201 protein-coding genes, 1 tRNA gene and 1 pseudogene (1 of these 203 cut by a window edge) are annotated in these 230,686 nt (G+C 64.0%); 118 read left to right on the top strand and 85 right to left on the bottom strand.

All coding sequences use genetic code 11. The features are described 5' to 3' along the window. Both F3J17_RS06075 and F3J17_RS36175 read right to left on the bottom strand, forming a co-directional pair. On the bottom strand, positions 1–216 hold the start of the coding sequence (locus tag F3J17_RS06075) for a PhzF family phenazine biosynthesis protein (RefSeq protein ID WP_167054896.1). Its footprint begins 576 nt before the window's first position; the window shows 216 of its 792 coding nt (coding positions 1–216); it begins with the start codon at positions 214–216; the stop codon falls past the left edge of the window. A gap of 81 nt (positions 217–297) precedes the next feature. Beyond that, the gene (locus tag F3J17_RS36175; protein ID WP_240160824.1) at positions 298–438 is read right to left on the bottom strand and encodes a DUF3563 family protein; all 141 of its coding nucleotides are present in this window, start codon (positions 436–438) and stop codon (positions 298–300) included. Positions 439–572: 134 nt separating this feature from the next. Here F3J17_RS36175 and F3J17_RS06070 point away from each other — a divergent pair, with 134 nt between their 5' ends. After that, complete coding sequence (locus F3J17_RS06070; protein ID WP_167054894.1) at positions 573–1,475, top strand: LysR family transcriptional regulator; 903 nt, start codon at positions 573–575, stop codon at positions 1,473–1,475. A 70-nt stretch (positions 1,476–1,545) separates the two neighbouring features. Here the strand turns inward: F3J17_RS06070 and F3J17_RS06065 are convergent, their stop codons facing one another. The 6 genes from F3J17_RS06065 to F3J17_RS06040 all read right to left on the bottom strand — a co-directional run bounded on the left by F3J17_RS06065 (position 1,546) and on the right by F3J17_RS06040 (position 7,832). Then, positions 1,546–1,848, bottom strand: coding sequence for a hypothetical protein (locus F3J17_RS06065; RefSeq protein WP_345891143.1), 303 nt, complete (start codon positions 1,846–1,848; stop codon positions 1,546–1,548). Between the two features lie 184 nt (positions 1,849–2,032). Beyond that, the gene (locus F3J17_RS06060; RefSeq protein WP_240160823.1) at positions 2,033–2,998 is read right to left on the bottom strand and encodes a spore coat U domain-containing protein; all 966 of its coding nucleotides are present in this window, start codon (positions 2,996–2,998) and stop codon (positions 2,033–2,035) included. Beyond that, the gene (locus F3J17_RS06055) at positions 2,995–5,340 is read right to left on the bottom strand and encodes a fimbria/pilus outer membrane usher protein (protein ID WP_240160822.1); all 2,346 of its coding nucleotides are present in this window, start codon (positions 5,338–5,340) and stop codon (positions 2,995–2,997) included. The genes F3J17_RS06060 and F3J17_RS06055 overlap by 4 nt, the downstream gene beginning before the upstream one ends. 158 nt (positions 5,341–5,498) lie before the next feature. Then, the gene (locus F3J17_RS06050) at positions 5,499–6,290 is read right to left on the bottom strand and encodes a fimbria/pilus periplasmic chaperone (protein ID WP_345891142.1); all 792 of its coding nucleotides are present in this window, start codon (positions 6,288–6,290) and stop codon (positions 5,499–5,501) included. A gap of 11 nt (positions 6,291–6,301) precedes the next feature. Further along, positions 6,302–6,787: a spore coat U domain-containing protein gene (locus F3J17_RS06045; protein ID WP_240160849.1), complete on the bottom strand. Its 486-nt coding sequence runs from the start codon at positions 6,785–6,787 to the stop codon at positions 6,302–6,304. A 493-nt stretch (positions 6,788–7,280) separates the two neighbouring features. Next, a complete protein-coding gene (locus F3J17_RS06040; RefSeq protein WP_167054887.1) occupies positions 7,281–7,832 on the bottom strand; it encodes an ester cyclase in 552 nt (183 codons plus the stop codon). 407 nt (positions 7,833–8,239) lie between these two features. Between F3J17_RS06040 and F3J17_RS06035 the strand changes: the two genes are divergently transcribed. The 4 genes from F3J17_RS06035 to F3J17_RS06020 all read left to right on the top strand — a co-directional run bounded on the left by F3J17_RS06035 (position 8,240) and on the right by F3J17_RS06020 (position 13,745). After that, on the top strand, positions 8,240–9,775 hold the full coding sequence (locus F3J17_RS06035) for a methyl-accepting chemotaxis protein (RefSeq protein WP_167054885.1): 1,536 nt from the start codon (positions 8,240–8,242) through the stop codon (positions 9,773–9,775). A gap of 124 nt (positions 9,776–9,899) precedes the next feature. Then, on the top strand, positions 9,900–10,631 hold the full coding sequence (locus tag F3J17_RS06030; protein ID WP_167054883.1) for a gluconate 2-dehydrogenase subunit 3 family protein: 732 nt from the start codon (positions 9,900–9,902) through the stop codon (positions 10,629–10,631). Between the two features lie 5 nt (positions 10,632–10,636). After that, complete coding sequence (locus F3J17_RS06025) at positions 10,637–12,415, top strand: GMC family oxidoreductase (protein ID WP_167054881.1); 1,779 nt, start codon at positions 10,637–10,639, stop codon at positions 12,413–12,415. A 13-nt stretch (positions 12,416–12,428) separates the two neighbouring features. After that, complete coding sequence (locus tag F3J17_RS06020) at positions 12,429–13,745, top strand: cytochrome c (protein WP_167054879.1); 1,317 nt, start codon at positions 12,429–12,431, stop codon at positions 13,743–13,745. A gap of 486 nt (positions 13,746–14,231) precedes the next feature. Here F3J17_RS06020 and F3J17_RS06015 read toward each other — a convergent pair whose 3' ends face one another. The 3 genes from F3J17_RS06015 to gcvA form a co-directional block, all read right to left on the bottom strand. Beyond that, the gene (locus F3J17_RS06015; RefSeq protein ID WP_167054877.1) at positions 14,232–14,546 is read right to left on the bottom strand and encodes a hypothetical protein; all 315 of its coding nucleotides are present in this window, start codon (positions 14,544–14,546) and stop codon (positions 14,232–14,234) included. Between the two features lie 56 nt (positions 14,547–14,602). Continuing rightward, positions 14,603–15,625, bottom strand: a complete 1,023-nt coding sequence (locus F3J17_RS06010; RefSeq protein WP_167054876.1) for a DUF6402 family protein — start codon at positions 15,623–15,625, stop codon at positions 14,603–14,605. A 156-nt stretch (positions 15,626–15,781) separates the two neighbouring features. Continuing rightward, the gene (gcvA, locus tag F3J17_RS06005) at positions 15,782–16,690 is read right to left on the bottom strand and encodes a transcriptional regulator GcvA (protein ID WP_167054874.1); all 909 of its coding nucleotides are present in this window, start codon (positions 16,688–16,690) and stop codon (positions 15,782–15,784) included. A gap of 114 nt (positions 16,691–16,804) precedes the next feature. Here gcvA and F3J17_RS06000 point away from each other — a divergent pair, with 114 nt between their 5' ends. The 6 genes from F3J17_RS06000 to F3J17_RS05975 all read left to right on the top strand — a co-directional run bounded on the left by F3J17_RS06000 (position 16,805) and on the right by F3J17_RS05975 (position 25,199). Further along, a complete protein-coding gene (locus tag F3J17_RS06000) occupies positions 16,805–17,581 on the top strand; it encodes a hypothetical protein (RefSeq protein ID WP_167054872.1) in 777 nt (258 codons plus the stop codon). Positions 17,582–17,644: 63 nt separating this feature from the next. Then, positions 17,645–17,965 carry an antibiotic biosynthesis monooxygenase gene (locus F3J17_RS05995; RefSeq protein WP_167054870.1) on the top strand — a complete coding sequence of 107 codons (321 nt, stop codon included), beginning with the start codon at positions 17,645–17,647 and terminating at the stop codon, positions 17,963–17,965. Positions 17,966–18,329: 364 nt separating this feature from the next. Then, the gene (gene glgA, locus F3J17_RS05990) at positions 18,330–19,904 is read left to right on the top strand and encodes a glycogen synthase GlgA (RefSeq protein ID WP_167055539.1); all 1,575 of its coding nucleotides are present in this window, start codon (positions 18,330–18,332) and stop codon (positions 19,902–19,904) included. 66 nt (positions 19,905–19,970) lie between these two features. After that, positions 19,971–22,151 carry a glycogen debranching protein GlgX gene (gene glgX / locus F3J17_RS05985; protein ID WP_167054869.1) on the top strand — a complete coding sequence of 727 codons (2,181 nt, stop codon included), beginning with the start codon at positions 19,971–19,973 and terminating at the stop codon, positions 22,149–22,151. Between the two features lie 134 nt (positions 22,152–22,285). Beyond that, a complete protein-coding gene (locus tag F3J17_RS05980) occupies positions 22,286–24,706 on the top strand; it encodes an ATP-binding protein (RefSeq protein WP_167054867.1) in 2,421 nt (806 codons plus the stop codon). A gap of 55 nt (positions 24,707–24,761) precedes the next feature. Further along, positions 24,762–25,199 (top strand): response regulator, encoded by a 438-nt coding sequence (locus F3J17_RS05975; RefSeq protein ID WP_167054865.1) that lies wholly within the window; start codon positions 24,762–24,764, stop codon positions 25,197–25,199. 53 nt (positions 25,200–25,252) lie between these two features. On the opposite strand, the gene F3J17_RS05970 is transcribed toward F3J17_RS05975, so the two are convergent. The 4 genes from F3J17_RS05970 to F3J17_RS05955 all read right to left on the bottom strand — a co-directional run bounded on the left by F3J17_RS05970 (position 25,253) and on the right by F3J17_RS05955 (position 30,305). Further along, complete coding sequence (locus F3J17_RS05970; RefSeq protein WP_167054863.1) at positions 25,253–25,624, bottom strand: nucleotide pyrophosphohydrolase; 372 nt, start codon at positions 25,622–25,624, stop codon at positions 25,253–25,255. 73 nt (positions 25,625–25,697) lie between these two features. Then, a complete protein-coding gene (locus tag F3J17_RS05965) occupies positions 25,698–27,380 on the bottom strand; it encodes an ATP-binding protein (protein WP_167054861.1) in 1,683 nt (560 codons plus the stop codon). Between the two features lie 32 nt (positions 27,381–27,412). Further along, positions 27,413–28,069, bottom strand: coding sequence for a biliverdin-producing heme oxygenase (locus F3J17_RS05960; RefSeq protein WP_345891141.1), 657 nt, complete (start codon positions 28,067–28,069; stop codon positions 27,413–27,415). A 328-nt stretch (positions 28,070–28,397) separates the two neighbouring features. Further along, entirely contained in the window at positions 28,398–30,305 is a 1,908-nt protein-coding gene (locus F3J17_RS05955; RefSeq protein WP_167054857.1) for a diguanylate cyclase, read from the bottom strand. A 21-nt stretch (positions 30,306–30,326) separates the two neighbouring features. Here F3J17_RS05955 and F3J17_RS36450 point away from each other — a divergent pair, with 21 nt between their 5' ends. The 7 genes from F3J17_RS36450 (at position 30,327) to F3J17_RS05925 (ending at position 35,304) form a co-directional block, all read left to right on the top strand. Beyond that, positions 30,327–30,458, top strand: coding sequence for a hypothetical protein (locus F3J17_RS36450; protein ID WP_275692892.1), 132 nt, complete (start codon positions 30,327–30,329; stop codon positions 30,456–30,458). A gap of 268 nt (positions 30,459–30,726) precedes the next feature. Next, entirely contained in the window at positions 30,727–30,930 is a 204-nt protein-coding gene (locus tag F3J17_RS05950; protein ID WP_167054846.1) for a hypothetical protein, read from the top strand. Positions 30,931–30,976: 46 nt separating this feature from the next. Next, positions 30,977–31,846: a flagellar motor stator protein MotA gene (gene motA / locus F3J17_RS05945; protein ID WP_167054844.1), complete on the top strand. Its 870-nt coding sequence runs from the start codon at positions 30,977–30,979 to the stop codon at positions 31,844–31,846. A gap of 60 nt (positions 31,847–31,906) precedes the next feature. Next, positions 31,907–32,935, top strand: coding sequence for a flagellar motor protein MotB (gene motB, locus F3J17_RS05940; RefSeq protein ID WP_167054842.1), 1,029 nt, complete (start codon positions 31,907–31,909; stop codon positions 32,933–32,935). 81 nt (positions 32,936–33,016) lie between these two features. Next, entirely contained in the window at positions 33,017–33,250 is a 234-nt protein-coding gene (locus F3J17_RS05935; protein ID WP_167054548.1) for a hypothetical protein, read from the top strand. 124 nt (positions 33,251–33,374) lie between these two features. Then, positions 33,375–33,851 carry a PRC-barrel domain-containing protein gene (locus F3J17_RS05930; protein WP_240160820.1) on the top strand — a complete coding sequence of 159 codons (477 nt, stop codon included), beginning with the start codon at positions 33,375–33,377 and terminating at the stop codon, positions 33,849–33,851. Positions 33,852–34,098: 247 nt separating this feature from the next. Continuing rightward, a complete protein-coding gene (locus tag F3J17_RS05925) occupies positions 34,099–35,304 on the top strand; it encodes a hybrid sensor histidine kinase/response regulator (RefSeq protein WP_167054840.1) in 1,206 nt (401 codons plus the stop codon). Here F3J17_RS05925 and F3J17_RS05920 read toward each other — a convergent pair. The 7 genes and pseudogenes from F3J17_RS05920 to F3J17_RS05890 all read right to left on the bottom strand — a co-directional run bounded on the left by F3J17_RS05920 (position 35,247) and on the right by F3J17_RS05890 (position 45,642). After that, on the bottom strand, positions 35,247–37,859 hold the full coding sequence (locus F3J17_RS05920) for a hybrid sensor histidine kinase/response regulator (protein WP_167054838.1): 2,613 nt from the start codon (positions 37,857–37,859) through the stop codon (positions 35,247–35,249). The genes F3J17_RS05925 and F3J17_RS05920 overlap by 58 nt on opposite strands. Before the next feature lie 25 nt (positions 37,860–37,884). After that, a complete protein-coding gene (locus F3J17_RS05915) occupies positions 37,885–39,105 on the bottom strand; it encodes a 3-oxoacyl-[acyl-carrier-protein] synthase III C-terminal domain-containing protein (protein ID WP_240160819.1) in 1,221 nt (406 codons plus the stop codon). Further along, positions 39,095–40,177 (bottom strand): aromatic ring-hydroxylating dioxygenase subunit alpha, encoded by a 1,083-nt coding sequence (locus tag F3J17_RS05910; protein WP_167054836.1) that lies wholly within the window; start codon positions 40,175–40,177, stop codon positions 39,095–39,097. The genes F3J17_RS05915 and F3J17_RS05910 overlap by 11 nt, the downstream gene beginning before the upstream one ends. Positions 40,178–41,308: 1,131 nt before the next feature. Continuing rightward, entirely contained in the window at positions 41,309–42,628 is a 1,320-nt protein-coding gene (locus tag F3J17_RS05905) for a dicarboxylate/amino acid:cation symporter (protein ID WP_167054834.1), read from the bottom strand. 234 nt (positions 42,629–42,862) lie between these two features. After that, a pseudogene (locus tag F3J17_RS05900) lies at positions 42,863–43,848 on the bottom strand (NAD(P)H-quinone oxidoreductase). Between the two features lie 14 nt (positions 43,849–43,862). Further along, a complete protein-coding gene (locus F3J17_RS05895; RefSeq protein ID WP_167054832.1) occupies positions 43,863–44,192 on the bottom strand; it encodes a carboxymuconolactone decarboxylase family protein in 330 nt (109 codons plus the stop codon). Between the two features lie 13 nt (positions 44,193–44,205). Then, complete coding sequence (locus tag F3J17_RS05890; protein WP_167054830.1) at positions 44,206–45,642, bottom strand: NAD-dependent succinate-semialdehyde dehydrogenase; 1,437 nt, start codon at positions 45,640–45,642, stop codon at positions 44,206–44,208. A gap of 371 nt (positions 45,643–46,013) precedes the next feature. Here F3J17_RS05890 and F3J17_RS05885 point away from each other — a divergent pair, with 371 nt between their 5' ends. The 5 genes from F3J17_RS05885 to F3J17_RS05865 all read left to right on the top strand — a co-directional run bounded on the left by F3J17_RS05885 (position 46,014) and on the right by F3J17_RS05865 (position 51,211). Beyond that, positions 46,014–46,970, top strand: a complete 957-nt coding sequence (locus F3J17_RS05885; protein WP_167054828.1) for a LysR family transcriptional regulator — start codon at positions 46,014–46,016, stop codon at positions 46,968–46,970. A 327-nt stretch (positions 46,971–47,297) separates the two neighbouring features. After that, a complete protein-coding gene (locus F3J17_RS05880; RefSeq protein WP_167054826.1) occupies positions 47,298–48,137 on the top strand; it encodes an ABC transporter permease subunit in 840 nt (279 codons plus the stop codon). Continuing rightward, complete coding sequence (locus F3J17_RS05875; protein WP_167054825.1) at positions 48,134–48,877, top strand: ABC transporter ATP-binding protein; 744 nt, start codon at positions 48,134–48,136, stop codon at positions 48,875–48,877. The genes F3J17_RS05880 and F3J17_RS05875 overlap by 4 nt, the downstream gene beginning before the upstream one ends. Positions 48,878–48,926: 49 nt before the next feature. Continuing rightward, positions 48,927–49,940 (top strand): NrtA/SsuA/CpmA family ABC transporter substrate-binding protein, encoded by a 1,014-nt coding sequence (locus tag F3J17_RS05870; protein ID WP_167054823.1) that lies wholly within the window; start codon positions 48,927–48,929, stop codon positions 49,938–49,940. A gap of 29 nt (positions 49,941–49,969) precedes the next feature. Continuing rightward, on the top strand, positions 49,970–51,211 hold the full coding sequence (locus F3J17_RS05865) for an acyl-CoA dehydrogenase family protein (RefSeq protein WP_167054821.1): 1,242 nt from the start codon (positions 49,970–49,972) through the stop codon (positions 51,209–51,211). Positions 51,212–51,249: 38 nt separating this feature from the next. Here F3J17_RS05865 and F3J17_RS05860 read toward each other — a convergent pair whose 3' ends face one another. Continuing rightward, positions 51,250–52,323 carry an LLM class flavin-dependent oxidoreductase gene (locus tag F3J17_RS05860; RefSeq protein ID WP_167054819.1) on the bottom strand — a complete coding sequence of 358 codons (1,074 nt, stop codon included), beginning with the start codon at positions 52,321–52,323 and terminating at the stop codon, positions 51,250–51,252. Positions 52,324–52,552: 229 nt separating this feature from the next. On the opposite strand from F3J17_RS05860, the gene F3J17_RS05855 reads away from it, so the two are divergent. Genes F3J17_RS05855 through F3J17_RS05840 form a run of 4 tightly spaced genes read left to right on the top strand, consistent with a single transcriptional unit; the run spans position 52,553 to position 56,713 of the window. After that, positions 52,553–53,629, top strand: coding sequence for an LLM class flavin-dependent oxidoreductase (locus F3J17_RS05855; RefSeq protein ID WP_167054818.1), 1,077 nt, complete (start codon positions 52,553–52,555; stop codon positions 53,627–53,629). Between the two features lie 47 nt (positions 53,630–53,676). Further along, on the top strand, positions 53,677–54,501 hold the full coding sequence (locus F3J17_RS05850) for a class II aldolase/adducin family protein (protein ID WP_167054816.1): 825 nt from the start codon (positions 53,677–53,679) through the stop codon (positions 54,499–54,501). After that, positions 54,501–55,109, top strand: coding sequence for a cysteine dioxygenase (locus F3J17_RS05845; protein ID WP_167054814.1), 609 nt, complete (start codon positions 54,501–54,503; stop codon positions 55,107–55,109). Before F3J17_RS05850 ends, F3J17_RS05845 begins: the two co-directional genes overlap by 1 nt. Beyond that, positions 55,106–56,713: a rhodanese-related sulfurtransferase gene (locus tag F3J17_RS05840; protein WP_167054811.1), complete on the top strand. Its 1,608-nt coding sequence runs from the start codon at positions 55,106–55,108 to the stop codon at positions 56,711–56,713. The genes F3J17_RS05845 and F3J17_RS05840 overlap by 4 nt, the downstream gene beginning before the upstream one ends. 76 nt (positions 56,714–56,789) lie before the next feature. Here F3J17_RS05840 and F3J17_RS05835 read toward each other — a convergent pair whose 3' ends face one another. Further along, the gene (locus F3J17_RS05835; RefSeq protein WP_167054809.1) at positions 56,790–57,701 is read right to left on the bottom strand and encodes a LysR family transcriptional regulator; all 912 of its coding nucleotides are present in this window, start codon (positions 57,699–57,701) and stop codon (positions 56,790–56,792) included. A 219-nt stretch (positions 57,702–57,920) separates the two neighbouring features. On the opposite strand from F3J17_RS05835, the gene F3J17_RS05830 reads away from it, so the two are divergent. From F3J17_RS05830 to F3J17_RS05820, 3 genes are read left to right on the top strand one after another with little or no spacing between them, the layout of a single operon-like run. Further along, the gene (locus F3J17_RS05830; RefSeq protein ID WP_167054807.1) at positions 57,921–58,889 is read left to right on the top strand and encodes an ABC transporter substrate-binding protein; all 969 of its coding nucleotides are present in this window, start codon (positions 57,921–57,923) and stop codon (positions 58,887–58,889) included. After that, on the top strand, positions 58,886–60,139 hold the full coding sequence (locus F3J17_RS05825; RefSeq protein ID WP_167054805.1) for an acyl-CoA dehydrogenase family protein: 1,254 nt from the start codon (positions 58,886–58,888) through the stop codon (positions 60,137–60,139). The genes F3J17_RS05830 and F3J17_RS05825 overlap by 4 nt, the downstream gene beginning before the upstream one ends. A gap of 12 nt (positions 60,140–60,151) precedes the next feature. Next, positions 60,152–61,249, top strand: a complete 1,098-nt coding sequence (locus tag F3J17_RS05820) for an LLM class flavin-dependent oxidoreductase (protein WP_167054803.1) — start codon at positions 60,152–60,154, stop codon at positions 61,247–61,249. Positions 61,250–61,309: 60 nt separating this feature from the next. Here F3J17_RS05820 and F3J17_RS05815 read toward each other — a convergent pair whose 3' ends face one another. The 6 genes from F3J17_RS05815 to F3J17_RS05785 all read right to left on the bottom strand — a co-directional run bounded on the left by F3J17_RS05815 (position 61,310) and on the right by F3J17_RS05785 (position 68,190). Continuing rightward, entirely contained in the window at positions 61,310–62,344 is a 1,035-nt protein-coding gene (locus F3J17_RS05815) for an ABC transporter substrate-binding protein (RefSeq protein ID WP_167054800.1), read from the bottom strand. Between the two features lie 39 nt (positions 62,345–62,383). Then, the gene (locus F3J17_RS05810) at positions 62,384–63,199 is read right to left on the bottom strand and encodes an ABC transporter ATP-binding protein (RefSeq protein WP_167054798.1); all 816 of its coding nucleotides are present in this window, start codon (positions 63,197–63,199) and stop codon (positions 62,384–62,386) included. Then, positions 63,193–64,239, bottom strand: a complete 1,047-nt coding sequence (locus F3J17_RS05805) for an ABC transporter permease subunit (protein WP_167054796.1) — start codon at positions 64,237–64,239, stop codon at positions 63,193–63,195. Before F3J17_RS05805 ends, F3J17_RS05810 begins: the two co-directional genes overlap by 7 nt. Positions 64,240–64,262: 23 nt before the next feature. Next, on the bottom strand, positions 64,263–65,258 hold the full coding sequence (locus F3J17_RS05800) for an ABC transporter substrate-binding protein (RefSeq protein WP_167054794.1): 996 nt from the start codon (positions 65,256–65,258) through the stop codon (positions 64,263–64,265). Between the two features lie 315 nt (positions 65,259–65,573). After that, complete coding sequence (locus F3J17_RS05790) at positions 65,574–66,926, bottom strand: LLM class flavin-dependent oxidoreductase (protein WP_167054792.1); 1,353 nt, start codon at positions 66,924–66,926, stop codon at positions 65,574–65,576. A gap of 28 nt (positions 66,927–66,954) precedes the next feature. Beyond that, a complete protein-coding gene (locus tag F3J17_RS05785) occupies positions 66,955–68,190 on the bottom strand; it encodes an acyl-CoA dehydrogenase family protein (RefSeq protein ID WP_167054790.1) in 1,236 nt (411 codons plus the stop codon). Between the two features lie 166 nt (positions 68,191–68,356). Here F3J17_RS05785 and F3J17_RS05780 point away from each other — a divergent pair, with 166 nt between their 5' ends. The 3 genes from F3J17_RS05780 (at position 68,357) to F3J17_RS05770 (ending at position 70,675) form a co-directional block, all read left to right on the top strand. Then, complete coding sequence (locus tag F3J17_RS05780; protein WP_167054788.1) at positions 68,357–68,584, top strand: MetQ/NlpA family ABC transporter substrate-binding protein; 228 nt, start codon at positions 68,357–68,359, stop codon at positions 68,582–68,584. Between the two features lie 197 nt (positions 68,585–68,781). After that, positions 68,782–69,345: an alkyl hydroperoxide reductase subunit C gene (gene ahpC, locus F3J17_RS05775; protein ID WP_167054786.1), complete on the top strand. Its 564-nt coding sequence runs from the start codon at positions 68,782–68,784 to the stop codon at positions 69,343–69,345. A gap of 331 nt (positions 69,346–69,676) precedes the next feature. Next, positions 69,677–70,675, top strand: a complete 999-nt coding sequence (locus F3J17_RS05770) for an aliphatic sulfonate ABC transporter substrate-binding protein (protein WP_167054780.1) — start codon at positions 69,677–69,679, stop codon at positions 70,673–70,675. A 170-nt stretch (positions 70,676–70,845) separates the two neighbouring features. Here the strand turns inward: F3J17_RS05770 and F3J17_RS05765 are convergent, their stop codons facing one another. The 3 genes from F3J17_RS05765 to F3J17_RS05755 form a co-directional block, all read right to left on the bottom strand. After that, positions 70,846–73,140 (bottom strand): TonB-dependent receptor, encoded by a 2,295-nt coding sequence (locus F3J17_RS05765; RefSeq protein ID WP_167054778.1) that lies wholly within the window; start codon positions 73,138–73,140, stop codon positions 70,846–70,848. Positions 73,141–73,394: 254 nt separating this feature from the next. Next, on the bottom strand, positions 73,395–74,489 hold the full coding sequence (locus F3J17_RS05760) for an ABC transporter substrate-binding protein (RefSeq protein WP_167054776.1): 1,095 nt from the start codon (positions 74,487–74,489) through the stop codon (positions 73,395–73,397). A gap of 28 nt (positions 74,490–74,517) precedes the next feature. After that, a complete protein-coding gene (locus F3J17_RS05755) occupies positions 74,518–75,690 on the bottom strand; it encodes an LLM class flavin-dependent oxidoreductase (RefSeq protein ID WP_167054774.1) in 1,173 nt (390 codons plus the stop codon). A gap of 446 nt (positions 75,691–76,136) precedes the next feature. On the opposite strand from F3J17_RS05755, the gene F3J17_RS05750 reads away from it, so the two are divergent. The 4 genes from F3J17_RS05750 to F3J17_RS05735 are packed head-to-tail and all read left to right on the top strand — an operon-like array spanning position 76,137 to position 80,034. Beyond that, positions 76,137–77,213, top strand: a complete 1,077-nt coding sequence (locus F3J17_RS05750) for an ABC transporter substrate-binding protein (RefSeq protein WP_167054772.1) — start codon at positions 76,137–76,139, stop codon at positions 77,211–77,213. A 40-nt stretch (positions 77,214–77,253) separates the two neighbouring features. Further along, complete coding sequence (locus F3J17_RS05745) at positions 77,254–78,369, top strand: PhnD/SsuA/transferrin family substrate-binding protein (RefSeq protein ID WP_167054770.1); 1,116 nt, start codon at positions 77,254–77,256, stop codon at positions 78,367–78,369. A 13-nt stretch (positions 78,370–78,382) separates the two neighbouring features. Next, positions 78,383–79,204: an ABC transporter permease gene (locus tag F3J17_RS05740; RefSeq protein ID WP_240160818.1), complete on the top strand. Its 822-nt coding sequence runs from the start codon at positions 78,383–78,385 to the stop codon at positions 79,202–79,204. A gap of 47 nt (positions 79,205–79,251) precedes the next feature. Beyond that, positions 79,252–80,034 (top strand): ABC transporter permease, encoded by a 783-nt coding sequence (locus tag F3J17_RS05735; RefSeq protein WP_167054768.1) that lies wholly within the window; start codon positions 79,252–79,254, stop codon positions 80,032–80,034. Here the strand turns inward: F3J17_RS05735 and F3J17_RS05730 are convergent. Together F3J17_RS05730 and F3J17_RS05725 are read right to left on the bottom strand one after the other, a co-directional pair. Continuing rightward, positions 80,025–81,191 (bottom strand): sigma 54-interacting transcriptional regulator, encoded by a 1,167-nt coding sequence (locus F3J17_RS05730; protein WP_167054766.1) that lies wholly within the window; start codon positions 81,189–81,191, stop codon positions 80,025–80,027. The two genes, F3J17_RS05735 and F3J17_RS05730, sit on opposite strands and share 10 nt — an antisense overlap. Before the next feature lie 108 nt (positions 81,192–81,299). Next, complete coding sequence (locus F3J17_RS05725; protein ID WP_167054764.1) at positions 81,300–81,980, bottom strand: class II aldolase/adducin family protein; 681 nt, start codon at positions 81,978–81,980, stop codon at positions 81,300–81,302. Positions 81,981–82,450: 470 nt separating this feature from the next. On the opposite strand from F3J17_RS05725, the gene F3J17_RS05720 reads away from it, so the two are divergent. The 5 genes from F3J17_RS05720 to F3J17_RS05700 all read left to right on the top strand — a co-directional run bounded on the left by F3J17_RS05720 (position 82,451) and on the right by F3J17_RS05700 (position 88,517). Next, entirely contained in the window at positions 82,451–83,725 is a 1,275-nt protein-coding gene (locus F3J17_RS05720; protein WP_167054762.1) for an alpha/beta fold hydrolase, read from the top strand. Positions 83,726–83,896: 171 nt separating this feature from the next. Beyond that, entirely contained in the window at positions 83,897–84,940 is a 1,044-nt protein-coding gene (locus F3J17_RS05715; RefSeq protein ID WP_167054760.1) for a sugar ABC transporter substrate-binding protein, read from the top strand. A gap of 10 nt (positions 84,941–84,950) precedes the next feature. Next, positions 84,951–86,516 (top strand): sugar ABC transporter ATP-binding protein, encoded by a 1,566-nt coding sequence (locus F3J17_RS05710; RefSeq protein WP_167054758.1) that lies wholly within the window; start codon positions 84,951–84,953, stop codon positions 86,514–86,516. Beyond that, complete coding sequence (locus tag F3J17_RS05705) at positions 86,513–87,565, top strand: ABC transporter permease (protein ID WP_167054756.1); 1,053 nt, start codon at positions 86,513–86,515, stop codon at positions 87,563–87,565. The genes F3J17_RS05710 and F3J17_RS05705 overlap by 4 nt, the downstream gene beginning before the upstream one ends. After that, positions 87,558–88,517: an ABC transporter permease gene (locus tag F3J17_RS05700; RefSeq protein WP_167054754.1), complete on the top strand. Its 960-nt coding sequence runs from the start codon at positions 87,558–87,560 to the stop codon at positions 88,515–88,517. The genes F3J17_RS05705 and F3J17_RS05700 overlap by 8 nt, the downstream gene beginning before the upstream one ends. A gap of 128 nt (positions 88,518–88,645) precedes the next feature. Here F3J17_RS05700 and F3J17_RS05695 read toward each other — a convergent pair whose 3' ends face one another. Together F3J17_RS05695 and F3J17_RS05690 are read right to left on the bottom strand one after the other, a co-directional pair. Beyond that, positions 88,646–89,938 carry a cation:dicarboxylase symporter family transporter gene (locus tag F3J17_RS05695; RefSeq protein ID WP_240160847.1) on the bottom strand — a complete coding sequence of 431 codons (1,293 nt, stop codon included), beginning with the start codon at positions 89,936–89,938 and terminating at the stop codon, positions 88,646–88,648. Between the two features lie 125 nt (positions 89,939–90,063). Then, positions 90,064–91,434 (bottom strand): adenylosuccinate lyase family protein, encoded by a 1,371-nt coding sequence (locus F3J17_RS05690; protein WP_167054750.1) that lies wholly within the window; start codon positions 91,432–91,434, stop codon positions 90,064–90,066. 146 nt (positions 91,435–91,580) lie between these two features. Here F3J17_RS05690 and F3J17_RS05685 point away from each other — a divergent pair, with 146 nt between their 5' ends. The 13 genes from F3J17_RS05685 to F3J17_RS05625 all read left to right on the top strand — a co-directional run bounded on the left by F3J17_RS05685 (position 91,581) and on the right by F3J17_RS05625 (position 104,543). Next, positions 91,581–92,342, top strand: coding sequence for a GntR family transcriptional regulator (locus F3J17_RS05685; protein ID WP_167054748.1), 762 nt, complete (start codon positions 91,581–91,583; stop codon positions 92,340–92,342). 184 nt (positions 92,343–92,526) lie between these two features. Next, on the top strand, positions 92,527–93,510 hold the full coding sequence (locus F3J17_RS05680; RefSeq protein WP_167054746.1) for a LysR family transcriptional regulator: 984 nt from the start codon (positions 92,527–92,529) through the stop codon (positions 93,508–93,510). A 243-nt stretch (positions 93,511–93,753) separates the two neighbouring features. Then, a complete protein-coding gene (locus F3J17_RS05675; RefSeq protein WP_167054744.1) occupies positions 93,754–94,143 on the top strand; it encodes a Rid family hydrolase in 390 nt (129 codons plus the stop codon). Between the two features lie 228 nt (positions 94,144–94,371). Next, positions 94,372–95,490, top strand: a complete 1,119-nt coding sequence (locus F3J17_RS05670; protein WP_167055526.1) for a porin — start codon at positions 94,372–94,374, stop codon at positions 95,488–95,490. Positions 95,491–95,551: 61 nt separating this feature from the next. Beyond that, positions 95,552–96,391 (top strand): transporter substrate-binding domain-containing protein, encoded by an 840-nt coding sequence (locus F3J17_RS05665; RefSeq protein WP_167054743.1) that lies wholly within the window; start codon positions 95,552–95,554, stop codon positions 96,389–96,391. Between the two features lie 129 nt (positions 96,392–96,520). Beyond that, positions 96,521–97,360, top strand: a complete 840-nt coding sequence (locus tag F3J17_RS05660; protein WP_167054742.1) for an amino acid ABC transporter ATP-binding protein — start codon at positions 96,521–96,523, stop codon at positions 97,358–97,360. A 10-nt stretch (positions 97,361–97,370) separates the two neighbouring features. Continuing rightward, entirely contained in the window at positions 97,371–98,042 is a 672-nt protein-coding gene (locus F3J17_RS05655; protein WP_167054741.1) for an amino acid ABC transporter permease, read from the top strand. A gap of 10 nt (positions 98,043–98,052) precedes the next feature. Then, a complete protein-coding gene (locus tag F3J17_RS05650; RefSeq protein WP_167054740.1) occupies positions 98,053–98,718 on the top strand; it encodes an amino acid ABC transporter permease in 666 nt (221 codons plus the stop codon). 354 nt (positions 98,719–99,072) lie between these two features. Then, positions 99,073–100,377: an NAD(P)/FAD-dependent oxidoreductase gene (locus F3J17_RS05645; RefSeq protein WP_167054739.1), complete on the top strand. Its 1,305-nt coding sequence runs from the start codon at positions 99,073–99,075 to the stop codon at positions 100,375–100,377. Positions 100,378–100,404: 27 nt separating this feature from the next. Then, positions 100,405–101,130 (top strand): SDR family oxidoreductase, encoded by a 726-nt coding sequence (locus F3J17_RS05640; RefSeq protein ID WP_167054738.1) that lies wholly within the window; start codon positions 100,405–100,407, stop codon positions 101,128–101,130. Positions 101,131–101,214: 84 nt separating this feature from the next. Beyond that, complete coding sequence (locus tag F3J17_RS05635; RefSeq protein WP_205194652.1) at positions 101,215–102,567, top strand: MFS transporter; 1,353 nt, start codon at positions 101,215–101,217, stop codon at positions 102,565–102,567. A gap of 35 nt (positions 102,568–102,602) precedes the next feature. Beyond that, a complete protein-coding gene (locus F3J17_RS05630; RefSeq protein ID WP_167054737.1) occupies positions 102,603–103,415 on the top strand; it encodes an aspartate/glutamate racemase family protein in 813 nt (270 codons plus the stop codon). A gap of 216 nt (positions 103,416–103,631) precedes the next feature. Next, entirely contained in the window at positions 103,632–104,543 is a 912-nt protein-coding gene (locus tag F3J17_RS05625; protein WP_167054736.1) for an alpha/beta fold hydrolase, read from the top strand. Positions 104,544–104,626: 83 nt separating this feature from the next. Here F3J17_RS05625 and F3J17_RS05620 read toward each other — a convergent pair whose 3' ends face one another. Continuing rightward, positions 104,627–105,532 (bottom strand): LysR substrate-binding domain-containing protein, encoded by a 906-nt coding sequence (locus F3J17_RS05620; protein WP_167054735.1) that lies wholly within the window; start codon positions 105,530–105,532, stop codon positions 104,627–104,629. Between the two features lie 242 nt (positions 105,533–105,774). Between F3J17_RS05620 and F3J17_RS05615 the strand changes: the two genes are divergently transcribed. The 3 genes from F3J17_RS05615 to F3J17_RS05605 all read left to right on the top strand — a co-directional run bounded on the left by F3J17_RS05615 (position 105,775) and on the right by F3J17_RS05605 (position 110,327). After that, entirely contained in the window at positions 105,775–107,472 is a 1,698-nt protein-coding gene (locus F3J17_RS05615; RefSeq protein WP_167054734.1) for a thiamine pyrophosphate-binding protein, read from the top strand. A gap of 422 nt (positions 107,473–107,894) precedes the next feature. Then, on the top strand, positions 107,895–109,241 hold the full coding sequence (locus F3J17_RS05610) for an epoxide hydrolase family protein (protein ID WP_167055520.1): 1,347 nt from the start codon (positions 107,895–107,897) through the stop codon (positions 109,239–109,241). 30 nt (positions 109,242–109,271) lie between these two features. Then, the gene (locus tag F3J17_RS05605) at positions 109,272–110,327 is read left to right on the top strand and encodes an alpha/beta hydrolase (RefSeq protein ID WP_167054732.1); all 1,056 of its coding nucleotides are present in this window, start codon (positions 109,272–109,274) and stop codon (positions 110,325–110,327) included. A gap of 19 nt (positions 110,328–110,346) precedes the next feature. Here F3J17_RS05605 and F3J17_RS05600 read toward each other — a convergent pair whose 3' ends face one another. From F3J17_RS05600 to F3J17_RS05585, 4 genes are all read right to left on the bottom strand, one after another. Continuing rightward, positions 110,347–111,045 carry a YoaK family protein gene (locus F3J17_RS05600; protein WP_167054730.1) on the bottom strand — a complete coding sequence of 233 codons (699 nt, stop codon included), beginning with the start codon at positions 111,043–111,045 and terminating at the stop codon, positions 110,347–110,349. A gap of 179 nt (positions 111,046–111,224) precedes the next feature. After that, on the bottom strand, positions 111,225–111,944 hold the full coding sequence (locus F3J17_RS05595) for a PIG-L family deacetylase (RefSeq protein WP_167054728.1): 720 nt from the start codon (positions 111,942–111,944) through the stop codon (positions 111,225–111,227). 3 nt (positions 111,945–111,947) lie between these two features. Then, on the bottom strand, positions 111,948–112,604 hold the full coding sequence (locus F3J17_RS05590) for a glycosyltransferase (protein ID WP_167054726.1): 657 nt from the start codon (positions 112,602–112,604) through the stop codon (positions 111,948–111,950). 67 nt (positions 112,605–112,671) lie between these two features. Continuing rightward, on the bottom strand, positions 112,672–112,929 hold the full coding sequence (locus F3J17_RS05585) for a CsbD family protein (protein ID WP_167054724.1): 258 nt from the start codon (positions 112,927–112,929) through the stop codon (positions 112,672–112,674). A 226-nt stretch (positions 112,930–113,155) separates the two neighbouring features. On the opposite strand from F3J17_RS05585, the gene F3J17_RS05580 reads away from it, so the two are divergent. From F3J17_RS05580 to F3J17_RS05570, 3 genes are all read left to right on the top strand, one after another. After that, a complete protein-coding gene (locus F3J17_RS05580; protein WP_167055517.1) occupies positions 113,156–113,341 on the top strand; it encodes a CsbD family protein in 186 nt (61 codons plus the stop codon). 100 nt (positions 113,342–113,441) lie between these two features. Then, positions 113,442–114,536, top strand: a complete 1,095-nt coding sequence (locus tag F3J17_RS05575; protein WP_205194651.1) for an acyl-CoA dehydrogenase — start codon at positions 113,442–113,444, stop codon at positions 114,534–114,536. Then, positions 114,524–115,180 (top strand): SAM-dependent methyltransferase, encoded by a 657-nt coding sequence (locus F3J17_RS05570; RefSeq protein WP_167055511.1) that lies wholly within the window; start codon positions 114,524–114,526, stop codon positions 115,178–115,180. Before F3J17_RS05575 ends, F3J17_RS05570 begins: the two co-directional genes overlap by 13 nt. Before the next feature lie 21 nt (positions 115,181–115,201). Here the strand turns inward: F3J17_RS05570 and F3J17_RS05565 are convergent, their stop codons facing one another. Continuing rightward, entirely contained in the window at positions 115,202–115,957 is a 756-nt protein-coding gene (locus tag F3J17_RS05565; protein WP_167054722.1) for a DeoR/GlpR family DNA-binding transcription regulator, read from the bottom strand. 213 nt (positions 115,958–116,170) lie between these two features. Between F3J17_RS05565 and F3J17_RS05560 the strand changes: the two genes are divergently transcribed. The 4 genes from F3J17_RS05560 to F3J17_RS05545 all read left to right on the top strand — a co-directional run bounded on the left by F3J17_RS05560 (position 116,171) and on the right by F3J17_RS05545 (position 118,169). After that, entirely contained in the window at positions 116,171–116,767 is a 597-nt protein-coding gene (locus tag F3J17_RS05560; RefSeq protein ID WP_167054720.1) for an NUDIX domain-containing protein, read from the top strand. 163 nt (positions 116,768–116,930) lie between these two features. Continuing rightward, positions 116,931–117,008: transfer RNA gene (locus tag F3J17_RS05555), tRNA-Gln, on the top strand. A 150-nt stretch (positions 117,009–117,158) separates the two neighbouring features. After that, entirely contained in the window at positions 117,159–117,587 is a 429-nt protein-coding gene (locus F3J17_RS05550) for a hypothetical protein (protein WP_167054718.1), read from the top strand. Positions 117,588–117,734: 147 nt separating this feature from the next. Continuing rightward, on the top strand, positions 117,735–118,169 hold the full coding sequence (locus F3J17_RS05545; RefSeq protein WP_167055509.1) for a MarR family winged helix-turn-helix transcriptional regulator: 435 nt from the start codon (positions 117,735–117,737) through the stop codon (positions 118,167–118,169). A gap of 26 nt (positions 118,170–118,195) precedes the next feature. Here the strand turns inward: F3J17_RS05545 and F3J17_RS05540 are convergent, their stop codons facing one another. Then, positions 118,196–118,972, bottom strand: a complete 777-nt coding sequence (locus tag F3J17_RS05540) for an enoyl-CoA hydratase (RefSeq protein ID WP_167054716.1) — start codon at positions 118,970–118,972, stop codon at positions 118,196–118,198. Between the two features lie 226 nt (positions 118,973–119,198). On the opposite strand from F3J17_RS05540, the gene F3J17_RS05535 reads away from it, so the two are divergent. The 7 genes from F3J17_RS05535 to F3J17_RS05505 all read left to right on the top strand — a co-directional run bounded on the left by F3J17_RS05535 (position 119,199) and on the right by F3J17_RS05505 (position 126,999). Next, entirely contained in the window at positions 119,199–120,116 is a 918-nt protein-coding gene (locus F3J17_RS05535; protein WP_167054714.1) for a LysR family transcriptional regulator, read from the top strand. Positions 120,117–120,278: 162 nt separating this feature from the next. Next, entirely contained in the window at positions 120,279–121,418 is a 1,140-nt protein-coding gene (locus F3J17_RS05530) for a porin (protein WP_167054712.1), read from the top strand. Between the two features lie 38 nt (positions 121,419–121,456). After that, entirely contained in the window at positions 121,457–122,815 is a 1,359-nt protein-coding gene (locus F3J17_RS05525) for an MFS transporter (protein WP_345891140.1), read from the top strand. A 39-nt stretch (positions 122,816–122,854) separates the two neighbouring features. After that, positions 122,855–123,574 (top strand): DUF4286 family protein, encoded by a 720-nt coding sequence (locus tag F3J17_RS05520; RefSeq protein WP_167054710.1) that lies wholly within the window; start codon positions 122,855–122,857, stop codon positions 123,572–123,574. Beyond that, positions 123,574–124,605: an alcohol dehydrogenase catalytic domain-containing protein gene (locus F3J17_RS05515; protein WP_167054708.1), complete on the top strand. Its 1,032-nt coding sequence runs from the start codon at positions 123,574–123,576 to the stop codon at positions 124,603–124,605. The genes F3J17_RS05520 and F3J17_RS05515 overlap by 1 nt, the downstream gene beginning before the upstream one ends. A gap of 95 nt (positions 124,606–124,700) precedes the next feature. Beyond that, the gene (locus F3J17_RS05510; protein ID WP_167054706.1) at positions 124,701–124,997 is read left to right on the top strand and encodes a YciI family protein; all 297 of its coding nucleotides are present in this window, start codon (positions 124,701–124,703) and stop codon (positions 124,995–124,997) included. 256 nt (positions 124,998–125,253) lie between these two features. Continuing rightward, positions 125,254–126,999, top strand: coding sequence for a GGDEF domain-containing phosphodiesterase (locus F3J17_RS05505; RefSeq protein WP_240160817.1), 1,746 nt, complete (start codon positions 125,254–125,256; stop codon positions 126,997–126,999). A 34-nt stretch (positions 127,000–127,033) separates the two neighbouring features. Here the strand turns inward: F3J17_RS05505 and F3J17_RS05500 are convergent, their stop codons facing one another. The 6 genes from F3J17_RS05500 to F3J17_RS05475 all read right to left on the bottom strand — a co-directional run bounded on the left by F3J17_RS05500 (position 127,034) and on the right by F3J17_RS05475 (position 134,440). Then, entirely contained in the window at positions 127,034–127,801 is a 768-nt protein-coding gene (locus F3J17_RS05500) for a hypothetical protein (RefSeq protein ID WP_167054702.1), read from the bottom strand. 40 nt (positions 127,802–127,841) lie between these two features. Then, positions 127,842–129,026, bottom strand: coding sequence for a glutathionylspermidine synthase family protein (locus tag F3J17_RS05495; RefSeq protein WP_167054700.1), 1,185 nt, complete (start codon positions 129,024–129,026; stop codon positions 127,842–127,844). Positions 129,027–129,044: 18 nt separating this feature from the next. Beyond that, positions 129,045–130,457 carry a saccharopine dehydrogenase NADP-binding domain-containing protein gene (locus tag F3J17_RS05490; protein ID WP_167054698.1) on the bottom strand — a complete coding sequence of 471 codons (1,413 nt, stop codon included), beginning with the start codon at positions 130,455–130,457 and terminating at the stop codon, positions 129,045–129,047. A gap of 258 nt (positions 130,458–130,715) precedes the next feature. Next, the gene (locus F3J17_RS05485) at positions 130,716–131,504 is read right to left on the bottom strand and encodes an FRG domain-containing protein (RefSeq protein ID WP_167054696.1); all 789 of its coding nucleotides are present in this window, start codon (positions 131,502–131,504) and stop codon (positions 130,716–130,718) included. A gap of 127 nt (positions 131,505–131,631) precedes the next feature. Continuing rightward, a complete protein-coding gene (locus F3J17_RS05480) occupies positions 131,632–132,945 on the bottom strand; it encodes an MFS transporter (protein ID WP_167054695.1) in 1,314 nt (437 codons plus the stop codon). Between the two features lie 40 nt (positions 132,946–132,985). Beyond that, the gene (locus F3J17_RS05475; protein WP_167054693.1) at positions 132,986–134,440 is read right to left on the bottom strand and encodes a M20 family metallopeptidase; all 1,455 of its coding nucleotides are present in this window, start codon (positions 134,438–134,440) and stop codon (positions 132,986–132,988) included. 147 nt (positions 134,441–134,587) lie between these two features. On the opposite strand from F3J17_RS05475, the gene F3J17_RS05470 reads away from it, so the two are divergent. The 3 genes from F3J17_RS05470 (at position 134,588) to F3J17_RS05460 (ending at position 138,240) form a co-directional block, all read left to right on the top strand. After that, positions 134,588–135,514: a LysR family transcriptional regulator gene (locus F3J17_RS05470; RefSeq protein WP_167055504.1), complete on the top strand. Its 927-nt coding sequence runs from the start codon at positions 134,588–134,590 to the stop codon at positions 135,512–135,514. Between the two features lie 122 nt (positions 135,515–135,636). Continuing rightward, positions 135,637–136,227 (top strand): AAA family ATPase, encoded by a 591-nt coding sequence (locus F3J17_RS05465; RefSeq protein ID WP_167054691.1) that lies wholly within the window; start codon positions 135,637–135,639, stop codon positions 136,225–136,227. 231 nt (positions 136,228–136,458) lie between these two features. Then, positions 136,459–138,240 (top strand): methyl-accepting chemotaxis protein, encoded by a 1,782-nt coding sequence (locus tag F3J17_RS05460; protein ID WP_167054689.1) that lies wholly within the window; start codon positions 136,459–136,461, stop codon positions 138,238–138,240. Between the two features lie 80 nt (positions 138,241–138,320). Here F3J17_RS05460 and F3J17_RS05455 read toward each other — a convergent pair whose 3' ends face one another. Continuing rightward, positions 138,321–139,283, bottom strand: coding sequence for a response regulator (locus F3J17_RS05455; RefSeq protein ID WP_167054687.1), 963 nt, complete (start codon positions 139,281–139,283; stop codon positions 138,321–138,323). A gap of 423 nt (positions 139,284–139,706) precedes the next feature. Between F3J17_RS05455 and F3J17_RS05450 the strand changes: the two genes are divergently transcribed. After that, on the top strand, positions 139,707–140,204 hold the full coding sequence (locus tag F3J17_RS05450) for a thioesterase family protein (protein ID WP_167055502.1): 498 nt from the start codon (positions 139,707–139,709) through the stop codon (positions 140,202–140,204). Between the two features lie 66 nt (positions 140,205–140,270). On the opposite strand, the gene F3J17_RS05445 is transcribed toward F3J17_RS05450, so the two are convergent. Beyond that, complete coding sequence (locus F3J17_RS05445; protein WP_167054685.1) at positions 140,271–141,728, bottom strand: sensor histidine kinase; 1,458 nt, start codon at positions 141,726–141,728, stop codon at positions 140,271–140,273. Between the two features lie 437 nt (positions 141,729–142,165). Then, a complete protein-coding gene (locus F3J17_RS05440) occupies positions 142,166–143,155 on the bottom strand; it encodes a GlxA family transcriptional regulator (RefSeq protein ID WP_167054683.1) in 990 nt (329 codons plus the stop codon). A gap of 174 nt (positions 143,156–143,329) precedes the next feature. Here F3J17_RS05440 and F3J17_RS05435 point away from each other — a divergent pair, with 174 nt between their 5' ends. Beyond that, on the top strand, positions 143,330–143,977 hold the full coding sequence (locus F3J17_RS05435) for an HD domain-containing protein (RefSeq protein ID WP_167054682.1): 648 nt from the start codon (positions 143,330–143,332) through the stop codon (positions 143,975–143,977). Positions 143,978–144,060: 83 nt separating this feature from the next. Here F3J17_RS05435 and F3J17_RS05430 read toward each other — a convergent pair whose 3' ends face one another. After that, positions 144,061–145,296 (bottom strand): MFS transporter, encoded by a 1,236-nt coding sequence (locus F3J17_RS05430; protein WP_167054680.1) that lies wholly within the window; start codon positions 145,294–145,296, stop codon positions 144,061–144,063. Positions 145,297–145,404: 108 nt separating this feature from the next. On the opposite strand from F3J17_RS05430, the gene F3J17_RS05425 reads away from it, so the two are divergent. From F3J17_RS05425 to F3J17_RS05415, 3 genes are all read left to right on the top strand, one after another. Continuing rightward, positions 145,405–146,286 (top strand): LysR family transcriptional regulator, encoded by an 882-nt coding sequence (locus F3J17_RS05425; RefSeq protein WP_167054678.1) that lies wholly within the window; start codon positions 145,405–145,407, stop codon positions 146,284–146,286. An 85-nt stretch (positions 146,287–146,371) separates the two neighbouring features. Then, the gene (locus tag F3J17_RS05420; protein WP_167054676.1) at positions 146,372–148,162 is read left to right on the top strand and encodes a diguanylate cyclase; all 1,791 of its coding nucleotides are present in this window, start codon (positions 146,372–146,374) and stop codon (positions 148,160–148,162) included. Positions 148,163–148,288: 126 nt separating this feature from the next. Next, positions 148,289–149,857, top strand: coding sequence for an EAL domain-containing protein (locus F3J17_RS05415; RefSeq protein ID WP_167054674.1), 1,569 nt, complete (start codon positions 148,289–148,291; stop codon positions 149,855–149,857). A gap of 3 nt (positions 149,858–149,860) precedes the next feature. Here the strand turns inward: F3J17_RS05415 and F3J17_RS05410 are convergent, their stop codons facing one another. Next, positions 149,861–150,502 carry a GNAT family N-acetyltransferase gene (locus tag F3J17_RS05410; RefSeq protein WP_167054672.1) on the bottom strand — a complete coding sequence of 214 codons (642 nt, stop codon included), beginning with the start codon at positions 150,500–150,502 and terminating at the stop codon, positions 149,861–149,863. Between the two features lie 189 nt (positions 150,503–150,691). Between F3J17_RS05410 and F3J17_RS05405 the strand changes: the two genes are divergently transcribed. After that, complete coding sequence (locus tag F3J17_RS05405; protein ID WP_167054670.1) at positions 150,692–151,192, top strand: OsmC family protein; 501 nt, start codon at positions 150,692–150,694, stop codon at positions 151,190–151,192. 3 nt (positions 151,193–151,195) lie between these two features. Here the strand turns inward: F3J17_RS05405 and F3J17_RS05400 are convergent, their stop codons facing one another. Further along, entirely contained in the window at positions 151,196–152,095 is a 900-nt protein-coding gene (locus tag F3J17_RS05400) for a LysR family transcriptional regulator (protein WP_167054668.1), read from the bottom strand. A gap of 99 nt (positions 152,096–152,194) precedes the next feature. On the opposite strand from F3J17_RS05400, the gene F3J17_RS05395 reads away from it, so the two are divergent. Then, a complete protein-coding gene (locus F3J17_RS05395; protein ID WP_167054666.1) occupies positions 152,195–153,202 on the top strand; it encodes an NAD-dependent epimerase/dehydratase family protein in 1,008 nt (335 codons plus the stop codon). A 165-nt stretch (positions 153,203–153,367) separates the two neighbouring features. Further along, positions 153,368–154,567, top strand: coding sequence for an enoyl-ACP reductase FabV (gene fabV / locus F3J17_RS05390; protein WP_167054664.1), 1,200 nt, complete (start codon positions 153,368–153,370; stop codon positions 154,565–154,567). Between the two features lie 63 nt (positions 154,568–154,630). On the opposite strand, the gene F3J17_RS05385 is transcribed toward fabV, so the two are convergent. Together F3J17_RS05385 and F3J17_RS05380 are read right to left on the bottom strand one after the other, a co-directional pair. Beyond that, positions 154,631–155,359 (bottom strand): class I SAM-dependent methyltransferase, encoded by a 729-nt coding sequence (locus tag F3J17_RS05385; protein ID WP_167054662.1) that lies wholly within the window; start codon positions 155,357–155,359, stop codon positions 154,631–154,633. Between the two features lie 48 nt (positions 155,360–155,407). Then, complete coding sequence (locus tag F3J17_RS05380; protein WP_167054660.1) at positions 155,408–157,150, bottom strand: IlvD/Edd family dehydratase; 1,743 nt, start codon at positions 157,148–157,150, stop codon at positions 155,408–155,410. A 267-nt stretch (positions 157,151–157,417) separates the two neighbouring features. On the opposite strand from F3J17_RS05380, the gene F3J17_RS05375 reads away from it, so the two are divergent. From F3J17_RS05375 to F3J17_RS05340, 8 genes are all read left to right on the top strand, one after another. Next, a complete protein-coding gene (locus F3J17_RS05375) occupies positions 157,418–158,368 on the top strand; it encodes an ABC transporter substrate-binding protein (RefSeq protein ID WP_240160844.1) in 951 nt (316 codons plus the stop codon). A 130-nt stretch (positions 158,369–158,498) separates the two neighbouring features. Further along, positions 158,499–160,019, top strand: a complete 1,521-nt coding sequence (locus tag F3J17_RS05370) for a sugar ABC transporter ATP-binding protein (RefSeq protein WP_167054656.1) — start codon at positions 158,499–158,501, stop codon at positions 160,017–160,019. Continuing rightward, on the top strand, positions 160,016–161,062 hold the full coding sequence (locus tag F3J17_RS05365; RefSeq protein ID WP_167054654.1) for an ABC transporter permease: 1,047 nt from the start codon (positions 160,016–160,018) through the stop codon (positions 161,060–161,062). The genes F3J17_RS05370 and F3J17_RS05365 overlap by 4 nt, the downstream gene beginning before the upstream one ends. A 55-nt stretch (positions 161,063–161,117) precedes the next feature. Then, positions 161,118–162,221, top strand: a complete 1,104-nt coding sequence (yjfF, locus tag F3J17_RS05360) for a galactofuranose ABC transporter, permease protein YjfF (RefSeq protein WP_167054652.1) — start codon at positions 161,118–161,120, stop codon at positions 162,219–162,221. A gap of 262 nt (positions 162,222–162,483) precedes the next feature. Further along, entirely contained in the window at positions 162,484–163,638 is a 1,155-nt protein-coding gene (locus tag F3J17_RS05355) for a sugar ABC transporter substrate-binding protein (protein ID WP_167054650.1), read from the top strand. Continuing rightward, complete coding sequence (locus tag F3J17_RS05350; RefSeq protein ID WP_167054648.1) at positions 163,638–164,645, top strand: ABC transporter permease; 1,008 nt, start codon at positions 163,638–163,640, stop codon at positions 164,643–164,645. The genes F3J17_RS05355 and F3J17_RS05350 overlap by 1 nt, the downstream gene beginning before the upstream one ends. After that, positions 164,645–165,454, top strand: coding sequence for an ATP-binding cassette domain-containing protein (locus F3J17_RS05345; protein ID WP_167054646.1), 810 nt, complete (start codon positions 164,645–164,647; stop codon positions 165,452–165,454). The genes F3J17_RS05350 and F3J17_RS05345 overlap by 1 nt, the downstream gene beginning before the upstream one ends. 50 nt (positions 165,455–165,504) lie before the next feature. After that, complete coding sequence (locus tag F3J17_RS05340; RefSeq protein WP_167054644.1) at positions 165,505–166,230, top strand: FadR/GntR family transcriptional regulator; 726 nt, start codon at positions 165,505–165,507, stop codon at positions 166,228–166,230. Positions 166,231–166,286: 56 nt separating this feature from the next. Here F3J17_RS05340 and araH read toward each other — a convergent pair whose 3' ends face one another. The 8 genes from araH to F3J17_RS05300 form a co-directional block, all read right to left on the bottom strand. After that, complete coding sequence (araH, locus tag F3J17_RS05335) at positions 166,287–167,297, bottom strand: L-arabinose ABC transporter permease AraH (protein ID WP_167054643.1); 1,011 nt, start codon at positions 167,295–167,297, stop codon at positions 166,287–166,289. Positions 167,298–167,343: 46 nt separating this feature from the next. Further along, entirely contained in the window at positions 167,344–168,900 is a 1,557-nt protein-coding gene (gene araG, locus F3J17_RS05330; RefSeq protein ID WP_167054641.1) for an L-arabinose ABC transporter ATP-binding protein AraG, read from the bottom strand. Positions 168,901–168,935: 35 nt separating this feature from the next. Continuing rightward, positions 168,936–169,940, bottom strand: coding sequence for an arabinose ABC transporter substrate-binding protein (locus F3J17_RS05325; RefSeq protein WP_167054639.1), 1,005 nt, complete (start codon positions 169,938–169,940; stop codon positions 168,936–168,938). Between the two features lie 54 nt (positions 169,941–169,994). Next, entirely contained in the window at positions 169,995–170,924 is a 930-nt protein-coding gene (locus F3J17_RS05320) for a Gfo/Idh/MocA family oxidoreductase (RefSeq protein WP_167055500.1), read from the bottom strand. 76 nt (positions 170,925–171,000) lie between these two features. Continuing rightward, on the bottom strand, positions 171,001–171,930 hold the full coding sequence (locus F3J17_RS05315) for a dihydrodipicolinate synthase family protein (protein WP_167054637.1): 930 nt from the start codon (positions 171,928–171,930) through the stop codon (positions 171,001–171,003). A gap of 31 nt (positions 171,931–171,961) precedes the next feature. After that, positions 171,962–173,314, bottom strand: a complete 1,353-nt coding sequence (locus tag F3J17_RS05310; RefSeq protein ID WP_167054635.1) for an MFS transporter — start codon at positions 173,312–173,314, stop codon at positions 171,962–171,964. An 84-nt stretch (positions 173,315–173,398) separates the two neighbouring features. Next, entirely contained in the window at positions 173,399–174,976 is a 1,578-nt protein-coding gene (locus tag F3J17_RS05305) for an aldehyde dehydrogenase (NADP(+)) (protein ID WP_345891147.1), read from the bottom strand. Between the two features lie 25 nt (positions 174,977–175,001). Next, positions 175,002–176,753, bottom strand: coding sequence for an IlvD/Edd family dehydratase (locus F3J17_RS05300; RefSeq protein ID WP_167054631.1), 1,752 nt, complete (start codon positions 176,751–176,753; stop codon positions 175,002–175,004). 151 nt (positions 176,754–176,904) lie between these two features. On the opposite strand from F3J17_RS05300, the gene F3J17_RS05295 reads away from it, so the two are divergent. From F3J17_RS05295 to F3J17_RS05275, 5 genes are all read left to right on the top strand, one after another. Beyond that, positions 176,905–177,909, top strand: a complete 1,005-nt coding sequence (locus tag F3J17_RS05295) for a LysR family transcriptional regulator (RefSeq protein WP_167054629.1) — start codon at positions 176,905–176,907, stop codon at positions 177,907–177,909. 21 nt (positions 177,910–177,930) lie between these two features. Continuing rightward, positions 177,931–178,779, top strand: coding sequence for a class I SAM-dependent methyltransferase (locus tag F3J17_RS05290; protein WP_167054627.1), 849 nt, complete (start codon positions 177,931–177,933; stop codon positions 178,777–178,779). Between the two features lie 198 nt (positions 178,780–178,977). Beyond that, entirely contained in the window at positions 178,978–179,649 is a 672-nt protein-coding gene (locus F3J17_RS05285) for a YqiJ family protein (RefSeq protein ID WP_167054625.1), read from the top strand. Positions 179,650–179,792: 143 nt separating this feature from the next. Beyond that, positions 179,793–181,529: a flotillin family protein gene (locus F3J17_RS05280; RefSeq protein WP_167054623.1), complete on the top strand. Its 1,737-nt coding sequence runs from the start codon at positions 179,793–179,795 to the stop codon at positions 181,527–181,529. A gap of 123 nt (positions 181,530–181,652) precedes the next feature. Then, on the top strand, positions 181,653–182,843 hold the full coding sequence (locus F3J17_RS05275; RefSeq protein WP_167054621.1) for a tyrosine-type recombinase/integrase: 1,191 nt from the start codon (positions 181,653–181,655) through the stop codon (positions 182,841–182,843). An 18-nt stretch (positions 182,844–182,861) separates the two neighbouring features. On the opposite strand, the gene F3J17_RS05270 is transcribed toward F3J17_RS05275, so the two are convergent. Next, positions 182,862–183,734, bottom strand: a complete 873-nt coding sequence (locus tag F3J17_RS05270) for a LysR family transcriptional regulator (RefSeq protein ID WP_167054619.1) — start codon at positions 183,732–183,734, stop codon at positions 182,862–182,864. Positions 183,735–183,900: 166 nt separating this feature from the next. Between F3J17_RS05270 and F3J17_RS05265 the strand changes: the two genes are divergently transcribed. Next, entirely contained in the window at positions 183,901–185,367 is a 1,467-nt protein-coding gene (locus F3J17_RS05265; protein ID WP_167054617.1) for an MFS transporter, read from the top strand. A 210-nt stretch (positions 185,368–185,577) separates the two neighbouring features. Here F3J17_RS05265 and F3J17_RS05260 read toward each other — a convergent pair whose 3' ends face one another. Continuing rightward, a complete protein-coding gene (locus F3J17_RS05260; protein WP_167054614.1) occupies positions 185,578–186,477 on the bottom strand; it encodes a LysR family transcriptional regulator in 900 nt (299 codons plus the stop codon). Between the two features lie 109 nt (positions 186,478–186,586). Here F3J17_RS05260 and F3J17_RS05255 point away from each other — a divergent pair, with 109 nt between their 5' ends. Further along, positions 186,587–187,987 carry an NAD-dependent succinate-semialdehyde dehydrogenase gene (locus F3J17_RS05255; RefSeq protein ID WP_167054612.1) on the top strand — a complete coding sequence of 467 codons (1,401 nt, stop codon included), beginning with the start codon at positions 186,587–186,589 and terminating at the stop codon, positions 187,985–187,987. Positions 187,988–188,320: 333 nt separating this feature from the next. Here F3J17_RS05255 and F3J17_RS05250 read toward each other — a convergent pair whose 3' ends face one another. The 5 genes from F3J17_RS05250 to F3J17_RS05230 all read right to left on the bottom strand — a co-directional run bounded on the left by F3J17_RS05250 (position 188,321) and on the right by F3J17_RS05230 (position 192,625). Beyond that, on the bottom strand, positions 188,321–188,734 hold the full coding sequence (locus F3J17_RS05250; protein WP_167054610.1) for a hypothetical protein: 414 nt from the start codon (positions 188,732–188,734) through the stop codon (positions 188,321–188,323). Positions 188,735–188,845: 111 nt separating this feature from the next. Continuing rightward, entirely contained in the window at positions 188,846–189,085 is a 240-nt protein-coding gene (locus F3J17_RS05245) for a hypothetical protein (protein ID WP_167054608.1), read from the bottom strand. 114 nt (positions 189,086–189,199) lie between these two features. Beyond that, a complete protein-coding gene (locus tag F3J17_RS05240; RefSeq protein WP_167054606.1) occupies positions 189,200–191,131 on the bottom strand; it encodes an AI-2E family transporter in 1,932 nt (643 codons plus the stop codon). Positions 191,132–191,421: 290 nt separating this feature from the next. Then, entirely contained in the window at positions 191,422–192,069 is a 648-nt protein-coding gene (locus F3J17_RS05235) for an ABC transporter substrate-binding protein (RefSeq protein ID WP_167054604.1), read from the bottom strand. A gap of 307 nt (positions 192,070–192,376) precedes the next feature. Next, positions 192,377–192,625: a hypothetical protein gene (locus tag F3J17_RS05230; protein ID WP_167054602.1), complete on the bottom strand. Its 249-nt coding sequence runs from the start codon at positions 192,623–192,625 to the stop codon at positions 192,377–192,379. A 401-nt stretch (positions 192,626–193,026) separates the two neighbouring features. Between F3J17_RS05230 and F3J17_RS05225 the strand changes: the two genes are divergently transcribed. The 13 genes from F3J17_RS05225 to F3J17_RS05165 all read left to right on the top strand — a co-directional run bounded on the left by F3J17_RS05225 (position 193,027) and on the right by F3J17_RS05165 (position 205,791). Next, a complete protein-coding gene (locus tag F3J17_RS05225) occupies positions 193,027–193,890 on the top strand; it encodes an STAS domain-containing protein (RefSeq protein WP_167054600.1) in 864 nt (287 codons plus the stop codon). A 14-nt stretch (positions 193,891–193,904) separates the two neighbouring features. Next, on the top strand, positions 193,905–194,261 hold the full coding sequence (locus F3J17_RS05220) for an STAS domain-containing protein (RefSeq protein WP_167054598.1): 357 nt from the start codon (positions 193,905–193,907) through the stop codon (positions 194,259–194,261). A 15-nt stretch (positions 194,262–194,276) separates the two neighbouring features. Further along, the gene (locus tag F3J17_RS05215; RefSeq protein ID WP_167054596.1) at positions 194,277–194,702 is read left to right on the top strand and encodes an anti-sigma regulatory factor; all 426 of its coding nucleotides are present in this window, start codon (positions 194,277–194,279) and stop codon (positions 194,700–194,702) included. Next, positions 194,687–195,841, top strand: coding sequence for an ATP-binding protein (locus F3J17_RS05210; RefSeq protein WP_167054594.1), 1,155 nt, complete (start codon positions 194,687–194,689; stop codon positions 195,839–195,841). Before F3J17_RS05215 ends, F3J17_RS05210 begins: the two co-directional genes overlap by 16 nt. Beyond that, the gene (locus F3J17_RS05205; RefSeq protein WP_167054592.1) at positions 195,810–197,240 is read left to right on the top strand and encodes an ATP-binding protein; all 1,431 of its coding nucleotides are present in this window, start codon (positions 195,810–195,812) and stop codon (positions 197,238–197,240) included. The genes F3J17_RS05210 and F3J17_RS05205 overlap by 32 nt, the downstream gene beginning before the upstream one ends. Next, positions 197,237–198,757, top strand: a complete 1,521-nt coding sequence (locus tag F3J17_RS05200) for a response regulator (protein WP_205194650.1) — start codon at positions 197,237–197,239, stop codon at positions 198,755–198,757. Before F3J17_RS05205 ends, F3J17_RS05200 begins: the two co-directional genes overlap by 4 nt. A gap of 23 nt (positions 198,758–198,780) precedes the next feature. Next, a complete protein-coding gene (locus tag F3J17_RS05195; protein ID WP_167055496.1) occupies positions 198,781–199,242 on the top strand; it encodes a GNAT family N-acetyltransferase in 462 nt (153 codons plus the stop codon). 80 nt (positions 199,243–199,322) lie between these two features. Then, complete coding sequence (locus tag F3J17_RS05190; protein ID WP_167054590.1) at positions 199,323–199,988, top strand: hypothetical protein; 666 nt, start codon at positions 199,323–199,325, stop codon at positions 199,986–199,988. Between the two features lie 226 nt (positions 199,989–200,214). Further along, positions 200,215–201,318: an HPP family protein gene (locus F3J17_RS05185; RefSeq protein ID WP_167054588.1), complete on the top strand. Its 1,104-nt coding sequence runs from the start codon at positions 200,215–200,217 to the stop codon at positions 201,316–201,318. A gap of 93 nt (positions 201,319–201,411) precedes the next feature. Then, positions 201,412–201,825 carry a helix-turn-helix domain-containing protein gene (locus tag F3J17_RS05180; RefSeq protein ID WP_167054586.1) on the top strand — a complete coding sequence of 138 codons (414 nt, stop codon included), beginning with the start codon at positions 201,412–201,414 and terminating at the stop codon, positions 201,823–201,825. A gap of 5 nt (positions 201,826–201,830) precedes the next feature. Beyond that, positions 201,831–203,624 carry a chloride channel protein gene (locus F3J17_RS05175; RefSeq protein WP_167054584.1) on the top strand — a complete coding sequence of 598 codons (1,794 nt, stop codon included), beginning with the start codon at positions 201,831–201,833 and terminating at the stop codon, positions 203,622–203,624. A gap of 430 nt (positions 203,625–204,054) precedes the next feature. Next, positions 204,055–204,630, top strand: coding sequence for an ANTAR domain-containing protein (locus F3J17_RS05170; protein WP_167054582.1), 576 nt, complete (start codon positions 204,055–204,057; stop codon positions 204,628–204,630). A gap of 33 nt (positions 204,631–204,663) precedes the next feature. Beyond that, complete coding sequence (locus F3J17_RS05165) at positions 204,664–205,791, top strand: CmpA/NrtA family ABC transporter substrate-binding protein (RefSeq protein ID WP_167054580.1); 1,128 nt, start codon at positions 204,664–204,666, stop codon at positions 205,789–205,791. On the opposite strand, the gene F3J17_RS05160 is transcribed toward F3J17_RS05165, so the two are convergent. The 8 genes from F3J17_RS05160 to F3J17_RS05125 form a co-directional block, all read right to left on the bottom strand. Continuing rightward, a complete protein-coding gene (locus F3J17_RS05160; protein ID WP_167054578.1) occupies positions 205,788–206,189 on the bottom strand; it encodes a type II toxin-antitoxin system VapC family toxin in 402 nt (133 codons plus the stop codon). The two genes, F3J17_RS05165 and F3J17_RS05160, sit on opposite strands and share 4 nt — an antisense overlap. Continuing rightward, complete coding sequence (gene vapB / locus F3J17_RS05155; protein ID WP_167055491.1) at positions 206,189–206,425, bottom strand: type II toxin-antitoxin system VapB family antitoxin; 237 nt, start codon at positions 206,423–206,425, stop codon at positions 206,189–206,191. The genes F3J17_RS05160 and vapB overlap by 1 nt, the downstream gene beginning before the upstream one ends. Positions 206,426–206,766: 341 nt before the next feature. Beyond that, positions 206,767–207,060 carry an antibiotic biosynthesis monooxygenase gene (locus F3J17_RS05150; protein WP_345891139.1) on the bottom strand — a complete coding sequence of 98 codons (294 nt, stop codon included), beginning with the start codon at positions 207,058–207,060 and terminating at the stop codon, positions 206,767–206,769. Positions 207,061–207,183: 123 nt separating this feature from the next. Then, positions 207,184–208,020 (bottom strand): multidrug ABC transporter ATPase, encoded by an 837-nt coding sequence (locus F3J17_RS05145; protein WP_240160815.1) that lies wholly within the window; start codon positions 208,018–208,020, stop codon positions 207,184–207,186. A gap of 105 nt (positions 208,021–208,125) precedes the next feature. Next, entirely contained in the window at positions 208,126–209,229 is a 1,104-nt protein-coding gene (locus tag F3J17_RS05140) for a porin (RefSeq protein WP_167054576.1), read from the bottom strand. A gap of 93 nt (positions 209,230–209,322) precedes the next feature. Further along, positions 209,323–210,666: an MFS transporter gene (locus tag F3J17_RS05135; protein WP_167054574.1), complete on the bottom strand. Its 1,344-nt coding sequence runs from the start codon at positions 210,664–210,666 to the stop codon at positions 209,323–209,325. A gap of 155 nt (positions 210,667–210,821) precedes the next feature. Next, positions 210,822–211,181, bottom strand: coding sequence for a protocatechuate 3,4-dioxygenase (locus F3J17_RS05130; RefSeq protein ID WP_167054572.1), 360 nt, complete (start codon positions 211,179–211,181; stop codon positions 210,822–210,824). Next, a complete protein-coding gene (locus F3J17_RS05125) occupies positions 211,181–212,038 on the bottom strand; it encodes a gallate dioxygenase (protein ID WP_167054570.1) in 858 nt (285 codons plus the stop codon). The genes F3J17_RS05130 and F3J17_RS05125 overlap by 1 nt, the downstream gene beginning before the upstream one ends. Before the next feature lie 329 nt (positions 212,039–212,367). On the opposite strand from F3J17_RS05125, the gene F3J17_RS05120 reads away from it, so the two are divergent. After that, a complete protein-coding gene (locus F3J17_RS05120; protein WP_167054568.1) occupies positions 212,368–213,075 on the top strand; it encodes a GntR family transcriptional regulator in 708 nt (235 codons plus the stop codon). Then, positions 213,072–214,361 carry a LysR family transcriptional regulator gene (locus F3J17_RS05115; protein WP_167054567.1) on the top strand — a complete coding sequence of 430 codons (1,290 nt, stop codon included), beginning with the start codon at positions 213,072–213,074 and terminating at the stop codon, positions 214,359–214,361. Before F3J17_RS05120 ends, F3J17_RS05115 begins: the two co-directional genes overlap by 4 nt. A gap of 20 nt (positions 214,362–214,381) precedes the next feature. Here F3J17_RS05115 and F3J17_RS05110 read toward each other — a convergent pair whose 3' ends face one another. From F3J17_RS05110 to F3J17_RS05100, 3 genes are read right to left on the bottom strand one after another with little or no spacing between them, the layout of a single operon-like run. Continuing rightward, entirely contained in the window at positions 214,382–215,518 is a 1,137-nt protein-coding gene (locus F3J17_RS05110; protein WP_345891138.1) for a 4-oxalomesaconate tautomerase, read from the bottom strand. Positions 215,519–215,532: 14 nt separating this feature from the next. Then, entirely contained in the window at positions 215,533–216,228 is a 696-nt protein-coding gene (locus tag F3J17_RS05105; protein WP_167054565.1) for a 4-carboxy-4-hydroxy-2-oxoadipate aldolase/oxaloacetate decarboxylase, read from the bottom strand. Continuing rightward, on the bottom strand, positions 216,225–216,980 hold the full coding sequence (locus tag F3J17_RS05100; RefSeq protein WP_167054563.1) for a PIG-L deacetylase family protein: 756 nt from the start codon (positions 216,978–216,980) through the stop codon (positions 216,225–216,227). The genes F3J17_RS05105 and F3J17_RS05100 overlap by 4 nt, the downstream gene beginning before the upstream one ends. Before the next feature lie 551 nt (positions 216,981–217,531). Between F3J17_RS05100 and F3J17_RS05095 the strand changes: the two genes are divergently transcribed. Further along, positions 217,532–219,661: a TonB-dependent siderophore receptor gene (locus F3J17_RS05095; protein WP_167054561.1), complete on the top strand. Its 2,130-nt coding sequence runs from the start codon at positions 217,532–217,534 to the stop codon at positions 219,659–219,661. Between the two features lie 82 nt (positions 219,662–219,743). Here the strand turns inward: F3J17_RS05095 and F3J17_RS05090 are convergent, their stop codons facing one another. Next, on the bottom strand, positions 219,744–220,412 hold the full coding sequence (locus tag F3J17_RS05090; protein WP_167054559.1) for an O-methyltransferase: 669 nt from the start codon (positions 220,410–220,412) through the stop codon (positions 219,744–219,746). Positions 220,413–220,978: 566 nt separating this feature from the next. Between F3J17_RS05090 and bcsB the strand changes: the two genes are divergently transcribed. The 4 genes from bcsB to bcsE form a co-directional block, all read left to right on the top strand. After that, complete coding sequence (gene bcsB, locus F3J17_RS05085) at positions 220,979–223,447, top strand: cellulose biosynthesis cyclic di-GMP-binding regulatory protein BcsB (RefSeq protein WP_167054557.1); 2,469 nt, start codon at positions 220,979–220,981, stop codon at positions 223,445–223,447. Between the two features lie 2 nt (positions 223,448–223,449). Further along, positions 223,450–224,760, top strand: a complete 1,311-nt coding sequence (bcsZ, locus tag F3J17_RS05080; protein ID WP_167054555.1) for a cellulose synthase complex periplasmic endoglucanase BcsZ — start codon at positions 223,450–223,452, stop codon at positions 224,758–224,760. Further along, positions 224,730–228,812, top strand: coding sequence for a cellulose synthase subunit BcsC-related outer membrane protein (locus F3J17_RS05075; protein ID WP_240160814.1), 4,083 nt, complete (start codon positions 224,730–224,732; stop codon positions 228,810–228,812). The genes bcsZ and F3J17_RS05075 overlap by 31 nt, the downstream gene beginning before the upstream one ends. A 100-nt stretch (positions 228,813–228,912) precedes the next feature. Further along, positions 228,913–230,686 (top strand): cellulose biosynthesis protein BcsE (gene bcsE / locus F3J17_RS05070; RefSeq protein ID WP_167054552.1); only part of this gene is annotated, 1,774 nt, incomplete at its 3' end.

The following is a 230,686-nucleotide window of genomic DNA, read 5'->3' as shown; positions in this document are numbered from 1 at the left end:
CGCATGCAGACAAAGCGGGCTGCGCGTATGCGGATAGTAGTAATCGAGCACCCTGCCACCCGCCGCGTCCTCCTCGACGAACACCGTCGCATTGGCGCCCTGCTTCTGGGCAAACGCCAGACGTTGCACTTCGTCCAGTTGCGCCTGTTCGACGACCAGTGCGGCGTTGCCGCTCTCGTCGTTGCGTCCGAAACAAAGTATGCGATGGATGTTCATGGGGATTTTCTTGTCTGACGAGCCGTAACCGTGGATGAGGAATCGAACCGCAGACAATGTAAAGCAGACCTTGCTGATCCGCTAGCCGTGTCTTTCAAGCGCGCGCATCCTGCGCTCCAGTTCGGCGAGATCGCCAGCGCCCGCAAGATACCCCACGCTCTGGCGTTGTTCGAGGCGCGCAAACCAGCGGCAAATACGTGTGAACAAGGGAAAGCCAGGCATAACGACCTCCGTGAAGTGGCTAACGAACGTTGGGGTTAGCTCGCACTCTAGGCGTCGAATTCGTACACGTATACTTATCGTTTTTTTAGCAATACATTAGCGAATGTGAACAATTAAAATCGGGGATGAAGGCAATGGATCTCGGACGATTGCGGGCGCTGCTGGAACTGGCGAGGTGCGGCACCATGGCGGCGGCGGCTGAGGCGCTATTCCTGACGCCGTCGGCGGTATCGCAGCAGATCGGACAACTTGAGCAGGAAACCGGCGCGCAACTCACCGAACGCGTGGGTCGTGGCGTCAGACTCACGCCCTCCGGTCAGGCGTTGGCGGCGTATGCCGAACGCGTGATGGGCGTGCTCGATGAAGCCCGTTCGGTGCTGGCGGAACTGAAACAGGACATTGCAGGCGAGCTGCGTGTCGCCGCTTTTCCGTCGATCGCTTCGATGGTGCTTCCGGACACGGTCAAGGAGCTCCGGCATGCTTATGCGCGCCTGGAAATTGCCATCGAGGAAATGGAACCTATCGACGCGATCGCGGCGCTGCGCTCCTGGCGCACGGACATCGCCTTGATCGACGACATTTCGATCGCGATGGGCGATAACCGCGAAAGCATCGAGGTCGTGCCCCTAACGGAGGACTCGCTCTACGTGGCGCTGGCGACAGGCCACCCGTTGAGCAGGAAATCTTCGCTGAGTCTGGCCGATCTCCGCAATGAATCGTGGGCAATCGAATCGACGTGGAGCACGATCGGCGCCTTCGTCATCGACCTGTGCCGTCGCGCCGGCTTCGAGCCGCGCATCAACGCGCGATGCCGTGGGTCGGAGATGGTGGAAGCCATGGTGGCTTCGGGATGTTCGGTGTCGGTTGCACCGGGCCTTCGGGTGCTGCGCGCCCCACCCGGTGTGTCATGGGTCAAACTGAAGCCCGAGGTTCGCCGCAAAATCTACGTTGCCTGGCGACGCGGCGAGCGCAAGCATCCCATGATTCAGGTGTTCGTCGACGAAATCGTGCGAACGACATCGAAGCTGATTGATTAGCCATACGAACTATAAGGCCAATGAAAAAACCGCCGTTCTGGAGAACAGCGGTCTTCCCTGGCGAAAGCGCTTACTGTCCGACCGGCGACTTGACCGACGGTCTGGCCAACGTGTTGTTCGCGCCATATGCGCCCGTGTCTGCCGCTGCGGCCGCATTTGCGCCATTCGGCATGCTTGAATTCATTGCGCCGGCGCTCATGCCGCTTTCCGAATTCGCGGCGGCAGGCGTGCCATATCCACTATTTTCGCTTGCGGGCGCAACCGGCGACTTGACCGACGGCGTGGCCAGCGTGTTGTTCTGTGCGTAAGCAACGCCCGACGTCGTGACGACAATAGCGGCTGCAATGAGTGTGCGGGTTGCCTTCTTCATCATGTGCTCCTCCTTGGTTCGAATGTGCTCGAATGGAATCTGGACCTGAACAGTCCTTTCATATTTCTCGATGACGATTGAATCCACGCCATTTCATACCAAGTTTAGAAAGACAGCCGCGAATAATTAAGCGCATTCTCCGCAATGATAAGTTTCGATTTTTGGCGCTAACACGTTAGCACCCCATTCAAAAATAAATGGTCGCGGTAATGGTGTCGCTGTAATTGCCGGGTGCGGGCGTGCTTTGCGCGGGCACCTGTCCATAGACCGTGAAAACCTGTTGCGTGCCCGAACCCGTGCCAGCCTGCGTGGCCGTGCTGCCCGTGCCGTCGCCCCACGCGCTGCTGTGGCCAGAATCCAGATAGAGCTGGTAATTGACGGTGCCACCGCCGCCCGAGCGCTGCATGGCGCGCGCGCCCACATTGCCGCTTGCGCCGCCGTTCAGCGCGATCTTGAAGGCATCGCCATTGGTGCAAACCGTCGTAATTGCGCCCGTCGCGGTAAGCGCAGAACTGAGCACGCCCGCCGATCCAAAAGCCACGTTGGTCGCAGTGATATTGCAGTTATTGATAACGGTGGCGGTCACCGTGAAAGGAAATGTGCCGCCCGTGCCCAGCGACGCGCAGGTCGGCGCGATCAGCAGATAAAAGCCGTAATTGATCGACGTGGTATTGCCGCCGAAAGTCTGCGTATACGTCGTGCTCGCGTTATTGACGGTGGGCACCGTGGGCTGCGACGCGCTTATCTGCCCGTAGACCGTCACGGTCGTGGTGAGCGTCGTGCCGCTCGGTTTGCTCATCGTGAGCGAAATGGGCGTGGTGCCCGAATATGTCGATCCCCAGGCCTGAGCGTGTCCATTGTCGCGATAGAGATCGTAGCTCAGCGTATTCGAGCCGTTGACGAGCGAGCGCGGGCTCGTGCCGCCCAGATTCAGGCACACGAGTACATCGGGCGTCAGGGTCACCGCCGGCCACGTGCAGGTCACGCTGATGGTCGAGGTGGTCGTATAAGGCACGTTCGCTATCGGGCTGACCGAACCGAAGCTCACCGGGTTCGCCACAGCCTGGCAACTCTGCGCGTGAGCGCCGCTCGCGGCAAATAGCAGCGTGAGGCTTACGCCAAGCATCCATAACACGCGCCTGATCGCTCTCAAGGCTGCGCTCCTGTTGCTGGCGAAGTTGACGTTGCTGGCCTGGTCTGCTGCCCCTGCAAGCGGCACACGAGCGGCCCGATGGTCTGCAGCGTATTGTCCTGGTCTTCTTTCCACGCAAAAACCAGTTCGCAATGCTTGTCATCGGATTCGATTTCCAGATGATTCTCCGGCGCCAGCCCATCGACAAACGTGAGTCCGTCATAGCCGACGATCGTATCGTGCCCACTCTCCACGTGATGGACGCGTGCGCCCGCGGGCAACGGTTTTCCATCGGCGTCGTGCACGATGATCGAAGCCGCGTGATAGCGCGTCACGCCAAAATGCGCGAGCACGCCCGATTCCGCTTGCGGCACGATATCCATCGAGGCATCGGTGATACGCGCATCGGCAGGCAGATGCATCGCGTCGATCGCCACCTGGTTGTGCTGGTACGCGTTGAGGTCCGGAATCAGCAGGTGACCGCTGCCATCGGTCACGCCGATCACGCGGTTTTCGTGCAGCACGGGGATGCCCTTGACGCCATCGGTGGACACCAGCGCAAAGCCGTCGTCGATACGCCGCGCGGGCTGCACGGTGCCGTCCATCAGCACGACCGCGCCCGTCAGGTCGAGCGCGCCGATGGTCTGCCCCGCGACCTGTTGCACCGACGCCGTCGCCTCGCCATAGCGGCCCAGGAACTGCAGCTGTCCCTGGCGGAAAGGCGTCGCGCCCGTACCGCCCGCCTGCACGCCCCAACCCCAGCCGCCGGAATAATCGGGCGGACGCAAGGCGTTGACGTTCCATGTCGACGCGCCGTCCTGGCGGCCCACCGTCGCGTTGATCGACGCATTGCCGCCCAGGCCGATACTTGCGGAAAGCAGTACGCCGCGCGAATTGTGCTGCCGAAAGTCCTGGTAAGCGCTCAGATTCAAGGACACCAGATTGCCAAAATTGAACGTCCACGCCACGGAACCGATCTGCGAAACCGGCGCGGAAGGAATCTTGTAGCCGATATAACTGAGCGAAAACGTCTGGTTGCGCAGGAACGGCACCGCCAGCGTCACGCGGTCGGTGATATCCGGCACCGGCGAACCATCGCGCGCCGCGAGGTCGCCGTAATTGCCATACGCGCGGATCGCCTGCGCATCGACTGAAAACCGTTGCGACACGTATTGATAACCGATGCTCAACTGCGCGCCGTTGAGTTTGCCGCCGCTCCCCGACACAGACCCGTTGACCACCCCCGCCGAGCCCAACCCAAACAGCACGCCGCCGCCCGCGTTGACGAGGCCACCGGTCGCTTCGCCGTGCGCTTCGAGCGTGAAATGATCGTTGACGCCATGCCGCCACGAGGCACTCGCGGCAGGACGCGAGTCGTAATCGAACGAATCGAGCCCATAATTGCGGCGCAAAAAGCCCGCTTCGAACGAATAGCTCGACAAGCCCGCCGCCATCAACCGCGTGTCCACATAGAGCGGCACCGAGGTGGAAATCGTGCGGCCCAGCGCATCGTGCGTGATGACGGTAGCCTGTCCCGCGCCAGTGATGCCGGGCACATCGTTGATGATGAACGGGCCGCTGGGCACGTTGCCCGAATACTGGCGGATGCTGTTGATGTAGAGATCGACGGAAGTCGGCACCACCGCGCTGCCCGGCAACGCGGGCACGGGGAAGGTGATGAGATCGGGACGCAGCGCGAAATTGCTGCGATATTGCAGACCGCCCATGCGGATCGAACGCGTCCACGCCAGCGACGACGAGATCGTATCGCCAATCTGCGTGGTGCTCAGATTCGCGGGATTCGACATGCTCCACGAACTGTCGTAGCGCACGTATTCATTACGGTCGTGGTACAGATAGGCCACACCCGTATTGCTTAGCACTCCCTTGGGATCGAAATAGCGCTCCTCGCTCCACAAGGCGAATTCGGAAGCCGATCCGCCCTGCGCGAAGGCATCATAATTGAACACCAGGCCGCGCGCCGAAGTCGCCGGCGGCACAGTCGAAACCGAACGCGTATCGAACGCAAACGGCTTGCGGATCGCATCCGGAATCTGCAGTTCCAGCGTCTGATGCTGCGCATCGTAACGGTAATGAAGACCCGGCAGCGAATCGAGATCAACGCTCGCGCTATCTGCGATGCCGAGTTGCGCCGTCGCCACCCCCACTTGCGAGAGATCTTCGCCGGTCGCGAAGAGATGGCCGCCCAACTGGCGGAAGTGCACGATCTGGGCGGTACGCTGTCCGTTCACATCGACTTCGAGATACAGATCACGCGCGTCCATCGCACCCGCGTTGATCAACTGCCCTTGCGCATGAGCCCCGGCGCTGATAAACGCCAGCAACGCCGCCACCGATACCATGCGCCTCGCCCGGCCACGTCTCACAGCGCTCCGAGTTCGTTTCATTCGTCGTCGTTCGTTTCATGCTGTCCTCCGGCGCGCGCCGTGTTCATGACATTTGCGCCGACGAGCCACCGCGCTTCAGCCTTGCTTTTCCGCTTCACGTTCAGCCGTGCGATTCAACCTCCCTGCTCGATCGATACCGTGTCCTCCAGCGGCAGCGTGTTGACGGTCGCCCGAACCTTGAGCTGGCCGCCGAACTTCGCGTCGGCGGGCACCGGCACACTCCACTGGCGGCTTTGCCGCGCAAGCGCATAGCCAAGCAGCCCATGCGTCACGTCCCAGTGATGGCCCGCATCGTCGAACAGCGAGACCGCGGCGATCTGCGCCCGCTTGGTGCCGGAGTTGTCCGCCCGCAGCGCATAACCCTGTGGCCCATGTACCAGACGCCACGCGAGCAACGGGCGCGCCATGCCTGCCCCCGAAGCGTCGACGAAAACCGGCACCGAATAGCGCAACCGGATCGTCACGCCTTCGGCACCCGGCGTGCCCGGCGCGGGCAACTCGTCGATCAGGATTCGGTAGCTCTGCTCAAGCGCGGCAGCGCCACCACTGCCAGCGCTACCACTCGCGCCCTGAGGCGACGCACCCGATGCGTTCGCACGCACCAGCCGCACGAGTTGATCGCTATGCGGCGCGATCTCGATCAGCGGCGGACTGGCGATCACATCGCCGGTGGGCGTGAGTACGTCCTCGCCATGCGCTTCGCTCCACTGAAATACGCGGACCTGGCCATAGAGCGGCGCATCGCCGGGATTGCGCAGCGTGAGGCCGGTGGCAACCTCGGCGGCGGAAAACTCGATCGTGACCGGCGAGATCTGTAGCGTCGCGGCGACGGCGTCACCGTTGGCGAGCGTCCACAGCAACGCTGTCGCAACGGCCCATGCAGCCGCCGGCGCGACACGAACCACGTGTCCCCGCTTCAAAAGTAGACCGTCGCGGTAACCGTTGTCTGATAGGTATCCGGCTTGGGCGTGGTCTGCACCGGCACCTGGCCGTAGACCGTGAGCGTCTGCGCGGCACCGGAGCCCGTACCGGCCACCGTATTGGTGCCCTGCGTATTGCCCCAGATCGTCGTGCGGCCCGCATCCTGATAGAGCTGGAAGCCCACCGTCGTGGTGGTGTTGCCGGTCGCTGTGCCCGCCATCAGGCGGCTCGTGACGGAAGAACCCGTCACGTTGCCGCCATCCAGCCCGACGTTATAGGGCGTGGTGTTCGTACAGGTCACGCTGAGCGTGGTCTGCTGGTTGATCGCCGTGCCCAGCACGCCATTGGTCCCGAAGGACAGCGGATTGGCGGAGATCGCGCAATTCGCCTGAAGCGTGAGCGTGACATTGAACGTCGCGGTAGCCGTTCCGTTCGAGTAGACCGCCGCTTCGGCCAGCGGTACGAGCGGCGCAACCGGCATCAACGCGATCTGCACGGCTACAGCGGCGGCTATGAGGTGTGTTCGTTTCATCGACCTTGCTCCTGCATACGGATTCACTCTCGCGAACGGCTGCAAAAAACGGGAAGAGAACGCAAGCATCGAATCACAAGGCATTACTTCCGGTATTACATCGGGCATTACCTTGTGAATCGACACTTTATTTATACGAACAATGTCACATTACGTTGAGGGCAATTACATCTTGTTACAGATACATAATTCAAGCTGAATATCTTCAGCAATCTATTCCTGACCAAATGCAGAATCGATTTTTAAAGGCATTTTTTACTCACTACAGAGGCGTGCGCTTTCACGCCTTGCTGGAAGGCACATTTTGCTGATCTGGCGCCCAGCGTGTCGCCCATTTCAGGCAACTCATACCTTTAAATGCGATTTGAATAAATATAAAATCGCATTTGAACGACCCGCACAGCAGTATAGAAAGCGATCGCGAAATATCCGGCTGATCTGCTTACTTCGCGACCACGCCCAATTGCTGCAAAAAAGTCAGGTTATCTTCCAGATGCCAGTTATCGGTGATACGGCCGTCCTGAATACGATAGATATCCGTGGCGATGAAATCCACCGTCTGGCCTTTGCCTTGCACGCCGTTGAAGGTACCCGTGAAATGCCCGGTGAAATGCAGATGCGTCACCACGCGATCGCCCGCCACGATCATCTGCTCGACATCGGCGTGAACATCGGGCACGGCGGCGTGAAAGACCTTCGACGCGGCGAGGGGTCCCGCAACGCCCTGCGGTCTGCCAGCGGGCAGCGTGCGATCCGTGAAGTCTGGCGCGAGCGCGGCACGCGCCTGGGATGCGTCGCCGGTGCTCCAGAACGTGTCATAGAGGCGGGCGGCATGAATCTGCTGCTGAACCTGTTGCGCGGGCAAGCTTTTATCGACGATCAATTCACGAGGCTGAACGAGACTGGCGTCGACTTCGACGGCAACCGCAGGGACTGCGGCCGCTCCCAGAGCAAGCGCGAGGGCGGCGGCGGAAAGGACGGTTTGCGTATTCATGGCGGCTCCTTGAGGGGTGGATCGTTCAGTTCGGCGCGTAGTGCAGTGCGTGTGAGTGGATTCTGCGACCCGCTGCCCCAATTGATAATCAGCCTCAAGATTGAATGATCTTCAAACACGACAAAAAGATCATCCTCTGCAGCAGCAAACGTTTTCTTACTTCAACTTCCCCGCCAGCAAGCCTCCCCGCGCCCGAGACGGTACGAGCCGCCCCGGTTCGAAAAAATTTCTGCGCCCTTACAGTCTGATTTCAAAGCACATTTTCAGTAGTTTCTTAAAAATTTTGATATGCACCCTAAATATAGTCAGACGAATGACGATATGAAGGAGGAACGCCCGCAGCCATCTACTGCCTCAAGAAGCCGTTACCTGCGCTGCGTCACCCCTGGTCAAATCGGTACAGACGCATGACACTCACTATTCGAGCGCGTATCGCACTCACCTTCGCTCTTCTCGCCGCCCTGCTCACCGTCTCCGGCGTGCTCGGCTTCATCAGCACGGAAAAGGCCAACAGCGCCAACCGCGACACCTATCGCAACAAGCTCGCCGAATCCACGGCGATCGACAACGCCGAGATCTACATTGCCCGCACGCGCCTCGTGCTCGACCGCGTGGCGCTGCATCCGGAAGCGTCCACCGTGCCGGATCAACTCGATCGCGCCTCCGGCTTCTTCAAGAATTCGGACGAGTGGTGGACCAAGTTCCAGCAGATGCCGCACGAGCCGGACGAACTGCCGCTGATCGCGAAGACCACCGAACGCCGCACGGCCATGCGCGACGCGGTATCCGCCTTCACCAAGGCGCTGCAGGCCGGCGACAAGGACACCGCCGACAACATCGCCATGACGCAGCTCTCCGACCTCTACAGCAAGATGAGCGCGGCGAACAACGAGGTCAAAAAGCACCTCTACGAGAATGCGAAAACGCGCTACGAAGAAGCCGAATCGAACTTCTATCTGTTCTCGACGGTCAGCGCCGTGATGGTTGTGCTCGGTCTTGTCGCCGCCGGTCTTGGCTGGGTCATGCTGCGCCGCGCGATCATGAATCCGCTCAATTACGCGCTGGAAAGCCTGCAGGACATCTCTTCGGGCAACCTGAGCAAGCCGGTGCGCGCGCAACGAAATGACGAAATGGGTCTGCTGCTGGAAAGTATCGAGAAGACCCGCAAGGAACTCGGCAATGTGACGGGTTCGGTGCGCTCGGGCAGCGAATCCGTCTCGGTTGCTACGCGTGAAATCGCGGCGGGCATGATCGATCTTTCGGCGCGCACGGAAGAGCAAGCCGCTTCGTTGCAGGAAACGGCCGCCAGCATGAACGAGCTAACGTCGGCGGTGAAACAGAATACGGACAACGCCCGCACCGGCAGCGATCTGGCGCACACCGCAGCAAACGTTGCCACGCGCGGCAGCGAGATGGTCCAACGCGTGGTGGACACCATGAGCGAGATCGAAGGCAGCTCGCGCAAGATCTCCGATATCACCGCGCTGATCGAAGGCATCGCCTTCCAGACCAATATCCTCGCACTCAACGCCGCCGTGGAAGCAGCACGCGCGGGCGAACAGGGTCGCGGCTTTGCCGTGGTCGCCAGCGAAGTGCGCTCGCTTGCACAGCGCTCTGCCGCTGCGGCCAAGGAAATCAAGGATCTGATCGCGAATTCGGTGGAGACGGTTTCGCATGGCACGGAACTGGTTTCCTCGGCGGGCGCGACGATGTCTGAATTGCACACCGCCGTGGAGCGGGTCACGGCGATCATGAACGAAATCGCTTCGGCATCCGAACAACAGCAAAGCGGCATCGAACAGGTCGACACCGCCGTCACGCAGATGGACGAGGTTACGCAGCAAAACGCCGCGCTCGTCGAACAGGTAACGGCCGCCGCGCAGGCGCTCGATACGCAGTCGAGCAAACTCAGCAGCACCGTGCAGGTTTTCCGGGTGGCCTGACGCCTCTCAGGCGTTTCAGCGTCCCCGCTCTCCGGGCGCGCGCTCCCTCGCTTTGTCGCGAAGGCTGGCGCGCGTCCTACGTATCACAAGCGCATCAGCGCCACTCGCTGGAGTCCCCTTCCTCATGACATCGCCAGACAAGGCGGGCCGTCGCTCGTTCCTCAAGGGATCGATTGCGATCGTGCCCGTTGCCGCCGTTGGCACGGCCTCCGCCGTGCTACGTCCCACTGCAGACGAGATCAAACGCTCCGCGCCGCCGCCCGACACGCCCGCTCAGGAACACTATCAACCGGACTATTTCACGCCCGATGAATGGGCTTTCGTGAACGCGGCTTGCGACTGCCTGATCCCGAAAGATCAGGTCGGTCCCGGCGCCGTTGAACTGGGCGTGCCGCAATACATCGACCGCCAGTTGCAGACCGGCTACGGCGACGCCTCGCGCTGGTATATGCATGGCCCATTCCAGAAGGGCGCGCCGGAATTCGGCTATCAGTCGAAACTCACGCCGAAGGAACAATACCGCCTGGGCATTCGCGCTATCGACGCGTACTGCAAGGCGCATTTCAGCGGCAAGACTTTCGCACAACTGGAGAAGGCGCAACAGATCGCCTTCCTCAAGGATGTCGAAGGCGGGAAGATCCAGGACGACTTCAACATGAAGTCGTTCTTCAGCGGCTTCCTGCTCAAGAACACCATGGAAGGCTATTTCGGCGATCCGATGTACGGCGGCAACAAGGACATGGGCTCGTGGAAGATGATCGGCTATCCGGGCGCGCGCGCGGATTACGTCGAGTGGGTCAGCGAATCGAAGCCGTATCCGTACGGTCCAGTCAGCCAGTACGGCAAGCGGGGTTAAGCAGCATGGCAACAATCAAGAAAAAGCCGGTGGATGCGGTGATCGTCGGGTTCGGCTGGACCGGCTCGATCATGGCGATGGAACTATGCAGCGCGGGCCTGGAAGTGGTCGCGCTCGAACGCGGCGATGGCCGCGACACGATTCCCAATTTCGCGTATCCGCAGATCGTCGACGAGATCAAATATTCGGCGCGTAACGCGCTGCTGCAAAACCTCGCGAAAACCACCGTCACCACGCGTCATACCAAGGACGATACGGCCCTGCCCTATCGCCAGATCGGCTCGTTCAAGCCGGGCGAAGGCGTGGGCGGCGCAGGTACGCACTGGTCGGGCGTGCAATCGCGCGTGATGCCCGACGAACTGCGTCTTCATAGCCGCGTGAAAGAGCGCTACGGCGAAAAGTTCATCCCTGAAGGCATGCAACTGCAAGACTGGGGCGTAACCTACGACGAACTCGAACCGCATTTCGACCGCTGGGAATACGTGTGTGGCACCTCCGGCCGCGCGGGGAACATCAAGGGCAAGCCACAGGAAGGCGGCAATCCGTACGAAGCCTATCGCTCGCGCGAATTCCCGCTGCCGCCGCTGCCCGATCATCCGACCGGACGCCTCTTCGCCAAGGCTGCGCGCGAACTCGGCTACAAGCCGTTTGCGCTGCCTGCTGGCAACGCCTCGGGCGCATACATGAACGAATACGGCTGCCAGCTTGGGCCGTGCAATTTCTGCGGCTTCTGCAGCGACTATGGGTGCCTGAACTACTCGAAGGCCTCACCGCAAACGGCCATCATTCCCGCCCTGCTGCGCAAGCGCAATTTCGAACTGCGCGTGAATTCGCACGTGCTGCGCGTCGAACTCGACAAGGACGGCAAGCAGGCCACCGGCGTCACTTATATCGATGCTCAGGGTAACGAAGTATTCCAGCCCGCGAATATGGTCGTGCTCGGCGCATTCCAGTTGCACAACATCCGCCTGATGCTGTCGTCGAAGATCGGCAAGCCGTACGACGTCAATACCGGCGAAGGCACCGTGGGCCGCAACTTCTGCTACCAGGTGCTCAACAGCGTCAACATGTTCTGGGACAAGGACGTCTACATCAACCAGTTCATGGGCGCGGGCGGCGGCGGTCAGGCGATCGAAGAATTCAACGCGGATAACTTCGATCACGGCCCGCTGGGCTTTATCGGTGGCGGCATCATCTGGGGGCGCCAGACCGGCAACGGGCCGGTGCGCGGCATTCCGCTGCCCAAGGGCACGCCCAAGTGGGGCAGCGAATGGAAGCAGGCCGTGGCCGACAACTTCCTGCACACGGGACGCATCGAATCGCAGATCAGCAATATGGCGTATCGCGGCTGCTTCGCCGATCTCGATCCGACTTATAAGGACGCTTACGGTGAACCGCTCTTGCGCATCACGCTCGACTGGCAGGACAACGACCTGCGCGCCTCGGAATACGTGGCCGGCAAGATGATGGAGATCGGCAAGCAGATGAACCCGAAGAGCATTTCGGGCCGCATTCTCAAGCCCGGCGCACATTGGGACACGCGCGCGTATCAGAGCACGCACGTGAACGGCGGCACGTCGATGGGCGCCGATCCGAAGACCTCCGTGGTCAACAAGTACCTGCAAAGCTGGGATGTATCGAACGTATTCGTGCTGGGCGCGAGCGTGTTCGCGCATGGCATCGGCTATAACCCGACCGGCCTCGTTGGCGGTCTCGCTTACTGGGCCGCCGCGAATATTCGCGAGCACTACTTGAAGAACCCCGGCCCGATGGTCCAGGTTTGAGGAGCCACACGACATGCGCAAACTTTACGTAGCAATCGGCGCGGCCGTGGTGGTCGTCGGCGGCCTGTGGGCCGGCAGCCTCACGAAGCCGTCGCTGAGCATCGACGCCCAGGCGATGACCGCGCCGGGCAACGCCTCACACGGCGAATATCTGGCGCGCGCGGGCGACTGCATGGCCTGCCACACGTCGAAGGGCGGCGCGCCGTTCGCGGGCGGCGTGCCACTGGCCACGCCGCTCGGCGCGGTCTATTCGACCAATATCACGCCGGATAAAACGCACGGTATCGGCAACTGGAGCTTCGAGGACTTCGCGCTGGCCATGCGCGAAGGCGTGACGCCCGACGGTCGCCATCTGTATCCGGCGATGCCCTACACGGCCTATACCAAGGTCAGCGACAGCGATCTGCGCGACCTCTACGCGTACTTCACCACGCGCGTGAGCGCTTCGACGCAGCCGAACGAAGCTGCGGATATTCCGTGGCCGCTCAATGCGCGCTGGCCGCTCGCGTACTGGAATCGCCTGTTCCATCAGGACACGCGCTTCAAGACCGACGACGCGCACAGTGTCGAATGGAATCGCGGCGCGTATCTGGTGCAGGGCCTCGCGCACTGCGGCACCTGCCATACGCCGCGCGGTGTGGGCTTCCAGGAAGTCGATCTGGACGGCAACAGTGCGCGCTTTTTGTCGGGCGCACGCATCGACGGCAGTTCGCCTGTCAATCTGCGCGGCGACAAGGGCACGGGTCTCGGCGAATGGAACGAAGCCGATATCGCCGAGCTGCTGAAGACGGGCCGCACGGCGCGTTCGGCAGTCACGGGCCCGATGGGCGAAGTGGTCGAGCACAGCACGCAGTATCTGAGCGATGCTGACTTGCATGCGATCGCGGTGTATCTGAAGAGCCTCACGCCGCTTTCGAACGACGCCGCTGCGCCCGCCTACAAGGCCGACGACGCCACGCTTACGACCATCATGACGGGTCACGCCAACGACGTCGGCGCGCGCATCTATATCGATAGCTGCGCGGCCTGCCATCGTCAGAACGGCGAGGGCGCGGCGCGCGTGTTTCCGTCGCTGGCGAATAATCCGTCCGTGCTCGCGGAGCATCCGGATTCGTTGATTGCGGTGATTCTGGCGGGTTCGCGTCTGCCGTCGACGGCTTCGGCGCCCGCGCCGCTGGCGATGCCGCCGTTCGCGTGGCGCTATGACGATGACGAAATCGCGCAACTGGCGACGTTTGTACGTTCGGCGTGGGGCAATGATGCAGCCGCAGTGTCCGCCACCGATGTGAAGCGCGTGCGCGCTCAGATGGGGATTGAGGCGAAGCGGTAATCCGCTGAGGGAGGGAATGGCTAAATGGTTTCGGCTGTTCCCTCCTCGATGTGCGTTTGAGTTATGGGATTTTTGCTTTCAGACGTTCTAGCCAGTTTGGTGGGATGTTGATATAGCCAGTGCCTGAGCCATCGCCCTCCCCTCTTCTGAAGATGACTGAACGCTCGTCTGGCGAGAACTCCGGCAATCGGCTGTCCACGGAATCAAAGTCCGTTCGCGCGAGGAGCACGCCGCGGCGAGCATCGTAAAGTCGCCCCACGTAGAAGACGACGTTACCGTCAACGCCTGTCGCGCACGACTGTGCTCGATATAGGCCACTCGGCGAGGTCACCTCATAACATTCGTGTGCGTTTGCACGTGATCGCGCCTCGCGAATGTATTGAACTATGCTAAATGCGGCGATCACGAAAACAAGTATGATCAAGAGCCGCTGACGGCCGCTAATCGCCATTTCTTCACCCTCATATTTGCATCCGCATAGCCTGTTCAGGGAATTCGAGCTCGCAGACGCTCCTGCCAATCAGGCGGAATGTGAATCTCCCCGGAATCGCCTGAACCGCGAAACACGATCGCACTTTCATCCGGCATAAATTCGGGGTCGCCGCCGTCCATCGAATCGAAGTCCGTTCGCGCGAGGAGTTTGCCGCTGTGTGCGTCGTAGAGCTTTCCCACGTAGAAGAAGACGTTGCCGTCAACCCTTGTCACGCACGACCGTGCTCGATATAGCCCGCTCGGCGATGCTACGTCAATACATTCATGCGCAAAGACCCGCGCACGTGCATCGAGAATGTAATCGATCATGTTGAATCCAGTGACCGCGACAGCAAATGCGATCAAAAGATTTCGACCGCTACCCCTCACTTCCCCACCCGGAAGCTGATCGGATTTATATTGATGATCCGATAGTCGGAGAACAAAATCATATCTCCGCCCGCATTGTGGGCGTCCTGCCAACTACGAAAATCTCTATTATGAACCGGCCAGAAGGTGCGCCCATATGGCCCTTCCGGCTTGATAGCGTACTGACTCCAACCGCCCCAGTTTTCCTGTTGTGCAATATACCCCTCCGGAACCAGACAAATACCGTCTTTATTCCAGTGTCCTAGATATTGCGATCCGCCCTCCTTCGGGTTATCAAAATAAGAGTAAGGATTTTTTACGTAAATCGCTACCTTTGTAATTTCTGCGTCGACACCTCGTAGCAACCTTTGTTTGAACCGCACTTCCGCTACGGCTGCATACAGCGCAAATCCACCCAGCGCTCCTGCGAGATCATCAGGTTTTCCATGATGAAGGGCCGCCCCAAAGAATTGGGCGGCTTTTTGCATTGCGGATGTATCGATCCTTGCAAGCTGGAATTGAAATTTATTGTGCAGTTCCTGAATGTTCCCATTCGTCAGATCCAGAGTATCAATGACCTGGCGTCCACGGTATGGAGAGATGGCGCTGTATATACTCGCCAGATTGCCTGAATATAGATATTTAGTGTCCTGCAATTTTTGTAGCCCCGCATGTGAACGAGGAAACGAAAGAACCCAATCGAGCTTGATTGTGTGTGTATCGAAGCGATCATCTGGATACTTACCTGTCCGCCCATCAGAACTAATCCCAAACGACTTCTGATGGTCATCCAAAGCCTGATTCTTCGGCGCGTACGCAAACCACTTCTTGAGCAACGCCGCCGACACATGCCAGCCCATTTTCGACATTGCAGCGGGAATGTCGGTGATTTCGAACTGATCTGGGGTAACGAGATATCGCGCGTCCCTCGCGACACCCGGATTGTGTCCAACCTCATCACTGACGGCGACGACATTCCCCGACTGCTTTCGCCACTCCTCGTCGCGCGGCGTGTAGACAAATAACTCTTGCGCGCTCATACCCCTAGCCCCGTGATAGAAAATTCCATCTTTACTATCACGGAGACCGCAATCGGTTTTGAAAAGAACCATCAACCCTGATCCAGACACGCACCTGAATTTAAATTACTGAATCAGCCAGGTGCGCAACGAATCGTATTATTTCCCCGCAATAAATCAATCAAGCCCACTCATAAACACCTTGATCTCATCAAGCAACCACTCCCGCAGCGCGCCCACCTTGTAATCATCGCGACTCCCAATGCGATAAACGAGATCATGCCCGCGCTCCGACTTCAGCCGAATCTGCGGAAATGGCGCCACCAACCTCCCCGCCGCAATATCATCGGCAACAATCACGCTACGCCCGAGCGCCACACCCTCACCCCGAATCGCCGCTTCAATCGCAAGACTCCCGTGACTATAAGTAGGCCCGCGATCGCTACGCACGCGCTCCACGCCCGCCAGCGCGAACCACTGCTCCCAGTTCGCCAGCATCCCGCCTTCATGCAGCAACGTGCAGCCCGCGAGATTCGTCGCCGACTTCAAGCCGCGCATTTTCTCGCGATAAGCAGGACTGCAAACCGGCGTCACCGTTTCTTCCAGAATGCGTTCCGCCAGCAGGCGCGGATAACGCCCGCTGCCATAGCGAATCGCAACATCCGCTTCGCCTTCGTTCAAATCGATGAATTTATCGGTGACGTCGAGATGAACGTCGAGATCTGGAAAGCGCGTCTTGAAGCGATGCAAGCGCGGTGCGAGCCATTTATTGGCGAATGACACGCTCGCGTTGATCTTGAAGCGCTCGACGCCATCGTGACCGCGCACGCGGTCGGCCTCTTTCGTGAGTTCGCCCAGCATGCGCGTGACGGCCAGCAGAAACTCCGCGCCCGCTTCGGTCAACACAATGCGGCGCGTCAGACGCTGGAACAGTGGTACACCCAGATCTTCTTCGAGTGTCTTGATATGCCGACTGACCGCGCCGTGCGTGACATGCAATTCCTGCGCGGCCAGCGTCATGCTCAGATGCCGCCCAGTGGCCTCGAAGGCGCGCAGCGTTTGGAGTGGAGGAAGCCGGTCGAACACTGTCGGATCACGTGTGAGTTTAACTCACACATTATATGACGATAAATGGTTTGTCAGCCTTGAGCCCGATGCCCAATATGAACGCACAGCCTCACTCTTTGCCGTTCGACCATCATGGATCTCCTGCTTTTCAAGCTTTTCGTCACGCCTTTGTTGCTGTTGCTTGCTTCGCTCGCGGTTCGCCGTTGGGGCGAAGCGGTCGGTGGTTTGCTGGTCGGCATGCCACTGACTTCAGGGCCGGTTTCGGTCTTTCTCGCGCTGGAACATGGTCCGGCGTTCGCCACCCAGGCCACGGCGGGCTCGCTCGTCGCGACCATCGCGCAAGTGGCCTTCTGCGTGATCTATTGCCGCCTGGCCGCTTCCGGATGGCGGCTCGCCTTGACCGGTGCGGCGGCTGCGTTCGTAGTCGTGGCAGCGCTGTTGCAATGGAGCGGGCTGCCGGAAATGTTGCTGTTCCTGGTCGCGCTGATCGCCATTACGTTCGCACTGAACGTCATGCCCAATCCCGCAGCGACAAGCACGAAGATCGACGCGCCCTGGTGGGACCTGCCTTTGCGCATGGTGCTGATTGCCGGTCTCATCGTGAGCGTGACGCTGATCGCGCCGTACGTGGGCGCACGTGCGGCTGGCGTGATCGCATCGTTTCCGTTCATGGCCATCATCCTCGCAGTATTTGCCCATCGTTCGAGCGGCGCGGCAGCCGCCCAGCAGGTGATGCGCGGCATGGCGACGGGTCTGCTCGGTTTCGCGGCGTTCTTCTTCGTGCTCAGTCTGCTGCTCACGCGTACGCATCTGGTGGTTGCCTACAGCAGCGCGATTTTCTGCACGCTCGCGATCCAGGCGCTGTCGTTCTATCGCATGCGCATGCCGGACGCGCTGCCGGTGGAGTGAGCGCGGCGCTTCTATAATCGGAAGCCCAGCCTCCATCCCACCCGCACCCAACAGGATCGCCGCATGTATATCGCCATGAATCGCTTCAAGGTTGCCCTCGGTTCGGAAGCCGCGTTCGAGGAAGTCTGGACGAGCCGCGACACGCATCTCAAGGAAGTGCCCGGCTTCGTCGAGTTTCATCTGCTCAAAGGTCCGCAACGCGAGGATCACGTGCTCTACGCCAGCCACACGATCTGGGCGAACCACGCCGCCTTCGAGGCCTGGACGCGCTCCGACGCCTTCCGCGCCGCGCACCGTAACGCCGGCAACGCCGGGCAAAGCCGTCCGCTTTATCTGAGCCATCCTGAATTCGAGGGCTTCGAGGTCGTCCAGACCGTCAGTTGATCGTCGACTGACTCTTCGCCGTAGCGAAAACTGCACGCGCGCCACGCCAAACCTACACGGCGCGCGGCGCGCGACTCCATCCCGTCACTACGCGCGGCGCTTGCGCCGCTTCGTCATAATCCGCGAACGCCTTGCGCCACAGGCGTCTCGCCGCGCTGCAACATCGCACCTCTCGCATCGCCTCTTGCGTCGCGCTCTCTGGCCCGGACCTTGCTAACCATCATGGGAGGCTAAGCCGGGCCGCTGCCGCGCCACCCGCTTCGCCTCCCACGCGTTGTCCCGCATCCGCATCGTCTGCATCAAGCGTTCTTCACCTGCACTCACCGGGGGAGTCACCTTGTCGCCCAACGTTCTCAACGTTTTGATGGTCGCCGCCGAAGCCGCACCGCTCGCCAAGAGCGGCGGTCTCGGCGATATGGTCAGTTCGCAGTCGATGGCGCTACGCCGCCGCGGCGTCGATGTGTCGATTCTGTTGCCGGGCTACGAGTGTGCGTTCGAGCGCGTGATCGCGCCCACGCCGCTCGGCTATATCCGCGATCTGCCGGGCGGCGATGCCCGGCTGTGGCGCGCCGCCATGCCGGATTCCGACGTACCGGTCCTGCTGCTGCAGATGGACCATCTGTTCGCCGGGCGCGGCAGCGGGCTCTATCAGGACGAAGGCGGGCGCGACTATATCGACAACTTCGCACGCTTCGCCTCGCTCTCGGCGGCGGCGGCGCGCATCGCCATTGGCGTGCGCGGCGTGAAGCGCCCGCGCATCGTGCATGCGCACGACTGGCATGCGGGCCTCACGCCGCTCCTGATGAAGCTCGCAGGCGCTTCGGCGCGCAGCGTGTTCACGATCCACAACCTCGCGTTCCAGGGCAACTATCCGCTTGGGCTCGCGCCTTATGCGGGCATCCCGTCCGAACTGCTGGCGCCCGCGCCGCGCGAGCCGCGCAGCATCGAGTTCTACGACACGCTCAGTTTCATGAAAGCGGCCATCGTCCATGCCGACGGACTGAACGCGGTGAGCGAGCGCTATGCGCGAGAGATCCTCACGCCGCATTTCGGCAACCGCATGGAAGGCGTGCTGGCCGAGCATGCGCACAAGCTCACGGGCATCGTGAACGGCATCGACGATGCGCTCTGGAATCCCCAGAATGACGCCCTGATCGCCCAGCCCTACGGCCCCGACGATCTCGCCGGTAAGCATGCCTGCAAGAAGGCGCTGCAGCAAAGCTATGGACTGCAAATCGATCCGTTTGCGCCGCTGGTGGCCATCGGCAGCCGCCTGAGCACACAAAAGCTCGCCGATGTGGTCTGCGAGGCGCTACCCGCCGCGCTCGCGCGCTGGCCGCGCGTGCAGTTCGCGGTGCTTGGCCAGGGCGACGCCGGCATCGAAGAGGCCCTGCGCAAGCTCGCCGCCGCGTGGCCGGGACGGCTGGGCGTGCATATCGGCTATGACGAAACGCGCGCGCATCGCCTGCATGCGGGCGCGGACATTCTGCTGCACGCCAGCCGCTTCGAGCCGTGCGGCCTCACGCAACTCTATGCGATGCGTTACGGCACGATTCCGGTCGCATCGCGCGTGGGCGGCCTTGCGGACACCATCGCCGATTGCACGCCATCCACTCACGCCCACACGGTTGGGCACGCCACCGGCTTTCTCTTCGACGGCGAACGCGCGAGCGACATCTTCCACGCCCTCGGCCGCGCCTTCGATGCCTTCGCGCATCCTCAAGCGTGGCGCGTGCTCCAGCGCAACGCGATGCAGCGCGATTCGAGCTGGGACGCGCCCGCCGCGCGCTATCACGATCTGTATCGCGCGCTAGCCGGCGTTCAAAACGCGCCGCCCGTACGCGCACCCCGACACGCGAATGCGGCTCCGCAGGCGCGCCGCACGAGCACGGCGCAACGCCACCGCCGCGCACTCGCCGATCTACGGCGCAGCGCCTGAACCACACTGCATCCACGCCGATCGAGACTGTCACAACACGCCCCGATCCAGCCACTGCGAGAAACCATGAGCAAAAAGACCGCTACCCGCATCGCCGAAGGCCAGCCGTTTCCGCATGGCGCAACCTGGACCGGGCGTGGTGTGAATTTCGCGCTGTTCTCAGCGAACGCGACCAAAGTCGAGCTCTGTCTGTTCGACAAGACCGGCCTTCGCGAGCTCGAACGCATCGAGTTGCCCGAATACACCGACGAGATTTTCCACGTCTTCCTGCCCGATCTCGAACCGGGCGCGATCTATGGCTACCGCGTGCACGGCCCTTACGAACCCGACGCCGGCCATCGCTTCAACCCCAACAAACTGCTGCTCGACCCGTACGCCAAAGCGCACGTCGGTGCGCTCAAGTGGCACCCTGCCGTGTTCGGCTACACACTCGACAGCCCCGACGCCGATCTCTCCTTCGACACGCGTGACAGCGCGCGCTACGTGCCGCGCTGCCGCGTAGTCGACCAGACCTTCAGCTGGCACCATCCCTTGCGCGAGCGCGTGTCGCGCGAACGCGCGATCGTCTACGAAACGCACGTTCGCGGCTACACGATCCGCCATCCCGATGTGCCCGAAGAAGAGCGCGGCACCTTCGCGGGCATGGCCAATTCGAAGGTGCTCGACTACATACGCGGGCTGGGCGTAACTTCGGTCGAATTGATGCCCGTGCATACCTTCGTGAACGATTCGTATCTGCTGGAGCGCGGCCTCACCAACTACTGGGGCTACAACACCATCGGCTTCTTCGCGCCCGATCCGCGCTATTCGGTGGGCGAACATGGTTCGATCGACGAATTCAAGAACATGGTGGACCGCCTGCATCAGGCAGGGCTCGAAGTGATCCTCGACGTGGTCTACAACCACACCGCCGAGGGCAGCGAACTGGGGCCGACGCTTTCGTTTCGCGGCATCGACAACGCCTCGTATTACCGCCTCGTCGCCGATAACCCGCGCTATCACATCAACGACACCGGCACCGGCAACACGCTCAACCTTTCGCATCCGCGCGTGCTGCAGATGGTGACGGACAGCCTGCGTTACTGGGTGATCGAAATGGGCGTCGACGGCTTCCGTTTCGATCTGGCCACCATTCTGGGCCGCGAGCCTTACGGCTTCGACGAAGGCGGCGGTTTTCTCGACAGTTGCCGCCAGGACCCGATTCTCGCCAGCGTGAAGCTGATCGCCGAGCCATGGGACTGCGGCCCCGGTGGCTACCAGGTAGGCGGCTTCCCGCCGGGATGGGCCGAATGGAACGACCGCTTCCGCGACACCGTGCGCGGCTGGTGGAAAGGCGACGAAGGCCAGGCCGCCGATCTCGCGACGCGGCTTGCCGGTTCAGGCGACAAATTCAACCGGCGCGGACGCAGGCCGTGGTCGAGCGTGAACTTCGTCACCGCGCACGATGGCTTCACGCTGCACGATCTGGTCTCGTACAACGAGCGCCATAACGAAGCCAATGGCGAAGAAAACCGCGACGGCCATTCGGACAATCTCTCGTGGAATTGCGGCGCGGAAGGCCCGACCGACAACGCCGACATCCGCGCCTTGCGCGAGCGGCAGAAGCGCAACTTCCTGGCCACGCTGCTACTCTCTCAAGGCACGCCGATGCTGCTTGCGGGCGACGAGTTTGGCCGCACGCAGCGCGGCAATAACAACGCCTATTGCCAGGACAACGAGATCAGCTGGTTCGACTGGGACGGCATCGACGAAGACGGCCACGCGCTTGCCGATTTCGTGCGCAAGCTCACGACGTTGCGCCATGCGCTGCCGGTGCTGCGCCGCAATCGCTTCCTCACCGGCGAGCATAACGCCACGCTCGACGTCACCGACGTCGAATGGCTCTCGCCCGCTGGCGTGCCGCTCACCGGCGACCAATGGGGCGATGCGCAGATGCGATGCTTCGGCATGCTGATCGATGGGCGATCACAGACGAGTGGCATCATGCGCCTCGCCTCGGATGCGACCATGCTGATCGTGCTCAACGCCTATCACGACGTGGTGGAATTCACGCTGCCGTCGGTGCCCGGCAACGATCAATGGAGTTGCCTGATCGACACCAATATGCCGGTGCGCGACGAGCTGCCGGAATTCGAAGCCGGCGATATCTATCAGGTGACGGGCCGCTCGCTGCTGCTGTTCGCGCTGCATGCACGCGGCGCGACGCAACGGGTGTTCGAGCGGCTGGAGGAGAATCTGACGGGTTGAGGTACGGCATTCACCTGCGCTCCGAAATCGCGGCACGTAAATTGCTGCTCGCCTCCAGACGCGCGCGCCGCCACGGTGCGCAACCCCACCAGCATTGCGGGACGCGCCCTCGCAACGTCCCCCACGGAGCCTTCATGACCCAACCGGCGCCGCCCAGCGCGCAGGCCTCACACATGGACTGTGCCAGCGAGCCGATCCACATCCCCGGCAGCATCCAGCCGCACGGGTATCTGATCAGCCTCGACGAAAACGGCCGCATCGTGCAGTTGAGCGCGAATGCCGGCGCACTCGCGGGCACTCGCGCCAACGCCCTGCTCGGCGAGCCGCTTGCGCGCCTGATCGGTGAATACGCAGCGCAGGCCACGCTCGCCGCGCTCGCTGAGCCAGGTTCGGACGGCACGCCGCGTCTGGTCGGCACCATCGCCGATCCACGCGACAAGCGCGGCACAGAGAGCATCGCGAACGAAACTGGCGCCGCCGCCACTCACCCGCCGCTCGCCATCGTCGTGCATCGCTACAACGGCGTCTCCATTGTCGAGCTCGAACCCGCGCTGGGGACCGCCGACGTGTTCTCGTCGCTCTATCCGCTCGTGCGCACGTTCTTGCGCGGCCTGCAGGAAAGCGCGAGCGTCGACGACCTCGCACAGCTGGCCGCCACCGAGGTCAAGCGCATCACCGGCTTCGGCCGCACGCTGGTCTATAGCTTCGACGACGACGGCAACGGTCACGTGATCGCCGAGGCCATCGACCCGGATTACGCCTCCTATCTCGACCAGCATTTTCCGGCTGCGGATATCCCGGCCCAGGCGCGCGCGCTTTATGTGCACAACCGCATCCGCCTGATCGCCGACGCCGATTACGCGAGCGTGCCGCTGGTTCCCCCGCTGCATCCGGCCACGGGCCGCCCGACCGATCTCACGTGGGCGTCGCTGCGCAGCGTTTCGCCGGTGCATGTGCAGTACATGAAGAACATGGGCACGTGGTCGTCCATGTCGATGTCGATCGTGGTGCGCGGGCGGCTCTGGGGCCTGATTTCCTGCCATCACGCCAGCGCGCGCCTGCCCGCCTTCGAGGTACGCGCCGCCTGCGAGCACATTGCGCAGATGCTGTCGCTGCAGATCGAAGCGCGCGAGGACCGCACCCAGGCCGAATACCGGCTCGAACTGCGACGTCGTCTCTCGCGCCTGCTCGCGGCCATGGCCAACAGCGAGCATTTCGTGAGCGCGCTCTGCGACGAACCGCTCGATCTATTGGGCCTCGCCAACGCGGCGGGCGCGGCCATCGTATTCGACGGGCGCATCGTCACGGTCGGCACGACGCCCGACACCGCGCAGATCGAGCAGATCCTCACCTGGCTCGACGGCCAGAGCGGCGAGATCATTGCCGCCGACCAGTTCGCCGATGCGGCAGGCATGCCCTTTCATCATGACGCCGCCGGCATGCTCGCGCTATCGATCTCGCGACTCTTTCGCAATTACGTGATCTGGTTCCGCCCGGAAGTTGTGCGCGCACTGAAATGGGCAGGCAATCCGCGCGAGAAACTGGCCACACAGGCCAGTTCGCTGTCGCCGCGTGCGAGTTTCGAGGTCTGGACCGAGGTGGTGCGCGAGCGCTCGCTGTCCTGGCATCCCGCCGAGCAGGAAATCGCGCTGGAGTTTCGCGCCGCGCTGCTCGACATCGTGTTGCGCCGCGCCGAAGAACTCGCGCAACTCGCGCTCGAACTCGGCCGCGCGAACGAAGAGCTCGAAGGTTTTTCATACACGGTCTCGCACGATCTGCGCGCGCCGCTGCGTCATATCGCCGGATTCGCCGATCTGCTCGCGCAAAACGAAGGCGCGAATCTTTCGACGCGCGGCAAGCATTTTGTCGAACGCATTGCGGATTCGGCGCGCTTTGGCGGCAAGCTCGTGGACGATCTGCTGGCGTTCTCGCAGATGGGCCGCGCCGCGCTCCACAAGCAGCGCGTGGATATGAACCGGCTCGTGGGCGAACTCGTGGCGGATCAGCGGCGCGATCACCCGCAACGCGTGATCGAATGGCGCGTCGATCCGTTGCTCGCACTCACGGTAGACCCGGTGCTGATGCATGTGGTGCTGCGCAATCTGATCGACAACGCGGTGAAGTTCACGCGCAACCACGCGAATGCGGACGACCCTGCGATAATCGAAATCGGCTGCCACGCTGGCGAAACCGACACGCCGCTGGCAGACCACGATATCGTGTTCGTGCGCGATAACGGCGTGGGTTTCGACGCGCGCTACGTCGGCAAGCTGTTCGGCGTGTTCCAGCGTCTGCATCGCTTCGAGGATTTCGAAGGCACGGGCATTGGCCTCGCGAGCGTCAAGCGCATTGTCGAGCGTCACGGCGGCCAGGCATGGGCCGACGGCAAACTCGATGTGGGCACAACGGTCTCGTTCGCGATTCCACGCGCCCCCGCAGTGCCGTCTGCGCAGAATGGCGCGCTCAATGGCGAATCGGCCGCAGCGGCCGTAGCGCGTCTGGCCTCGGTGTCGCCCGATACGCAGCCGTTCAGGAATGTGCGCAAACCCGAATGATGTTCAGGACTTTATGTTTTTACGCGCCTGTGCGCGGTAGAGGAAGGAAAGCGTCGTGTTAAGACCCATCTTGCTGGTGGAAGACAATCCCAACGATATCGAGCTGACGTTGATCGCGCTCGAAAAGGCCCGGCTCGCGAATCCCGTGGTGGCCTTGCGTGACGGCGCGGAAGCGCTCGATTATCTGCGTCGCGAAGGCCAATGGGCCGATCGCCCCGATGAAAACCCCGCCGTGATCCTGCTCGACAAGAAGCTGCCCAAGCTCGACGGTCACGAAGTCCTCAAGGTCGTACGCGAAGACGAACGGCTGCGGCGCGTGCCGATTGTCATGCTGACGTCGTCGCGCGAGGAAAAAGACCTGCTGCGCAGCTACGATCTGGGCGTGAACGCCTATGTGGTGAAGCCCGTGGAGTTCGACGACTTCATGGATGCGATCAACGATCTGGGCGTGTTCTGGGCCGTGCTCAACGAGCCGCCGCCGTATAGCCGATAGAAGCAGCCGATAAATTCAGCCGCTAAACGGTCGACAAACCGGCCCCACGCGTGTCAAAGCTCGCTGTGTTTTCTGGCATTGCCGCGCGCCTTGTCGACGGGATAGCGCGTCTCGTTCACGCGCACCTTGTCGGCGGCCGCCTTCACGAGATCGAAACCCGCCGTGTGCGCCACCAGCAGCAGATAAATAAAGACATCGGCACATTCCTGTTCGAGGTGCGCGCGACCTTGCGCGTCAGCGAGCATCGCGGCGATCTGCGCATCGTCTTTCCACTGGATCGTTTCGAGCAATTCGCCCGCCTCGATGCTGGTCGAGACGATCAGGTTGCGAAGCGTATGAAACTGCTGCCAGTCGCGCGCTTCGCGAAACGCGAGCACTTGCTGCATCAGCGCGTCGAGCGGCGTAGTTTTAGAGGAATCGGTCATGGCAATCTGCGTGAGGGCAATGACCGGATTGTAGCGTCAGCGCGCGGCCCTATCCGCAGTCCTACCCGCGGCCCTATCGATAACGCGGCAGGCTCACGTGAAAGGTCGCGCCCTGTCCTTCGCCTGCGCTTTCGGCCCAGATCGAGCCGCCATGCAGGCGCACGATGCTGCGCGCGAGCCATAGACCGAGCCCCAGACCCGACGCGCGCCCACTGCCGTTCGCCTGATAAAAGCGCTCGAAAATGCGCTCCAGCACATCGGGCGCGATACCGCGTCCCGAATCGCGCACGCTCAATTGCGCCGCACCCGCCTGCCCCGAGGCCGCGCGAGTGGCGCGCACGCTTACGACAATCTCGCCTGCCTCGCTGAACTTGAGCGCATTGGTCATGAGATTCCAGATCACCTGGCGCAGGCGTTTTTCGTCGGCCATGACGATGCACGAATCCAGCTCATCGGCGACGAGGCGCACGCCCTTTTCCTCGATGCGCATGCGCATGTCTTCGGCGATATTGCCCGCCAGCGCGCCCAGATCGACAGGCGCAAGCTCGATGGAGAGCTTGCCCGTGGCGATCGCGCCGCTATCGAGCAGATCGTCGACCATCAGCGCAAGCTGGCGCGCGTTACGCTCGATCACTGTGCCCGCGCGCGCCATATGCGCGAGGTCGCCGGAACGTTGCAACAGTGTCGCCCACGACTGGATCGCGCCCAGCGGCGAACGCAATTCGTGACTCACAGCGGCAACGAAATGATCCATGGCGCGCGTGGCCTCTTCGCTGCGCTCGCGCGCGGCGCGTTCGGCCACGGCCGCCGCCTGATGCTCCAGCTCCGATTCCTTGCGCATGGAGATATCGAGCGCCAGACCGATGATGGACGACGCACTACCCGCGTCGGCACCCGACGCATCGCCGCCACGCGGACGCGCCGCGCGCAGCAGCACCCAGCGCCGTTCGCGGTTGGGCCAGGTCACACGGAAGTCGACTTCAACGGGTGCGTCGGCGAAACGCGCGGCGTCGAAGGCGTAACGCACGCGCTCGCGATACTCCACATCGATCAGCTCTCCGAATAATCTCGATTCGGTGATGGTCGCCGCAGCCGGCAAACCCAGCAGCATCTTGAACTGGTCGTTGCAGGTGAACATGCCGGTCTGCGTTTGCAGTTCCCACGCGCCGACGCGCGCGAACGCCAGCGCGTGCTGCAACTGTTCCTGTTGCAGACGCAACTGTTCGTTGGCCTCTTCCATCAGCACCTGGCGCAGACGCGCCTGTGAGCGCAGCTTGGCGCGCTCGCGTTGTTCGCGCGCCTCGTCCTCCATGCGCTCGGTGATGTCGTGCACGCACAGGCCGTAGAGACGCTCGCCGCGCCCGGTGCCCATCAGCGTGACGCGCGCCTGCCAGTAGCGCGGCACCAGCGGGCCGGCGTCGCCGTCGGCAAGGTCGTAACGGATCGGCGGCCCGAGGCGGCTTTCGCCGGGCACGCCGTCGCCCAGCATCGTGTCGAGCCACAAACGCCGCGCCTCGCGCTGCGCCGCCGAGCCCGCCTGGTTGATCTCGTAGATGGAACGCCCGACCACGGCGGCGCGATCGCTCGACACCAGCGCGAGATAGGCGCGATTCGCGGCCACCACCTGCATGTCGGCGTCCAGCACCAGCCAGGCGTCGGGCAGCGCCTCGAAAATTTCGCCGACGTCGACGCCGGGCGCGGGTTCGCCCGAAGCAGCGGCTCCGGAAGCCGGCAGGTCTGACAAAGGCTCGTACATGATGTCGCCGATGAGACTAGCGCCGCCAGCGCTCAGGCCGTGACGGCGCGCGCCGCAGCGACCTCGGCGGGTGCGGACGCAGGCAGCAGTGCGATCAGTCGGTCGAACGCGGCGCGCGCGCCCGCACAGGCGAGATCGACGTCGCGCGGCGTATGCACCGCATGGCGCATCGCCGCGACAAAGGCATGCCAGCGCGGGCCGGGCGCGTTACCGTCGCCGCTCAGATAGTCGAGCGGATGCGGCGCGAACGCACCCGCGTAGCGGCGCAGCAGGACCGCGCCGCCCAGTTGCGAGCCTTCGACGACATAGCAGGCGCCCCAGCGCCACGCCGCGCCGGCTTCGAGTGGCGCGAGCGGCTGCGATGCCGCAACGGCAGGCGCGCCGTCCATGCCCTGCATCGCCTGCAAGGCCGGATGCGCGAGATCGCGCTCGATCAGCGCCAGACGCGCCAGTGGCGGCAACAAAGCGGGGTCCTGCGGGCCATCGGAGAACCGCTGCAACCAGGCGTCGAGCGGTGCGAGCCAGGCGTGCAACACCCGCAGATGCTGCTGGTAATCGACGAGAGTAGGAGTGGCGACGGCGAGCGGCATGGCGCGCTCGGCGCTCTCGTGGCGCGACGCGGTGGCAAGGCGCAAAGCGCCGAGGACGTCGACGAACGAGGATTCGGCTGCGGATCGAAGTGCGGTCACGGGTCGGGTCCGGGTAGGCAAACGTGCAAACGTACGTGCGTTAAAACAGGGCCGCGAGCGCGCACTCATGGCGCGCGACGCGTTTCTCTGGTCCGGTTTGCATTGTCGATGCAGATAAAGGCGAACGGTGCGCTCTGCTCAGCGACGACTCGCGGAATCAGGGCATTATCGCGTCCAGGCGGGAATTACGCACGGCGGCAAGCGAAATTTGCGCTGCCGCGTCGGCTAAACCTGCTGCAAAGCCGCGATCAGACCATTGCGGCGGGTAGCAGCAGATTCCGTTCCCGGACCTTGCGTCCGGGTTGTCACACCTGCCAGGAGCCGGCCGCTACTGTGCAGCGACCGCCGCGCGCGAAGCTTGACGCGCCAGCCGCCAGGTATTGCGCCCCGCGCGCTTGGCCTCGTACATCGCGGCATCGGCCAGCGCCAGCGGTTCGTCGGGCCGCACGCCGCCCTCATCCGCGCCATGCAGCGCCACGCCCACGCTCGCGCTGCATTCGATCACCTGGCCGCCCGCCACGAAAGGCCGCGCGAGCGCCTGGCAGACCGCCTGGGCGATGCGCTCCGCACTCGACGCCGCGCTCGATGCCGCATTCGACGCCGCACTTGCAACACTTGCCGCCTCGTTCACGCCACGGCTCACCACTACGAACTCGTCGCCGCCCAGACGGCTCACGAAATCGCCCGCGCGCACCGTCGACGTGAGCCGCTGCGCCACCTCGCGCAGCAGCGCGTCGCCGGTATCGTGCCCATAGCGGTCGTTGATGCCCTTGAATCCGTCGAGATCGATAAAGGACAGGGCAAACGGGCTTGCTTCGGCTAGCGTCGCCCGCAATTCTTCTTCAAGCGCGCGCCGGTTCGCCAGCCCCGTGAGCGGGTCGATCAGCGCGTTTTCGCGCAGCTCGCGTTCGGTGCGGCGCTGTTCGGTGACATCGTGAGAGACGACGTAGAAGCCCGTCACCTTGCCTTCGCGCTCGGCGGGAATATAGGTGGTGCACCAGACGCGTTCTTCGTCCGCGCGATAGCGCACCTCGTTGCAGGTCACGCGTTCGCCCGCGAGCGCGCGCGTGAACAGCGGCTGCAACTGCTCGAACAGTTCGGGGCGCAGCGTGTCGCGAATGCTTACGCCCCGCAGCACCGCCGAAGGTTTCGCCAGCACGCGCTTGAAGGTTTCGTTGTTGAACTGATAGCGCAGATCGCGATCCACCGCGGCAATCAGCACGGGCAAGTTGTCCGTGATGGTCTGCAAGGCGTCGCGGCTGCGCCGCAGTTCGGTGGTGCGCTCGCGCACGCGCTCTTCCAGTTCGACGTGATAGTTGCGCAGCGCCTCTTCGCTTTTCTTGCGGCTGTCGATGTCCTGCACCGCGGCGATGAAATGCAGCGGCACGCCGGTGGCGTCGCGCAGCAGCGTCACCGCCAGATTCACCCAGATCGCCGTGCCGTCCGGGCGCACGTAGCGCTTTTCGGTCGTGTAAGTGGTCTGCTTGCCGGCCACCAGTTCCGCCGCGAGCGCGACATCGGAGGCGACATCGGCCGGGTGCGTGACCTCGGCGAAAGTCAGCTTGCGCAGCGTCGCTTCGTCGTAGCCGGTGATTTCGGTGAAAGTAGGATTGACTTCGAGAAAGCGCCCGTCGAGCGCGACCAGCGCATTGCCGATCGGCGTTTCCTTGAAGACGGTCGTGAAGCGGGCCTCGCTGATCGCGAGCGAGCGGCGGTCGCGCTCATGCGCCGTGCGCGAGCGGATCAACTGGCGGCGCACTTCGAGTTCGCGCTCGATCAGCTCGGCGTATTCGGCCAGCGCCTGCGCGTCGCCCGCTTCGAAACTGCGCGGCTGCGTGTCGATAAGGCAAAGCGTGCCGATCACCTGACCGTCCGCGAGCCGCAGCGGCGAACCCGCATAGAAGCGGATAAAGGGCGCGCCCAGCACGAGCGGATTGTCGAGAAAGCGCTCGTCGTCGAGCGAATCTTCCACCACCAGCATGCGTTTGCTGAGCACCGCATGCGCGCAGAACGACATGCTGCGCGGCGTCTCGCAGGCCGCCAGGCCGTGATGCGACTTGAACCACTGCCGGTCTTCGTCGACCAGCGACACCAGCACGATCGGTACGCCGAACGCCCGCGCGGCGAGTCTGGCGACGCGGTCGAACGCTTCTTCCGGCTCGGAATCGAGAATATCCAGACGTTTGAGCGCGCGCAGGCGCAGGTCCTCGTCGAGCGGAAGCGGTGCAGTAATCATTCGGTGATCCAGGCCCTAATCATGGCGGAATCGGCGCGCGATGCGCTGCGCGCGGGAGTTCATCATGAGGCGCTGCGCAATGTTGCTCCTCGCCTTGCTCTTGTTTACGGCATCTTTCAGGCAATTTTTACCCCAGGCGTCGCACTTAGCTGAAAACCCTCATCGCGCGCGCAAACGTTTTAATAAGCGCACGAGCGTGCGATTGACGGCAGTCGAGCGTCGTCGCGTTTGGTCGGATCGCGCCCTGACGGAGCCTTGATTTCAGACACTTTTGCGCTCTCCAAGACGCAGCCAATTTATTCGGATACCGAATTAAGCTGCAAAAAATTCCGCATCGCTCCCTGCAAAAAAATCTTTCGAATGGCTTCAGCAATATGATGCGCCGCCGTAAAGCAGGCCACGGTTCTTTAGCAAAAGCATCATGAAAACACCCGAACAGGCAGTAAAAATTACTCTTCGCCATCCGTTTGCCAGCGCCGCCCGTCTTGCGGGCAGCCGGCCGCGCGCTGCCAGTGCAGCGCCGCGCGCCCGTCGCGCTGGCGTGCTGTGCGCACGTCATGCGGGCGCCGCCACCAACTTTGCGACGCGCCGCCTGCTGGCGCGCCATCGCACGCGCCGCGCCTGAGACGCGCCGCTTCTCTGTTTGATTCACGGGAAAACAAGGAAACATCATGTTCGTCGCAATCGGCTGGATCGTGGTCCTCGGATCGGTGATCGGAAGTTTCGTGGGCGTGGGCGGTCATTTGCCCGCACTCGTGCAACCGTTCGAACTGCTATGCATTTTTGGCGCAGCGCTGGGCGCGTTCGTGGTGAGTAATCCGCGCGCAACGCTGGGCAAGACGCTCAAGGCGTTGCCCACCTGTTTCAAGGGCGGCGGCTATACCAAGGCGCAGTATCTCGAACTGATCGCCCTGCTTTATGAGCTGCTTCAGAAGGCGCGCAAGGAAGGCATGATGGCGCTCGAAGCCGATATCGAAGCGCCCGAAAGCAGCCCGCTGTTCCAGAAATACGAGCGCGTGCTGGCCGATCATCATCTGCTCGACTTTATCGTCGACTACCTGCGCATGATGTCGAGCGGCAACGTGAACCCCATCGAAATGCAGGATCTGATGGACGAGGAACTGGAGACGCACCACTCGGAAGTCTCGGTCGCGCCCAACGCGATCCAGAAGATGGCTGACGGCCTGCCCGCCTTTGGCATCGTGGCGGCCGTGATGGGCGTGGTGCATACGATGGGTTCGGTGGGCCAGCCGCCCGCCGTGCTCGGAGAGATGATCGCCGGGGCGCTGGTAGGCACCTTCCTCGGCATTCTGCTGGCGTACGGCTTTGTCGGCCCGATCGCCGATCTGCTCAACGCCAAGGGCCGCGCCGCCTCCAAGCCGTTCCAGTGCGTCAAGGCCGTGCTGCTGGCCTCGCTGGCGGGCTATGCGCCGCCCGTGGCGGTGGAATTCGGCCGCAAGGTGCTCTTCACGGCGGATCGCCCGAGCTTCAAGGAACTCGACGAAACCGTGCGTGCGACCAAGTCGCCCAAGGCCGCCTAGGCCCCGATATCTGATCGAATACCGCCTCAGGCGGCAAAACAGGAAGTTCAGGAGAACGACATGGCAGGCGCGCAGGACAGCCAGAGCAGCAAGCCCCCGGTCATCGTGCGCCGCGTGAAGAAAGGCGGTCACGACGCCCATCACGGCGGCGCATGGAAGATCGCCTACGCCGACTTCGTCACGGCGATGATGGCGTTCTTCCTGCTGATGTGGCTGCTGGGATCGACTTCGCAATACGACCGCGACGGCATCGAAAAGTACTTCAACACGCCGCTTTCGAGCATGCTGGGCGGCAAGCCCAATTCGGCGAATCCCAGCCCGAGCATCATCAACGGCGGCGGCCACGATCTGTCGAACAAGCTGCCCGCCGTGGGCGGCGCGAACGCGCAGCCTGCGGCCACGCGCGCCGTCTCGCTTGCGCCCGGCGAGAGCGCCGACAAGGCGCGCCTCGCGGAACTCAAGGCGCGGCTTTCGGCGCTGATCGAGCAAAAGCCCGCACTGAGCGCGTTCAAGGACCAGATCCGCGTCACCATCACCGACGAGGGCCTGCGTATCGAAGTCGTCGATTCGCTCAAGCGGCCGATGTTCGCGACCGGCAGCGCGAAGCTGGAGGACTACGCTTACGCGATTCTCGTCGAGATCGGCAGCGCGCTGAACGACGTGGACAGCGGCGTGTCGATTGCCGGTCATACGGATTCGGTGCCGTATTCGGGCGGACTGGCAGGCTATTCGAACTGGGAATTGTCGAGCGAGCGCGCCAATGCGGCGCGGCGCGCGCTGGTGGCCGGACATCTGCGTGAAGACCGCTTGCTGCAGGTGCGCGGTCTGGCGGATGTTTTGCCGCTCGATAAAGGCGACTCCGATAGCGCGCTGAACCGGCGCATCAGCATTCTGGTGATGAACAAGGCGGCGGAGCGGGCGTTCTTCCAGAACGCGGGACATCTCACTGCGGGCGCGGGTTCAGGTCAGACGCCGATTGCGCCGGCTCCGAACACGGCCGCGAACCCCATCAAAACCACTGCCCCGAACGCCGGCATCACCGTGGGCACCAGCGCCGCGCCAGGCGCGAAGGCCGGCACGGCCTCATGACGCCATCGGGCGGGCGCAGTCCTTGCGGAGCTGAATGGCATCGACCGGGCCAATCCGGTGGACTTCAGAGGGAGCGATGCCATGAACGCGAACACCGGGCAGCAAAGCGAGCAAAAGCCGCAAAACACGCAGCCAGAAGAAGAAAAGAGCAGCGAAACCAGGGCGCACGAAGAAGCGATGCGTCACCCGAAAACCGCGCAGCATAACGACGACGCGCGTAGCAAGATGCCTGAACGTCACGACGAAGATCGCAAGCAATCGCCCGCGGACCGTCCGGGCAAGCAATCCGGCGAGGGCGAAACGCCGGTCGGCTGACCCTCGCTCTCACGCTGCGTCGCCGCCCCTCCTTGCGGCACGCACATTGCGCTACAGAAGGCACGACGGCCGGGCCGCCAGGTCCGGCCGAACCCAACGGAGTGCCTCACGCAAGGAGACGGTCATGCCTACCTTTACACCCAATCCCATGCCTACCGGCAATGGCGCGCGCATCGTCGGCAAGGGCGCATCCACGGCTGCCGGTCCCGGCCCCGATGTGATGGCCGCCAGCACGCTGGATAGCGACAAGATCCTTAGTTCGGATGGCGAAGAAATCGGCAAGGTCAAGGACATCATGCTCGACGTGCAAAGCGGTCGTATCGCTTATGTGGTGATGTCGAGCGGCGGCTTTCTCGGCATCGGCGACAAGCTGCTGGCCATTCCCTGGAATGCGCTCACGCTCGACACGAGCCGCAAGTGCTTCCTGCTGAATGTGTCGGCGGAACGCGTGCGCAGTGCGCCAGGTTTCGATAAGGATCAGTGGCCGTCGATGGCCGACGCCAAATGGGGCAGCACGGTCCACGCTTATTACGGCAGCGAGCCGTATTGGGAGGGCGTCGATCCCGTCGTGGCCCCGCGCGACGATCTGGGCCATCATTAATTTGCATCGTCCCATGCTGTAAAGCTGTAAAGAAGGGTCCGCCATGCCGCCCCGTTTGAGGCGGCATGGCTTGTCTTTGAGCGAGGGTCTGGCGTTCGCCAGGCTATCATTCCACTCAATAGCAGGCTCGCCCGCCCGTCCGCCTCCATCCGACTCGCCACGCATAGGTGATGCGCACGAGAACACCATGAGTAAGGCACGGGCCCCGCGAGCCATCAATGACAAACGCTCATCGACCGGGACCACGATGACCCAGCCTTCCGCTGCGCCGCTCTCCATTCTGTTCGTCGACGACGACGAGCTGTCGCGCGTCCATTTCGAGCGGGCAATCGATGGCACCTGGCCTGTCCATCTCGCACGCAACGCCGAAGAAGCCATGGCGATTCTCGCGCGCCATCACGCGGAAATCGCCGTGCTCGTCACCGATTTCCGCATGCCCACCGACGACGGCGCGAGCCTGCTCGGCGAAGCGGCGAAGCGCTATCCGCATATCGTCGGCATTCTGGTGACCGCCTATGCGGACAAGGACATGCTGCTGCAAACCGTGAATTCGGGGAATGTGTTCCGCGTGCTGGAGAAGCCGCTGCGCGTGAGCGCGATTCGCGGCGTGGTGCGCGAAGCGCTATCCCGACACGGCGAGCGCGAAGCGCATCAGCAACGCCTGCTGGCGATGAACGAGACGCTGGCGTTTCTCGCTCACGAACTGAATACGCCGCTTGCCACCATTGCGCTGTTCGCGGGCAACGTCCAGAACAATGTCGCCGATCTGAATGCGCCCACGAGTCAGGCCGACATCGCGCAGGCCGCCACGCTGATGCTGAATAACGCGCAGTACTGCATGGCGCTGATTTCGTCGTTCTGGGACACGCTCAACAAGAGTTCGAGCACCGCGTCGCTCGCGCCGGAAAGCGGGCGCGACGCCACCGCCACCAAACTGGTTTCTGCGCTGCTCGACAGCTGGCCGTTCTCCGCCTCGCAACGCGACTGGATCAGCGTGGATCTCAAGTCGGACTTCGTCGTGCACTCCATGCCCAATTGCGTGGTGCTGGTGCTGTCCTCGCTGCTCGCCAATGCGTTGCGCGCGCTGGCGCATACCGCTGCTCCGGCGTTGCGTATCGAGATCGTCGGCGGGTCGGCACCGGAAATCCGCGTGCACGACAACGGCACGGGCATCCCGCCCGAGGTCCAGGCGCGCCTGCTGCGCGACCCCGTGACCACGCACGCGCAGGACGGCGGCCACGGCATGGGGATGATCTTCTGCAATCGCGTCATGCGCTCCCTGCGCGGCGGCCTGAAGATCGAATCGACCTGGGGCGAAGGCACCACCGTGACCATGAGCTTCGGCGAACACAATGCGCCCGCCGCAGCCGCAACAGTGGCAGCCGCCGAGCCGCTTCAATCGTCCGCGAACGAGCGCCGCGAGTCGCCGAATCCCGTCACCACCACGAAGTAAGCCTGCAACGCATCCGCCGAGCGGGTTCCCAGCGTGGTGAGCGCTTCCAGCCAGCCCGCTTCCGTCGGCACGCTGCCTTCCTGCATCTCCGGATAGAGCCGCCGCGCGAAGCTGTGCAAGGCCTTCGCACCGATATTCCCGCTCACGCCCAGCAGAATGTGCATCGAGTGGTGCAGCGCGCGGCCATCCTGCGCGCGGGCGTGGGTGCCGATTTCGCCGATCAGCGTGCGAATCTGCGCGATGCCTTTGAGAAAGCTCGGGTCGAGCAAGCCAAGCGAGGCCAGTTCGTCCAGTTGCAGGGCGTCGAGCAGATCCTCGTCCGCAACCTGGGCGGCTTCGGCGATGGGCGCCGAAGGTGCTTTCGGCGCGTTCGCCGCCTTCCGCGCCACGGGCGGCTGCGGCGCACTGGTCCTGGCCCGCCCACTGGTCCCGCGCGTGTGCGCGAACTGTCGCGAGAGGCTGGCGTAAAGCGCCCCCACCCGCACCGGCTTGACCATCACTTCGTTCATGCCCGCCGCGAGACAGGCGCGCAAGGCATCGACATCGGACTGACCGGTGAGCGCGACAATCGGCAGCTTCGCATGTGCGCCCTCCATCTTGCGGATCAGACGCGCCGTTTCCAGCCCGCCCATCCCCGGCATATTCAGGTCGACCACGACCGCATCCACCGTCCTGCCGGTCTTCAGCAGGTCGAGCACCTGCTGGCCGTGTTCCGCTTCCAGCACTTCCGCGCCGCAGCGTTCCAGGTAGCTCTTGGCGATCAAACGGCTATAGGTATCGTCGTCGGCGAGCACGATCAGACGGCCCGCGAAGCCGTCGAAGCGCGCACGTTTGCTGTTGCGCGCGCCGCTTTCCATGATCGACTGCAGCGAGGTGAGGAATTCGATTGCGCTGCTGGATTTGCTGATCATGTCGTCCATGCCCGCGTTGCGCGCCAGCATGGCGGCGACGCCCGGCGGTTCGACCGACCACGCGACGATGGGCACATTGGCGTTGGTCTCGTGACCGCCCTCGCGGATCGCCTCGGTGGCCGTGTAGCCGTCGATGCCCGGCATGTTGATATCCATGATGACGAGGTCGATCGTCGGGCCTTCCTGCAACATCGCAATCGCCGCTTCGCCGCTTTCGGCTTCGCTCACGAGCGCATGCACGCCCGTGAACGCCAGCGCGGCGCGCGAGCGCTGGCTCTCGTCGTCATCGACGATCAGCACGCGCTTGCCCGCGAAAAACTCCGCTGCGCGCGCGAGCACCTGCTGGCGCTGATCCGCCACCTTGCTTTCGGCAATCGGCGGAAACGACAGCGTGAACTGCGTGAATTTATCGACTTCCGATTCGCACGTAATGGTGCCGCCGAACGAGCGCATTGCGCGCTGGCAATACGCCAGGCCCAGCCCCGTACCGGCCGCGTTGCCGTGCGTGCGGAACGGCGCGAAGAGATGCGCCATGGCTTCGGGCGCGATGCCCGGCCCGGTGTCATGCACGGTCACGACGTGCTGATCCACGGTAATCGTCAGCTTCGCCGTTTTACGCGTGCTCATGTGGTGCAAGGCGTTGCGAATCAGGTTGAACAGCGTGAACAGATAAACCGTTTCATCCACGCCGAAAATAAAATCCTCGATCACGACCAGCGAAACGCGGCCGCGCTCTTTGGCATCGTTGAAACCATATTCGTCGAGCGCCTTGCGCGTGGTCGCGGCGGCACTCAGATAGCTGACCTTGTCGGCGCGCAGTGGTTTGGCGCTCACTTCGTCGAGCGTCATGGCGATGATGCGCAGCCCGCGGTCGATGGCGATCTGGCCATGCGCGAGATGCTGCGAAAGCGACGCCATATTGCCTGAGGTCTGCGCTGGCGAGTCGCGCGACGCGTCCATGCCCGAGAGCCCATCGTCGATACGATCGAGCACGTAACGCAACTGGCTCAGCGGGTTGCGCATCTCGTGCGCGATGGTGCCCGCCAGCGCGCGCAGCGCCTCGCTTTTCGCCTGCGCGGTAATGCCCTTCATATTGCTATGGCTGAAGGTGATGCCCGCGCAGATGCCGAAGGCGAACACCGGCAGATAAACGTAAAGCAGCAGATGCGAATCCACCTGCAGCGCCGACGGATCGACCACTGCGATGCAAACGATTGCTAACCCTATGCCGATGGCCAGATTGACCGTCAAGGCGATATACGAAGGGAAGATCGCAATCAGGAAAAAAACCATGCCCAGTTCGGCCATCGACCAGAGCATCGAGTAATGACCGGCAAGCAGGTAATACGTGAAGAAGAACGGCAGCGAATACGCCACCGTTCCGAAGTAATACCAGGGCAGGAAGCGTTTGAGCGAAGCCGGCCAGAAGCGGCGCAATAGCAGGAGCAGGCTCGCAAGCGAACCGATCAGGCGCATCAGCGCGCTCTCGTTCGGCTGCGGATCGATAAAGGTCCACCAGACCCAGTAAAGCGGGTGTCCGAATGTTCCAATCACGCCGACGGCAAGCACGCTGTAGTCCGAGACGTGATAAGCGTCGCGGATCCGCTGCATCACCAGGCGGGCGCCCCCTGCAATGGCTCTCATCTCACTCTCTTCTTGTTTTGCTGCCTTAGAACCTGAAGCTGCTCACGTTGAACGACATGCCTGCGCTACCAACCCAGCATGCGGCCCGGTCGCCGCGCTTGAGTCTGCCGCTGTCTTTCGCCATCGCCAGAGCGGCGGGAATCGACGCAGATACAAGATTACCGGTCTCCGGATAGATGTGGAACATCTTGTCCTCGATCCCGGCTTTCACGCCATAGCCATGCCATGCGGCTTTCGACGAGGCATGCGTGAAAACGATATCGATCTCCGATTTCGGCACCGAGAGCTTGCCGAATACTTCAGTGATTTCATCCGAGTTCTTGTGCAGCTCATGGCCATACGATGTAAAGCGCATATCGCCATTACGGCCGACTCGTTCGGTTGGGTGGCAATAGCCCTCGTAGCCGTGAATCGGAATCGTGCAGAAGTCGGCTGCGGCGGGCTTGCCGCGAAATACGAACTCGAAGTTGTCGGGCTCTTTGGGTACGACCAGCGTGGCGGTGGCGGCTTCCCCAATCGTGAAGGATGGTAGCGTGTATTCGATCTGCGCGTGATTCTTCAAGGCGAAGTTCGACGGGTACAGCGGGCCGCCAGCGAGCATATTGAATTCGGCATTCACGATCAGGGCGTTGCGGTATTGGCCCGCCTTGAACAGGCTGTCGACCAGCGACATCGCGCGGGTCCAGCTCATGCATGCGTCGACCACGTCGAAACATTCGGCATTCACGAAGCCCAGCGCGCTGGCCATCATGTGGCTATTGCCCGGTTCGAGAAAGCCGCGGCCAATACCCACGAAGATAAACAGCTCGATATGTTCGGGGCGCAGATAGCTTTCCGAAAGCGCCTTGCGGGTTGCCATGGCGACATGGTCGATCGGCGATTCGTGGCTTTCGCACCAGCGTCGCGTCACCAGGCCGCTACGGTCCAGCAATGTTTTTATGGTCCGCAGACTGCGATCGATCTCGCCATCGAATCCCCCCGAATGCGAGCGGATCATTTCAATGACCTCTTCGTTGGTAACGACTTTCGAAGGCAGGCTGACGGCTACGTTCTTGATAAGCATGTAAGTCCCGTGAAAAGCGTGATGGATGAGTAGCACTGCATGCGCCTTTCGCCCGGCCTGGTCCCGACCGGTCCTGACCGCCGCGTTGCAGCCAGGCAAAAAGCGCCCCCACCGTGTATCACGATTTTCTTTTTCTTCGCCCAGGTAAAACTTTCCATGGCGAAGAAAGCCTTCAGCATGCATCCAGCGCCCAGGACGCCACCTCACGCCGTGCGGGACAGGCAATCACCTTCACTTCGCGGCGCACGCCATCCTGCGCCGCCTCGCCGACCAGCCAGCCGCGTTCCTCCAGCGCCCGCACGCGTTGCCGGAACGCAATCTGCAAGGCGTCCGACTTCACCGATACCTCGCTCTGCCAGCCCTCCGGAACGCACTCGGGTCGAATGCGTTCCAGCACTGCATGGTCCTCGGCGAAGATGCGCAGATTGCGCTGCCGGAACCGCCCGTCGAAGATCGCCTGCTTCAGGAACGTGCGGCCCATCATCCAGTACGTACGCGTATGCAGCGCATCCACCGGCACGTGCGCCGATGCGATGAAAATCCGCCAGCCGTTGCCGAGCATGAGTTCGAGCGTCGCGCAGGGGCCGCTCAGGTGAAAGCCGGTCTGCGTGATGACGTCGACGTGCTCGCCCGTTGGGGTGCGACGCAGCAGTCCCTTGCGCACCGGGCGGCGCATGACGAGTTGCGCGTGCGCGCTCCAGGCGTCGGCGCTGCGCACTTCCACGCTGTCGATTTCGGGACGATCGGGCGCGCCGAACGAACTGCCATGCACGAACGGCGCGTGCGCGAAATCCAGCCCGTTTTCGACGATGCGCTCCCAGTTCGCGCGCCAGTCGAAGGTGCCGTGAATCACGCGCACATGGGGATCGTCAGCCCAGGCAAGCGCGGGCAGCGGCGGCCGTTCGACCTCGGGCAGATCGCCGAGAAACGCCCACACCCAGCCGTGCCGCTCGATGACGGGATAGCCGTCCACACGCGCTTTGGCCGGCACGCGCGCGTCAGGTTGCGCGGGAATGTGCGTGCAGACGCCGTCGCCGCCGTAACGCCAGCCGTGATACGGGCATTGGACCTCGCCGTTGACGCGGCGCCCCGCGCTCAGCGATGCGCCGCGATGCACGCAGATATCGGACAGCACGCGCGCAGCGCCCGCCGCGTCGCGATACGCGACGAAGCGATGACCGAGCACCGTGACAGGTAACAGCGCATCGCGCAGATCGGCCGAGGCGGCCACTACGTACCAGAGATTCTTGAGCATGAACTATGTGCAGGAATGCGCGTGACTAACGTACAAAGGACAGTCGAATACGCACCAGCAAGGAGCCGATTGCGCCCCACTAGCGTGTCGCGCCAGTCTAATACGCGCGCTTGCCGCAGGACATCTTCGCGCGCAAGGCAAACACACCGCAAAAGTCATGCACCAGAAAAAAGCCTGCCGTCCCTCGCGGACACGGCAGGCGAAGAGCGAGACGGCGGGGGAAGCCATCTCGGGACCACACGCGAGCGCGCGGGCGACGCGCGCATCGACTGAATGCGGAATAAACGGCGCTTGCGCCGCGTTTGCCGGTAAGGCAATGGAAGAAAAAATGCGCCAGAAAAGTCATGTGACGCGACACACATTCGCACCCGCGGCAGGAGCGTTTAATGCAATGAAGGGAATGTGATGAAGCGAAGCATAACGGCTAGTTTTCGCTGCGAGATGGCTCTGGCCGAAAACGCGGCGATCTTGACGGATAAGGGCACGATGACCCGCACTTTTTAGGTGCGAGATTCGCGTTTAACCGCCAACCTTGCGCGGAAATCGACAGTGCATCGGGTGCGCGCGCAACGAGAAATGGGAATGTTGCGTAGCAACGTCCGCAAGCGCACGGAACCTTGGCGCGAACGCAACGATGATGGTTGCAGCCTTGAAAACCGTCAGGAATTCGCTGCCATCGGCCGCCTTTTGTGAATGCCCGCCAACGCACAACGCTTAAGTGCTAAAGCACCGCATCGGCAAAGGGACGGAACGACCATAAAGGCTTGCGCAGCGAGGACCAGGCACCGAAGTTGCGGTGCAACACGGTAAGAACTTCACCGAAGCTTGGCGCCTTCGGTACGAATGCCTGAATTGAGCGGTCAAACCGCGCCTGCTCGAGGCTTCGCCTCGCATCACGCGGCCCTAGACTGGCTCTGCATTCAAACCAACTATGGGGATGGCAATGCGCGTAACAAACTGGATTCTGGTGCTCGAATGCGCCTACATGGAATTTTCGAGCTGGCGCGGCAAGAATGTGTACCGCCGTACCGTGGCGTATGACCGCGTCGTGTGGTGTTGATCGGGAGAGCGAAACCGTCAGTACTGGCAGTACGGGCGCCCTCCCTTCGACGCGGCGCCATCTCCCGGCGATCAAGCCAGCGCGCGTTCTCCGCTGGCATTGCCTTTATCGCTTGCACGCTCGCGTTCGTAGATTAGCGCTTCGTATTCATCGTCGCTCATCACCGCGCCAAGCTGACCTTCCCACTTCGTCACCACCGCCGCGGCCACGCTATTGCCCAGCACGTTGGTCGCCGTGCGCCCCATGTCGAGGAAGGTATCCACGCCCATGATCAGCAGCAGGCCCGCTTCGGGAATATTGAATTGACCGAGCGTGGCCGCGATCACCACCAGCGAAGCCTTCGGCACCGCCGCCATGCCCTTGCTCGTGAGCATCAGGATGGCCAGCATGGTGGCCTGCTGCATGAACGAGAGATGGATGCCATAAGCCTGCGCGATAAAGAGCGTGGCAAACGTGCAATAGATCATCGACCCGTCGAGATTGAACGAGTAGCCCAGCGGCAGTACGAAGCTCGAAATACGACGCGGCACGCCACTGCGTTCGAGTTGCTCCAGCAGTTTCGGGTAGGCCGATTCACTGCTTGCCGTGCTGAATGCCAGCAGCATCGGCAAACGCACGGCGCGCACGAGGCCGAACACGCGGCCGCCCAGCACCAGACCACCCGCGCCGACAATCGCGCACCACAACAACACCAGTGCGCCGATAAACACGCCCATGAAGGCGCCGTAACTGAGTAGTACGCCTAATCCTTGAACGGCGACCACGTGCGCGAGCGCCGCGAACACGGCCACCGGCGCGAACGCCATCACGTAGCCCGTGACCTTGAACATGACCGCCGAAATCTGCTCCAGCAGTGCGACGATGCCCTGCGCCGGCTCGCCAATCGCGATGATGCCAAGGCTGAAGAACGCTGCGAACACAACGATCTGCAAGATCTCGTTCTCGGCCATTGCCTGCACGACGCTCTTGGGCACCAGATGGGTGATGAACTCCTTGAGCGAAATCGAGCCCGCCTGAATGCCGGTCGCCGCGTGCGCGTCGGGCAGCGGCAGATGCAGGCCCGCGCCCGGCTGAAGCCAGTTCGCCACCAGCGCACCAAGCAGCAGCGAAACAAAGGTTGCGCCCAGGAACCAGCCAATCGTTCGCACGCCGATGCGCCCGACCGCCTTCGCATCGCCCATCTTGCCCACGCCCACCACCAGGGTCGTGAACACAAGCGGCGCGACGATCATCTTGATGAGCCGCAGGAAAAGATCGGTGACAAGGCCGAACGCGTCGGCGACGGACTTGAGCGTCTGCGCATCGCCAATCGCGCGATGGCAGGCGTAACCCGTGGCAATCCCCAGCACCATACCGATGACGATCCAGGTCGTCAGCTTCAAGCGTTTCATTGCGTCTTTTCTCCTCGGCCGACTTATGCGGCCCTACATTCCGACCGTAAACCAATTGTTGCGATACTCTACTTCTTCGCATCAAGTGTTGCAATTCGCCAAAAACCCTGGTCGAGGAGGATTAGAGACCGGGTTTTGCCCAGGATGCGAGCTTCAATCGCCAGCGAGGAGGCTGAAACTCGACGAGTTTCAGCCTCCCAGGTCGGAACGAATCCGGCAGCCTGCCGCCGCAGTTCAACTCGTCGTCAGAATGATTTTCCCCACATTTACCGCCGACTCCATGCGTCGGTGGGCATCTGCGGCGCGAGCCAGAGGATAGGTGCTGTCGACAACCGGTTCGAGGCGCCGGCCGCCGGTGAACCGATTGAGCCAGTGCTCGCGGAACCGTCGCACCATGGCGTGTTTTTCAGCCTGTGCACGCGACTTCATGACCGTACCGATAATCTGGATGTGGCGATACAGAATCGTCTCAAGGTCGACACTCACCTGCCCACCGCCACCTAGAATCCCGACCTGCACAAGCCGTCCCCCATGCGCGAGCGATGCGATATTGCGCGCAAAATACGGCTCACCCACGAAGTCAATCACAACATCGACGCCCCGCCCTTCTGTCTTCTGCGCCACGACCGCTGCAAAATCCTGCGTGCGGTAGTCGATAGCATGGTCGGCGCCGAGTTGAACCACGCGTTCGAGCTTCGATGCCTCTGCGGTTGCGAACACGGTCGCGCCCGTCGCATATGCGAGCTGGACCGCAGCAGAACCCACGCCACCCGCCGCCGCGTGAATGAGCACGGAATCTCCTTGCTTGAGGCGTCCGAGATGCATCATCGCTTCGTGCGCCGTAACAAACACTTCGGGGATGGCCGCCGCGTGCACGTAATCGAGCTGCGCCGGAATCGGCATCGCCATGCGCCAGTCGATGCGCGCGAGTTCGGCGTATGCGCCTCCGCCGACCACGCCCATCACGCGGTCGCCAACCTTATAGCCTTCGGCCGAGGCGCCGACTTCCAGCACTTCACCCGCGATTTCCAGCCCATGATGGTCGAGTCGCCGAAATTCGGCCGGCCGTAACCGCCACGTCGATGCGTGAGGTCAGCGCGGTTCACGCCTGCTGCGTGCACACGGACGAGCAGGTCGTCGGGGCGCAGCTCCGGGTCGGGAGCGTCGGCGAGCTTGAGAACATCGGCGTCGCCGAATTCGTTGAAGGTGATGGCTTTCATGATTGCGTGTCCTGTTATGCCTGTACATCGCCGAGCGTCGATTGCGCCGCGGCGGAAGCCGAAATTGCGGCCGGGAAACCCGCGTAGAACGCGAGGTGGGTAATGGTTGCGGCGAGTTCTTCGCGCGTGACGCCGTTGCTCACGGCGCGCCGCAGATGCGCGGGGAGTTCGTCGTAGTGGCCGCCCACAATCAGGGCGGCGACGGTCACGAGGCTTCTGTCCCTCGGCGAGAGCGCCGGGTCGGCCCAGACCTGCGGGAACAGCACGTCGTCGACAAGTGCGGCGAGCTTCGGCGTGAATGCGCGCGCGGCTTCGCGCGGACTGTCGAAATTGGCTTTTGACATGATTGGGCGCTCCTCAAACCTGGCTGATGAATTTGTTGGTGAGATAGAACTCGATACCCTCTGCGCCGCCTTCGGAGCCGATGCCGCTTTCCTTGAGGCCGCCGAAAGGCAGCTCAGTCGACACGATGCGATACTGGTTGATGCCAATCATCCCGGCTTCCAGCCCGTCGCCAACGTCGAGGGCGGTACGCGCATTGTTCGTGAACGCATAAGCCGAGAGGCCATACGGCAGGCGATTAGCCTCGGCGAGACCGTCTTCCAGCTGGTCGAAACGCATCAGTACCGCAATGGGGCCGAACGGCTCTTCGTGCATCACGCGGGCCTCCATCGGCACGTCGGCCAGCACGGTCGGTTCGAAGAAGTAGCCTTCCCCCGCGATGCGCTTGCCACCAGCGAGCACTTTCGCGCCGCGCGCCACGGCATCGGCGACGAGTTCTTCCATCTTGGCAATCTGGCGCGGATTCGCGAGTGGCCCGACCTGCGTGCCGGGCTGCATGCCGTCACCCACCTTGAGCGCCAGGGTAGCCGACACGAAGTGCCCAACAAACTCGTCGTAGACCTCGCGCTGAATCAGGAAACGCGTCGAGGAGATGCACACCTGGCCCGTACCACGGAAGCGGTTCGCCGCGCCTTCGACGGCGGCCCGTTCGACGTCGGCGTCCTTGAACACCAATACCGGGCCATGACCGCCAAGTTCGAGCGTTATCGGCTTTACGCCTTCGGCAGCGCGTGCGGCAAGCAGGCGGCCAATCGGAACGGAGCCCGTGAAAGTCACCTTCCGGATAATCGGAGAAGCGATGAGCGTCTTCGACACCTCATCGGGCACGCCGAACACGACCTGCAACACGCCCTTGGGCAGCCCTGCATCGTCCAGTGCACGGGCGAGCGCGAGCGCCGTCGCGGGACTTTCCTCGCCCGGCTTGATGATGACGCTGCATCCTGCGGCCAGCGCCGCCGAGAGCTTGCGGGCAGGCGTGATAGCCGGAAAATTCCACGGCGTAAAAGCGGCGACCGGCCCGATGGCCTGCTTCTTCACCAGTTGCTGCACGCCAGGGCGGTTCGACGGGACAACGCGACCGTCGATGCGACGCGCTTCCTCGGCGAACCATTCAAAGTATTCGGCGGCACGCAGCACTTCATCGCGGCTTTCGGCGAGCGGCTTGCCCTCTTCGAGCGTCAGCAATTCGGCGATGTGCTCTGAACGCTCGCGAATCAGGTTCGCGCCATTCTTGAGGATGCGTGCGCGCTCTGCGGGCACGGTGTTGCGCCAGACGTCGAAAGCACGCTTAGCGGCGTGCAGCGCCAGGTCGAGGTCCGCCGCCGTTGCAAGCGGCACGCGGCCCAGTTCCTGTAATGTCGCGGGATTCACAACCCTGGCAGTGTCGCGTTCGCTGGCTGCAATCCATTCACCGTTGATGAAGAGATAAAGGGAGTCGTAGTGAGCGTTCATTTTCCATCCTCAATATAGTTAGCAATTCGAATTAATTGGCACTCATGCCTTGCCAGACATTCGAGCTCCTCGCGGCGAAATCGAATCCGCGAATCGGGAGGGATGCCGTTCTGGCTTGAGGCTGCTTGAAACTGTCAGTGAGTGCCTGTCTGCGGAACCCAGTCTAGGCGGGATGGCTCCCCGGTTTTAGCCAGGGTAGAAAGAATGATTCTTTCCGTGAGAGGGAAAATCCGCGAGCTGCGTTCGGTTACGCTTACCGGCATGCAGAATGGCGCTCGCCTATGATGGCCGGGCGTCAGGCGCCCCAAAGCCACGCGGCACCCGCAGCACAGAAGCCGGTACGGTGAACTCAGACGAAAGGGACAGGTGGGATGGACAAGTTATATAACATGTCGGTTTTTGCAAAAGTCGTCGAGATGGGCAGTTTTACCGCCGTCGCGAACCATCTCGATACGACCGTGGGGAACATCTCGCGCGCGGTTTCGGTGCTTGAGGAGTCGCTGGACACGCGGCTCATGCAGCGCTCGACGCGCCGCCTCGTCATCACGGACGCGGGCCGGCGGTTCTACGACCGGTGTGTCGCCATCCTGACCGACGTGGAACACGCCGAAGCCGAAGCACGAGACGCCCTGCTTGAGCCGCGCGGCACCCTGCGCGTCCACTCGGTGCCCGGGCTTGGGCGCAATCTCGTGACGCGTGCCGTTATGGCGTATCGCAACGCGTATCCGGAAGTCTCGGTCGAGCTGCTACTGTCCCAGCGTATGCCGAATCTGCTCGAAGAGCAGCTTGACGTTGGTATCGTGATTACGCGGACGCTGCCCGATTCGGCCTACGTCAGCCAGAACATCGGCAGCAGCCATTGCATCCTCGCGGCATCGCCTGAGTATCTGGCGGCCCATCCGGCACCGACGTGCCCGGAAGACCTTGTCGACCATCAATGCCTTCTGCTTGGGACAGTCGATTACGCACCCGACGAGTGGCATCTCAGGAGCGCTGAGGGCGATGCGACTTTTCGCCCTGCCGGCCCACACTTGAGTGTCAACGATATGGACGCTATGTCACAAGCCCTTCGAGATGGCGCAGGCATCGGTCTACTCGCCGCATTCTCAGCGATCGATGACCTGCACAGCGGCGCGCTCGTTCGCGTCTTGCCGCAGTACCACTCGCATGTCCGCAACGTCTACGCTGTCTACCCATCGCGACAGTTCGTCGACGCAAAAATCAAACGGTTCGTCGAGATGTTGAAGGTGCACGTAGGAGAGCATCTGGACGCTTACACGAGAGAACTCGATCTCGCTCCCGCCACAATTCTGCCCTCAGTCCGCTAGTTGGAGGTACAGCGAGCCGCCACGAAGGCCGCTGTTGCCCGAGCCGGGTTTCTAGTCGCTCGACGCACTCGCCTGCTGGCAGCATGACTGCCTCGCGACGACGCGCGTCGTCGTATTACATATTTCCTATGCGCATGTTTAAGCAATTTAATCATGCAACCAACGCATAACGCAAGCATGATTTGCAGCGCATCAATTCGAAAAAGCAAAGCATAAATAACTGTTTGTCAGGGTTCAGCCCGAGCGTCTTTAATAGCCAGTCCATGCCGCATAAACGCGGATTTTTTAATCCAGCGTGCTGGCTAGCACTGCGCAAAACCTGACTCCATGGCTGACGTTACATCCTCTTCGCATCGCTACATCCCGTCGCCACGCGCCAGCGCTTTGCTTGCGAAGGAGCGCGTTTATTACTGGCTCTCCTGGGCCATTCCCGTACTGATCGTCGCGATCTGGGAACTGGCCGCGCGCGCCGGCTGGCTCGAACCGCAAGTGCTGCCCGCGCCCAGCAGCGTCGCCGTCACCGCGTGGAATCTGGCCCGCAATGGTGATCTGTTCGTTCACCTTGGCGTGTCGCTCTTGCGCGCCGCGTGTGGCTTTGTGATCGGCGGGGCCATCGGGCTGGCGCTGGGCGTGCTCGTCGGCTTTTCGCGGCTTGCCCAGGCGCTCATTGACCGCTCGATCCAGATGGTGCGCGCCATCCCGTTTCTCGCGATGCTGCCGCTCGTGATCGTGTGGTTTGGCGTGGGCGAAGGCGCGAAAATCTTTCTGGTCGCGCTTGCCGTTCTGTTTCCGATTTACATCAACACGATGCTCGGCATCCGCCAGATCGATCCGAAACTGATGGAACTCGCCAGGGTGATCGGCATGAAATGGCCGGCCGTCGTGCGCCGGATCATCCTGCCTGGCGCGATGCCGGCCATCCTCACCGGCGTGCGTTACGCGTTGGCGCATGCCTGGCTCGCCCTCGTGATCGCCGAAACGCTCGCAACGACCAAGGGGATCGGTTTTCTGGCGATGGATGCGCGCGAATTCCTGCAGACCAACGTCATTCTGCTGACCATGATTATTTACGCGATCATCGGCGTCGTCGCCGACGCGCTGGTTCGCTCGCTCGAAACGCGCTTCCTGTCGTGGCACGCGAACTACACGAAGGGAGAGAAAGCATGAGTGCTACTGCTACGTTGTCACCGCTTGCACATGTTGCACCTCAAAGCGAAACCGCAATCGGCGCATCGCAACTGGCTGTATCGGTACGCGGGCTTCAGCGCCGTTATGGCGCGCGCGTGGTGATCGACGCACTCGACCTCGATATCCGCAAAGGCGAATTCGTCGCGCTGCTGGGCGAAAGCGGCTGCGGCAAGACTACGTTGCTGCGCTCGCTAGCCGGGCTCGATACACCCGATGCCGGGCAGATTCGCGCGCCAGCACGCCCTTCCGTCGTGTTTCAGGAGCATCGGCTGCTGCCCTGGGCGACGTTGTGGGAGAACGTCGCGCTGGGTCATGAATCGAGCATCGGACGCGAGGGCGCGTCGCGCGCGCTGGCCGAAGTGGGTCTCGCGGGCCGCGAGCTCGACTGGCCGCGCAATCTGTCCGGCGGCCAGGCGCAGCGCGTTGCTCTGGCGCGCGCGCTGGTGCGCGATCCCGCGCTGTTGCTGCTGGACGAACCGTTCGCCGCGCTCGATGCGCTCACGCGCATCAAGATGCATGGGCTCGTGAAGGAACTGGTCGCACGCCACGCACCCGGCGTGCTGATCGTCACGCATGACGTCGATGAAGCGCTGGTGCTCGCCGACCGCATTCTCGTCATGCGCGCGGGGCGCATTGCCGCCTCGTTTCAACCCAAGGACCACACGCCGCAGGCACTGCGGCTCACGCTACTCGAGGAACTCGGCGTTCAGGAACACTGAACCGCCTCCTCGCCATAAAACCAGGTCGCCTTAAAACCAGGATTAACGAATGAATGACGCTTCACTGACTCGCCGCCGCCTCTTGCGCGCGGCGGGTGGACTGCTGGCCGGCGCGGCCGCAGCGCGCCTGCTGCCGGCACAAGCCGCACAACCTGCACAAGCCGCAAAGCTCACACGCAACACCGATACCGTGCGCATCGGTTGGGGCTACGGCGCCCTGCCCGATATCGCCAAACAGCGCGGCGTGTTCGAGAAAACGCTGGCGGCGAAGAACATCAAAGTCGAATGGGTTGGGCCGTTCCCGAACCACGCACCGTCGATCCAGGCCGTGGTGGGCGGCAGCGCCGACTTCGGATTCTGGGGCTCGACGACACCGGCGCTCGCCGCCATGCTGGCCGGCTCGCCCATCGTCTTCACCGGCTTCGACGTGTACTCGCCGCGTTCCACTGCCATCATTGTCAAGAAGACCAGCGGCATCAATTCGGTTGCCGATCTTGCCGGTCGCAAGGTCGCGGTGAACCGCTCGGGGCTGGGCGAGTTCCTGCTCATTGCTGCGCTGGAAAAGCATCACGTCGATCGCAGCAAGGTCGAATTCGTCTATCTGAATCCGCCCGATGCCGCGCCAGCGTTCGCACAAGGCCGCGTCGACGCGTGGTCGATGTGGTCGCCGGCCGTGGATATCGCGCGCCATGCCAACGACGCGAAGGACATTTTCAACGAAGGGCGCGACCTCGATTTCCTGATCGACTACAGCTCGCTGGTGACGCGCCGCAAGTTCACGGAGGAAAACTCCGAACTGGTGCGTGCCGTGCTCGACGCGTACTACGTGGAAGGCGCCTGGCAATCGCAGCATTCGGCCGAATCGGAGCTGCTGGTGCAGCGCGAGGCGAAATATCCCGATCAGGTGCGCGACTATCTGGCGGGTCTGAAGCGCGTGAACCAGTTCCACGAACCGGACGACGCCGCCTTCATGGCGCAGTTCCAGCGCGCGGCAGACTGGCTCGCGCAGCGCAAGATCATCAGCGCGCCGATCAAGGTCGCCGATTACAGCGTCAAGGTGTGACGGGCGTCGCTATATGAACTGGAAAACGTATGCCTGAAACACCTGTACACACGCCGGGCGCGGTTGCGCTCGTCTCGCCCTTATCGGCGTCGCTCGGTTTCTCCGAGGCATTCGGGGAGATCGCCGCGACGGCCGCTCGGCGCGAACGCGAGCAGCGCTTGCCGCATGAAGAGATCGCCACATTGAAGGCGCTCGGCTTTGGCGCGCTGCGCCTGAGCGCCGACGATGGCGGCCACGGATTGACACTGAGCGGACTATTCACCGTCGCACGCGACCTGGCCGCCGCCGATTCGAACATCGCTCACGCCTTTCGCAATCACCTCTGGCAGGTCGAAGCCGCCCTGCAACGCCGCGACCATCCGTTCCATGCCCATGTGCTCGATCTCGCGCGCCGAGGCAAGACGGTGGGCCTGAGCTTTGCCGACAGCGACGCGACGGCGGCAGGCGCGCGTTCGAGCCGCGTTCTGAGCCGGCTGGAATGGGACGAGCGCCGCCAGGTGTATGTGGGCTCGGGCGACAAGGTCTACGCGACTGGCAATCTCTACAACGACGCCTTCGTCGGGGTGGCGATCGAAAGCCGCGCGAATGCCACCGTGCAATACGTGCTGGAACGCGGCGCAGGCGTCGCTGCCGAAGACGACTGGCAAGGCTTCGGCCAGCGCCTGACCGGCTCGGGCACGGCGCGGTTTCGCGATGCCGTGGTGCAAGCCGCGCATGTCTATGCGCCCGACGCGCCGAAGTCAGCCGAGGCCGCGCCGTGGGGTTTCACCTTCCACCAGGTCTACCTGACCAACTGCATCGCGGGTATCACACGGCGCGTGGTGCTGGACGCGGTGGAGGTGCTGCGCGGGCGCCAGCGCAACTTCTACCACGGCGAAGCCCCGCAACCCGCCGACGAACCGGCCTTGCAGGCCTTGCTGGGACGCATACGCGCCTACGCCGCGAGCATCGAGGCCAGCGCGCAGCGCGCCATAGAGGCGCTGGAACGGGCCGTGGCAAGCGTCGACACGGGCGACGAATACGCGCGCACGCTGGAAGCGACGCTCGCCGCCTCTGAAGCCAAGGTCGTCATCGACGATCTCGCGCCGCAGGTTGCGAGCTGGCTGATCGATCTGGGTTCGGGATCGGCGGTGTCCAGCGTGGCCGCGCTGGATCGGCACTGGCGCAATATCAAGGTGATTGCCTCGCACAATCCGCGTCTTTACAAGGAGCGGCTGCTGGGCCAGAACCTGCTGACCGGGCAGTTGCCGCCAACGGGTGCGTTTTTCTGACCGGTTGCCGTGCGTGAGCACCTTAGCGCATCCGTGCCTCAGTCCGCCAGCTCGCGGCGCACGCGCGGCACGATTTCCTCGGCAAAACGGCGCATATCGTCCTCGAAGGGCTGGAACTGCAGCATGAACAGCTCGACGCCGGCGCGATGAAAATCCGCGATACGCCGTGCGACCGTCTCGTAGTCGCCCACCAGCCCTGCCGCCGTTCCGCCATTGGAACCCACGCGCGGCGAGCGGGCGAACGTTTGAATCATCACGACATTCGGATCGATATTGGCCTGCTGGCGCTCGCGCAACGGCTTGTCCAGTTCGGCGAGCGCGAACAGATGATCGAGGTGCGCCTCGGCCTGCGCCTGGGTTTCGCGCGCGATCACGAACGCCGACAGGCCAAAGCGCAAGGCGTCGTGCCCGGCAGGCCGCGCGCGCGCAGACACATCGGCGATCAGGGCCGCCACGTCGTCGAGCGGCTGGCCGTTGATGAACCACACGTCGCCGTGTCCGGCCACCAGTTCGCGCGCCGGTTCGGACTCCCCACCCACATAGATGCGAGGACGCGCGCGGAACGGATCGGCGGGCAGCAACTGATAGTCGTCGATCTGAAAACGCTCGCCGCGATGGGTCACGCGCTCACCGCGCAGCAACGCTTCCACCACCTCGATCCATTCACGGCCATAGGCATAGCGGTCGTCGTGCTCCGCGAAGGCGATACCGGCGCGCTCCAGTTCCGGGCGGTTCCACGCATTGACCAGATTGATCGCGAAGCGGCCGCCGCTGATGTGTTCGATCTGCTGGGCCATCTTGGCGAGCACGACCGGGTGGTAAAGAAAGGGCTTGATTGCGGCGATGATCTCGATGCGCGAGGTGAGCGCGGCGAGCGCCGCCGAGCCTGTCCACGCCTCCAGCTGATCGAGCGCCGGATCGTGCGGATTGACGGTGTGTTGCGCGACGAGCACGGAGTCGAAACCCAGACGCTCGGCTTCGAGCACGAGCGCCTTGTTGCGGGCCCACGACGCATCGTAGGGCTCGGCGGGATCCTGCAGCGCGGCACGGCTGCCGTGCACGAGGGCCCAGATGCCAAAACGGGGGAATGAACGGGAAGGAGAATGGGACATTGCGTGAAAACACAGGGAGGCGGGATGGCGGGGGCGTTCATGCTAACGCCGTGTCGCACGCGAGCCTTCCAATTTTTCCTGCTATCCACACCACATAAACGTATTTGCGGGCGGCGCCAACATGATGCTTATGTGGAATATTTATATGCATTCAATATTTAAACTTTGCATGGCTCGATGCTAGTCTCTTCGCCATAGATATCTTAGAGATGCCCTTCAAGGAGCCAGCATGAGTGTTGAATTCATCGGGATGATCCAGCAGCGCAAGGTGTCGGAGACACATCAGGCGAGCGGCCCCGCCATCGACGTCGACTACGTGCGCGACTTCGCCCAGGCGCACGAGCGCGCGGGCTTCGACCGCATCCTGGTGCCGCATAGCTCAAGCAGCCCCGATGCCACGCTTACCATCGCCTACGCCGCGAGCGTGACTTCCCGCGTGCATTTCATGCTCGCGCATCGTCCTGGCTTCGTCTCGCCCACGCTGGCGGCACGCCAGCTCGCCACGCTCGATCATTTTTCCGGCGGCCGTCTTGCGGTGCACTTCATCTCGGGCGGCAGCGACACGGACCAGCGCCGCGATGGCGATTTCCTGAGCCACGACGAACGCTACGCACGTACCGACGAATATCTCCAGGTGCTCAAACGCGTCTGGACCGAAGATAAGCCCTTCGATCACACGGGCCGCTACTACCGCTTCGAACAGGCCTTTTCCGAGGTGAAGCCGCGTCAGCAGCCCCATGTGCCGATCTATTTCGGCGGCGCATCGCCGGCAGCGCTCGCGGTGGCAGGCAAGCACGCCGACGTCTACGCGCTGTGGGGCGAATCGAAACAAGGCGTCGCCGACCTGATCGCCCGCGTGCGAGCCGAAGCCGCGCAGCATGGCCGCGAAGTGCGCTTTTCGGTGTCGTTTCGGCCGATCCTCGCCGATACGGAAAAGGCTGCATGGGAGCGCGCCGAACACATCCTCGCCGAGACCCGCCGCCTGCGCGCCGCCCAGGGTCTGGACAAAGGCGGCCCGCTCGAAAGCGAAGGCGCGCGGCGTCTGCTGGGCGCAGCCGGCGACGGGGTGCGTGCGGACGATCGTTTGTGGACGGCGGTGGCGAAAGAGATCGGCGGGCGATCGAACTCCACCGCACTGGTCGGCACGCCCGAGCAGGTTGCGCAAACACTCGCCGAATACCATGCGATCGGCGTGACGACCTTTCTGATCCGCGGCTTCGATCCGCTTGAAGACGCGCTGGACTATGGCCGCGTGCTGATCCCAGCCACGCGCGAACTGACCCGCCGCGAACGCGCCGCCGCCTGAGCGCACGCCCCAGCGGTAGCACGAGCACACTAAAAACAAGGAACGACATGAGCGCGATCCTCAGCAATACGACTGATAGCATCGATAAGGATTTCAGGCACGCTCCTATCCGCAAGTTCTGGTTCGACGACGAAAGCGCGCCCACACGCTCAGTCGCCGAGGAGCGGCTTCATCGCCAGACACGCCTCGCAGGCGCGTTTCGCCTGTTCGCGCGCTATGGCTTCGATCAGGGCCTCGCCGGTCATATCACCGCGCGCGATCCCGAATGGCACGATCACTTCTGGGTCAATCCACTCGGCCTGCATTTCGGGCGCATTCGCGTGTCCGATCTGCTACTGGTGAACCGGCACGGCGAGATCGTGGTTGGCGAAGGCCCCGTGAATCAGGCGGCTTTTGCGATCCACGCGGCGATTCACGAGGCACGCCCCGAAGTGGTCGCCGCCGCCCACACGCATTCGCTGTATGGCAAAGCGTGGTCGACGCTGGGACGCAAGCTCGATCCGATCACGCAGGATTCCTGCGCATTCTATGAAGACCACGCGCTGTTCGACGACTTTCGCGGCGTGGTGCTCGACACCGACGAAGGCACGCGTATCGCCCATGCACTCGGCGAGCGCAAGGGCGTGATCCTCAAGAACCACGGCATCCTCACGGCGGGCCCGAGCGTTGAAGCGGCGGCATGGTGGTATATCGCGCTCGACAACGCCTGCCACACGCAACTGCTGGCCGAGGCAGCGGGCAAGCCCCAGCCGATTTCACACGAGATCGCCACGCTCACGCACGGCCAGGTCGGGCGCGCCGCCGGTGCACGCCATGCGTTCGAAAGCCTGTATGCCGGGCTGGTGGCCAGCGAACCGGATTTGCTCGACTGATGCCCCTCCATAAACTGCGCCGCTTTGTCGGTACGATTGCGGAACTGGTCGAGCGGCAGCCACAAGCATTTTCACAGGAATCCGAACTGATCGATCACGGTCTGGACGCACTGCGCGAACTCGTCAGCGAGGACGACTGGCTACCGGACGCCTACGCCGTGCCCTCGTCCGAGCGCTATCAGCAATATCTGCTGCACGCCGATGCGCGCCAGCGCTTTTCCGTGGTCAGTTTCGTCTGGGGACCGGGCCAGCAAACGCCGGTGCACGATCACACGGTCTGGGGTTTGATCGGCGTGCTGCGCGGTGCGGAATACGCGCAGCCCTACGCGCGCAACGCGGACGGCACGCTGCGCACCGACGGCCCCGAGGTACGCCTCGGGCGCGGCGCGGTAGAAGCCGTTTCGCCGACCATCGGCGATATCCATCGCGTGCGCAACGCCTACGACGACCGCGTCTCGATCAGCATTCATGTGTATGGCGGCAATATCGGCGCGATCCGGCGCTCGACCTATCCCGCCGATGGGCCGCCCAAAGCCTTTATTTCCGGCTATTCGAACGACCTGCTCCCGAATCTCTGGGATCTCAGCAAGGAATCCAACGCCTCATGAAGTCATTTCCCACACGCTCCTATCAGGACGTGCGCGACGCCCTGCTCGCCCGACGTGAAATCGCACTGCTCGACGTGCGTGAAGAAGATCCGCATGCGCAAAGCCATCCGCTGTTCGCCGCGAATCTGCCGCTCGCCAAAATCGAACTCGATGCGTGGACGAAGCTGCCGCGTCGCGACGTGCCCATTGTGCTGCTCGACGATGGCGAGGGTTTTGCCGCGCGTGCGGCCGTCAAGCTGGATGCGCTCGGCTATAGCGATGTCGCGCTGCTCGAAGGCGGTCTGGCGGGCTGGATTCGCGCGGGCGGCGAGGTGTTTCGCGATGTCAACGTGCCGAGCAAGGCCTTCGGAGAATTCGTCGAAGCGCACCGGCATACGCCCTCGCTGAGTGCCGAAGAAGTCGACACGCTGCTCGCGGGCGACGCGCCCGTGGTGATGCTCGATGCGCGCCGCTTCGACGAATATCAGACCATGAACATTCCCGGCAGCATCAGCGTGCCGGGCGCGGAACTGGCCTTACGTGCCCGCGCGCTCGCGCCCGATCCGGCCACGCGCGTGATCGTCAACTGCGCGGGCCGCACGCGCAGCATTATCGGCGCGCAGTCGCTGGTGAATGCCGGACTGCCGAACCCGGTCGCGGCTTTGCGCAACGGTACGATCGGCTGGACGCTTGCGGGGCAGACGCTGGAGCACGGCGCGGCGCGCCAGTTCGACGCCGATGCGGGACGCGATCCGACCACGCTCGCACAGTCGCGCGAAGCCGCCCGCGCGCTGGCCGATCGCGCGGGCGTGCGCCGCACGACGCTCGACGAAGCCGCGCACTGGGCCGCCGACAGCACACGCACGACGTATCGCTTCGACGTGCGTACGCCCGCCGAATACGAACGCGCCCATGCGCCAGGGTTTCAGGGCGCGCCCGGCGGCCAGCTCGTGCAGGAAACGGAGATGTTCGCGCCGGTGCGCGGCGCGCGCATCGTGTTGTTTGACGACGACGGCGTGCGCGCCAATATGACGGCTTCCTGGATCGCACAGATGAACGGCGAAGTCTATGTAGTCGATGAAGCCGACGCCGATGCGCTCAGCGAAACCGGCCCGTGGCGCGCGGCGAAACCTGCTGCACAGGCCATCGCCACGATCACGCCCGAAGCGCTTGCCGCACGCCTGGCGCAGCCGGATCACGACACCGTGATACTCGATTTCACGTCCAGCGCGAATCACGTGAAGGGGCATATTCCCGGTGCGTGGTGGACGCTGCGCTCGCATCTTTCGGCGGGCTTTGACGACCTGCGCGCGCTACCGGATGCAAAACGCTACGTCGCCGTCTGCATGACGAATGCGCTCGCGCCGTTCGCCGCGCCCGAAATCGCCGCGCTCACCGGCAAGCCGGTCGAGGTGCTCGAAGGCGGCACGGCGGCGTGGCAGCGCGCCGGTCTGCCACTCGAAAGCGGCGACGCGCATCTGGCCTCGCCGCGCATTGACCGCTACCGGCGTCCCTACGAGGGCACCGACAATGCGCGCGAAGCGATGAACGCCTACCTCGAATGGGAATACGGCCTCGTCGAGCAACTCGGCCGCGACGGCACGCACGGCTTTTTCACGGTCTAAGCGCTAGCGAAAGCGCTAGCGAAAGCGCTAGCGAAAGCGCTAGCGAAAGCGCAGAAGCGTCGCGCAGGCGCTGCAATCATGCAGCGCGCGCGACGCGCACCGCCTTGAAGCTGCTCGCCACGCTCTGCGCGAGCACGGCCAGCGCCGACTCCATCTTGCCGATCGCGCGCGAGCGCACCACCCACACCGCGATTTCCGGCTTGAAATCGCTCACCTGCACGATGTCGAGCGCATCGGCCCAGGCGCTGGCCGCCACCAAAGGTTGCGGCACCAGACCCAACCCCACGCCATCGGCGACAAGACCCAGTTGCAGTTCCGTGCCGAGCGTTTCCAGGTTGAGCTTGAGCGAGTGCCCCTGCGCGGCCAGCGCGTGTTGCAGGCCCGCGCGAAAGCCGCAGCCATCGGGATTGAGCACCCAGCCGTGCGCTTCGCATTCCGCCAGCGTATGCGCGCGCCGCTTGAGCAGCCCTTTCTTCGCAACCACGGCGAGCTTGAGCGAGCCCAGCGATTCGCCCGCCAGCGTCTCCGGCAGGTTGCGATTGGCGGGCAACAGCGCCACGGCGGCGTCGAGTTCGCCATCCTCCACTTTCTGCAAAAGCGGCGCGCCCCAGCCCGTGGTCACGCGCGCCTGCAGTTCCGGGTGCGCCTGGCGCAGCGCATGCAGCGCGTCGAGCATGGCGATATCGGCGACGGTCTGCGCCACGCCCAGGCGCAGCACGCCCGCGAGCGGCGCGCCGTCGTTGACCAGCTGACGCAGCGCGTCCATCTCGGTGAGGATCGCGCGGCACTGGTCGTACACGGCGCGTCCCATCGGCGTAGTGCGCAGCGGCTTGGTGTTGCGGTCGAGCAGCTCCACGCCCAGCGCTTCCTCGAAGTTCTGGATGCGCCGTGTCACGGCGGGCTGCGTGAGGTCGAGCCCCGCGGCCGCCTGGCTCAGCGACGCGCTGCGCACCACGGCGACAAAGGCTTCGATTTCGTCGAGTTTCATGAATGAGGTTCGATAGACGTGCAAACGGTCGCCCAGCTTAGCGCCAATACGGCCCCGCGTTCAAGCTTTGCTATTTCGCATTTGCATATTTGCATGGAAGAACAATGCGTTTGCCTTATGGTGACGCGCTCCGTATCGTGTGCTTTTGTGATTTTGCGCGCAGGACTTCGCTTCGCGGCCGCCGCGCAACTCCGTTCAGCTTCGATCGAGGATTCTTTCATGCGTCGTCCCTTCGCCCGTTCTTCTTCGCGCCCCGTGCCGCTCCAACGGCTTTCGCGCGCGCTGCTGGCCTTTGCCGCTGCGCTGCCGCTGTGCGTGAGCGCCGCCACGCTCAAGGTCGGCGATCAACAGTTGCAGACGCGCGGCATCCTGGAAGCATCGGGCCAACTCAAGGACGTGCCCTATGAGATCCAGTGGTTCAACTTCCCGGCCGCGCAGCCGCTGGGCGAGGCGCTCAATGCGGGCGCCATCGACGTAGGCGGTCTGGGCGACGCGCCGCTGATCTTCGCCTATGCGGCGGGCGCGAAAATTCGTGCGGTGTCGGCGGTGCGCTATACGCCGGTCGATCTGGCCATCGTCGTGCCGGGCAATTCGCCGATCCATAGTGCCGCCGATCTCAAGGGCAAACGTATTGCGACCACGCGCGGCTCGATTGGCCACTACCTGGCCGTCGCCACGCTGGAGCGCGCCGGGCTCAAGCTGACCGACGTGAGCTGGTCCTTCATGCAGCCCGCCGATGCGCGCGCCGCACTCGCCTCGGGCAGCGTCGATGCTTGGTCCACGTGGGATCCGTACGTCGCGCTGGCAGAAGCGCGCGATCACACGCGCAGCGTCGCCAACGGCGTGGGCCTGTCCTCGGGCTTGAGCTTCGAAGCCGCCACCGACAGCGCGATCCACGACAAGCGCGCCGAACTCACGGATTTCCTGCACCGCGTTGCCGCCGCGCAGCGCTGGGCGCTCTCGCATCCGTCCGAAGTGGCGGCCATTCAGTCGAAGGCGACCGGCCTGCCCGCCGACGTGCTCACCACCGTCTATCAGCGCGGCCAATGGCATCCGGTGCCGATCGACGATGGCGTGATCGCCGAACAGCAGCGCACCGCCGATCTTTATCACCGCGCGGACGTGATCAAGACACGCCTGGACGTTGCACCAAGCTTCGACAAACAGTTTTCCGCCGCTGAGCAATGACCGTCGCCCTCTCTTTGCAAACCGAACGCGATACCGAACGCGATAGCGAAGCGCTGGCCGCTCTCGCCGATCTGGACTCGCCCGCGGCCCACGCATGGCTCGCGCAACTGAGCGCCGATTTCGCACGCGGTGCGGCGGCGCTGGACGCCGGTCCACATTTCCCGCACGACAATCTCACGCGCCTGCGCCGCGCCGGTCTCCTCGCGCTGACCGTGCCGCGCGCACTGGGCGGCCGAGAGGCCACGCTTGCGCAAACGCTGCGCGTGGTGCGGGCGATTGCGCGCGGCGAGCCGTCCACGGCGCTGATCTTCGTGATGCAGTGCCTCTACCATCTGCGTTTGCAAGCCAATCCACACTGGCCCGCTGCGCTCAAGGAACGCGTGGCGCGTGACGCCGTCGAGCACGGCGCGCTCATCAACTCGCTGCGTGTCGAGCCGGAACTCGGCTCGCCCTCGCGCGGCGGCTTGCCTGCCACCGTGGGAAGGCGCGAGGGCGATCGCTGGATCCTCAACGGCCACAAGCTCTATTCGACCGGCAGCCCCGGGCTGACGTGGTTCGCCGTCTGGGGCCGCACCGACGAGCCGGAACCGCGCGTGGGCACCTGGCTCGTCCATCGCGATTCGCCCGGCGCGCGCTTCGGCAAGCCCTGGAATCATCTGGGCATGCGCGCAACGGGCAGCCATGAGGTGATCTTCGAGAACGTCGAAGTTCCGCTCGACCAGGCTGTCGATCTGCAACCGCCCGGCCCGGCGAACGGTATGGACCCGGAAACCGCGGTCTGGATGAACGTGCTGCTGCCCGCCATCTACGACGGCGTGGCGCGCGCCGCGCGAGACTGGTTCGTGCAATGGGCCGCGACCCGCGTGCCTTCGGGTCTGAATGCGCCGCTCGCGAGCCTCGACAGTTTCCAGCAGACCGTGGGCCGCATCGATGCGCTGCTGCTCGCCAATCGCGTACTGCTGGATGCAGGCGCGAACGGCGATGTACCTGCGGGCGAGGCCCAGACGCTCAAATATCTGGTCAGCCGTCACGCCATCGATGCCGTCGAAATCGCGCTCGAAGCCAGCAGTAATCCGGGACTCAGCCGCGACAACGCGCTGGAGCGCCACTACCGCGACGTGCTGTGCGCGCGCATTCACACGCCGCAGAACGACATCGTGCTCGGCAATCTGGGGCGCGCGGCATTCGCCTCATTCACCTCATTCACCTCATCCAACGCATTGAACGACACCGCATCCCACGATCAATAAAGGAGTCTTGCCATGAGCGTCGAATTCATCGGCTACGTCAGTCATCAGGAGTCCAGTGAAATTCACCTACCCGAAGGCGCGTCCGTCAATCCGCCGTGGATCGCTTCAGTCGCGCAGGCGCACGAATACGGCGGCTTCGACCGCGTGCTGATCGCCCATTCGAGCGCTTCGCCCGACGGCCTGCAGATCGCCTCGTTCGTGGCGCACCAGACTCAGCGGCTGGGCATACTGCTGGCGCACCGACCCGGCTTCATCGCGCCGACGCTGGCCGCGCGCCAGCTGGCGACGCTCGATCATTTCAGCGCGGGCCGCGCCGCCGTGCACATCATCTCGGGCGGCGACGACACCGAGCAGCAGCGCGACGGCGACTGGCTCACGCACGACGAACGCTATCGTCGTACCGATGAATACCTCGACGTGGTCAAGCGCGCCTGGACCAGCAGCACGCCCTTCGATCACGAAGGCGCGTTCTATCGCGTCGCGGGTCATCGCTCGCAGGTCAGGCCATTGCAGCAGCCGCATCTGCCGGTGTATTTCGGCGGCTCGTCGGAGGCGGCGATTGCCGTAGCGGGCAAGCATGCGGATGTGTTCGCGCTCTGGGGCGAGTCGCTCGACGCCGTGCGCGAAACCATCGCCCGCGTGCGCGCCGCTGCGGCCGTTCATGGGCGCGCGGAGGAGATCCGCTTCAGCCTTTCCCTGCGGCCGATTCTCGCGTCCACCGAAGATGCTGCATGGGCGCGCGCTGAATCCATCCTCGCCCGCGCCCAGGAGGTAGTGGCGCGATCGCCCAATTTCACGCGCCGTCCCAAGGATCCGCAGAACGTTGGCTCGAAGCGCCTGCTGGCTGAAGCCGCCAAAGGCAATGTGGTCGATACGCGGCTGTGGACCGGCATTACCGCGCTCACGCGCGCAGCCGGCAATTCCACCGCGCTCGTGGGTACGCCGCAACAGGTGGCCGATGCGCTGCTCGAATACCGCAAGCTGGGGGTGTCGACGTTCCTGATTCGCGGCTTCGATCCGCTGGAAGACGCGCTCGCCTATGGCCGCGATCTGTTGCCGCTTGTGCGTGCGGCGGTGGCGAAAGAAGAGGCCGCGCTACGGGCGGCCTGATCTTGCGTTGTTCGGCAATGGCCGCGCCCGATCGACCGGGCGCGCCAACCGCGCGGTTTGTCAGGCCAGCACGTCGGCGAATACGCGCGACGCAAAGCGGTTCGAATCGGTGCTCGCATTGACTACGCCAACCGTCTTCAGATCGTCGGCATAAAGCGCAATTTCCTTGCGGAAGGCATCGCCCACCGGATGATGGCGATCCGTGTGGCTCTTGAGCATGGCGGTGAGCTGAGCCACATCCGCGTTCGGCGCATAGGCCGAGAAAACCTTGGCGGCGGCATCCGGATGATTCGCGGTCCATTCCGTGGCTTCCAGCAAGGCGGCGGTCAAGGCCTGCGCCGTGGCGCGGTCCTTGCGCACCAGCGTGCCGCGCACGCCCAGCACGCAGCACACGCGGTTGGCATAGTCGCCGCACAGATTGTTCGACACCTCGTAGAGATGGTCCGATTCGCGCAGCGTCCAGATGGTCGGATCGCCGTCCGCGATCGCCTGCACCTCGCCCTTCTTGAGCGCCTCGCCGAGCAGGTTGGCCGGGTATTGCCGCCAGCGCACGTCCGCATCGGGATCGATACCCTGCTTCTTGAGCGTGATCGCGAAGAAGTTCTTCGCCGGGCTGGCCATATCGCTTACGCCCACGGTGCGGCCCTTGAGCCCCGCCAGATCGACGATGCCCGAGCTTCTGGTCGCAAGCAGGCGCATGCAGCCGCCGTGGATGCCCGCCGTGAGCTTGACGTCGAAGCCCTGCTCCAGCGGCTTGATCCAGCGCAGCGCCATGCCCACGCCCGCATCCGACTTGCCGGTGGCGATGGCCTCCAGCAACTGGTCGGTCGAGCCAGCGAAGTTGATCAGTTCGACGTCGAGGCCGTGCTTGCGGAAAAAGCCCTGCGTGAGCGCGACAGGAACCGGCGCGGTGCAGATCGCCCCGGCATTCCACGAGAGCTTGAGCGATTTCGCGCCTTCGTCGGCCAGCGCCCGGGTGGCGGGCAGTCCAAAGGACAGACCGCCCAGCGCGGCGGCGCCGGTGGCGAGCGCGCTCTTGCGCAGCCAGTCGCGGCGTTGCGGGGAGGATGGCGCGGATACGTTTAGGGTTTTCATCGGTGTGGTGGTTTCGTTATGGATGGAATCGGCACGGTCTCAAGCTTCGAGCCCGAGTTGCGCGAGCACGTCTTTGCGTAGTTCGACCAGCGCCGGATCGTCGCGATGGCGCGGATACGGCGCGTCGTTGCGCACCTCGCTGACGATGCGCGCGGGCCGCCCGCTAAACACCACCACGCGATTGGCCATCACCAGCGCTTCTTCGACGTCGTGCGTGACGAACAGCACGGAAAAGCGTGCGCGCTGCCAGAGCGCCACGAGTTCGGCCTGCATGCGCATACGAGTGAGCGAATCGAGCTTGCCAAACGGCTCGTCGAGCGCGAGCAAGGCCGGATCGTTGACAAGGCCGCGTGCGAGTGCCGCGCGTTGCGCCATGCCGCCCGACAATTGATGCGGCCACGCCTGCGCGAACTGCGTGAGGCCCACGCGTTCGAGCGCGGCGTCGATGCGCGCTTCCACTTCGGCGGCACGCGGGCCGCGCCGCGCGCCCTGCGCCTGCGGTCCGAGCGCAACGTTTTCGCGCACCGTGCGCCACGGGAACAACGTGGGGTCCTGAAACACAAGTACGCGCGACGGATCGGGTGTGTTCACCGGCTGGCCATCGGCTTCGATACTGCCGGTGCGCGGCGTTTCCAACCCCGCCACCAGACGCAGCAAGGTAGATTTGCCGCATCCGCTCGGCCCCAGCAGCGCGACGAATTCGCCGGGCTGCACGGAGAGACTCACATCGTCGAGTACGGGCAGCGTTGCACCGCGCAGCGCGAAGCCGTGGCTCACGTGGCGAATGTCGATGCGAGCGCCTGCGCGCGTTGCGTCTTCGCGGGCCTGTTCCCGCGTTGCCTCTGCGATCACCATTTGAGCAGCCCCTTTTGCCAGCCGAGCACGCGGTCGCGCACGCGGAACAACAGCGTGATGAGGCCCGAGCACATCAGCGCCATCACCAGCAACCCCGCATACATGTTGGAATACGCGGCCCAGCCCTGGGCCCATTGCAGATACCAGCCAAGTCCTGCTTTCACGCCCATCATCTCGGCGACGATCAGCACCGAGAACGACGCGCCCAGCCCCATGAACAGGCCGACGAACACCGATGGCAGCGCAGCCGGAATCGCCACGCGCAGGATCAGGAAGCCGGGGCGCGCGCCGAGGGTACGCGCGACGTCGTAGAACGCCGGGTTCACGCCCGCAACGCCCGACCACGTGAGCACCGCCACCGGAAACGCAGAGGCCAGCGCGATCAGGAACACGCTCGCGCTGAAGCTCGACGGGAAAAAGAAGAACGCCAACGGCAACCAGGCCGTGGCGGGCAACGGCCCGATCAGGCGCAGCAGGGGATGCAGCCAGTAGCCCACGGCGCGTGACCAGCCGATGCTCACGCCCACCACGAAGCCCGTGGCGGCACCGATCGCATAACCGTAGGCGAGCAGCCCAAACGAGTGCGCCACGCTGGAGGCGAGGCGCGCGTAGTCGTCGAAGAACACCGCTACCAGCGCTTCGGGCGGCGCGAAGAACGGACGCGGCAGCCATTCGAGCTTGGCCGTGGCGATCTCCCATGCGCTCACGCCCAAGGCCAATGCGAGCAGCCACGGTCCGGTCGCGAGCCAGCCGTGCAACGCCGAGTGAGCCTCGCCCTCTTCCACCGCAACTGGCCGCTGCGTGCGCTTTACCAGCGCGATGGCAAACGACACGACCGCCAGCACGAGTTCGAATGCGAAGAGCAAATCGGCATGCGGCCAGTCATCGAGACTGGGCCAACCGCGCGTGATCGCCGCCGCGCCCAGCCACGCGAGCCCCGCCAGCGCACTGACCAGACCGCGCGCGGCAACGTCCTTTGGTGTCGTCTGCCGGATGGCGTCTTGTAGCGCTTGAGTGGGCGCTTCTGCTTGAGTAGACATGAATCTGGACTCCGAATGCTCGATCAGGCGACGCCGATGTGCGTATCGGCCAGCGACGCAACATCGAGCGCGCGCGGCAGAATGCCGTCGCGCACGGCTACGTCGGCGACTTTCTGTAGCGTGGCGATATCGGCAGCCGTGACGAAGCGTTGTCTGAGCGACGCGCGCTGCGTGATGGTGAGTGCGGTGTCGGGCGGCGTGCGCGTGAGCTTGCTATAAACCTCGGCATAAGCTTGCGGATGAGCGAGCGCCCAGTCGCCCGCACGTTGCAGACGCAGCAGCACGTCCGCGATGGCGGCGCGTTTGAGCGGATTGGCATGCGCCGCGCCCGAGGCCGTGATGAAACCGAGTCCGCTGTTGATGCCGCTACCGTCGCGCAGCACGCGCCCACCGCGCGACGCCGCGATACCGTAGTACGGATCGAAAGTGGCCCACGCTTCAATCGAGCCGGAGGTAAACGCAGCAAATGCGTCCACCGGCAGGATGTAGCGTATCTGGATATCCGCGCGCGAAATGCCCGCTTCCGCGAGCGCGCCGTCGAGTTGGTACTCCGAAATACTGCCGCGCGCCGACGACACGAACACCGTGCGCCCCTTGAGTTGCGCAACGCTGCTGATCGTCGAATGCTGAGGCACGAGAATGCCCAGTTGCGTGGGCGAACCCACGCGCGTGGCAACGATGCGCAGCGACGGATCGCCCGTTGCCGCCGCCAGCACGGGCAGATCGCCAGCGGGCGCGATATCGACAGCATTGGCGCGCTGCGCCTCGAACAGCGGCGCGGCCCCCTGGAAATTGGCCCAGCGATACGTATACGGCGTGCCGTCCAGCACGCGCGAGGCTTCGGCCAGCGCACGCAGACCGCCCGCCTGATCGCCCAACACGAGCGTGAGGCCCGTTAGATCCGGGGCGCTGGCGGCGTACGCCGCGCCCGCAGCGCCCAGCGCCGCAACCGGCGTTGCAGCAAACGCGCCGAGCAGCCGCCGGCGCAGACGAAACGATGTAGAACTGGAGCGTGCCATAGGTCCTCGCTAGCGTTATGGACGCAAGACTAGCGGCGAACCCTGGCACTGTGAATTATTCAATTTTTATATGTTTATCTCACTCGATCATTTAACATCCGCATAGTTTCGTGTTTTGGAACGCCGGTGCCGTCGGCGTGTCCAGAACGGATCGCGCTGGTGACGGCGGAAATGCAGCGCATGCTGCATTTATCGTCCTGTGTTCCAACGCAGCGACAGACAGGAAGACAGCATCAGGCCATCGACCACCAGCCGGAAGGTGCTGGCAGACAGCCTCGCCACAATGCCTCTGGCGGCGAAAGTGCCGAGCGAGCGCTAGCCCGCAGCAGGCTCCAAAACGCGTACGCCCGGCCGATCGAGGCCCAGATGCGAGCGCAAGGTGTGGCCTTCGTATTCGGTCCGAAACAGGCCGCGTCGCTGCAGGATCGGCACCACTCCGCTCACGAACGCCTCCAGGCCGTCCGGCAGCGCGTCGGGCATGAGATTGAAGCCATCGGCGGCCTCGCCCTTGAACCAGTGCTCGATATCGTCGGCAATCTGCTCAGGCGTACCGACGATCACACGATGGCCACCGCCGCCCGCGAGCGTGCGGATCAGTTCGCGCACCGTGTGGCCGCCGCGGCGCGCCTCGGCCAGCGTGGCGTGAAAGAAGGTATGGTTGCCGTTGCCGCCGTTGGGCAGCGCGAGATTTTCCGGCAGACGCGCGTCCAGTTCGAGTTGATCGGGTGAGATGCCCAGGATGCCGGCCAGCCGTGTGAGGCTGTAGCGCCAGGGAATCTGCTCGATCAGTTCGTCGCGTCGGCGCAGCGCCTCGGCCTCGGTCGCGCCGATGATGGTCGTGAGGCCCGCCAGCACCTGCACGCCCTGAGCGCGCCCATACGCGGCGGCCCGCGCATTGAGGTCGCGCCGGTATGCCGCCGATTCCTCGAACGACTGCGACGCGGAAAACACCGCCTCCGCGTGGCGCGCCGCGAGATCGCGCCCATCGCCCGATCCTCCCGCCTGCACCAGTACCGGATGCCCTTGCGGCGGACGCGGCAGGTTCAGCGGCCCCTGCACCTTGAAGAAGCGCCCTTCGTGCGCCACCGGCCGCACTTTCGTCACGTCGATAAAGCGGCCGCTCGCCTTGTCGCCAATGAAGGCGTCATCGTCCCAGCTATCCCACAGCGCCTTTACCAGCTCTGTGAACTCCGCCGCGCGCGCATAACGCTGCGCATGATCGGGCACGGTGTCGTGACCGAAATTGCGCGCCGACGGCAGATCGGCGGTCGTCACCACGTTCCAGCCTGCGCGCCCGCGGCTCACGTGATCGAGCGTGGCGAAGCGGCGCGCGATGTTGTAAGGCTCGTTATAGCTCGTCGACGCCGTGCCGATCACGCCGATATGCGTGGTGGCCGCCGCGATGCTGGCCAGCAGCACCGTGGGTTCGAGCGCCGTGATAGGGCGGAAGTCGATCTGGTCGATGATGGCGGCGTTATCGGCGAGAAACACGGCGTCGAACTTCGCGCTTTCGGCGAGTTGCGCGACCCGCACGTAGTGCGCGACGTCGATGAATGCACGCGGATCGGCGTCGTCGAGACGCCATGCCGACGGCACGAAGCCCGAGTGCAGGATATTGACGTTCAGATGCAGGCGGCGCGGCGCACTGCTGGCCGAGGTTTGGCTCATCGCCTGGACACTCCCTCTGTCATGACTTCTAGAACACGCGGCCTTCGGTGAGGTGCGTGGTCACGTCGTTCAGGACGTAATCGCCCACCACGCGCGCCTTATGCAACAGCGGGTTGTGACTGAAGATTGTGCGCAGATTGCGCCAGTGCCGGTCGAAATTGTGCGCGCGCGAAGTAGCGGAAGCACCGCCCGCTTCGAACAGGCGCTCGCCGGCCTCCAGCGCCAGCTTGCTCACCACGATCTGCGTGCGCGCTGTCGCCAGCGCCCCTTCGAGCACGAGCGCATCCGCATCGGGCGCGCCCGCGCGGATAGCCTGCGCCGACCGGTCCAGCGTGCGGGCGTTTTCGCGCACCAGCGCATCGATCGCGTGGCTATGCGCGGACAGCGTGCCCACCACCTGCTGGATAAAGGCATCCTCGCGCGCGCTTGGCGCCGGGCTGTGCAGCACGGGGCGACCGTGCTCCAGCACATAGCGCTTCGCATCCGCGACCACATTGCGCACGATGCCCGCCGCCACGGCCACCAGATGCAGCTGACGCAGCGCGCCGCCATGACGCCCGGTGAGCGTGTGCAGCGTGCGCGCCGTGATCTCGTCGGCATGCACCAGCAGGTTCTCGAACACCAGACTGCCGCTCGCGGTCATGCGCTGTCCCATGCCGTCCCAGTCGTCGAGCACCGTAAAACCCTCGCGACCGGTGGGCACGATCACCACTACGGCCTCGCCCTCGTCGTTCAGGACGTTCAGGCGCGCATAGTCGGAAAACGCGGTGCCCGTCGAATAATATTTGCGGCCATCGAGCCGGTAATGTTCGCCATCGCGTCGTAGCGTGGTGGTGTACTCGCCGGGGCGCGCGGTTCCCAGTTCGGTCGACGCGCCGCCAAAGATGGCCCCGTCGATCACGCGCCGGATCTGTAATTCGTTGAAGCGCGTGCGCGCCGACAGCAGCAGCGCTTCGGTCTGGTCGTAGTGAATGCGCAAGGCATGCGCGAGGTTGCTGTCGGCGGCGGCGAGGGTCGAGATCACCTCGAATTCGTCCAGCAGCGAACCACCCAGACCGCCCCATTCCACCGGCAATCTCAGGCGTCCCAGCCCCGAGCGTCGGAACGCCTCGAAGCCTTCGAAGGGCAGTTCGCGACGACTTTCGCGTGCCGCCGCTTCCTTGCCGATTTTCTGCGCGAGCGCAGGCAGATCGGCCAACGCGGCCTGCAAGCTGGGATCGGCGGCGAGATTGCGAACCGGTCGTTCATTGGGAAGCGCGGACATCCAGTTTTCCTTTTTCACGGTATCTGATCGGAAAAATCATCGGAAAAAGTATAAGGAGCGGCTTGTGCGCGACTAACCACGGAATTCGACTTTTGTTATTCGTGCGTCTGCGTTGGCAGGCGCGAAGCGCAAGCGCTTTTGCATAAAACGCTTTTGCATAAAACTATTGCAGTTTTCGGTCGCCATTTCGCGCGGCCACCGCCTGACCGAAGCCCTGGCGCTCGAACGCATACAATCGCCTTATGTGAATCAGGTGGTCATCAAAGCGGCGAACCGCAATGCGCAAGAGACCGCCGATATCGTTGCGGCCTATCGCGCCGATGAATTCCGAACTGCGATCTTGCGCAACACCACCTACCAGGGCTATCGCCTGCCGGATTATTTCCCGCGCTGATCCGGCTCGAAAACCAGCGTAAATCGCGCGATTCCCCAATAGGCGGCTTTTCTGCATGCGCGGATTCGATCCAAGAAGAGATCGCTTCCGGCGGCCATCCTGCTCGACTAGTCTCTGTGTTGACTACCGCCCGATCAAGTATCGGGCACCAATTCATCCGGCTGCTATCCGCCGCCGGATCACTTCAAGGAAATCCTATGTCGCTCATCAACACGCAGGTCAAGCCTTTCAAATCCACGGCCTACCACGGCGGCAAGTTCGTTCCCGTCAGCGACGAAAATTTCAAGGGCAAATGGTCGGTGGTGGTGTTCTACCCCGCCGATTTCACCTTCGTCTGCCCCACCGAACTGGGCGATCTTGCCGATCACTATGCGGAGTTCCAGAAACTCGGCGTGGAAATCTACGGCGTTTCCACCGATACGCATTTCACCCACAAAGCCTGGCACGACACTTCGGACACCATTGCGAAGGTGCAATACCCGCTGGTTGGCGATCCGACCGCGACCCTTGCGCGCAATTTCGAGGTGTTGATCGAGGAAGAAGGCCTGGCGCTGCGCGGCACCTTCCTGATCGACCCGGAAGGCAAGATCAAGCTGTACGAAGTGCATGACAACGGCATTGGCCGTGATGCGAAAGAACTGCTGCGCAAGGTGCAGGCCGCGCAATACGTCGCCTCGCATCCTGGTGAAGTCTGCCCGGCGAAGTGGACGCCGGGCGCGCAAACCCTGACGCCGTCGCTGGATCTGGTCGGCAAGATCTAAAGGCGCGCGGCCGCGCGTGGGAGCGTCTATCCGATCGTGCTCATGCGATCGGATGGGTTAGGTTGCGCGCGAATAACCCTATGACGTTTCGTTCTTTTGGAAAATCGCGCGCAGCCAGTCGATCCGTCAATGGCCGACGCGAAACACACGGCCGCTCTGCACGCCCTCGACGCATTGCATCAGACTGCCTCGCACCATCGCTTGAGCGAGGCCAAAACCGCCGTCAATGCGTCCCCACAAGAATCCTTAGCACGATCTCTTCGTTGTCCGTGACGACATCGACGGCTAGCCTTGGCGTTTTTAACATTGCTGCCATTGCTGCGAATTTCCCATGTTCTCACCTGCGCGCCGTAAACTGCTCATCCATACATCGGTGCTCGGCGCTGCGGCCGCCACCCGGCTGGCATTCGCGGCCCAATCCAGCGCCCAGCCGACGACCCTTCGTATCGGCTACCAGAAGTCGTCGACACTGATTACCGTCTTGAAGGCGCAAGGCAAGCTCGAAACTGCGCTCGCACCACTGGGCATCAAAGTGAGTTGGAGCGAGTTCGCGAGCGGTCTCCCGCTTACCGAAGCGCTCAATGCGGAGGCCGTCGACTTCAGCGCGGACGTTGCCGACACCGTCCCGATCTTTGCGCAGGCCGCGCATGCGCGCTTCGTCTATGTGGCACAGGAGGCGCCCTCGCCTGGCGCTCAGGCCATCATCGTCAAACGCGATGGCGCGCTGCATACGCTCGGCGATCTGCGTGGCAAGGACATTGCCGTGACCAAGGCGGCGGGCAGCCACTACCTGCTGCTCGCGGCGCTTGCACGCGCCGGCATCCCGGCGGATGGCGTGCGTATTCACTACCTGACACCCGCCGATGGGCGAGCAGCGTTCGAGCATGGCAGCGTCGACGCATGGGTGACCTGGGATCCCTATGTAGCGTCAGTGGATCAGCAATCCGATGTTCGCATTCTCGCCAACGGCGATGGTCTTGCCGCCTACCAGCGCTATTACCTCGCCTCAACCCGGTTCGCCGAAGCGCAACCGGGCGTCATCGCGGTGATCTACGATCAGCTGCGTACGGCTGGCGAGTGGGTACGCAGTGCGCCTCATGATGCGGCACGCCTGCTTGCGCCGATCTGGGGGCTTGACGCCTCAACGATCGAGCGAGCCAACACACGCCGCAGCTATCTGGTGCGCGAAGTGACGCCGTCGAACTTTGGCGAGCAGCAGACCATTGCCGATGCGTTCCTCAACGCGCATCTGCTGCCTTCGGCCGTGGACACGGCACGCGCGGACCGCTGGGATTTCGCCCAGAAACGCGCGGTGCCGATCGGCGCTTGAGCGATCCGCCCAGAGACGAAGTGCCAGGCCTGTCGACTTACTCTACGGCGCAATCCCGGCTCGGGCGATCACGCCACTAGCGCACGTGATCGGCGACACCATCGATCGAATTTCCCTTCCACCTACGTTGCGAAGGCATCTCCCGATGCCTTCGCGTCCGTCCACCTCGATCAGATTTTCGCGGTAAACGTTACCCCCACAACGCGCGGGTCCCCATACAGAACCGGATACGCGCCATAGGACGGCAACAGGCCGAGTTTCTTGTAGACCTTGTTGGTGAGATTCGTCACGTAGCCCGTCAGCATGTATTTTTGGTCAGGCGAAGTCCACGAGATATGCGCGTTCAGCAGCGTATAGCCGCCTTGCCACAGTTCCGGATAGGTCTGCCGCGTCGCGCTGTAGAACTGCAGACTCTGATAGTTCACGTCGCCGCCCAGCGCAAAGGTGCCGATATCGAATGGCAAGCGATATTCGCCACCCGCATTGAAGGTCGTGTGCGGCGAGCGCGCGAACGAATTCCCCACTGCCGTAGGCACATAGTCGAACTTCGTATAGCGCGTGTTAAGCAGCCCGAGATTGGCGAACAGATAGAGGCTGTTGATCGGCTGCGCTTTCAGCTCCAGCTCAAAACCGTCCGCACGGCCCTGACCGGCATTCGACAAGGTGGAAACCGGCGAACCGCCCAGCGGGTTAGGTGCAAGCGCGAACACTTGAATGTCGCGATAATCGTAGTGAAACACGCTCACATTTGCGATCAGCCGCTTGTCGAACCATTCACTCTTGATACCCGCTTCATAATCGGTCAGGTATTCAGGCTGAACCGTCGAAACCGTGCTCTGCGTGTACGCGTTGCCGTTGTAGCCGCCTGAGCGAAAGCCTCGCGCATAGCGGAAATACGCGCGCACATTGCTGGAAATCGCGTATTCCGGCGTGAGGTCCCATGTGGGCGCGCGCCAGGTGTTGGTCTGGTTCTGCCGCGCGCTCACTGCCAGCGGCGACGTAACCGAAGAAGGCGACCACCAGCTTGCTGTATCGCTCCACGTGACCGGACCGTCGTTCTCCAGACCGGTGAGATTGATGTTCTTGCGCTCGACTGTATAGCGCAGCCCCGCCGTTACGTTAAAGCGGCTCGTAAAGCGATATTTCACGCTGCCGAATATTGCCGCGCTTTGGGTGTGCTGGGTGATGTCGGCAACATGATAGTACGTCGATGAAGGTCCGCCCGGCGCGTCGGGCAAGCCTGCGCCTGCGCTTTCCTCGCTCAGTTCTTCGGTGAAGAAATGCGCGCCCGCGATCCAGCTCAAGCGATCGGTTTGCGGCGACTCCAACCGGAATTCCTGCGAGAACTGGTGCGACGCCAACGTATCGTGCGAGCGGGCCGCATCATAGGGCGAGTAGTCCTCGTCGTCCTGATACCAGCGGTTGAGCCCTTCGAGCGCGGTGATCGAAGTGAGCGTCAAGGCCGGGTTGATATGCCAGTGGGCGGTCAATGACCCGCCATAAGTTGCGATGTGATCGCTCGACGGCGCATTGAGCGACACCGTATAGGGATCGCTGGAACCGACGAAGCCAAACGAATTCGTTCCGCCTGTTCCCGTGCCTTGCGCGTGCCACGGATCGCCGCCGCCGGTATAGTTGCGCGCGTGCACGTTGAGCAGGAAATCCGCATTCGACGTGGGCACGGCGAGCAACTGGAAGCGCACCGCATTGTCATGAAAGCCACCGAAGCGGTCGCCCGAAAACGCATTGGTGAAGTAGCTATCGCCGTTCTCGTGATAGACCGACACCCGCGCGGCAAGCACGTCGTTATTGCCGATCGGTCCGCCCACTGCTGCTTCGACCAGTTTGGTGTCGTACTGGCTGAAACCGAGCTTGCCGTAGCCGCTGTAGTCGAAAGTCGGCTTTTGCGAAGTGATGCTCACTGCGCCGCCAATCGTATTCTTGCCCCAGAGCGTGCCTTGCGGGCCGCGTAGCACCTCGATATGGTCGAGGTCGAACAGCGGGAAGCCCTGACCGAAGACGCTATTAATATAGACATCGTCGAAATAGACGCCGATCGGGCTCAGCGAGAGATCAGAAGGATCATTGCTGCCCACGCCGCGTAAAAACCAGCGCGGTCGTTCGCGGCCTTCCGTCGAAAGACCCGCGAAGTTCGGCACGTATTTCGTGATGTCGTTGATCACACGTAGCTCATTGCGCTTGATAGCGTCGCCACTGATGGCCGTCACGGCCACCGGGACGTCCTGAATGCTTTCCTTGCGCCGCCGCGCCGTGACAGTTACGGTATCGAGCTTCGCCTCTGCAGGCTTTGCCTTGTCCTTGCCCGTTGCATCCGCATTCCCCTGCGCGTTCGCGTCGGCAGAGGCCGCTTGCTGCGCAGCGACTTCCGCCCACGCGGGAGCTGCAAATAAAGAGCCCCCCAACAAACCGCCCAGTGCGACGACCAGTGTTTTTTTCTTGAACATTGATTTCGTAATCCTGATCTGTTTATCTTTCCATCGCGACCCCGCGTCGCGCATGCGATCAGAACAATGCAAAAGGAATGCCAACGATGAAAGTGCCTTATTTCAAGGGATTTCAGCCCCTAACCACTTTCGTTACTGCTGATGCGCACGCAATCTGATGCGCGGGTGCTGCGTGTGCAACAACGGCCGCGCTGTATCAACCAAAAAAAAACGCGCCGGGTATGGCGCGTTTGCAGAGGGCGAGACCGTCGTGATCAGGATGCCCAGCCGTAGCGGCCAGGATCCACGCGTTCGAGCGGGCCAGCATCGATCCATGCGCGCGCATCGAAATCCTGTTCGAGAAATCCCCATTCGAACAGAAAATCCTTGAACGCTACCAGCCCGTCGATGGAAGTCTGGGCAAGACCGGTCTCAAGATGCCGATTGACCTGATCGCCATACGCATGACGTACCCATTCATCGGAGGCGCGTGTTTCCCGGCCGATATAGGCGACGGTCTGCGCAGCATTGCGCGTAGCCCATTCGCCTGCGCTCACTACCACGCCCAGGAAACGTTCGACCAGATCAGGCCGTGCATCGATCAACGCCTGGTCCACGGTGAGCGTTCGCGGCGTACCGTTGCCGATGCGCACGAGCGGATCGGGGTGCGAGCCGAGGTCGGTAACCACTTCTGCGTCGATCAGATGCACAGTCGCAAGACCCGCCACGCCTTTCACGAAGACCGCGTCCACGTCGCCCCGAAGCAGCGCGCCGACTTCGAGCGCATATTCATGCGGGCCAAGTTCGGCGAGCGTACGCGCCTGGGGATCGCGTCGGCGGCGGGCGGCTTCCTGCTCTTGCGGCTCAGGCAGGTCGACCCACTGCGCGTCGGCATAGCCCAACCCTTCCAGTTCCAGCGCACTCAAGAAGCCCTTGAGCGCCGCCGCGCGCCAGAAGTCGATGCTGATGCCGTGACGCGGCAAACCCAGACGACGTCCGCGCAATTCGCGCGGCTGTGTGATGCCACTGCCCCGCAGCGTGACGATGGCCTGAAACTCATTGGTCCACGACAAACCAATCACGCGGGTCCGCGCGCCGCGCGAGCGCGCCCACAGCGCCGGTATGTTGCCGCCCTGCCGAAACGAATGCGGCAGGCTGTGATCGAAGTGCGATTCACGTTTGTCTGCGGCGTCGATTTCCTGCAACGAGCCGAGCGAGATGCCGTCCGCGCCGAATTCGTCGTCGAACCAGCCGCGATGCACAGCAATACCCAGCGCTGTCGGCACTGGACAGCGCGTATACCAGAGCTTGTCCAGCGCAGGTGGCTGTGCTTCTTGATAAGCGCTCTTGTCGCCATGCGTAATCGTCATTCTGGATTCCTCTTTATTTTACTGTTATTCAAGCACGCAGCGCACCACGCGTGCGAACTTCATCTTGCGCGCCGGCCACCAGGGGCAGCACTTCTTCGCCCACGCGATACGCCTCTTCCAGATGCGGATTGCTCGCGAGGATAAAGGTCGACACGCCGATATCCACATACTCGGCAAGCCGTTGCGCCACCTGCTCGTGGCTGCCGACGATCACGCAGCCGGGACCGCCGCGAATCTGCGACATGCCGGCCCACAGATTCGGGCCGACAATCAGATCGTCGAAATGCTGTGTCTTGCCCTGATGCAGCGCGAACTGCCGCTGGCCGCCCACCGATTCCGAATCGCCGAAGCCGCTGGTCCTGCGCGAATGGCCCTGTCGTGTGGTGTCGTTCACGGTCGCGAACATCTGGCGCAGTTCGGCCCACGCCTGCTCCTCAGTCTCACGCGCGAGCACGTCGATACGCATACCAAAACGCAGATCACGCTCGGCGTTCTGCGCGTCGAGCACGCGGCGCGCCTTGTCGATCACTTCCTTCTGCTTCGCGAGCGGCTCGCCCCAGCTCAGATGCACGTCGCCATGGCGCGCCGCCACGCCCAGCGCCGCGTCGCTCGCACCGGCAAGATAAATGCGCGGCACAGGCTGGCTGGCAAGCGGCGGCAACAGGCCGCCGTCTTCGATCTGGTAGAAGCGCCCGTCGAAGTTAAAACCACTACCCGCTGAGTATCCCTTCACCACCTGCAGGAACTCATCGGTGCGCGCATAGCGGCTGTCGTGGTCGATAAAATCGCCGTAGGCGCGCTGATCCGCGCCACCGCCGCCCGTGATGACATTCCACTCCACACGGCCCCGACTAATGCGCTGCAGGCTCGCAGCCATTTGCGCGGCGTAAGCGGGATGCACGAAGCACGGCTGCAGCGCGATCAGCAAACGCAGATTGCGCGTCTCACGCGCGAGCGCGGCGGCCACCACCCACGGCTCTTCCGTAAAGCGGAAGATCGGAATCAGCGCGCCATGAAAGCCCGCGATATCGGCCGCGCGTGCGACCTGCGAGAGATAGTCGATATAGCCGAAATCGTCCGAATCGATCTTCGGCGCGACGCGCGCGCCCTGCTGGCGATTCCATTCTCCGCGCGTGTGAAGATCGTGTGCGCGGCGCCCGTCGCCATGCATCGGCAAGCGCCACAGAAATTCCACAGCCATTGTTCTGTTCTCCTTGTGAACGAAGCTCGCGAGGCGGCACGCGGCCAGCGCGTAACCAGGACTCGCAATCGTTCAGCTAAAGCACGGGTTATGCCAATCGCGTTCGCGTCATGCGGCAGGCTCGCGCATCGGGCCGTATGGGCAGGGTTAAGCGCGATTGGGCAGTGCGTGTCAGCGCACTCAGGTGTAGCTCGGCGAGCAGAGCCCGTTGTTGCCTGCGCAACAGCGCCCCGTTGTGCTGCTGCAGGCGCAACACCTGCTGGCTCGCAACGCACCACTTCTCATGGCATAGCCGCAGCGGCTTGCAGGCGTAATGCCGCGCGGTCAGGCGCGACCCACGTCTTCTCGCGTTGCTGGTCTGGAACTTGCATTGACTCTCGCGGCTCGGCGCGGCCAGAAAGCATCTCGCGCGGGCTTCTTAAGCGACCTCGATACGGAAATCACACATGACAAGCAAGTCCGATTCGTCATCGGCACTCTCCCAGCCGCTCTGGTATGCCCGTTCGCCGGTGCCGACACCACTCGGCATCGCCGTGCATCTCGGCTGGCTCAACGGCGAACTGTCGGCTGACGGCGTCGCCATCCGGTCGCTGCGCGATTCGGCCCAACACGATCATTCGTCGATCAGCGACCATACGCTGGCGCAGTCGTTTCGCCAGGGCGGCAGCATTCCCGCGATCTGGGCGCGCTCGAACGGCGCGAGGACGCGCGTGATCGGCCTGTCCTGGGTCGATGAAAGCCAGTTGATTCTGACCCTGCCCGCAACGGGTATTCGCAGCGTTGCGGCGCTGCGCGGCCGGCGCATCGCGATTCCGCGCCGCCGCAGCGACCGCATCGACATCTTCAGAGCCTCCGCGCTACGTGGCTTCGTCAACGCGTTGAGTCTGGAAGGTCTGACTACGCGCGATGTCGAACTGGTCGAGATCGCGGCGCGCACGCTGCAGTCGGTTGAAACCCAGAACGAAGCCACTCGCGCAGCGTCGCCGGAAGGCTTCAACAGCCGCTCGCTTTATGCCGCCGAAGCGGCCGCACTGCTGCGCGGCGAAGTCGACGCGATTTACGTGAAAGGCTCGACGGGTCTGGAAATCGCCCAACTGATCGGCGCGCACGTGGTGATCGACATCGGCTTTCATCCCGAGCCGCGCATCCGCAACAACAACGGCACGCCGCGCCCGCTGACGGTGAACGCCGATGTGCTGGCCCAGCATCCCGATATCGTCGAGGGCTTTCTCAAGCTCGTGGTCGATGCGGGCGAATGGGCGCGCGCCCATCCGGACGAAACCGCCGACTACGTGGCGCAGGAAACGGCGTCATCGGTGGAATGGGTGCACGCGGCCTATGGCCCGAATGTGCACCACCATCTGGGCATCAATCTGGAGCCGGAATCCATCGAGGAGCTCGCAGAGTTCAAGGACTTTCTCCACGAGTGGGACTGTCTGGAAGCCGATTTCGACGTGAACGACTGGATCGATCCACGCCCGCTGAATGCCGTACTCCAACCGGCGCTGCGCAAGCACGCCTGAGCGTACGCCACCTCGAATCGTCACCTTTCGCGCCTCCATCATGAATCACACTTTGGCTCTATCGCTGCACGCCGCGAAGCGGCGCCTGAAAATCGCCTTTGCAGCAGCACTTGGGCTTTCGCTCGCCGCCGCCGCGCCTGTGAGCGCGATGGCGCAGGACACGCCGCAAGTCGTGCGCATCGCCGTAGTCGCCTGGTCTAGCGGCGGCAAGACGCAGTACGCTGGCGCCTCCGCCCTGATCGATGCGGATAAATCGCTCAAAAACGCGCTTGCCGCACGCCATATCAAGCTTCAATGGGTGCCGGTTTCCACGGCAGCCGTCGGCACACTGGTCAATGAAGGCTTTGCGAGCGGCACAATCGATTTCGCCGGTTATGGCGACCTGCCCTCCGTGGTGGCCAATGCAGCCGGCACGCGCACGAAGCTGATCGTGCCGGGCGGCGTGGGCAGCAACACCTATCTCGTGGTGCCCGAGAATTCCAGCGCGAAATCGATCCTTGATCTCAAAGGCAAGCGTATCGCGCTCAATCGCGGGCGTCCCTGGGAGGTGTCGTTCAACAAGTTGCTGGCCGCAAACGGTCTGAAGCTGTCGGATTTCCGCATCTTCAATCTCGATCCTCAAGCGGGCGCTGCAGCCGTCGCAGCGGGCCGCGTGGATGGTTTCTTCACGCTTGCCGACGCGTGGTCGCTGGCCGACAAGCACGTCGGCAAGATCATCTGGTCGACGAAGAACGCACCGGACGACTGGAAGATGCGCGCCGAGCTTTGGGGCGACGCGCGCTTCGTCGCGCAACATCCGGACATCACGCAGATCGTCGCGGATGCCTACGTGCGCGCCGCATGGTGGATCTCGCAGCCGCAGAACCGCGATGCCTTCGTGAAGATCCTGAGCGCCTCGGGCCAGCCCGAGAGTGTGATCCGACGCGAGTACGACGGCGAGCAGACTGCATGGAAGCAGCAATGGGCGCCACTCTTCACGCCCGCCCTGAGCGCGCACTACCGCGACGTGGCCGCCTATAGCGCCCAGGCGCGTCTGGCGTCGACTCCCGTGGATGTGAACAGTCTGCTGGCGCCGCAATTCGTTGCGAACTCGCTCAAATCGCTCAAGCTCGACAACTACTGGAGCAGCGACGCGACAAACGTTGCGAAGCAGTGAGGAAGCACGACCTATGACGCGCCCATTTGCCCTTGCGTTGCCCACGCCCGAACGCAACGCCCGCCCCACCCGCGCGCTGATGCTACTGGCGCGCCTGGCGGGATTCGCACAATGGTGGGCCGCGCCACTTGCCATTGGCGCGCTGTGGTGGATTGCAAGCGCGCATGCGTGGGTCAGCGCCCAGTTGCTGGTCTCGCCGCAGCGCGTCTATGACACAGCGTTCGCCCTGTGGCGCGACGGCGAACTGCAGCAGAACCTCGGCATAACGCTGCATCGGCTTGCAGTGGGGTTCGGCTGGGGCGCGTCGAGCGGCGCGCTGTGCGGCCTGCTGCTCGCGCGCAGCCGCACGTTCGCCGATTACGTGCAGCCGCTCTTTAACCTGTTGCGGCAGGTCCCCACGCTCACGCTGATTCCCGTGCTGATCCTGCTGATCGGCATCGACGAAGCGCTGAAGGTGGTGATCGTCGCCAAAGCGGTGTTCTTTCCCATCGCGCTAGGCACGCAGGGCGGCGTACGCGACGCGCCGCGCGATCTCATCGAAATGGCGCGCCACTATGGTCTGGGACGCGCGGCGCTGCTGCGCGAAGTGCTCGTGCCCGCCGCGCTCGCCGCGATGCTCACCGCCGTGCGGATCGCGCTTGCGCGTGCGTGGCTGGCGCTCGTCGCCGTCGAACTGCTCGCGGCCGATAGCGGCATCGGCGAAATGATGGAGATGGCGCGGCAGATGCTGCGCATCGACGTCGTGCTCGTCGATGTGTTCGTGATCGGTCTGATTGGCTTCGCACTCGACCAGGCGCTTTCCCTTACGCAGCGCTGGTTGACGCGCTGGCAATGATGCCGATTTTCTTTACCGCGCTAATCCACGCTAAAGGCGCTTGCCTCATGACCCATTCTGTTTCTGCCACTCCGACGCTGCGCCAGCGAGCGCGCGGTCTGGTCCTGCCGATCGCGCTGCTGCTCGCGTGGCAGGCCACCGCCTTGCACGACGAGTCGAATCAATATGCCTTCGTACCGCTTGGCCAGATTGCCAGCGCCTGCATCGAACTCGCGCGTAGCGGCGAGCTTTTTATCGATCTGGGCGCGAGTCTGCGGCGCACCTGTATCGGCCTTGTCTGCGGCTCGCTGGGTGGCGTCGCGCTGGGCATGGGCATGGCGCTCTCGCCGCTGCTACAGCGGCTCTTCCAACCGCTGTTTCAGGGTTTGCGTTATGTGCCGCTGCTTGGGCTGATTCCACTCCTGAGTCTGTGGGTGGGCAGTGGCGATTTCGCCAAGACTTTCGTGATTGCCCTCGCCGCGCTCTATCCGATGACAACCGCCAGCTTCGACGCGCTGCGCCGCATCGACCGCCGCTTCTTCGAACTTGCGCAGTCCTATGAACTGACGCGCGTGGCATGGCTGCGCGATCTGCTTGCGCCCGCCATGCTGCCCGATCTGTTCGCCGGACTGCTCCAGGCCGTGCCGATTGCGTGGATCACCGCGACGACGAGCGAATTGTTGTTCAATGCGGGCGCCGGTGTCGGCAATCTGATGCAGAACGCCCAGGCGGGCGCGCGCGTGGATGTGTTGATGGTCTGCGTGCTCGGTGTGACGGCACTGGCGGTGGCGATGAGCGCGCTGTGCGAGCGCGTGGCAAAGCGCGTGTTGCGCTGGCGTGATCAGGCCTGACGGCGTGCAGCGGGTTCAGCGTTTTCGCCCGCTGCATCGTTCGGTTCGGTATCGGCCTCGCTGGTATCGCGCAGCTTGAGTAGCCCGAGTTGCGCGAGCCGCGCGCGCACGATATTGCGCGACAGGTCGAGCAGCCGCGAAGTCCGCAACTGATTGTTGTCGCTGTATTCAAACACCGTGCGATAAACCGCTTCTTCGATGTGCTGCCACAGATGCGGTGCGCCGAAATCAAGCAGATCCACGAGCGAAGCACGCAAAGCCTCGCTCGCTTCTCCGATATCGCGCGGGCGCCGTGCGGTCACACCAGCATTGCCGGAAGCAGCCTGAATCACGTCTTCGGCCGGATGCGCCAGCGCGAGCGCCGAAAACTGCAGATCCGCCACATCGATCGCACCGCCCGTGCTCACCAGCACAGCATGATGGATCACGTTTTCCAGTTCGCGGATATTGCCTGGCCACGAGTGTGCGTGAAGCCGCGCGAGCGCCGCTTCGGTCAGCACGGGCGGCGCGCCGCGCAGACGCTTTGAATAGCGTTCGAGAAAGTGGTCGATGAGCGGCGCAATATCGCCGGGCCGCTCGCGCAGCGGCAACAGGCTCAATTTGACGACATTGAGCCGGTAATACAGGTCTTCGCGGAAATTGCCCGCGCGCACCGCCGCTTCCAGATTAACGTTGGTGGCCGCCACGAGGCGCACGTCGATCTTGACAGGCTTGCGCGATCCCACCGGCACCACCTCGCGCTCCTGCAGCACGCGCAGCAGTTTGACCTGTGCCGCCAGCGGCAGATCGCCCACCTCGTCGAGAAAGAGCGTGCCGCGATTGGCGGATTCGAACCAGCCCGGCTGACTCGCCACTGCGCCTGTAAAGGCGCCGCGTTCATGGCCGAACAACTCGCTTTCGATCAGCGTCTCCGAGAACGCGCCGCAATTGATGGCGACGAACGGCCCATCGCGCCGCTCGCTCAACGAATGCACGAGCCGCGCAATCAGTTCCTTGCCCGTGCCGCTCTCGCCCGTGACGAGCACGGTAGCGTCGCTCGGCGCGACGAGTTGCACACGTTCGAGCAGCACGCGCGATTTCGGATCGTCGAAGGTGAGCGCCTTCGCGCGCACCGTGATCGCGTGCGAAGTGGGATCGGCGAAACTGAAGACTGCCATGGCGCGGCCAGCGGGACGAATGGATGGAATCCGACGATAGCAAGCACGCCGCGCAGCGAGAACCAATTCATCGAGCTAACGGTATAACGCGGGCAGGATAGACGCGGATCAGGCGAGTCCCGTCATCTTCCATTGCTGCTCGATCGTGCCGGGGCCGAATTCCTGCGAACCACCCAACGGCTCCGCGAGGGCCTGGAAGCGCGCGCCCTCTTCGAGGATCAGGATGTATTTCGACACTTCGAGAATATCTTTGCCCCAGAAGGTCGCGCCGCCGTTCGCTTCGAGAATGGCGGGGATATTCGCGTCGCGGCGGATCGTGTCGAGGATGAAGCGCGGCTCGCCGGGGAGACGGTCGATATAGATGGGGATTTCACGCGCACGCGTGAAGCGCTGTGCGGGCGCGTAGCGAATCGGCAAGGCGCGATGGGCGCTGGCCCATGCGCCCAGATACGGGCCGTGGACGTGGATCACCACATCCACCTCAGGCGCTTCGCGAAAGAGTTCGGCGTATCGCGGGCCTTGCCCTGCCGCACGCGGCTGGCCGAGCAGCACCGTGCCGTCGAAGCCGACCACATCGGCCTGCACAGTTTGCGTGTGCGCCCAGGGCGAAGGCGCGCCGAGTGCGATCACCGCCTGCGCGCCGGGCACGCGCAGATAGGCCTGAAACGTGTTGGTGGCCGATAGTGTGCCAGTTTCGCGCAGTACCTTGGCGGCTTGTGTGAAATCGCGCGTGGCGCGCTCGACCTGAGCGACGAGTTCGAATGAAGCGATAGCGGATGTAGCAGACATGCGGTGTCCTTACGATGTGGAGTGGAGTCCGGGCGCTTTGCGAAGCTCAGTGGTATTGCGCCGCTATGGGCTGAATTAGCAGCAAGCATGCCAATGGCTGACTGCAACCGCGATTCGCAAGCCCAAGCAAGCTATCTGGACCACGCGGTCTCTCAGGCATGTCTCGTGACTGCCGTGTGAACACCCATGGAGTGAGCCGCGATTGCTGCGTACTCAACAATCTCACCGAATGTCTTGCTGCCAGCGCCGCAATACGAGCAGGACAATCAATGCCAATGGCTCGTCGGTCGCACGCGTCGGCGCGCTTGAGCCACCAACCGCGCAGGACGTCGCAGTCAAAACGCTGCCCACCACCATGCGGATGGTTCGGAACTTGCAAGGATCGCATCGCTTGCGCGAACTGCGCTCGCACGATTGCCGACCAGGCCAGCTAGCGCTCTTCGGTTTTTTCCGCTCTCTTCGAATACCTTATGAAATCAGCCCATTTCACTCTGCCTGGCGCGCTCACCGCCGCACGCCTTGCTGCCGGTAGCGCCCTGCTTGGATTCTTCCTGCTCGCCCATGCGGGCGTGCGAGCGCCTGCGCCCGATCCGTTGCAGGGCGATGGCCGCGTCTCCGCGTTCTATAGCTGGGACGCCGATATCCCCGCAACACCCGGTGTGCTGCTGCGCTCCGAGCCACTGCCGAAAACGCTCGGCCTGCCCTCCGCCGCGCAACAATTGCGCATTCTCTATAGCTCCACCGATGGCGTCGAAGGCAAATCGCCCATCGCCGTTTCCGGCGCACTGTTCATCCCGGCAGGCACGCAGCCTCAAGGCGGCTGGCCCGTGGTGGCGTGGGCGCACGGCACGTTTGGCATGGCGGATATCTGTGCGCCTTCGTGGTACGGACGCTCGTGGCGCGACGTACGCTATCTGGACGCGTGGCTCAACGCGGGCTTTGCGGTTGTCGCCACGGACTACCAGGGACTCGGCACGCCAGGTCCGAATCCGCAACTCAATAACCGCTCGAACAGCTACACGCTGCTCGACAGTGTGCGCGCTGCCTTGCATGGCGTACCGGGCCTTGCTAACGATGTGGTGCTGGTGGGCCAGTCGCAGGGTGGCTCGGCCGTGATCGCTGCAGCGGGCTATGCGCCGGCCTACGCCCCCGATCTGAACATTCGGGCAACGGTCGCGACCGGCACCATCTACAATGCGCCGCCCGCCACGCTCGCTTCGCTCGCGCCCTTCAAGACCCATCTGAAGCGCGATCCGGATCGCGTCGATCCCACGCTCGCTTACGAGTTCTACTCGGTGCTCTCAGCGCAACAGATCGACCCAACCTTGAAGGCGAGCGAGATTCTGACCGATAGCGCCGCGCCATTGCTGGAACAGGCGCGCATCAGTTGCCTTGCGTCACTTGAAGACGACGCGCGCCTTGCGGGCCTCACGCGCGCCAATACGGTCAAGCCTGGCGCCGAGGCGCGACTGAAGACATGGTGGGACAACTATCTCGCGTATCCGACGTTGAAGCTAAAAGCACCCGTGTTCATCGGCGCAGGCGCGGACGACGGCCTCGCTCCCGCAGAACTGTCGCTCGCCAGGGACGCCTGCGCGGCGGGCACGACGGTCGAAGCGCACCTCTACGAAGGACTGGAACATAACGGGACGCTCAACGCTTCGTTGCGCGACTCGATTCCATTCGTCAAACGTGTATTCGCGGGGCAGCCTGTTGCCCCAGTCTGCGAGCCGATAGAACGGTAACGCATTGCGTCAGAAGCTATTCACATCAAGCGATCTATTCTTAGCTCGATTTAATGTTTTGCCGGTGGGCTCATGCCGACTTAGATTCGCAGCACAGTGCGATCTCCGCCGTTTCGTCGATAACACGGAACCGGCAAGTGGAAATCGCCGTGACAACGAATCGACGACGACATGAGCCACGAGACACTCCGCCCCAAAGCCTCCCTCAAACGCGCCGCCACGGCGCTTGCGATTGCACTCACAACGCTTGGCGCACTGGCGGGATCCAGCCCGGCAGCCCATGCCCAGGGCGACGCCGACGTGCCTTCGCTCAAGGGCAAGCGCATCGGCATTACGGCAGTCGGCACCGATCACTACTGGGATCTGAAGGCCTACCAGGGCGCCATCGACGAGGTCAAGCGTCTGGGCGGCACACCCATCGCGCTTGATGCGGGGCGTAACGACAACCGCCAGATCGCACAGATCCAGACGCTCATCGCACAGAAGCCCGACGCCATCGTCGAACAGCTCGGCACCGCGACCGTCCTGGAGCCGTGGTTGCAGAAAATCCGCCAGGCCGGCATCCCCTTGTTCACGATCGACACGGCGTCGCCGTCGAGCCTGAACGACACCACCTCGGATAACTTTTTCATCGGCGAGCAACTGGCGCTCAAGCTCGTCAACGATATTCACGGCGAAGGCAATATTCTCGTTTTCAACGGGTTTTACGGCGTGCCGGTATGCGCGATCCGCTACGACCAGTTGAAAGCCGTGCTCAAGTATTACCCGAAGGTGCATATCATCGAGCCCGAGTTGCGCGATGTGATTCCGAACACCGTGCAAAGCGCCTACGCGCAGGTGAGCCAGCTACTGGCGAAATATCCGAAGGGGCAAATTGCGGCGATCTGGGCTGCGTGGGACGTGCCGCAAGTGGGCGCGACCCAGGCCGTCGATGCGGCGCATCGCAACGAGATTCGCACGTATGCCGTCGATGGCAGTCCTGACGTCGTCACGCTCGTGAAGGATCCGAAGTCGAGCGCCGCCGCGGTGGTTGCGCAGCAGCCCGCGCTGATCGGCAAAACGGCCGTCGACAATGTTGCGCGCTATCTCGCTGGCGAACGCAATCTGCCGCCCTACACCTACGTGCCGTCGATTCTCGTGACCAAGGACAACGCGGGCGACGTGCAGAAATCGCTCGGCCAGGGCGTGCAGACCGGCCAGATCGCAGCGAAGTGAGCGTACTGGCATGAGTACGTCGAACGGAGGCGCGCCCGCGCTCGAACTGCGCGGTCTCGTCAAACAGTACGGTGGCGTGCAGGCGCTGCGCGGCGCGTCACTGCAAGCCGCACGCGGCACCGTACATGGCCTGATCGGCCAGAACGGCGCGGGCAAGTCTACGCTCATCAAGATTCTCGCGGGGCTTGAGTGTGCGGACGCGGGTGAGATTCGCGTCGAGGGTGTAGAGATCGACGCCGGCACGCGCAGCGAGATCGCCTTCATTCATCAGGAGCGGCTGCTGTCGCCGACGTTCACCGTGGCCGAAGCGCTTTCGCTCGGCGACGAACCCGTCGCGGCGCCACGCGTGGGAAGGCTTCGCGCCCTGCTCCCGCTCGATCTGCGCCGCATGCGACGACGCGCCGGTGAGGCGCTCGACGCCCATTTCGGCGTTGCGTTGCCGCCGGACCGGCTGATCGGCGAACTCAGCGTCGCCGAGCAACAGATCGTGCAGATTACGCGCGCGTTGATCCGCTCGCCGCGCATTCTGGTCTTCGACGAGCCGACTGCCGCGCTCGTGAGCCGCGAAGTCGACCGCCTGCTCCGGACGATCGATCAACTGCGCTCGCGCGGCCTGACGATTCTCTATGTCTCGCACTATCTGAACGAAATCGCTTCGCTGTGCGATGGCGTCACGGTGTTGCGCGATGGTGTCGATGTCGCGCACGTCGATGCCCGCGAAACGCCCGTTGAAACGCTGGTCTCGGCGATGATCGGCGCGCAGCCCGAGGCGCGGGCGCGACGCGCGACGACTTCATCGCAGGACGTGGCGCTGGAGGCGCGCGATCTGCATGCGCCTGGCCGTTTCGGTCCGCTGTCGTTCGCGCTCAGGCGCGGCGAGGTGCTGGGCGTCACAGGCCTGGTCGGTTCTGGCGGCAAGCCGCTGGTGCGCAGCCTCTTCGGTCTTGAACGCGGCGTGCAGGGCGAATTGCGCGTGCGCGACAACGCGGTGCGCCTGCGACGTCCCGCCGATGCGGTGCGCAAATGCATCGCCTTCGTTCCGGAAGACCGCCGCCGCCAGGGCGTGGCCACCGCCCTGCCTGTGCGCGACAACTTTTCGTTGCCCGCACTCGGCCGCTTCAGTCGCTTCGGTCTGGTCAATACGCGCCGCGAGACGGCAGCAGCACGCGCGCTGATCGACACGCTCGGCGTACGCACGCCGGGGCCACTCGCGCCGGTGCGGCATCTGTCGGGCGGCAACCAGCAGAAGGTGGCGCTCGGCAAGTGGCTGGGCCGCGCCACAGACGACGCCGCCATCTACATCCTCGACGAGCCGACGGTGGGCGTCGATGTCGGCGCGAAAGCGGATATCTATCGGCTGATCGACACCTTGGTCGCGCAAGGCGCGGCCGTACTGATTTTCTCAAGCGACCTGCACGAACTGCTGGATGTGACCGACCGCGTGCTGGTGCTGGCGCGTGGCGCGATCGTGCAGGACGTGCCATCGCATACGGTCAGTACACAGGATCTGCTTGCGTGGGCCACGCTCGCACGCACGGGCGATTCAGCCGAAGCGAAACGGGAGAATGCGGCATGACCGGCAACGCAATCGGGCGCGTCGATGCGCTGCGTCCAGGCGACCGCGCCGATGCAGGCGCAACGCGTTCTGGCGGGATCACGAGCGCGCAATTCTGGGTACGCGGCGGTGCTGTGCTCGCATTTGCGCTCGTGTTCGCGGTTTTTGCGGCCACCTCGCCGCTCTTTCTGACGCTCGCGAATCTGGCCAATATCGTGCAGCAATCGGCCGTTGTCGGCGTCCTGGGTCTGGGGCTCACGGCCGTGCTGATCGGCGGTGGCGCCGATCCGATCAAGGGCGGCCTCGATCTCTCGATCGCCGCGAACATGGGCCTGTGCGCCGCCGTGCATGCGGTCGCCCTGCGCGCCGGCGCACCGGCCACGGCGGCTGTGGGACTGGCGCTCACCGCGGGCGTGGCGGTCGGCGCGCTGAACGCTTTCGCCGTGCTCGGGCTGCGCATCCTGCCGCTACTCGCCACGCTCACGACGATGAATCTCTGCGCGGGCCTCGAACTCGTGCTTACGCAGAACACCTCGGTGCCGGCCGCTTCGCCACTGCAGGCGTTTCTGATCGACGCAGGCGCGTTCGGCATTCCACATCTCGCTACGGCGCTGCTGGTCGTCGCCCTGTTCTTTACTGTCCTGGTGCACTACACACCGTTCGGGCTGCGCCTGCGTGCAAGCGGCGAACACGCGCAGGCCGCGCGGGCGGCCGGTTTGAACGTGCGCGGTTATGTGGCCGCGAGCTATCTGCTCGGCGGCGTGGCGGCAGCGCTTGCCGCGTTGGCTTCTTCGGCGCTGCTCAGCGGCAGTTCGCCCGGCGCGGGCGAAAACCTGCTGGCCGTGGTGGCGTCCGCGCTGCTTGGCGTGGTGTTCTCACGGCGCATGGTGCCGACCATGCCCGGCACGCTGCTGGCCGTGCTCTTTATTGGCGTCGTCGGCAACGGGTTTCAGCTCGACAACGTCTCCAGCTACTGGGTCAATGGCGTCGAAGGCGCGCTGATCCTGTTTGTCGTCGCCACCACGGCACTCCTGCGCCGCCGTCACCTCGGAACTCACGCTCATGACTGACTGGTTCGCGCGCATTCAGCGCTTTTCGCTGCCCGGTGCGCTGCTTGCCGTCAGCGTGTTTTTCGCGCTGTGTTCGCCGGGCTTCGCGCGCCCGGGCAATCTCGCCGATGTGCTGCTCAACAACTTCGCACTGCTGGCCATTGCCTCGCTGGGGATGACGCTCGCGTTGTCGATTGGCGCGGTCGATCTGTCGATCGGTACTGCCATCGACGTCAGCAGTCTGGTGTTCGTGTTGATGAGCGCACATCATGCGAGTGTGGCCGTGGCGGCGCTGGCCGCGCTCGCGGCGGCCTTGCTGGTGGGCGTCTTCAACGGCGCGCTGGTCGCGGGCCTGGGCATCGCGCCGTTTCTCGCGACGCTTGGTACGCTGTTCATCGGTCAGACCTTGCAGCAACTCGCCACCGATGGCGGTCAGCCGGTCTATCTGCTCGGCTTCGATCTGCCTGCGCTGTTTGGCGCGCTCGCGCACGGCAGCTTCGCGGGCTTGCCCGTACCGCTTTGGATCGTTGCCGCGCTCGCGCTGATCGTGCATCTCGCGCTCGCGCATTCGGTGTATGGACGCTATAGCGCCGCGCTCGGAACGCAAGCGGGTGTCGCGCGATATTCGGGTTTGCCGGTCGCGGCGACTATCGTAGCGACATTCGTTGCGGGCGCATTGATTTACGGCGTCGTCGGTCTGCTGCTTTCGTCGATGGTGAAAGCCTATGTGCCGCAAGCCGGTAATGGCTTCCTGCTCAACGCCATCGGCGCGACGTTTATCGGCACGACGCTTTCGCGTGCGCGTCGGCCGAATGTGCCGGGTACGCTGCTCGGCGTGCTGTTGTTGAGTCTTGTGGCAAACGGGCTTCTGCTGATTGGCTGGAACTTTTACTGGCAACAAGTCGCCACGGGCGTACTGATTTTTGCGGTGCTGGCGCTGAGTTTTGCTTCGCGTCGCGGAGAGCTGGTTTGACGCGGAATCGAGATGGTCGGCCCGAAGACGAATTTGTTGCGTTCCTCTGCACGATGATCGCCGCCGCTAAACCGCTACGGCGAACCCATGCAGCATGCAACTCGCTTGCCGACTGACAGCCGATAGATTCACTGCGCCCGATCGCAATGCGCTTGTCTGCCGGATTGCCGGACGTGGGTGCTGTTTCCAACCGCATCGGGACGCGCGCTCAGCCAGGCATCGGCGACATGAGGATCGAACGTACCCGACCACTTCGCGACCACCACGGTCGCCAGCGCATTGCCGATGGTGTTGCAGGTGGCGATCGCCATCGACATGAAGCGATACACGCCGAAGATGATCGCCACACCCTCGACCGGCAGCACGCCCGTCGACGCGACGGTCGCGGCGAACACCACGAACGAACCACCCGACACCGTCGCCGCGCCCTTCGACGTGAGCAGCATCAGCAGCAGAATGCCGAGTTGATGCTCGAACGTCAGCGGCACGTTGTACGCGTGCGCGATGAAGAGCACGCCCATCGACATAAAAATCGAGGTGCCGTCCAGGTTGAACGCATAGCCCGTTGGCAGCACGAGGCCAACCGTCTGCTTCGCGCAGCCCAGCCGTTCGAGCTTGACGAGCAGCCGCGGCAACGCGCTTTCGGACGATGCCGTGCCCAGCACGATCAGGATTTCGTCCTTGATATAGCGAAGAAAACGCCACATGCTGAAGCCCGCGAGCCTGGCGATCGCCCCCATCACGACGAACACGAACAGCGCGATCACCGCATAGAAACTCAGCACGAGTTGCGCGAGCGCGATCAGCACCGCCGTGCCGTTGCTGCCCACGGCGAACGCCACAGCGCCAAATGTGCCGAGCGGCGCGAGCTTCATCACTACGTTGATGAACGCGAACAGCACCTGCGAAACAAGATCGAGCCCCTCGCTGATACGTACGCGCCGCGATTCGGGAATCGCCAGAATGCCGATGCCGACCATCACCGCGAGCACGACTACCTGCAGCAACTCGCCTTTCGCGAACGCGCCGATGAAGTTATCGGGCACGAGATGCATCACGAACGCGCTGAAGGTCTGTGGCGGCGGCGCCTTGGCGACAGCCACCGCATTGGCCGCCGCGTGCGGCGCGATGGCGGTCATGCCCTTGCCGGTCTGGAACAGATTGCCCGCGAGCAGACCCACCGCGAGCGCGATCGTCGAAACGCCCTCGAAGTAGACGAGCGAGCGCCAGCCCACGCGGCCCGCGCTGCGCGCATCGCCCGCCGACGCGATGCCGTGCACGATCGTGAGAAACACGAGCGGCGCGACACCCGCCTTGATGAGCGCGAGGAAAATATCGCCGAGTACCTTAAGCTGCGCGGCAAAGCCCGGAAACACCAGGCCCACGCCAATGCCCAGCACCAGCGCGATCATCACCTGCATGCCCAGCCGCCGATACCACGGTTGCCGTGCGCGCGGCGCAAGCGGATCGTGTGTCTCGTGTGCTCCGCGCGCCCCGTCTTCGAGGATCTTCTCGTTCATGATGCGTCTCCTCCGGTTGCCTACGATCAGATCTCGCTCGAAGCGGCGAGCGCACGGTCGACCATCCGCGGCGCGAGGCCCAGATAGTTGGCCGGATCGGTCATGTGGTCGATGGCGGCGCGATCGAAATGTTGTGTGACGGCGGGCAGCGCGGCGAGCGCATCGGCCAGCGTGCCGCCGTACTCGTTGACCGTTCGGCACGCGTCATAGACCAGATCGTGTGCCTGCTGACGACCCGTGAACGGCGCCATCTGCATCATCGCGGCTTCGGCGACGATCAGGCCCTTGCTGATGCCGAGGTTGTGCTTCATACGTTCCGTATCGACGATCAGACCGCCCAGCGCGAACTTCGCCTGATGCAACGCCCCCGAAGCGAGGATGAAGCTCTCAGGAATCGCGATCCATTCGGCGTGCCACGGGCCGGTCGCGCGCTCGAAATCCTGGATCATCGCGTCGACCATCAGGCCCGCGTGCTGACGCACGGCCTTGGCCGCGGCGAGCATCAACTCGCTCGAAATCGGATTGCGCTTTTGCGGCATCGTGCTGCTCGCGCCGCGGCCTTTCACGAACGGCTCGTAGACTTCGGCGAATTCGTTGGACGCCATGATCATGATGTCGGTGGCGATCTTGCCAAGCGAACCCGTTACGAGCGCCAGCAGGTTCACGGCCTCGGCAAAGCCGTCGCGCGCGACGTGCCACGTCGTGGCCGGTACGCCCAGACCCAGTTCCTGCGCGAGCGCCTTTTGCACCTCGAAGCCTTTATCACCGATCGACGCGAGCGTGCCCGCCGCGCCCGCGAACTCCACCACGGCCACGCGCGGACGCAGTTGCGCAATGCGCTGCTGATGGCGGTCGAACATCGCCAGCCAGATCGCTGCCTTGTAGCCGAACGTCACAGGCAGCGCCTGCTGCAAGTGCGTGCGGCCCGCCATCGGCGTATCGCGATGCTTTCTGGCGAGGTCGGCCAGGATGCCGCGCAGTTCGCGGATATCGGCATCGATCGAATCGAGCGCGTCGCGCACCTGCAGCGCGACAGCCGTATCCATGATGTCCTGCGTGGTGGCGCCCCAGTGCACGTAGCGCCCCGCTTCGCCGCACATGCCGACGAGCTGGTGCACGAGCGGCAGGATCGGATAGCCGACGATGTCGGTTTCCTCGCGCATGTGGTCGAAGTCGATGCGCTCGATCTGCGACTCGCGGGCGATCACGTCGGCCGCTTCGAGCGGAATCACGCCGCAGCGCGCCTCGGCCTTCGCCAGCGCAACTTCGACGTCGATGTAACGCTGGATCAGCGCGGTATCGGAGAAAACGGCGCGCATTTTGGCGGTGCCGAAGGCGTCGCGAAACAGGATGGAATCGACGACGGTACTGGAGGCGGGCATCTGGCTGCGGATCATGGCTCGGTATCAGACTTGAAATTCAGGGGACGGACTGTCGGTTCAATGCGACATATGTCCGGACATATTTAGACTAATATGTTCGAACATATTGAGCAAGTGGTGATTTACCCCTATGCTGGACGTGCGCGCCTTAAACTTCCGTCATGAACAGACCCCGCTTTGCCGAAATCGCCCGCGAACTGACCGAGGGCATTGCCTCCGGCCGCTTCCCGGTCGGCAGCTATTTGCCGACCGAACTGGAATTGCGCGACCAGTACCAGACGAGCCGTCACACGATCCGCGCGGCGCTTCACGAGCTTCAGCAGCTAGGTTTTGTCTCGCGTCGCAAGAATGCGGGCACGCGCGTGGAGTCGGCGCAGCCGCGCAACGGCTTCCGGCCGACGCTCGCTTCGGTGGACGATCTGGTGCAGTTCGGTAGCGAAAATCTGCGCGAGGTGCAGTCGGTGGAGGAAGTGGTGGCCGACGCCGCGCTTGCCGATGTCCTGCAATGCGATGAAGGCGAGCACTGGCTGCGTATTTCGAGCCTGCGCGTGGAGCGTGGTGCACAACGTGCGCGTGGGTCAGCGCGGGTCGTGCCGGTGGGCTGGACTGACGTGTATGTCGATCCAGCCTATCAGGACGTGGCCGATCAGGCGCGCGCGGAGCCCGACACGCTGATCAGCTCGCTGATCGAGACGCGCTACGGCCGGCGCGTCGCCGAAATTCGGCAAGACGTGAGCGCGCTGATACTCGCACCGGAAATGGCGTTACGCCTGAAGGTCGATGCCGGTACGGCGGCGTTGCGCGTGGTGCGCCAGTATCTCGATGCAGCCGGAAAAACGTTTGAGGTATCCGTCACCGTGCATCCCGGTGAACGCTTTTCCATCTCGATGCGGCTCCAGCGCTCTGTCGACGAATCGAGCTAAAGGGTGCAAGTCATGCAGGCAGCCGTCGGAATGAAAGGCAAAGGGTGCTGCGCCGGTTGTCTTTCCGGTCGGCCATCACCGGTACGTCTGCCGCGAGATCCGCGACCCGACCGGCATTTTGCTACCGTTGACGCGTGAGAGCTTACTAGTGCAAATTTGACCTCTCCGATGCCACTAGACGCTCATGACCCTTCAGCAACTCCATTATTTCCTCGCTGCCATCGAATACGGAACGTTGTCCAAAGCGGCTGAGCATCTAAAAGTCGCACAGCCGAGCTTGTCGGATCAGATCATTCGGCTTGAAGAATCCGTGGGCACGGCGCTTTTCATCCGCACCAATCGCAAGCTGATGCTGACAGAGGCCGGGCGGCGCCTGCATCCGTTCGCAGAGGCGGCTACGACTGCGTCGCGGCAGGGCCATGAAGCCGTCAAGTCCGTGCGCGAACTCAAAGGCGGCGTGGCGAGCTTCGGGACTTTCGGTACTGCACATCACTATTTCCTCGCCGATCTGATCGAGGAGTTTCGCACCCGCTATCCCGACGTGAAGCTCAAGGTCGTCGGCAACAACTCGTCCGAGATTGCCGATGCGGTGAGCCAGGGCGAGCTGGAAGCCGGCCTCGTCATGATTCCCCTGAACGAACGCAACCTCACCTATAGCGAGCCGGTGTGGTCGGCGCGGGTTGGCTATATCAGCGCCGACCCGGCCCGGCTGAAAGGGCCCAAAACGATCGAGGATCTCGCGCACGCGCCCCTGATCCTGACCGAGGCCCGCTGGAACACGGCCGATCCAATCCGCCTGAACCTGCGCTCACGCGCACAGAAAGCCGGCGTGATCCTCAATCCGGTCATTGAGGTGGACCATCAGTCCACCGGATTCGAACTCGCCGCGCGTGGTCTCGGCGACCTGATCGCCACGCAGCCCATCCTGCATCAACTCGGCTACCAGGACCGGCTTGGCTGGACACCGATCGACCCGCCGCTGTTCGAGGTGTTCGCCTTCATTCACCGCTACGACACACCACTTTCCGCAGGGACGCGCGTCCTGATCCAGATGATGCGAGAACACCTGGCGCGCGTGCAAAGCCTCTACGCGCACCTCGACCTGCCTTCCGAACACGCGCCCGCGACGCGCGATACGCCCAACCGGCGCAACCGGGGAAACCACTAAGGCGCACGCGCGCCTTCTGCCCTCACGCCGTTCCCACACTACCGATCCCTGTCGATGGCGCGCCAGCCGCGCCGTGACGGCCTGTGCGCCTCGTTGTCCTGACCGCCGCCCTTTGCAGCCATCCGTCTCGCATAGTCAAGTCCTATGGGAAGCATTGGCAAAGGGATTCTTCACGGGCGTTTTTGACCTCCGGATACTCCAATCCACTCGATCCACATCCTTTGTCCACCACGGAGTATCCGCATGAGCACTGTCACCGCCAACCGCCAGAAGATTTCCTCGGGCGGTCCCTATGAAAACGTCTTCGGCTATTCGCGCGCGGTGCGCGTAGGCGAGCATCTGCATATTTCCGGCACCTGCGCACCGGCCGTGCACGAACGTAGCGACGCCTATACCCAAACCCGCGCCATTCTCGAAGTCATCGAGAAAGTGCTCGGCGAAGCCGGCATGAATCTGCACGACGTGGTGCGCACCGTGGTGTTCGTACGCGACATCAACGATGCCGACGGCGTCGCCCGCGCTCACCTCGAAACCTTCGGCGAGATTCGCCCGGCCAGCACGCTGGTCCAGGTCGACTCCATGCTGCGCCCGTGGCAGAAAGTCGAAATCGAAACCTACGCAATCGCCGGATAACACCGCCTGGGCAGTTTTATCGCGCCTCCTGCGCAGCACGCCGCAAGGAGGCCGCAATGAGATCGCAAGAAGCCAGCAACAGGATTTTGGGGCGTTTCAATCGTCATAATAATTCGCATACCAAATCAAAATAGCGATAGAGCGAAGATCGACGCCTCCCACGCAATCGCATGCTTTCTTTGTTTGGAGAACAGGGTGAACAGCCATAAAAAACTTATTTTTGCCGCCATGACGGTCGCGCTTTCGGGGACGGTCCATGCGCAGTCCTCGTCGGTTTCGCTCTATGGGGTGATCGATACCGGGATCGACTTCACCAACAACAGCGGCGGCAAACAGCTCTGGCACATGCAGGACGGCACTTATGACGGCCTGTATGGTAGCCGCTGGGGGCTCAAGGGCGAAGAAGATCTGGGCGGCGGCCTGAAGGCGATCTTCAAGCTCGAAAGCGGCTTCAACGTGGTGAATGGCACGGCCGCGCAGGGCAGCCGCCTGTTCGGGCGTCAGGCGTGGGTCGGTCTGCAGGACGAGCGTTTCGGCACGCTCACGCTGGGCCGCCAATACGATTCGATCGTCGACTACGTGCAGCCACTGACGCTCACCGGCAACTGGGGCGGCCTAGCCTTTCATGCGGGCGATATCGACAACACCGCAAACTCGTTTCGCGTCAACAACGCCATCAAGTACGCCAGTCCCAAGATCGCCGGCGTGACCTTCGGCGGCATGCTGGCGCTCAGCAACTCCAACGCGGACGGCACCAGCAAGATCGGCATGTGGAGCGCGGGCGCGGCGTATTCGATCGGCAACCTGAATCTTGGCGCGGCGTACTTCTATGCAAAGCAGCCCGCGACGCTCTTCACCGACGGCGACTTCGTCGGAAACACAACGGGGGCGGCGGTAGGCGCGAGCGGCGCGTTCAGCTACGTGGGCAATCCGTCGAACGAGCAGATCATCGGCGTGGGCGCCACCTGGCTGATCGGCGCGGCGACGCTGGGCTTCAACTACACCAACACGCGCTTCGACGACGCGAACGGCACGACCGCCCAGGTGCGTTTCGACGACTACGAGGCATGGGGCTACTATGCGCTGACCCAGGCCGCGACCCTTGCAGCGGGCTATTCCTTCACGAATGGCGACGTGGGCTACTCCTCGGCACGCCCGAAATACCATCAGATCAATCTCGCTGCCGATTACAAGCTCAGCAAACGCACCGAGGTCTATCTGTCGGCCGCTTACCAGATCGCGGCGGGCGCCTCGCAACCCGCCGCGATCTTCGACGGCGTTGTCGGCAACGCATCTTCTTCGAACCACCAACTGGGCCTGCGCGTCGGCATTGCCCACAAGTTTTGATTCCATCCACCTGCGTTCGACGGCGCGGCCGCGCTGCGCCCCACTCTCCCCGGGAGTCATCATGAGCCTTACTTCAAGTATCCGCCGCCGCGTGCTCGTTCTCGCGGCCAGCGCCGGTATCGGTGCGTTGTTCGTCGGTTCCGCTGCCCACGCGGCCGGCGACACGCCCTGGCAAAAAGTTCGCGCAGACGGCGTTCTGCGCTGCGGCGCGGCGGCGTCGCCGCCCTACGTGATCCGCGATCCGCAGACGCAGACCTACGAGGGCGCGTTTGCCGATCTGTGCCGCGGCTTTGCCGAGCGCCTGAAAGTGAAGGCGGTATTCGTCGATGCGACCTGGCCCAATCTGATTGCCGGTCTGCAATCGGACAAATGGGATATGGCGCTTTCGCTGAGCGACACGCCCGAGCGTGAAAAGGCCGTCAGTTTCTCGGCGCCCGTATTCGATTCGAGCGTCACCTTCGCCTACGACAAGCGCAATCCGAAACTTGCCAGCACGCCGCATTCGATCGCCGACCTCAACCGCGCCGACCTCACGCTTTCCGTGATGGCTGGCTCGGTGGCCGACAAAGCCATCAGCGACGTGCTCACGAAACCGCACATCATGCGCTTACCCGACGCCGACGCCGCGCGTCTCGCCCTGCTGTCGAAACGTGCCGATGTGCTCGCCGACGACATCGCCACCAACATGCTCGTCACGGCGGCGCACCCGGAATCGCTCGTCGCCTTCAAACCGGAACCGGCGCTTGCACCGCTGCCCGCCAACTTCGGCGTGCGCAAGGCGCTGCCTCCAGCGGATCTCGCCTATCTGAACAGCTATATCGACGAGCAGAAGAAGGCCGGCGCCATCGATCGCATGATGGCCCAGGCGGTCAAGAAGACGTTGCAGCAAGCCGCGAAGTGAGCCAGGGCCGCGTCGCCGGTATGACTGCCCGCCATCCTGTGCGCGCGGCGCGGCTGCAAACCTCGTGCTCATCCCACGCTCATCGACCGTGCCCGCTGCGCCACGCGCGGGCCACCGGAGACCCCACTTATGAACGTCCATACGTCGATCGCCACGCGCCCACCCGATCCCGACAGCCCAATCAGCCCGCCGTCCCCGCTTGCGTCGCCCGCTCCCTTCGTCGAACTGCGCGACGTCTACAAATCCTATGGCGAGCATCTCGTCGTGATGGACGGCCTGTCGCTCGACATGCAGGCCGACGATCGTCTGGTCATCATCGGTCCGAGTGGCAGCGGCAAAAGTTCACTGCTGCGTTGCATGATGGGACTCGAAGGCATCCAGGGCGGAGAAATCCGCTTTCAGGGCAGCCCCTACATGCGCTCGTCGAACAAGGGCGCGCAACCGTCGCTCGATCGCACCCTGCAGCGCCAGATCGGCATGGTGTTCCAGCATTACACGCTGTTCCCGCACCTCTCGGTGCTCGGCAACCTCGTCCTGGCGCCGATGAAAAGCGGCGGCATGTCCCGGCAAGAGGCCACTGAGCGCGCACGCGCCTATCTCGCGCGCCTGGGTCTGGAAAGCAAGCTTCACGCATATCCCAGCCAGTTGTCGGGCGGCCAGAAGCAGCGCGTCGCCATCGCCCGGGCGCTCATGCTCGAACCGCGGCTGATGCTGTTCGACGAAGTCACCTCCGCGCTCGATCCGGAGATGGTGGTCGAAGTCCAGAACGTCATGCTGCAGCTCGCCGAGCAGAAAATGGCGATGATCATCGTTACCCACGATATGCATTTCGCCCGCGATATCGCGACCCGCGTGATCTTCTGCGCCAATGGCTCGATCGTCGAACAGGGGCCACCCCTGCAGTTGTTCCGCCAACCGCGCGAGACCCGCACCCGCGAGTTTCTCGACAAAGTGCTGCATCTCGGCTGAGGGGAAACGCATGCACTATCAGTTCGACTTTTCTTTCCTTTCGAGCCATGTCAGCGCACTGCTTGGCGGCCTTGGCATCACACTCGAACTGACGCTCATCGCGAATCTGATCGGCGTGACGTTGGGTTTCGTGCTGTGCCTGTGCTCGATGAGCCGACATGCGCTCCTGCGCTGGCCCGCGCGCGCGTACATCGAATTCTTCCGCTGCACGCCCGCACTACTGCAGATTGCGTGGTTTTTCTATTGCGTGCCGATGATGTTCGACGTCTTTATCGGCCCCGTTGCGCTGGGTATTCTCGCACTCGGCCTGAATCTGACGGCCTTCAACGCGGAAGCGTATCGCGCTGGCGTACAGGCTGTGCCGAAGGAGCACCTCGATGCCTGCGTTGCACTGGGTTTAAGTCCCTGGCAACGCACGCTCTTCGTGGTGTTGCCTCAGGCGCTACGCAGCGCGACACCAATCCTCATGACCAATGGCATCGGCGCGTTGCAGCAAAGCGCGCTGGTCGCGGTGGTGGCAGTCGGCGACCTCATGTATGTCGGCAACCAGATCGCCACGGATACGTTCCGGCCGCTGGAAACCTACACGCTGATCGCCGCTGTCTATTTCGCGCTGTCCGTGCCCGCAGCAGCGCTCATCCGCCTCGTCGAGCATCGGCAGGATCTCGCCATGCAGCGTTGAAGGAGCCGCTATGCCAATCCATTTTTCCGTCGTGCTGCCGTACTGGCACGTGCTGCTGCAAGGTCTCGCGACCACCGTTGTGTTTACGCTGGGCTGCGCGCTCGCGGGCAGTATCGGCGGCTTCGTCTTGAGTCTGCTGCGCCTGTCGCCCAATCGCTGGATCAACGGCGCAGCTTCGCTGTACGTTGAGTTATTTCGAGGCACGCCACTGCTGATCCAGCTGTTCTGGATCTTCTTCTGCCTGCCCGTCGTGCTCGGGATCGCCATAGCACCGGCGTTTTCCGTGTTGGTTTCGCTCACGCTCTACATGATCGCCATCACCAGCGAAACCTTTCGTGGCGCGCTCAAGTCCATCGCCAGCGAGCAGCATGACGCCTGCATTGCGCTCGGGCTCACACCCGCCGCGAAAATCCTGCACGTTATCTTCCCGCAGGCGTTGTTGCGCGCGCTGCCGCCGCTGCTCTCGAACATCGTGAGCCTGTTCAAGGAAAGCGCGCTGATCTCGTCTGTGGGGATCGCCGATCTGATGCTCGTCGGCCAGAACATCTCCACGAATACAGCGCGTCCGGTGGAGTTCCTCACGACAGTGGGCGTCATCTATTTTCTGGTGGCATTCCCGCTCACGCGTCTGGTCGGCGTCGTCGAGACACGCTTGTTGCGCCGCTACGGAAGCTGATTCACCCAACGCCTTGCCTATGCAGACGGCCTCGCTCGCGAGGCCGTCTGTGCTTTCGCGCCTCTCGTGCTTTTCCCTCGCAGTATCAGGGTAAATCCTGCCTCTCCCGCAAGACCAGCACGGCAACGCCGCGGCTGCCGTTGTGAACGCGTTGCGCCCTTTCACCACGGGGTAATCCGACGACAAGCACGTGCCCACGCCGATCTGAAAATTGTCCACCTATAGGACATGGCTATGGCACGCACCTGTACTGCCATTCTTCACGCGTTTTTTTTGCCTTCCGATACTGGCTTCACCAGATGCGATTCGTCCTCGGGGCAGCAGCCCCGGAGCCAGCACACAAGGAGGTGAACCATGACGAAACAAGCACGCTATTGCGTGATCGGTGCCGGCGCAGCCGGCCTTGCCGCCCTCAAGACCCTGACCGATGCGGGCATCGCGGTCGACTGCTTCGAGAAGAGCGACCGGGTCGGCGGCCACTGGCACCACGACTACGACGCCCTGCATCTGATCACCCCGAAGAGCAGTTCGTTCTTCGACGGCTTTCCGATGCCCGAGTCGTATCCGATGTATCCGAGCCGCGAACAGGTGGCAGCCTATATGGGCAGTTACGCCGACGCGTTCGGCCTGAAAGCGATGATCCGCTTCAACACGGCGGTCGAGCGCATCGAACCGCTCGGCGAGCGCGGCGCAAACGGCTGGCGCGTCACGCTCGGCGACGGCGCGGTACAGGACTACGCAGGCGTGCTGGTGGCGAACGGCCACCTGTGGGACCAAAGCATCCCCGCCGTCGGCCAGGGATTCACGGGACGATCGATTCATTCGGGTTCCTACCGTAATACCGGCGATATCGAGGGCCGCGTGCTGGTGGTCGGCTTCGGCAACTCAGGCTGCGACCTGGCGGTGGACGCCGCGCAAAGCCGTCTCGACGTCACCATCGCCATGCGCTGCGGCCAGGTGTTCCAGCCCAAGACTTTTTATGGTCTGCCGCGTGCCGAAGTACCGTTCCTGAACGCCCTGCCGCCGGAAATGCAGAACATGGCGACGTCGATGCTGATTCATACAGTACTGGGCACGTACGAAAACTATCCAGGGATGCCCAGGCCGGAAACCTACGACCTTGAGAAGCAGCCGCCCGTCGTCAATTCGCTGCTCCTTTACTGGATCCAGCATGGCCGGATCAAGGTCGCGCCCGGTCTGCGCGCGATCGAAGGCAAGCGGGTGACGTTCACCGACGGCACCGAAGGCGAATACGACACGATCCTCTGGGCCACCGGTTTCAAGACCACGCTGCCGTTCCTCGATCCCACGCTGCTCGAATGGCGGGACGGCGTGCCGTTGCGCACCGCCGCCATGACGCTGCCGACCGGACTGGAATCGCTCTACTTCGTCGGTCTGGCCGCGCCGCGCGGCGCCCAATGGCCGGTGTACTGCGCGCAGAGCCAGTTGATTTCGCGCTTCATCGCGCTGCGCGAACAGGGCGTGACGAACCTCGCCGGACACTTTGGCAGCACTCAGGACGCCGAATCGCGTATCGACATCATCCGTCGCGTGTGGCAGCAAAACTTCGACGAAACCCGCCGCGCGCTCGACACGATCGCGCAGCAGCACGCAAGCAGCACCGTCTCGACGCAAGCCGAGGCACAACTGGCCATCTAACGTTCAACCGCACATTCGGACAATCGCATGAACACGCAGAAACTGGCAACCGCAGCACAGAAGAGCGTCCTCGTCACCGGCGCGAATTCGGGCATGGGGCGCGCGACGGCGCTGCGCTTCGCAGCAGAGGGCTGGCACGTAGTCGCGCTCGACGTCGGCGCGTCTTCGCACGGCGTTGAATCGAAAATCACACCGGCGATGGCAGATATCGGCGACGAAGCCGCGCTTGCCCAAGCCGTCGCTCATGCGCTCGAAGGCAAACCGCGCCTGGCTGCAGTGGTGAACGCCGCGGGCATTTTTCCCACCTCGTCGCTGGAGAGCTTCGATACGGCGCTCTATCGGCGGATTTTCGATGTCAACGTGCTCGGCACACTCAATGTCGCCCGCGTAGGCGCGAAGCATCTAGGCGATCAGGGCGGCGCGATGCTGTTCTTCGCGTCGGTCGACGCCTTCGCGGTGTCGCGCAACCAGCTGCTTTATAGCGCCTCGAAAGCGGCGGTGGTCTCGATCACGCGTTCGCTCGCCATCGAACTCGCGGAGCAGCACATTACCGTCAATGCGATTGCACCGGGCTGGGTGGATACCGAAGGCACCCGCCGTGGCGGCCGCATCGAAGCGGCCATCCCGGGCATCCCGCTGCATCGCGCGGCATCGGTCGATGAAATCGCCACGTGGGTCTGGAATCTCGCGCACGAGCCGTCCTATATCACCGGCGAAACGCTGTGCATCGCAGGCGGCGTCTTCATGCGATAGCACGCGGTGAGGCGCGGGCGCGCCTGCTTTTTTGACGCGCTCGCGCCATCGCCTTGAATGAATCATGATGTGAGGAGAGTTCAAATGGGTGCGAAAAACCTTTCGTCCGAGGATTATTCTGCGTATATGCAGCCTGCCGCAGTCCATCACGCCGACGTTTCCGCGCTCAGGCGCGCCGTCGTCGGCGTGACCTGCGGCAATATGATCGAATGGTTCGATTTCGCGCTGTATTCGTCGCTCGCGACGATCATCGGCAACGTGTTCTTCAAGAACCAGAGCCATGCGACGCAATTGCTGTCGATCTACGCAACGTTCGCCGCCGGCTTCCTGATTCGCCCCATCGGCAGTTTTGTGTTCGGGCCGATCGGCGACCGCTACGGACGGCGCACCGCCCTCACGCTCAGCATTGCGCTCATGTCGATCGCCACGCTGTGCATCGCCTTGCTGCCGGGCTATGACTCGATTGGTGCGGCCGCACCGGCTTTGCTGCTGGTGATCCGGCTGCTGCAAGGTTTGTCGACGGGGGGCGAATACGGCGGTTCGTGCACGTTCATCGCCGAACACGCGCCCGACCGCAAGCGTTCGTTTCTCACGAGCTGGCTTGAGTTCGGCAATATCTCGGGGTTTCTGCTGGGCGGCGCCGTGGTGAATGCACTGATGTTCTCGCTCGGTGAAACCACCATGGCCGCCTGGGGCTGGCGCATTCCATTCGTGATTGCGGGTTTGACCGGACTGGTCGCGCTTTATCTGCGTCTGAATGTGGACGAGTCGCCAGTCTTCAAACAGATGCAGCAGAATGAGACCCAGCAAAAGCATCTGGCCGGCAAACAGCGGTTTTTCGATCTGCTGATCGCCGAGTGGCCCCAGTTGCTCAAATGCGCCGGGCTCACCGCCGTATTCAACATCACCTATTATGTCGCGCTCGGTTACGTGCCTGGCTATCTCGCCGACGTGGCGGGCCATCCGGTGGAATTCGGCAATATGCTGGCCATGATCGCCACGCTCGTGATGCTTGCACTGATTCCCGTATCGGGGCGACTGGCCGACCGGATCGGCGGCAACAAGATGATCATGCTCGGCTGCCTCGTCATCATCGTCGGCGCGGTGCCCGCGTTCAGTCTGCTGCGCAGCCAGAACGTCGCCGTGGTGTTCGCCGCGCTGATGCTGCTCGTGCTTGCCCAGGTGCTGTTCGAAGGCTCGATGCCGGCCACGCTGGTTTCGCTGTTCCGTGCGCCAGTGCGTTACAGCGGTCTGGCGATCAGTTACAACGTCTCCGTCTCGCTGCTCGGCGGTACGGCTCCGCTCATCAATACCTGGCTGATCCATCGAACGGGCAATCCCGTGATTCCCGCGTGGTATCTGATCGGCGGCGCGCTGCTCGGACTACTGGCGTTGCGCTTCGTGAAGGACATGACGGGCAAACCGTTGCCCCTGTAACGCCTGCACCAAACACTTCTATCAGGGCGCCGATCATGCGTATTTGCTGGATTCACCCGACAACAAAAGTGGCCGCTCTCGAACCGGTCTGGAACATGCTCGAAACGGAGATTCCTCCGCTACTCTCGCCGGGATCCTCGGTAGCGTTCCGCTACACACGTCATAGCGCGGATTTCACTCGTTCGCTCTATGCCGAACATCTGAACAGCGTTGCGATGATGGACGAAGCGATCGCCGCCGCGAGCGACGGCTTTGACGGCGTCTACTTCGGCTGCTGGAATGATCCCTTGTGGGAGGCGCGAGAAGTACTCGATATTCCTGTGGCGTCGGTGGGCGAGCAATCAATGCTGGCAGCGTTAGCGATGGGGCGGCGCTTCGCAGTCGTCACGGTGTCCGAGAAAACCGCCACGGCTATAGAACGAGATATCACGCTCTATGGCCTGCGCGAGCGCGCAATCATTCGGCCTGCCCGATCGATTGCCCCGGAATCGGACGCGGCACTACTATTGGGTGCTGTCCGCGACCCAGGGCAATCCTTCATTCCTCGTTTCGAGGCCGCGGCGCGCCAATGCATTGCCGATGGTGCGGATGTGATTCTGGTTGGCTGTGCATGGTACGGGCCGCTGCTGAGGCGAGCAGGTTACACGCGCGTTTCGGGAACTGACGTTCCGGTTATCGATTCAACGACAGTCGCGATTAAATATCTTGAAGCGATGATCGGCATAGCCAGATGTACATCTGCCATCAAATCAGGAGCCGCGCCATTTAGCACCCCAGACCAGGAAAAAATCCGACGCGCACGTGCTGCGCTCGGCATGCCGCGAAACATTGCTGAAACGTGGCCATGATGCGGGTCCAGGAAACTCCGTCTTATGACGATACAGATTCTATCTGTTCACGGTGTGATGCCATGAGCTGCGATTAGCGTAGTTCGCATTAAATGTGTCACTGCTCCGCCAATAGCAGCATCACGACGATTCAACGACACACAAACCCTGACGCGATCGACGGAAAACCTGCCATACTCGCCCGCATCTTCGAGCCGCCATGCGGGAAAATGACCTATGAGAAAGACTGCCAGTCGGAATCGGGTATTCGCTCACCTTCAACGACTCTTGATGTCTGGCGCATTGGTCGCTTCGCTGGTGGGATGTGCAGGCATCACGAAAGAGGAACCGCCGAGCGCAACGGATCTCCACGAGACCATCGTCAAGGTCCCGGTCGACGAGGGCAATCACACCCGCGACATTGTCGCGACCACGTATATGCCGGACGGTCCCGGTCCCTTTCCGTTAATTGTGTTGAGTCACGGCAGCCCGCCCGATCCGCGCGATCGATGGAAGGTGGGCCGCTATCGTGAATTGCCGCAGATCCGCACGTTCGTGCAACTGGGCTTCGCGGTGATCGTGCCGATCCGCCGGGGCTATGGTGCAACAGGCGGTATCGACGAGGAAGATGCCGGCTCCTGCCAAAACCCCAACTACACCGCTGCGGGCGAGCAGGCCGCGCGCGATGTTCTGGCAGCCGTCAGATACGCACAGACATTGCCCACGGTGGATCGCAGCCATGTCGTTCTCGTAGGTCAGTCAGCGGGGGGATTCGCGTCTCTCGCAGCCGCCAGCTATGCGCCGCAAGGATTAGTGGCGGTCGTCAATTTTTCGGGCGGCCGCGGCGGCAACCCGTCGAAGCATCCGGGGATGCCATGCGATCCACAGCAGATGGCCGAAACCATCGCGCACTTCGCCACTACAACGCGCGTGCCGGTTCTCTGGCACTACGTTCAAAACGATAAATACTTTGCGCCTGATGTGGTCGCGACATGGTTTGCGGCATTTCAGGCGGCAGGCGGTCACGGGCAAATGATCGTCGAACCGCCCTTCGGCACGAACGGCCATGGCATGTTCGCCGTCAAGGACGCGATCCCGATCTGGCTGCCGCATTTCGAGCAGTTCGTCACGCCGCTGGTTTCCAGATAACGCCTGATTCGCCAGCTCACATGACGCGGCTGCACGTCACTGCGCGTCACTGCGCGTCACTCGGCCGAACCGTTCCAGCCAGATCACTCGATAAAAGACGGGCTTACCTCAAATCCCAGCACCTTGCCCGCGATCTCTACCCACGCGCGGCCTCCCCTGCTCAAGTAGGCGGCGCGAGGACGCACCAGCGCAAGTTCGTAAGCAACGACGGGATCGACGGACACGACCGCCAGGCGGGTCGAGCGGGTCTTGCGGGTGATCGATTCAGGAAGCAGTGCGATGCCCATCCCCGACGTCACCATCGAGACGATCAGATCGAGGTGGCTGCTGCGGCCGGCAATCGATGGAATGAAGCCGCGCGAACGACAGGCTTTGTCGATCACGTCGTTGATCTTGAAGTCCTCGCTGAGGGCGACAAACGTCTCATGCGCGAGTTCGTCGAGGCTCACCTTCCTGCGCGTGGCGAGCGCATGCTCACGGTTGCAAAGCAAGGCCAGCCTGTCCTGCACGAAGGTCTGCGTCTGGAAGGCATTTGCGTCGACCGGCAGCATGGCTGCGGCGATCTCGACGCGCCCGTCGGCAAGTGCACTTTCCAGTTGATTGCTGCCGTACTCGGCGATATGAAGCTGAATTCCCGGATAGCGGCGGCGAAACTCGGTGATCACATTGCCGAAAAACGTCGATCCCGTCATGGGCGGCAAGCCGATGCGCAGCACGCCCGTCACCATCGAGCGCAGGTCACGCAATTCGCTGACCAGGTTCTCTGCCTGCCGCAAGATTGTTTCGGCGTGCCGATACAACACTTCGCCCTCAGCGGTCAGCTTCACCCCACGCGGCTCCCGTATCAGCAGCGTCACCTCGAACTCTTCTTCGAGTTGACCGATGACCCGGCTGATTGCCGGCTGCGTCACGTGCAGCGTCGAACTGGCCCGACGAAAGCCATTTTGCCGAACCACCTCTGAAAAGTACCGCAGCGCCTTGATGTCCATCGAATTCACCTGATAACGGTTCGGCATCACTTCGATGATAACAAAGCATTTCCATTATCGTTTGCGCGCTTCGATACTGTGCTCACGCCAGCGTCGTTCACCCACGACACGGCACACGAACCCAATGCCGCGCACCCGCCGGTCAGCAAGATTCGAGGGAAAGCGGTCCGCCAACAGCAGGATCGCGCGCGGCATCGGGACCGCCCACACAATGGGCCGCACCATGCTGAACCGGAGTACGTATGTCTGCCAGTCCTGTTACCCGCATCCACGGAGCCAACGCTCGACGCGGGGCGGAAGTCCTCCTCGAAGTGCTGGAAAGCGAAGGCGTCGACTATATCTTTGGCAATCCGGGAACAACCGAACTGCCGTTGATGGACGCCCTGCTGCGCTATCCGTCGATCCACTACGTTCTCGCCCTTCAGGAAGCATCGGCGGTCGCCATGGCCGACGGTTACGCACAAGCGGCCCGCAAGCCGGCCTTTCTCAATCTTCATACGGCAGGCGGTCTGGGCCACGGCATGGGCAACCTGCTCAATGCCAGCGTTTCGCAGACCCCGTTGGTGGTGACTGCGGGGCAGCAGGATTCGCGTCATACGGTGACCGATCCGCTGCTCTTTGGCGACCTCGTCAAGATTGCCGAGCCTGCCGTCAAGTGGGCGCGCGAAGTCACGGATGCGGACCAGTTGCCCGTACTGGTGCGACGCGCGTTCCATGATGCCAACGCGGCGCCTGCCGGGCCGGTTTTCCTGTCCCTTCCCATGGACGTCATGGAAGCGATGAGCACGGTTGGCATTGCCGAACCCTCGATCATCGACCGCAGCGCCGTTGCCGGCTCGCTGCCGGCGCTGGCCGCAAAGCTCGCGGCCGTGCGTCCCGGCCGTCTCGCGATCATTGCCGGCGACGAAATCTACTGGAGTCAGGCGGCCCAGGAAGTGGTCGCGGTGGCAGAAGCATTCGGCGCACCGGTTTATGGGTCTTCGTGGCCCTCGCGCCTGCCGTTCCCCACTTCGCATCCGCTGTGGGCCGGCAATCTCCCGACCAAAGCCAACGAAATCGCTAACGTCCTGTCGAATTACGACGCCATTTTTGCGCTCGGCGGCAAATCGCTGATTACGATTCTCTATTCGGAAGGCTCGGCCGTCCCCACGGGTTGCGAGGTGTATCAGCTGACTTCGGACGTGAGGGACGTGGGCCGCACCTATGCGACGAAGCTGTCGGTGATCGGGGACGTGAAGGGATCGCTGCGGGCGTTCCTGCCGCTCCTTCAGGCGGAAACCGCAAAGCAGCAACAAGCCTACGCGGAACTCAACCGCGAGGCGGCCGCAAGCGACGTTGCTCGCCGCGCCTCATTCCAGTCGCTTGCCGACGACCAGTTCGATGCGAGCGTCACGACGCCACTGGTGGCGGCCCGTGAAGCGGTCCGGGCCATCGGACCCAGGGTGCCGATCGTCGACGAGGCGATTGCCACCTCCGTACACGTCCGCAAATTCCTCAAAAGCGATTCCGGCAACCAGTATTCGTTCATGCGAGGCGGCGCGCTCGGCTGGGCGATGCCGGCGGCGGTCGGCGCATCGCTCGGACTGGGCCGCGAACCGGTCGTGTGCCTGGTAGGCGACGGCGCCGCGCTCTATTCCCCCCAGGCGATCTGGACTGCGGCGCACGAGAAGCTGCCGGTCACGTTTGTCGTCATGAACAATCGCGAATACAACGTACTCAAGAATTTCATGCGCTCGCAGGCGCATTACGTGAGTTCGCAAACGGGCCAGTTCGTCGCGATGGAAATCAACCAGCCCGCGATCGACTATGTGGCGCTCGCACAAGGATTCGGGCTGCCGGCGCGCCGCGTGCATCAAGCCGGTGATATCGCTGGCGCCATCGAAGCGGGCATCGCAAGCGGCCGCGCCAATCTGATCGAAGTGATGATCAGCGCGTCCTGAGCCGCGCTGCGCGAGCGGGGTGCCCCCGGCCATCTTCGTCCTTGGCGCGCGATGGACTACTATTTTTGTAGCCTCGGTCGCTTTGCTTCCCCGAAGCCGGAATCTCATGAGCGCGCCCACACCGGCGCTCAAGATGCCGAGGCCCCTGCTCCCCTTGCCTTGCGCGTGCACTTTGTTTGTATCGCCCTGTATCCAGCCGACCGGTTGATACGCCCGTCGACACAAACCACACCTGCCGGACATAAACCGGATACCTCCCAGCGCTTCAATACTTCTATCGCCTGTTGAACGCCGTCTCGCCAAGGCACGCGCAACGGCACATTGAAAACCGCGGTCGATATTCACGACATCGAGTTGTTCCCGAAGCGAAATCCGGCGGCACCAAGCCTCGAATAACCCCTCGCATAGCCCCAGGAATCATCATGTCAGACAGCATCGTTCCACCGCTCCCTTCACGTCGCCGGTTTATGGGCGTCGCAGCAGCCGCCATCGCGGCGGGCTCCTTGAGTCAACTCGCGTTCGCAGAAGAAAGCTCGTCGATTACCGAAGTCGCCCCGGCGGCGGGCGGTGACGAGACCGCCATTCGGGCGCTTCGCATCCACGTACCGGAAGCGCAACTGGTCGATTTACGGCGGCGCATCAAGGCGACGCGATGGCCCGAGCGCGAGACCGTCAGCGACGACACACAAGGCGTCCCGCTCGCGCTGATGCAGCAGGTCGCCCAATACTGGTCCACGGGATACGACTGGCGCAAGTGCGAAGCGAAACTGAACGCGTTGCCTAACTTCGTGACCGCGATCGACGGGCTGGACATCCACTTCATTCACGTTCGTTCGAAGCACGACAACGCGATGCCCCTGATCGTCACGCACGGCTGGCCCGGTTCGGTCATCGAGCAATTGAAGATCATCGATCTATTGACCAATCCCACTGCCCATGGCGCGAGCGCGTCGGACGCATTTCATCTGGTGATTCCATCGCTGCCCGGCTATGGGTTTTCGGGAAAACCCACTACGACTGGCTGGGGACCGGAGCGTACCGCGCGCGCATGGGTCGTGTTGATGAAACGTCTGGGCTACGGGAAGTTCGCATCGCAAGGCGGCGACCTCGGCGCAATCGTTTCGCACGCCATGGCCAAACAGGCTCCGCCCGAATTGCTCGGCATCCACGTCAACCTTCCCGCCACCATTCCGCCGGAGATCCTGAAAGCGCTTGCCGACAACAGCCCGCCTCCAGCCAATCTTTCGGACGACGAACGGCATGCTTACGAGCAGTTGCGCAACCTGTCGAAGCGACGCGCCTACGCGCAGGAACAGGGCACGCGACCGCAGACGCTCTACAGCCTCGCCGATTCACCGGTTGCCCTGGCAAGCTGGCTGATGGACCATCCCGACGGGAATGGCCAGCCGGCGGCGGCGATAACGTCGGCCGTGTCCGGGAAGGGCCCGTTCGCAGGCGATCTCACGCGAGACGACGTTCTCGACGACATCACGCTCTACTGGCTGACGAACACCGGCGTTTCCGCGGCCCGCTTCTATTGGGAGTTCAGTTTCAACCCCTATGCGGCGGCGGATATATCCGTCCCGGCAGCCGTGAGCGCCTTTCCCGGCGAGAACTATCAGGCGCCGCGCAGTTGGGCCGAACGCGCCTATCACCACCTCATCTATTACAACCGCCCCGAAAAAGGCGGTCACTTCGCGGCATGGGAGCAACCCCGGATATTCGCCGAAGAGGTTCGCGCTGGTTTGCGATCCTTGCGCAACGCCTGACCTGCCGCCGATCTTTTGAAAGGATGTGACATGAACGAGAAAATTGCGGTCAACCGACGTCGATTCGTCACCACGACTGCGCTCGGCCTGGCCGTTGGCGCGCTCGCCCGGTTCAGACCTGCCAGCGCACAAACGGCTCAGCCTGCGCTCCGGAGAATTCCGCCGATCATTCCAGGCTCGAACACCACGTTTGGCGCGTTGAAGCAGATCCGGGCCGGCGAATTGAATGTCGGCTACGTGGATATGGGGCCCGCAACGGGTACGCCGGTCCTCTTGTTGCACGGTTGGCCCTACGACATTCACAGCTTCGTGGACGTCGCGCCGGCGCTCGCTGCCGCCGGTTACCGCGTACTGGTGCCGCATCTGCGCGGCTATGGAACAACGCGCTTTCTCTCCGACGCCACGCCGCGCAACGGCCAGCAAGCTGCCCTCGTGGCCGATGCGCTGAACTTCCTCGACGCGCTCAGGATCGATCGGGTCATTCTGGGAGGATTCGATTGGGGCGGCCGCACCGCCTGCGCGCTGGCCGCCCTATGGCCGCAGCGATGCAAAGGTCTGGTGGCCGCGAGCGGATACACAATCGCCAGTCAGGACGACCAGGCATTGAAGCCGATTGCGCCAAAGAAAGAGCGTGAATGGTGGTACCTCTACTATTTCGCCACCGAGCGGGGCGAACTGGGCTACCGCCAGTACACCCACGATTTCGTGCGCATGACGTGGGAACTGGCTTCTCCGAAATGGCAGTTCGACGATGCGACGTTCGAGCGCTCCGCTCCGGCATTCGAGAATCCCGATCACGTCGCCGTATCGGTTAACAGCTACCGCTGGAGACTGAAGCTCGCCCAGGGCGAAGCCAAATACGACGAGATCGAGCGCAAGCTTGCGACTCACCCCACGATAGGCGTTCCCACCATCACGCTGGAAGGTGACGCGAATGGGGCGCTGCATCCCGAACCCGCCGCCTACGCGAAGTACTTTACCGGTCGATACGAACACCGCCAACTCATAGGCGGCATCGGGCATAACCTGCCGCAGGAAGCACCGCAAGCCTTCGCACAGGCCGTGATCGACGTCGACAGTGCATAGGGAAGCGTGAAAGCAGTCGTCACTCGACCGAACCTTGCGCGGCGGCGTTGTCTCGACTGCGAGCCAGTCGGACGATCTGCGCAAGCGATGCCACGAGCAGAAGCACGGCAAGCCAGAGCGCATTGTCATGAAGCGCCCGCGTGCTCACGCCGCCTATCACCGCGCCAGCGAAGAAGCAAAAGCTCGCCATGCCAAGAAGCGATGCATCGTGAAGCGCGGCTCTGTCGTACCTGGGAATAAAGCCCTCCATCAATTTCTTTGCGGCGCGCCGCAGATTGCCTGTCGTCATGACCGATGTATAGGTCAGATTCTCGACATGGGTAAATGATAAGGTCTGCAAAGTGGCAACGAAGGAAATACCGGGAATGAGCCAGACGTCCGAGTCGCCCGCCAGCCCGCTTGCGGCGAACGCCAGAAAGGCAATCTCAAGCACCAGGCAGACCATCGCTGGACGACGGATGACGGGCGCGAGCGCATCGAGTCGCAGAAGATGAACGACGAATACCGCGAAGACGAACGCGATCAACGGCGGGATGTGCCGGGCCGCTTGCGCCCACTCGCCGGCCGCGACCTGAATGCCAAGTAGCGCGACGTTCCCAGTCATCGTATTCGCAAACACGCCCCCATGCCCGACATACGCGAACGCGTCCAGAAAGCCGCCCGACAACGTCAACAATGCAGCGACGAAGCGGTTACGACTGGCCGAATCCAGATCCATTTCCTCGACTCCAGTTTCTGATCGTTTCGCCAATATACTGGAGCATGCCGGTTTGCAAACCGTGGATGGATGCCGACGCCCGATACGCTGTGCGCGCCGCAGACAAACGACTCATCGTTCGATGTTCATGGTTCGGCGTCTCAGGCTGATTTTGCGCCGTCGACGTGGCGTCAGCGAGGCTACGTTTGCTTCAATGCAAGCTGACTCGCCCATTCAACACGCCAATACCGCTCCGGCGCACCGAGGTCGGCCGGTATGCGCGTTCCAAACGCACGCAACTGACTCGCATAGGCCTGCACGCTGAGCCGTTTCGTATGCTGTGCGCGCGCACTCGTGCGCGCGGGACACCACGCCTCATCAAGGCGCTCGGTTGACAATCCCATGTTTGCGAGATCAGCAAGGCGCTGATCGGTCAGATCGCGGGCGGTCCGATGAATCGCCTCTTCGTAGACGATACAGGACGTCATGCCTCGCGCGCGGAACAGCGCAAGCCACGCATCGGCTACACAACGATGATCGGGATGTCGTAGCCCCAGCGGCACGACGGGCGTTGCTCCTGGCCAACGCGCCAGTTCCGCTGCAATCGCGCGGGCAACGGTCTGCGCATTCGGAAGCGGCGCATATTGACCGTCGAAAAAGGCCAGCCTTACGCCGTGCGCTCCGCATAAGGCAAGCGCGTGCTCGTCTTCAAGGGTGCGCGCATGCATTGCCTGCGTCGAATCCTCGAAGCCCGCCGCCTCGTCCCACGGACGATGCACCGCGTTCGCCGGCGTGCCTGCGAACACCGTACAGACCACCGCCCCACGCCGCGCCGCGAGCAGCGATCCGCAACTGAACACGGCATCGTCGAGATGCGGTGATACGACGAAGAGCGGCGCGACCACGCTCGCAGACGCCATTGCTCATTCCTCCTGCGCCCAGCGCGCCAGCGTATCAGCGAACCCGCCGCGCACGCGTGCCTGCATGCGCGCGCTCGTCCTGACCCGGGGCGCGGCGCTCCATGCAATGGTCGCACCCACGACACGCAGCAAATCCACTAGCGCAACGTCCTCCCCGCACGCCAAGGGCGGAAAGCCCCCGGCGCGCAGATAGGCATGCGTGCTCACGCCCAGATTCGCGCCATGCACATGCCGATGCCCATCGGCGTCGCGATAACGCGCTCGCCACCGCTCGCGCAGCTGGCCTGGCGCCCCTTCCCAGTCGTCGACCTGTACCGATCCACAGACTGCATCCACGCCGAGCGCGAGTTGCGCGACGAGCCAGTCGTTTTCCACCCGGCTATCCGCGTCGGTAAAGGCAAGCCAGCGTGCCCCCTGTGCGATCAGGCGCTCAGCGCCAGCACGCCGTGCCACGCCGACATTCCTCACATCGACATGCAGCGAAGTGACTTCAAAGCCGCTCACAATGGCTTCCGATTCATCCGTGCAACCATCGAGCACCACGACAATGTTGACGGGCTCACCACGCAGACCAACGGCGTCGCGCGTTGCACAGGCTGCGGCAAGGCAGGAAGCCAGCAAGTCCGCTTCATTGTGAGCCGGTATGATCACGCCTATCATTTGCATTCCTGACTAAATAGATCGCCGCAATGTCCTGTGCCGCGCCCGACCGGTTACGGGAATACTTCTACTCTCTGCGTGCGGCCCAGAGTGCGCCCACCGCGAAACCCACTGCCACGGCTGCGCCCAGCACCATCAGCGGTTTCTCTGCGATTGCCTCACGCGCCACTGCCGCGGCATCCCCAACAAGTTGCTGGGACTGCCCGCACAGCGCTTTCGCCTTCCCGGAGACCTGCATCGCGGGATCGTCCAACACGGCCCCAACGGTCCCCTTCACCTCTCCTGCGAGCTGCTTGACGCGTCCTTCGGCACTGTTCGTATCCATAGCTACCTCTCCATAAATTTTGCGTTGAAGGCGATCATGGCCTTTTCCACGCGTTACTGGCGTTACTGGCAGCTCGCTAACGCACGACGCGTGCCCGCCAGACCGAAACCTTGCGCGAATCCTGCCCGGTAGCAATGCTGCTCAGCACACTTCGACAGCCAGGCACGCTGCGTGCGTGATCGACTTCGGCTGGCGACATCGGGTCGCCCATAACTGGAGAGCCATCATGAACAAAGATCATGTGAAAGGAACGGTCGAAAAGGCGAAAGGCAAGGTGAACGAAGCCGTTGGCCGCGCGACGAATGATCCCGCACAGGAGCTGAAGGGGGATCTTCAGCAGGCAAAGGGCGAAGCGCAAAAGAAAGTGGGCGACGCCAAGGATGCGGCGAAGAACGCCACGAAGCATCATTGAGTCCGGGCTCGGGTCCGTCTCCGAAAGGCTGACGGTCCTGCCTTCTTCGCCAATTTCTACCGATTTGCCCTCAAGCACAATCCGGTAGAGGGTGGATGAAATGCAAATTGATGCGGACAGAGCGCTTCCCCGCGATGCGACGCAGGCCGCCAGCGCGTCGGCGTCTTTCGATATCGGGAAATTGCAGTCGCACATCAGCGCCGCCCTTCACGGCCTTGATTTGCCGCTGGATGACGCGACGCTGCCTATAGCGGTTCGTCGCCTCGTCCAGCGCTGTCCGACGCTTCCCTCACCGGGCTCCGGCTGTACGCTCACGCGATGGCGCTTTCTGGCGTCACTTGCTGCACGGGACCTGCCTCTGGTGAAGCTCTATGAAGCGCATGCCGATGCGCGCGCGATTCTTTCCGAGCTGGGAGCGCCCTCTCCGTTCGCCGGGCGTGATGAATTCGAGATCTGGGGCGTCTGGGCTGCCCGCACCGCTCAAGGCGACTTGCGCATCGTTCGCCGTGAAGGTCAGGGCGTCTATCTCTGCGGAACCAAACCGTGGTGTTCCGGCGCTCAATGGGTTTCTCATGCACTGGTAACCTGTGTCGATCAGTCAGGCGCCCTGTGGCTCACGGCCATGCCGATGAAGCAGGCCGGCGTCCGCGTGAGCGAGCGCGGCTGGGAATCGCTCGGCATGCAGGTGACACGCAGCGTCGAGATTGACCTGATGGACGCGAAAGCTGTCCTTATCGGGTCCAGCAACGCTTACCTCGATCGTCCGGGTTTCTGGCAAGGAGGCGCGGGCATTGCCGCGTGCTGGTATGGCGCGGCCGCGGCACTTGGCGCGCGGATCCGGGAGGCGGCGGGACGTCGCAGCGATCCTCACCTGCACGCGCATCTCGGTTCGGTCGATATCGCGCTATCTGCGGCCCGGGCCCAGTTACGCGCCGCCTCTGCCAGCATCGACTCGCTGCCAGACGCAGATGCAAGAACACTCGCGCTACGCACGCGCGGCGTTGTCGAAAGCGCGGTGGAAAACGTCTTGAGAGCGGCCGGTCGCGGTCTGGGCGCAGGGCCTTTGTGCAAGGATCGCTGGTTTGCGCACATGTGCACTGACCTCGCAGTATTCGTCCGCCAGAGTCATGCCGAGCACGATCTCGAATCGCTCGGTTGCGCACTCGCCTCGTCAAACGAGGCATGGCAATTGTGAGCGATGAGCTTTCGCCAGCGATCCAACGCGCTGCCGCACAGTTCGATGCCAAATACGCCGATACAGACGATCCCTGGCGTTATCGCACCAGTTGGTATGAATCGCGCAAGCGAGCAATGACGCTCGCAGCGCTTCCGCGCAGCCGATATGGCCGGGCGTTCGAGCCGGGCTGCGCGAACGGAGAACTGTCTGCCGCACTGGCGACGCGCTGCGACCATCTGTTGTGTGCGGACTTCGCGGCCAACGCCGTGGCAATCGCCTCCCGGCGTCTGGCCGAATTCGAGCATGTCGAAGTCCAGAGGATGGCCGTTCCGCAACAATGGCCAGGCGGATCGTTCGATCTGATCGTGATAAGCGAATTCGCGTATTACCTGAAAAAATCGCAATGTCGCACACTGGCGCAGCAGACCTGCGCGTCGCTTGACGCGAACGACGGCGCCATCGTGTGTTGCCATTGGCGTCATGGTGCGCACGATTGCTGTCTGGACGCAGACTCAGTCGATCAGCTTTTTTCACAAGCCGCTCGCGCGAACGCTTTACATCTCGCAACACGCGTTCAAGATGCCGATTTTCTTCTAAGCGTATGGACGACGCACTCTGCTGGCGTTGCAGAGCGCGAACCCATCTACAGCGCGACTGGCTGACATTGCCGCCGCCAGTGCGCGTCAGGCCTTCACAACCGTCAAACCCGCTTCTTCGAACGGGCGCGTGAGTTTCGCAGCCGCGCCCGTATCGACAACGAGCGTTTGTGCCATGTCCAGTCCGCCGATGCGGAATTGCGAGGCCGTATTGAGTTTCGATGCACAGGCGAGTACCACGGTTTCTGCCGCGCGCGCTGCGAGTGCGCGTTTTACATAGGCTTCCTCATAATCGCCCGTGCTGAAGCCTGCGCTCGCATGCACGCCGGTTACACCCATGAAGTAGAGATCGGCATGAATGTGCGACATCGCCTCGATGGCCGCCGCGCCCACGCTCACCACCGAATGCTTGTAGAGACGCCCGCCGATCAGCACGACTTCGACGCCCGGATGCGCGGCCAGCGCCACCGCAATGCTCGGACTGTGCGTAACGATGGTGGCCGTGAGATCGGGCGCGATGCACTGCGCCAGCAAGGCGCTGGTAGTGCCGCCATCGACGATCACTACCTGCCCCGGCTCGATCATGCTGGCCGCCTTGCGCGCGACACGCTGCTTGGCCGCCACGTCCATGTCCTCGCGCGCGGCGAGCGGCGCAACCGCCGCCGAAGCAGGCAATGCGCCGCCGTGTACGCGCTGCAGACGCCCTTCCGCCGCCAGTTCGCGCAGATCGCGCCGCACCGTGTCTTCGGACACGCCGAATGCCGCGCTCAGATCGCCGGCCAGCACCTGGCCGTCACGTTCGAGGGCGTCGAGAATCGCTTTTTTTCTTTGGCTTGTGAGCATGGCTGAGGATGAACGTTGCACGCGACGAGCAGCGCGGTCCGCCTGCCGCGGACTGCGCATGGCGTTGCTTATGGCGCTGCTTAGGGAACTGCACGAATTTTCTTGAAACTGCACGAGTCTGCACGTTATCATGCGCTGGCCGATGTGTCGATAGGCGTCGCCCTGCGCCGACTAATCGCTGCGTCGCCCTTCACCCTTCCGTCTGGAGACGCCGTGATTACCACTCAGGACCGCATCCGCATCGTCGATACCACCGTTCTCTCGGACAATTGGTACGTCCTGCGCAAAGTCACCTTCGACTACCTGCGCCGCGACGGCAGCTGGCAACGGCAGAGCCGCGAAACCTACGACCGCGGCAACGGCGCCACCATCCTGCTGCACAATCCCGCCACCGGCAACGTGGTGCTCACCCGCCAGTTCCGCATGCCTGCCTTCGTCAACGGCCACGACGGCATGCTGATCGAGGCCGCCGCCGGTTTGCTCGATCAGGCCTCGCCCGACGAACGCATTCGCGCCGAAGTCGAAGAGGAGACGGGCTATCGCGTGCGGAATCTGCGCAAGGTGTTCGAAGCGTTTATGAGCCCGGGTTCGGTGACGGAAAAGCTCTACTTCTATCTGGGCGAATACGACGCTTCTACGCGCATCGGCAAGGGCGGCGGCATCGCGGAAGAAGGTGAGGATCTGGAGGTCATTGAAATACCTCTCGACGAGGCGCTGGCGGCGATCGAACGCGGGGACATTGTCGATGGGAAGACCATCATGCTGCTGCAACACCTCGCGCTCGTTCGACAGTCGCAAGGACGCGCGTAGCAAACATGCCGCCTTCCCGGGTCGGGCTGGCGGCAACCCGGCCAATTCCCGACTCTTGCTAATTCATCAGATAACTCACGGGCAACGCATCAGGCGATTGAAGAGTATTTGAACGAAACCCTTTTCTCTTTTCCAATCCTCTGATACGATCACGGCCCTACGTAGGGGAGTCGCCAAGCTGGCCTAAGGCACCGGATTTTGATTCCGGCATTCGAAGGTTCGAATCCTTCTTCCCCTGCCATCCCATTCTCCCGGTCCACGGATCGAGCAGCCGCTTCGGCCTTCGCCGAACATCGCTTTCCCAAGTGCATCAACCGCGAAATACGCTCCGCGATCCGGACCCCGTGGACGCAGCGCGCCGCCGGCCGCGAGTTGGTACACAATGCCGTCCATGAACATGCAATCTGCGGATATTCCGATGCTCAATGAAACCGAACTGCGCGATCAGTATGCGCATCTCCAGCAGCGCGCGTTGCGCCTGGGCTCGCACGGACAGTCGCGGATCGATCAACTGGCCGCGGCGATGCAGTCGCCGCCGAAGGATCGCGCCGACGAATATCTGCGTCCCCTGAAAGGCGCAACCGACGACGCCATGGCCGCCGTCCTCAGCTACCACCGCGCGCTGCCCTTCCTCGAAACGGCGAACTCGCTGATCGAAAGCCTCGCGAAACCTTCCCCCTCCGCCGATGACGAAGAATGGCGCGACCAGTTGCTGTTCCGTCTCGCCGAAGTGCTGGAGGTTGCCGCCGATTTGATCTCGGAAGGCGAAGCACACCAGGAGCGTGGCGCAGGCGTGGAACTTCCAGGCAGTTTTTTGTGATCGTGACAGGGTCGCGGCGATCCGTTGCGCGTGAGCGGCGCGAGGCTCACCCGCCCCGTTTATCGCTGTATGGCCGCGTTCACGTCGCGTGATATTATTCACACGCGAACTAAATATCGACCCTATCGACCCATCCCGCACGCGCTCATGAAGCACCGCCTCGTCTATTTGCTGAACGTCGGACAGCGCCGGCTGCAACGCTGGACCCAGGAACGCGCGGACGGCAGCGGTGCGACCGCTGCGCAGGCTGGCCTGCTGTTTTTTCTCGGCGAACACAACGGCTCGCTGATGAGCGAGGCCGCCGCGGCGTTGGATCTGGGGGCGCCTGGCATGAGCGGCCTCGCTGCCCGGACAGAAAAGCTGGGCTTTATCGAGCGTCGCGCCGACGAAACCGATGGGCGCATCTCACGCCTGTGGCTCACGGAGGCGGGCAAGTCGGCCCGCCAGCGCTCGAAGCTACGTATGAAAGACTTGAACGCCACGCTGACCGATGGTTTTACGGAAGCGGAAATCGACATCGTGGCGCGCTGGCTGGGCAGTCTGCAAAACAAGTTCCCCCTCGCCGACGATCGCGACGCTTAAAGCCTCTGCCACTCACACGGCATCGATCAATGCTGTGAGATTCGCGAAAAATCCGGCTTGCGCTTTTCGGCGAAAGCCAGGAATGCCTCCCTCGCCTCAGCGCTGCTCAAGCGCTCCTCGAACTTCTCCGTTTCACTGTCCATTTTCGCAATCAACGTCTCGGCGTTACGCATGAGCCATTTCATTGCGGAAAGCGAGCCCGCGGGTTTGCTGGCGATTTTCTCCGCTATGCGACGCGCTTCGGCGCGTAGTTGATCGCTCTCGCAGATCCTGTTCGCCAGGCCCCAGGCCAGCGCGCTATTCGCATCGATCGGCTCGCCCAGCGCGAACATTTCGAAGGCGCGCACGTGGCCGACCCGCAGGGGCAGCAGGTAGCTCGACGCCGCCTCGGGCACGAGCGCGAGGTTGGCGAACGGCGTCATCAATTGCGCGTCCGGCGCGAGCAGAACGTAGTCGCAGTGCAGCAGCATCGTCGTGCCGATTCCCACGGCCTTGCCATGAACCGCAGCGACGAGCGGGACCGTCGATTTCGCCAGCGCGCGCAGGAAACGATGCACATGTCGCTCCTCGGGACCTTTTCCCACGGCAATCGCGGCGAACTCGCCCACATCGTTGCCAGCGGTAAAGATGTCGCCGTCTCCTTGCACGAGCAATACACGGATCGCGCGATCCGCTTCTGCGCTTTCGATGAGATCGGCCAGCGCGCCGTACATGGCATTCGTCAGCGCATTCTTTTTGTCCGCCCGGTTCAGCGTAATCGTCAACACGCCATTGGCCTGCTCGACACGGATTTCCGCAGTCATCGCTATCTCCTGATGGTTTAGTTCGCGTGCGAAGTATACAAGTGATTCGCATGCGAAGTAAACCGATGGGCAGGTCTAGAGCGCCAATACGCGCCGCGAGCCTGGGCTTGCCGACATGCAAGGCGAGCGGATCGACGCTCCGCATGTGGGAAAATCCGCCAATGAATCGCGCAAAGAACCCGCGCGCACGACGAGCGTGCGCTGCGGGACGCGTAACGGAGACACGATGGATAGTGTAGAAAACGCCCGCGCATTCCTCGCGGTGGCCGAAGTCGGCAGTTTCGCGGGCGCCGCATTGCGGCTCAATCTCGCGCCATCGGTGGTCACCAAACGCGTGAGTGCGCTCGAAAAGGAACTCGGCCAGTTGCTGTTCCAGCGCACCACGCGCAGCCTGCATCTCACCGCCGGCGGCCGCGACACGATCGTACGAGCACGCGATTTTCTCGCCGCCTACGAGCGCATGATGCGCGGCCCGGACGAAGACGACGGTTCGCGCCTGACCGGTCGCCTGCGAATCAAGGCGCCTTCGTCGTTCACGAATCACTTCCTGGGCGCGATGTTCAACGACTTTTTCCGCGACCATCCCAAGGTCGATGTCGAACTTCAACTGACCAATCGCCCCGTCGATCCCGTGGTCGAGGGCTTCGATTTCGTCATCTCCGGTTTGCCGGTAGCCTACGACGGCGTCGAGGATTTCCCGCTGTGTCCCTTCAAGCGGCACGTCTACGCTTCGCCCGCGTACCTCGCGCGCCACGGTGAACCCGCGCATCCGTCCGAACTGGCCACGCACCGCTGCCTGCGTTATTCGTACCTCAATCCGGCCGGCACCTGGAGTTTCGTCGAGCCGGGCTCGGGCGGCGTGATCGACGTGGCCGTCAACGGCGCGTTCGCCACCAACGATATCGACGCCATGCACCGCGCGACGGCCGACGGCCTGGGCATCGCCGTGCTGCCGCGCTACCGCGCGCGGGCGGGCGTACAGGCCGGCGATCTCGTGCAGATTCTCTCGGGCTTCGAGCTGCCGGACTTCTGGGTCAAGGTGCTGCGCCCCGCCGGACACAGCAATCCGAAGGTCTTTCACGCGCTGCTCGACCATCTGACGCGCGGCCTCGCCACGCTGGTGGAAGGTGACGGCTATCTCTGACGTACGGCCTGCGCTCCGCGCACCACCATCCTTTCCAAAAAACGCGTTCTGAAGTTCCCGATCGATGCTGTTTCCCGCCAGCCGTTTCGCGGACTATCTCGCCGACGGACGCGACGGACGAACCCCGCCCTCGCGCCGGACATAAAACGAGAGGAGACAGCGTTGAGACAGTGGATGGCCTATGTGCCGCTGGCCGTGTGCGCCGCGGCAGCACACGCGCAGAGCAGTGTGACCTTGTATGGCGCGGTGGACAGCGCGCTCACGTGGAGCAGCAATCAGGGCGGCAAGGCCGCATGGCAGACCTATAGCGGCGGCCGCGCGGGCGATAAATGGGGCCTGCGTGGCGTCGAGGATCTCGGCGACGATCTCAAGGCGATCTTCGTGCTCGAATCGGGCTTCAGCATCGAAACGGGCGCGGCGCAGCCGTCGAATACCTTGTTCGGCCGTCAGGCTTACGTGGGCCTGAGCGGCAAGCTGGGCAATGTCTGGCTCGGCCGCCAGTATTCGATGACGAACGACTATTTCGTGCCGCTGAGCACCAGCGTGATGTTCGCGGGCGGCCTGGGCGCGCCGCTCGGCGACATCGACGGATCCTGGAATTACAACAAGATCAGCAACGTCATCAAGTACGAAACGCCGGTCTGGCACGGCTTCAATGGCAGCGCAATGTTCAGTCTGGGCGGCACGGCAGGCGACTTTTCGCAAAACCGCGTGTACGGCTTTGGCGCGCAATACGCCAACGCGGGCCTGACGATCGCAGGCGCGTACATGAACATGCGCACGCCAGCCACGTCGATCTACGGCGCCAGCGCGGCGCCGGTGGCCGGCGCGGCCTTCTCGAACCCGGTATCGAACCCGATCTTCTCGAACTACGTCAGCGCGGCCAGTCAGCAGGTAGCGGGCGGCGGCGCGCGCTACGTCTGGGGTCGCTCGCAGATCGCGTTTTTGTACGACAACATCCGCTTTCTCGACATCACGCGCACGGCGTCGAATCCGCGCGCCCCTGCCAACGCCGCCTTCAACGACTATCAACTGACCTACGGCTTCAACGTCACGCCCGCCGTGATGCTGGGCGCCGCGTTCCAGTACAGCATCGCGCCAGGCAGCCGCTATCGCACGGCTTCGGTGGGCGGCGCGTACCTGTTGTCGAAAGCGACCTACCTTTATGGCATCGGCATCTGGCAGCACGCGAGCGGCATCGATTCGACCGGCCATGAAGCGGTCGCGGATCTGTTCGGGCTTTCGCCGTCGAGCAACGCGAACCAGGGCGCGGTGCGCATTGGCTTGCGGCATCTGTTCTGAGCGCTGTCCAGACTAATAAGCAAAGAGGAGACATCACAGTGAATTCACCCCATCTCGCGGGCGGCGCGCATCAGACCGACGTGCAGACTTTCATCGACGAGCGGCCGCTCAGCAGCTTCCAGACCCTCGTGATCGCGCTGTGCTTCCTGACCGTCGCCATCGACGGCATCGATATCGGCCTAGCCGCCTATATCGCGCCTTCGGTGCGCGCCGAATGGGGGCTGACGGTGACACAGCTCGCGCCGATCTTCCTCTCCGGCCTGATCGGCATGATGGTGGGTTCGCTGGTGTTCGGGCCGCTCGCCGACCGCTATGGCCGCCGTCCGGTGATGCTCGCCTCGGTGGCGTGCTTCGGCGTGGCGACGCTGGCGAGTCTCATCGCCTCCAATGTGGCTGAATTGTCGGCGCTGCGCGTGCTCGCGGGCATCGGCATCGGCGGCGCCACGCCCACGGCCGTCACGCTGACCGCCGAATACGTGCCCGCGCGCCGCCGCCTCACGCTCATCACTGTGATGCTGTGCGGCAATTCGCTGGGCTCGGCGTTGGGCGGCGTGATTGCTTCGCAGGTGATCCCGCGCTTTGGCTGGCACGCAATGCTGGTCATCGGTGGCGGTGTGCCTTTGCTGCTGCTCGTGGCGCTGTGGGCGCTGTTGCCGGAATCCATGCGCTATCTCGCGCTGCGCCGCCCTGAACGCACCAGCGACCTCTTCGCGCTCGGCCAGCGCATTGCGGGCGGCGCGCTCGAAACCGCCACGCGCTTTGTTGCGCTCGAATCGCGGCCGGGCCGCGCAGCCGTGCGCGAACTGCTGGCGCTGCCGTATCGACGCGGCACGCTGCTGCTCTGGATCACGTTTTTCATGGGCCTTTCCGTGCTGTTCCTGATGGCCAGCTGGCTGCCGACGATCATCACGCACTCGGGCGGCTCGATGCGCGCCGCCGCGCTCACCACGGCGCTGTGGTCGGTTGGCGGCACCACGGGCGGCCTGCTGATCGGGCGCGTCATGGACGGCAGCCAGCCCAGCCGCGTGCTTGGCGTCGCTTATCTGTGCGCGTGCGTGGCCATCTGCATCGTCGGCCAGGCTTATGCAACGCCGCTGGTCGCCGCGCCCTTCGTGTTCATCGCGGGCATGTGCATCAGCGGCACGCAGGTAGGCGTCAACGGCCTTGCCGCCACGCTCTATCCCACAGCGATGCGCGCGACCGGCGTGGCGTGGGCGACCGGCATTGGCCGCTTCGGCTCGATGCTCGGCTCGGCGGTCGGAGGCTATCTGCTGTCTTCGGGTCTGAGCTATAGCGTGCTGTTCGCGATTGTCGCGATGCCGGCAGTGGTCGCCGCGCTCAGCATGTTCGCCATGCCGCGCCGCGCGGCGGCCCCGCTCGCCGCGCGCGCTGCCTGACGATTTTTCGCGATTTTTTCGATAAACGGAGTTCACTTGATGGCCCTCTTCGGCTGCGCGTTTCTCGCGCTCTGGAACGATGTCGATGCCGATGTCGAGGCGCAATACGAGCGCTGGCACACGAACGAGCACGTGCCGGAACGCGTGGGCATCCCTGGCTTCCTCGCAGGCCGGCGCTATCGTTCGGACGCCGCCGGGCAGCCGCGCTATTTCACGCTGTACGAAGTGGCGGACGCGGTGGTATTCGATTCGGCTGCGTATCGCGATGTGATCGACCGTCCGACGCCGTGGTCCGCCGAAATGCGCCCGCGCCTGCGCAGTGTGGTGCGCGCGACTTGCACAACGCTTGCCGCGATGGGCGACGAATCACAGGACCGCGTCGCGCTGGCCTGCGCGCGTTTCTCGTGCACGCCGGATGCGCAACCTCAGACCGAAGCCTTGCTCGCTGCGTGCGCAGGCCTTGCAGGCGTGCGCTCGGTGAGGATCGGCAATGCTCTGGAATCCATTCCGCAGGCCTTCCAGCAATGGTCGAAGAGCGCTGCGCCGACTCACGTGCTGCTGATCGAAGGCGACGACGAAGGCGCGTTGCGCGCCGCGTCTTCCGGGATTGCAGCGGCCATCGCCGTGTTTGGACACGCACGCGAAGCCGCGATCATCGACGCTTACACGCTTGTATTCAAGATCGCGCACGCCGAAGTCGACGACTCGCTGCGACGCGCACCGCCCCCGCTTACTATTGACGCAAATTCAGGACATTGATGATGCAGGCATTACAGAAAACCACCGCCGCTTTCGGGCTCGAACTGCGCGACGTCCCCGCTCCCGGCGCACCCGCCGATGGCGAAGTGATCGTTGAAGTCGCCGCTGCCGGCATCTGCGGCAGCGACGTGCATATCTACGACTGGTCGGGCGGCTACGACTTCCTCAAGTCGGCGTTTCCGGTCACGATCGGCCATGAATTCGCGGGTTGTGTGGTGGAGACCGGCGGTAACGTCAGCGCCGTCGCGATCGGTCAGCCCGTGGTGGTGATTCCCTCAGTCGAATGCGGCGTGTGTGAGGCGTGCCGCTCGGGGCGCGTCGATGCGTGCCGCGACCGTCGCGGCATCGGCATGCTGCGCGATGGCGGCTTTGCCCGCACCGTGCGCGTGCCCGCCGCAAACTGCCTCACGTTGCCCGCGGATATCGACCTGGGCATCGCGGCGCTGGGCGAGCCGCTGTCGATCGCCATGAGCGCGGTGAAGACCGCCGAAGTCGCGCCCGGCGACCGCGTGCTGGTGATGGGACCCGGCACGATCGGCCAGGGCATCGCACTGCTGGCCAGCGTGCGTGGCGCGAACGTCACGGTTGTCGGTTACGACGATGCGGACCGACTCGAAACGGTGCGCGCACTCGGCATCGATCAGACCTTCGATCTGCGCGACCATGCGCTCGACCAGGTCAAAAAACTCACCCAGGTCGATGAATTCGACATCGTGATCGAGGCAACCGGCGTGCCCTCGACCGTGCAGGCCGGGCTCGACTGCCTGCGGCCGTCGGGCGTGTTCGTGATCTGCGGCATCCACGGCAAGCCGGTCAGCTTCGATGCGGCGAAGCTCGTGCGCAATCGTCATCAGATTCGCGGCACCTATCGCGCAACGCGTGCGACGTGGGCGGAAGTGCGCGATTTCGTGGTCGCGCACCAGGCGCGGCTGGCGCCGATGGTCACGCATCGCCTGCCGCTCGCGCAAGCCATCGATGGCTTCGAGATGGCGCGCAACAAGATCGGCTCGAAGATCCTTCTGTTGCCGTAACGGCTCGCTCGTCGGGGGCGCGGGCGAGACCGGCGGGCGCCGATCCTGCAGGCCGCCCGCTACAATCGAAGGCTCTCCCCGCCTATGGAATCCGCATGTACATCGTTTCGCTGACCTATACCGCATCGCTCGAACGCATCGACGACGCGCTGCCCGCACATCGCGATTTTCTCGATGCGCAGTTCGCCGCTGGACTGTTCATCGCAGCGGGTCCCAGGATGCCGCGCGACGGCGGCGTCATCATCGCGTCGAACATGGAGCGCGAGCGCCTCGATACGATCCTCGCAAGCGACCCGTTTGCCCAGCAAGGGCTCGCCGATTACACCGTTACGGAATTCAAGGCCACGCGTCTTGCGTCAGGCCTGAACCTGCCGCGCCCCGAAGCGCAGTAAGGCAGGCTGAAGGCTGGCCGTTACGCGCGCTCAGGGCGTAACGCCACTCAAGATCGCGTAACGTAACGCGCCCGCGCCACACACGGCGCGCGTTACGTAACCCACACTTTCTTACGCTGTCTTTCAAGTCCGTTGCGCGCGCATCGGATATGGCATGGCTCCTGCTTCGTCGCTGTCTATAACGACAAGGCGACACGCGCCGCTACGCCCGGCGGCGCGCGGGTTCGCCATGCCATGCCATGCGCACAGGACTTCGATGAGCACGCCCAGCGTCTATGAATCGGCCTTTCTCGCCGCGCCGTTTGGCGCTTTCCTGTGCCGCCCCGACGGCGTCTTCGCGCGCGTCAACGCGGCGTACGAGCAGTTGACGGGCTACCGCGAGCAGGATCTGATCGGCCAGCGTAAATTCCTCTCCCTGCACGACCCGGCTGAACTCGCGCGGCGCGTCGGCCCCTCGCCCACCACCGGCGCCAGCGCACTCGCCCAGTTTCGCGGCGAGTGGGCCTATGTGCGCCGCAACGGCACGCGCGTGCCGGTCTCGCTCGCCATGGCGCCGCTCACGGGCGCGCTCGAAGAACGCTATGCGGGGCACTACATCGGCATCGCCGTGGACACCACGCGCCACGCGCACGCCGAGGCGCGACTCTGGTACGTCTCCCATCACGACAGCGCGACGCGTCTGCCCAATCGCGAGCTGTTCCTCGAACGACTCGATCTCTCGCTCGCACGCGCCCGCCGCAGCAGGCAACCGCTCACGGTACTCGTGATCGAAATCGACGATCTGCAGAAGACGCGCGAAGCGCTCGGTCCCGAGGGCGCCGATCTGGCGCTCGAATATGCGGGCGCGCGCCTGCGGCGGCTGGCGCACGCGCAATGCGGCGACGTGCCGATGGGCTTTATCGGCGGCGACCAGTTTGCGCTGGCCTTGCCGGGCCGCGGCGACGACGCCCCGGAAATCGCCGAAGCGCTGATCGAAGCGTTTGCGCAGGGCGACGAACCGGAACACACCCCGCGCAACGCAAGCATGCAGACGCGGCATGGCGCGAAGGTCAATCTGAACATCGGCACGGCGCGCCATCCCGACGATGGCGACGATGCCGCCACGCTCGTGCGCCGCGCGGGCGTGGCGGTCTCCGAGGCGCGCCGCGCCGGGCGCGGTCAGGTGTGCCGTTTCGCGCGCGCGCAGGAGCAACGCGCGACCCGGCAACTGGAACTGGAAAACGCGTTGCGTCACGCTATCGATGCGCGCGAGTTATTTCTGCTGTACCAGCCGCGCGTGTCGCTGCAAACGGGCGCGATCGTGCAATCCGAAGCGCTGTTGCGCTGGCGGCATCCCGTGCATGGTCTCGTGAGTCCCGGCGAATTCATCCCCATCGCCGAAGAAGCGGCCTTGATCGACACCATCGGCGCGTGGGTCATGAACACGGCCTGCCGCGAAACCGGTCAATTGCAGCGCCTCGCGCGCACCATGCCGAAAGTGGCCGTGAACGTTTCGCCGCAGCAGTTCGTCAATCCGCAGTTCGCCGGTCAGATTGAAGCGGCGCTGGAGCGCGCCGCGCTCGCGCCCGATCAGCTTGAAATCGAAATCACCGAAAGCATGCTGTTCGCCGATGCGGGGCGAACTGTGCGCACGCTGCAGGCGCTGCGCGCGCTAGGTATCGAGGTGGCGGTGGACGACTTCGGCACGGGCTATTCGAATCTTGCGTGGCTCGCGAGCCTGCCGCTCAATCGGCTCAAGATCGACCGCTCTTTCGTCGCGAAGATGGCCGCCGATCCACGCAGCGAAGCGCTGGTGGGCGCGATCATTTCGATGGCGCACGCGCTGGAATTGAAGGTCACGGCCGAAGGGATCGAAACCGCCGCGCAGGCCCAACGTCTGCGCGAACTGGGCTGCGACGAGGCGCAAGGCTTCTGGTTTTCAAGGCCGGTTTCGTTGCAGACCTTGCGCACGCTGATCGCGCCCGTGCCGTACCTGCTGACGGGCGGGACCTGCGAGGCTTGAGCGAGCTTGAGCGGCGTTGGGCACCGCGCGGCGTCTAGCCGCCGCTCGATCCATGGCCGCCGCCGAAGCCGCGCGACCCGCCGCCGCTGCGGCTCGACGTAAAGCCGCCGCGTGAAATCGCGCGCCCTTCGCTGACCGAGACCGAAGACGGCGAGCGGCGGAATACCGATCCGCCCGAGCTGAGCGAACTTTCCCGCATCATCAATGAGGATACCGAACCGTGCAGCGGGCCGCGTGGCGCGTCTTCGGTATGCGTGCCGTTGGCGTGATAAACCGTGCCGCTGCGTGTGTAATACGGCCCGTACCAGTGGCCCGTATAGGCGAAGAACGAATGACCGCCGCCGCCCGATCCGCCGCTCGAGCTCACGCTGCTTGCGCCATTCTGCGTGGAAGCCACCGTCGTGCACTCATGCAGTTGCGGCAGCGCCGTGCCGCTATCGACACTCGCCGAACCCGCGACCGCAGCCACCGCGCCGTTATCCGACGGATCCTTCGTGCCCGGCGCATCGCACACATAGCCGCAATCGGAGGGCTGGTTCCAGTCCGCCAGACACGCGGCCAGCGAATCGTATTGCACGCGCTCGACATCGACAGCGCCATCGGCGTCAGAATCATTGCAGCTGCGAACCATGACGGTCAGCGCGATCGCCGTGCCGACGCCGATCAGTACCAGCTTCGGTGCTTGCGATTTCGCAGCGGACGCACCGCTTCGGCCGCCGCCACCGCGGTTCATCTGCGGCGCACGCGGCGCGCTGGAGCCGCGCTTCGCGGCGCTCGACTTTTTCTGTCCCACCTTGCTCATCGCTCGTTCTTGTCCCTGAAGTTTGCTACCTGACGCCGGCTCAATCGGCTGTGAAGTAATGCGGCACGAACCACGAGGTATTCGACGCGATCAACGCCGATTGCTCCCGCACGCACATGCCCGCCGGCGCATCGTCGACGATCCACGCGCCGAGCGTCACGAAGCGCTCGCCCTCGGCGGTCCAGAAGCGCGGGCACGGCATATACGCCTGATAAACGAAACCTTCCTCGCCATACTGGCCGCCGCGCTCGATGACGCCGTCGGGAGTCGTGAGCGTGACGTTCGCGCCTTCGCGCGACAGCAGCGGCTTTTTCGCGTGCGGCACGCCCGCGAAGCGCGCGGGGTCGAAAGTCGTTTCGAGCAGATTCGGATGGCCCGGAAACAGTTCCCAGAGAATCGGCAGAATGCCCTTGTTCGAGAGAATCATTTTCCAGGGCGGCTCAACCCACGCGCAGCGGTCCTTGAGCAGTTCCGCGCCGTAATCCGAATGCGCCATCCATTCCCACGGATAGAGCTTGAACATCAGCTCGATGGTGCGGCCTTCAAGATCGATAAACTGCCCGCACCCGTCGTTGCCGATATCGGGCATCGAAACCAGCTTGACGGACCATCCGGCCTGCACGGCCGTGTCCATCAGATATTCGACGTTGCACACGTCTTCCTGGCTGTCGAACATGCAGGCGAAGTGCAGCAGTTCCACATGCCGATAGTGCTCGCGCAATAGCCGCCAACGCTCGATCAGCGCTTCGTGCAGGCTGTTGAACTGATCGGCTTCGGGACGCACCTCCTCTTTCCAGAACCATTGCGCGAGGCTCGCTTCGATAATCGAGGTGGGCGTGTCCGCGTTGTATTCGAACATTTTCGGCACGCCAAGCGCGTCGAACGTGAAGTCGAAGCGACCATAGAGCGTGGGGTCGTCGCGCTCCCACGAGCGTGTGATCCATTCGCCCATCGGCGCGGAAATGCCCAGCCGCGCGAAGTCGCGTTTCGTGATGACATGCTCGACGGCGTCCAGGCAGCGCTGGTTCAGTTCGAGCGCCGCCGCATAGACGCGCTCGACTTCCTGCTCGCTGAACTGATAGGCCACGTCCTCGCGCCAATAGACGAAGGTGTGGTCGTCGACGGGTTGTGGCACGTCGTGTTCATCGAGCGAATGGAAGTGAAATCCAATGGCTTCGAGCCTGGCGGGCCAGCCGCGTCGCGGCATTTGTCGGGTTCGTTGCATGAGGGTCGCGTAGAAACGTCAGGCCGGTTGCGGGTCGCGCAACGTGATGCCGGGCAGAAGGAAATCGTCGAAGTAAAGCGTGTGCGAGTGCGCCTGGGGACGCCAGGCGGTTTGCACGCACTGGATCGGCTCCCAATACGGGCGGGCGAAATTCCAGGTGTGCTCGTCGTCGATCGCATCGGATTCGACGATGCCTTCGCGCGGATGCGATTCGATCCAGTGCATGCCCGCAACGAGGCTCGACACCACTTGCAGACTCGTGGCGTTGTTGCAGGGGGCCACCGTACGCGTGCGCGCAATCGACAACGCCGAGCCCATCCACACCGCAACGCCTCGCCCGCTCATTAGCAGCACGCCGAGTTCATCCTCGCCCGCCACAAGTTCATCCTTGAGGACGCGCTCGCGCCAGTTCGCGGCCGGCGCGCCGTGTTCGAGCAGGGCGAGCGACGCGATGGCGTCCTCGCAGGGACGATACGCGTAGTAGACCGTGGGCCGCCAGCACGCCGTGCCTGCTGATTCGTTCGCCGGGACCGTGAGGTAATCGGCGATGGAGAGCGACTCGTTGTGCGTGAGGATGCAGCCGGTGATCGCGCCGCGTAACGGGGTCCAGGTTTGCACCGCGATTTCGTGGCCGCGCTGGGTCAATTGCACGGCGGCGAGCTGGCCGCCCAAAGCAGTTGGCGAGACGCGGCCGCCTTCAGGCAAGCCGCGCTCATGCGTGCCCCAACCCAGTTCGACGGGTTGCAGGCATTCCGTCACAAATCCATCGACGGACCATGTGTTGACGAATTCATCGTCGTCACGCGCGAATTCAGCATGCTGCGTATCGCATTCGGAAATCTGGATCACGCGCACATCGAGGTCGCGCGCAAGCGCCGCCCATTGCTCGCGCGTGCGGGACGTTGGCGTTCGTGCTGGGAGACCGCCATGGTCAAGCACGCGCGCGAGCGCCAGCAGCGCCTGCTTCACCAGCAACGAAACAAAGCCCGGATTCGCGCCATGCGCAACAAGCGCCGTTGGTTGGCCCTTGCGTTCGTGCTGAAGCGCGAGCATCGCTTCGCGCAGCGCATGGTTGCTGGTGGCTTCGGATGCCTCGCGTTCCAGTTCATACGCCCACGGCTCGATACCCGTGTCCAGATAGAACGCGCCGCGAGACTGAGCCAGCTTGATGAGCGCCGTACTGCTGACGGCAGGGGCAAGATTCAGCAGGAACGCGCCCGCGTAAAGATGCGGCTTCAACACCGCCTGATAATTGCCGGCATCCACGCGGCAATGCAGCAGTTCCACATCCATTTCGCGGGCACGCGCGACGCGCACAACGTCGGCATGCTGATCGATTGCCACGATACGACGATGCGGATAATGCGAGCGCAATAGCGGAACCACAGCCTGCCCGATATTGCCGAAGCCGACCATGACGACTTGATCCATGCCAGACCTATTCTTTTTGAATTGCGAATTAGCGCTGCCGTTTAAATTACTTATGCGCTATGGGTTATATCGGTGTTTTTCTCCGATTCACCATTCGAATTAGCCATTCGAATTGGCCGTCGATTGTAATGGCAATATCGAAATCCGCTCAATGGGCGTGGCTGGCCACGTGAGCAAAGGCTCTTCAGGATCAAGGCCCGGCAGAGCGCCGGGCGATTTCGGATTAAGACTATCGCTATTGATCGCTCAATACGCCATTCACTGCGCCTGCATCATCCCCGACCAGACAATTTCCAGTTCCACCGCAATCGAACGGGCAAGACCGTCAAGGCCCGGAAATAGCGATGCATTGGTGATATTCATCCGATACAGCCATTTCATCGCGTCCATACGGATGCTTGCGGGCAGCACGATCTGGTGCAGCAGTTCTTCGTTGGTGTCGTAGCCGTCCAGAATTGCCTGCAAGGGTTTGTCGATCACGCCCGGCACGACGAAAGTGCCCGATTGAGCGACAAGACGGTCGTCCATTTCCGAAGGCTCGCCCGACCATAGAATTTCATGCGTATTGCAGAAGAAATAGCGTTCGAAATGACCCGGCGCGCGTGGGTCGATCACATCGCGTGTCAACGCCGGATCGGTTTTCGGGCGGGCGCGATTGTTCCATAGCGCCGGCGTGTTGAGCGCATAGACGGCGGCGTCGCCGGTCGCGCGTTCGAGTGCGAAAAACGCCGCCACAAAAGGGCTTTTGGTGAAATCGAGCAGACGCGTGGGCGCGCCGTGGTGCTGCATCAGCGCGAGGCAGCGCAGGTCGTCGGCGAGGATGTCGGGATGGGCGAGGAAGTTGTGCGCCTTGCGACGGAACACGCGGATCGCGCGCTCTTCGCGTGCGCGCCACTGGCTATGATCGTCCACATAATCGCGCATATAGCGCGAGAGCGAGCTTTCCAGTCGCCATTGGGCATTTTGCTGCCCGCGAAACGCCCAGCCGTCGAGCTGAGTCGTCAGCTCCATAAACTGGTTCCAGTCGGTGAGTTTGGTGGTCTGCATGCGTATGTCTCCTTGCTGCGGCACGCGGGCGTTGTTGCGCCCCGCGCGCCGCATTTACGTCAGACAAACTATCACACCCACCGTTACACCGTGAAGTCCGCGCCTGTACTCCCGTGTTGTACCCGTTTCAGGCGGCGGCGCGGCGCGCGTGCGCCTCGACCGGCACGCGGCTCACCCACGCCAGCGCCGCCAGACTGATCATCGCCGTGAGGATGAGGTAATAGCTGGGCGCGCTCTTGTCGCCGGTTGCGCCCAGCAGCCAGGTGACGATCGCGGGCGTGAACCCGCCGAACACCGTCACACCCACGTTATAGCCAATCGCCATACCCGTGGCGCGCGTGGCGGCGGGGAAAATTTCCGCCATCAAGGCAGGCAGCGCGCCAAAGTAAATCGATTTGAGCAGCGCGAGCCACGCGATCAGCACGAAGAGCGGCATGGCGCCCGCCTGCGAAGTCTGCGAGGTCACCCACACGAAGCCGGGATACGCCGTCAGCGCGAACAGCAGCGCAACCCACGTCATCTGGCGGCGACGTCCGATGCGATCGGATAGGTGGCCCGCGAACGGCGTCACCACCGTGAGGATCACGCCGCCCACCATCGTGGCGGCGAAGCCGGTGGCCGCGCCCAGATGCAGGTCGCGGATCGCGAAGGTCGGCACGTATTGCAGCAGATAGTTCACGGCGGTCGAAACCGTCAGCAGTCCGATCGATGTGAGCACAAGCTGTTTCTGGCGCGCGAAGACTTCGCGCACGGGCGATTCGGTACGCGCGGCGTGCGTGAAGTCTTCCGCATCTTCGATAAAGCGGCGCAGATAAAGACCGACCGGGCCGATCAGCAAGCCAAAGAAAAACGGCAGACGCCAGCCCCATGCGGCCAGATCGGCGGCCGGCATCGCCCGGGCGAGACCGTAGCCGAACGAAGCCGCAAGCAGCGTGGCCAGCCCTTGCGTCGCGAACTGCCAGCTCGCGATAAAGCCGCGCCGGTGCGGGGCGTGTTCGATCAGCATCGCCGTCGATGCGCCAAACTCGCCGCCCGCGGAAAAGCCCTGAATCAGACGCGCAGCCAGTACGGCCAGCGGTGCGGCCATGCCGATGCTCGCGTAATCGGGCACCAGCGCGATGATCGCCGTGCCAAGCATCATCAGGCTCACGGAAAGCATCAACGCCGCCTTGCGGCCGCGCCTGTCGGCATAGGCGCCCAGCACCATGCCGCCGAGCGGGCGCACCAGATACGACGCGCCGAACGCGCCAAAAGTGAGCAGCAGCGATGCGTTTTCGCTTGCGGCAGGAAAGAAATGCTTGCCGATGAACACCGCGAAAAAGCCGTAAATCGCAATGTCGAACCATTCAAGCGCATTGCCCGCCGACGTGGCGACGACGATCTGCGTAAGGCTGGGCCGCGGCTTTTTTTGCTGCGTTGTGGTGGCCGGGTTCGTGGTCATGGTGGTCTTCCTCGCAGGCGTTTTGAACGGGCGTCCGTGATTAGCGTTCGGCGGCAAGGCGCGTGGCATCGGCGCCCAGGTCGTACCAGAGGCCCGCCATCACGGCCAGCGCTTCGCGCGCCACGCTGCCCAGCAGATGCTCGTTGGGCGCGTGCTGCGCGCAGGCCGGATAGGAATGCGGCACCCACAGCGTGGGCAGACCCAGCGTTTCGGCGAACACGTCGTTGGGCACGGTGCCGCCCAGATTCGGCAGAAGCGCGGGCTTCTTGCCCGTGGTGTCGCGCAACGAGGTGAGCGCCCAGCGCACCCAGGCGTCGTCGGGGTCGAGGCGCGTGGCGGCGGCGGTCTGCTTCACCTGCACCTGCACGTCCTTGAAGCCGTGCTGCGCGAAGTGCGCTTCCAGATGCTCGCCCACGCGGGTGTAGTCGGTGCCCACCACGAAGCGCAGCTGGCAGGTCGCGTGCGCGCGCGGCGGGATCGCGTTGACGGGCGCATCGGGATTGCCGGCCTTGAACGCGAGCACTTCCAGCGTGTTCCAGCCGATCACGCGTTCGGTGGGTGTGAGCCCTGGCTCGCCCCAATCGGCGTCGACAGCAGGCGCGTTTTCGTCGCCGCCCAGTTCGATGTCGGCGAGCGCGGCGCGCACACTCGCGGGAATCGGCGGCGGACGCAGACCTTCGACGGCAATCGCGCCGTGGCGATCCACGAGACTGGCGATCGCGTGCGACAGCACGATGGCGGGATTGCGCAGCGCGCCGCCCCAGTTGCCCGAGTGATGCGCGCCTTCGCGCAGGTCGACGCGCAGTTCGAACGTCACACCGCCGCGCGAGCCAAGAAAGAGCGTCGGGCGCTCGGCGCTCACGCGCGGGCCGTCCGAGGCGATGAACACATCGGCGGCCAGCGCTTCGCGCTCTGCCGCACACACTTCGTTCAGACCCGGCGAGCCGATTTCCTCGCCGGTTTCGAAGATCACCTTGACGTTGTAGCCCAGCTTCCCATCGCGCTGCGCCAGCACCGCCGCGAGCGCCGCGAAGTTCACCGAATGCTGGCCCTTGTTGTCCGCCGTGCCGCGCCCGTACCAGCGGTCGCCCTCCACGCGCACTTCCCAGGGCTTGAGACCGTCGCGCCATTGCTCGTCGTAGCCGCGCACCACATCGCCGTGGCCATAGGTCAGCACGGTCGGCAGGGCGGGATCTTCGATGCGCTCAGCGATCAGGAACGGAGCGCGCGCGTTGATCGGGTTCGCCGCCACGCGGCTCGTAAAACCCAGCGCCGCGAGCGCGGGTGCGATTTCGTCGCTGAGATAGGAGGCGAGCGCATCGGCCTGCGCCGGATTCTGGCTCTCCGAGCGGAACGCCACGCGGCGTTCGAGATCGCGCAGGAAGTCGCCGCTATCGAAGTGTGCAAGCGCGGCGGCGATGGCCTGCCCGCGCGGTCCGGCGTCGGCCTGCGGGCTGGGTTGCACGGGGGTTTCAGTGGTTTCAAGCGCGCTCATCCAAGGGCTCCATTCGTCTTGTGTAGTGCAGATGTTGCGGAATGAACCCAGTCTATGAACGTCAAAAATTCGCAACAATTTCAAATTTTGCGGATAGCATTGCCAAAATGGCAACGCAACGCCACCACGCTCCGGGAGTTCAACACCATGCTGCACGGCATCGCCCTGCGCTATTTCATCGAAGTCGCGCGCACCGGCTCGCTCGCCGCGGCCTCGCAAACCTTGCATGTCGCGGTTTCAGCCATCAGCAGGCAGATCGCCAAGCTCGAAGAGGACGTGGGCACGCCGCTGTTCGAGCGCATGCCGCGCGGCATGGTGCTGACCGAATCGGGCGAACGTCTGGCCGCTCACGCGCGCCGCTCGCTGCTGGAAGGCGATGCGGTGCTCGCGGAAATCGCCGCCAGCAAGGCGCTGGGGCGCGGCATCGTGCGCGTGGGCTGCACCGAGGGCTTCACGCGCTCGTTCCTGCCAAGCGTGCTTGCGCGCCATCACGCCGCCGTGCCACATGTGCATTTCATGCTCCGTTCGGGCACGCCCGCGCAGGTCGAGCATTGGGTGGCGTCTGGCGAAGTCGATCTGGGGCTGTCGTTTTCGGGCGGAGACCCCGCCAAGGTGAGCGTGGAGTACAGCGCCGAGGCGAGCGTCTGCGCCCTGCTCGACGCGACGCATCCGCTCGCGCAACGCGATGCGCTCACGCTTGCGGATCTGGCCGCTTACCCGGTTGCGCTGCTCGAACGCGGCAACACCGCGCGGCAGTTGATCGACGCATGTTGCGCGCGCCAGGGGATCGAGTTGAATGCGATTCTCACGAGCAATAATTCGAGTGCGCTGCACGCGTTTGCCGCACTGGCAGGCGCGATCACGCTGGGAAGCCGGCTGTCGCTCGCGGGGCTGGTCACACGCGCCGATGAACTCGCGCTAGTCGCCCGCCCGATCGACGAACCGGAGTTGCGGCAGCGCCGCCTCTTTGTTACGACGATGCGCGAGCGGCGTTTGTCGTCGGCAATCGAGAGCGTGCTGAAGGCGCTCGTCGAGGCCATCGAAGCATCCGCGCTCGGCGACGACGTGGGTTGAGCGCGGGCGCGCACTATACTGGGATTGCGCTGACATTCCACTGACACAATGCTAACGACAGCGCTAACTGCGCGGCTAACTACGCCGCTAACTGCGCGCTCACCCTGCCCCGCGAGGCCCACATGCCAACGACGACACCCAAGGGCCGACCGGATCAGAACGGTCAGCAAAGCCAAAGTGGCCAGGGTGGCAATCGCCCCCATAGCGGACAGATCGTCGTCCTGAGCGGGCCGCCCGGCAGCGGCAAAACCTCGGTCGCCAAAGCGCTGATTCCCCTGCTGCCCCAACCAGTCGCGTGTATCGAGGGCGACCGGTTCTGGAAGTTCATCGTCAAGCCCGATGCGCGCGAGCGCCATCAGAACTTCCGCATCCTCATCCGTTCGATGACGGCCGCCTGCATCCCGTTCGCGCGTTCGGACTTCACCGTGGTGCTCGATTTTTCGATTCCGCCCGCGATGCTCGACACGCTGCGCACGATCGTCAAGGAAATCCCGCTGCACTATGTGCTGCTGCGTCCGAGCGTGGAAACCTGCGCGCTGCGAGCCGCAGGGCGCGACGCGGGCAAGATCGCCGACTACGAAACCTTGCGCGGCTTCTACACGCTGTTCGCAGGCGAAGGCGCTGGCGATGCGCTGTGCGATGAAACCGCATCGCCCGAAACCCTGGCCGCTCAAATCGTCAGTGGATTGGCGGCGGGACAATTCAAACGTTAGATGCACTAGCAGCGTGAGATCGATCGTTGCACACGCAACGTTATGCGCCTATTCATCTGACAAATAAAGCATGACGCAAGCGCAATAAAAGCTCGCGGATCGCATCGCCCACACCTTCAGTTCCCCTCGTCGCACGCCGATAAACATGGCGGGAAAGGCGGCAACGCACCGCCTTGCGCCATCAACCGTGGCTTGCCGCGCGCGGCTGCCTGCTCGGAGGAAACGGAGAACGTGAAGCGACTGTCGTTGAATCAAAAGGCGTGGAGCATCGTCGCGCTGCTGTGGATCGCCCTCGTGGTGCTGGTCGTGGTCAATGCGGTGATGACGCGCGTGGGCATGCTCGACGATCGCAAGGGCATGCTCGCGCAGGAAACGCAAACTGCGCTGGGTCTGATCGGCTTTTATCAGAAGGAAGCTTCGCAAGGTCATCTTTCCGCTGACGACGCCAGGCGCCAGGCCATCGCCGCACTGCGCGGACTGCGTTATGGCGCGGATCAGAGCGGCTATTTCGGCATCTACGATAGCGCCGCCACCGCGTTGCTGGTGCCGCCCAAGCCCGAGCTCGAAGGCAAGAGCCAGGCGGGCATGGTGGACTCGAACGGCACGCATATCGCGCAGGAGATCGTGAAGAGTTCGTCGCCGGGCGGCAATCACTTCAGCAGCTATGTGTGGCCGAAGCCGGGCCACAGCAGCCCGGTCGAGAAGATCAGCTATGCCGATGTCGTGCCCGACTGGGACTGGCATGTCTTCACTGGCGTCTATGTAGACGATATCGACGATGCCTTTTACGGCGCGCTGATCCGCAATCTCGCGCTGGTTGCGCTGGTGGGCGCGGCAATCACGCTCGGCATGTTCTGGCTGATTCGCAGCATCCGCACGAGTCTTGGCGGCGAGCCGGATTACGCCGCCGATATCTGCGAGCGCATCGCAGCGGGCGATCTCACGGCGCAGGTGCGCGTTGCCGCTGGCGACGACCGCAGCCTGCTCCACGCGATGAGCCAGATGCAGCGACAGCTCGTCGATACGGTGCAGCGCATCCAGACCTCGGCGGAATCGATCACGACGGGCGCGCATCAGATCGCCGCGGGCAATCGCGATCTGTCGCAGCGCACCGAAGAGCAAGCCGCCTCGCTCGAAGAAACCGCCGCGAGCATGGAGCAGTTCACCGCCGCCGTGAAGCACAACACCGACAACGCGCGCCAGGGCAACACGCTGGCCGTGAACGCATCCGACGTGGCCGCGCGCGGCGGCGAAGTCGTGCGCCGCGTGGTGACGACGATGCATGGCATCGCGCAGACATCGGAGCGCGTCGAACAGATCATCGGCGTGATCGACGGCATCGCGTTCCAGACCAATATTCTGGCGCTCAATGCGGCGGTGGAAGCCGCGCGCGCAGGTGAACAGGGTCGTGGCTTCGCGGTGGTGGCAGGCGAAGTGCGTACGCTCGCGCAGCGCAGCGCGAGCGCCGCCAAGGAGATCAAGGATCTGATCGGGCAATCGGTGACGCAGGTCGCGGAAGGCTCGAAACTCGTCGACGAAGCGGGCGCGACCATCGACGAAGTGGTGCAATCCGCACGACGCGTAGCCGATCTGATGGGCGAGATCGCAGCGGCATCGGAAGAGCAGCACACCGGCATCGAACAGGTCAATCGCGCGGTTGCGCAGATGGATGAAGTGACGCAGCAGAATGCGGCGCTGGTGGAAGAAGCATCGGCGGCGGCTCAGTCGATGGCGACGCAATCAGGTGGTCTGCGCGAGGTGGTGTCGGTGTTCCGTATTGGCTCGCAGCAGGGCGCGCCGATGCAAAACGGTACGGTGCGTCAGGCGCAGGCGGTGAGGCCGGTAGCGCTCAAACAGGAAAAGCGTGCTGCGCCCGCCCGCAAATCCGCGCCCCAGTCTGCGCCCCAATCTGCGCCCAAAGCCGCACCGAGGCCCACGCCGAAAGCGGCCGCGCCAACGCCCTCGCCCGTACTAGCGACAGCGGGCAGCGATCAGGATTGGGAAACGTTCTGATGATCGGATGATCGAATCGAAAAAGGGCACCCTGGGGTGCCCTTTTTTACCTCTGCGGCCGGACCTGGCTTGAGAAAACCTCAGGCCGCCTGTTGCGAGCGCAACCACTGCGCGTAGGTCACGAGATCCGGCGCGAGTTCGACGCCTTCAATGCGCGTCCAGCTCGTGTAGATATCCTGCGAACCCGGCACCTGCTGCGGCACCGCGAATTCCACGCGCGCCATGCCGGGCCGGTACGCTTCGTTCGGCCAGAACACCGGCATGATGCGGCGTCCTTCCATCTCGTCGCGCAAAGCGGCCGGGCCGCCTTCGTCGGTCACCACATCGCACTGCGCGTCCCAGTCGTGCGCGTCCCACGCGAGGAACACGCCGGCATGGCCCTGCGCGTCGAAGGTCAGCACTGCGTTCTGCTCGGGCCGCCAGTAGTATTCGACGATGCGCTCGCGCTGCGCGAGCGTTTGCAGCACGTCGGTCGTGCGGCGGTCCGCGTAGACCGCGCCCACCCCATGCACGCCGATATGGCCATGCTGCGCGCAGAACTTTTGCTGCGCGTTGGAAAGCGCCTGCGCAAGCTTGCGCGTCATGGCCGGGTCCGACTTCTTGACGTAGAAGTGAATCAGCCCCGCATTGAATGCGTCTACCGCGTGTGACTCGTCGGCGGTGCCGGTGAGCAGGATGCGCGTGCAGTTGGCATCCTTCACCGACGCGAGGAACTCCAGCCCGTCCTGGCCGGGCATGTCGTAGTCCACCACGATGGCGGCGACATCCTCGAAACGGGCGGCGTTGGCCAGCGCATCCTGGCCGAGCGCATTGCCGCCTTTCTTTTCGAATTCAGACCACGCCGCGCCCGACATGGGGCTGTGGCGCGCGCCGCGCTCGCTCGCGGTTTCGATAAACGTGCGCGCCTCGTCCTGCGAGGTGAAGAAATGATGCGTGGGCGCATGCGGGAAAAGACCGCGCAGTGCGTGAAGAAAATCCGCACTGTCGTCGAGAAAGACCACGGATACGGGGTAAAAAACCGGCTGCCTGACGATCGAACTCATGTATATGCCTCGGTGCTAGCGACTGCCTGCAAAACGATTGACCCTGGAGTGTGACGAATGACCCGCCTGGCGGGTTCCAGCAAGGGTTCACACAAACCGCATCGCAACGCCATCGCTGCCAGATTATGCGGCCTCATGCCAGGCTCGGCAACCGGTGCGCCCTGGTTGTTGTATGCGGCTGAACGCGTCGCGCACTGCCCGCGAACGCGTGAACCCGATGCGAATTTCATACACGATCTGCGTGGAATTTATGCGCAATACATGCGCATTTCACGCGAAATCGTTTGCGAGCACGTCTTGTGCCGCTAAGTGTCCAGCACGGTTTTGGCGGCCAGGCAACACGCACAGAATTGGGGGCATGTCTTCGTCCACAGAAGGCATGCGCGGCCCCGCCAGCGGCCATTTTCATCTGGAGTTCATTCAATGAACGCACGTGAATCCATCCCCGCAGTTCTCTCCCGTGGCGCCAACGGTTTTTCCGACGAAATCCTGGAAGCCACGCCTCCCAAAACGTTTCATCATGTCATCGACATTTATCTCAAGGACTCCAATGCCTTCATGAACACGTATTTCGCCCGCTATTTCGAGTGGCAGGGCATTGTCCGCGAACGCTGGTTCCACGAGTGTATTCATAACAATCTGCTCGCGGCAGGCGGCGTCTTCGTCACGAAGCGCGCGCACCAGGAATATGTGCAAGAGACGTTTCCGTTCCAGCGCGTCGATTGCTATATGAACACCTTCCAGGTGCGGCAATGCTCGGCGTATCTCGTGTTTCGCTTTTGCGTGGACGGGCGTCCCGTTTCGCTCGGCTACCAGCAGATTCTTTTTGCCGGTACCGACAAGCGGATTCGCCGCTTCCCGCCGGGCATCATCGAACGCGTCAAGGAATACGAAATCGTACTGCCCGCGGCGGCCCGCTAAGGCTGCCGTGTGGACGCCAATCGTAGGGGTGATGGCGATTAACCGAGGGCCGTAGCCCGTGCCGATTCAACCCGCGTAGTCCTGCCCCGCCGTCCAGCGGCGGGGCTTGCCCGATCCATCCTGAAGCGCGCGATCCGCCGAGGAGCCCGGCTCCGGCAGATAGAGCGTGAAGGTCGTCGCCACGTCCGGCACCGATTCACACGCAATCGCGCCGCCCAGCGCATCGGCCACGCGACGGCAGAACGCCAGCCCCATGCCCGAGCCCTTGCCGTGCGACTTGGTCGAATAGAACGGCTCGAAGATGCGCGGCAGCACGTTGGGCGCGATGCCGGGCCCGGTGTCGGTGAAGCGCAGCACGCAATAGCCGCCCTCGCTCGCCGTGTCGATTTTCACGCGGCCGCCCCCGCCCGCGTGAATCGCATAGAGCGCGTTCTTCAGCAGGTTGAACAGCACGAAAACCACCAGCGAATCCGAGCCGGAAAAACACAGTTGCGGATCGATCGGCTGCACGTGGACCAGTTCGCGCTCGCCGGCGCGAAACGGAAAGCGTTCGAGCGCCGCGTTCACACACGAGCGGATCGGGTAAGCCTCGAAGCTGCGCCGGTCGAGCCGGTCGAGCGTAAACGACGCGAGCGACATCTCGACCACCGTGCTGGTGCTGTCGACCTGACGCCGGATCGACGTGGCCAGCGACGAGAGCCGCTCCGACTGCCCCGGATAGAGCCCGTCCACGCAAAGCTGGTGCTGCACGGCAAGCTGATACCCGCGCATGAGTTCGGGCAGCACGTTGCCGATTTCCTCGGCGTGCATGCCGATGGCGGCGAGCGGCGTGGCCACTTCGTGCGCCACGGTCGCGGCGATCAGGTACGGGCGCATCAGGCCATAGCGCACGATGGTGACGGCCAGAATCCCCAGGCTCACAGCGATAAAGACAGCGCCCACCGGATAGAACGCCATGCCGTAGTTGACCGCGTAATCGGTGGCGGAGACGCTGTAGATCGCGAGGCTCAGCAGGCAAAGATCGAGCAGACGGCGGCGGTCGCGCGCCTGGGTCTGGCCGCGCGCCACGAACAGCAGCCAGCCGCTGCGCAGGGCGAGCAACACCGTCTGCGCGACGTGCACGGGATGCAGCAGCCCCGCGTGCGGATATTTGCCGAAGAAGAACGATCCGTAGCCTGCCACCACCTCGTCGCTCGCAATCAGCAGCATGGCGAGCACCGCGCTCACACCATACGAAGCGAGCAGGAAGGGCCGCTCGCTGCGCCGCGCGGAAACTTCGATATTGAAGTGATAGTAGGTGGTGGGGAGAAACAGGATGAACAGGTAGCCGAACTTGACGAGAATCTCAGCAAGCTCAGTATCGTTGGTCTGGAACAGGAATGCCCAGGTGCCCTGCCAGACGAAGGTGGTCGCGCACATGAGCGCGAACGGCACCGAAAGGCGCGAGACGCCTTCCGTCAGGAGTACGTACACGCCAAATCCCAGAAACAAGGCGGATACGAACGCGGGCAAGATCGAATACATAGTTTGTCGCGTGGATTCTTGTTTTCACGGCCCGGCGCGTGGCGTCGGCGCGCCGGCTCTCCCTGCTGGTCTGCGGTGAATCTGCGGCACCCGTACGCCGGATCGCGTGATCGCGGGCCGCTGGACCGTCCCGTGCGCAACCTTCGCGCCCGTGCGGCACGGGCTGCGAGATCACGCTCCGCATGCCCCAAATCAGGGCGTCCCCGTGCGGCTTTCGCTTCGTTTCGTGGTTCTTTTGCTTCGGCTTGACTTCGACTTTTTTGCTCAGTGGGTTGACTACGCATGCCGTCCGCATCACCTACACGGACGTGCGAATCCATGGCCGCGATTATCGCCGGGATCGACGCTGCCTGTTCGGAAAAATGCCCTCTAATCACGCTTTCATGCGCGACGAATCGGCGACACGAAAGTCGCTTGACGCAATCCGCATATCGCGGCTAGGCCGACGTTTGCGCCGCACCGCCAAAACGCCGCCGATACTCGGCCGGCGACACGCCCACGTGCTTGAGAAAAGCGCGCCGCAAGGTATCGGCGTTTGCAAACCCGCAGCGCGCGGCCACGCGTTTGGGTGCTTCGGCCTCGGTTTCGAGCAACGCACGCGCCGCATCGACGCGCACGGCCTCCACCCAGGCGGCGGGCGTGAGACCCACCTCGGCCTGAAACAGGCGCGCGAAGTGACGGGGGCTCAGGCCGACTCGTTCGGCAAGATCCGGCACGCGGTGCGCGAGCGCCGGATTGGCGGCCACCCAGCGCTGCACCTCCTGAAGCGCCGAGCGCCCCGCCGGACGCGTTTCGCCCTTGCGGCTGAACTGCAGCTGGCCGCCGGGGCGCTTGAAGAACATCACGAGCTGGCTCGCCACCTGCATGGCGATCTCGCGGCCCAGGTCTTCCTCGACGAGCGCCAGCGCCAGATCGAGCCCCGCCGTCACCCCCGCCGCCGTGCGCAGCTTGCCGTCGCGCACGTAGAGCGAATCGGCTTCGATCGAGACCGTCGGGCAGGCCTGCGCCAGCGCTTCCACCGATGCCCAATGCGTGGTGAGCCGCCGCCGGTCCAGCAGGCCGCTGGCCGCCAGCGCGAATGCGCCCGTGCAGACCGAACCGAAGCGCCGCGCCCGCCCCGCGTTCACGCGCAGCCAGTCGATCACGCGCGGGGTCAGCTGGCTGGTCGCCGCGTCCGGCGCGCCGGCCACCAGCAGCGTGTCGATGCGCTCCTGGGCGCGCTCGGGCGTCTGCTTGCCGGCCACTTCGTCGGGCAGGAGACGCACGCCGGACGAACTGCGGATCGGCCCCGGGCGGCAGGCGACCACGCGCAGCTCGTAGACCGTGCGGCCGGCTTCGATATTCGCCTGTGCAAACACATCGAGCGGCCCGCTGACGTCGAGCAGTTGCACGCCCGGCAATGCAAGGATGGCGATGATTTTTGGCATGGGGTCAGGCTCCGGCAGGTGCGCGATTGCGTGTGCACGACATGCATGGCGGCATGCTTTGCGGCATGCGTCCGGATCACGCGCGAAATGGCAGAATTCGACGTACTCAGTCAATAGTGGACAATGCTATCACAGGCCAGAATGGATTCATTCCCCCCAGGACGGAGTCCTTCCATGAGCCTCGATCTTTCCGCCATCGCCCCCCGCATCCCCGATAGCCAACTCGCCCGCGAAATCACCGAATTCGTGCGCGATACGGAATCGCCGCTGCTGTTCCATCATTCGAGCCGCGTCTACTACTTCGGCGCGCTGGCTGGTCAGCATCGCGGCCTGAAGTTCGATCCCGAACTGCTCTACGCGGGCGCGATGTTCCATGATGTCGGCCTGATGCATTCGCACAGCAGTGAACACGAACGCTTCGAAGTGGACGGCGCAAACGCCGCGCGCGACTTCCTGCGCGCACGCGGCATCGCCCAGCATGACCTCGACCTGGTGTGGACTGCGATCGCGCTTCACACCACGCCTGGTATTCCTCAACATATGCATCCCGTGATCGCACTGGTGACAGCGGGCGTGGAGATGGATGTGCTGGGTCTGACGTATCACGAGTACAGCGATGCGGAGCGTGAGGCGGTGGTGCATGCACATCCCCGCTCGGAGCACTTCAAGGAGGACATCATTCAGGCCTTCTATGATGGTATTCACCATAAGCCCGCCACGACGTTCGGCAACGTGAAGGCCGATGTGCTCGCCGACAAGGATCCGCATTTCCACGCGGGCAACTTCTGCAGCGTGATTCGCCACTCGGCGTGGAAGGCTTGAGCGAGTGCTAGAGCGCTGATGCGCAGGTAACAAAAAAGCGCGCCGGCTTTCGCCTGGCGCGCTTTTGCTTTAGCCCTTTGTTTTCAGGGCTCTTGACCGGCCAGCTCGATCCCGGCGCGCGACTGCCTGCGTGCAATCACCACCGCCAGCAGCGCGCAAGCCGCCAGCATCGCGAATGCGAAGCCCGCCACCGAAGGCCACTGGCCGTTCTGCCAGAACCAGCCGCCCCACGATCCCAGCACGCTTGAGCCCAGGTAATACGCCAGCAGATAAAGCGAAGTGGCATGGCCTTTCGCCCCGTCGGCGAGCTGCCCCACCCAGCCGCTCGCGACCGAATGCGTCGTGAAAAAGCCCACCGTCAGCACGACAATGCCGAGCACCACGGGCACCAGCGCGTGGGAAAGCGTCAACGCCAGGCCCAACGCCGCGACGATCACGCCGCCCAGCAGCACCGGGCCGCGTCCGCAGCGATCCGCGAGCGCGCCCGCCGCCGTCGCCGCTGCGATGCCGAACAGATAGGCGCAGAAAATCAGGCCCGTTTGCGTCGAGCTGAGGTCGAACGGCGGCAACAGCAACCGGAAGCCCGCGTAGTTGTAGATCGTCACGAAAAAGCCCATCGCGAGGCAGCCGGTAGCGAACACAGCGGGCAAGGTCGGCGCGCTCAGATGCTTGCGCCACAGCGCGAAGTGATGCGCGGGATTCAGGCTCGCGCGGCGCACGAAGCGGCGCGAGGCGGGTAGCAGCACGAAGAACGCCACGGCGGCGGCCATGTCGATCACGCCGATCGTCAGCATGGCCGTGCGCCACGACAGATGCTCGCTGAGCCAGCTCATGCCCACGCGCCCCACCATGCCGCCGAATGCGGTGCCACCCACGTAAAGACCCATCGCGAAGCCCAGCCCGGTCGCCGAAATTTCCTCGGCGAGATAGGCCATCGCCACGGCGGGCACGCCGCCCAGCGCAAAGCCTTCGAGCGCACGCGCGACCAGAATGCCGTGCCAGCCCGGCGCGATGGCGGCAAGCACGTTGAAGAACGCGGCCAGCGTCATCGACGCGAATATCAGACCGCGCCGCCCAACGCGCTCCGACAGCGCGCCCGCGCAGAGAATCGACACGGCGAGAAAGCCGGTCGAGAGTGACAGCGACAACGAACTCTGCGCCGCGCCGATATGGAATTCGTCGGCGAACACAGGTAGCAGCGGCTGCACGCAGTACAGCAAGGAGAACGTAGCGAAGCCGGCCAGAAACAGCGCGATGCTGATACGCCGGTATGCGGCGGAGCCGGGCTGGACACCGGCAACGGAAGAAACGGAACTCATGACGACGATGCCTCACGGACACATGCAATGACGAGGCAAATTGTCCCGCTGCGTCGCTATACTGTCCAATATATGGAACCCGCTAACGCGATATCTTTTAGCACTGGCATGGAACTCCGACATCTTCGTTATTTCGTCGCCGTGGCGGCCGAGCGCAACTTCACGCGTGCGGCAGACAAGCTCGGCATTGGCCAGCCGCCGCTCAGCCAGCAGATCAAGAGCCTGGAGCGCGAACTGGGCGTCGACCTGTTCATCCGTACGCCGCAAGGGGCCGAACTCACGCGCGCGGGCGAGGCGTTTCTGGTGGAGGCGCGCCGCGTGCTCGACGACGCCGAGCGCGCTGCTCTAGTCGCGCAGCGCGCGGCACGGGGCGAATCCGGGCAGATCCGCATCGGCTTCACGGGATCGGCGGCGTTCAATCCGCTCGTGCCCAGCCTGATCCAGCGCTACAAGCAACGCTTTCCCGACGTCGACCTGACGCTCGAAGAGGCCAACACGCCACAGTTGCTCAAGGGTCTCGCCGACGATCGCCTCGACGCGGTCTTCTTCCGCCCCGACCGCGACAGCACGCTCGCGCTTCCCGGCATCGCCCTGCACCGCTTTCCCGACGAGCCGATGAAGATCGCATTGCCCTCCGCGCATCCGCTTGCTGCGCGCCGCCGCCTGCCGCTCGCGGCGCTGGAGCGCGAGCCGTTCGTGCTGGTGGCCGGTCCCGCCGGCTCCACGCTGCACGACGAGATCGTGCGCGGCTGCGCGGAGGCGGGTTTTAGCCCGCGTCTTGCTCAGCCCGCGCCGCAGGTATCGTCGGTGGTGAATCTGGTGGCGGCGGGCCTGGGCGTGTCGATCGTGCCCGCCGCCATCGCCCAGGTGCAGGTCAAGGGCGTGCGCTATCTCGACGTCACGGGCGTGCGCCTGCGCGCGCGCCTGGCGCTGGGCTGGCGCGACAAGAACCCGCTGCCGACGGTGAGCGAGTTCGTCGCGCTGGCCTAGCGCTCGCCTCGCGGCGCGCAATGCTATTCTTGCGCCGATACCCGGACGCCGCGCGGCGGCATCACCTGGAGGCTCTGGCGATACCATGCAGCGCAGCGTGAAAGGCACGGCGGGCCACCCGCGCCCCGACCGTTTCTCAAGCATCGTCATGAAGCGCCCGCGTCTGGTGGTGACGCTATGCTTTATCGGCGCGATGCTGCTGTTGATCGTGGTGGGCCTGCGCCAGTTGTACAACATGACGCGCAACGACCTGCACAGCCGCCAGCGCGACCTCGAAGTGCGAGCCGTGGGCGTGGATGCGCTGATCGAAGCCGAACGCCGCCGCCTGATGTTCCTGCGCAATTTCGCCGAGCATCAACTCAGCGCCTCCGGGCAGCCCTCGCCCGCCGAGCAATCCTCCGTCATGAAGGCATTGGCGGCCTCGACTCAACCGGTCTGGCACATTGCCGGCGCGCTCGACGGCCCGAATGTGTACGGCACCAATGCAGCGGGGCTCACAGGACTCGAAGGCTTCCAGCGCGACGGCGCCACGCTGCCTGCCGACATCGCGCTCGCGCGCGCGATCAGCCCGCTCGTGCAGATCAGCCAGCACGCCGACGCCGTGCAAAGCACGGTGGCTTTCATTTCGTCCAACGGCCTTTTCGTCATCGCCCCTGAAAATCAGGGCCGCACGGTGTCCGAGTTGCTGCGCCGCTTCAGCACCATGAACTACTATCGCGGCCAGTTGCCTGCCAGCAATCCCGCGCGCGACGTGCTGTGGACGCCGGTCTACACCGGCTTGCAGAAGGGCGAATCGATCTCGACGCTCAGCGCGCCCATCTATGTCGGCAATCATTTTCGTGGCGCGGTGGTGATGGACATCACGCAGTCGCGCCTGCTGTCGCTCCAGCTTTCTTCCGGCGAAACCGACGACGACGATAACGACGCGGTTGAATTCGGCCTCCTGAACAGTAACGGCCACGTCGTCTATTTCCGCAATGGCACGCTCACCGAACAGCCACCGGCTGGCTTCAGCGCCGATCTGCTCAAGCTCGCGCAAACCTCGGCCGACCGCTGGATGCAAAAGGGTTCCGGCTATATCGAACATCGCGGCACCTATCTGCTCTATCAGCGCGTGGGTCAGACGCACTGGATGCTCCTCGCGCCCACCGACAACACGGAACTCACGCTTGCCGCCGCACGGCGCGTCTTCAACAGCCCCGTGATCGCCGCGTGGGTCGTTCTGATCCTGTTGCTGATGGGCACGCTGCGCATCGTGACGAATATCTTCGGTCATTACGTGGAGGCGAGCGAACGGCTCGAATTGCTGGCGCGCAGCGACCCGTTGACGGGTCTCGCGAACCGTCGGCGTTTCATGGAAGCCTTCGCGGAGGCGCTAGAACGCGCCCAACGTGCTGAACGTACGGACAGCGACACGAGCGAAGCAGGCGCGCAGGCCACGCCCGCCCGCATGGCCGTGCTGATGCTCGACATCGACTTCTTCAAGCGCGTGAACGACCGCTACGGTCATGCAGCAGGCGATCGCGTGCTGACGATCTTCGCGCACCTGCTGCATGCCAACCTGCGCAGCGTGGATCTGCCCGCGCGCGTGGGCGGCGAGGAGTTCGCGGCGCTGCTGCCCGATGCCGATCTAACGACCGCCGCCGCCGTGGCGGAACGCGTGCGCAGCGCCGTCGAAGCGCACGCGCGCGACAGCAACGCGCCCGCAGGCAGCGCCGATGCGATTGCGTTCACCGTCTCGATCGGCGTGGCCGCCAGCCCTGAAGACGGCGCAGCCGACTACGAAGCGCTCATGCAGGTCGCCGACCGGCGTCTCTACATCGCCAAGGAAAGCGGGCGCAATCGCGTCGTGCATGCCGATCTGCAGACGCATTGACGCGTTGGCGGCTGGTTTCATGCACAACGGATGACGCTGCACACCCACCGCACGACGGGGCGCGAAAGACGTTAACATCGGCGTGCCCTCCACCTGCGCGCGCGCCTATCCGGCCGACATAGCGGCATGAAAAGCAGATTGTCCGTGCTGGCCACCTTCTGCCTCGTCGCGCTCGGCGTTTGCGCGACGCTTGCGGCGGTCGTCTGGGCCGCCGACACCGTGGTCGAGCAACACCAGCGCGCGCAGATCGACGAATATTCGCGCCGTGCACTCGTGCGCGCCGAACTCGTGACCGCCGAGGCCGAAGCGGCGCTGCGCACACTCACGACCGACGACAATACGCCCTGTACGCCGGATCATTTGCAGGCGATGCGGCGCGTGGAGGAGCAATACCGCTACATCCGCAATGTCGCATGGACCGACGGCGAAACGATCCGCTGCTCATCGTTGCGCGGCCTGACCGCGAGCGCACTGCCGCCTGCGCAATGGAACTATCACGACGGCTTCAGCGCATGGTCCACGGAAAGCGGCAAACGCGGCAACGAAACGCGCATGCTCAATATCCGCTACGGCAGCCATATCGTCGTGGTCGATCCGCGTTTTTATCTGGACATCGTGCCGCTCGACGACACGATCGAACTCGCACTGCTCGAATCGCTCGAAGGCGCGGTCGTCACACGCTGGCCACGCGCGGACGCGGCGCTGATGCGCGCCGCGCTGTTTCGCGAGCCCGCGGCCGGTTTCTACGAGCAGCGCTATTACGTGGTCGATCGCTCGCAACGCTATCCGCTTGCAGTGGTCGCTTACGAGCCCTCGGATCGCGTACGGCCTGACATCGCCGGGCAGTTCAAATTTTTCCTCGCGCCCGCGCTGCTCGCGAGCGCGCTGGGCACCTGGCTCATCCTGCGCTGGCGTCGCAAGCTGCGCACGCCGCGCCACGCCTTGCTGGAAGGTATCCGCCAGCGCCAGTTCACAGCGTGGTTCCAGCCGCTCGTCGATTTGCGCACAGGCCGCTGCGTGGGCGCGGAGGCGCTGGTGCGCTGGACGCTCGCGGATGGCACCGTGATCGCGCCCGACACCTTCATTCCGATGGCGGAGTCGCTCGGCCTGATCCAGCCGATCACCGATCTCGTGATCCAGTCCGTGTTCGCGGGCGCGGGCGATCTGCTCGCGCAGCGCCGCGATCTGCACATCTCCATCAATGTCACGCGCGACGATCTGATTTCCTCGCGCTTCCTGGGCACGCTCAAAGCCTGCTTTACGCATCAAGACGTACAGGCGCAACAGATATGGTTTGAATGTATTGAGCGCGCGTTTATCGACGCGCAGCAACTCGGGCCGGTTTTGCAGGGCTATCGCGATGCGGGCCACAAGGTTTTCATCGACGATTTCGGTACGGGCTATTCGAGCCTCGCCTATCTGCACGCACTGCCCGTGGACGGCATCAAGATCGACAAGTCCTTTATCAACGCGTTGACGTCGGGTTCGGAGGTCAATGCGATCGTGCCGCACATCATCGGCATCGCGCACGAACTGAAGCTGGCGATGGTCGCGGAAGGCGTGGAGATCGAAGCGCAGGCCGCGTATCTGCGCGAACAGGGCGTGCAGTTCGCGCAGGGCTGGCTCTATGCGAAGGCCATGCCGGCGGCGGAATTCGTGCGCTGGGTCGAGGAAAATGCTGTAAAAGCCGCGTAAAAATCAAGCCTGGCGTCGTGCGTGGTGGGCGCGTGTTGCATACGCATAGGCAGGTTGCGGCGCGGCGAATGCACGGCTCGCGCCTGCCGCCTTGCTGAGGATCGCGCTGTCGTAAGCGCGGCCCGCGAAACGCACCACATCGACCAGGCTGAAGCCCTGCGCCCGATAGAACGCCACCAGATGCGAGGCCGGAAACGGCGTATCCAGCGCCACCTGCGTGAAGCCGCGCGCAGTGGCCCATTGGCTCGCAAACGAAAGCAGCGCCCGGCCTATGCCCCGGCTTTGCCATGCCGGTTCCACGCCGAACTGGTGCAGCGACGCCACGCCGCGCTGGCGATAGTGCTCGCAAGGCGATTCGCCGTCGCGACCTTCGAGCGTCATCGTCCCGACGATGCGGCCATTGCAGACCGCCACGAAGCAGTCCCCGGCCAGCGCGCGCGCCCGCGTGGCGCTCGTCGCCTGATCGACACACGCGCAATGTATGCCCAGCGTGGCAAGACGCGCGAAGGCGCGGTGCAGCAGTTGCGTGAGGAACTCCCACGAGTCGCGCTGCGGATCGAAACGTCGCAACACCAGGCGGCCGATGCCGGGCTGATGGCTGATGATCCGGTCGTGCTGGCTTTGCGGTGCGCGCTGCGTCGACATGGCCTCTCCCGTCGTTTCCATGCAGCCCAGTCTAGGTTTGCGCGCCGGGGGTCACAAGCAAAAATGTCGTAAAGAAGGGTTCGGTTTGCGTGCAGGAAATGCCTTGAAATTGGCTTCGAATTTGCACATACTCTGCGCGCGCAACGCCAGGATTAATGACGAGACCCACGACAGCATGGAGAGCTTGAGATGGCGCAGAAGGAAGACGCAACGCAAGGCCACCACGAACATCACTACGCGGTGACGGTGCAATGGACCGGCAATCGCGGCACGGGCACCTCGGGTTATCGCGACTATGGCCGCGATCACATCATCGAAGCGGCCGGCAAGCCCGCGATCCCCGGATCGGCCGATCCGGCATTTCGCGGCGATGCGGCGCGCTGGAACCCCGAGGATCTGCTGGTGGCCTCCGCCAGCGCCTGTCACAAGCTCTGGTATCTGCATCTGTGCGCCGACGCGGGCGTCGCCGTGCTCGACTATGTGGACGAGGCGCAAGGCACGATGGTCGACGACGCCCACGCGGGTCACTTTAAGGAAATCGTGCTGCGTCCGCGCGTGACGATTCGCGCGGGCGACAACCGCAGTCTCGCGGAGCAGTTGCATCACACCGCGCATGAGCACTGCTATATCGCGAATTCAGTCAACTTTCCGATCCGCTGCGAGCCTGTGGTCGTCGCTGAAGCAGCGTAAAGCTCACCCTGCGGCCTGCGCGATATACGCCTCCAGGCCGCTCGCCAGCGCATCGAAGACGGCCTTGCAGCGCTTGTTGCTGCGCAGGTCTTCATGCATGGCGATCCAGGTGGTCAGCTTGACGGCGCATTCGCGCGGCAGCACGCGCTGCAGGCGCGCATCGCGCCGCGCCGCGCCCAGCTGGCATATGCCGATGCCGCAGCCCTCGCGGATCATCGCCAGTTGCGCGACGTCGCTATCGGTGCGCAGCGCGAAGCTCTCGCGCTTCCAGTACGGCAGCTTGCTCGACGCCGCGCGCACGAAAGGCGTGATGGTGTCGTAGCCGATCAGCGTGTGCTGCGCGAGATCGGCGAGCGTTTGCGGCGTGCCGTATTGCGCCAGATAGTCATCGCGCGCGTGCAGCCCGATTTCGATTTCGCCGATATGACGCGCAATCAGCATGTCCTGTTGCGGCGGCGTCATGCGCACGGCGATGTCCACTTCGCGCTGCAGCAGGTCCTGCAAGCGGTTGCTGGGCACCAGCTCCACCACGATCTGCGGATGCGCGCGGCGCAGCGAGGCCAGGATCGGCGGCAGCACTTCCACACTCACCACTTCGCTTGCTGAAACGCGCACCACGCCGCGCATGGCGTTGCCCTGGCCCGACGCCGCGCGCTCCAGCGCCGCCGCCGTACTGCGCATCGATTCGGCGTAGCCGCGCAGCGTTTGCGCCGCTTCCGTAGGCAGGAAACCTGCTGGCGAGCGCGTGAAGAGCGGCTGGCCAAACGCGCTTTCGAGCGCCGCCACGTGCCGCCCCGCTGTGGGCTGCGTGATGCCGAGCGCGCGCGCCGCGCCCGAGAGCGAGCCTTCCGTCAGCACGGCGAGAAAGGTTCGGTAGAGTTCCCAATTGAGGTTCGAGGCCATACATAAATGTATAGCGGCTGGACGATTCCAGGCAATTTTTATTGAACCTCCGGACGCGCAGAATGCAGCCATCGACACTTCATTCAAGCGAGAACGATCATGGCGGCTGATCTCAATGAAACGACGCCCACGGCGCTCGTGCTGGGCGTAAGCGGCGGCATCGGCGGCGAAGTCGCGCGGCAACTGAGCGGCGCGGGCTGGCGCGTGCGGGCATTGCAGCGAAGCACGAGCAACGCGGGCGCTGTCAGCGGCATCGCAACCGTGCAGGGCGATGTCATGGACCGCGACGCCGTCATGCGCGCCGCGCAGGGCTGCGAGGTCATCGTCCACGCGGTGAATCCGCCGGGCTACCGCCGCTGGGCCGACCTCGTGCTGCCGATGATCGACAACACGCTGGCCGCCGCGCAGGCCGCACACGCTACCGTGGTGCTGCCCGGCACGGTCTACAACTACGGCCCGCAAGCGCTGCCCCTCGTCGCCGAAGACGCGCCGCAGCAGCCGCGCACCCGCAAGGGCGCGATCCGCGTGGAACTGGAGCGGCGTATCGAAGCCGCCACCGCCCGCGACGTGCGCGCAATCGTGGTACGCGCGGGCGACTTCTTCGGGCCGCGCGTGGGCAATAGCTGGCTCGCGCAGGGCTTCCTGACGCCCGGCCAGCCATTGCGCGCAGTGCGCGAGCCGGGCACGCCGGGCGTGGGCCACTGCTGGGGCTATGTGCCCGACGTCGCCCGCACCATGCTCGAACTGATCGAGCAACGCGCTACGCTCGCGCCCTTTGCGCGCTTTCATGTGGCCGGCCACTGGGACGCCGACGGCACTCAGATGGCCGCCGCGATCTGCCGGGTGGCCGCGCGGCACGGTCTCACGGTCAAGCGCGGCGCTTTTCCCTGGCCGCTGATCTACGTGGCGGCGCTCTTTTCGACCACGCCGCGCGAAATGCTGGAGATGCGTTATCTCTGGCGCGAGACGCTTGAACTGGACAATACGCGCCTGGTCGCGACGCTTGGCCGCGAGCCCCATACGCCGCTCGATATGGCCGTGGAGGCCACACTGGCGGGGCTTGGGTGCCTGCCGTCGGCGCAAAACCGGATGGTTGCCGCGCACTGAAGACGCGTTGCCAAGGCCCCATTGCAACCCGTAAAAGACAGGCCGGATGGCCCTAACCCGGCCCCAAAAACCCTCGCAAAAAACGTCATCGATGGCCCGCAACGCGGGCTCGCGCTAAAATGCGCCCCGTTCCTGCAAGCAACATGCGACTTACGGAGAAGTCTGATGATTATCGAACCGCGCGTCCGCGGCTTCATTTGCGTGACGGCCCATCCGGCGGGATGCGAAGCCAACGTCGCTCAGCAAATCGAATACGTTAAACAAAACGGCCCTGTCGCCAACGGCCCGAAGCGCGTCCTCGTGCTCGGCTCCTCGACGGGTTATGGTCTGGCTGCACGCATTTCGGCGGCCTTTGGCTCGGATGCGGCCACGCTCGGCGTGTGCTTCGAGCGCGCCGGCACCGACACGCGTCCGGCCACGGCCGGCTGGTACAACACGGCGGCGTTCGAAAAGTTCGCCACCCAGAAGGGTCTGTACGCGAAAACCATCAACGGCGATGCGTTCTCGAACGCCGTCAAGCAGGAAACCATCGAGACGATCAAGCGCGATCTCGGTCAGGTCGACCTGGTGGTCTATAGCCTCGCCGCACCGCGCCGCACGCACCCGGTCACGGGCGTCGTGCACAACTCGACGCTCAAGCCGGTCGGCAAGCAGCTGCGCATGCGCGGCATCGACACCGACAAGGAAATCGTCAAGGAAACCGTGCTCGAAGCGGCCAGCCAGGACGAGATCGACGGCACCATCGCAGTGATGGGCGGCGAAGACTGGCAGATGTGGATCGACGAACTGGCCGCCGCCGGCGTGCTGGCCGATGGCGCAAAGACCACGGCCTTCACGTACCTCGGCGCGGAAGTCACGCACGACATCTACTGGAACGGTTCGATTGGCCAGGCCAAGAAGGATCTCGACCAGAAGGTGCTGGACATTCGCGCGAAGCTCGCAACGACGGGCGGCGACGCCCGCGTGGCGGTGCTCAAGGCCGTGGTGACGCAGGCCAGCTCGGCGATTCCGATCATGCCGCTGTATCTGTCGCTGCTGTTCCGCGCGATGAAGGCCAACGGCACGCACGAAGGTTGCATCGAGCAGGTCTACGGCCTGTACAAGGACTCGCTCTACAGCGCCACGCCGATCCTCGACGACGAAGGCCGTCTGCGCGCCGACTACAAGGAACTCGATCCCGCCATCCAGGAGCAGGTCAAGGCCTGGTGGAATGACGTCGCCGACGACAACATCTACGCGATGACCGATTTCGCGGGCTACAAGGCGGAGTTCCTGCGCCTGTTCGGCTTCGGCATCGAAGGCGTGGACTACACCGCCGACGTAAATCCGAACGTCGCGATTCCGGGTATCGTCGAGAAGGCGTAAATCTGGATGCGCAACGGGCGAATGCTCGTTGCGCACGCAACTTCATCAGCGCGCTTGCTGGCTTCAGCGTTGCGCGCCGATCAACAGCATCATGGGCCGCTCGCATTCCTCGGCGAGATCGGGCATCGCGTCCAGCTGTGCCTGCGTCGGCCCCCATTCGATCAAACGCGTGAGCGTGAAACCGCTGTCGATCAGCGTATTCACGAGCGTTCCCACCGTGCGATGCTGTTTCACTACGCCTGGCGCCAGCCAGTTGGTCACGCGCGGACCCTCCTTCTGATAACTGTCGAGCGGCCAGCTTTTGTGGCCGGTTTCGTCCGTGCGAAAGCCCGGCGCGCGCGGCGCCATGTAGATCGGATGCTCGATCGAGAAAACCAGTTTGCCGCCAGGTACGAGCGCGCGATGGATCGTGCGCAGCAGCGTGGGCAATTGCGCGACGTAGTGGAACGCGAGCGAACTGTAGACGAGGTCGAACGCGGCTTCGGGCAGGTCGAGTGTTTCGAGGTCGGCGCGACGCCAGGTGATGGACGCGTCCGGCGACATGTTTTGCGCGCGTTCGAGCATGCGCTCCGAAACGTCGACGCCTTCGATCGTCGCCGCGCCCTGCTGCGCGGCCCAGCGGCAAAACCAGCCGTATCCGCAGCCTAGATCGAGTACGCGCAGCCCGCGTGGAACGGGCAACATCGAGCGCAACGCGGGCCATTCGGGCGCGCCGTCGAGGCCGTGAACCGAACGGTTCAGGCGGCTATAGCCGTCGAAGAAGGCGGGATCGTCGTAGATGTTTTGAGTCATGCGCGAAAGTGTCTCACGCATGACTTTCGGGCGCGCCCAGCCTGAAACTCAATGCGAATGCTTCGGCACCTCCGCCCCTCTGCAGCCCACCAGGAAATCGAAATCGCAGCCCTCATCGGCTTGCAGGACGTGGTCGACATAGAGCTTGCGATAACCGCTGCCATCCGCCGCCAACGGCTGCTGCTGCGCGCGCCATTCATCCAGACGCGCGCGGATTTCATCATCGCCGATATCCACGCGCAGCAAGCCTCGATCGCAATCCAGTTCGATCCAGTCGCCATCTCGCACGATCGCCAGCGGGCCGCCCGCGCGCGCTTCGGGCGCAACGTGCAGCACCACCGTGCCATAAGCCGTGCCACTCATGCGCGCGTCCGACACGCGCACCATATCCGTCACGCCCTGCGCGAGCAGCTTGGGCGGCAGGCCCATATTGCCGACTTCTGCCATGCCGGGATAGCCCTTCGGGCCGCAATTCTTCATCACGAGTACGGAATCGGCCGTGACGTCCAGATCCGGATCGCCGATGCGCGCCTTGTAGTCCTCGAAATTCTCGAACACCACGGCGCGGCCGCGATGCTTGAGCAATTCAGGCGTGGCCGCCGATGGCTTGAGCACCGCGCCGTTGGGCGCAAGATTGCCGCGCAGCACGCACAGGCCGCCGTCTTCCACGAGCGGTTTGTCGAGCGGACGGATCACCTCGTCGTTGTAGTTCGGCGCTTCGCGCACGTTCTCCCACAGCGTGCGCCCGTTCGCGGTGAGCGCATCGGGATGCGGCAGCAGATTCGCTTCGCCCAGACGACGCAGCACGGCAGGCAGACCACCCGCGTAATAGAACTCTTCCATCAGGAAGCGACCCGACGGTTGCAGATCGACCAGCGTGGGCGTGCCGCGCCCGATGCGCGTCCAGTCGTCGAGTTCCAGCGGCACGCCCATGCGCCCCGCAATCGCCTTCAAATGAATCGCCGCATTGGTCGAGCCGCCAATCGCCGCATTGGCGCGAATCGCATTTTCAAACGCCTCGCGCGTCAGCAGCTTCGACAGACGCAAATCCTCCAGCGCCATTTCGACGATTCGTATTCCTGACATTTGCGCGAGCACATAACGCCGCGCATCCACGGCGGGAATCGCTGCGTTATGCGGCAGCGTCACGCCCAGTGCTTCCGCCATGCAGGCCATCGTCGAAGCCGTGCCCATGGTGTTACACGTTCCCGCCGAGCGCGACATGCCCGCTTCCGCCGACATGAAATCGTGAATCGAAATCTTGCCCGCCTTGACCTGCTCGCTCAGTTGCCACACCACCGTGCCCGAGCCGATATCGCGGCCTTCGTGCTTGCCGTTGAGCATCGGGCCGCCGCTCACCACGATGGCGGGCACATCGCAACTGGCCGCGCCCATCAACAGCGCGGGCGTAGTCTTGTCGCAGCCCACCAGCAGCACCACGGCATCGACGGGATTGCCGCGGATCGACTCCTCCACGTCCATCGAGGCGAGATTGCGCGTGAACATCGCCGTGGGCCGCAGATTCGATTCGCCGTTGGAAAACACCGGGAATTCCACCGGAAAGCCGCCCGCCTCGTAGACGCCGCGCTTGACGTGCTCGGCCAGCTTGCGGAAGTGCGCGTTGCAGGGCGTGAGTTCCGACCACGTATTGCAGATGCCGATGATCGGCTTGCCCGCGAACTCGTGATCGGGAATGCCCTGATTCTTCATCCAGCTGCGGTACATGAAGCCGTTCTTGTCGGTGGTGCCGAACCACTGGGCCGATCGGAGTTTGGGCTTACGGGTGTTCATGGCTTTGCCCACTTTGTGAGAAAGACCCATAAATAGCATGACTATATGAGCCTGGATGATCGGGAAAACGCTAATAAAAACGGTCGATGCTGTTGCATATAGTTTGCCTATTCAGCAAAGCAAGGCAAACGACCCGAAGGCGACCGAGGGTCCGGGATGGCGCGATTTTCTCGTGAAACTGTCCGGCCGTGGCGGACGCGGGTGTTGCGCCGTGAATTAAAAAACTACAGAGCAACATCGGAGACACGCATGAAACTGGCAACTCGCATGGTGAGCGGGTTCGTCGCTGCAGCGGCGGCCTTCTCAATGACGGCGGGCATCGCCCACGCCGAAGACAAGCAGATCACGCTGGGCTTCGCCCAGGTGGGCGCGGAAAGCGCCTGGCGCACGGCCAACACCGTTTCGGTGAAATCGGCCGCGAAAGACGCCGGCATCAACCTCAAGTTCTCAGACGCCCAGCAGAAGCAGGAAAACCAGATCAAGGCGATCCGCTCGTATATCGCACAGAAGGTCGATGTGATTGCGTTCTCGCCGGTGGTCGAATCGGGCTGGGAGCCGGTGTTGCAGGAAGCCAAACGCGCGAAGATTCCCGTGATCCTCACCGACCGTAACATCGACGTGAAGGATCAATCGCTGTACGTCACGATGATAGGCTCGGACTTCATGGAAGAAGGCCGCCGCGCGGGCAAGTGGCTCGAAGACCACTACAAGAACAATCCCGGCCCGATCAATATCGTCGAACTGCAAGGCACGGTGGGTTCCGCACCGGCCAACGACCGCCACGCAGGCCTGATCGAGGTGATCAAGAACGACCCGAAGTTCAAGATCATTGCTTCGCAGAGCGGCGACTTCACGCTCGCAGGCGGCAAGCAGGTCATGGAAGCCTTCGCCAAGACCTACGGCAACAAGATCAACGTGGTCTACGCGCATAACGACGACATGGCGCTCGGCGCGATCCAGGCGATGGAAGAAGCCGGCATGAAGCCGGGCAAGGATCAGAGCGTGGTGTCGTTCGACGCCACCAAGGGCGGCTTCGAGGCGATGATCGCCGGCAAGATGAACGTGGACGTGGAATGCAGCCCGTTGCTCGGGCCGCAGTTGATGAGCGCCGTGAAGGACGTGGTGGCCGGCAAGCAGTTGCCCAAGCGCATCGTCACCAACGAGACCGTGTTCCCGATGGATGTCGCGGCCCAGACGCTGCCGTCGCGCAAATATTGAGTGGCAGGTGGGGGGAGTAGTGAGTGGCGCGTGTCACGGGTTTTCGACGTGACGCGCGCCATGTAGTTTTCATCACGCACGCTTTTCCATCACGATTAGTTAGCACTTCGTTCTTTTACGGTGCCTGCCCATGAGCGCAACGCCGCTACTCGAAACCGTTGGTCTGTCGCGAACTTTCCCCGGCGTGCGTGCGCTCGACCGGGTCGATTTTCGTCTGTTCCCCGGCGAGATTCACACGCTGATGGGCCAGAACGGCGCGGGCAAATCCACGCTCATCAACGTGCTCACTGGCGTGCACGAACCGGAGGCGGGCGAGATTCGCCTGGCCGGTCGGAGCGTGCGATTTTCCACGCCGCAGGAAGCCGAAGCCGCGGGCATCCAGACGCTTTATCAGGAAGTCAATCTCTGCCCCAATCTATCGGTGGCTGAGAATATCTTCGCGGGACGTCAGCCACGCAAGCGCGGCCTGATCGACTGGAAAACGATCCACCGCCGCGCCGCCGAAGCGCTCGCTCAACTCAATCTTTCGCTCGACGTCACCCAGTCGCTCGACACCTATCCGATTGCAATGCAGCAGATGGTGGCGATTGCGCGTGCGGTTTCCGTCGATGCGCGCATTCTGATTCTCGACGAACCCACTTCAAGCCTGGACGAAGGCGAAGTCGCGCGGCTTTTCGAGGTGCTGCGCAAGCTCAAGGCGTCGGGCATTGCGATTCTCTTCGTCACGCATTTTCTGGAGCAGACTTACGCGATCTCCGATCGCATTACGGTGATGCGCAACGGCGAGCGCGAAGGCGAATATCTTGCTGCGGATTTGCCCGTGCAAACGTTGGTCGCCAAGATGGTCGGCCTCCAGAATGCAGGCGAACGGCTCACGCAGGCCGAAGCGCCGCGCCATGATGAGGCGGCCGCCAGCACACAGGAACCGTATCTCGCCGCGCAAGGCGTCGCGCGGCGCGGCGTGCTCAATCCGCTCGATCTGGAAGTGCAGCCTGGCCAGATTCTGGGACTCGCAGGGCTGCTGGGCTCGGGGCGCACGGAAACGGCGCGGCTGCTCTTTGGCGCGGATAAAGCCGATGCGGGCGCGGTGCGTATCGACGGCAAGACGGTGAAACTCTCGTCGCCGCGCGACGCGGTCAAGCACGGCATGGCCTACTGTCCCGAAGATCGCAAGAAAGAAGGCATCGTCGCCGATCTGTCGATTCGCGAAAACATCGTGCTTGCATTGCAGGCGCAGCTAGGCTGGTGGCGCATGATTAGCCGCGCGAGACAGCGCGAACTGGCCAATCAATACATCGCGCAACTCGGCATCAAGGCGCGCGATGCGGAACAACCCATCGGCCTGCTTTCGGGCGGCAATCAGCAGAAGGTGCTGCTGGCGCGTTGGCTCGCCACCGAGCCGCGTCTGCTGATTCTCGACGAACCCACGCGCGGCATCGACGTCGCCGCCAAGTTCGAAATCATGGACCGCGTGCGCGCGTTATGCGCTAAAGGTCTGGGCATCCTGTTTATCTCGTCCGAAATCAGCGAAGTGGTGCGCGTGAGCGATCGCATCGCCGTGCTGCGCGACCGCCGCAAAGTGGCCGAACTGGCGGGCGCGTCGCGCTCGGAACACGAGGTCTATAACCTGATCGCCGGAGATCGCCGATGAACGCCCGCGTGCCCTCTGGTTTGCCCTCCTGGCTTGCGCTGCTGCTGCGGCATCCGCTCGTGTGGCCCGTCGTCACGCTGGTGGCGCTGTTCGCCGTGGACGTCGCGCATCGTGCGAATTTCCTGTCGATTACGCTGCTGGGCGGCCATCTGTTCGGCGCGCCCATCGACATCCTGATGCGCGCCGCGCCGCTTGTGGTCGTCTCGCTCGGCATGACGCTGGTGATCGCCACGCGCGGCATCGATATTTCCGTGGGCGCGGTGGTGGCCATCGCGGGCGCCGCAGCCGCCACGGTGCTCGCCGACGATCCTTCGCGCGTGGGCGTGGCATTCGGCGCGGCGCTGGCCGTCGGCCTGCTCGCCGGGATGTGGAACGGCCTGCTGGTCGCCTTTATCGGCATGCAGCCGATCATCGCCACGCTGATCCTGATGGTGGCCGGGCGCGGCGTCGCGCAACTGCTCACGGGCGGCCAGATCATTCCGATCGGCGCGAAGGGCTATCTCTACGCGGGTGGCGGTTATCTGGCGCTGGTGCCTTGCGCCGTGTGGATCGCCATCGCTGTGACCGTACTTACCGTGCTGATCGTCAATCGCACGGCGCTGGGTCTGTTTATCCGCTCGATTGGCGTGAATCCGGTGGCCGCGCGGCTCGCGGGGCTGTCGTCGCAAGCGGTGGTGTTTGGCGCGTATGCGTTCTGCGGCCTCACGGCGTCGATTGCGGGCATCCTCATCAGCTCGAACGTGCGCAGCGCCGACGGCAACAACGCGGGCCTGCTGCTCGAACTCGACGCGATTCTGGCCGTGACACTGGGCGGCACGTCGCTGTCGGGCGGGCGCTTCAGCCTGGCGGGCACGGTGCTGGGCGCGCTCATCATCCAGACGCTCACCTACACCACCTACTCGATTGGCGTGCCGCCCGAAGCAACGCTGGTGGTGAAAGCCGTGGTCGTGCTGGTCGTGAGCGTGATCCAGTCGCCCGCCGCTCGCGCATTTCTGGCGGCGCAATTGCGCCGCCTCGCGACGAATCGCCGGGCGCGTGCGTAAGTGCATCCACGCGCATAAGCGCCCGTCATTCAAGGACTCTTCCGGAACTTGCCGCATGAACCGTCCCTCTCCTTCTATCGTCGCGCGCTTTGTCGATCCACGCGTCCTGCCGATTGTCGTCACTGTGCTGCTGTTTGCTGCGCTATTCGGCTTTGGTTCGGTGATGTACACCGGCTTTTTCTCGCTTCAGGTCTTGTTCGGACTCCTCGTCGATAACGCGTTCCTGCTGATCGTGGCCATCGGCATGACGTTTGTGATCATTTCGGGCGGCATCGATCTTTCCGTGGGCGCGGTGGTTGCGCTCACCACGATCCTCTGCGCCGTGGGCACCGAAAAGCTGCACTGGTCCGTGGCCGTGGTGGTGCCGCTCGTGCTGATACTCGGCACGCTTTACGGCGCGGCGATGGGCGCGCTGATCCACTTCTTCCGCCTGCAGCCCTTCATCATCACGCTCGCAGGCATGTTCCTCGCGCGCGGCGCGTGCTTTCTCATCACCACCGAATCCATCCAGATCAACGACGCCGGTTTTCACGCGCTTTCCGAATTCAACATTCCGGTGGGCAGCGGCTCGCTCACGACCGGCTCGCTGACCGCCATCGCCATGCTGGTTGCCGGCATCGTGATCGCGCATTTCACGCGCTTCGGTCGCAATGTCTACGCGATTGGCGGCAATGAGCGTTCCGCGCTGCTGATGGGTTTGCCCGTCGCACGCACCAAGATCGGCGTCTATGCGCTCTCGGGATTCTGCTCGGCGCTGGGCGGTGTAGTGTTCACGCTTTACGTGCTGTCGGGCTATGGGTTGCAGGCGCAAGGCATGGAACTCGACGCAATCGCCGCCACCGTAATCGGTGGCACGCTGCTCACGGGCGGCGTGGGTTATGTGATCGGCTCGGTGTTCGGCGTGGGGATTCTCGGCACGATCCAGACGCTCATCACCTTCGACGGCACGCTCAGTTCGTGGTGGACGCGCATCGTGATCGGCGCCCTGCTCTGCGCGTTCTGTTTGCTGCAACGCGCCACCGAACGTCACGCCGCGCGCCGCAAGTCCACCGGCGGCGGCAAAGGCGCACTGCGCACGAGGCGCGCGGTCGCGCAAACCGAAGCCCCACTCGATCCCATGCAGCAGGCCAGACTGGCCGCACCGCCGCGCGAGGCATAACGCAGCAGGGCCGGGAATAGTCCGACTAGTTAGGGGTATACATGGATTAGGAGCCGCATCGGCCCTGCACTAAGATTTTTGCGGTACCGCGCGGCGCGTCTGCCGACGTCGCCGCGATTCCGAACCTGGTCCCGCGCCTCGCCCTGAAAGCGTCGCGCCGGTCCACGCCCTCCCGGTGCCGCCCAGCATCTGCACGCACCCGACGCAACGTCGGGGTAAATCGATCCACTAGAACTCACGAGAATGAGAATCGGAGGAAGACATGGCGCAGCAACGGGATGACGATAAAGACACGAACCAGCACGGCAGCAACAACGGCAGCAGCCCCAGCGGCACGGGCCTGAACGCCACGCGGCGCGGCCTGATGCAGGGCGCGGGACTGGGCGCGGCGCTTTCGCTGATGGGCGCACTCGGCTCAATCGGCGGCGGCACGGGCGGCCTGATTTCATCGGCACAAGCTGCCGAAATGGCCTTCCCCTCGCACAAGAAGTGGAAGATCGTGTTCGTCAATCACGTCACCACCAACCCCTTCTTCGTGCCCACGCAGTACGGCATTCAGGATGCCTGTTCGATGTTCGGCATGGACTATCAGTGGACCGGCTCGGCCACGTCCGACGCGGGCGAAATGGTGCGCGCGGTCAATTCCGCCATCGCCGCCAAGGCCGACGCCATCGCCGTGCCGATCGTCGATCCCAGCGCCTTCGACAAGCCCATTCAGGCCGCGCTGGACGCCGGCATCCCCGTGTTCGCCTATAACGCCGATGCGCCGCGCGGCAAGAGCAATCCGCGCCTCGCCTATATTGGCCAGGATCTGTACCTTTCCGGTTACCAGATGGGCGAGCGCATCGTCAGCCTGATCGACAGTGGTATGGTGGCGCTCTTTATCGCGACGCCTGGGCAGTTGAACATCCAGCCGCGTCTGGATGGCGCGAGCGACGCCATCAAGAAGTCCGGCAAGAAGATCGACATTCAGACCGTGGCCACCGGCGCGACCGTCAACGAAGAACTCTCGAAGATCAAGTCCTTCTATCTGGGCCACCAGGACCTCAAGGGCATGTTCGCCGTCGATGCGGGTAGCACGCAGGGCGTCGCGCAGGTGATGAAGGAATCGAACCTGCCGTCCAAGGGCGTGCATGGCGGCGGCTTCGACCTGCTGCCTACCACCATCCAGCTCATTCACGAAGGCTTCCTCGACTTCACCATCGACCAGCAGCCCTACGTGCAAGGCTTCTACACGGTGATGGAAGCGTTCGTGTTCCTCGCCTCGGGCGGCCTGGTGGGACCGGCCAACATCAACACGGGTCTGAAGTTCGTGACGAAGTCGACGGTCGAGCCGTATCTGAACACCTCGACGCGTTATGAAGGCAAGACCACCAAGCCGCAAATCGTGCCGATGAGCGGCGCAATCAAGTCGTGATGGACACAGTGAACGAATCCGGCAAGGTTGAAGCCCGCGCGCCCCGGCGCGCGGGTGTGGCGTGGACCTCCCACTGGGCGGCCGAACTGCGCATCCTGCTCGTGGCCGTGCTGCTGGCCGCGTACTTCGAATTCGCCAATCACGATTTCCTGCTTACCGACGCGAGTCTCGTCAATCTCTCGCAGTTCATCGCGCCGGTGGCGATCATCGCGTTCGGCGAAATCATGCTGATGATCGGCGGCGATATCGATCTGTCCGCGGGCATGGTGTTCGCCTTCGCGCCGTTCATGATGGTGTTCGCCAACGACGCGGGCGCGCCGATGTGGCTCGCCGTAGTCGCGGGCCTGGTGGCGGCCGCGATCATCGGCTTCGTGAATGGCGCGGTGACCGTGTGGCTGCGTCTGCCCTCCTTCGTCACCACGCTCGGCACGCTGTTCCTGATCAACGGCATCACGCTGACCGTGTCGCGCGGCACGCCCGCGCCCACGCCCGGCTCGCCCACTTTTGCGGGCTTCATGGGCGCGTGGGGATATAGCGAGATCCTCTGGACCATCGCCATCGCCGTGGTCATGCACACGTTACTGCGCCATACGCGCTGGGGGCTGCACACCCAGGCGGCGGGCGCGAATCCGCTGGGCGCGAGCGAGGCTGGCATTCATGTGAACCGGCTGCGACTGGGCAACTTTGTATTGGCTGCGGTACTCGCAGGCCTGACGGGCATTCTGGAAGGCTTTCGCATCACCTCGATCGACCCGCAGGCGGGCGGCAACCAGATCATGTTTCTGGCGGTGGCCGCTGCGGTGATCGGCGGCACGCCACTGACGGGCGGCTCCGGCACCATCGTGGGCGGGCTGATCGGCGCGGCGGTGCTGGGCATTCTCAACGACGGCTTCACGCTCATCGGCATCAACGCCTTTACGTTCAACATCATTCTGGGCGCGGCGATTCTCGCGGCGATGATTTTCAATATCCACGTTGGCCGCATCCGCCGCCGGGGGGCCCGCTAATGGACGAATCGCAGGCGTTCTCTCCCCCGGCAAGCGCCAATCCCGATGCACCGCTCGCGCTGCGCGGCGACAAGCTCGTCAAGCGCTTTGGCGCGGTCACGGCGCTCGATGGCGTCTCGCTCACGCTCGGCAAGGGCGAAATCCTCGGCATTCTGGGCGATAACGGCGCGGGCAAATCCACGCTCGTGAAAATCCTCACGGGCTTTCATCAGCAAACCGACGGCACCCTCTATATCGACGGCCAGCAAACGCTGTTACGCTCCGTCGATCACGCGCGCTCGCTAGGCATCGAATGCGTTTATCAGGATCTCGCGCTGGCGAATTCGCTGTCGATTTATCACAACATGTTTTTGAATCGCGAGATCGTGCGGCGCGGCCCGTTCAAGCTGCTCGATCACAAGCAGATGCGCGAGCGCGCGGCGCAATGTCTGGACGATATCGGCGTGCACGTGCCGTCCGTGGATCTGCCGGTGGAGCGGCTTTCGGGCGGTCAGCGCCAGGCCATCGCGGTGGCGCGCGCCGTGCATTCGAACGCGAAAATCCTGCTGCTCGACGAACCGCTCGCTGCAATGGGCGCGCGCGAAGCCGGGCTGATTATCGACCTCGTCATGCGCCTTAAGGAAAAGGGCGGGCTATCCATTATCATGATCATGCACAACTATGCGCAGACGCTCGATATCGCGGATCGCATCATGTTGATGCAGCGGGGCCGCGTGACGTATGAACAAAAGAGCGCGCTCACTTCGGTGGCGGAGCTCATGGACATCGTGCGGCGAGAATACCGGGCGATGCGCGCCACCAGCGCGTAGTCGTCGTCAACAGGGGGCATGCCTGACCGGCAAGCCCGGTCGGATCATCTATGGATTACCGCAATCTAGAGAAACGCAAGAGCATGCACGCGCGTATCGTGCAGGAGCTTGGCATGCAGATCGTTGGCGGCGCGCTCGCGCCGGGCCAGCGCCTGCCGCCCGAACCCAGCCTGTGCGAAATCTACGGCGTGAGCCGCCCGGTGCTGCGCGAGGCAACGCGCGTGCTGGTGGCCAAGGGCCTTGTGGTGTCGAAGCCGCGCGTGGGCAGCGTGGTGCGCCCGCGCGACGAATGGCACATGCTCGACCCCGATGTGCTGTTCTGGACCGTCAACAGCCTGCCCGAAGGCGAATTCTTCCGCTCGCTCATGACGGTGCGGCAGATCATCGAGCCGGCGGCGGCCGCGCTCGCCGCGATTTCCGCCACCGACGAAGATCGCGAGCGCATCGCCGCCGCTTACGCGCGTATGGAAAACGCTGAAACCGCCGACGATCTGCTCGAACCCGATCTGGAGTTCCACCGCGCGATCATGGCCGCCACGCATAACGACATGCTCGGCTATATCGGCAATATGCTGTCGCTGGCGCTGGGCGAATCGATCAAGCTCACCAGCCGCCATCCCAATACCCACGCGCTTTCGCTGCCGCGTCATAAGGCGATCCTCACCGCCATCGAGCATCGCGATGCACTGGCCGCAAGACAGGCGAGCCTCGTGCAGCTCGACAATGCACGGGCCGATGCGAAGTCGATTCTGGGGGGCGCGGCGCTGGATACGTGAGGCCGCGTGCGGGCGCGCACTGGTTATTCCCGCCACCCGCCCGCCGCGCCTCACGCTCACACCGCCCGCTTGCTACGACGGAACTGGTCGAACAGCACCGCCAGCAACAGAATGCCGCCGCGAATCAGGTATTGATAGAACGTCGGCACATTCATGAGGCTCATGGCGTCCTGCACCGCGCCCATGATGAGCACGCCCACCAGTACGCCGGAAATCGTCGCCACGCCGCCGGTGAGCGACACGCCGCCCAGCACGCAGGCCGAGATCACGCCCAGCTCCAGGCCCACCGAGGTCTTCGGATCGCCCAGGCTCATACGCGAAGCCAGCATCACGCCCGCGAAGCCCGTCACCAGCCCTTGCAGCACGAACACCGTGATCTTGATGCGCGTGACCGGCAGGCCCGCCAGACGCGCGGCCTCGCCGTTGCCGCCCACGGCCAGCACGTTCTTGCCGAACACGGTTTTCTTGAGCAGGAAGCCGAACACCACGAAGCCGATGATGTTGCTCCAGATCGGAAACGAGATGCCGAGGAACGAACCGCCGCCCAGATCGAAGAAGCGCTCCTCCGAGATCATCACGGCGTCGCCGTTCGAGGTGAGGAAGGCGAGGCCGCGCACTGCTTCCATCATCGCAAGCGTGGCGATCAGCGAGTTGATCTTGAAGCGCGCGATCAGCACGCCGTTGACGAGGCCGACCGCGCCGCCCGCCAGAATGCCCGCGGCGATACCAAGCATCACGCTATGCGACTGCGTGATGACGGTCGAGGCCACCACGCCCGAGAACGCGACGATCGACGCGACGGACAGGTCGACTTCGCCCAGTGCGAGCACGAACATCATGGTCACGGCAATCGAGCCGATCAGCGTGACGGAGAGCAAAAGGCCCTGAATATTGCGGGTGGTGAGGAAGTCGGGGACCGTTGCGGAGAGTACCGCGAACAGCACCACGAACACCACCACGATGCCCGATTTGTTGATCATGTCCCACGCACGGGCCCGCGAGGGCGTAATCGGCGCGGCGGCTTCGTTGACGGTAGGCGTGCCCTGTGGCTGCATGGCTTGACTCATCTCTGGTTTCGTTTCGGTTGCAATTTCAATTGCACTGCTCAGGTTTTCAACGCGGCAGCGCGAGCTTGATCAGTTCGTCGGGCGAGGCATCGGCTTTCGGCACGCTGCCCGCAATGCGCCCTTCGCGCATCACGATGATGCGGTCGGCCACGCCGATCACTTCAGCGAGATCGCTCGACACCATGATCACGGTGCGGCCCGCTTCGGCAAGCTCGTAAAGCAGGTTGTAGATTTCGGCGCGCGCGCCCACGTCGATGCCGCGCGTGGGCTCGTCCATCAGGAACACTTCGATGCGTTCGGCCAGCCAGCGCGACAGGATTACCTTCTGCTGGTTGCCGCCCGAAAGCGTGCCGATGGCGGTATCGCCGTTACGCGTCTTGATCGCGAGCTTCTTGATGTAGTCGTCGGTCAGATCGCGCTCGCGCCTGGCGTCGAGCAGAAAGCGTGCGGGACTGAAGTGACGGCGCGCGCTGATGTTGAGGTTGTCCGCGACCGAAGCAATAGCAACGATGCCTTCCTGCTTGCGGTCCTCCGGGCACAACGCGATACCTGCGCGCACGGCGTCACGCGGGCTCGCGAAATTCACGCGTTTGCCGTTCAGCTCGACATGGCCCGCGCTCGCACGCGTCGCGCCGTAAATCAGCTTCATCAGCTCGGAGCGGCCCGCGCCCACCAGCCCGAAGAAGCCGACAATCTCGCCGCGCCGTGCGGTAAAGGACACAGGCTCGGCCAGACCCGGCCCAAGCAGTCCCTTCGCTTCGAGCAGCACCTCGCCGGCCGGGCGCGAACGATAGCCGTACACGTCCTCGATCGAGCGCCCTACCATCGCCGCGATCAGGCGGTTGCGGTCGAGATCGGCGACCGATTCGAAAGTCTCGATGCGCTTGCCGTCGCGAAACACCGTCACGCGATCGCACAACTCGTAGACCTCGTCCATGCGGTGCGTGACGTAGATGATCGCGCGGCCATCCGCACGCAGCGCGTTGATGATGCGAAAAAGGTTCTCCGTTTCGCGCGCCGACAGCGAACTGGTCGGCTCATCGAACGCAATCACGCGCGCGTCGCGCATCAGCGCCTTGCCGATCTCGATCATCTGTCGCTGGCCGATGGAGAGATTCTTCACCGGCGTGCGGGGATCGATGCGTTCGCCCAGACGCTTGAGTTCGTCCATCGCGCGCTGCACGAGCGTGCGTTCGTCAAGCACGCCCAGGCGATTGGGCAACTGCCCGAGCATCAGGTTATCCGCCACCGTCAACTCAGGCACGAGATGCAATTCCTGATAGATGATCGCAATGCCCGCGTCGAGCGCCGCCTTGGTGGTCGTGAAGCGCTGCTCCACACCACCCAGTTTGAGCGAGCCTTCCTGCGCCTGGTTCACCCCCGAGAGCACCTTGAGCAGCGTAGATTTGCCCGCGCCGTTCTCGCCCATCAGACCGTGAACTTCGCCCGCGCGCACTTCCAGTGAAACGCGGTCGAGCGCCTTCACACCCGGAAAACTCACGGTAATGCCGTCGAGTTCCAGATACGCGCGGCTCCCCTGTTGAGCCTGTTGAAACGCTGCGCTCGCGCTCGCCGCATCGGCATATGTCATGGTTTCAGTCATTGCATCCCTGCCCTTAAACACGCGTCAAAACAGCCTTAAATTCCCAGCTCGCTGCGCACGGCCGTCCAGTTGTCGCGCGTCATCAGCTTGCCGGTGGTCTGCGTATCGGCGGGCGGCTGCTTGCCGCTGCGGATCCAGTCGACGAGGTTTTCGGCGCTGTCCTTGCCGTGATTCGTCGAGCTGACGGCGATCGTGCCGTAGAAGCCCGTGGGCTGCTTCTTCTGGAATTCCGCGAACGCTTCGCCGGCGCCGTTGATACCCACGCCGATCACGTCGCTTGCCGGCAGGTGCAGTTGCTCCGTCGCGCGCACGGCGCCCAGCACGCTCTCTTCGTTGAGCGCGAAGATCACCCACTTCTTGATGTTCGGATGCTGTGCGAGCACCGGCGAGGCTGCATTGAAACCGCCTTCGTCGTCGGTGGTCTTTTGCGGCGCGTCGAAAATGTTTTCCTTCTTGAAGCCGCCCGCGATCAGCGAAGCCGTCGCGCCGTCGGTGCGCAGCTTGGCCGTCGGCAGTTCGTAGTCGGTGATGCGCAGCGCGCCCACTTCTTCCGGCTTCCAGCCGCGACGCTTCATTTCCTCGGCGATGGCCGTGCCCACCTGATTGCCGATCTTGAACGCCGACATGCCCAGATGCGGCACGCTCGCCAGCGGCTTGCCCGACGAATCCACCAGTTGATCGTCGACCGTCACGAACTTCATGTTGTAGCGCTTGGCGCGCGCCTGGATGGCCGGTCCAAGACGCACGTCGGGCGCGCAGATCACGAAGCCCTGCGCGCCTTGCGCACCGAGGTTATCGATCGCAGCCAGCACCTTTTCACCGTCCGGCGTGCCGATATTCACCACCGAAAAGTTCTCCTTCTGGCCCAGCGCCGTGGCGGCCTTCTGCTCGTTGATGAACCAGGCCTGCTCGGGCATCTTCACGAGAAAGCCGATCTTGGTGGGCGAATCGGCGTGCGCCGCGATATTCATGCCGAGCGGCGCGACGCACAGAGCCGCGAACACGGCGCGAAGGGTAAAGCGGCGGATGTTGCTGGTCATGCTCCTGTCTCCTTGGGTGTGGTGCTGCGTTTATTTGTTACGTGATCCGAACGATTAGTGTCCAAACGCTTCGACTTCGACATGCCTGCCGAGCAGGAACGCATCTGCGACGAGGCGCAGCGGGCGCACGTCCACGTCATCGGTGCCATGCGCGATCAACCAGTGGAAGCGCTCGTAGAGCGCCGCGTATTCGCGTTCGGCGTCGAGTTGAACCGGCTCGCCCTTGATCGAAAGTCGCTTGCCGCCTTCGGAGATCGACAGCAGGCCGTCGGTGGTTTCCACGTCGATTTCCCATTGCTCGACCGGGCCGTGCCGCCAGTCGAATTCGGCGCGCACGGGCACGCCATCGGTATCGATGCAATCGAGTTCGGCCGCAATGGGCGTGGCGCAGTCGCTGGGCACATGCAGCGTCGCGCCGCGCAGCAGCACTTCGCGCGGCAGGATGCGCGTGACGATGGAGAGCGCATTGATGCCCGGATCGAACACGCCCAGGCCGCCCGGCTCCCAGATCCATTGTTGGCCCGGATGCCAGCGGCGCACGTCCTCTTTCCAGCGCACGTGCACGGCGCGCAGCGTGCGGGTAGCGAGCCACGCGCGCGCCGGTTCGACCGCGCTCGCACAACGCGAATGCCAGGTGGCGAACAGCGTGCGTTTGTGTTGCTTCGCCAGTTCGCGCAGCGCTTCCACTTCGCTCACGCTCGCGCCCGGCGGCTTCTCCAGCATCACGTGCTTGCCCGCTTCGAGCGCGGCGCGCGCCTGCGCGTAACGCACCTGCGGCGGCGCGCACAGCGACACGGCGTCGAGTTCCCGCTCGGCGCTGAGCAATTCGCCGATATCGCTGTAATTGCGCACGTTATCGACTTGCGCATTGCGGCTTGCAGCGGCCACGAGTTCGAAGCCGGGATTGCCCGCGATGGCGGGCAGATGCTGGTCGCGCGCGATCTTGCCAACGCCGACGACAGCCAGGGTGTACGACGCATTCATGGCGATCTCCAATCCTTTATCCACGCTTTGTCCAGATTTCCCCAAGGAAATTATTTTATTCTGGATGCCGAATGATTTATTTACCCCAACGCAGGACCAGCGGGTCGAGCTTGCGGGCAATCGCAATCAGCTCTGCGCGCGTCTCGGGATGCATCGCAGGCAGCGGGTGGCGCGGCAGTTCACAATCGATCACGCCGCCTTCTTTCATCAGCGATTTGCAGGCGAGCAGACCTGCCTGGCGATTCTCGTGATTGATGAGCGGCAGCCACTTCTGGTACAGCGTGAAAGCGTCATCGGTACGGCCTTCGCGCCACGCCACGATGATCGGGCGAATGCCGTCCGGAAAGCCGCCGCCCGTCATTGCGCCCGTTGCGCCCGCGTGGAGGTCAGCTAGCAGCGTGATGCCTTCTTCGCCGTCCCACGGGCCTTCCGCGGCGTCGCCTGCAAGACGGATCAGTTCGCGCAGCTTGTTGGCCGCACCCGGCGTTTCGATCTTGAAGTACGAGACCTGTTCGATCTCGCGGGCCATGCGCGCGAGGAACGGCGCGGACAGCGCGGTGCCGGCCGCAGGGGCGTCCTGGATCATGATCGGAATGTCGATGGCATCGGACACACGCGCGTAGAACTCGTAGATCTGCGCTTCGGGCACGCGGAAGGTTGCGCCGTGGTACGGCGGCATCACCATCACCATCGCCGCGCCCATCTCCTGCGCGCGCTTGCTGCGTGCGGCGCAGACGTTCGAACCGTAGTGCGTGGTGGTGACGATCACCGGCACGCGGCCCGCCACGTGTTCGAGCACGGTGCGCGTGAGGATTTCGCGCTCGTCGTCGGAGAGTGAAAACTGCTCGGAAAAGTTGGCGAGAATACTCAGGCCGTCTACGCCCGCGTCGATCATGAAATCGACGGCGCGCTTCTGGCTCGGCAGATCGAGTTCGCCGCTTGCGGTAAAGGTGGTCGGCACCACCGGGAAGATGCCCGTGTAGCGGGCCGTGCTGCTGGTCGTCATAGCTTCAATCCTGCTGATTCAAAGGGGTCAATCACGACTCGCGCGCGAGTTTTACGTTCGCGCCATCGCTTTGCACCGGCGTGCGCAGCGCCGCGCGAACGGCGAAAGTCGCGAGTACCGCGACCAACAATGTGGCCGCGAGAAAATACAGTCCGGCCGCGAGGCTGCCCGTCGCGTCCTTGATCAGGCCGATGCCATACGGACCAAGATAACCGCCCAGATTGGCGAGCGAGTTGATCATCGCGATCCCCACCGCCGCGCTGGTGCCGGTCAGAAACTCGCCCGGCAGCGCCCAGACCACGGCCTGAATCGAATAGAGCGAAAACGCGGTCAAACTGATGAACAGCAGTTGCAGCACCGGCGTATGAACCCACGCGCTCGCGGCCATCGTGAGCGCCGCGACCGCGGACACCACGACGATATGGCCATAGCGCTCGCGATGTTTATCCGAATGGCGCGGCACGATCAGCAAGCCCGCTACCGCGAACAGATACGGCACCGCGGAAAGCAGCCCCGCCGTGGAATCGCTCACGCCGAACGCCTTGATAATGGTAGGCAGCCAGAGTGACAAACCATAGATGCACAGCGGAAACGGCAGAAACAGCAACGCGAGCAGCAGCACGCGGCGGTCCTTCAAGGCGCTGAACGGGTTGCGGTGCGCGTCGAGCGAATAGCTGCGATGGTCGGAGGCAAGTTCGCGCTCGATCCAGCGGCGCGCTTCAGGCTTGAGCCAGCGCGCATGAGCAGGCGATTCGGGCAGCAGGCGCAGCGTGGGCAGGCACAGCAGCACGGCGGGCAAACCGCTTACGACAAACAACGTCTGCCAGTTGGACAGGCCGAAAAAGCCGTGCGTTTCGAGCAGAGCGCCCGCAATCGGGCCGGTGACGATGCCCGCGATGGGCTGCGCGAGCACCAGCAGGCCGATCACGCGCGCGCGATGGCGCAGCGGGAACCAGTGCGTCAGGAAGAACAGAATGCCAGGATAAAGACCCGCTTCGGCGGCGCCGAGCAGAAAACGCAGCACGTAAAAACTCTTCGGACCGCTGACGAAGGCCATCGCCATCGTAATTGCACCCCAGGTGAAGAGAATGCGCGCGAACCATACCCGTGCGCCGAAGCGCGCGAGCGCGAGATTGCTCGGCACTTCGCACAGGAAGTAGCCGACGAAGAAGAGGCCCGCGCCCAGGCCATACGCGGCGTCGCTCAGGCCCACGGCCGCGTTCATATGCAGCTTCGCGAAGCCCACTACCGTGCGGTCGACGTAGGCCACCACGTAGATCAGCGCGAGAAACGGCACGAGGCGGCGCGCGATATGGCCGACGATATGCTTTTCCTCCGCGCCTGCCTCGGTCTTGCCCGGTTGCTGCACCTGCGGATTGATCATCCTGTCTGTCTCCTTCGTGTTGCTCCAGCGTGTCGCCGGTCCGCGTTGAGCGCGGTTCTCGTGGGCGACGTGTCCGTTTTCGGTCTAGTTCACGCTCTCAGGTTTGCCTGCGAAGCGCCGCTTGATATCGAGCGGATTCGCGTCGCGCAGTGCATCAGGCAGCAGGCTATCGGCCAGATTCTGGTAGCAGACCGGGCGCAGGAAACGCTCGATCGCTGCGGTGCCCACCGACGTGCTGCGCGCATCGGAAGTCGCCGGGAACGGGCCGCCGTGGACCATTGCATCGCACACTTCCACGCCGGTCGGGAAGCCGTTGACGAGCACGCGGCCCGCCTTGCGCTCGATGAGCGGCAGGAGCGTGCGCACGAGATCGGTATCGGCGGCTTCCATGTGAAGCGTGATGGTCAATTGACCTTCGATGCCGCGCAGGACGGCGCGCAATTCGGCTTCGTCGGCGCATTCGACCAGCACGCTGCTCGGTCCGAATACTTCATCGCCGATGGTTGCGTCCGCAAGCAGATCGCGCGCGCTGACCTTGAGCAATGCACTTTGCGCGCGGTTAGGCGCCGCTGCGCCGCGTGCGAGCGTCGTCACGCTGGCATGCTGGGCGAGCCGGTTCACGCCCTTTTCATAGGCGCTCAATATGCCTGCCGTGAGCATTACGCCCGCATTCGCCGCGCTGAATTCGCGTGTGGCGTTGGCGGTGAAAGCGTCGAATGCCGCGCCTTTGAGACCCAGCATCAAGCCCGGGTTCGTGCAGAACTGCCCGCAGCCCAGCGTCGCCGATGCCGCGAATTCACGCGCTAGCGACTCGCCACGCGCGGCGAGTGCGCCAGGCAACAGCAGATTCGGATTCACGCTGCTCATTTCGGCGTAGACGGGAATCGGTTCGGCGCGTGCTGCCGCCAGCTTCACCAGCGCAAGACCGCCCGCGCGCGAACCGGTAAAGCCCACGGCGCGAATCGCCGGATGCTGCACCAGCGCCGCGCCCACTTGATGACCCGCGTCGAACAGCAGCGAGAACACGCCTTCGGGCAGGCCCGCGGCCGCGACCGCCTGCTGGATCGCGCGGCCCACGAGTTCGGACGTGCCGGGATGCGCCGGATGCGCCTTCACGACCACCGGGCAACCCGCCGCCAACGCAGAAGCCGTATCGCCGCCCGCGACCGAAAACGCCAGCGGGAAATTACTCGCGCCGAACACCGCAACCGGACCCACGCCGATGCGCCAGAAACGCAGATCGGTGCGCGGGGGCTGGCGCTCGGGCAAAGCGGGTTCGATGCGCGCGTCGAGCGCGTCGCCGCTACGCACGAGCGTGGCGAACATGCGCAACTGATTGGCCGTGCGGGCGCGCTCGCCTTCCAGCCGGGCGCGCGGCAGGCCACTTTCCGCCATCGCGCGTTCGATCAGTTGATCGCCGAGTGCTTCGATACGCACGGCACAATCGTCGAGGAATTGCGCGCGTTTTTCGGCGGACAAAGCGCGATAAATATCGAACGCTTCATCGGCGAGCGTGCAGGCTTGTTCGACATCGCCTTGCAGCGCGCCGTGGAAAACCGGTTGCGCGATGGCCTGCTGGCTTGCCGCGTCGATGGATTGAAACGCCGCGCCTTCGCCGCGTTTCGTCTGCGAGCCGATCAGCAGCTCGCCCGTGAGTGCAATCGTCATGATGGGTTGCCCTTGCGCGTCAGTGCGAATGACGCGGCACGTCGGAGCCGCGCTTGCCAACGAGGAAGTCCAGATCGCAGCCTTCGTCGGCTTGCAGAACGTGATCGACGTAAAGGCGCGCATAGCCGCCCTTGCCGAGCTGTTCCGCCACGCCCGGTGCGGCCGCGGGATCGACATCGCTCAGGCGGCGTTGCAGTTCCTCGTCGCTGATATCGAGGTGCAGGCGGCCCGATTCGCAATCGAGTTCGATCCAGTCGCCGTTGCGCACCGCCGCCAGCGGTCCGCCCGCCGCCGCTTCCGGCGCGACGTGCAGCACCACCGTGCCGTACGCCGTGCCGCTCATGCGGGCGTCCGAAATACGCACCATGTCTTTCACGCCCTGACGCAGCAGTTTGGGCGGCAAACCCATATTGCCGACTTCGGCCATGCCCGGATAACCGCGCGGGCCGCAGTTCTTCATCACGAGGATCGAATCTTTGTCGACGTCGAGCGATTCGTCGCCGATGGTCGCCTTGTAGTGATCGAAGTTCTCGAACACCACGGCGCGGCCACGATGCTTGAGCAGTTCGGGCGTGGCCGCCGAGGGTTTGAGCACCGCGCCGCGCGGCGCGAGATTGCCGCGCAGGATACAGATGCCGCCGTCCGCGATCAGCGGATTGTCGATCTGGCGAATGACCTCGTCGTTATAGTTCGGCGCTTCGCGCACGTTGTCCCAGATCGACTTGCCGTTGACGGTGAGCGCACCCGGATGCGGCAGCAGATTCGCCTCGCCCAGACGGCGCAACACCGCAGGCAAGCCGCCCGCGTAATAAAACTCTTCCATCAGGAAGCGGCCCGAAGGCTGCAGATCGACGATGGTGGGCGTGCTGCGGCCTATGCGTTGCCAGTCCTCCAGTTCGAGCGGCACGCCGATGCGCCCCGCAATCGCCTTCAGATGGATCACCGCATTGGTCGAACCGCCGATCGCCGCATTGGTGCGGATCGCGTTTTCGAACGCCTCGCGCGTGAGGATCTTCGAGAGCTTCAGGTCTTCCAGCGCCATCTGCACGATGCGCATGCCCGACATATGCGCGAGCACGTAGCGGCGCGCATCCACAGCCGGAATCGCCGCGTTGTGCGGCAGCGAAACGCCCAGCGATTCCGCCATGCAGGCCATCGTGGATGCGGTGCCCATGGTGTTGCAGGTGCCCGCCGAGCGCGACATGCCGCCTTCGGCCGCGAGGAAGTGATGCAGGTCGATCTCGCCCGCCTTGAGCGATTCGTGCAGACGCCAGACCGCCGTGCCCGAGCCGATATCCTTGCCTTCGAGCTTGCCGTTGAGCATCGGGCCGCCCGTCACGACGATGGCGGGTACGTCCACGCTCGCCGCGCCCATCAGCAGCGCGGGTGTGGTCTTGTCGCAGCCGCACAGCAGCACGACGGCGTCGATGGGATTGCCGCGAATCGCCTCTTCCACGTCCATCGAGGCGAGATTGCGCGTGAGCATCGCCGAGGGGCGCAGATTCGATTCGCCGTTCGAGAACACCGGGAATTCGACCGGGAAGCCGCCCGCTTCATAGATACCGCGTTTGACATGTTCCGCGAGCTTGCGGAAGTGGGCGTTGCAGGGCGTAAGTTCGGACCACGTATTGCAGATGCCGATGACCGGGCGGCCATCGAATTCGTGATCCGGAATGCCCTGGTTTTTCATCCAGCTTCGGTACATGAAGCCGTTCTTGTCCGTGGTGCCGAACCACTGTTGGGAGCGCAGTTTGGGTTTCGTTGCCGACATCGTCTGAATGTGGGTAGGGCTGAATTGGCTGAATGTTCCGCATAGTCTAAGGAGAACTCTGATAACCTTCTAATGAAAAAAAGAACGGTTCCGATATCGAAATCGGCATTGGTATAAACGCTTAGAACTATTTGGGAAATCAGGCACCGTCATGCTGGAGACAAGCCCCTGGTACGTGCGCACGCGGCTCAAGACGCGGCAGTTGTTGCTGGTGGTCGCGCTTGCGGAAGAAGGCAATATTCACCGCGCGGCGGCGGCGCTCAATATGACGCAGCCCGCCGCATCCAGGCTGCTGCGCGAACTCGAAGAGATGTTGGGCGCACTGCTGTTCGAGCGCATGCCACGCGGGATGAAACCCACGCTGTATGGCGACGCGCTGATCCGTCACGCGCGCGCCGTGCTGGGCAGCCTCGATCAGGCGCAGGAAGAACTGACCGCGCTCAAGGCCGGGCGGCTGGGCCATGTTGCGGTGGGCGCGATCACCTCGCCAGGCGTGCGCGTGCTGCCGGCCGCCGTGGCGGCGGTCAAGCGCACGCACGCGAATATGCGCATATCGGTGGAGATCGACGCGAGCAACGCACTGCTCGAACACCTGGCGCAAGACAAGCTGGACGTGGTGCTCGGGCGGCTTTCCGCCGAGCACGACAAGCTCGCGCTGCGTTACGAAGCGCTCACGGGCGAACCGGTGTGCGCGGTGGTGCGACCGGGGCATCCGCTGTTCTCAGCTTCAGCCGACGCCGCCGATGACGCTGAAAAGCCGCTGACACTCGCCGATGTCGCCCGCGCGACCTGGGTGGTGCCGCCGGTGGCGAGCGTGCTGCGCCATCGCTTCGAGCTGATGTTCCAGCGCGCAAGCCTCGCGCCGCCTTCGAATGTAGTGGAAACACCTGCGCTGCTGTTCATCACGCGCGTGCTGGAACAAAGCGACATGATCGCCGTGCTGACCGGCGACGTGGCGCGCTACTACGCGGCGCACGGCATGGTGGCGATCCTGCCGCTGCCGATGGACTGTCAGATGGACGACTTCGGCATCATCACGCGCGCGGACAAGCTGCTGTCGCCGGCTGCGGAAGTGATGATCGAAGCGCTGCGCGCCGTGAGCGCGGAGGTCTATGGCGCGACGCCGACGGACGCACAGACGTATTCTTCAAACTAGCTAACGCCACCGGAGACGCACATGTCCGCAGCTACGCCCGATTCCACCGCGATCCGCACCGCGCTCTGGCGCGCGCTGCATGTCCAGGTCGATGCCGCGCCGCATGTGCTGGTAGACGAACTGGGCATGCAACTCGCCGCACCCGACGCGCACTGGCGCAAACGTCCCGATATGGATCCCGAGGGCACACACGGCTATCGCGCCTCGATCGTGGGCCGCGCGCGCCTGATCGAAGACCTGGTCGTGGCACAGCTTGCGCAGGGCGTCGCGCAATATGTCCTGCTGGGCGCGGGCCTCGATACCTTCGCGCAACGCCGCCCCGAGATCGCCGCGCGCATGCACGTGTATGAAGTCGATCACCCGGACACGCAGACCTGGAAACGCCAGCGCCTCGCCGATCTGGGATTTCGCGAACAGGAATGGTTGCGCTTCGTAGGCGTCGATTTCGAGGCAGGCGATTCATGGCGCGCGCAGCTGGTGAAAGCGGGTTTCGATTCCGCGCAGCCCGCGGTGGTGGCATCGACGGGCGTGTCGATGTATCTCACGCGCGAAGCGAACCTGGCGACGCTGCGCGAAGTCACGCAACTCGCGCGCGGCTCCCTGCTGGCCATGACATTCACGCTGCCGCTGGACATGATCGACGAGCCGGAGCGCTCGCAGCATGCCGCCGTCTACGAGCGGGCACGAGCGGCGGGCACGCCGTTCGTGAGTTTCTTTCGCCCCGGGCAAATGCTCGATCTCGCGCGTGAAGCGGGTTTCTCGCATGCCGAACACATCGGCACCGACGAGATCGTCGCGCGCTATTTCAGCGGCCGCGACGACGGGTTGAAACCCGCCAGGGGCGAATCGTTTCTGATCGCCACGGTTTAATCGCAATTTTATTCAAGCTTTCGTGACAGTCATTACCTTGTCACTCCTCACCTGATATTTACGGATTTTTTATGTGCAACGCGCTAGATTAATGCCACCCGCATTGGTTTATTTATGCCTTTATGCGTGACGCATTTAGTGCATTGCATCATTCCGATATAAACTTACAGCGGGATAACGCAGAAACGATAAAACTCAATGACCACCTTGTTGCAACCGGGATATGCGCCATTCATCGTGGCGATCGGCATCATGATTGTGATCGCCGTACTGGAAAGCGTGACTTTATTGTTCGGCTTTAGCGTCACGGCGCATGCGGGCAATCTGATTGCCCATCAATTCGATATCGACCATGCGGCTAGTGGTGCGGATACGGGTTTTATCGGCCAGCTACTCGGCTGGCTGCATGTGGGCCGCGTGCCGTTTCTTGTTTTACTCGCGCTGTTTCTAACAGGCTTTGCTATTGCGGGATTGCTGCTGCAGTGGGTGCTGCATGCGCTGTTTCATTTTATGTTGCCGCCGGCTTTGGCGGCAGTTGTGGCGCTGCCGCTTTCGCTGGTGTTTGTGCGTAAAACCGGTAAGCCGATTGGCCGTATCGTGCCGCAGGAAGAATCGAGCGCCTTATCGGAGATTGATTTTATTGGTCGCGCCGTGAGGATTGTTACTGGCGAGGCTACGCAGGGTAATCCGGCTGAAGCACGTTTCGTCGATGAATTCGGCCAGGCGCATTACGTTCGTATCGAGCCGGATGAGCCAGGACTGGCGTTCGTGCGCGGGCAGACGGTGCTGATTACTGCGCGGGTTTCGGGGTCGTTGTATCGGGCGATCAAGAGTCCACGCCACACCTCTCCCCCGGCCCCTCTCCCGTAGGGAGAGGGGAGCGGCTGATTACTCCCTCTCCCTCAGGGAGAGGGCTGGGGAGTGGAATACACACTCACTCCCTCTCCCCTAACCCCTCTCCCAAGGGAGAGGGGGACACACTTTCTTAACCACATCGAGAGTCAACCATCGCAATGGATACGATCATATTCTGGGGTGCCGTCGGTCTGGCGGTCATCGTCGGCCTCGGCCTCATCGGCCTGATTTTCGCGCGCCTCTACGTGCGCGCTTCAGCCGAACGCGCCTTCGTGCGCACGGGTCTGGGCGGCCAGCGCGTCATCATGAGCGGCGGCGCGGTCGTGTTGCCCGTGTTCCATGAGGTCATTCCGATCAACATGAACACGCTCAAGCTCGAAGTCAGCCGCGCCTCGCGCGATAGCCTGATCACCAAGGACCGCATGCGCGTCGACGTCGTGGTGGCGTTCTTCGTGCGCGTCGCGCCCACTGCCGAAGGCGTTTCGACCGCCGCCCAAACGCTCGGCCAGCGCACGCTCGCGCCCGAAAACCTGCGCGCGCTGGTGGACGACAAGTTCGTCGATGCGCTGCGCTCGACGGCCGCGCAAATGACCATGCAGGACCTGCAGGACGCACGCGAAAAATTCGTGCAAGGCGTGCAGAACACCGTGGCGGAAGACCTCACCAAAAACGGCCTGGAGCTGGAAAGCGTCTCGCTCACCAACTTCAACCAGACCTCGAAGGAATACTTCGATCCGAACAACGCGTTCGACGCCGAAGGTCTCACCAAACTCACGCAGGAAACCGAGCGCCGTCGCAAGGAGCGCAACGAGGTCGAGCAGGATACCGAAGTTTCCGTGCGCGAGAAGAATCGCGATGCGCTCTCCAAGCGTCTCGAGATCGATCAGCAGGAATCGTTCATGAAGCTTGAGCAGGAGCAGCAGGTGAAGACGCGTACCGCCGAACAGAACGCACGCATCACCGCGTTCGAGGCGCAGCGCCACCAGGAAGCCGAGCAAAGCCGTATCGCTGCCGAGCGTCAGGTGCAGGAATCAGAAATCGAGCGCGAGCAGGCCGTGCGTTCGCGCAAGGTGGAAGCCGACCGCGAAATCCGCGTGAAGGAAATCGAGCAGGCCAAGGTCACGCAGATTGCCGAGCAGGAACGCGCGATCATCATCGCGCAGAAGTCGGAAGCGCAATCGACGGCGCAGGCGCGCGCCAATGAGTCCCTCGCCGAAGCGGTCAAGGCCGAGCAGCTCGTGGAAACCACGCGCCGCACCGCCGAAGCCGACCGCGCCAAGCAGGTCGCGCTGATCGAAGCCGCACAGGAAGCGGAAACGAGCGCGGTGCACGTCACGACCAAGGCGCGCGCGGAACGTGAAGCCGCGCAAATGCAGGCCACGGCGATCGTTGAACTGGCCGAAGCCGCCCGCAAGAAGGGACTCGCCGAAGCCGAGGCGCAGCGCGCCCTGAACGACGCGATCAACACGCTCTCGTCGGACCAGACTTCGCTGAAGTTCAAGCTGGCCTTGCTGCAGGCGCTGCCGTCGATCATCGCGCAGACCGTCGAGCCGATGAAGTCCATCGACGGCATCAAGATCATTCAGGTCGATGGTCTGAACCGCCAGGGCGGCGCGGCCAACGACGGCGTGTCCGTGGGCGGCAATGGCAACGGCAATCTGGCCGAGCAGGCCATGTCGGCGGCGCTGGCCTATCGCGCGCACGCCCCGCTGGTCGATTCGCTGCTCAAGGAAATCGGTCTGAACGGCTCGACCTTGTCGGCGATGGTGCCGGGTGCATCGGCTGCGGCCAGCCATGCCGAAATCACGAGCGCGCCGCCCGCCATCAACGGCGTCGATCCGGCCCACGCCGCCCACTACGGTCCGCGTCTGCCGGATGCGAGCGCCACAAGCTAGAACGCGCCCTCCGCCAACGCCGTGCCGCCCGCAAGGGCCGCGCGGTTTTTTTTCGTCCGGGCGCACGCTTCGGGCGGCGCGCGATCCGCGTTATAGTCCACGTGGTTTCATCCACGTTTCGACATGCACACCGCCCTGCTCGCTCCCCGTCCGCTCGACGCCCTCGAACTGCCCGCCGATCTCGATGGCCGCGACGGCGTCAATCGCGCGCCTGGCCGCATGCAGATTGCGGCGGCCAACGACCTCGAAGCGATCCGCGCGTGGCTCGCGCGCGTCGCCGACTCCAAGGCCACGTTCGAGACCTATCGCAAGGAAAGCGAGCGCCTGCTGCTCTGGGCCATCGTGCAACTGGGCAAGCCGCTGTCTTCGCTTACGCACGAGGATCTGCTCGCGTATCAGCATTTTCTCGCCGATCCGCAGCCCGCCGCGCGCTGGGTCGCGGGCGGCGGCCGCAAGCACGCGCGCGACGATGCGCGCTGGCGGCCGTTCTACGGGCCCCTGTCCGCCGCCAGTCAGCGTCAGGCGATGGTGATCCTCAACACGCTGTTTTCCTGGCTCGTGAGCGCCGGTTATCTGGCCGGCAATCCGCTTTCGCTCTCGCGCCAGCGTGCGCGCCGTGCCGCGCCGCGCATCACGCGCTATCTGGAACGCGAATTGTGGGACGAGGTGAAAGCGTACGTCGACAGTCTGCCGCGCGAGAGCGCGCGCGAGCGCGAGCATCACAGCCGCACGCGCTGGCTGCTCACGCTGCTGTATCTGGGCGGCCTGCGTATCTCCGAAGTTGGCGGGAACACGATGGGCGATTTTTTCGCGCGCCGCGATGGCTCGGGAGTGGAGCGCTGGTGGCTCGATGTGCTGGGCAAGGGCGAGCGTCGGCGACTCGTGCCCGCGACCGCCGAAATGATGACGGAGCTGGCGCGCTACCGCACCGCGCGCGGTCTTGCCGCGCTGCCCGCGCCGCACGAGAGCACGCCGCTGGTGCTGCCGATCGGCAAATCGCTCAAGCCACTCACGCGCACGGCGCTGCATACGATCGTGAAGGGGATTTTTGCGGGCGCGGCGCAGCGTTTGCGCGAGATGGATGGGGCGGCGGATTCCGCGCAGGCCCAGGCGCGCGCGGCGCGGCTTGAGGCGGCGTCGGCGCACTGGCTGCGGCACAGCGCGGGCTCGCACATGGCCGATGGCGACGTCGATCTGCGCCTCGTGCGCGATAACCTGGGCCACGCGTCGCTGAGCACCACCAGCCTCTATCTGCATAGCGACGACGACGTGCGCCATCGCGAAACCGACGAGAAACATCGGATCGGGTGGTGAGCGCCTCACTCGCCACGCTCAAACCACCAGTTGTCGCGCCAACACCTCGCGCGCCTGCGTCACCGTCTCGCTCTCCCCATCCAGCGGCGGCGTGAGCGAAAACACCGCTTCCGGCAGCGCGGGCAACCGATGACGCGCCGGCAGTCGCACCAGACCGTCCGGCACCGCCGACGCGCACAGGCATCCCACGCCCAGCCCCGCCGCCAGCATCGACTGCAAGCCCGCCACGCCCGACGCGCTATGGCCCATCACGAAAGCACGCCCCTGCTCCTCCAGCGAATGCACCGCAATCTGATGCAGCATGCAGTCGTTCGGTAGCAGCACGAGCGGCAGCGGGTCGGGCAATGTCTCCGCCAGCGCGGGTGAAGCGACCCAATGCAGCGGCTCGCGGCGCAGCACCCAGCGCGCATCGCCGCTCGCGGGCCGCACCGCGCCCACCGACATATTCATCACCACGCCCAGGTCGATTTCGCGGCGCGCGTGCGCCTGCTCGATCTCGACGCTCTTCATCGTGCTCACGTGCAGACTCAGTTGCGGATAGCACTCGCGCAGCCGCGCAAGCATGCCGGCCACTTCGTGGGTGCGGTAGTAATCGGTGATGGCGACGCGCAACTCGCCCTTGATCGCCTGGCCGCGCACATCGTCGAAGGCGGCTTCGTTGAGCGCCACGATGCGGCGCGCGTGCGTCAGCAGCCGGGCGCCTGCGGGCGTGGTTTCGACCCCGCGTTTGCTGCGCACGAACAACGGCACGCCCGCGCGCACCTCCAGCTTGCGCATCTGCTCGCTGACCGTGGACTGCGACAGATGCAGCGATGGCGCGGCGGCCGTGAGGCTGCCCGCATCCACCACCACCGTGAAGGTGCGCAACTGATCCAGTTCGAAACCGCGCATGCTGTTCCCCTGCCTCGCTATCCATCGATTAACTCGATGGATAGTACCACTTATTCCCGCTTTTCCGCCGGATGCGTGCTATAGCACAATGGCTCATCCAATGGTGCAGTGCGCCAACCCGTGATGGCGCGCCCGCTGCACCAGCCACTCTTGAGACGAGTCCGCCATGTCCGACAACACCCTCACCGCCGCGCCGCGCGCGGCTGCGCCTCCTTCCGCCTGCGCTGCCGCGCACGGTCATTCAGGCTGGGCGCTGGTCGTCCTGCTGATCGGCGCGATCCTGCCGCCAGTCGACTACTTCATCGTCAATCTGGCGATGCCCTCGATTCACGACGGTCTGGCCGCCAGCGCATCGCAATTGCAGCTCGTGGTCTCTGCCTACGCCTGCGCCAACGCGGTCGCGCAGATCACGGGCGGGCGGCTGGGTGACCTCTACGGCCGCAAGCGCATGTTCATGATCGGCATGGCGGGTTTCGTGCTGGCTTCGACGCTCTGCGGTCTCGCCGCCGATGGCACGGTGCTCGTGTTCGGGCGGATCCTGCAGGGCCTCTTCGCCGCCGTGCTCGCGCCGCAGGTGCTGGCGACCATCCGCAGCGTCTACGCGCCGCACGAGCAGGTGCGCGTGATGGGCCTTTACGGCTTCGTGTTCGGCGTCGCGGCGGTGATCGGCCAGTTGGGCGGCGGCGCGCTCATCAGCCTGCATCCGTTCGGGCTGGGCTGGCGCGCGATCTTTCTCGTCAACCTGCCGATTGGCGTCCTCGCATTGCTCGGCAGCTGGCGCTTTATTCCAGAAAGCCGGCCGCCGCGCGGCGCGCGTATCGACCTGCCCGGCACGCTGCTGTTGTCGCTGTTTCTGCTGATGTTGGTCTACCCGCTCACGCGCGGTCGCGAGGAAGGCTGGCCCGCGTGGATGCTGTTTTGCCTGGCCGCATCGGCGCCCGTGCTGGGCCTGCTGCTGCGCGTGGAAATGCGCACACTTGCGGCAGGCAAGGATCCGCTGCTCGATGTGCGGCTGCTGCGCAATCCCGTGGTGGCGCTGGGGCTTGCGCTGGCGTTTCTGTTCTATCTGCTGAGCGCGTTTTTCCTGAGCTACGGCATTTACCTGCAAGGCGGGCTGCACTGGTCGCCGCTCGCGTCGGGGTTCGCGATCCTGCCGTTCGGCGTGGGCTTTCTGTCTAGTCCGCTCGTGATGCCGCGTCTCGTCGCGCGTTTCGGCGGCTATCGCGTGCTCACGCTCGGCTATGTGCTGATCGCGCTTGGGCTTGCCACGGCGGCGACGCTTGCGGGCGCTTCGGCGCCGGGCGCGGGCTTCTACGTGGGACTTGCGGCGATGGGGATCGGCCAGGGCCTGGTGCTGCCGTCCGTGGTACGCATCGTGCTCGCCGAAGTCGAACCGGCGCGTGCGGGCGTGGCATCGGGCATGGTCACGGCGATGCTGCAGATCGGCGCGGCGGTGGGCGCGGCGACGCTCGGCGGCTTGTTCTTCGCGCGGCTGGGCGCGCATCCCGCGGCGCACGATTACGCAGCGGCCTTCAAGGTGTCGATGTTCGCGCTGGTGGCGATTCTGGCTGTGTGCGTGCTGCTGTCGATGGCGCTTGGGCCGTTGCATCGGCGCTTGCATGCGCATGACTGAAGGCGCGTGAACAACATCGAAGCATCATCGAAGGCACGCGCTGATTTCGTTATGCCAAAGGCTTCGTTCACGATAGCAAACCCGCTTGCTACGATGCGCGCAGTCTTCTCCGAGACTACCTGGGCCGCTCGATAATCTCGATGAGCCGGTCTGGACTGGGGTTCGCTCCGGCTTGCCGATAATGTGTCCATCGGCGTGCCGGAGCGCTTTTCATGCCGTGGTTTCGACGGGTTTGTCGGTCGCTTCGGCCCGTTGCGCCTCCAGCATTTCCACCAGCCGCCGCAGCGCCGCGGGCGCGCGCAGATCGCTGCGCCACACCAGATAAATCGTCACCGCTCGCACCGAGGCCGGCAGCTTGTGCGCCGTCACCGCGCCCCGGCTCGGCATGCTCTCCAGCAAGCTTGCAGGCAGCAGCGCGAGACCCGCGCCCGCCGACACGCACGCCAGCATGCCGTGATACGACTCCAGTTCGAACACGCGTCCGGGCGCGGCATGATCCTCCTCGAACCAGCGCTCGAATGTGCGCCGATACGAACAGTTCGAGCGGAACGCGTAGATGTTCGCGCCGTTCACGTCCTTGGCGCGCTTGATCGGCTTGCGATTGGCCGCCGAAATCAGCACCAGTTCCTCGCTGAACACGGGCACGCCGGTCAGCATGGGATGCGAAACCGGCCCGTCGACGAAAGCCGCCGCCAGTTCCCCTTCCAGCACGCGATCGATCAGTTCGCCCGACGGCCCCGTCGACAGATCGAGCGCCACTTCCGGATAGCGCCGATGAAACGCCGCCAGCACCGGCGGAATGCGCACGGCCGCCACACTTTCGAGCGAACCGAGCGGCAGCGCGCCGCGCGGCTCGTCGCCCGCCACGGACAGCTTCGCTTCGTCGACCAGATCGAGAATACGGCGTGTGTAATCGAGAAACGCCGCGCCCGTCGCGGACAGCCGCAGGCGCATCTTTTCGCGGATGAACAGCTCCGCGCCCAGTTCCTCCTCCAGTTGTTTCAGGCGCGTGGTCAGATTGGACGGCACGCGGTGCAGCCGAAGCGCCGCGGCCTGCACGCTGCCCGCATCGGCGATTTCGCGAAAGATCTGCAGTTGAGCCAGCTCCACTTCCTCACTCCGAGAGAACAATTTATTCAATATTATTCACTTTCACTGAGGATTGCCAGATCGTATGCTGTGGCTCATTCATCATCGCGTTTCCTTTGAGGAGCCCAGCATGACCACGACAAACGACACCATCGGCACCATCGGCGCCGTCTCGCGCAACCCCGCCAACGGCGAAATCCTCGCCACCTATGCGTTCGACAGCGAAGTCGCCGTGGAAGCCGCGCTGGTGCGCACCGCCAGCGCCGCGCGCGTCTGGCGCGACACGCCCGTCGCGCAACGCGCCGCCGTGCTGGTGCAGCTCGCGCATGTGCTGCGCGAGCGCAAGCAGGCCTTCGCCACGATGATGGCCGACGAAATGGGCAAGCCGGTTGCCCAGGCGCGCGGCGAAGTCGAAAAGTGCGCGGCGCTCGCCGAGTGGTATGCCGAAAACGGCCCGGCGATGCTCGCGCCCCTGAATGCGCCGGTGCTGAGCGGCGTCGCGCGCCAGGAATTCCGCCCGCTCGGCCCGATCCTCGCGGTCATGCCGTGGAACTTCCCGATCTGGCAAGTCCTGCGCGGCGCGGTGAGCATGCTGCTCGCGGGCAATACCTACGTACTCAAGCACGCGCCGAACGTGATGGGCAGCGCCTACCTGCTGCGCGATGCGCTCGCGGCTACCGATCTGCCCGAAGGTGCGTTCGAAGTGCTGAACCTGCCGCCCGAGCGCGTCGCACCGGTGATCGCCGATGCGCGCATCGCCGCCGTCGCGGTCACGGGCAGCGTGCGCGCCGGTTCGGCCATCGCCGCGCTGGCGGGTGCGGCGCTCAAGAAGTGCGTGCTGGAACTGGGCGGCTCGGATGCCTTCATCGTGCTCGCCGACGCCGATCTGGACGAGGCCGTGCGCTCCGCCGTGCTGGGCCGCTACGGTAATACGGGCCAGGTGTGCCTGGCCGCCAAGCGCCTGATCGTCGAGGAAAGCATCGCCGCCGAATTCGAAACGCGTTTTGTCGAAGCCGTGAAGGCGCTGCGCATCGGTTCGCCGCGCGAGGACAGCACCTTTATCGGCCCGATGGCGCGCTACGACCTGCGCGACGAGTTGCACAACCAGGTCGAGCGTTCGATCGCCGAAGGCGCACGCCTCGTGATCGGCGGCAACAAGATCGAAGGCGCGGGCAACTACTACGCGCCGACGATTCTCGCCGACGTGCGTCCGGGCATGACCGCGTTCAAGGAAGAGCTGTTCGGACCGGTCGCGGCAATCATCGTGGCGCGCGACGCGCAGCACGCCGTCGACATGGCCAACGATAGCGAGTTCGGTCTGGGCGGCACGATCTGGTCAGGCGACGTCGAGCGCGCGAATGCACTGGCCGCGCAGATGGACACGGGCGCGGTCTTCATCAACGGTGATGTGGCAACCGACCCGCGCGTGACCGTCGGCGGCGTAAAGAAGAGCGGCTTCGGGCGCGAGTTGTCCAGCTTCGGGATGCACGAGTTCTGCAACATCCAGACGGTGTGGGTGGATCGCCGCTAACGCAGCGTCGCGCAAGGCGTTGAAACAGCGAGAAGACAACGTGGAAACGTTTTACGCCTTGCCAGAAGGTCTTTTTTACCGATGACGGTTCGACCAGGGTTGACGAGCGAGCGGGTTTTTCCGCATTCAACCTTTTCGCGAGTTGACCGTTAATCAGCTTATGGAGCACGGCAGCGGATCGACTGACTTGCCGGTCTGTGCGCCGCGCACCATACCCTGTCCCCGTTCATTCTGGGACCATGCAGAGTCGAAGTCTTGAACGCCGGCGGGCAACCGCCGGCGATTTTTTTGGGGCGTGGGGCGTGAGAGAAATGGGTGCGCGCGCATCCAGTTTCAGGGACGGTTCACGAGCTTCACGAATGCGTCGATATCGGCGCGTGTCTTGATGATGTGACCTTCCAGCAGACAGTCTTTGGGATTGGGCGGATCGCTGGTAAAAACGCCGGTTACGGCACTGGCCTTCCAGCCGTCCGACTGCTTGCGGAAAGCAAGCAGGTGAACCTCGACAGACTCATCGGTACGCTCGAGTTCGCCATCCTTATCGCGCACCACCGCGCACAGATAGGCGGCATTGCCGTCCTTCAACATATCGAGCACGACAAAGCGGCCTTCGACGGGATCCTGACGATGGGCCGTTGCAAGGATCTGCGCGCGGTCGGGATCGGCGCGATCAAGGTCGGCGGCGTGGGCGGTGTTCAGCGAAGCCGCGAGCAGGGCGGCATAAAAAGCGACGGCGAAGCGTTTCATGGGCGGACGATATGGCCAAATGCTGGCTGAATGCTCAGCGCAATTGATCAGGCGCTCATTCTACTGGCGCTCGCACGCAACTCGCTCGATGCGTGCTCACGTCGGTCCCGATCAATGCGTATCAAAACTCATATCGTCGTGCGCGACGCGCAGGGGCTCGACGCGGCCGAGCGCTTCGAGCAGCGAGTGGCCCGCGGTCGTGAGCGACGGCAGGCGGTGACCTTCGGCGCGCGTTTCGAGCGCGACGAGCTGGCGTTCAAGCAGGGTATCGAGTTCGTGACGGTTCATGTCGATCTGTTCCGGCGCGTGGCGGATCAACATCAGCGTGGCGAACTCGTGCGGGCTCAACAATTCATGTCTCCTAGTAATGCCGCAACCAGGGGCACAGGGGCGCATATCATCAGGCCTGAATGTGACACCGACGTGACTGTCACATTCACCGCGTCGAGCGCTACGCCGCCGCCATCACATGCGTTGTCGCGCCGCAGCCTCCGGTTGACGCACCATCGCCGCGCCGCACTCCTCGACCAGATCGCGCAGCGTGGCGGCAAGATGCGTGGCGGTGTCGTTGTTGGTCGCGATCCCTATGCCTTCGTCGCGACGCAGCGCGCGCACGCCGACGACGATCGGCATGTCCGGCGCGCGTTCGCGCACACGCCGCACCAGGTTGCGAAGGTACGGCGGCGATTCCGAGGCGTCGAGCGACACCAGGCAAATCGCGTGGATGTCCAGCGCATCCACCATGCCCGCCTTGGTGTTGCGCACGTCGTCGTAAGTGGTCGCCGTGCAGGGAATGCGCGCGCGCAGCAGCAACTGGCAAACGATGGCCGCCACCACCTCGTCGAACGCACCGCGCCCCGGCACGCACAGCACGAGGCGGCCGTCGTGCGGCACTTCGACTGGCACCTCAACGTCCTCGCCTTTGCGGCGCGCCGTGTGGCGCGAATCGTCCACGGATTCGAGGTCTTCGACGATGTCGAGCAGCGCCTGATTGATGCGCGCCAGTTGCTCGGCGGGCAGCACGCCGCGCAGCACGTCGTTGCGCGCGAAGCGCAGGCCCTCGAACACCACCTGTTCGTAGTAGTCGATCAGCGGCATATCGACCAGCAGGCGGTCGGCCTGCAAGAGCGCTTCATGCGGATCGTCGGCAAGCAGGCGTTGGTAGCAGGTTTGCGCGGGCGTGAGCGCCGGCTGGTCGCCCAGCAGGATGGTCAAAAAGTTCAAGCGATCCACGTAACGGCCGAGCGTGACGATGCACAGCGTGAGCGGCGTTGACAGCACGAGGCCGATCGGCCCCCACAGCCAGCTCCAGAAGATCGCGGCCACCACCACCGCGAGCGGCGAGAGTCCCGAACGGCGGCCATAGAGCATCGGCTCGGCGAACTGGCCCGCCACCACATCGACGACGATAAAGAAGATCAGCGTCCACACCGCCATGGTCCATTGCGGCTGGATCGCGGCGGCCAGCAACGTGGCCATCACGGCGGCAATCCAGATGCCGATGTACGGCACGAAGCGCAGCAGCGCCGCCACCGCGCCGAACAGCAGCGCCCCCGGCACGCCGATGCCCGCCAGCCCCACCGCGAGCACCGCGCCCACTGACACGTTCACCCCCAGCTGGGCCACGAAGTAGCGCGACAGACGCTCGGAGGCGTCGTTGATGGCCGTGGTGGTGCGGTGCAGGTCGTCGGAGCCGAACACGCTGATGAGCCGGTCGCGCAGGTCCTCGCGCTGCAACAGGATGAAGATCGTCACCACCAGCACGATAAAGCCGGTCTCCAGCGGCGCGATCACCGGCGCGAAGGCCTTCTGCGCGAGCTGCATCGGCGTGGGCGCGGGCGTGTGGACTTCCACCGGCATCGGCTGCTGCGGCTGGTTGCGCGCAGCGCGCCCGCGCGGCTGCGGCGGCGAGGGCGGCGGCGTGGGCGTCACGCGCTGCAGGGCCGCGGCGGCGCGCGTCATCAGCGAATCGGCGCGACCGACGGTTTTTTCCTGCACCGTCTCGATCTTCTGTTCGATGGCTTCCTGGTATTGCGGCAGATCGGCGGCGAGCTGCACGACCTGCGCGGCGATCAACGCGCTCACGCCGGCCAGCGCGAGTACGGTCATCAACACGGCGATCAGGATCGACAGGAACTGCGGCAGGCGCAACCGGCGCAACGCGTTGACGAGCGGCGCAAGCAGAAAGCTCAGCAGCACCGACAGCGTGATCGGAATCAGCACCGCGCTGCCAAAGTACAGGCCGCACACCACCGCCACGCCGGTAATGACCGAGGCGAGCGTGTGGACCGTCGGCGTGCTCGGCGGGAACACGCGATTGCGGCGGCTGTCGGCGGCGCCTTGCGCGGATCCGGCCTGGCCCGCGTTGGGCCGCTCGGGTGGGAGCGGAAAATTCATGGCAACGCGGCCGCGGCCATCGCGACCAGAGCGGTCATCGGATTCGTGGGGAAGATAGGGCTCGCGCATCGGGGCGCACCTGCTTGTAGAGTAGTGCGCGCTGCGCGCGATGCGCGGCAACGGGCGAAATCGGTCGGGTATTCACAGCCTGGCGCTGCTCGACGGCTGCCGCCTGCCTCGCAAAGTCATGCAGTCACGAAGCGAGGCGTCAGCCGTGGAGGGCAAGCGGCATGCCGGGCGCGAGCGTATCGCATGCGCGCCGTCAGAGAAAGTGGTTGGGCGGCTGCGTTTCAGGGTTTGCCTGTTTCGAGTTGCTGGTTACGTGCGGTCAGGAACTGGATCAGGCCGTCCACGCCGCCTTCCTGGATCTTCTCGTTGAACTGCGCGCGGTAGGTCTGGATCAACCACGCGCCCAGCACGTTCAGGTCATAGAGCCGCCAGCCCTGCGGCGTCTTGTAGAGCCGGTAGTCGATCTCGACGGGCTTGCCGCTCGTCTGCGCCAGGGTGCGCACGACCACGTCCGTATCGGTCGGGGCGTTGCGCATGGGCGAGTATTCGATCTGCTGATCGGGCTTGAGCTGGGCGAGCGCGCCGGAATAGAGGTGGATCAGCAGCAGCTGGAACTGCTCCATGACCTGTTGCTGCTGCGCGGGCGTGGCCGTGCGCCAGTGGCGGCCCATCGAAAGTTGCGTGGTGCGGTGGAAGTCGACATACGGCAGGATGTCGCGATCGACGATGCCGCGAATGCGGGGAATGTCGTCGGGGGCGATCGACTGGGTGCGGACTTCGTCCAGCACCTGCTGGGTGGCGGTCTTGATCAGGGCCTGCGGGTCGGACTGGTCGACGGGCTGCGGCGCGGCGCTGGCGCTCTGGGCAAGCAAACCCGTGGTGGCGGTAAGCAGCGTGGCGACAATCAGAGAATTCAGGAAGTTCTTCATGCGTGGGCTCGGTCGGTTTTCAAGGCTGACGTTCGCCCCTTTTATAAAGCATTCGCGCGCCGCGCGCATTTCAACGCCTTCCAGATCTTTCCATTCAGGCCGGATGAAAGATAAAGGGGGAAACGACGCACGGCGTTACGCCACGCGACAGCCTCGAATAGCTGTTACGTTACGTTACACATGCCGGGAATTTGTTACAGGCACCCGGCATACAATCGGGCCAATGCAGCGGGGAACCGCCAGTCATTCAGTCAGGTGACGGCCAGCAGGTGTAACAAAATTACGCCCCGCCAGCCGTCCCGGCGCTTCAATCGCGCCTCCTCCCTTCAAAACCTTGAACTGCTTGCGCGCCGGCCGCGGCCTCGGGCTCCATAAAGAAAGCCTCCAGCCCAAACAGCCAGGCCACGCAGTACGACAACCTCGACAGTATCCGCAGGCCTCCCTCCTCCCCAGCGACCTCGTCTTCCAGCGCTTGCGGCGTTGCTAACGTGACCCCTGCGGCTGCCCCTGCGAAACTCGCCGGCGTCGATTCCTGTGCAACCGGATCGATCTTCATTTGGCACCCCTCTCCTCGTTTTTGTGTGTGGCGGGTTACTTAGAGCAATCTCCGTACCAACGTCGCCAGCCACGAAAAATTCCGACGCGCGAGCGCTTCCTGCCTGACAGAGTGTGCTCCCGCACGCAAATCCGAAAACCCCAGACACCACGTTCCGATCGTTGACCCTGTAAAAACTACAAGCACATCGTGCAAAAGCGTGAAACCCCTTCCCAACAAGGACTTGCACGGCAGCGACCAGAGCCCGGAAGCATCACCAAAGCGCCTCTCGCGTTCCTGATCTTTTTCGGCGTGGGTAATAGCTTCAATCACGACATTGGTGTAAGGTGCAGCGATTCCGTCTCGAAAATCGAGATCGCTCCAGAGCAGAATCCAGAACGTCACCGCGCAGAGGAGATCGCATGAATCCACCCGAACGGACCCGTCTCGCGGATGTCCTGAACCAGCATCGCGACGCCCTGCTGGCCGACTGGGTCCGCCTGCATCTGCCGATCGCGCTGCGCCGCGGCCTCGCCATGGAGGCCGAAATCCGCGAGCAGTTTTCGGCCTTCCTGAAGCTGCTCCTCGACACGCTCGCGACCTGCGAAACGCTCGACGCCAGCCGTTCCGAATGGGAACCGGTGCGCGCCCTTCTCGCCGATATGTCGGCCCACCGAGCGCGCCAGGGTTTCACCCCCGCGGAAACGGCCACTTTCGTGTTCTCGCTCAAGCAGCCGCTCTACGCGCGCCTGCGCGAAAGCTTCACGAATCCCGCCGAACTCGCGGAGGTGAGCTGGGCCATCAATCTGTTGATCGACGAGCTGGGCCTGTACACCACCGAGGTCTTCCAGAAGAGTCGCGAAGCGATCATCGCGCGCCAGCAGGAGGAACTGCTGGAGCTGTCCACCCCGGTCGTGCAGCTGTGGGAGGGCATTCTGGCGCTGCCGCTGATCGGCACGCTCGATTCGTCGCGCACCCAGGTGGTAATGGAAAGCCTGCTGCAGAAGATCGTCGATACGGGCGCGGGCCTCGCGATCATCGACATCACCGGCGTGCCGACCGTCGACACGCTGGTCGCCCAGCATCTGCTCAAGACCGTGGCCGCCGCGCGCCTGATGGGCGCGGATTGCATCATCAGCGGCATCCGTCCGCAGATCGCGCAGACCATCGTGCATCTGGGCGTCGATCTCACCAACGTCACCACCAAGTCCACGCTCGCCGACGCCTTCGTGATTGCGTTGCAGCGCACCGGCTCGTCGATCGTCAAGCCGAAGGCCACGGCCTAAGCCCGGGAGCCGCGATGGAACGCATTCCGATTCTGCGTCTGGGCGACTGCCTGATCGTGTCGATCCAGGTGGACATGCACGACCGGCTTGCGATCGCGCTGCAGGACGACCTCACGGCGCGCATCGTCAAGGAGTCAGCCAAGGGCGTGCTGATCGACATTTCGTCGCTTGATGTGGTCGATTCATTCATCGGCCGCATGATTTCGAACACCGCGGCCATGGCGATGGTGCTCGATGCGCAGACCGTCGTGGTGGGCATGCAGCCGTCCGTGGCGATTACCCTGGTTGAGTTGGGCCTCACGCTCACTGGCGTGCGCACCGCGCTCGACGTCGAAAAAGGCATGGCGCTGCTCAAGCAGCGCCGGGCGTAGCGCTTGCTCACCTTCATGAGCGACAACGCCGCTCCCGCCCGGCTGCTCGCGCAAGTGAGCCTGCGCTCGGACGAGGAAATCGTCCGGCTGCGGCAGACCGTGCGCGACCAGGCGATCGCGCTGGGCTTTTCACTCATCGAGCAGACCAAGTTCGTCACGGCGGCCAGCGAGCTTGCGCGCAACACGCTTCAGTACGGCGGCGGCGGTGAAGCGCGGCTCGAAGCGCTCAGCAACGGGGTGCGCGTCGGTCTGAAACTGACTTTTATCGATCAAGGGCCCGGCATTGCCGATATCGAGCGCGCCTTGCAGGACGGCTTCACGAGCGGCAACGGGCTGGGGCTCGGGCTGGGCGGCTCGCGGCGTCTGTGCGACGCCTTTACGATCGACTCCACGCCGGGCAGCGGCACCACGGTCACTATCACAAAATGGAAAGTTCGCTAGACGGCGCCTCCGGCCTGGCCGGCGGCACGCATCGCTCCTTCGAGATCGGCGACGCGAGCAGCGTGGCATTCGCGCGCCGCGGCGCGGCGCAGGCCGCCCAACTGGCCGGTCTGAACGCAACCGATGCCGGACGGCTCGCAATCGTGCTCACTGAAGCCGCCACCAACATCCTCAAGCACGCGGGCCACGGCGAGTTGCTGGTGCGCGCGCTCGAACGCGGTGTGGAACTGATCGCGCTCGACCGCGGCCCTGGCATGGCCGATGTGCGCGCCGCGCTGTCCGACGGGCATTCGACGGCCGGCACGCCTGGCACGGGACTCGGCGCGATCAACCGGCTTTCCGATCAGGTCGCGCTGTGGTCTCAACCGGGGCACGGCACGGTGCTGCGCGTGCTGGTGCAGCAAACCGGCGCGCCGCGCCCGGCGCAGTCTGCGCCTGAGATCGGCGGTGTGTGCGTGCCTTATCCCGGCGAGGAAGTGTGCGGCGACGGCTGGCAGGCCCAGTCAGATCAGAGCGGTTTCACGATCGCCGTCGCCGACGGTCTTGGCCACGGCGCGGAAGCGCATGTCGCCGCAACCGCCGCGCTCGAAGTGCTCAGAAGGCGCGCGGGCCTGACGCCTGGCGCGCTAATGGAGCTGTCGCACGCCGCGTTGCGCCCCACGCGCGGCGCGGCACTTGCACTCGCGCGCTTCGACCTCGTGCGCTCGACGGTGAGCTTTTGCGGCACGGGCAATATTTCGGCGGTGACCTATGGCACCGGCAAGCCGAACCACGGCGCGGCGGGACATGGCGCGACGCGCGGAAGCAGCAGCAGCGCAGCCGATACCGCCAGCGACTTGCGTTCGAGCTACCAGATCGTCTCGCGCAACGGCATCGTCGGCCATACGATGCGCGGCACCCAGGAGTTCGAACTCGCCTGGCGCGACAACGGCGTGCTGATCCTGCATTCGGATGGCGTGGGCACACGCTGGGATCTGGACGCCTGGCCAGGGCTCGCGCACCAGAGCGCCGTGGTGATCGCCGCCGTCCTTTACCGCGACTTCTCGCGCCGCCGCGACGACGCCACCGTCGTCGTCGTCAAGGCGCAGCCGGGAGTACAGTTGACCCATGAACACGCCATTGCTGCGCATCCGCATTGAAACCGTCCAGGACGTCGTCGTGGCGCGGCGGCGCGCGCGCGATCTGGCGGCGGGCTTCGGCTTTTCGACGCTCGATCAGACGCGCATCGCCAGCGCGGTGTCGGAAATCGCCCGCAATGCCTTTGAATACGCGGGCGGCGGCGAGGTGAGCTTCGCCTTCGATGCGGCGTGCTCACCGCAGGCCTTCGAGATCGTCGTGCGTGACCGCGGCCAGGGCCTGCGCGACCTCGAAGCCGTGCTCGACGGTACGTGGAGATCGCCAGGCGGCATGGGCGTGGGCATCGTCGGCAGCCGTCGCCTGATGGACCGCTTCGAGATCGACTCGACGCCGCAGGGCACCACCGTGGCGATGGCGCGCAATCTGCCGCAGGAGCGCGCCGCACTGCGCGGCAGCGACCTGGAGCGCATCGTCAGCGGCGTGGCCGCGCTCGCGCCGCAAAACGATTCGCTCGCCGAAGTGCAGCAGCAAAACCGCGAACTGGTGGCCACGCTCGACGAACTGCGCGAACGTCAGGAAGAGCTCGCGCGCCTGACCCAGGAGCTGGAGGCAACCAATCGCGGCGTGGTCGCGCTTTACGCGGAACTCGACGAACGCGCCGAAGAACTGCGCCGCGCCGATCTGATGAAGTCGCGCTTTCTCTCCAATATGAGCCACGAATTGCGCACGCCGCTGTCGTCGATCCGCGCGCTCGCCAATCTGTTGCTCAACCGGCTGGACGGCGATCTGGGCATCGAGCAGGAGCGCCAGGTGAAGTTGATTCTCGCCTCGGCGGAAACGCTGGGCGAAACCGTGGATGATCTGCTCGATCTGGCCAAGATCGAGGCCGGCAAAACCGAGGTCTCGCCCGCGTGGTTCGATCCCGCCGATCTGTTCGCCGCGCTGCGCACCATGCTCATGCCGCTGCTCGCCACGCCGCACGTCTCGCTGGAATTCGCCTCAATGGCGGGCCTGCCGCGCCTCTATACCGATGAACCGAAGCTCACGCAGATCCTGCGCAACTTCGTATCGAACGCGCTCAAATACACCGAGCGCGGGCAGATTCGCGTGGGGGCGCGGCTGGAGGCGCAAGGCGAGCGCATCGTGTTTTTCGTCGCGGATACGGGCATCGGCATTGCTCCCGAGCATCACCCCATCATTTTCGAGGAGTTCGCTCAGGTGCAGAACCGTTTGCAACAGCGCGCGAAGGGCACGGGCCTGGGCCTGCCGCTGTGCCGCAAGCTCGCCGCGCTGCTGGATGGCGAGGTGGGTGTCGAAAGCGAACTGGGCGTGGGCTCGACGTTTTACGTCGACCTGCCGGTGCGGCTCGCCGGGCACGCCAGCGATACTCGCGCCGCGCACGATGACGAAGCCGGCGAGGCCAGCAGCGAGCAAGCCAGTCCGGGAGCCGCCGCATCATGAGCTCCGCCACCCTCATTCTGAACGTCGACGACAACGAAGGCGCGCGTTACGTGAAGTCGCGCGTGCTGCGCCATGCGGGTTTCGCGGTGATCGAAGCGGCCACGGGCCAGGGTGCGCTCGACGCCGTGCGCGACCAGGCGCCCGCGCTCGTGCTGCTCGACGTGAAGCTGCCCGACATCAGCGGCATCGAGGTGTGCCGCCTTATCAAAGAGGATCCGCAGACCAACTCCACGCTGGTGCTGCAGACCTCGGCGGCGGCCGTGCAGGCGCGCGACAAGATTCGCGCGCTCGACGGCGGCGCGGACAGCTATCTGACCGAGCCGGTCGATCCCGCCGAACTGGTGGCCAACGTGCGCGCGCTGCTGCGCCTCTACGCCGCCGAAAAAGCCCTGCGCGACGCCGACCGCCGCAAGGATCACTTTCTCGCCACCCTTGCGCATGAGCTGCGCAACCCGCTCGCGCCGATCCGCAACGCCATCGAACTGCTCGACCCGCGCCACGGCGCAAGCGATGCCGGGCGCGCCGACGCGCGCCTGATCGCGAGCCGCCAGGTCGAACATCTGGGCCGCCTCGTCGACGATCTGCTCGACGTTTCGCGCATCTCGCACGGCAAGATCGCCCTGCAGATGACGACGCTCGATTTGCGCCACATCGTCGAAGTGGCCGTGGAGACGAGCCGTCCGGTACTCGACGCCAAACAGCAGCAACTCGTCCTGACGATGGCGCCCGGGCCTTGCCATGTCATGGGTGACGGTATTCGCGTCGCACAAATCATCAGCAATCTGCTGTCAAATTCGGCAAAATACACGGCTATCGGCGGCACGGTGACGCTGCGTCTCGAAGCCGGCAGCGATGAAGTGGCGATCGGCGTGCGCGACAATGGCATCGGCATCGCCGCCGACGAGCTACCCTATGTGTTCGACCTCTTCATGCAGTCGCGCGACGCGGTCAAGCGCGCGGATGGGGGCCTGGGCATCGGTCTCGCGCTGGTGCAGGAACTCGCGGAACTGCATGGCGGCTCGGTGAGCGCCTATTCGGAAGGACTCGGTAAAGGCTCGGAATTCGTCGTGCGACTGCCCATCGTGCGCGCGCCGGAAACCGACAACGCATCAACAGACAAGAACAATATGGATAACGAAACAACCTCACGCAAACGCCGCGTGCTGATCGCCGACGACAACGTGGATTCGGCCACTTCGCTGCTGATGCTGCTCGAACTCGAAGGCCACGACGTGCGCGTGGCTCACGACGGCCCCAGCGCGCTGGAGATCGCGCAAAGCTTCGTGCCGCATGTGGCGATTCTGGATATCGGCCTGCCCGGCATGGATGGTCATGCGCTTGCCAAGGCGATGCGGGCGCTGCCCGCCACGGCGCGCACGCAATTGATTGCGCTCACCGGCTACGGTCAGGAACGCGACCGCCAGGCCACCACCGAGGCCGGTTTCGACCGGCACCTCGTCAAGCCCGCGCCGTTCGACGAAATCCTGCGCGAGATCGAAGGGACCAAGGCGAGCTGATAAAACAAGGATTGCGCATGAACGTGAAGGCGCGCGGCATCGGCATCGACGATCTCGAACTCGTCTGCCGCCATCGCGAGGCGATGTTCGGCGAAGCGGGCCGCGACGCCGCCACGCTCGCAATCATGACGGAGCATTTCCGGGTCTGGCTCGCGCCGCGCCTGGCCGATGGGCGCTACTTCGGCTACGTCCTGACCGAAGCTGATGCCAACGATGCGCCCGTTGCCAGCATCGGCCTGATGGAGATCGACTGGCCGCCCCATCCCGCCCACCCCGAGGAGGATCGGCGCGGCTACGTGCTCAACGTCTTTGTCGAACCGCACGCGCGGCGTCTCGGCCTCGCCCGTCTGCTCATGCAACTCGCCGATGATGAATTCGCGCGGCGCGGCATCCGCTATGCCATCCTGCATGCAACCGAGCAGGGCCGCGATCTGTACCGGCAACTCGGTTGGAGCGGCACCAGCGAAATGGCCAAACCGCTCTAAACCCGCGCGCTTTTCTCTCAAGCCCCCGTTCATTTGTGCCGTTAACCGGTTGAGCAATCAACCTTCTCACGGAGCCACGCTTGAACGGGAACACGCGCGCCACTATTACCAGACCAGAATCCGGCGCTTTCGCCGCCCTCGCGGCCGTCGTCCCTCTCTCTATCGCGCTGATGCTTTCGGGCTGCGTGACCCACACGCAAGTCGTGGCGGCGCCAGCGCGCCCGGTCGTCGTGGCCGCACCGCCGCCGCCCGTCGTCATGGCCGCACCCGCTTACATACCCGAGCCGCACGACGCCTATGTTTCCGTGGCGCTCGATCGCGATGTGGTCGTGATGGGCGGCATGACCTACATCTGGTTCGTGGGCCCGGACGGGCAACGTCATCGCCATTACTATGGCCGCGGCGATCTGCGCGCCGAAGTGTTCCATCGACGCGCCGAATTGCGTGACGTGATGGCGCATCACGACGGCCATTTGCCGATGCAGCACGCCTACGTCGCGCCGCCGCCGATGCGCGCCGCCGCGCCGCACGCGCGCGTGCATGTGGAAATGGTCGCGCGCCCGGGTGGCATGCCGCATCCGATGCCGCGTCCCGGTGCGCGCCCGCAGCCGCATCCCGAACCGCGCCAGGCACAGCATCATGTACCGGCACCCACGCGCAACGCAGCCGACCATGGCCGACGCTTGCCGAACGCCCATCCCGGCGATGCCCATCCGATGGCAGGCGTGCCGCGCCATACGGTGTAAGCGCGCGACGCGCCGCCAATAAAAAACCGCCGGTGTGTGTTGCGCACCGGCGGTTTTTTGCATTGCAGCCCTTCGTCATCCTGATTGCTTCCGATCCGCACGGCGATCGGCCAAACCCCCTGCTGTCCAACATCGGGCGCAGCGCACCATTTTTATATCACGTTGCGATATAATTTACCCCATTCGAGCCGAACCCGGCTCTGCTTCTTTTGTCGCTATTTTCACTGTGTCGCTGCTTACCTTATCCCGCTGGCTCGCAGGCTTCGCGCCTTCGCCCGTCACCCTGCGCTGGCGCGAACGGCTGCGCTCGGGCGCTGGCGCCCTGCTGGGCATCGCTCTGACGGGCGCGCTTTCGCATTGGCTCCTTGGCAATGCCTCCACGATTCCCTGGCTGATCGCGCCGATGGGCGCATCGGCGGTGCTGCTGTTTGGCGTGCCCGCCAGTCCGCTGGCGCAACCGTGGTCGATCATCGGCGGCAATCTGGTGTCGGCGGTCGTGGGCGTGACCTGCGCGCTGTTCATCAACGACCCGGCGATCGCCGCCGCCGTGGCCGTCGGTGTGGCGATCTGCGCGATGTTCACCCTGCGCTGCGTGCACCCGCCCTCGGGCGCGGTCGCGCTTACCGCCGTGCTGGGCGGTCCCGCCGTGCATGCGCTGGGTTACGAATTCGTGCTGGAACCGGTGCTGCTGCAATCGTGCATGCTGCTGGGCAGCGCGCTCGTCTATCACAAGGCCACGGGCCATCGTTATCCGCACGCCGCGCAAGCCACTCAGGCAAAGCCCGCCGAGCCGCCCGCGCCCGCAGCGGCGGGCAGCTTCACGCGCGCCGACCTCGAAGCCGCATTGCGCGAGCGAAACGAACTGATCGACGTGGCGACCGACGATCTCGAAGCACTGCTGCGCGAAGCCGAAATCCGCGCCTACGCGCGCAGCTTCGGCGTGCTCAATTGCGCCGATGTCATGTCGCGCAATGTGGTCAGCATCACGCCCGCCACCACCGTCAACGAAGCGCGCGCGCTGCTGCGCAAGCACGACGTGAAAGCGCTGCCGGTGGTGGACGCTCAAGGCCTCGTGAAAGGCATCGTCACGCGCGCCGATCTCGCCGAAGCGAACGACGCCACGCCGGTTGTCGCGCTCATGACCACGCATGTGCGCACGCTTTCCGCGGCTACGCCCATCGTCGAACTGCTCGCGCTGTTCGCGGGGCGCGGCCATCATCACGTGCCTGTAGTGGATGGCGAGCGCCGCCTCGCAGGCATCATCACGCAAGCCGATCTGATTTCAGGGCTTTATCAGCAGACCCAGCCGCTGCAAAAACAAAGCGCCTGATAGATACGATGCCCCGTTCCAAACGGGTCATTGCGTCGATAAATATCATGTTGTGATATATTCGCAGATCGAATCGTCTGACACGGATCCCCCATGAAGCAAACGCCAGGCGGCCTGAAAAAGGCCGATTTCGAGCAACTGTCCGAATTCCGCTACCAGATGCGCCGGTTCGAGCGTTTCTCTGAGCAGGCGGCCCAGAACGAAGGCATCACGCCGCTGCAGTACCTGTTGCTGCTGCATGTGAAGGGCTATCCCGAGCGCGAGTGGGCGACCATCGGCGAACTCGCCGAGCGTCTGCAGGCGCAGCATCACGGCGTGGTGGCGCTGGTTTCGCGCTGCGAGGCGCTTGAACTGGTGGAGCGGCGCGTGAGCGAGCGCGACCGCCGCCAGGTGGAAGTCCATCTGCTCGCCGCTGGCGAAAAACTGCTCGCGCGCCTCGCTGAACTGCACCGCGCGGAGCTGCGCTCGCTCGAAGGCGCATTCACCATTCCGCACATCGACCTCTGACCACCATGCATTCCGACGATTCCCACAAGCGCGACTTTTCGGCCAACGCCCGTCTGCCCGGCATCGGCGCCCTCGCCGCCGTGATCGGCGTGCTGGCCACGCTGGCCGCGTTCGTGCTCCTGAACCTGATCCACTGGTTCACGAACCTGTTTTTCTATGGCCGCTTCTCGTTCGCCGATCATTCGCCCGCGCTCAATACGCTGGGCGCGTGGGTGATCGTCGTGCCGGTGGTCGGTGGGTTGATCGTCGGCATGATGGCTCGCTTTGGGTCGGAAAAGATTCGCGGCCACGGCATTCCCGAAGCCATCGAGGCGATCCTGTTCGGCAAGAGCCGGATGTCGCCGAAAGTGGCCGTGCTCAAGCCGTTGTCGTCGGGCATCGTGATCGGCAGCGGTGGACCGTTCGGCGCGGAAGGCCCGATCATCATGACGGGCGGCGCGCTCGGCTCGCTGCTCGCGCAATGCGTGCGTCTCACCGCCGCCGAGCGCAAAACATTGCTCGTAGCGGGCGCTGCGGCAGGCATGACCGCCGTGTTCGGCACGCCGGTAGCCGCCGTGCTGCTCGCGGTCGAACTGCTGCTGTTCGAATGGCGGCCGCGCAGCTTCCTGCCGGTCGCACTTGCGTGCGCGGTGGCGGGATTCGCGCGCGCGCTGGTGTTCGGCACCGAACCGCTTTTCGCAATGCAGACGCCGCCGCCACACGCGCTGGCGCTGGGCTCGTGCGTGATCGCGGGGCTGCTTTCGGGCATGTTGGCGTCGGGGCTATCGGCCTCGCTCTACAAGGTCGAGGACCTGTTCAAACGTCTGCCGCTGCACTGGTCGTGGTGGCCGGCCATCGGCGGTCTTGCGGTGGGTATCGGCGGCTTTATCGAGCCGCGCGCGCTGGGCGTGGGCTACGACGTGATCGGCGATCTGCTGCATCAGAACATCCTGCTGCAAGCCGCTGTCGCGATTCTGGCGGTGAAGGCCGTGATCTGGGTGATCGCGCTGGGTTCGGGCACCTCGGGTGGCGTACTCGCGCCGTTGCTGATGCTGGGCGCGGGCCTGGGCAGTGTGCTCAGCCATGTGCTGCCCGGCAGCGATCCCGCGCTGTGGCCGCTCGTGTGCATGGCCGCGACGCTCGGCGCAACACTGGGCGCGCCGCTCACGGCCATCGTTTTCGCGTTCGGGCTCACGCACGACGCCAACGCGCTGCTGCCGCTGCTCGCGGCCACGCTTGTCGCGCACGGCTTCGCCACGGTCGTGATGAAGCGCTCGATCATGACCGAGAAGATCGCGCGGCGCGGTTACCACATCTATCGCGAATATGGCGTCGATCCGCTTGAGCGCCATTACGTCGATGAAGTGATGACGCGTCACGTCGATACGATCGACGCGGGCGTGAGCGTGCGCGAGGCGCTGACGCGTTACTTCGGCGCGACGCAGCAGCGCCGCGCATGGCCGGTGGTGAGCGATGAGCGGGTGCTGGGTGTAGCGGATCGCGCGATGCTAGAAACCGTGCGCGAGGAGGATGCGCTCGATCAGCCGATTGGCGCACTGTTTGCGGGACGCGCCGCCGATGTGGCCTTGCCCGAAGAGACTTGCCGGCAGATCGCCGCGCGTCTCGCCGTGCATGGGCTCGAACGGCTCCCCGTAGTGAGCACGCGCGAAACGATGCAACTCGTGGGCATCGTCTCGCGCAGCGATCTGGTGAAGCTGTCGCTCGCGCACTTCGAGGAAGAGACCAAGCGCGAACGCTTCCGTCGCATTGGTATGGGCAACGGCAAGCGACGCTATCCGCCGGTGCGCCGGGTGGGTTGAGCGCGCGTGTAATCGGCAAGGCCCGGCGGGTGCGTCGGATCTTGCCGGTCTTCAGACAGCACACAGTTCGATTCAAACCGTTCCGCTTCTCTGCTTGAGGGAACGACGCGGACTTGGCGGTTAGTTGCAATAACGGATACCAGGATCGCGCCAAATGAGTGCCAACCCTTCTCACGCGCACTGCTGCGGTGCACCACATCGCTCACGATAGCCTGCGCTGCGCCGCAACCACGCCTCCTTCGCCCTCATCTCGTGCACCGCACAAACTGGCACGCACCTTGCTGAAAGGTGCCGTGCGCCGCAAAGACGCGGCGCATCCAATACGGCGCTCCCCACGCGCTGAAATCCAGTTCAGTCGGGCAATGCAGTTCGACACGCGAGGCGCGCTGCACCACGGGCGGCCTCAAATGCCATCGACACACGAAACACCATGCTGCGCGTCCTGCTCGTAACCGACACCGACAAGCCCATCGGCGATCTGCGCGACGCGCTCGCGCGGCTCGGCTACGACATGCTCGCCGAGCCCGCCACGCCGCAGGCGCTCCATCGCGTCGTAGAGCGCGAACGGCCCGACGTCATCATCATCGACACCGAATCGCCTTCGCGCGACACGCTCGAACAGCTCGCCGTGATGAACGCCACTGCGCCGCGCCCCGTGCTGATGTTCAGCAACGACGCCAATCAGCAGTTGATCCGCTCGGCCGTCAATGCCGGCGTGACGGCGTATCTCGTCGAAGGCCTGGCGGGCGAGCGGATCGCGCCCATCCTCGAAGTCGCGCTCGCACGCTTTGCGCAGGAAGCGCAGTTGCGCGAACGCCTGACGCAGGCCGAGAACGAACTCGCCGAGCGCAAGCTGATCGACCGCGCCAAACGCGTCCTGATGGAACAGCAGAAGATGACCGAGCCCGCCGCCTACGCCATGCTGCGCAAGCGCGCGATGAACCAGAGCGTCAAGCTCGCCGAGGCCGCCCGCCAGATCGTCGCGGCGGCGGAGTCGGGAAATTGACGAGGATTCTCCAGAATTGAAGCGTTGACTGTCATGAACGAATCCACGCGCCCGGCCGCGCCACTCGAAAAGACCCATCTGAAGATCGGCTTCGTGCCGCTCGCCGACGCTGCGCCTGTTGTCGCGGCGAAACTGCTGGAGTTCGGCCACGCGCACGGGCTCACGCTCGAACTGTCGCGCCAGCCGTCGTGGGCTGCGTTGCGCGACAAACTGCTCGCGGGCGAACTGGACGCCGCGCATTCGCTATACGGCCTGGTGTACGGCGTGCAGCTTGGCATCGGCGGTCCGCAAACGGATATGGCGGTGCTGATGGTGCTCAACCGCAACGGCCAGGCGATCTCACTGTCGAACCGGCTCGCGGATGCGTTTGAAGAGCACGGCACCCTGCCGCGCGCGCTCGCGACGCTCGGGCGCACGCCTGTGTTCGCGCAGACGTTCCCAACGGGCACGCACGCAATGTGGCTGTATTACTGGCTCGCCGCGCAAGGCGTGCATCCGCTGCGCGACATCGAAAGCGTGGTCATTCCGCCGCCGCAGATGGTGGCGGCACTCGCCGAGGAGCGGCTCGACGGTCTCTGCGTCGGCGAGCCGTGGCCCGCGCTCGCGCAGCGACGCGGCATGGGACGCACGGTGATCCGCAGCGGCGAGATCTGGCCGGATCATCCCGAGAAAGTGCTGGCTTGCAGGCGCGATTTCGTCGGGCGTTATCCGAATACGGCGCGTGCGCTGGTGCAAACGATGCTGGAAGCGTGCCGATGGCTGGATGGCGCGGGTCATCGCACAGAAATCGCGCAGTGGCTCGCGCGGCCGGAGATGCTGGGCGCGGATGCGGATTTGATCGCCTCGATGCTGGAAGCCGGTGAAGGATCTGGCGCGCCCGATATGAAGTTCTTCGAGAACGGCGCAGTGAATTATCCGCTGGAGTCCGAAGGAATCTGGTTTCTAACCCAGTTCGAGCGCTGGGGGATGATGGCGCGGCGCGATGATTATCGGGAGATTGCTGCGGCGCTGAATCAGACAGCGCTGTATCGGGAGGCGGCGGCGGCGATCGGGGTGGGAGTGTCGGCTGCCGCCCGTCTGCCGCGTTTTATCGATGGGCGAGTGTGGGATGGGGAGAACGCGGCGGCGTATGTGGAGGGGTTTGAGATCGGTTGCCGCTAGTCGTTGAGCCAGTTGGCTAGCTTCACGCCGGGATACTGTTCGAAGTCGCGCTCATTGTTAGTCACCAGCACGGTGTCGAGCGCGACCGAATGCGCAGCGATCAGTTTGTCCAGATGGTCCTTTTTGCGCTCGCGCGTGGCTTCCCGGATCGGCCCATAGGCCACTGCAGCGGCTGAGTCGAAAGGCGCAACGGGGATGCCTTCGATCAAGGCTGACAGGTTGCGCTTCTCCCGGGCGCGGTTGGCGGACATCGCAACGCCGTATTCCAGTTCCGCAAAGGTAATCGCCGACATCACGACGTCGCCTACATAGCATTGCGCGAAGCGTCTTGCCACTTGCTCGGGCTGCTTCTTCATCAGGTAGATGCACATGTTGGTGTCGAGCATGAAATGCGGCATTACAGTTCCTCGCGATCGGCCTGGTCTTGTTCCCCGCGCCCTTGAGCCATGAAATCGGGCCCAAATTTCGCGAACTTCTTGAGCACGCCGCCCAGGGACCTGCGAGCCGGCCGAATGCGAATTTCGTCACCGATACGCTCGATCTCGACTTCAATGTCGCTGCGATCGTACGCCAGCTCGGCAGGAATTCTGACAGCCTGGGAATTGCCGTTCTTGAAGACGCGCGTTGTGTGCATTTCCGGATCCAATACAGGATGTATGGTGAATCCACTATAGGCAATTGTTTGCATGATGTAAATCCGCGTGTGTACATTGCTCTGATGCAGGGACGACTCTCTGGCGCACCGCTGTCTTAACTCGACTGAACCGCCGATTGGAGTACAACAGTACAGTTTGATTCGTACCGCAAAGCAATATCAGAACACCAAAGCAGACTCACGTCTGCGATCCACGTCAACGAACCGGGATCGCTTGATGCTCCTTTAGCACCGATGCAAACTACAAACAAAATGCCGCCGTGTTTGCGCGACTAACGAGCGCAAACACGGCGGCAAGTTTTTATGCAGGCGCTGCCCGCTTACTTCACCACCACTTCCGTATGCCCCACCACCGGCGGCTTCTCGAAGTACGGGCCAACCAGACGACGCCATTCCTGGAAGTCGTCGGATTCGCGGAAGTGGACCATGTGATCCTCGACGGTTTCCCACTGCACGACCAGCACGTACTGGTTCGGCTCTTCCACGCCGCGCTGCAGTTCGACGCTGCGGCAGCCGCGCGCGCGATGGAAAAGCGGCAGCGCCTGCGTGACGCCCGCTTCGAATTCGGCGTTCTTGCCTGCCAACACCGTGATGTGTGCCATTTCGTAGACCACGTTCTGCTCCTTGCTCTTCGTTGATTCGATGATGCGTCGGGGAAATGCGCCTTCGCCGTAGCGGGCGCGCACGCCACGTTATCACGCATCGGCTGAAAAGCGCCTTTCCGCTTGCTTACCAGATCACTTGCTGCGTTTCATCACGGAGTCGCTGGGATACCAGAAATCGCGGTACATATTGACGCCGTAAGTCTTGCCGTCGTAGTGGAGGACGATGCGCTTTGTATACTTGGCGGTCTCGATCCGCTGCTGACTTTTCTGGTCATTGCGCGTTACGCGTGCGCTCAGCGCGAGATCGGCGAAACCATGACTGATGGTCTTTCCCACGGCGATCGTCATGTATGCGTCCGCATCATGCTCGCCTTCAAGTCCCGCGCCACACGAGTTGGGATCTGTGTTGACCCAACCGTAAAGGTTTGTGCCGAACACGGGGCGCAGCGTGCGGTCCTCGCGCACATAGAGCGTCAGTTCCTGGTCTGCGGCCGCGTCCGCACAACTCGGACCGCGCGCGCTGCTGTCGAATACGACGCCAAACGCACGTACGTCGGGTGAGAGCCAATATGGTGCGGTGTCGATATGAAAGCTGCCCACCTCGGTCAGCACATCCTGCTCGATGGTAGAGCGCGTGGCCGCGACGACTTCGCCGCCTTTGACCAGCGCCACGATCTGCCTGATGTCGCCGCCACCGCTGTTCGGCCCAACATGATTCGTATCGAAAGCAACCGCAGCGATGGTCGTGTCCGGTGCATCGGGCATGGCCTTGCAGGATGCGGCCGCGATCAGGCCGTCGCCGTTACCCCAGGGCTTCAGTTCGCCTTTCACACCGGCCCATTTGGCCACCGATGCGACGACATCTTCGCCACAGGGCTGTTCTTCGCTCGCGCAAGCAGAGTTCGAAAAAGTTGCAACGACTGCGAAAGCAAACGCGAGCGGCATAACGGCCCGCATGAATGTACGCATGAGACAGGTTTCTCCGTTGAGCTTGAGAAGCGCGAAGGAGAATACCGCAAGACAGAACGCGGTGCGTGCGGATCACCCACCCACACCGCATCCAGAGAGAAACAATCAGAACTTCGTATGCAGGCCCACGCGCGCAACAGCCTGCGTCTGGCCGCTCGATGCGCCATCCGAGCTGTTCATGCCGTTGATCTGCGCATTACCGCCCGAGCTTGCGCGTTGATACACGCCAAGCACGTACACGCTGGTGCGCTTCGACAACGCGTAATCGACAATCGCCGCCACCTGGTGCGCATGGTTGTTATCGACCACGTCATTACCCTTCATGTACATATACGATGCACCCGCACTCAGCGCTGGCGTGAAGTAGTAATGCGCGCCCACCGAACCCTCGTACACCGATCCGCCGTTATACGAGTTATGCACTGTCGTGAAGAGCGCGTTGGTGATCCAGCCGCCAAACTTGTAGTGCGCGCCGATACCCCAGTTGCGCACGCTCACGTCGCCTTCGCCGGTCACCACGTACTTGAGGTTCGTGTACGCCGCGTTCACGCCGAAGTTCTCATGCGCGTAGTTAAGCGCAAAGCTCGACCCATTGCCCGTGCCGATCGACCCCGCCACGTTGCCGAAGCTGTACATCGCGCCCGCGCTGAAGCCACCGAATGTCGGCGACACGTACTTCACCGAGTTATTGACCGTCTCGCCCGCCATGCGGTCCCAGTCGAATGCTCCGGTCGCATTGCTCGGCAGCGCGAGCTTGTCGAAGGGACCTGCACGGAAATCGTAGAAGTGGCCCGAGAGTTCAGCCGGATCGTCGCCCGCGAAGTAGAGCGAATCCGTCATGAAGTCGTACTGGTTACCGAGCGACAGTTTGCCGTATACCGGGTTGCTCAGACCCACAATCGAGGTGCGGCTAAAGAGGCTCTTGTTCGGCATGAAGCTGCCGTTGTCGATCTGAAACTGGTTGACGAGCTGGAAGAATGCCTTGCTGCCGCCGCCCAGGTCTTCCGTGCCGGTGATGCCCCAGAGGTTCGGGCCGTTGACGCCGTCGTCCATCTTCACATTGCCATGGCCGCCCTGATTGCTCACATAGGTGATGCCCGTATCCATCATCCCGTAGAGCGTCACGCTGCTTTGCGCGAACGCCGGGCCTGCGCAGATTACCCCCGCCAGCGCGGCCACAATCTTTTTGTACTGCTTACTTTTCGTCATTCTCCAAGTCTCCTGTTTATCGCTTTTGAATCTGTTATTGGTTTAAGTCGATGATGAGGTGCGCGGCGGCACGCGACGCCGCGCACCCGGCACTCAAGCGTCCGCGACCGGCGCGGTGATAAAGCGCAATGCGAGGCGGTTAAGCAGGATCGCTGCGGCGGCGACAAGCGCGGGCACGGCCAGCACCGAGAACACCGTCGAGAAGCTGAAGCCCAGCGACAGCAGCACGCCGCCCACGAACGAGCCGAGAATGCCACCCAGGCGTCCGAAGCCCAGCATCCAGCTCACGCCGGTGGCGCGGGCACGGGTCGGGTAGCAGGTCGGCGCCAGGGCGTTGAGGCCGGTTTGTGCGCCGCTCATGAAGAAACCCGCGCAAGCCACCAGCACGGTCAGCATGCCGGATTTGAGCGTGCCCATGCCCAGCGCGAAGATGAACACGCCGCCCAGCAGATAGGCCGCGCCAATCACGGCGTTGCGGTCGAGACGGTCCATCGCGAAGCCCACGACGATCGCGCCCACCGTGCCGCCCAGCTGGAACATCCCGGTGATCGCTGCCGCGCGTTCGACAGGCAGACCTGCATCCTTGATGAGCGTCGGCAGCCAGCCGGTGAGCAGATAGATGATCAGGAGTCCCATGAAGTACGTGACCCACAGCATCAGCGTGCTCATGGCATAGCCATCGGCGAACAGCATGCGTACGGGAGCTTTGGCGGCAACAACCGGTTCCGGCGACGTGAAGCGCGAGTCGGCGCCGAAGCGATGGCCGGTCACACGCGAAAGCGTGGCCGCGATGCGTTCGACAGAGAAGCGACGCACCAGCAGGAAGCGCGCGGATTCTGGCAGCAGGCCCATCAACACCGGCACGAACAGGATCGGCAGCACGCCGCCGCAGACGAACACGCCACGCCAGCCGAAGTGCGGAATCAGCGCCGCCGCGACGAAGCCGCCCGCGCCCGAGCCAAAGTTAAAGCCCGTGAACATGATGGTCAGCAGCAGCGAACGGCTTTTCGACGGCACGTATTCGGAGAGTAGCGTGGTCGAATTGGGCATCGCGGCGCCCAGGCCCAGGCCGGTGAGAAAACGCAGCGCCACCAGTTGGCCCGGCGTATTGGCAAACGCGCACAACAGGCTGAAGACGCCAAAACACGCGACCGAGCCAATCAGCACCTTCTTGCGGCCGATGCGGTCCGCGGACGGTCCCGCCACCAGCGCGCCAATCGCCAGACCCACCATCGCCGCGCTCATCACCGGGCCGAACGCAGCCCGCGCGATGCCCCATTCCTTCATGACGACGGGCGCGACGAAGCCCATCACGGCCGTGTCGAGGCCATCGAGCGTCACGATCAGAAAACAGAGGGCGAGGACGAGCCATTGATAGCCCGACATCCTGCGGGCGTCGATAAAGCCCTTGATATCCACTGCGTCAGCAGAGTTCATGCGTGTCTCCGAAGTTAATATTTCCCCGCTCCTGTGCTTCGTCGGCTCAGGAGTGTTCTATTGCAGACTGCTTTTTAAACGGCGGGCGCGGCGTTCCGGGGTGGCGCGCGCCCGCTGGTTCAGGCGATCAAACTGCGGTTTTCAAACCGCTCGCTTCAAACCGCATCCGGCACCTGACGCGTTTTCAGAAACGCTTCGAGCGTTTCGCCGCGCATGCAGGCGTACATGCCCAGATTGGTGATCTTCACGACGCGCGCGAACTTCTCCAGCACGAAGAAGCACACGCCGTATTGCACGAGACCCAGCCAGTCGGTGTTGTCCACCAGCGTGCGTTCTTCGGCCGTGAGCGCGGCGGCGTCGTAGGCGGCCGTGCGGTCGCTGAGCCACAGTTCGCGCGCGGCGGGCGTGCGCATCATCCAGAAGAAGCGGTTCAGACGCATCGCCTTGATGCTCTGGCGGATGTCAAACGGATAGGTGCCCGTAAGCGCTTCGACGCCTTCGAGTTGCGGATTCATTACGCGCCCTCCCCGGCTTCCGGCAGGTTTTCGTACACCGTCACGGCCATCGCCGTGCTGGTCGCCAGGTAGTAGTTGCGATGCACTTCCTTGATCTTCGGCGCGAGCGCGCCGCGCATCGCCAGCCACATGATCGTTTCCACGCTTTCCGCACCGCCCAGGCGCACGTAATCGACATGCTTCATCTTCGCGAGCCGTTCCGGATCGTTGACGATGAGGTCGAGGAACTCCATGTCCCATTCGGTGTTGTTGAAGCCGCTGCGCTCGCCATGCACCTGATGCGAGAGACCGCCCGTGCCCACCACCACCACGTCCAGATCTTCTTCGAACGATTCGATCGCGCGGCGCAGCGCCTGCCCGAGCCGATAGCAGCGGTTCGCCGTCGGCAGCGGATATTGCAGCACGTTGACTTCGAACGGCACCAGCGCCGTCGGCCAGCCACCCGCGTGCGGCAGCATCAGCGAAAGCGGCGAGTTGCAGCCGTGGTCGAGCGGCTTGTCCTGGAAGATCGTCAGGTCGAACTCGTCGTTGACGAGTTGTTCGGCGATATGGATCGCCAGTTCGGGATGCCCGGCGATATCCGGCAGCGGACGCTTGCCCGCGCCTTCATCGGCGAATTCGTGCTCCGGCGACACGCCCAGCGCGAAAGTCGGGTAGCAGTCGAAGAAGAAGCTGTTGGCGTGGTCGTTGTAGAACATCACCAGCACGTCCGGCTTGCGCTCGGCCAGCCATTGCGCCACGGGTTCGTACCCCTGAAACAGCGGCGCCCAGGCGGGCTCGTTCTGCTTGCCCTTGTCGTACGCCAAACCAATCGTCGGCACATGCGAAGTACCGATGCCGCCCACAATCCTTGCCATGCTTCTCACCTCTTCCGATTACCGTGGGGTCGCACCGCACTCTGACGGCCGCCGACCTCTTGGGATACGAAATTACAGAATGGCGCTTTGCGCCGTAAGTAAGGGTTAACCACTGTTTTCGCGTTTGAGTCCGTAATAAATGCGCTATTGGGCGTTTCTGCGCCCTCCGGCCTGCCGGGAAACCCGCGCGCCATAACGGTTTTTGGTATCCTGAATCACGTCGCGCGTCATCTGTCGCGCATACGCGCCGCAACACCTCCATAAACGAAACAGATAGCAAAAGAACGAACTCGCAAGGCCGCCCATGCGCCGCCTGGCGGGACATCGACATGAACGAGACCACCCAGCAAACCATCGTGCAGGCGCTGCGCACGCGCATCCTTTCGGGCGAGCTTGCGCCGGGCCAGCGGCTCGTCGAAGCGCAGGTCGCCGAACGACTCGGCATTTCGCGCACGCCGCTGCGTTACGCGCTGAGCGTGCTGGCGACCGAAGGGCTCGTCGAGCGCTCAGGCGCGCGGGGTTATATCGTGCGCCGTTTCAGCGTGACCGACGTGCTCAATGCCATCGACGTGCGCGGTGTGCTCGAAGGCCTGGCCGCGCGCAGCGTGGCCGAACGCGGCGTGAGCCCAGCGCTCGCGCGCGCCTTGCAGGACTGTCTGCGCGAAGGCGATGCGATTTTCCAGGCGGGCGCCGACGCGCTCGGCGGCGATGCCGAAGCGCACTACGCCGATATGAACGGCCGCTTTCACGCGCTTATCGTCGACGCCGCGCAGAACCACGCGGTCAGCGCGGCGCTGGGGCTCAACGACAAGATTCCGTTCGTCTCTCCGGCCACGGTGGTATTCGACGACGCCGCGCGCCAGCAGCAATACATGATGCTCGCCTACGCGCACCGCCAGCATCACGCCATCGTCGGCGCGCTGCTCAAGGGCGAAGGTGCGCGCGTGGAGGCGCTCATGAAAGAGCACACGCATATTTCGAAGGAGAGCCTGAATCTCTCGGTCGAGCATCTGCATCTGATCGCGGGGGCCGCATGAGTACCAATCCTGCCGATCTGCTCAATCTCGCGCACCTGCGCGCATTCCGTCTGGTCGCCGATACGGGCAGCGCCACGCGCGCCGCAGCCGCGCTTTATCGCGCGCAATCGGCTGTCACGCGCTCGGTGCAGGAACTCGAAACCGCGCTGGGCGAGCCGCTATTCGAGCGCAAGCCCTCGGGCATGTTGCCGACGGCCGTGGGCCGCGTCGTGCTGGATCGTTGTGCGCGCATCTTTTCCGAACTCGAAGCGCTCGCGCAGTGGTGCGCGGCGCGCCAGACGCGCCGCCGTGCGCTCGCCGAAGGCGCGCTGCCCGCGTGGCTGCTCAATACGCGGCGGCTGCAACTGTTTGTGGCGCTGGCCCGTCATCGGCATATGCCCAGCACCGCGAGTGCGTTCGGCATCAGCCAGCCCGCGGTGAGCAGCGCGATGCGCGTGCTCGAAAGCGGCTCGGGCATCACGCTGTTCCACCGCAGCCCGCGCGGCGTGCAACTGAGCGAGGAAGGCGAAACGTTCCTGCTGCACGTGCGCCGCGCGCTCAACGAACTGCGCCACGTGCCCGACGATATCGCCGCGTTGCACGGCAATATCCAGGGCGCGGTCACAGTGGGCGCGCTGCCGCTCGGCCGCACGCTGATCCTGCCGGCCGCCATCGCGCGTCTGAGCGCGCAGCATCCCGGCGTGCGCGTGGTGACGGACGAAAGCGCCTATGAATTGCTGGTGGCAGGTTTGCGCGCGGGCGACGTCGATTTCGTACTCGGCGCGCTGCGTGAAAACGATGCGGCCAGTGGCCTCGCCAATGAGCGCCTGATGGCCGAAGACATGGTCGTGCTCGCGCGGCGCGATCATCCGCTCGCGCAGAAAACCGGGCTGAATGTGGGCGATCTGCGTAACGCGCAATGGATCGTCTCGCGCCTGCATTCGCCTGCGCGCGGGCTATTCGAGGCGCAGTTCAAGCGCCTCAAACTGAAGCCGCCCATGCCGACCGTCGAGACCGCCGACCTCGCAGTGATACGCGGCCTGCTGATGGGCACGGACATGATCGCCGCGCTCTCGGCGCAGCAGTTGCACTATGAAATCGCCGCGGGAGAACTGGTGGTGCTGGATGTGCCGCTGCACAACACGCGGCGCGAGATCGGCCTGACGATGCGCGCCGATAGCGCGCCGTCGCCCGGCGCACGTGCGTTGATCGACGCGATCAGGCTGGCGGTGGCGGACGCCGCACCGGCGGTGCGGGTGGTGGAAGGCCGCCTGGGCAGCCAGGCGGCGCGCTCACCGATGCCTTGAAGCGCGCCGCAGGAGGCGCGTTACTTCGTCCAGACCGACGGCGGGATCGCAACCACGCCGTCGAACAACCAGCGAGCGGTACGCAACAGCGCCGCACCGGTGATCTCGACCTTTCCGTCATGGCGCGCGAGCGTCAGTTCGACGGTGAATTCACCGGTCGGATGCTCGACAACGACACGTTCGGTAGCGCTTGCTTGCGCGCTCGCTTCAAACGCCGCAAGACCTTCGCACACCGTTCCCGGCAGCGCCGCCGCACTCGCCACGCTGACCGCGCCCAGCACGCCAATCGACGCGTGGCAACGGTGCGGAATAAAGCTGCGCGTGCTGATCGTGCCGCCGTCGCGCGGCGCGGCGACCAGACACATCTTCGGCACGGTGCGCTCGCGCACATCGCCCAGATTCATGCGCGGGCCGATTTCCAGGCGAATCGCTTCGATACGCGCTTTCAGGTCGGCGTCGGCGTCCAGTTGCTCGCGCGTCTCGTAGCCCGTGCGGCCCAGATCCTGCGCGCGCATCAGCACGAGCGGCATGCCGTTGTCGATACAGGTGACGTCGATGCCTTGCACCGTGTCCTTCGGATTGCCGGTCGGCAGCAAGGCGCCGCAGGTCGAGCCCGCGGTATCGCGAAACGCCAGCGGAATCGCCGCCGCCGTGCCCGGCACGCCGTCGATGCGCGCATCGCCTTCGTATTGCACGATGCGCGCGGGCGTCGGCACATTCGCCACGGCGATCTGGCCGGTGTTGACCATGTGGATCGACACGGGCGTCACGCCGTCGCGCGCGTCCACCAGACCGCGCTCGATGGCGAACGGCCCGACGCCCGCCAGCAGATTGCCGCAATTCTGGCCGTAGTCCACGCGCGCCTCGTTCACCACGACCTGCGCGAACAGATAGTCGACTTCGGCATCGTCACGCGTCGATGGCGAGACGATCGCCACCTTGCTGGTGAGCGGGTCCGCGCCGCCAATGCCATCGATCTGGCGCGGATCGGGCGAGCCCATCACCGCGAGCAGCACGCGGTCGCGCAGCACCGGATCGGCGGGCAGATCGGCGGCGAGAAAATACGCGCCTTTCGACGTGCCGCCGCGCATCAGCATGCAGCGCAAACGGGTCTGTGTCTGCGCACGCGCGCTCGCGTCATGGTTCGAAGTCGACACCGGCCAGCCTCCGCTCAGAGATCCGCAGCGGACTGCACGTAGCGCAGGCCCTTTTCCGCGAGGCGTTCGCGCATAGCGTAATAGTCGAGGCCGAGCGTGCCGCCCGCCAGCACGGCGCGCGTCTTCTCTTCCTTGGCGATACGCGCCTGGGTGGCTTCGACCACCTTCGGCACGCTCGCGAGCGGCACGACCACCACGCCGTCATCGTCGGCGACGATCACGTCGCCTGCGTGCACGATCTGCTGCGCGCACACCAACGGCACGTTGACCGAGCCGAGCGTTTCCTTCACGGTGCCTTGCGCCGAGACCGCCTTCGACCACACCGGGAAGTTCATTTCCTTGAGCGTGCGCACATCGCGCACACCCGCATCGATGATCAGGCCCAGCACGCCGCGCGCCTTCATCGACGTAGCGAGCAAATCGCCGAAATAGCCGTCCTCGCAGGGCGAAGTCGGTGCGGCCACCACGATGTCGCCGGGGCGGCATTGTTCGACGGCCACATGCAGCATCCAGTTGTCGGACGGCGGCATCAGCACCGTGACCGCCGAACCGGCAATCGCCGCGCCGGAATAGATCGGGCGCATGTAGGTGGCCAGCAGGCCCAGACGCGCCTGCGCTTCGTGCACCGTGGCGGAGCCGGCAGCTTGCAGGATCGCCAGGTCGCTCGCGTCGGCGCGCGGAATATCGGTTACGACGACGCCGCGCTTCATGCCAGGTCTCCCGTCACAGCCGGAGTCAGGCGCATATAGCCTTCGGCGTATTGAATGTCTCGCTTCGCGGTGATGCCGATGTTGCGCTTGGCCTGCACGCCGCGTTGCAGCGCGACGCGCGTGTAGTACTCCCAAAGGTGTTCCTGACCGGCCATGCATTCGATTGCGCGGCGCTTGGTGTCCCACACTTCGGTGATGTCGAGGAAGGTGTTCGGCGTCCACTCGCACTGCTCGGTCTGGTGCGGCTCGAACGCGTAGACCGGCGGCGCGCCGACGATCTTCTGCCCCGGATTGTGACCTTCGGCCTGGGCGATGATGCGCGCTTCCTGCGCCACGTGCATCGCCAGCGGGTGATCGAAGTTGTACGGGTCTTTCGGCGAATGGCTCAGCACGAAAGCGGGCTGCACGTCGCGGTAGACGTCCACGAGGCGCAGCAGCGCTTCGTCGGACACGCGCAGCGGATAGTCGCCCAGATCGAAGAAGTCGACTTCCGCGCCCAGGATCTCGGCGGCGGCCAGCGCTTCCTCGCGGCGCGCGGCCTTGACCTTATCGAGCGTCATGTCGGCGCCCTTGCGCCACAGCTTGGCGGATTCGCCGCGCTCGCCGAACGAGAGGCACACCACCTTCACGCGGTAGCCGTTCTTCTTGTGCAGCGCGATTGCACCACCCGCGCGCCAAACGAAATCCGCGCTATGCGCGCTCACCACGAGCATCGATTTTTCAGTCATTTCCGGTTCACCCAACTTCGTCATCACGATGCGCCATTGTAGGTTTGGGCCTCGCGGGCGGCGTACCGAAACTGCCGTCCAAAGCTATCGAAATTGTTTATGTCGAGGGTTTACCGCAGGTTGCCGACGCCCATCCCGGCGGGGGTCGGAATGCGGTTCGGCACTCGATCTGGACAGCGCAATGTTGCGGACGCAACGAACCTGGCGCTCCTCGCCTTGCGCATTCGGGCAGGCCCGATCCGCGCGCGCTCGTTGAAAGTGTTGCGTAAACGCCGAATAGGTCGATTGACATCTTAAGTGCTAATGACAATCGTTCTCATTCGCATATACAATCCGCATACCTTTGAGAATCCGCCTGCCGGTCATCGTCGCGATGCCCGCGCAATCCAAAAACGATATGTCCGCCGACGAGCCATCAGTCTCGCGATGCGGCTAGAAGACCATACGCTTCGAACCTATTTATGTCTGTCACCCGTCGTCGTTCGCCGCGCCTTAATGCGGCCGCGCTGTCTGTTTCTGCCTCCGCTTCCTCGCGTCCAACTGCCCGCCCTGTTCTGCCCGCCAGCCGTCGCGCCATGCTCGCCGCAGTCGCCCTGGCGTTCGCGCTGCCCACAACCGCCTTCGCCCAGACGAGCGGCGCTGACAGCGCCAACGCCACGCTCCCCACCGTCAAGGTGCAGGCCGCCAAAGACGCCCTGCCCGGCGATCTCGCGCCGACCTTCGGCGGCGGCCAGGTAGCGCGCGGCGGCAACTTCGGCGTGCTGGGCCAGCAGAAGAACGTCGATGTGCCGTTCAGCATGACGACCTACACCGCGAAGGCCATTGCCGACAAGCAGGCCCGCACCATCGCCGACGTGCTGAAAAACGACCCCGCCGTGCGCACGACCAATGGCTACGGCAACTTCCAGGAGGTGTACGTCATTCGCGGCTTCGCGCTCGACAGCGACGACGTCTCCCTCAACGGTCTTTACGGCATCACGCCGCGCCAGATGGTGGAAACGCCCGCCATCGAGCGCGTCGATGTGTTCAAGGGCGCGAGCGCCTTCCTGAACGGCGCAGCGCCGAGCGGCAGCTCGATTGGCGGCAGCGTGAACCTGCAGCTCAAGCGCGCCGACGACAAACCGCTCACCGAAGTCACCCTCGAAGGCAGCGGCTCGGGCGAGTTCGGCACGCATATCGATGTGGGCCGCCGCTTCGGCGACAAGGATCAGTTCGGCATTCGCGTGAACCAGGCCAACCGCGACGGCGAAACGAGCATCGACGGCGAACACCGCCGCAACAACCAGACCGCCGTGGCGCTCGACTGGCGCGGCGACAAGCTGCGTCTCGAAGGCGACCTGCTCTATCAGCGCCAGCACGTGGGCGATGGGCGGCCTTCGGTATTCGTCTCGGGCACGACCATCCCGGCGCTGCCTTCGGCGACCTACAACTACGGCCAGACCTGGTCGTCGAGCCAGACCGAAGACACGGTCGGCATCCTGCGCGCCGAATACGATTTCGTGCCGGGCTGGACCGCTTACGTGGCAGGCGGCGTGCGCCATAGCACCGAGTCGGGCCAGTATTCGTCGCCGTACTACACGAATCCGGCGCTCACCACCGCCACGCGCATGTACGTGCCGCGCAAGGAAGACGCGACCTCGGCGGAAGCGGGCGTGCGCGGCCACTTCAACACCGGCCCGGTCAGCCACTTCGTGACGGCCGGCGCGTCGATTGTGCGCGTGAATACGCAGTCGGCGTGGAATCTGTCGGGCAGCTTCAACACCGATCTCTACAACACGCCGCAAGTGTCCTCGCCGGCCGCGAAGTACTACTCGCAGGGCCTCGACGGCAACCCGCCCACCACCGCGCTGAACCTGATGCGCAGCGTGGCGGCGTCGGATACGCTCGGCTTCTTCCACGACCGCGTGCTGTTCACGGTAGGCGTGCGTCACCAGGAGATCTTGTCGAACGCGTATTCGTCGTCGACGCTCAAGCAGACTGAGGCCTACAACGACTCGATCACCACGCCGCTGTTCGGCCTCGTGTTCAAGCCGACCGACAACCTCGCGTTCTACGCGAACCGCAGCGAATCGCTCTCGGCGGGCGACCAGGCACCGACCAGTGCGAAGAACTACGGCGCGCTGCTCGCGCCGCAGCGCACGAAGCAATATGAAGTGGGCGTGAAGTACGACACCGGCAAGTACGGCGCGCAACTGGCGCTGTATCAGCTGGAAAAGCCGCAGAGCTATACCAATAGCGCGGGCTACTTCGTCGCCGATGGCAACGAGCGCCATCGCGGCGTGGAGGCGTCGGTGTTCGGCGAGGTCTATAAGGGCGTGCGCCTGATCGCGGGCGCGACCTACATCAACGCGGTGCAACTGGATACCGGCTCGACCGACGGCAATCATCCGATCGGTGTGCCCAGCTTCATGTTCAACCTCGGCGCGGAATACGATCTGCCGTGGGTCCAGGGCCTGACGCTCTCGGCGCGCTATACGCACACCGGGCCGCAATACCTGAACGCCACCAACACGCTGTCGATCAAGGCATGGGATACGGTCGATTTGGGCGCGCGCTACAAGACGAACCTCTTTGGCCGCGACACGACCTTCCGCGCCGACGTGTTCAACCTCACCAACAAGGCCTACTGGAGTTCGGCGACTGGCGGCTATCTGACGATGGGCGCACCGCGCACGGTGCTGTTCTCGATGACGACGGACTTCTGATCTGCCTGATCGAGGCCAGTCGAAGCCCGTCGAAGTAAAAAGACGCCGGTGTCCGCACCGGCGTTTTCGTTTTTACCAACCGCTAAGCGCCCACGATCGTGATCGCGAAGCCGTCCCAGCCCTTGCTGCCCACCGTCTGGACCGCCGTGGTGTCGAGCCGCTCATCCGCCGTCACGCGCTCGAAGTAATCACGCAGGCCGACCACATCGACGTCGTGATCGCTTTGATCGGCGATACGGCCGCTGCGCACTACGTTGTCGGCCACGATTACCGTCCCTGGACGCGCGAGCTTGAGCACGCGCTCCAGATACTGCGGATTGCTGCGCTTGTCCGCGTCGATGAAGACGAAATCGAACGGCGGCGTGCCATCGCGCAGCATCGCATCGAGCGAATCCAGCGCGAGGCCGGTCACGACCGTCACCTTGTCGCTCAGGCCCGCGCGCGCGATATTGGCGCGCGCCACCGCGGCGTTCTCCGGACTGAATTCGAGCGAGACCAGCGCGCCGTCCGCGGGCAGCGCGCGCCCGAGCCAGATCGCGCTATAGCCGCCCAATGTGCCGATCTCCAGAATGCGCCGCGCGCCCTGGATGCGCGCCAGCAGATGCAGAAACTTGCCTTGATTGGGCGCGACGTTGATGGCGCGCAAGCCCGCCTTCGCGCTCGCCGCCAGCGCACCGTCGAGCGCGTCGTCCGCGCCGATCAACCGTTCCGAAAACCAGTCGTCCACTGCCTGCCAGGTCTGCTCGTTCATTGCGCCACTCCGCGATAGAGAAGCGGCCAGCTTAACGCGCACGCCGGAGCACGCGCAGTTTGCCCGCCGGATCCCGCGTGGAGTCTGGCGATTGTCCGGTTACTTACACGCGCCCATTTATTTCGGATATCGAATTAAATGCGTTTTATCGTTCGCTTACCTTTATGCCTATCGGCGCCGCTTGCGAAATCCCATTCAATATGCATAGCAAATCCCTAAAGGCATGGACAAGCGTTCGCAAACATTGCGTATGCAAAAGCAATAAAGTCCATTCGGGAAAGCGAGTGTGCAACTGCCTTGAGAGGCTTACCAGGTAAAGCGTTGCGCGGATACGACTCGCTAAGCGATTGACTACACGGCTTTAACCATTCTTGACAATGCAATGTCAATAAACGGTGAGCAATCATCTGCCGGTTTTGATAAGAGTCATATAAACTCCGACGAACTCCGAACGTTGGCGCAATCCTGATCAGGGCGGGAGAGCGGAATCGCCAATATCACCCGACGACGGTTGGCTGTGCACGATCTGGGGGCAGCCGTCGCGATAAGACAAAGGGCCGTTTGCGATGCGAGTTTCCGTTCAAGTCCGCCTCGGCGCGCTGATCGCCGGGCTGCTGCTGGCGTCCAGCCTTCTCGCCGCCGACAAGCTGGCCGCCTCCGCGCCAGCCGGTAAAGCGCCATCTAACGCAACACCAGGCACGGCAACTGCGCAGAGCGCGACCGACGCACCCGCCGCGGCTTCCGGGCCGGATATCGGCATCGGTCTCACCGGCGGCGTGGCTGGCGTAGTGGCCAACACACCGGGCGGCAGCGGTCCCGCCGTGATCCAGACCGCGCCCGGCAAGATCGCCATGCCGGTCGACGCCACGGCCTCGCCCATCCCCGCCGGTCCGCCGCGCTCGCGCGTGTTCTCGCTGCGCCAGATGGGCAGCTATGGGCCGATGGAGCTGCGCGGGCTCGATCCCACCGGCTATCTGAACGTCGACGTGCGCACCGACGAAGTCGTCAACAGCGCGAAGCTGCGCCTCGTCTACACGTATTCGCCCTCGCTGATCTATCCGCTCTCGCATCTGCGCGTGATGGTCAACGGCGAAGTCGTCGCCACGATTCCGCTGGTGAAGGAAACCGCCGGCCAACTGGTGACGAGCGAGATCAATCTCGATCCGCGCCTGTTCACGGACTTCAACCGCATCAGCGTGCAGATGATCGCGCATTACACGCTCGATCATTGCGAAGACCCCTACCACTCGACGCTGTGGACCGACGTCGCGCCCGAGACCACGCTCACGCTCAACACCACGGGCATCACGCTGCCCAACAGCCTTGCGCTGCTGCCGGTGCCGTTCTTCGACCGTCACGACAACACGCTGCTGCGCGTGCCCTTCGTGCTCGCCGCCAACGCGGGTGTGCCGACGCTGCATGCGGCGGGCGTGGTGTCGTCGTGGCTGGGCGCGCTGGCGAGCTATCGCGGCGCGCGCTTCCCGGTGGTGCGCAGCGCACCCACCGACGCAAACGCTGTCGTGCTCGCGCTGCCGGGCCAGGTGCCGGACGGCATCACGCTGCCGGAGATCAAGGGCCCGACGATTTCGGTGATGACCAACCCCGCCGCCGATCCGAATTCCGGCCGCAAGCTGCTGGTGCTCGCCGGCCGCACGCCCGAAGAACTGGAAAAGGCCGCCGATGCGCTGGTGCTCGGCCAGGCCGGCATGTCGGGCGACAGCGTAGTGGTGCAATCGGTCGATATGGGCCCGGCGCGCAAGCCCTACGACGCGCCCAACTGGGTGCCGACCGACCGCCCGGTGCTGCTGCGCGAACTCGTGAGCGATCCGCAGCAGTTGCAGGTCTCGGGCTACAACCCGCCGGCGATCCGCGTGAACATGCGCGTGCCCGCCGACCTCTACGCATGGGCGCGCAGCAACGTGCCGCTCGATATCCGCTATCGCTACACCGCGCCGTCGACGTGGAACGATTCGATCCTCAACGTGAGCATCAACGACCAGTTGGTGCGTTCGCAGCGCCTGAAGCCGGTTACGCGCTCCACCGACGAAGCGCGCATCAACGTGCCGCTGCTGTCGGGCGCCGATGCGCGCGCATCGAGCAACATCGAAATCCCGGCGTTCCGCGTCGGCTCGAATAACCAGTTCCAGTTCCAGTTTCATATCGATTCGCAGAAGACCGGCCTGTGCACGTCGACAGCCGCCGACGTGGCGCGCGCCGCCGTCGATCCCGATTCAGTGGTCGATTTCAGCGATTTCGCGCACTACACGGCGCTGCCGAACCTCGCCTTCTTCGCCAACAGCGGCTATCCGTTCACGCGCATGGCCGACCTCGCCGAAACCGCAGTGGTGATTCCCGATATGCCCAACGCGCAGGATCAGGAAGCCGTGCTCACGATGCTCGGCCATATGGGCCAGTGGACCGGCCTGCCCGCGCTGCGTGTGAAGCTCGTGACCGCCAGCCAGGTCGATAGCGTGAGCGGCAACGATCTGCTCGTGATCGGCTCGGGTTCGGCGGCCAATCTGCTCGCCAAATGGGGCAAGGATCTGCCATTGCTGATCGAGCGCGGCAAGACCGAAGTGACCACGCGCGACCAGAAGAGCGGCTGGCCAGGCTGGCTGGGCGGCACCGAAGATATGGACGATGCCACGCCTGCAGGACGCTCGATCGTGTCGCTGGGCGGCCCGATCTCGGCGCTGATCGGCTTCGAATCGCCGCTTTCGTCGGGTCGCAGCGTGGTGGCGCTTGCGACCACCTCGTCGGCACAACTGGGCGACGTGCTGGACGCGATGGAAGACAGCGGCAAGATCGCCGCAATGCACGGCGACCTGAGCCTCGTGCGCCATAACGACGTGGAAGGTCTGCGCGTAGGCGATCGCTACTTCGTCGGCGATCTGCCGTGGTATGCGCGCATCTGGGTGCATGTCTCGCGCTACCCGTCGCTGATGGCGCTCGCGGGGATTCTCGCGGGCCTGATCGTCGCGCTTACGGTGTTCTGGGCGCTGGGCCGCATGGCCGCTCGCCGCACCGGAGACTGACGATGCGGCCGGGATCGTCCCGCCTCGCGCGCTGGCTCGCGGCCGGCGCCTGCGCGGTCGCGCCGCTCGTGAGTGCGGGCGTGGCGCCGGCGGCCGCGCCCGCGCCGACGTCTGCGGGCACAGCTGCAAACGCAAGCGCGACCGCCTGCGCGTGGGCCGACTGGAACGCGTTCAGGCACGACCTGCTCTCCGCCGATGGCCGCGTAATCGACGCCAGCACGCCGCGCCAGATCACGGTGTCCGAAGGTCAGTCGTATGCGCTCTTCTTCGCGCTGGTCGCAAACGACCGCGCGACCTTCGACAAAATCCTCCAGTGGACCGAGAACAACCTCGCCCAGGGCGACCTCACGGCCCATCTGCCCGCGTGGATCTGGGGGCGCACCGACATCGACGAGAAAGGCGCGCCGGTGGCGGCGTCAGGCGCATCGGGCACTTCGGCGACCGGCGCGCCGGATAGCTCGAAGGGCACGTGGGGCGTCATCGATTCGAACTCCGCGAGCGACGCCGATCTCTGGATCGCCTACACGCTGCTCGAAGCGGGCCGGCTCTGGAACGAGCGCCGCTACACGGCGCTTGGCACCGTGATGGCGCGCAACATCGTGCGCAGTGAAACGGCCACGCTGCCGGGACTGGGCCGCACGGTGCTGCCTGGGCCGCAGGGCTTCAAGCTCGACAAGGATAGCTGGCGTCTGAACCCCAGCTACGTGCCGCTGCAGGTGATGCGCCGTTTCGCGCTGGCGCTGCCCGAAGCGAGCGAATGGAAGGCGCTGCTCGACAGCTCGACGAAGCTCGTCAACGACACCGCGCCGCACGGCTTTTCGCCCGACTGGGTGGTGTATCGCGGCAAGGACGGCGCGAAAAACGGCGGCAAGAACGGCTTCGGCCCCGATGCGCCGACGCACGCCGAAAGCGCCTACAACGCGATCCGCGTCTATCTGTGGGCGGGCATGCTCGCCTTCGACGATCCGTTGCGCGCCCCGACGCTTGCGACGTTCTCGCCGCTCTCGGCATTCGTGGCGGCACACGGCTTTCCGCCCGAGCGTGTCGACACCCAGACCGGCACGCCCGGCGCAAACGAAGGCAACGGCGGCTTTTCGGCGGCGGTCGCGCCGTATCTGTCGGCGCTCGGCCGCACCGATCTCGCCGACGCGCAGGTCGAACGCAGCCGCACGCTCGCACAAAAATCGCCGCCCGGCTATTACAGCAGCGTGCTGATGCTGTTCGGCCTCGGCTATCTGCAAGGTCTTTATCATTTCGACGCGCAAGGCCGCGTCGCGCCCGCATGGACGACCCGATGCCCGGCACCGCGCTGACCGCCCTCGCCCGCGCGCCTGGCCGCGCTTCACGTCGCGCTGTGCGCCGCATGCGTGGCACGCCGCGCGTTTCGCCACGTTTCTTGCCACACCTGTCGCCGCTGCTTGCGCTGCTGATCGCGGCGTCGCCGTTGGTTGCGCGCGCGCAAACCGTGCAGAACGTCCAGAGCACGCGCGAAGCGCCGCCGCCTCCGACCTATGCAGGCGCGCCTTCCGTGCAGGCGGCGCAACTGCTGTCGGCCGCGCGCATGTGGATGGGCAAGAACCGTCCCGACGTCGCGCAAGGACTCGTGGAGAAAGCGCTGCTGTTCGACCCGCAGCAACCCGATTCGCTCGCGCTGAAGGGCGAAATCGAGCTGCGCATGAATCACACGGCCGAAGCGGCAAAAGTCCTCGCGCAACTCAAGAAGGTTGCGCCCAACGCGCCCGCGACCCAGGAGCTGTCCGACGCCTACCGCGTGGCGACCAGCGACAAGAACGAGCTGGCGCAGATCCACCTGTTGTCGAGCGCGGGCAAGTCCGACGAAGCCGCCGCGCGCATGAAGAAGCTATTCCCGAGCGGCGCGCCGCGCGGCGATCTGGCGCGCGACTACTACCGCATCATCGCGGGCACGGACGCTGGCCGCGTGCAGGTCCTGGGCGAACTGCGCGCGCGCCTGAAGCAGAATCCCGGCGACAGCGCGAGCGCACTGATGCTCGGCGATATGCTCACCGATCGCGCCAGCACGCGCATGGAAGGGCTGAACCTGATCTATGGCGTGTATCAGCGCCAGGACAGCAACCGCGCCCAGGCGCTGGAACTGTGGCGGCGCGCGCTCGGCAGCGCCGGGCGCGACGATCCGGCTTACTACGTCTGGTATCTGCGCTATCTGCAGGAAGTCCCCGACGACACCGATACCCAGCAGTCCGTCGCCGATCTGGCGAAAAAGCTCGGCCCGAAAGGCGTGGCCCAGGCTAACGCGGCGGCGGCGAGCGGCAAACCGTACAACGTCGCTTCGAGCGGAAGCAGTGGCGGCGGAAATGGCGGCGGCAGCGCGAGCCCGCGCCGCGCCGGCCCCGGCTCGGCGGCGCGTAATCGCGGCCTCGCGCAACTGCAGCGCGGCGATCTCAAGGATGCCGAAGCGTCGTTCGAAACCGCGCAGCGCGCCGCGCCCAATGACGGCGAGACGATCGGCTCGCTCGGTCTCGTGCGCATGCGCGAAGGCCGTCAGGACGAGGCGCGCGAACTGTTTGCGCGCGCGCTCAAGCTCGATCCGGATAACGCCGGCAAGTGGCGCAGCCTCGAAAAGACCGCGGCCATCTGGGGCACGATTGGCCGCGCCCGCACCGCCAATTCGCAAGGCAAGCCAGAAGAAGGCGAGAAGCTCGCCCGCGAGGCGCTCAAGCTCGATCCGGGCAATAGCGACGCCACGCGCATCCTCGCCGATTCGCTGATCGCCCAGAAGAAGTGGAGCGAGGCCGAAGCGCTGCTGCGTCCGCTCGTCGAAGCGAAGAAGCCGGATATGGACGCGCTGCGCAGCCTCGTGACCGTGCTGCGCGAAACCCATCGTGACAGCGAGATCGATCCGCTCATCACCGCCACCGCACCGCGCCTGACGGGTTCCGATGCCGAACTCAAGCGCCTGCGCGCCGATCTGCTGTCGATCCAGGCGGATCAACTGCTCGCCGAAAATCACAAGAGCCCGGCCATCGCCAAGCTCGAAGAAGCCGTGCGCCTAACGCCCGACGACGCCTGGACGCGCTTCACGCTGGCGCGCCAGTACCGCGATCTGGGCCTGCCCGCGCTCGGCCGCCAGGTGATGGAGGACGGCCTGAAGGTCTCGCAGGCGCCCGACATGCACTACGCCACCGCGCTCTATCTGAATTCAGTCGACGATGTGGACGGCGCCGCCGCGCAGCTCGACGCCATTCCGGTCGCGCAGCGCAGCGATGGCATGCGTGAACTGATGGGCAACCTCAAGGCGCAAAAGCAGCTCGCGCAGGTCCGCCAGCTCATCGCGCAGGGCAAGGAAGACGAAGCGCGCGCCATGCTCGACGCCGCGGCGGACAGCGCCACGGCGGCCAACGATCCGCAGATGCTGGCGTCGGTGGGGCGCGAATGGATCGCCATCGGCGAAACCGACAAGGGGCTCAAGCTGGTGCAGGACTGGCTCGCGGCGCACCCGAACGACGAAGGCGCGAACGGCGCGCGCGTGCGCTACGGTGAATTGCTCGGCGCGGCTAATCGCGACGACGACTGGGCCAAGTGGATCGACGCGACGCGCGCGCAGCCCGGCATCACGGACGATCAGCGTGCGAGTCTCGACGATCAGGAATTGCGTCTGGCGGTGCGGGCGACCGACCGTCAGATCGCCGCGGGCGACCTGCGCAGCGCGCAGCGCACGCTCGACGCCGTGCCGGACCGGCTCAAGTCGAACCGCCGCTGGCTGCTCGAAGAAGCCGATCTGCTGGAAGCGCGCGGCGACTACAAGGGCGCGATGGCGTCCGCGCAAAAAGTGCTGGCGACGAATCCCAACGATCCCGACGCGCGTCTGACGATCGCGCGCCAGTACGAGCACATGGGCCGCAACGCGCAGGCCGCGCAACTGGTGCGCGACGTGCTGGCTGATACACCCGATGACGACGTCGATACGCGGCTTGCGGTGGCGCGCCGCTTCACGGCACAGGGGCTCAATCAGGACGCACAGGATGTGGTCGATCCGCTGCGCGCGCGTTATCCCGATCGCTCCGACATCACTACGCAGGCCGGACGCGTGGCGCAGTCGCGCGGCGATTACAACGAAGCCGCCAGCCTCTATCGCACCTCGCAAACGCAGGAGCAGGCCGAAGGCGAGCAGCCCGATCCGTCCGATGGCCTGACCTCGGCGGCGCGCGCGCTGCAAGGTCTGGAGGACCGCAAGCAAGGGCAGATCGCCACCGAGTGGTATCAGTCGAATCTCTCGGGCGACTCCGGCATTTCGGAACTGCATGCCACCGAAGTGCCGCTCTACGTGCGCATTCCGGATGGCTACACCGGCCACTATTTCTTCCACGCCGATACGGTCTATCTGAACGCCGGCACGCTGCCCGCCAACGATCTTCAAAGTTCGTACCAGTACGGCAAGATTGCGGCGCTCGGCAATACCGGGCTGAATCCGGTCAATGAGACGGCCACCGGCGTGGCGCTCGCGGCGGGCTACGAGTACAACCGCGCGAACACCAACTGGCGCGCCGATATCGGCACCACGCCGCTTGGCTTCCCGATCACGAGCGTGCTGGGCGGCCTGTTGTATCGCTACGATTTCCCGCATGCGTCGTTGTCGGTCGACGTGTCGCGCCGGGCGATGACAAGCAGCCTCGTGTCCTACGCGGGCGGGCGCGACCCCGTCACCGGCGAGACCTGGGGCGGCGTGGTGCGCAACAGCGTGACCGTGCGCGGCGCGCAGGACTTCGGGCCGGGCACCCTGTTCACGAGCGTCGGCTACGGCCTGCTGACCGGCTCGAACGTGCAGACCAACCAGGAACTGCGCATCCGCAGCGGCTACGGGCTGACCGTGTGGCAGCGACCGGACCAGAACGTGTCGAGCGGTCTCACGATCAACTTCTGGAAGTACTCGAAGAACGAGCACTTCTACACCTTCGGAAACGGCGGCTATTACAGCCCGCAAAGTTACCTGTCGTTCGGCATTCCGCTCGACTGGACCGGACGCTACAACAAGCTGTCGTGGGAAATCGACGGCTCGGTGGGCGTGTCGTTCACGAACGAGGACCGTTCGCCGTATTTCCCGACCAACGCCGCGCTGCAGTCCGAAGCGGCCGCCTATATGGCCGCCAATGGCCTGGGTTCGCCGTATTTCGGCGGCGGCTCGGGCGGCGGTTTCAGCTATGCGGTGGAAGCCGCGCTCGAATATCGCGTGACGCCGCACTTCACGGTGGGCGGACGCTTCCGGCTCGACCGCTCGCGCGACTACGCGCCGAACGTCGGCCTGCTGTATCTGCGCTACTTCTTCTCGCCGCAGCATGGCCCGGTGCCGTACCCGCCGACGCCGGTCAGGCCATACTCGGAATATTGAGGCATCGTATGAAGACTTCGATGGACAAGGCGCTGCCTGATTTTGCCGACCCGCTCGTGCGTCGCGCGGCGATGTGCGCGGTCACGCCGGGAGTGACACGATGAACAAGCCCGCCCGCGATTCTGCCGCCAGCAAGACCCAGCCCGGCGCCGAGGCGCGCGCCTCGCTGCTCGCGCGCCTTTCGCAGCGCGAGCCGCTGGCAATCGACGGCCTGCCGCCCGCGCTGGCCGCGCTCGGTGTGGGCCAGGTGCATATCGTCTACGCCAGCGCCTCGCCCGCGCGCGACGCGCTGTTCTGGGAAACCGCCGCCGCCGCGCTCGAAGGCCCGGCCACCGTGCTCTCCACGCGCGACAGCGCGAACATCGCCGCAACGCTGCGCGAGCACGGCATAGACGTCGACCGCCGCGACGCCACCCATCACTGGGCCAATGTCTGCTCGCTCACGCCGATCCCGGGCCGCGACGGCGCGCAGGTGCTGATCGAGGCGCTCGAAGCGCTCGCCAACCAGTGCGCCGCGCCCGCCAGCCAGTTCTACATCGAAGGGGCAGATGCGTTTTTCGACTGGCACGACGCCGCCTCGCTCGTGCGTCAGGGCGCGCAACTGGCCAACTGGTGCGCACAGCATCGCCACGGCGTGCTGCTGGTCGCCGAACTGCCCGGCGCAGGTGAAGACAACGTCCAGCCCGCGCTCGCAGCTTTTCAGGCGCGCTTCGCGGGCGCGGCGCAACTGCTGCAGACGCAGGGCCAGTTCCATTGGGAAGTGGCGTTCTGGCGTTCGGGCGACAGTGTGCTGGGCAGCCAGTCGCTGCCGCTGCGCTTTTCGGCGGTCGACCATCGGCTCACGGTGTCGGGCGGCACCTTCCAGCATTCGATCGGCGAAGCGGGCCTGCTCGCGCCCGACGAAGGCCGCGTGATCGTTTCGCGCGACGCCGTGCTCAACGAGCGCGTGCTGCCGCCCGCCTGGCAGGTCGTCGACGACAACGAGGCGGCGTTGACCGCCGCACGCACCGCCGTGGCCGCGACCGTGATTCTCGATTTCGGCGCGAGCCGCGACCTCGAAGCGCTGGCCGAACACGTTCACACGCTGCGCCTGCAATGCGGCAACGCGCTCAAGATCATCGTGCGCGAAGACGGCGTGGCGATGCGCTACGAGTCGCTCATGCTCAACCTCGGCGCGAACCGCGTGATCCCGCGCAATACGACGCTTTCGCAGTGCGAAGCCATCGTCGAAAGCCTGCAAGGCCAGGTGTTCTCGCGGCCGATGCCCGCCGACTATCGTCAGGCGCTGGCCGCCGTGATGCACGGCGAGGAAAGCGGCTACGTGAGCGCGACGCACTTCGTCGAGCTGGTGCGCGCCGCCGTCGAGCGCAGCCGCGTGATCCAGTTGCCGAACGTGATGATCCGTCTCGCGCTGATGCCCGAAGTGGCGCACGTGGACGCGCTCAAGGCCTGCCATCAGCGGCGCGCGGGCGACATCATGACCGCCGCCGGCGACAGCCTTTACGTGTTCTTCTTCGCGTGCCGTCTGGGCGACGCGGATGCGGTTTGCCAGCGCGTGTTCCTGCGACCGCTCGCCGAGCTGTTCCAGGGCGAGCAGCGTTGCGGCGACGCGAAGTCGATCGGCGCGCTGCTGGAAACGCTCACCGACGAAATCGATGCACAAACGCCGCCCGACTACTCAGGCTGGCTCGCGCTCAATGCGCCGCAGGATGGCGCTGCGCCCGCGCAGACGCCGCCTGTTGCACCCGCTGCGGTGGAGCAACGCGGCGCGCCCGAGATTCCCGTCTATATCGCGCCGCGTGAAGTCTCGCCTGCAGACGCGGCGGCCGCCGCCGCGAGCAAGCCGTTACCGGGGCTGACGCCGCTGCCCGGCC

The sequence above is a fragment of the Burkholderia sp. Ax-1719 genome (assembly GCF_011753055.1).
Lineage (GTDB): Bacteria > Pseudomonadota > Gammaproteobacteria > Burkholderiales > Burkholderiaceae > Paraburkholderia.
The sequence above is the reverse complement of the archived record's forward strand: the minus strand, read 5'-3'. Positions and strand labels throughout refer to the sequence as shown.

Bases quoted from the DNA above. Each gene is read 5' to 3' on its own strand.
- F3J17_RS05595 (WP_167054728.1), bottom strand. From the start codon at position 111,944: ATGGCGTCTGCGAGCGTGGTCGCGCCGCTCTTCGTCGTATCACCGCAT.
- F3J17_RS05520 (WP_167054710.1), top strand. From the start codon at position 122,855: ATGGCCCTCTTCGGCTGCGCGTTTCTCGCGCTCTGGAACGATGTCGAT.
- F3J17_RS05765 (WP_167054778.1), bottom strand. From the start codon at position 73,140: ATGTTCAAGAAAAAAACACTGGTCGTCGCACTGGGCGGTTTGTTGGGG.
- F3J17_RS05840 (WP_167054811.1), top strand. From the start codon at position 55,106: ATGAAGTCATTTCCCACACGCTCCTATCAGGACGTGCGCGACGCCCTG.
- F3J17_RS06055 (WP_240160822.1), bottom strand. From the start codon at position 5,340: ATGGTATCGGTGGCGGCGTTGCTGGCGTTTATCAGCGCCGGGGCTCAT.
- F3J17_RS05905 (WP_167054834.1), bottom strand. From the start codon at position 42,628: ATGAAACGCTTGAAGCTGACGACCTGGATCGTCATCGGTATGGTGCTG.
- F3J17_RS05830 (WP_167054807.1), top strand. From the start codon at position 57,921: ATGCGTCGTCCCTTCGCCCGTTCTTCTTCGCGCCCCGTGCCGCTCCAA.
- F3J17_RS05210 (WP_167054594.1), top strand. From the start codon at position 194,687: ATGGAAAGTTCGCTAGACGGCGCCTCCGGCCTGGCCGGCGGCACGCAT.
- F3J17_RS05575 (WP_205194651.1), top strand. From the start codon at position 113,442: ATGCAAATTGATGCGGACAGAGCGCTTCCCCGCGATGCGACGCAGGCC.
- F3J17_RS05550 (WP_167054718.1), top strand. From the start codon at position 117,159: ATGAACATGCAATCTGCGGATATTCCGATGCTCAATGAAACCGAACTG.
- F3J17_RS05600 (WP_167054730.1), bottom strand. From the start codon at position 111,045: ATGGATCTGGATTCGGCCAGTCGTAACCGCTTCGTCGCTGCATTGTTG.
- F3J17_RS05250 (WP_167054610.1), bottom strand. From the start codon at position 188,734: ATGAAACGCTTCGCCGTCGCTTTTTATGCCGCCCTGCTCGCGGCTTCG.
- F3J17_RS05475 (WP_167054693.1), bottom strand. From the start codon at position 134,440: ATGAGCGCGCTTGAAACCACTGAAACCCCCGTGCAACCCAGCCCGCAG.
- araG (WP_167054641.1), bottom strand. From the start codon at position 168,900: ATGACTGAAACCATGACATATGCCGATGCGGCGAGCGCGAGCGCAGCG.
- F3J17_RS05720 (WP_167054762.1), top strand. From the start codon at position 82,451: ATGAAATCAGCCCATTTCACTCTGCCTGGCGCGCTCACCGCCGCACGC.
- F3J17_RS05385 (WP_167054662.1), bottom strand. From the start codon at position 155,359: ATGACTCAAAACATCTACGACGATCCCGCCTTCTTCGACGGCTATAGC.
- F3J17_RS05655 (WP_167054741.1), top strand. From the start codon at position 97,371: ATGCACTATCAGTTCGACTTTTCTTTCCTTTCGAGCCATGTCAGCGCA.
- F3J17_RS05515 (WP_167054708.1), top strand. From the start codon at position 123,574: ATGATGCAGGCATTACAGAAAACCACCGCCGCTTTCGGGCTCGAACTG.
- F3J17_RS36175 (WP_240160824.1), bottom strand. From the start codon at position 438: ATGCCTGGCTTTCCCTTGTTCACACGTATTTGCCGCTGGTTTGCGCGC.
- ahpC (WP_167054786.1), top strand. From the start codon at position 68,782: ATGTCGCTCATCAACACGCAGGTCAAGCCTTTCAAATCCACGGCCTAC.
- F3J17_RS05645 (WP_167054739.1), top strand. From the start codon at position 99,073: ATGACGAAACAAGCACGCTATTGCGTGATCGGTGCCGGCGCAGCCGGC.
- bcsZ (WP_167054555.1), top strand. From the start codon at position 223,450: ATGCGGCCGGGATCGTCCCGCCTCGCGCGCTGGCTCGCGGCCGGCGCC.
- F3J17_RS05995 (WP_167054870.1), top strand. From the start codon at position 17,645: ATGTATATCGCCATGAATCGCTTCAAGGTTGCCCTCGGTTCGGAAGCC.
- F3J17_RS05630 (WP_167054737.1), top strand. From the start codon at position 102,603: ATGCGTATTTGCTGGATTCACCCGACAACAAAAGTGGCCGCTCTCGAA.
- F3J17_RS06065 (WP_345891143.1), bottom strand. From the start codon at position 1,848: ATGATGAAGAAGGCAACCCGCACACTCATTGCAGCCGCTATTGTCGTC.
- F3J17_RS05160 (WP_167054578.1), bottom strand. From the start codon at position 206,189: ATGCCGCATTTCATGCTCGACACCAACATGTGCATCTACCTGATGAAG.
- F3J17_RS05835 (WP_167054809.1), bottom strand. From the start codon at position 57,701: ATGAAACTCGACGAAATCGAAGCCTTTGTCGCCGTGGTGCGCAGCGCG.
- F3J17_RS05845 (WP_167054814.1), top strand. From the start codon at position 54,501: ATGCCCCTCCATAAACTGCGCCGCTTTGTCGGTACGATTGCGGAACTG.
- araH (WP_167054643.1), bottom strand. From the start codon at position 167,297: ATGAGTCAAGCCATGCAGCCACAGGGCACGCCTACCGTCAACGAAGCC.
- F3J17_RS05570 (WP_167055511.1), top strand. From the start codon at position 114,524: ATGGCAATTGTGAGCGATGAGCTTTCGCCAGCGATCCAACGCGCTGCC.
- F3J17_RS05220 (WP_167054598.1), top strand. From the start codon at position 193,905: ATGGAACGCATTCCGATTCTGCGTCTGGGCGACTGCCTGATCGTGTCG.
- F3J17_RS05565 (WP_167054722.1), bottom strand. From the start codon at position 115,957: ATGCTCACAAGCCAAAGAAAAAAAGCGATTCTCGACGCCCTCGAACGT.
- F3J17_RS05295 (WP_167054629.1), top strand. From the start codon at position 176,905: ATGCTGGAGACAAGCCCCTGGTACGTGCGCACGCGGCTCAAGACGCGG.
- F3J17_RS05650 (WP_167054740.1), top strand. From the start codon at position 98,053: ATGCCAATCCATTTTTCCGTCGTGCTGCCGTACTGGCACGTGCTGCTG.
- F3J17_RS06070 (WP_167054894.1), top strand. From the start codon at position 573: ATGGATCTCGGACGATTGCGGGCGCTGCTGGAACTGGCGAGGTGCGGC.
- F3J17_RS05805 (WP_167054796.1), bottom strand. From the start codon at position 64,239: ATGTCTACTCAAGCAGAAGCGCCCACTCAAGCGCTACAAGACGCCATC.
- F3J17_RS05880 (WP_167054826.1), top strand. From the start codon at position 47,298: ATGGCTGACGTTACATCCTCTTCGCATCGCTACATCCCGTCGCCACGC.
- F3J17_RS05820 (WP_167054803.1), top strand. From the start codon at position 60,152: ATGAGCGTCGAATTCATCGGCTACGTCAGTCATCAGGAGTCCAGTGAA.
- F3J17_RS05495 (WP_167054700.1), bottom strand. From the start codon at position 129,026: ATGCAACGAACCCGACAAATGCCGCGACGCGGCTGGCCCGCCAGGCTC.
- F3J17_RS05310 (WP_167054635.1), bottom strand. From the start codon at position 173,314: ATGATCAATCCGCAGGTGCAGCAACCGGGCAAGACCGAGGCAGGCGCG.
- F3J17_RS05140 (WP_167054576.1), bottom strand. From the start codon at position 209,229: ATGACGAAAAGTAAGCAGTACAAAAAGATTGTGGCCGCGCTGGCGGGG.
- F3J17_RS05465 (WP_167054691.1), top strand. From the start codon at position 135,637: ATGCCAACGACGACACCCAAGGGCCGACCGGATCAGAACGGTCAGCAA.
- F3J17_RS06015 (WP_167054877.1), bottom strand. From the start codon at position 14,546: ATGATCGATTACATTCTCGATGCACGTGCGCGGGTCTTTGCGCATGAA.
- F3J17_RS05410 (WP_167054672.1), bottom strand. From the start codon at position 150,502: ATGTCGACGCAGCGCGCACCGCAAAGCCAGCACGACCGGATCATCAGC.
- F3J17_RS05590 (WP_167054726.1), bottom strand. From the start codon at position 112,604: ATGATAGGCGTGATCATACCGGCTCACAATGAAGCGGACTTGCTGGCT.
- F3J17_RS05915 (WP_240160819.1), bottom strand. From the start codon at position 39,105: ATGCATGCTGAAGGCTTTCTTCGCCATGGAAAGTTTTACCTGGGCGAA.
- F3J17_RS05745 (WP_167054770.1), top strand. From the start codon at position 77,254: ATGAATCACACTTTGGCTCTATCGCTGCACGCCGCGAAGCGGCGCCTG.
- F3J17_RS05100 (WP_167054563.1), bottom strand. From the start codon at position 216,980: ATGACGAAGTTGGGTGAACCGGAAATGACTGAAAAATCGATGCTCGTG.
- F3J17_RS05425 (WP_167054678.1), top strand. From the start codon at position 145,405: ATGGAACTCCGACATCTTCGTTATTTCGTCGCCGTGGCGGCCGAGCGC.
- F3J17_RS05760 (WP_167054776.1), bottom strand. From the start codon at position 74,489: ATGACGATTACGCATGGCGACAAGAGCGCTTATCAAGAAGCACAGCCA.
- F3J17_RS05615 (WP_167054734.1), top strand. From the start codon at position 105,775: ATGTCTGCCAGTCCTGTTACCCGCATCCACGGAGCCAACGCTCGACGC.
- F3J17_RS05255 (WP_167054612.1), top strand. From the start codon at position 186,587: ATGACCACGACAAACGACACCATCGGCACCATCGGCGCCGTCTCGCGC.
- F3J17_RS05470 (WP_167055504.1), top strand. From the start codon at position 134,588: ATGCTGCACGGCATCGCCCTGCGCTATTTCATCGAAGTCGCGCGCACC.
- F3J17_RS06040 (WP_167054887.1), bottom strand. From the start codon at position 7,832: ATGAATACGCAAACCGTCCTTTCCGCCGCCGCCCTCGCGCTTGCTCTG.
- F3J17_RS06025 (WP_167054881.1), top strand. From the start codon at position 10,637: ATGGCAACAATCAAGAAAAAGCCGGTGGATGCGGTGATCGTCGGGTTC.
- F3J17_RS05710 (WP_167054758.1), top strand. From the start codon at position 84,951: ATGAGTACGTCGAACGGAGGCGCGCCCGCGCTCGAACTGCGCGGTCTC.
- F3J17_RS05955 (WP_167054857.1), bottom strand. From the start codon at position 30,305: ATGATTACTGCACCGCTTCCGCTCGACGAGGACCTGCGCCTGCGCGCG.
- fabV (WP_167054664.1), top strand. From the start codon at position 153,368: ATGATTATCGAACCGCGCGTCCGCGGCTTCATTTGCGTGACGGCCCAT.
- F3J17_RS05660 (WP_167054742.1), top strand. From the start codon at position 96,521: ATGAACGTCCATACGTCGATCGCCACGCGCCCACCCGATCCCGACAGC.
- F3J17_RS05740 (WP_240160818.1), top strand. From the start codon at position 78,383: ATGACGCGCCCATTTGCCCTTGCGTTGCCCACGCCCGAACGCAACGCC.
- F3J17_RS05675 (WP_167054744.1), top strand. From the start codon at position 93,754: ATGAGCACTGTCACCGCCAACCGCCAGAAGATTTCCTCGGGCGGTCCC.
- F3J17_RS05445 (WP_167054685.1), bottom strand. From the start codon at position 141,728: ATGTATTCGATCTTGCCCGCGTTCGTATCCGCCTTGTTTCTGGGATTT.
- F3J17_RS05270 (WP_167054619.1), bottom strand. From the start codon at position 183,734: ATGCGCGGTTTCGAACTGGATCAGTTGCGCACCTTCACGGTGGTGGTG.
- F3J17_RS06045 (WP_240160849.1), bottom strand. From the start codon at position 6,787: ATGCCGGTTGCGCCGCTCGTACCGCTGGCCGAAGCGGCGGTCTACTCG.
- F3J17_RS05175 (WP_167054584.1), top strand. From the start codon at position 201,831: ATGCATTCCGACGATTCCCACAAGCGCGACTTTTCGGCCAACGCCCGT.
- F3J17_RS06000 (WP_167054872.1), top strand. From the start codon at position 16,805: ATGGATCTCCTGCTTTTCAAGCTTTTCGTCACGCCTTTGTTGCTGTTG.
- F3J17_RS05145 (WP_240160815.1), bottom strand. From the start codon at position 208,020: ATGCGTACATTCATGCGGGCCGTTATGCCGCTCGCGTTTGCTTTCGCA.
- F3J17_RS05980 (WP_167054867.1), top strand. From the start codon at position 22,286: ATGACCCAACCGGCGCCGCCCAGCGCGCAGGCCTCACACATGGACTGT.
- F3J17_RS05950 (WP_167054846.1), top strand. From the start codon at position 30,727: ATGAAAACACCCGAACAGGCAGTAAAAATTACTCTTCGCCATCCGTTT.
- F3J17_RS05705 (WP_167054756.1), top strand. From the start codon at position 86,513: ATGACCGGCAACGCAATCGGGCGCGTCGATGCGCTGCGTCCAGGCGAC.
- F3J17_RS05860 (WP_167054819.1), bottom strand. From the start codon at position 52,323: ATGTCCCATTCTCCTTCCCGTTCATTCCCCCGTTTTGGCATCTGGGCC.
- F3J17_RS05800 (WP_167054794.1), bottom strand. From the start codon at position 65,258: ATGGCACGCTCCAGTTCTACATCGTTTCGTCTGCGCCGGCGGCTGCTC.
- F3J17_RS05885 (WP_167054828.1), top strand. From the start codon at position 46,014: ATGGACAAGTTATATAACATGTCGGTTTTTGCAAAAGTCGTCGAGATG.
- F3J17_RS06010 (WP_167054876.1), bottom strand. From the start codon at position 15,625: ATGAGCGCGCAAGAGTTATTTGTCTACACGCCGCGCGACGAGGAGTGG.
- F3J17_RS05790 (WP_167054792.1), bottom strand. From the start codon at position 66,926: ATGAGCCAAACCTCGGCCAGCAGTGCGCCGCGCCGCCTGCATCTGAAC.
- bcsB (WP_167054557.1), top strand. From the start codon at position 220,979: ATGCGAGTTTCCGTTCAAGTCCGCCTCGGCGCGCTGATCGCCGGGCTG.
- F3J17_RS06020 (WP_167054879.1), top strand. From the start codon at position 12,429: ATGCGCAAACTTTACGTAGCAATCGGCGCGGCCGTGGTGGTCGTCGGC.
- F3J17_RS05105 (WP_167054565.1), bottom strand. From the start codon at position 216,228: ATGAAGCGCGGCGTCGTCGTAACCGATATTCCGCGCGCCGACGCGAGC.
- F3J17_RS05290 (WP_167054627.1), top strand. From the start codon at position 177,931: ATGTCCGCAGCTACGCCCGATTCCACCGCGATCCGCACCGCGCTCTGG.
- F3J17_RS05875 (WP_167054825.1), top strand. From the start codon at position 48,134: ATGAGTGCTACTGCTACGTTGTCACCGCTTGCACATGTTGCACCTCAA.
- F3J17_RS05275 (WP_167054621.1), top strand. From the start codon at position 181,653: ATGCACACCGCCCTGCTCGCTCCCCGTCCGCTCGACGCCCTCGAACTG.
- F3J17_RS05165 (WP_167054580.1), top strand. From the start codon at position 204,664: ATGAACGAATCCACGCGCCCGGCCGCGCCACTCGAAAAGACCCATCTG.
- F3J17_RS05755 (WP_167054774.1), bottom strand. From the start codon at position 75,690: ATGGCTGTGGAATTTCTGTGGCGCTTGCCGATGCATGGCGACGGGCGC.
- F3J17_RS05610 (WP_167055520.1), top strand. From the start codon at position 107,895: ATGTCAGACAGCATCGTTCCACCGCTCCCTTCACGTCGCCGGTTTATG.
- F3J17_RS05415 (WP_167054674.1), top strand. From the start codon at position 148,289: ATGAAAAGCAGATTGTCCGTGCTGGCCACCTTCTGCCTCGTCGCGCTC.
- F3J17_RS05355 (WP_167054650.1), top strand. From the start codon at position 162,484: ATGGCGCAGCAACGGGATGACGATAAAGACACGAACCAGCACGGCAGC.
- F3J17_RS05400 (WP_167054668.1), bottom strand. From the start codon at position 152,095: ATGGCCTCGAACCTCAATTGGGAACTCTACCGAACCTTTCTCGCCGTG.
- F3J17_RS05665 (WP_167054743.1), top strand. From the start codon at position 95,552: ATGAGCCTTACTTCAAGTATCCGCCGCCGCGTGCTCGTTCTCGCGGCC.
- F3J17_RS05125 (WP_167054570.1), bottom strand. From the start codon at position 212,038: ATGGCAAGGATTGTGGGCGGCATCGGTACTTCGCATGTGCCGACGATT.
- F3J17_RS05440 (WP_167054683.1), bottom strand. From the start codon at position 143,155: ATGCCAAAAATCATCGCCATCCTTGCATTGCCGGGCGTGCAACTGCTC.
- glgX (WP_167054869.1), top strand. From the start codon at position 19,971: ATGAGCAAAAAGACCGCTACCCGCATCGCCGAAGGCCAGCCGTTTCCG.
- F3J17_RS05435 (WP_167054682.1), top strand. From the start codon at position 143,330: ATGAGCCTCGATCTTTCCGCCATCGCCCCCCGCATCCCCGATAGCCAA.
- F3J17_RS05490 (WP_167054698.1), bottom strand. From the start codon at position 130,457: ATGGATCAAGTCGTCATGGTCGGCTTCGGCAATATCGGGCAGGCTGTG.
- F3J17_RS05365 (WP_167054654.1), top strand. From the start codon at position 160,016: ATGAACGCCCGCGTGCCCTCTGGTTTGCCCTCCTGGCTTGCGCTGCTG.
- vapB (WP_167055491.1), bottom strand. From the start codon at position 206,425: ATGCACACAACGCGCGTCTTCAAGAACGGCAATTCCCAGGCTGTCAGA.
- F3J17_RS05180 (WP_167054586.1), top strand. From the start codon at position 201,412: ATGAAGCAAACGCCAGGCGGCCTGAAAAAGGCCGATTTCGAGCAACTG.
- glgA (WP_167055539.1), top strand. From the start codon at position 18,330: ATGGTCGCCGCCGAAGCCGCACCGCTCGCCAAGAGCGGCGGTCTCGGC.
- F3J17_RS05970 (WP_167054863.1), bottom strand. From the start codon at position 25,624: ATGACCGATTCCTCTAAAACTACGCCGCTCGACGCGCTGATGCAGCAA.
- F3J17_RS05315 (WP_167054637.1), bottom strand. From the start codon at position 171,930: ATGACGACCAGCAGCACGGCCCGCTACACGGGCATCTTCCCGGTGGTG.
- F3J17_RS05345 (WP_167054646.1), top strand. From the start codon at position 164,645: ATGGACGAATCGCAGGCGTTCTCTCCCCCGGCAAGCGCCAATCCCGAT.
- F3J17_RS05130 (WP_167054572.1), bottom strand. From the start codon at position 211,181: ATGAATCCGCAACTCGAAGGCGTCGAAGCGCTTACGGGCACCTATCCG.
- F3J17_RS05405 (WP_167054670.1), top strand. From the start codon at position 150,692: ATGGCGCAGAAGGAAGACGCAACGCAAGGCCACCACGAACATCACTAC.
- F3J17_RS05715 (WP_167054760.1), top strand. From the start codon at position 83,897: ATGAGCCACGAGACACTCCGCCCCAAAGCCTCCCTCAAACGCGCCGCC.
- F3J17_RS05510 (WP_167054706.1), top strand. From the start codon at position 124,701: ATGTACATCGTTTCGCTGACCTATACCGCATCGCTCGAACGCATCGAC.
- F3J17_RS05450 (WP_167055502.1), top strand. From the start codon at position 139,707: ATGAACGCACGTGAATCCATCCCCGCAGTTCTCTCCCGTGGCGCCAAC.
- F3J17_RS05925 (WP_167054840.1), top strand. From the start codon at position 34,099: ATGACCCAGCCTTCCGCTGCGCCGCTCTCCATTCTGTTCGTCGACGAC.
- F3J17_RS05625 (WP_167054736.1), top strand. From the start codon at position 103,632: ATGAGAAAGACTGCCAGTCGGAATCGGGTATTCGCTCACCTTCAACGA.
- F3J17_RS05690 (WP_167054750.1), bottom strand. From the start codon at position 91,434: ATGATCCGCAGCCAGATGCCCGCCTCCAGTACCGTCGTCGATTCCATC.
- F3J17_RS05865 (WP_167054821.1), top strand. From the start codon at position 49,970: ATGCCTGAAACACCTGTACACACGCCGGGCGCGGTTGCGCTCGTCTCG.
- F3J17_RS36450 (WP_275692892.1), top strand. From the start codon at position 30,327: ATGGCGGAATCGGCGCGCGATGCGCTGCGCGCGGGAGTTCATCATGAG.
- F3J17_RS05895 (WP_167054832.1), bottom strand. From the start codon at position 44,192: ATGTCAAAAGCCAATTTCGACAGTCCGCGCGAAGCCGCGCGCGCATTC.
- F3J17_RS05420 (WP_167054676.1), top strand. From the start codon at position 146,372: ATGCAGCGCAGCGTGAAAGGCACGGCGGGCCACCCGCGCCCCGACCGT.
- F3J17_RS05620 (WP_167054735.1), bottom strand. From the start codon at position 105,532: ATGGACATCAAGGCGCTGCGGTACTTTTCAGAGGTGGTTCGGCAAAAT.
- F3J17_RS05375 (WP_240160844.1), top strand. From the start codon at position 157,418: ATGGTGAGCGGGTTCGTCGCTGCAGCGGCGGCCTTCTCAATGACGGCG.
- F3J17_RS05680 (WP_167054746.1), top strand. From the start codon at position 92,527: ATGACCCTTCAGCAACTCCATTATTTCCTCGCTGCCATCGAATACGGA.
- F3J17_RS05545 (WP_167055509.1), top strand. From the start codon at position 117,735: ATGAAGCACCGCCTCGTCTATTTGCTGAACGTCGGACAGCGCCGGCTG.
- F3J17_RS05395 (WP_167054666.1), top strand. From the start codon at position 152,195: ATGGCGGCTGATCTCAATGAAACGACGCCCACGGCGCTCGTGCTGGGC.
- F3J17_RS05325 (WP_167054639.1), bottom strand. From the start codon at position 169,940: ATGACCAGCAACATCCGCCGCTTTACCCTTCGCGCCGTGTTCGCGGCT.
- F3J17_RS05785 (WP_167054790.1), bottom strand. From the start codon at position 68,190: ATGTCCGCGCTTCCCAATGAACGACCGGTTCGCAATCTCGCCGCCGAT.
- F3J17_RS05535 (WP_167054714.1), top strand. From the start codon at position 119,199: ATGGATAGTGTAGAAAACGCCCGCGCATTCCTCGCGGTGGCCGAAGTC.
- F3J17_RS05430 (WP_167054680.1), bottom strand. From the start codon at position 145,296: ATGAGTTCCGTTTCTTCCGTTGCCGGTGTCCAGCCCGGCTCCGCCGCA.
- F3J17_RS05090 (WP_167054559.1), bottom strand. From the start codon at position 220,412: ATGAACGAGCAGACCTGGCAGGCAGTGGACGACTGGTTTTCGGAACGG.
- F3J17_RS05235 (WP_167054604.1), bottom strand. From the start codon at position 192,069: ATGAAGAACTTCCTGAATTCTCTGATTGTCGCCACGCTGCTTACCGCC.
- F3J17_RS05300 (WP_167054631.1), bottom strand. From the start codon at position 176,753: ATGTCGGCAACGAAACCCAAACTGCGCTCCCAACAGTGGTTCGGCACC.
- F3J17_RS05685 (WP_167054748.1), top strand. From the start codon at position 91,581: ATGAACAGACCCCGCTTTGCCGAAATCGCCCGCGAACTGACCGAGGGC.
- F3J17_RS05850 (WP_167054816.1), top strand. From the start codon at position 53,677: ATGAGCGCGATCCTCAGCAATACGACTGATAGCATCGATAAGGATTTC.
- F3J17_RS05200 (WP_205194650.1), top strand. From the start codon at position 197,237: ATGAGCTCCGCCACCCTCATTCTGAACGTCGACGACAACGAAGGCGCG.
- F3J17_RS05930 (WP_240160820.1), top strand. From the start codon at position 33,375: ATGCCTACCTTTACACCCAATCCCATGCCTACCGGCAATGGCGCGCGC.
- F3J17_RS05215 (WP_167054596.1), top strand. From the start codon at position 194,277: ATGAGCGACAACGCCGCTCCCGCCCGGCTGCTCGCGCAAGTGAGCCTG.
- F3J17_RS05280 (WP_167054623.1), top strand. From the start codon at position 179,793: ATGGATACGATCATATTCTGGGGTGCCGTCGGTCTGGCGGTCATCGTC.
- F3J17_RS05380 (WP_167054660.1), bottom strand. From the start codon at position 157,150: ATGAACACCCGTAAGCCCAAACTCCGATCGGCCCAGTGGTTCGGCACC.
- F3J17_RS05225 (WP_167054600.1), top strand. From the start codon at position 193,027: ATGAATCCACCCGAACGGACCCGTCTCGCGGATGTCCTGAACCAGCAT.
- F3J17_RS05935 (WP_167054548.1), top strand. From the start codon at position 33,017: ATGAACGCGAACACCGGGCAGCAAAGCGAGCAAAAGCCGCAAAACACG.
- F3J17_RS05640 (WP_167054738.1), top strand. From the start codon at position 100,405: ATGAACACGCAGAAACTGGCAACCGCAGCACAGAAGAGCGTCCTCGTC.
- F3J17_RS05075 (WP_240160814.1), top strand. From the start codon at position 224,730: ATGGACGACCCGATGCCCGGCACCGCGCTGACCGCCCTCGCCCGCGCG.
- F3J17_RS05285 (WP_167054625.1), top strand. From the start codon at position 178,978: ATGACCACCTTGTTGCAACCGGGATATGCGCCATTCATCGTGGCGATC.
- F3J17_RS05480 (WP_167054695.1), bottom strand. From the start codon at position 132,945: ATGACCACGAACCCGGCCACCACAACGCAGCAAAAAAAGCCGCGGCCC.
- F3J17_RS05890 (WP_167054830.1), bottom strand. From the start codon at position 45,642: ATGAACGCTCACTACGACTCCCTTTATCTCTTCATCAACGGTGAATGG.
- F3J17_RS05750 (WP_167054772.1), top strand. From the start codon at position 76,137: ATGACAAGCAAGTCCGATTCGTCATCGGCACTCTCCCAGCCGCTCTGG.
- motB (WP_167054842.1), top strand. From the start codon at position 31,907: ATGGCAGGCGCGCAGGACAGCCAGAGCAGCAAGCCCCCGGTCATCGTG.
- F3J17_RS05320 (WP_167055500.1), bottom strand. From the start codon at position 170,924: ATGAATGCGTCGTACACCCTGGCTGTCGTCGGCGTTGGCAAGATCGCG.
- F3J17_RS05580 (WP_167055517.1), top strand. From the start codon at position 113,156: ATGAACAAAGATCATGTGAAAGGAACGGTCGAAAAGGCGAAAGGCAAG.
- F3J17_RS05115 (WP_167054567.1), top strand. From the start codon at position 213,072: ATGAGTACCAATCCTGCCGATCTGCTCAATCTCGCGCACCTGCGCGCA.
- F3J17_RS05135 (WP_167054574.1), bottom strand. From the start codon at position 210,666: ATGAACTCTGCTGACGCAGTGGATATCAAGGGCTTTATCGACGCCCGC.
- F3J17_RS05695 (WP_240160847.1), bottom strand. From the start codon at position 89,938: ATGCAGGTGATGATCGCGCTGGTGCTGGGCATTGGCGTGGGCCTGGTG.
- motA (WP_167054844.1), top strand. From the start codon at position 30,977: ATGTTCGTCGCAATCGGCTGGATCGTGGTCCTCGGATCGGTGATCGGA.
- F3J17_RS05370 (WP_167054656.1), top strand. From the start codon at position 158,499: ATGAGCGCAACGCCGCTACTCGAAACCGTTGGTCTGTCGCGAACTTTC.
- F3J17_RS05205 (WP_167054592.1), top strand. From the start codon at position 195,810: ATGAACACGCCATTGCTGCGCATCCGCATTGAAACCGTCCAGGACGTC.
- F3J17_RS05700 (WP_167054754.1), top strand. From the start codon at position 87,558: ATGACTGACTGGTTCGCGCGCATTCAGCGCTTTTCGCTGCCCGGTGCG.
- F3J17_RS05505 (WP_240160817.1), top strand. From the start codon at position 125,254: ATGAGCACGCCCAGCGTCTATGAATCGGCCTTTCTCGCCGCGCCGTTT.
- F3J17_RS05340 (WP_167054644.1), top strand. From the start codon at position 165,505: ATGGATTACCGCAATCTAGAGAAACGCAAGAGCATGCACGCGCGTATC.
- F3J17_RS05670 (WP_167055526.1), top strand. From the start codon at position 94,372: ATGACGGTCGCGCTTTCGGGGACGGTCCATGCGCAGTCCTCGTCGGTT.
- F3J17_RS05585 (WP_167054724.1), bottom strand. From the start codon at position 112,929: ATGGATACGAACAGTGCCGAAGGACGCGTCAAGCAGCTCGCAGGAGAG.
- F3J17_RS05855 (WP_167054818.1), top strand. From the start codon at position 52,553: ATGAGTGTTGAATTCATCGGGATGATCCAGCAGCGCAAGGTGTCGGAG.
- F3J17_RS05965 (WP_167054861.1), bottom strand. From the start codon at position 27,380: ATGTACGAGCCTTTGTCAGACCTGCCGGCTTCCGGAGCCGCTGCTTCG.
- F3J17_RS05725 (WP_167054764.1), bottom strand. From the start codon at position 81,980: ATGTCTGCTACATCCGCTATCGCTTCATTCGAACTCGTCGCTCAGGTC.
- F3J17_RS05735 (WP_167054768.1), top strand. From the start codon at position 79,252: ATGACCCATTCTGTTTCTGCCACTCCGACGCTGCGCCAGCGAGCGCGC.
- F3J17_RS05455 (WP_167054687.1), bottom strand. From the start codon at position 139,283: ATGAGTTCGATCGTCAGGCAGCCGGTTTTTTACCCCGTATCCGTGGTC.
- F3J17_RS06030 (WP_167054883.1), top strand. From the start codon at position 9,900: ATGACATCGCCAGACAAGGCGGGCCGTCGCTCGTTCCTCAAGGGATCG.
- F3J17_RS05730 (WP_167054766.1), bottom strand. From the start codon at position 81,191: ATGGCAGTCTTCAGTTTCGCCGATCCCACTTCGCACGCGATCACGGTG.
- F3J17_RS05810 (WP_167054798.1), bottom strand. From the start codon at position 63,199: ATGGTGATCGCAGAGGCAACGCGGGAACAGGCCCGCGAAGACGCAACG.
- F3J17_RS05120 (WP_167054568.1), top strand. From the start codon at position 212,368: ATGAACGAGACCACCCAGCAAACCATCGTGCAGGCGCTGCGCACGCGC.
- F3J17_RS05635 (WP_205194652.1), top strand. From the start codon at position 101,215: ATGGGTGCGAAAAACCTTTCGTCCGAGGATTATTCTGCGTATATGCAG.
- F3J17_RS05910 (WP_167054836.1), bottom strand. From the start codon at position 40,177: ATGCTCAAGAATCTCTGGTACGTAGTGGCCGCCTCGGCCGATCTGCGC.
- F3J17_RS05815 (WP_167054800.1), bottom strand. From the start codon at position 62,344: ATGAAAACCCTAAACGTATCCGCGCCATCCTCCCCGCAACGCCGCGAC.
- F3J17_RS05540 (WP_167054716.1), bottom strand. From the start codon at position 118,972: ATGACTGCGGAAATCCGTGTCGAGCAGGCCAATGGCGTGTTGACGATT.
- F3J17_RS05825 (WP_167054805.1), top strand. From the start codon at position 58,886: ATGACCGTCGCCCTCTCTTTGCAAACCGAACGCGATACCGAACGCGAT.
- F3J17_RS05240 (WP_167054606.1), bottom strand. From the start codon at position 191,131: ATGAATTTTCCGCTCCCACCCGAGCGGCCCAACGCGGGCCAGGCCGGA.
- F3J17_RS05920 (WP_167054838.1), bottom strand. From the start codon at position 37,859: ATGAGAGCCATTGCAGGGGGCGCCCGCCTGGTGATGCAGCGGATCCGC.
- F3J17_RS05350 (WP_167054648.1), top strand. From the start codon at position 163,638: ATGGACACAGTGAACGAATCCGGCAAGGTTGAAGCCCGCGCGCCCCGG.
- F3J17_RS05230 (WP_167054602.1), bottom strand. From the start codon at position 192,625: ATGAAGATCGATCCGGTTGCACAGGAATCGACGCCGGCGAGTTTCGCA.
- F3J17_RS05770 (WP_167054780.1), top strand. From the start codon at position 69,677: ATGTTCTCACCTGCGCGCCGTAAACTGCTCATCCATACATCGGTGCTC.
- F3J17_RS05170 (WP_167054582.1), top strand. From the start codon at position 204,055: ATGCTGCGCGTCCTGCTCGTAACCGACACCGACAAGCCCATCGGCGAT.
- F3J17_RS05265 (WP_167054617.1), top strand. From the start codon at position 183,901: ATGTCCGACAACACCCTCACCGCCGCGCCGCGCGCGGCTGCGCCTCCT.
- F3J17_RS05605 (WP_167054732.1), top strand. From the start codon at position 109,272: ATGAACGAGAAAATTGCGGTCAACCGACGTCGATTCGTCACCACGACT.
- F3J17_RS05095 (WP_167054561.1), top strand. From the start codon at position 217,532: ATGCTCGCCGCAGTCGCCCTGGCGTTCGCGCTGCCCACAACCGCCTTC.
- F3J17_RS05870 (WP_167054823.1), top strand. From the start codon at position 48,927: ATGAATGACGCTTCACTGACTCGCCGCCGCCTCTTGCGCGCGGCGGGT.
- F3J17_RS05485 (WP_167054696.1), bottom strand. From the start codon at position 131,504: ATGCAGACCACCAAACTCACCGACTGGAACCAGTTTATGGAGCTGACG.
- F3J17_RS05500 (WP_167054702.1), bottom strand. From the start codon at position 127,801: ATGAGCAAGGTGGGACAGAAAAAGTCGAGCGCCGCGAAGCGCGGCTCC.
- yjfF (WP_167054652.1), top strand. From the start codon at position 161,118: ATGAACCGTCCCTCTCCTTCTATCGTCGCGCGCTTTGTCGATCCACGC.
- F3J17_RS06035 (WP_167054885.1), top strand. From the start codon at position 8,240: ATGACACTCACTATTCGAGCGCGTATCGCACTCACCTTCGCTCTTCTC.